Origin of the sequence: Tannerella forsythia 92A2 (assembly GCF_000238215.1) — a bacterium.
Lineage (GTDB): Bacteria > Bacteroidota > Bacteroidia > Bacteroidales > Tannerellaceae > Tannerella > Tannerella forsythia.
Map to the genome: position 1 here is coordinate 1,326,441 of NC_016610.1, position 230,686 is coordinate 1,557,126.

Sequence of the window (230,686 nt, forward strand, 5' to 3'; positions counted from 1 at the left end):
ATTCTCTATGCCTCGGAGAAGGACTTCTCGACCGCCAACCGCGTGCGTTTCTTCAACAACATCAAGAACAACGACTACGATTGCGTCATCATGTCGCACGACCAGTTCGGCAAGATTCCGCAGTCGCCGGAGTTGCAGCAGCGCATCCTGCAAGCGGAGCTTGACACGGTGGAGGAAAATCTCGAAGTCCTGCGGCAACAGGGCAAGAACGTGTCGAGGGCGATGCTGAAAGGGCTGGAAAAGCGCAAGCACAACCTTGAAGCGAAGTTGGAGAAGGTGGAACATGCCATCCAATCGCGCACGGATGATGTGGTGGACTTCAAGCAGATGGGCATCGACCATATCTTCATTGACGAGAGCCATCAATTCAAGAACCTGACTTTCAACACGCGGCACGACCGTGTGGCGGGATTGGGAAACTCGGAAGGAAGCCAGAAAGCCCTGAACATGCTCTTTGCCATACGTACCATACAGGAACGCACGGGCAAGGACTTGGGGGCTACGTTCCTGTCCGGTACGACCATCAGCAACTCGCTGACGGAGCTGTACCTGCTCTTCAAGTACCTTCGCCCTAAGGAACTGGAACGGCAGGATATTCGTTGCTTTGACGCTTGGGCGGCTATCTTTGCCAAGAAGACGACCGACTTCGAGTTCAACGTGACGAACAACGTGGTGCAGAAGGAGCGTTTCCGCTACTTCATCAAAGTGCCGGAGCTTGCCGCCTTCTACAACGAGATAACCGACTACCGCACGGCGGAGGACGTGGGCGTGGACCGTCCGCACAAGAACGAGATACTGCACCACATACCGCCGACGCCGGAGCAGGAGGACTTCATCCAAAAGCTGATGCAGTTCGCCAAGACGGGTGACGCCACGCTGCTGGGCAGACCACCCCTGTCGGAAACGGAGGAGAAGGCGAAGATGCTTATCGCCACCGACTACGCCCGCAAGATGGCTCTCGATATGCGCATGATAGACCCGCATTACGAAGACCACCCCGACAACAAGGCTTCGCACTGCGCCAAGACGATTGCGGAGTATTACCACAGGTATGACGCGCAGAAAGGCACGCAGTTCGTGTTCTCGGATCTGGGAACGTACCAGCCGGGCGACGGGTGGAACGTGTACAGCGAGATAAAGCGGAAACTGACGGAGGACTACGGCATCCCGGCAGGCGAGGTGCGCTTCATTCAGGAGTGCAAGACCGACAAGGCACGCAAGGGGGTGATAGACGCCATGAACGCCGGAACGGTGCGCGTGCTGTTCGGCTCCACCTCCATGCTCGGAACGGGTGTGAACGCGCAGAAACGGTGTGTCGCAATCCATCATTTGGATACGCCGTGGCGTCCGTCCGACCTACAACAGCGTGACGGACGGGGAGTCAGGGCAGGCAACGAGATTGCCAAGCATTTTGCCGGGAACAACGTGGATGTCATCATCTACGCTGTGGAAAAGTCGCTGGACAGCTACAAGTTCAACCTGCTGCACTGCAAGCAGACATTCATCTCGCAGCTCAAAAGCGGGGCGATGGGCGCGCGTACCATCGACGAGGGGGCTATGGACGAGAAATCGGGCATGAACTTCTCGGAGTACATGGCGTTGCTCTCCGGCAATACCGACCTTTTGGACAAGGCGAAACTGGAAAAGCGTATCGCCTCGCTCGAAGGGGAACGCAAGTCGTTCAACAAGGGCAAGCGCGATTCGGAGTTCAAGCTGGAAGCCAAGACGGGGGAACTGCGCAACAATACGGCGGTAATCGAAGCCATGACGGAAGATTGGAACCGCTTTCTTTCCGTTGTCAAGACCGATAAGGAGGGCAATCGCCAGAATGCTGTCAAGGTGGACGGTGTGGATTCTACCGATGAAAAGGTTATCGGAAAGCGTTTGCAGGAAATCGCCAAGAACGCCACGACGGGCGGTTTGTACAAGCCTGTCGGGGAACTTTACGGTTTTCCGATAAAGGTGGTCAGCGAGAGAATACTCAAAGAGGGGCTGGAGTTTACCGACAACCGTTTCGTGGTGGAGGGAAACTACAAGTACACTTACAATAACGGGCATCTGGCGATGGCTGATCCGGTAGCCGCCGCACGTAATTTCCTGAACGCATTGGAGAGGATTCCGTCCATCATCGACCAGTATAAGGGAAAGAACGAGGTGCTGGAAAAGGAAGTCCCACAGTTGCAGGAGATAGCAAGTAAGGTATGGAAAAAGGAGGACGAACTGAAACAGTTGAAGTCCGAACTTGCCGCGCTTGACCGCAAAATACAGTTAGAGCTTGCGCCGCCTACACCCGATGTCGCCGAAAAGGAGAACGACGGACAGGAGGTCAAGCCTGTTTCGGAAGGTGTACGGAGCATATCGCCACAACAAACCGATGATGCACCACCGATACGCAGCCCGATGGATAAACGAAGTCCGTCTGGCAATTTCATTGCCAATCATATCATTATCGGGCGTCCGGGTTTTCAGTTTAAGGATGAAAACCGATCGAAAGGGATAAAAATTTAAAATTATGAATTTTATATAAAATATTAATAGGGGCTATCCAAAAGGTCTAAAAGTAAATCTTATCCCCTCTGCAAGTATCTGTAGAAGAGTGATTGTAAGGATTTCTTTCTTTTTGGGCAGCCTCTATTAAATTTATTTATTCTTTCTTGATTTATGTTTATAAACATTATACCAAAAAATATTCCAACTAACCTTGTTTATGTTTTGTCAGCCACCATTTGCACAACCATATTTGACTCCCAAAGAGAGTGAATTCGATAAGATAACTTGCTGCATACCCACAATAAGGGGCTAAATAGAATACGAATGGGAAATAGATAACAGTACCGACAACAGATTGCGTTATGTAGTTGGTTAAACTCATTTTACCATAAAGCTGTAATGTGGAAACCGCTTTTTTGACACGTTCCTTATGACACAATAATATGAACGAGAATATTTCTACAGAATCATCAGTAAAACAGAAAAAAATACTAATTTTGTTTTTGATGATCATTTCAAAAGGAATTAGAAAAATATCTAATTCTAACTTATAGAGGAAAAAGCAACAATTAAATATTAAAGAATAAAAGATACGAAAAATATGACGCCAAAAGAGATACTACAAGAATGGATTGACTGCTTCAACGCCGCCGATGCAGTCGCTTTGGCAAACTTATACGCTCAGGATGCCATAAACCATCAAGTCGCAAACACCCCGGTTATAGGAAAAACAGCTATCCATAAAATGTTTGTAAATGAATTTGCAACCTCAAAAATGGTTTGTATTGTTGAGCATATATTCGAGGATGGAGAATGGGCTATCATGGAATGGAAAGATCCGCTCGGGTTGCGAGGATGCGGATTCTTCCATGTGCAAAACGATAAAATCGTTTTCCAAAGAGGTTATTGGGATAAGCTCAGCTTTCTCAAACAGCACGGTTTAACCGTAGAGAATAGTGATAAAAATCCAAACACATAACACCGTCCGATATGGGAATCATCATTCATTCTTTAGAGTCCGTTTCTTTCAAAGATTTGTATGCGGCATTCTCATCCGCATTCAAAGATTATGATTTCTCTTTGAATGCGGATGAATTGCGACGCATGCTCGACCGACGAGGATACAATCCACAACTATCTTTCGGAGCATTTTTCGAAGGACGGCTGATTTCTTTTGTGTTTAACGGAACAGGCATGTACAACAACATCTTGACGGCTTATGACACAGGGACGGGAACCGTACCTTCATTCCGGGGATTACACCTAACCCAAAAAATATTCACTTTCAGCCTCGAATTGATATATCAACAAGGAGTTCGGCAATATGTACTGGAAGTTTTGCAACACAATCACAAAGCAATAAAAATATATCGCAAATTAGGCTTTGAAACACAGAGAAATTTCAACTACTACTCTGCCAAACTGAGCGATATTGTTCCTGTATTGCAAGTAAACCATACTGCATGTCGCATACTCCCATCGGATTTAAAAAACTGCCTTAACCAAACGGCCTGGTTCGATTTTCATCCTTCATGGCAAAATGACAGGGCTTCACTGGAACGCGGAATCGACAATTTGGACATATTGGGAGCTTATGAAAGAGAAGAACTTGTCGGATTTGTTATCTTTGAACCGGCATCAGGCGATATTTCATCCCTCGCAGTTGCAAAAGATTACCGGCGTAAAGGAATAGGCAAGTCCTTGCTTAAAAGTGCTGTCAGTCATTTTCAAAGCGATGTACTCAAATTTACTAATGTTGATTGCGATTGTGAATCAGTCACTGGTTTCTTGTCATCATTAGGACTTACCCCAAAAGGACAACAGTTTGAAATGGTCAGAAAAATTTAACCTACATTTATATGAATAGCCCTCATCATCAAATAACAAATTAATAATACCAAATAAAAATACGTATAGATTAAAAAAGTTCTTTGTGCTTTTGTCAGGGAACTTTTTTTTCGTAAATTTGCGTTCAATTATGCGGCAGTAATAATATACATATTAATACGAGTTAAGAATCCTGTAGTTTTCCACATGCTACGAGGAGGTATTAAAAGGTGCGTTTCGGCAATGCATCTATTGTAGTATATTATTGCTTAATCAAATGAACATTATAAATTTAGGAATTCTTGCTCACATTGATGCAGGAAAAACTTCCGTAACCGAAAATCTGCTATTTGCCTGCGGAGCAACGGAAAAGCGCGGCAGTGTTGATAAAGGTGACACCATAACAGACTCTATGGATATAGAAAAACGTAGAGGAATTACTATTCGGGCTTCTACGACATCTATTGTTTGGAATGGTGTGAAATGCAATATCATTGACACTCCGGGACACATGGATTTTATTGCAGAGGTGGAGCGGACATTCAAAATGCTTGATGGAGCAGTCCTCATATTATCGGCAAAGGAAGGCATACAAGCACAAACAAAGTTGCTGTTCAAGACTTTGCAAAAACTGCAAATCCCGACAATTATATTTATCAATAAGATTGATCGTGCCGGCGTAAATCTTGAGCGTTTATATCTGGACATAAAAACAAATCTGTCGCAAGACGTCTTGTTTATGCAAACGGTTGTCGATGGAGTAGTTTACCCGATTTGCACCTCAACAGATATAAGGGCAGAACACAAAGAATTTGTATGCAACCATGACGACGATATATTAGAACTATATTTGGCGGATAAAGAAATCTTACCGGCAGATTATTGGAATGCGATAATCGCTCTTGTGGCAAAAGCCAAAGCCTATCCGGTCTTGCATGGATCAGCAATGTGCAATATTGGCATCAATGAGTTGTTAGACGCCATCATTTCTTTTATATTTCCTCCGGCATCAGTCCCAAATAGACTTTCAGCTTATCTTTATAAAATAGAACATGACCCCAAAGGGCATAAAAGAAGTTTTCTAAAAATTATTGACGGAAGTCTGAGACTTCGAACCGTTATAAAAGTCAATGATTCGGAAAAATTCATCAAGATTAAAAATCTAAAAACCATTTATCAGGGCAAAGAGATAAATGTTGATGAAGTGGTTGCTAATGATATCGCAATTATAGAAGATATAGAAGAATTAAGAATCGGAGATTATTTAGGTGTTAAACCTTGTCTGATTCAAGGATTATCTCATCAGCATCCCGCCCTCAAATCTTCTGTCCGACCAGACAAGCCCGAAGAGAGAAGCAAGTTGATATCCGCTCTAAATGTATTGTTTATTGAAGACCCGTCTCTGTCCTTTTCCATAAATTCATATAGTGATGAATTGGAAATCTCGTTATATGGTTTAACCCAAAAAGAAATCATACAAACATTGCTGGAAGAACGATTCTCCGTAAAGACCCATTTTGATGAAATCAAGACTATCTACAAAGAACGACCTAAAAAGAAGGTGAATAAGATTATCCATATCGAAGTCCCTCCCAACCCTTACTGGGCCTCAATAGGACTGACTCTGGAACCTTTACCGATAGGGTCAGGGGTGCAAATCGAAAGTGAAATCTCCTTTGGTTATCTGAACCATTCTTTTCAAAATGCCGTTTTTGAAGGAATCCGTATGTCTTGCCAATCGGGATTGCATGGATGGGAAGTGACGGATTTGAAAGTAACCTTTACTTATGCCCTTTATTATAGTCCGATAAGTACCCCTGCCGATTTTAGACAATTGTCTCCTTATGTCTTCAGGTTGGCTTTGCAACAATCAGGAGTGGATATTCTCGAACCGATGCTCTATTTTGAGTTACAGATACCACAAGTAGCAAGTTCCAAAGCTATTACAGATCTGCAAAAAATGATGTCTGAGATTAAAGGTATCAGTTGTAATAAAGAGTGGTGTCTTATTGAAGGGAAAGTTCCATTAAATACAAGTAAAGACTATGCTTCAGAAGTAAGTTCATACACTAAAGGCTTAGGCACTTTTATGGTTAAGCCGTGTGGGTATCAAATAACAAAAGGCGGTTATTCTGATAATACCCGTATGGAAGAAAAGGATAAACTTTTATTCATGTTTGAAAAATCAGTATCATCAAAATAATGGAACGATCCAGGAATTTCTATAAGACAATACGGTTGGGGTATATACTTATCTCCGTTCTTATCGGATGTATAGCATATAATAGCTTCTATGAATGGCAGGAGATAGAAGCATTAGAACTTGACAATAAAAAAATAGACGAGTTCCGAAAAGAGATAAACAATATCAATATTCAAATGATAAAATTTTCTCTATTTGGTGAAACAATACTGGAATGGAACGATAAAGATATCGAACATTACCATGCACAGCGTATGGCAATGGATAGTATGCTCTGCCGTTTCAAAGCTACCTATCCGGCAGAGCGTATAGACAGCGTACGCCATCTTCTCGAAGATAAGGAACGGCAGATGTGCCAAATCGTTCAAATACTTGAACAACAACAAGCCATCAACGATAAGATAACCAGTCAAGTACCTGTAATCGTGCAGAAGAGTGTGCAGGAACAGCCCAAGAAGTCCAAGCGCAAAGGTTTCTTGGGCATCTTCGGCAAAAAGGAAGAAGCGAAACCAACTGTGACTACCACGATGCACCGTTCCTTTAACCGGAATATGAGAACCGAACAACAGGCGCAAAGCCGCCGCTTATCGGTTCATGCCGATAGCCTTGCCGCACGAAATGCGGAACTTAACAGGCAACTGCAAGGACTGGTTGTTCAAATAGACGGGAAAGTACAAACTGACCTACAAAAGCGGGAAGCCGAGATAACAGCCATGCGGGAACGGTCGTTCATTCAGATTGGGGGCTTGACAGGGTTCGTTATACTGCTACTGGTCATATCATATATCATCATACACCGAAATGCCAACCGCATCAAGCGATATAAACAGGAAACCGCAGATTTAATCGAGCGACTGCAACAAATGGCAAAGCGAAACGAGGCACTGATAACCTCCCGCAAGAAAGCCGTACATACCATTACCCATGAATTACGCACACCGCTGACTGCAATAACGGGCTATGCCGGACTGATACAAAAAAACTTCAATGCGGATAAAACCGGGATGTATATCCGAAATATTCAGCAATCCTCCGACCGTATGCGTGAAATGCTTAATACTCTTCTGAGTTTCTTCCGGCTGGACGACGGCAAGGAACAACCTAATTTCTCCACGTGTAGGATTTCATCAATAGCGCATACGCTCGAATCAGAGTTTATGCCAATTGCCATAAACAAGGGACTTGCTCTTACTGTGACGAATCACACGGATGCTGTTGTACTGACCGATAAGGAACGCATTCTACAAATTGGAAATAACCTGCTGTCAAACGCCATCAAGTTCACTGAGAACGGTGCCGTTTCTCTGACAATGGGGTATGATAACGGTATGCTGAAACTTATCGTCAAAGATACGGGTTCGGGTATGACCGAAGAGGAACAGCAACGTGTGTTCGGTGCGTTTGAACGTTTGTCAAACGCTGCCGCAAAGGACGGCTTCGGATTAGGTCTTTCCATTGTTCAGCGCATTGTGACAATGCTCGGCGGCACAATCCAGCTGAAGAGCGAGAAAGGCAAGGGCAGCCGTTTCACGGTGGAGATACCCATGCAGTCAGCCGAGGAATTGCCGGAACGGATAAATAAAACACAGATTCATCATAACCGAACACTCCATGATATTGTTGCCATCGACAATGACAAGGTACTTCTCCTAATGCTGAAAGAAATGTATGCACAAGAAGGGATACATTGCGATACCTGTACCAATGCGGCGGAACTGATGGAAATGATACGCCGGAAAGAATACAGTCTGCTTCTGACCGATTTGAATATGCCGGATATAAACGGCTTCGAGCTGTTGGAACTGCTACGCACCTCCAATGTGGGCAATTCAAGGATCATTCCGATTATTGTAACAACCGCTTCGGGCAGTTGCAACAGAGAGGAACTTTTAGAACGTGGATTTTCTGATTGCCTTCTCAAGCCGTTTTCCATATCGGAGCTGATGGAAGTTTCCGACAAGTGCGCCATGAAAGGTAAACAAAATGAAAAGCCTGATTTCTCCTCCCTACTGTCTTACGGCAATGAATCCGTCATGTTGGATAAACTGATAGCGGAAACCGAAAAGGAAATGCAGTCGGTCAGGGATGGGGAACAACGGAAAGACTTTCAAGAACTGGACGCCCTGACACACCACCTACGTAGTTCGTGGGAGATACTGCGTGCCGACCAACCATTAAGGGAACTTTATAAACAGCTTCATGGGAGTGCCGTTCCCGATTATGAAGCATTGAACAACGCCGTGACTGCCGTATTGGATAAGGGTTCGGAGATAATCCGGCTGGCAAAAGAAGAAAGGAGAAAATACGAAAATGGATAAAACAAAAATCATCGTGGTGGAGGACAACATCGTATATTGCGAGTTTGTCTGCAACCTGCTGGCACGGGAGAAATTCCGTACCGTGCAGGCTTTCCACCTCTCGACAGCGAAGAAACTTCTGCAACAAGCCGCTGACAATGATATAGTAGTTTCTGATTTGCGTTTGCCTGACGGTGACGGCATCGACCTATTGCGCTGGATGCGCAAAGAAGGCATGACGCAGCCGTTCATCATCATGACCGACTATGCCGAAGTACATACGGCGGTTGAAAGCATGAAACTCGGTTCGCTGGACTACATACCCAAGCAACTCGTGGAGGACAAACTCGTGCCTTTGCTCCGCACCATACTGAAAGAGCGGAATATCGGGCGAAGCCGCATGCCCGTATTTGCCCGTGACGGTTCAGCCTTTCAGAAAATCATGCACCGGATAAGGCTGGTAGCTCCTACCGACATGAGCGTACTGATATTCGGGGAGAACGGTACTGGCAAAGAGCATATTGCCCATCTACTGCACGATAAAAGCAAGCGTTCAGGCAAGCCTTTCGTGGCGGTGGACTGCGGCTCACTCACCAAAGAACTTGCGCCATCGGCGTTCTTCGGACACGTTAAAGGAGCGTTCACTGGTGCTGAAAACACAAAGAAAGGCTATTTCCACGAGGCGGAAGGCGGCACATTGTTTTTGGATGAAGTGGGTAATCTCGCACCGGAAACCCAACAGATGTTACTCCGTGCCATACAGGAACGGCGGTTCCGTCCCGTTGGCGACAAGTCCGACCGCAGTTTCAACGTCCGCATCATCGCCGCCACCAACGAGGATCTGGAAAAGGCGGTCAATGAAAAGCGTTTCCGACAGGATTTGTTATACCGCCTACATGACTTCGAGATAACCGTTCTGCCCTTACGTGACTGTCAGGAGGACATCATGCCGCTGGCGGAGTTCTTCCGTGAGATTGCCAATAAGGAATTGGAATGCAATGTTAGTGGCTTCAGTTCCGAAGCGCGGAAAGTGTTACTGATCCATTCATGGCCGGGTAACGTGCGCGAACTTCGGCAGAAAATCATGGGTGCGGTGTTGCAGGCTCAGACGGGACTTGTCACGAAAGAGCATCTGGAACTTGGAATAACCGAAACAACCTCTGTTGTCGGCTTCTCCCTACGCAACGAAGAGGAAGATAAAGAGCGGATTATACGTGCTTTGAAGCAGGCTGGCGGGAACCGGAAGGTTGCTGCCGAATTGCTTGGAATAGGCAGGACAACACTCTATAATAAACTGGAAGAATATGGATTGAAGTATAAATTTGAGCAACCATAGCCCGCAATTCGCTGAAAATGGCTATCTTTGCATGACATATTAGAAGGTAACGGCGACTGGCAGAGCCTTTTGCCGCCTATATATAACATAAGACCGCAAGGCGTTTCGAGCGAAAATCTGGTAAATTGACACTACGGAGACGATTGCGTGATGCTTATGCTATGCCTACGCATAGCGTGCATTCACGTACTCTCCGTAAAAGGCTTTACCAGAGCCGTCGCTTGAAAGTAGTGTGATTTGCACGCTACTTTTTTGCCCTTGCCCAACGAAAGGAAACGATAATGGGTAAAGTACAGATTCTTGCCGTCCTCACGATAGACGGTTGTCAAAGCTCCGAGTTATATTGCAAAGCGTATAAGGAACTGCGCCTTGAAGATTGCGGCATCAATGAGATAAGGGAAAACGCCCTTTATCATATCACACCGGATTATTCCATCTCCATGCTTGACGAATGGCGGAAATCCACAACAGACATCTGCTATCTGGCGGAAGTCACTCCTGAAAAAGCGGACTACATCAACGGGCTGCTGCGTATGCGTGTGGTGGATGAAATCATACTTTACACGATTCCTTTCATTGCCGGAACGGGAAAGCGTTTCTTCCAATCCGCCTTGCCGCAGGAACAATGGACGCTGACCTCACAGAAGGTGTACCGCAACGGAGTGGTCCGCCATATCTATAAAGCGTGCGTTTGATGTCCATAAAATGGACGAATGTTCAGTAAATGAACACTTTAAGCTGAATACAATTCCTTTCAGATAAATAAATCGCGAAATTATCACTCTGAAATCCAGCACCTTGCAGAGAGCGTGCCGGATTTTTTATTTTATGGACACGCTTTTTGCCAATCATATTCATGTGCGCATACCGAAAAAACAGAGTGTAAAATTTCAAAATTGACAGGACATGAATTATTTCTTATTGACGGAAACAGAGTTCTTCCGCCGTATAAACGAAGCCGGGGACTGCAATATGGAAACGGCATACACGGCTTTCGCCACGCAAGTGATCGAACTATGCAACGGCAATGTGGACACCACCCGCACCATCATCGCGCTGGCTTACATTGAAATCGAGTTGCAGCACCATCCCGTGCGCAATCTTCCCGAAGAAAAGAGGGAGGTTGCAGCCTACATCAGCAAGGCACTCTCTTTCGTTAGGAAGATGCAGAAGTTCCTTGCCGCTCCCCAAGTGTCACCACTAATCCCCATCCGTACATCCTCCGACAACACAACCGAAAATCCCGCCTCACCCCTGCAATGGACGGGCAACGCCATCGACCTCGTGGAACTTATCTACGGCATCAACGAGATGGGCTGCATCAATAACGGCAACATGCCGCTCAAACAGCTCGCCCCGCTCCTCTACAAGATTTTCGGTGTCGAATCAAAGGACTGCTACCGCTTCTATATCGACATCAAACGACGGAAGAACGAAAGCCGCACCTACTTCCTTGACAGGATGCAGGAGAAACTGAACGAGAAGATGCTCCGCGACGAGGAAATGGAACGTTTGAGAAAATAATCCTGTACCAATGATGAATCAGGGGGTGACGTTATGCCACTCTCTGATTTTTTGTAGGTTTTGTACCTGCCGTGCAGATACATTTCGTTATCTATTCGCCCGAAAACCAGCGAAAAGCACTATCTTTGTACCCACCTTACAGAATTGTATATGAGCATAGACAACCTCGACATAGTAAAACGGCTGATAGCCGAAAAAGAATGCGGACGGGTGGAGTTCAAGGAAACCACCGGACAGTTGGAGCGTGGCATGGAAACGCTTTGCGCTTTCCTTAACGGAGAAGGCGGCACGGTATTGTTCGGTGTTACCGACAAGGAAAAAATCATCGGACAAGACGTGAGCGACAAGACCAAGAGGGATATAGCGGACGCGATCAACCGGTTGGAGCCTGTGGCAATGGTACAAATATCTTATGCACCGCTGCCGGACAGTGAGAAGAAAGTAATTGTTTTTCGTGTTGAAGATTCAAGGCTCAACCGTCCGTTCTGCTATAAAGGAAGACCATATATGCGGGTGGAAAGTGCGACCACAACGATGCCACAATCAAAGTATAATGAACTTCTTTTGCAGCATGAAAAAGTCTGGCATAGCTGGGAAACCTACCCGAATACCGATTTGAAGATTACGGATTTGGATGAAGAGGAAATCCACAAGACGGTACGTTTAGGAATAGAGTACGGACGTTTACCCGAATCGACAGGTGACGAAGTTCCTATCATACTTGAAAAACTGAATCTTCTTGAAGGCGGTGTACTTAAAAATGCAGCCGCCGTATTGTTCGCCAAAAAGAAACTGGTACATTATCCGCAGAACTTGCTGCGACTTGCCCGATTCAGAGGTACAGACAAAACCGTATTTATAGACAACAAACGGGTACACGGGAACTTGTTCCATCTGCTTGACGAGGCAATGGCTTTTGTGTTCAGACATCTTTCATTATCCGGAACAACGGACGCATTGGAGCGTGAGGAACATTTGGAAATACCGCATAAGGCTATACGAGAAGCTGTAATCAACTCCCTATGTCACAGGAGTTACCGTGATATTGGAGGTTCGGTAGCCATAGCCATCTATGATGACCGTGTTGAAATAGAGAATCCCGGTTCGTTTCCGTCCGAATGGGATATGAATAAAATCAAATCCGAACATGGTTCAAAGCCCCATAATCCTTTAATTGCAGACACGCTTTATGTGCGAAAAGTATTGGAGAGCTGGGGACGCGGCATAAATCTCATAATAGAAGAATGTCAAAAGGTTAATTTGCCGGAGCCTGAATATCAAATAACAACCAATGAAGTGAAACTTGTCTTCAGATATAAGGTGGCAGGACAAGAAACAGGACAAGAAACAGGACAAGTAGCAGGACAAGTAGCAGGACAAGTAATGTCGCTTGTATCAGCTTTGGGAAATGATATTTTGCCGTTGAAAGAAATCATGGAGCGTTTATCTTTGAGGGGACGTGATAATTTCCTTACCAGTTACCTAAATCCTGCATTGAGAGAGGGACTTGTCGAACAAACCCATCCGGAAAATCCCAAGCACCGCAACCAAAAATACAGGCTTACTGAAGCTGGAAAAATCATTTTGTCAAAAGGCAACAGGAAGGATGGCTAAGAAGAAACATAAGAAAGATTCAGATGCAGACTTGCCTGTAATCATGGATTACGGCATCGGTTGCATATCCATTTATGACCCGGTTGATATGATGCCATACAATGACCCGCCTGTCACCGAGCAAACCCGTTTCAAGAAACTCCGCAAGGAAATGAAAGCGGAGTTCAAATGGTTGGCGTCTTCTATAACAATAGAGTATTGGAAAGAAAACCGGCAGATACCTTTCGGTGAGGAAATGTCGAAACTCAGAATCCGACTGTTGAGAATCTTCGCCGAAGAATACAGCATACTACTAAAAGATGATACAGAACTGAAAAACTATCTGCTCATGCTTGTCATTACCACCATCAACAAGCATCTCCAATCTGAAAATAAAAATCCGTAACCGGTCGTCGGCTACGGATTTTCCATATATAAACGGATATACTATTTCTGCTGCAACAGATGTTTCAGATTTTCGTCACCCGCGATGCGTTCCAGCTCGTCGGCGACAATCTGTTTCACCTCCTCCTTGATACGCCTGTAATTCGCCTGCACTGTTTCCTTCATGCAGTCTTTGCCATCCTCGTCCGTGAAGTCAGTAATTACGGGTATCGGCTTGTAGGCTTTCTCCTCGCGCTTGACCTTCTCGGCATCCACGACAATCTCACAGTGGAAAATCTTCTGTTCTATACGTTCGTTGAAGTTGTCGGACACCGAACCGACAAACATTCCCTGCGTCAAGCCGGAAATCTTGCTCGGCGGGATAAGCGCGTCCATCTGCGTGTTGATGGAGGTGGAAACATCCTGCCTGTTGATGGAAATGGACTGCCGTTTCTGCAACACCTTTCCGAACCGTTCCGAGAGCGTCTTGGCGGTTTCGCCCACCACCTGACCGGAGAAAATATTGCCGACGGTGTTCATCACCACTTTCGCCTCCTTGTCCCCGTAGTCACGCACCAACTGGCTGAAATCCTGAAATCCCAGACATACGGCAACCTTGTTGCTTCGTGCGGTGGCGATAAGGTTGTCCAGCCCCTTGAAATATATCGTCGGAAGCTCGTCGATGATAACTGACGACTTCAACATCCCTTTCTTGTTGATGAGCTTCACGATACGGGAATTATACAGACCGAGAGCCGCCCCGTAAATGTTCTGACGGTCCGGATTGTTGCCCACGCAGAGTATTTTCGGCTCTTTGGGATTGTTGATGTCCAGCGTGAACTCACTGTCCGACATCACCCAATAGAGCTGCGGGGAAATCATGCGTGACAGCGGGATTTTCGCCGATGCAATCTGCCCCATCAACTGCTCGGCAGCCCCTCCGAGCCACGCGTCCATGAACGGTGAGAGATAGTTCTCCAATTCCGGGTAAGATGTCAGTATCGGGAAGATATCCTCGTAACGGCGGTTCAGGAACTCGATGGCATGGGGGAACGTGCAATACTTGCCATTTTGGAAAATTTTAAGATACCAGATGATAGCCGCGAAGAGGATGATGGGCGATTCCACAAAGAAGTCGCCCTGCTTCTGCACCCAACTCTTGTTTAAGTTGAGCATGATGGTGTACGCGCTTTCGTAAGCGTCCGTAATATCCTCCATGAAGTCCGGGTGAATGGGATTGCAACGGTGCGAGCGTCGCGGGTCATCGAAGTTTATCACGTAGAACTTCGGCTTCACCTTGTATCCCTCCGGGTGGTTGAGCAGATGATTATAGGCTATCGTGGACAAGTCGCTGAATTTGAAGTCGTAAACATACATCGAGAAGCCCTTCTCAATCTGCTGCTTGATAAAATTGTTTACCACCGCGTATGACTTTCCGCTGCCCGGCGTACCCAATACGATGGAAGCCCTGAAGGGATTCACTACGTTAATCCAGCCGTTGTTCCAACGTTTCCTGTAATAAAAGCGGGTGGGCAGATTGACCGAATACTCGCTTTCGATGAGCCGTGTTTCCTGCATGAAGCTCTCGTTCTCGTTGTTGAACACGTCATCCATGAGGTTGTGTTTCAACAGGCGGCTCATCCACAGACCGCCCATCAGCAGGCATACATAGCCCGTGCCTACGGTCAGCACGTAAAGCCCCGTCACCGCTTCAACCGGTAGCGGCAACGCCAGTATCCACCAGTTGAGGAAGAACAGTACGAACCCTGCGGCAAGAGCCGTCCAGATCCGTCCCCAAGTAATTTTCTCTCCCTTGACGCCCTTCGTTCCCAGACAGGACAGGGCAAGGAGGAGGACGGCAAACAGTTTCGTGTAGAGGATGGAACGGAACAGCCCCGCCGTGCGGTTGAAATTCATCAGGATTCTGTCCACCACGCCGATGTCCACGCTCCAGAGCCGTATGGCTTCATAGCAGAACCAGTACACGTTCATGACCACTAAAATAATACTCACGGCACGCAGAAAATCCATGATTTTCGCCAATGCCCTCAAATCGTCTTCTTGTTGTGACATAGATTGAAAAATTTTGATGTTGATACCTCGATTACATTCCCAAACCCTTGCGCCTTTTCTTTTTCTTCTTGCGCTGCATCGCCCGGATAAAGGCTTCCTCCTCGGCATCCACAGCCGGACCTTCGGGAGTGAGCAGACCGATACCTCCCGCCGTGTTCTCGTGGTCGGATGCTGTCTGTTCGCGCATATCCTCTACTGTTTCCACCGGAACGGAAAGCGGAATCGGTGGCTGTCCGGCATAAGGCAGCGTGAAGTGTTCCTGCAAAGCGTTGGCGGAAAGTTCCTTGCCCATGCGCGAGCCGTTCAGCACGCAGCCCGTGCGATGGTCGATAAACGTGGCTCCGTAGATGCGCCCTTCCTCCGTGTAGCGCAGCACGGTGTCGATACCCTTCTCCCTGAGCCGCGAAACGAACTTCTCCTTGTCATACGTGCCTTCAAGCACGGAAAGGACGGTGCGTTTTGTCATGTCGGCGAGTTTCCGGTCCTTAATCTCCTGCTTGGAACGGGCAAACTTCTTCTGCACGGCTTCATAGCCTGCGGACTTCCCGAAAAGCGAGGACTTGAACGGGTTGCCCGTCTTGTTCCCGGCATCATCGGTGACGGAATAGACCAGCCCGTGATACTCACGCCCGCACACGTTTCCCCGCGCTTCCTCCACCGTCATATTATATAAGGAAAGGAGGGCGCGATATTCGCCCATCGTCTGGAAACGGTACTGTCCACTCAGAGCCTTGACGGTATTCCCGACCTGCCTTTTCACGTCGCCCGCCGAAGCGTCCACCTTTCGCAGAGGGTTCTCTATCCGTTGATTCTTACGTTCCGCCGGGTGCAGCCCGTACTTTTGTTCCAGTTCCCGCCGGATGCGGTCGCTGCGGCGGAAAAGGAAATCCTGATTGAGCCGCCTGCCTTTCTCGTCCACATTGATTGTCACGATGTGCAGGTGGTGGCGGTCTATGTCCTCGTGCTTTACAATAAGATACGGCTGGTCCCCGTAGCCGAGTTTTTCCAGATACTCGCGTGCGATGTCCTGCAATTCCGTATCGGTCAGCACATCGTCGGGATGCGGGTTGAGCGAGATATGGAGTACCGGTTTCTCCACCCTCGTATGCTCCGGCATACAGGCGAGAAAACCCTCCATCGCCTTGCGTATGTCCACCGTCCCCGTGCCGTCATTGTAGATGCGGTTGGTGGTGAGCAGACGCCCTTTCGCCTCGTTGATCTTTTCCCCGTTGTAGGCAAGTGCGCCGTACAGCGACTTTCCTACACTGATTTTTGCGACCATTTCGCCTCCATTTCCCTTGAAAGTTCCACAATCTGACGGCTCAGTTTCACGAGTTCGACGGTCTGTTGCTCCAGCTTGTAGAGCAACGCCATTGCCTTTTTCTCGGAAAAATGCAGCCTGAGTTCCTTCACGACTTGGTTGTAGTTCGTGCCTACCGCGCGGAACTGCGCATGGAAATCGGACAGTCTGGTGTAGTAATCCACCAGCGTCCTGTCCACTTTCAGCACCCTGAACGGCTGCCCGAAGAAGTGCGCCTTGATGAAAACCGACTTGGCGTAAACGCCCGACTTCTCGAACATGGCGAGGAAACGGTTGTGTTCCTCCTCGTTGAAACGGACGGTGTAGCGGAATACCGCCGGATCAAGTTTGGGATTTCTCCCGGTCTTGTTTCTTTTCTCTTTCATATAAACTTTGGATTTAGCGGATGGACGGCATAAGCCGCCGCTTGGGGTCACAGACACCGCAGGTTTGAAAAGCTTCCCGACTTCGGAGAGGAAGCCCGCCCCCTGCAAGGGCAAGTGCTTTTCGTGGCTGCTCAAAACGTTTTGAGCGGCTGAAAAGACATCTTGCTATGTTCAGGCGAACATAAAAATCCGTCGGGGCCGGATTGGGGGAATGCCTTTCAAACTCCGGGCTGCGCCACCTGCGGCGAACCCTGCCGTTCGGGTGCAAAGTTACGCCCTTAAAGCGGTATCGGACAGAGGCTTGACCCGGACAATCAGTGCCAACCGGCGCAACATGCCGCCACTTGTCGGGGAAGTGATACAGGTTCAAAAATATCCTTGTTTATTTGCAGCATGATTCAAGAAACGAACGATTTGAAGATATGAAAAATGAGGCTTTCAAATACCCGGCAAACCGCTTCGGCGGCTATTTGCCTGACCGGATACCCGAACCTTCGGATACCCGGTTTTACAATGACGCGGTGATTCACGGATTCAATGACTTCATGACGCAATGTCGTCATTCATCAGTTATCCGAATCCCTGCCCCACCGTTGAAGCGGATACGTGACGAACCGGACAGTCAGAGATTCGCGGACGCGGATATACATGTCACCGATTCCGTATCGGAGCAGGAAAACAATTCATCAACCATTAAAACCAACAGAACCATGAGTAATGAAACATTCGTTGCATTCGCAACACAGAAAGGGGGTATCGGCAAATCCACCGTCACGGCACTTGCCGCCAACTACCTCCACAACGTGAAAGGACACAATGTCGCAGTCATAGACTGCGACACCCCGCAGCACAGCATACACGGGTTGCGTGAACGTGAAACGGGACTTATCGGCGGGAGCCTCTATTTCAAGGCACTCGCGTGTGACCACTTCCGCAAGATAAGGAAGAACGCCTACCCGGTCATCGCAAGCGACGCCCTTAACGCCCTCGATGATGCCGAAAGGATGCTTGCCGAAGAAGAGGTGAAACCCGACATCGTGTTTTTCGACATGCCGGGAACCCTGAAAAGCAACGGCGTGGTCAAGACCCTCTCGCAGATGGACTACATCTTCGCGCCCATGAGTGCCGACCGTTTTGTCGTGGAAAGCACCCTGCAATTCGCTGTGATGTTCCGTGACAACCTCATGACGACGGGACAGGCGAAAACAAAAGGGCTGTACCTGTTCTGGACGATGGTGGACGGCAGGGAGAAGAACGGGCTTTACGACCTGTATGAGGATGTGATCGCCGAGATGGGGCTGCCGGTGCTGTCCACCCGCCTGCCCGACAGCAAGAAGTTCCGGCGCGACCTCTCGGAAGAGCGCAAGAGCGTGTTCCGCTCGACCATCTTCCCGATGGATGCGTCCCTGCTGAAAGGGAGCGGCATCCGTGAGTTCTCGGAAGAGATAAGCCGTATCATCAGACCTCAATAATCATGGGCAGCAGGAAAGTGAACACCGAAGGCATTGACGAGGAACTGTTGATAGCCTCCATCGGCAGACGCAGGCAGGACGGGACCCTGTACCACGCGCAGGAGCCGCCCGCGCCTGCTCCCGAAGAAAAAAGCGTCCCTGAAACGGAACCGCCGCCCGCGCAATACACGGCAAAGGAAAAACCGCAGAGGGACACTGTCCGCCGCAAACGGCAGGAGGACGACTATTCCGGGCTGTTCCTCCGCCGCAACGAGATAAAGACGCGCCAGTGCGTCTATATCAGCCGCGATGTCCACAGCAAGATTCTCAAAATCGTGAACGACATCGCCGGGCGTGAAATCTCGGTAGGCGGCTACGTGGACACCGTGCTGCGCCAACATCTGGAACAGCACAAGGAGAAAATAAACGAACTGTACAAGAAACAACGTGAAGACTTGATTTGAATATGGAAAAGAACCAGAAAAACAGAAGTCCGCAGCATGACGGCGGCGGTATGCTTGCCCAAGTGCAGGCGAGTGTGGAAATCCTATCCCCCGTGCCGTTAGGCGGCAAATGCGGTGAAAAGGACTATGAACGGCTGTTCATCCGTGAAGCCGAAGTGAAGGCACGCGAGGGAAAGATGGCGTATGTGCGTCCGGAGTACCACGACCGCATCATGCGCATCACCCGTGTGATCGGGCATGACAAATTGTCGCTGTCCGCCTACATCGACCATGTGCTTACGCACCACTTCAACCAGTGCGAGGAGGCGATAAAGAGCCTTTACGCCCAGAATTACGACGCAGTATTTTAACCCTCAAAAAGAGAACGTGCATGAGTGAAACAATAAGCATGACTGATATTCTGCTGACCGTATCGGTCGGCTGCAACCTGTGGTTCCTGTTCCTGCTCCTTTATGACAGGATCATGGAAACCAGACTTGTCCGCTTCCTAAGAAGCATAGCCGGAGTGTGGCGGTCGTTGGGCGGCACGGCGGCAAAGCCCGAAACGGTAAGGGACACACCGCCCGCAGACACCCCGGACATCATCGGCAAGAGCCGTTTCAGGATGGCATCGCCCCGGACAACCGCTGCCATACCGACGCAAGAAGCCGCCACTTCGGAAAAAGGCATTGAGCTGACGGAGGAAGAGACTACTTTTGACGACGGAAACACGGAAACCGTGTCCCGTCCCGCACAAGTCCCGGAGGATAAACTCGACGAAACCTTCACGAGCCTCACGCCTTCGGAACTGGAGTTCGGGGAGGACGAGCCGGAGGAAGAAACGCCCGACGCGCCGAGGGCATCGGGAAGCAGTTTCGACGAGATAGACGATGCGGTCAGAACCGCCAAGAACCCGGAAGCGACAACGACGGAACGGGAGCGGGCGGCAAAGGTCTTCACCGACATGGAAGGGACGGAGCTGTACGAGAAGCTGATGACCGGCTCGTCTGAAATGAGCATCCGCATCAAGGGACTTATCGAAATCCGGCTGAAGAAGAATAAACCGAAAAAGGATTTTGTCGTCCCGGACAGTATTGAGAACTTCGACATCCGCAACTATGTATAACGACTAAAAAAGAATGAGAATGAAAACGTAAGACGGCATCACCCACGCGCACGGCGGTACAAGGTACAGCCAATTCGCAACGGACACACCCAAGTCCGTAGAAACAAACGGGCAACCCACTAAACCAAAGTAAAGTAATCGAGTATCAACCGCCCGACAAAGGACCATCCACCCTTTGGACGGCACAAAACAAGAACAGTTTATGAACAAGAACAACAGACAGAAACTTATCCTCTCTGCGGCACTTCTGGTTGCCGCAACCGCCTCCGCCTTCGCGCAGGGAAACGGCATCGCGGGCATCAACGAAGCCACCTCTATGGTGAGTTCGTACTTCGACCCCGGCACGAAACTCATCTACGCCATCGGCGCGGTAGTCGGGCTTATCGGGGGCGTGAAAGTGTATGGGAAATTCTCGTCCGGCGATCCCGACACATCCAAGACTGCCGCCTCGTGGTTCGGGGCGTGCATCTTCCTGATTGTCGCCGCCACCATCCTGCGCTCATTCTTCCTTTAATAAACAATGTATGGCTGAATACCCGATAAACAAGGGTATCGGCCGTCCGGTAGAGTTCAAGGGTTTGAAGGCTCAGTACCTCTTCATCTTCTGCGGAGGTCTGCTGGCTCTCTTCGTCCTGTTCGTCATCCTCTACATGGTCGGCATCGACCAGTGGGTATGTATCGGCTTCGGCGTGGCATCGTCTTCCATCCTCGTATGGCAGACCTTCGCGCTGAACGCCCGGTACGGCGAACACGGACTGATGAAATTAGGGGCAACAAGGAGCCATCCCCGATACCTTATCAACCGGCGGCGGATCACCCGATTATTCAAACGGAAACGAAAGGAAGAAACGACATGAGGAATACATCCAAAATGACAACACTGGAAAACAAGTTCCCGCTATTGGCGGTGGAGCAAGGTTGCATCATCTCCAAAGACGCCGACATCACGGTGGCTTTCGAGGTGGAACTGCCGGAGCTTTATACCGTGACGGGTGCGGAGTACGAGGCTATACACGGCTGCTGGTGCAAGGCGATCAAGGTGCTGCCGGACTTCTCCGTCGTCCACAAGCAGGACTGGTTCATCAAGGAGAAGTACACGCCGGAACTTCACAAGGACGACATGAGTTTTTTGAGCCGCTCTTTCGAGCGGCACTTCAACGAGCGACCGTACCTGAAGCACACGTGCTACCTCTACCTGACCAAGACGACGAAGGAGCGTAACCGGATGCAGAGCAATTTCAGCACGCTGTGCCGGGGGCATATCATCCCGAAGGAACTGGACAAGGAAACAGCCGCGAAGTTCATGGAGGCTGCGGAACAGTTCGAGCGCATCATCAACGACAGCGGCTTTGTCAGGCTGCGCCGCCTCTCCACCGACGAGATCGTGGGGACAGACGGCAAAGCCGGACTGATAGAGCGTTACTTCTCGCTCATGCCCGAAGGCGACGCCACGTTACAGGACATAGACCTCTCGGCACGGGAGATGCGCATCGGCGACAATCGCCTGTGCCTGCACACCCTGTCCGACGCGGAAGACCTTCCCGGCACGGTGGCTACCGACACACGGTATGAGAAACTCTCCACCGACCGCTCGGACTGCCGCCTCTCCTTCGCCTCCCCGGTGGGGCTGCTGCTCTCCTGCAACCACATTTACAACCAGTACGTGATTATCGACAACAGCGAGGAGAACCTTCAAAAATTCGAGAAGTCCGCAAGGAATATGCAGTCGTTATCCCGATACAGCCGGAGCAACAGCATCAACCGCGAGTGGATAGACCGCTACCTGAACGAGGCGCACTCCTACGGGCTGACCTCGGTGCGGGCGCACTTCAACGTCATGGCGTGGAGCGACGACGCGGAAGAGCTGAAGCACATAAAGAACGACGTGGGCAGCCAGCTGGCAAGCATGGAGTGCGTGCCGCGCCACAACACCATCGACTGCCCGACACTTTATTGGGCGGCTATGCCCGGCAACGCGGCGGACTTTCCGGCGGAAGAGAGTTTCCACACCTTCATCGAACAGGCGGTGTGCCTCTTCACGGAGGAAACCAACTACCGCAGCTCGCTCTCGCCCTTCGGCATCAAGATGGTGGACAGGCTCACGGGAAAACCGCTGCACCTCGACATCAGTGACCTGCCGATGAAGCGGGGCATCACCACGAACCGTAACAAGTTCGTATTAGGTCCTTCGGGCAGTGGCAAGTCGTTCTTCATGAACCACCTCGTGCGGCAATACTACGAGCAGGGCGCGCATGTGGTATTGGTGGACACGGGAAACTCCTATCAAGGGCTATGCGAGATGATACGGCGCAAGACGGGCGGCACGGACGGCGTGTATTTTACCTACACGGAGGAGAAGCCCATCAGCTTCAACCCGTTCTATACCGACGACTACGTGTTCGACGTGGAGAAAAAGGACAGCATAAAGACGCTGCTGCTGACGCTCTGGAAGTCGGAGGACGACAAGGTGACGAAAACCGAAAGCGGGGAATTGGGCAGTGCCGTGAGTGCCTACATCGAGCGCATCAGGGCTGACCGGAGCATCGTCCCCTCGTTCAACACCTTCTACGAGTACATGCGCGACGACTACCGCAGGGAACTGGCGGAACGCGACATCAAGGTGGAGAAGGAGGACTTCAACATCGACAACATGCTCACCACCATGCGGCAGTATTACCGGGGCGGACGCTACGACTTCCTGCTCAACTCGGCGGAGAACATCGACCTGCTGGGCAAACGGTTCATCGTCTTCGAGATCGATTCCATCAAGGACAACCGCGAACTGTTCCCGGTAGTGACCATCATCATCATGGAAGCCTTCATCAACAAGATGCGGCGTCTGAAAGGTGTGAGAAAGCAGCTTATCGTGGAAGAGGCTTGGAAGGCTCTCTCGTCGGCGAACATGGCTGATTACCTGCGCTATATGTACAAGACGGTGCGCAAATACTTCGGTGAGGCAATCGTGGTGACGCAGGAGGTGGACGACATCATTTCCTCGCCCGTCGTCAAGGAGAGCATCATCAACAACTCGGACTGTAAAATCCTGCTTGACCAGCGCAAGTACATGAACAAGTTCGACCAGATTCAGGCGTTGCTCGGACTGACGGAGAAGGAGAAGTCGCAGATACTCTCCATCAACATGGCGAACAACCCCTCACGGCTCTACAAGGAGGTGTGGATAGGCTTGGGCGGCACGCAGTCGGCGGTCTATGCCACCGAGGTGAGCGCGGAAGAGTATCTGGCGTACACCACCGAGGAAACGGAAAAGGTGGAGGTGTACCGTCTGGCGGAGCAATTGGGCGGCGACATCGAAGCCGCCATCCGACAGCTTGCCGAAAGACGGAGAAACAAGCAGTAAGTAATCAATAATCGGTAAAACAGATTTATCAACGAAAAAAGAAAAGCGTATGAGCATATCAAGAATGAAGATGCTGCAAGTCAGCAAGTGTCTGATCGGATTGGCGGTCATGGTGCTGCAATCCTGCGACGTGGCGGAGAACCGCCGCGACCTGCTGTGCGGGAATTGGGAAAGCGTGGAGGGCAAGCCCGACGTGCTTATCTACAAGGAGGGCGAAGCCTACAAGGTGACGGTATTCAAACGGAGCGGCATCCGCCGCAGGCTGAAACCGGAAACCTACCTCTTGCAGGAGGAGAACGGCAACCTGTTCATGAACACCGGCTTCCGCATCGACGTGGCGTATAACGAAGCCACCGACGTGCTGACCTTCTCACCGAACGGGGACTACGTGCGTGTGAAGCCGCAGCCGGAAACTCCGGCAGGAAAATAAGAACCGCTAAAATCCAAAGAAACATGAGAACAAGAATAACATTCGTCATCTGCCTGTGCCTGCTTCTCGCGGGCAGGGCTTCCGCCCAATGGGTCGTGAGCGATCCGGGCAATCTGGCGCAGGGCATCATCAATGCCTCGAAGAACATCATCCACACCTCGAAGACCGCCACGAACATGGTGAATAACTTTCAGGAAACGGTGAAAATCTACGAGCAGGGCAAGAAGTATTACGACGCCCTCAAATCCGTGAACAATCTGGTCAAGGACGCCCGCAAGGTGCAGCAGACCATACTGATGGTAGGCGACATCACGGACATCTACGTGACCAGCTTCCAGAAGATGCTGCGCGACGACAACTTCACGGTGGAGGAACTCGGAGCCATCGCCTTCGGGTACACGAAGCTGCTGGAGGAATCCAATGACGTGCTTACGGAGTTGAAGAACGTGGTGAACATCACCACGCTCTCCATGACGGACAAGGAGCGCATGGACGTGGTGGAACGCTGCCACTCCAAGATGAAGCGTTACCGCAACCTCGTGAGCTACTACACCAACAAGAATATCAGCGTGAGCTACCTGCGTGCGAAGAAGAAAAACGACCTTGACCGCATCATGGGGCTGTACGGGAGCATGAACGAAAGATACTGGTAGCCTATGGAGTTCGACAACCTTCACCAGATTCTCCGCTCGCTCTACGAGCAGATGATGCCGCTGTGCGCCGACATGGCGGGCGTGGCGAAAGGCATCGCCGGGCTGGGCGCGCTCTTCTATGTCGCCTACCGGGTATGGCAGTCGTTGGCGAGAGCCGAACCGATAGACGTCTTCCCGATGCTCCGTCCCTTTGCCGTCGGTCTGTGCATCATGTTCTTCCCTACGGTGGTGCTTGGCACGATAAACAGCGTCCTCTCGCCCGTCGTGCAGGGTACGGCGAAACTGCTCGAAACGCAGACTTTGGACATGAACAAGTACCGGGAGCAGAAGGACAGGCTGGAATACGAGGCGATGGTGCGCAACCCCGAAACCGCCTACCTCGTGTCCAACGAGGAGTTTGACAAGCAACTGGAGGAATTGGGCTGGTCGCCCTCCGACATGGTGACGATGGCGGGGATGTATATCGACCGGGGGATGTACAAGATGAAGAAGGGCATCCGCGACTTCTTCCGCGAGATACTGGAACTGATGTTCCAAGCCGCCGCCCTCGTGATAGACACCATCCGCACCTTCTTCCTCGTGGTGCTGGCGATACTCGGTCCGATAGCCTTCGCCATATCGGTGTGGGACGGCTTCCAAAGCACGCTCACGCAGTGGATATGCCGCTACATTCAGGTCTATCTGTGGCTGCCCGTGTCGGACATATTCAGCACCATACTCGCCAAGATTCAGGTGTTGATGCTCCAGAGCGACATCGAGCGCATGCAGACCGACCCCAACTTCTCGCTGGATTCCAGCGACGGGGTGTATATCGTGTTCATGATAATCGGCATCATCGGCTACTTCACCATTCCGACGGTGGCGGGCTGGATCATCCAAGCCGGGGGCATGGGCGGCTACGGGCGCAACGTGAACCAGATGGCGGGACGCGCCGGAGGCATGGCGGGAAGCGTGGCGGGTGCTACCGCAGGCAACATGGTCGGACGTGCCGGGAAACTGCTGAAATAATCAATGTGGAATTATAAACGGAAAAAGTAAAATGGAATTCAAGTCACTCAAAAACATCGAATCATCGTTCAGGCAGATACGCCTGTTCGGTATCGTCTTCCTCTCGCTGTGCGCAGTGATAACGGTATGGAGCGTGTGGAGTTCCTACCGCTTCGCGGAGCGGCAGCGGGAAAAGATCTATGTGCTGGACAACGGCAAGTCGCTGATGCTGGCACTCTCGCAGGACCTCTCGCAGAACCGTCCGGCGGAAGCGAGGGAGCATGTGCGCCGCTTCCACGAGCTGTTCTTCACGCTCTCGCCCGAAAAGAGCGCGATAGAACACAACGTGAAGCGTGCGTTGCTGCTGGCAGACAAGAGCGTGTACAACTACTATTCGGACTTCGCCGAGAAGGGGTACTACAACCGCATCATCGCCGGTAACATCAACCAAGTGCTGAAGGTGGACAGCGTGGTGTGCGACTTCAACGGCTATCCCTACCGCACCGTGACCTACGCCACGCAGAAAATCATCCGGCAGAGCAACGTCACAGAGCGCAGCCTCGTGACCACGTGCCGCCTCTTGAACTCGTCCCGTTCGGACGACAACCCCAACGGGTTCACCATCGAGGGATTCACCATCATCGAGAACAAAGATTTACAAACCATCAAAAGGTAAACGGACATGAAGAAAATCAAGAAATCACTGTGGAGTGCGTACTGGAAACTCCACGACAAAAAGAAAATGCTGGTGGAACGGCTCAAAGGGTATCTGGACGGCTTGCCGCCGAAGACACGCAGGCGCATCGTGCTGGCGATGCTCATCGCATTCGCCGCACTTGCCCTCTACACCTTCGGTAAAGCCGTCTATGACATCGGCAGGAATGACGGCAGCCGGATGGAGATAGACCATGCCGGACAGGTGGAACTGTCCGTGAAGCCGGATAACAATCACAATGTAATACCTTATTTATATGGAACAGACGAAGAATGAACCCAAGAACGAAAACAAGGCGGCTCCCGGCAACGACAAGCCGAAAAAGGAGCGCAAGCCGCTGACCGAAGCCCAACGGCTGAAACGCCAGAAAATGATAGTGCTTCCCGCTATGGTGCTGGTATTCATCGGGGCTATGTGGCTGATATTCGCCCCGTCCTCCGGCAAGGAGCAGGAGCCGGGAACAAGCGGCTACAACATCGAGATGCCCGATGCGGACAAGGAGAACCGCCGGATTATCGGTGACAAGGCGAAAGCCTACGAGCAGGGGGCAATGGAGGAACGGCAGGAGAACCGCAGCCGCGCCATGCAGCAGTTGGGCGACCTGTTCGACCGCGAAACGGTGGAAGCGGATGGGGACAGCGACTTCGACCTTGCCAATCCCGGCGGAACGGAAGAGGCGGTGAAGCCAGCACCGAAGACCATCCAGTCCTCGGCAGCCGCCTACCGTGACCTCAATGCCACGCTCGGCAACTTCTACGAGCAGCCGAAGAACGACAATGCGGAGATGGACGAGCTGCTGGAACGCATCGCCACCCTCGAATCCGAACTGGAAAGCGGAAAAGAGAGAAGCTCCACGATGGACGAGCAGGTGGCACTCATGGAAAAATCCTACGAACTGGCGGCGAAGTACATGGGCGGTCAGAACGGCACGCAGGCGGCAGCGGGACAGACCGCAGAGCCGTCCCCCGTGCAGAAAACCGGAAAGAACACGGCAAAACCCGTCAGGCAAGTGACGCATCAGGTGGTGTCCTCGCTCGGACAGCCCATGAGCAATGCCGAATTTGTCGCTTCCTTCTCGCAGGAACGCAACCGCAGTTTCAACACGGCGGTGGGCGTTACAACCGTACCGGACAGGAACACCATACCGGCATGCGTCTATGGGGCGCAGAGCGTGACGGACGGGCAGGCGGTCAGGTTGCGGCTGTTGGAGCCGATGGCGGTAGCAGACCGGATCATCCCCCGTAATGCGGTGGTGGTCGGCGCAGCCAAGATTCAGGGTGAACGGCTCGGCATCGAAATCACCTCGCTGGAACACGACGGTACGGTTATCCCGGTGGAGTTGGAGGTCTATGACACGGACGGGCAGCCCGGCATATTCATCCCCAACTCGATGGAGATGAACGCCGTCAGGGAGGTTGCCGCCAACATGGGCGGTTCGCTCGGCAGTAGCATCAACATCTCCACCAATGCCGGGGCGCAGCTCGCCTCCGACTTGGGCAAGGGGCTGATACAAGGCACGAGCCAGTACATTGCCAAGAAGATGCGCACCGTCAAAGTGCATCTGAAAGCCGGGTACAGGGTCATGCTCTATCAGGAGAAGAACTGATGTATAATCATAAGAAATCCAATCAATAACAACAACCCACTAAATTCAAAGTAAAATGAGAAAAGTAATCATGATGTTTGCCCTCGCTATGGGCATCGCAACTGCCAACGCGCAGGAAAACGTAACCGTTGAAACGACCAACGGAAGTGAAGAACTGACCTTGACAAAAGAGGTCTATCCGCAGAAGGAGGCGGACGGCGACCTGTATCACGGTCTGACGAGAAAGCTGGGCTTTGACCGCATGGTTCCCCCGCACGGCTTGGAAGTGACCTACGACAAGACCGTGCATGTCATCTTCCCGGCGGAGGTGCGCTATGTCGATTTAGGCTCGCCCGACCTGATTGCGGGCAAAGCCGACGGAGCGGAGAACGTCATCCGTGTGAAGGCTACCGTGAGGAATTTCCCGAACGAAACCAACATGTCCGTCATCACGGAGGACGGGAGTTTCTACACCTTCAACGTGAAATACGCCGCCGAACCGCTGCTGCTCAACGTGGAGATGTGCGACTTCATCCATGACGGCGAGGCGGTGAACCGTCCGAACAACGCGCAGGAAATCTACCTGAAAGAATTAGGCAGCGAAAGTCCGATGCTGGTGCGCCTTATCATGAAGTCCATCCACAAGCAGAACAAACGTGAGGTGAAGCATATCGGCTGCAAGCGTTTCGGCATCCAGTACCTTCTGAAAGGCATCTACACGCACAACGGGCTTCTGTATTTCCACACGGAAATCAAGAACCAGAGCAACGTGCCTTTCGATGTGGACTACATCACATGGAAAATCGTGGACAAGAAGGTGGCGAAGCGTACCGCCGTGCAGGAGCGTATCATCCTGCCGCTCCGCGCGCAGAACTACGCCACGCTCGTGCCGGGCAAAAAAAGCGAACGCACGGTCTTCACGATGGCGAAGTTCACCATACCCGACGGCAAGTGCCTCGTGGTGGAGCTGAACGAGAAGAACGGCGGCCGTCACCAGTCCTTCGTGATCGAGAACGAGGACTTGGTGCGCGCCAATACCATCAACGAACTTCAAGTGCGCTGACCATGAGAAAGTACATCGCAATAATCATCGCGTCGCTTGCCCTGTTCACGGGGCAGGCGCACGCCCAGCGATGCCTGCCGAAGATGCAGGGCATCGAGGTCAGGGCGAATCTGGCGGACGGCTTCAAACCCGGCGGCAACGACGGCGGGTACAGTTTCGGGGCGGCTCTCTCCACCTACACGAAGAAGGGGAACAAATGGGTGTTCGGAGGTGAGTATCTCCTGAAAAACAACCCGTACAAGGACACCGCCATACCTGTGGCGCAGTTCACGGCGGAAGGCGGCTACTATTTCAAGATACTTTCCGATGCCCGTAAAATCGTGTTCGTCTATGCGGGGGCTTCGGCTCTCGCCGGGTATGAATCGGTGAATTGGGGCGAAAAAGTGCTGCATGACGGTTCGACACTGCACGACCGGGACGCCTTCATCTACGGCGGTGCGCTGACGCTCGATGTAGAGTTTTACGTGGCTGACCGTATCGCCCTGCTCGCCAACCTCCGGGAGCGTTGCCTGTGGGGTGGCGACACGAAGAAGTTCCATACCCAATTCGGGGTGGGCATCAAGTTCGTCATCAACTGACACGCGGCATGGAACGGACGGATATAGACACCATGAGGCAAATATCCCTCGCGGACTTTCTCGCGCGGTTGGGGCATGAGCCTGTCCGAAGGAGCGGAAACGAACTTTGGTATCGTGCGCCGTACCGCAGTGAGCGCACGCCCTCTTTCCGTGTGAACGTGGCGAAACGGCTCTGGTACGACTTCGGTTTGGGCAAGGGCGGTGACATCTTCACGCTTGCCGGGGAGTTTGCCCGAAGCGGTGACTTCATGGCGCAGGCAAGATTCATAGCGGAAACCGCCCGTATGCCGTTTGTCGCATCGGAAAAGCCGTTGTACCTGCCGGAACCGTCCGAACCTGCCTTTGAGGGGGTGGAAGCCGTCCCACTGCTCCGCTCACCATTAACAGAGTATCTGGCGGAACGGGGCATCCCTTATGCCGTTGCATCCCGTCACTGCTGCCGCTTGAACTACGGCGTGCGTGGAAAACGGTATTTCGCAATCGGTTTCCAGAACGTGGTTGGCGGCTATGAAATCCGGAGCCGTTATTTCAAGGGTTGCGTGCCGCCGAAGGATGTGTCGCTGGTCAAAATGGAAAGTTCTCCGACTGGCGTGTGCAGTTTATTTGAAGGATTTATGGACTTCCTTTCCGCTGCCACGCTTGGATTGGAAACAGGCGACAGCCTTGTGCTGAACTCCGTCGCCAACGTGGGTAAGGCGGTAAAACACTTAGACGGGTACGGGCGCATCGACTGCTTCCTCGACCGTGACGAAGCCGGGCGGAGGACGCTGGAAGCCCTCAAAGGACACTACGGCGGACGTGTCTGTAACTGTTCCGCACTCTATGACGGTTGCAAGGACTTGAACGAGTATCTGCAACTGACAGCAAAAAAGAAATGAACAATAACTTAAAAATCAAAGGACAATGAACATACTGAACAACAAGAACAAGAGAATATCCATCTTCAAGGCGTTGGCACTCTGCCTGTTCGCCGCCGTGTCGCTCACGCTCGCATCGTGTGACGATGACATGGACATCCAGCAATCCTATCCGTTCACGGTGGAAACGATGCCCGTACCGAACAAGGTCACAAAGGGGCAGACGGTGGAAATCCGCTGTGAACTGAAAAGGACGGGCGATTACGCCAACACGCTCTACACCATCCGGTATTTCCAGTTCGAAGGGGAAGGCACGCTGAAAATGGCGGGCGGCATTACTTTTCTGCCCAATGACCGCTACCTGCTCGAAAACGAGAAGTTCCGGCTGTACTATACGGCTGAGGGCGACGAGGCGCACAACTTCATCGTGGTGGTGGAGGACAATTTCAAAAATTCCTACGAATTGGAATTTGACTTCAACAACCGGAACGTGAAGGACGACATTCAGACCGTCATCCCCATAGGCAATTACAAACCTCTGCCAAGATGATGCGTGTATTCATGGCTATCCTCTGTTCGCTGCTGGCGGTCTGCTCCGTGTCCGCACGGGACAGCCGTCGGAAGGGGACGGACAGGCAGGCGGCAATCTACCGCCTGCCGCCTTTTGAGCGGGCGGTTCGCTGTACGAAGTATTTTGAAGGCTGGCACTCGGAGAAACACCACCCATACGTGGGCTGGGGTCATCAGGTGCAGCCGGGGGAAAGGTATTCGGCACGCACCATGACGAAGCGGCAGGCGGACGCACTCCTGCGGAAAGACTTGCGTAAGTTCTGCGCCATGTTCCGTAAGTTCGGGCGTGACAGTCTGCTCCTTGCCACGCTCGCCTACAATGTCGGTCCATACCGGCTTTTGGGGAGCGGGAAGATACCCAAAAGCACGCTGATCCGAAAATTGGAGGCGGGCGACAGGAACATTTACCGGGAATATATCGCTTTCTGCAACTACAAGGGGAAACGGCACGCCATGCTGCTCAAACGGAGAAAGGCGGAGTTTGCGCTGCTGTACATTCCGTAACATGGCAAATGCCTGACAAATGAAACTCCGATGAAGCCGCAACTTCATCGGAGTTTCCGCTTTTCATACATTCGGGATTTTTCCTTTGCCGATTACTTCACCGTCCCTGCAATGCTCTATGATGCCGGGCGAAAATCCCATCTCCCCGATTGCGATATGCCGGATATACTCCACATATTCCTGACCTTGAAAAATCCTGCCCGTGAGGTTTTTGAAAATCATCCTTATGCTTGTTCCGTCATCGCTGTGCAGGATGATTTTTCCGTTCTGTCTGATTTCTTCCATGATTGAAACTTGTTTTTGTGAATACTATCGTAGATTGGGACAGCGGTTTCTTTGCTACTTTCTTTGTCCGCCGTCATGCTCACCGAAAGAAAGTAGGGCGGCTTTGTCCGCCGCCACTCAAAAATGGGTGTAGAGTCCTGTTACCATCGTGAACATTTCTTCCAGCATATCGCAATATATGCCATCGTGTGTTTCGATGTCCTTCGTCTTGCACTCGAATGTCTTTTTGCTGAACGTCCTGCGGTAGAAACGCATATTGTAGAGGTCTAAGCCGGCATCGTAGATGATGTCAAGGCGGTTGGCACTCGTCTTGTTCCTCGCAAGGCTCATGCGCAGTCCGTTACCCATATCTATAAAGTCCTTGCTTCCCGTCATGGCGGCAAAGCGTCTGCCGCCTATCTGCTGTAAAATAGTCTTCGCTATCATGCTTTTCTTGGTTGTAGGTTGGCGGTGCGGACACCGCCAACTTGTTTAACATTCTGTTATCTCGGCAATGGGTGTGTTTCGTTTCAACCATTCCATCAGGCACTCCATATTGTACTCGCTTGTGATGACTGCCGTATGGCTGTTGATGGCGGTAAACCTGCTGCTCTCGTAGTCGTCTATCCACCCTTTTAGGGTATCAACTCCCCACGCTTCGGCATCGTCAAAGATGCCGTCCAATACTTTGATAGGCTCACTGAACTTCACTATCAGCGTTTGATAGGCTGCGTTCATCGTCTGTCCTCCTTTCCTTCCTTTGCCGTGAGCCACTCATCCCGTGCTTCTCGGCACTCGTCCAATGTGGGTTTGACACAAGAGAACAACTCTCCGTCTGTGGGGTGGCGGTAGTCGTACTGCACAAGTGTCCGCTTGCGTCTGCCGATACCTAATGGGAAACGCTCGTATTTCTCCGTACCTGCTTCCGTGCAGGTGCTTACTCCGTTGATGGTCATCCGTGTTGCCATAATCGTTGATTTTAGGGTGGTTAAAAATGTACTGACAAAACTCTGTTCTTCATCACCATTTCGGGGTCGCTCGTGTAGCGTTGGTGCAGGTAGAAATGGTGGGAACCGAAGCCGTAAAGGAAAAACCTGTCAAGTCCGTGCTTCTCGGCAAAGTTCTTTACACTCCGTCTTAACTGCTCCTCACTCGTTGCAAGAGTGAGGAGGTTCACAAATTCAAGGAACATCGTGGGGATTTTATCGTCCCACAGACAAACCATGCTTTCAATTTTTACTTCCATACTATTGGGTATTATAGGTTGATACTATGCCGCTTCCATCCGCTGGCGGATAAGGTTCACGTTGCTGTTCACAAGGTTTACAATGCGGTCGTGGTACTCGGTATTGGAATTGTGCAAGCCACGACTTTGCACCACTTCCAATGTCTTCAAGGAAACCTCCACCGTTTCTATGCGCTTGCCGTCAATGGTAGCGGATAGGATAAGAGAGTTCTTTTCAAGGAAATAGGAGTTGGAAAACACGCAATGGTGCAGTTCCGTCCCTTCCGCTGCAAACTCCGCAACGCTCTCCAACACACGCACCTGCAAAGTGCCGTCCGTGAAGGCGATGCCGAAGAATATGCCTTTGAGTTTGCGGTATGCCTTCTCGTGTTTCTTCGCTTGGCGGATGCGTTCCTCCAACTTCTTGCGTTCTATCTCCTTGTTGCGCTTGTGCATAAGTCTGTCGTGTTCGGCTTTGAGGTCGGAGGGACAGACGTACTTCGGGCTGTTCGTGTCCTTGCCGAAATGCCGCAGGAGGTCTATGGTGTCACGCCACATGGAGCCGTCAGCAATGGTGTAGCCGTTGCGGATACATATCTTTACGGATGCCCAATACCTCTCTATGTCAAAGGAACTGCGGATATAGTGGCGCAACATGGGGTATTGCCCTGCCTTCAACAGCGTTTCGGCTCGGCTGTCGGAAAGGATAGCCGTGAAAAGGTCGTAAGGCAGTATGTTGTGGTATTCGCCATTGAAGCCGTTGCGTTTCAGTTCGGGTATGAAACGCTGTCGGGGATAGGTGCAGACGGGGTTTATATCGTATGCACGGAGTTTGTTGTTCTTGCGTACCTCCATGTCGCTGTATTCCGCCCATAGGTCGTAGTAAAGTATGGACATTCCACGCAGTCGGGCAATGGTGACGGTTGTGCCTTTGGGCGAAATCCACCTTTGCACCACTTCATAAATGGAATACCCGGCTGCCTGCCCTGCCTTGTATTGGGACTTGACGAAGAAGAAGCGTATCACTTGGTACTGCTTGCAGGTGGTGATGATGCAGAAATACTCGTTCTCGCTGAACACGCTCTTTCGGGTGCGCAACGCTTCCAACTCCATGCCGCAATGCGGGCAGGTGCATCCGCAAACGGTGTCCGCAAGGTTGTGTTCACTCCTCCACGAATGTCCGCACTCGGTGCAGATGTTCGTGCCGTCCGCCCTCTTGATGGCGTAATGTTTGAAGCAATGGCGGAAAGCGTAAGCCCTCTGTGTGGCGGTCAATTTCGGCAGTCGCTCGCTCAATCGTGCGACTTCCTGCTGTATGGGTGTTCTCGGTTTCATAATCAGAAATTGAATAGGTTGGGTTGTTGTACTTCTTGTGCGGTCGCTTTGGTGGCGGTTCTCGGCTTGCTGCGGTTCTGCAACTTGCGGAGTTCCTCCTCTTGGTATCTGCGGACTGCGTTCTGCCGTGCTTCCGCCTTTTCCTCTGCCGTGAGTTCCACAACGTGGTTCACCGCCACTTGGCACTGAATGGGCTTGCCTACCTCTATCTCGTTCTCGTCATAGTAGTGGACGGCTTGCCCGAATATCTCCCCGTCCGTGAAGCCGTTGCAACCGCTCCGCTGCACGTAGTTGAGAATGTAGGTGACACAATCGTCTATGTTCTTGGCAGGGTTGCGGTAGTTCCTCGCAAAGAGCGTATCTTCCGCTGCACGCTGCTCCAGATACATCTGTATCGTTCTCTTGAAATGTTCTGTTCCTTTCATATCGCTGTCTTTTTTAGATTGTCTGTTTCAGTATTTCTCTCCAATAGGTCGGCTCTACCTCGCTCAGAAGGAAGTCTGTAAAGTCCCTCCGTGCGTCCTTGTTCAGTTCTCGGTAGAGTTCACGGAACACGGATATGTTGCCGTTGATGTACGTTTCCACCATGTACACGAAGATGTTGTCCACCTCGTAGTATCTGCACTGCTGCGCTGCCGTTTTGCTGCTTCTCTTTGCCATGTCAGTAGGGGTTAAAGGGTGAATAACCAAAGGATGAAGCCGAAGAAGGCAATAGTGGAAAGGATAGCCACGATTACACCTATCGCCACTCGGAACACTCCGTTTACAATCTCTCTAATAATGCCCCAAAAGATGCCGAACATCCCGAAGGCGGTGCGTACCATCAAGCCGCATATCGCAAGCCCTATGTACTGCGCCATTTGTCTGAAATTTGCCGTTGCCGTCATATCTTCGCTGTTTTTGATTTTTTTGTTTTTTAATGCGGATTCAAGAGCTGAGGGAGTTGAGTTTCAAACTATCTTATCTGCCTCTCGTTTATCCGACATTTTTTTTATGCGTCTTTCTGTCGCATCGGTCGTTTTCGTTTCGGGTGCTTGAAAAGGTAGGGATTAGGGAATGCAAGGTTTTTCGGGAAAAATACTACCCGCAGGGCTGGAGATTTTTTCCGAAAACAGGAGGCTTGACCTTGCATTCCCGTCCAATCCCGGAATTACCTTTGCGCCCAGAACGGAAATGACTATCTGATGCGGCTCACTGAAAGACGCGAAAATGGAGGTAAACGGAAGTGGAGGCAGATTGGACAGGAAAACTTCAAAAGAGAAATCCGTAAAAAAGGGAAAACGCCAAAAGGAAAAGGGACATAGCCGGAGGCGTGAAACCGGGCAAACCACCGGCAAGGAAGTATGATTTTATATGTCTGGCCGAGCGTGTACGGTCGGACGGATAAAATCATTCTTCCCGGTTTGCCTGCCGTGTGTGACGGCTTGTTCCATTTATGGATCGGGCGGTCAGACACGGCTTTCCGCTTACGGCTCAAAGGAACAGTGGAAAAAGAAAAATCGTCAGAAACCCGTAAAAGCACCTCTTTGGCATAAGCACAAAAGAAATGGGCCTTGCATCATTAGTCTAAACTGTTGTTTAGGCGTGAGGCAAAGCCCTTTTCTCCGCTTATGCGTAGTCGGCATACGTTCGACCAAAATCCTTTTGGGCGATGGTGTGCCGACGGACAAAACCGCTTTTACGGAAAAACTTGTATGAGAAGAAAAAATTAGGGAGATTCATTTCAAAATCTCCCGTTTTATTGTTACTTTTGCATACGAAGAGTTCTTTGAAGGTTACGCAACGCGCAGAAGGATGATGCAGTAGATAACTAACTAAATCGTAACCTATTACTATCATGAGCAATTAACCTACGCTCAGTTCCAATAAATTACACTCTTTTCGTAACTTCTTTGCACAAAGATGTAAAATTTTTTTTTATCGCGCAAATTTTTCAGGCAAAAAAAATTAACCTACACATAACCTTAGATAACATAGCCTTAACATTGCATGAAATTCGGAGGCTGTATCTTTGCCGTATCAAAAACAATAAAAAGTAAACAGACATGAAAGAAAATGTATTTAATGTATGCAGAAGAGGCACTGCAAAAAAGAATGCGATGGCGCAAGTACCGGATGGATATCTGACCGCTCTGACAAACCGTGAACTGGAGATGATTGAGGGCGGAGACTGGGAGTACATTGTTGTAGATGGAGAAATTATCAGGATTTATATCCCGAAAAATTAACGTAAAGATAACGTAGCGTTAACACAAGGCTCGAAAAAGCGGTTTTACCTTTGCTGTCGGAATATAAGAAAACAAAGGATCATTAGATGTGATAATAATAGTTAGTTATTTATTAATGTAATTTTTATGTTCAAATCCCGCATGCGCATGCACCCTCTCTGAGAGGACACGTGTTTTTCGGAAACCGGTATAAAGAAAAACGCGAGTCCTTTTGGAAGGGCTTTTAAAAGAGAAAGAGCGCAAAACGGGAACGGCAAAAGGATGAAATGAAACAGGGAAGAAAAGAGGCATTAAGCCTTCATAGATTTTATTAATCAATTAAATTTTAAAGAAAATGAAAGAAAAACGGAATGAATCCACTTACGCAGTGGAAGTGATGAGTGAGAGTGAAATGACGGAAGTCAATGGCGGACGTTTTGTGAAATGGTGGATGTATTTAATATCTCCGGGAGGTGCATTTATTGCAGGTAGATTCGAAGATGGATTGTTGGGTAAGTAATAAAGAAAAGAATATGGAAACAAAGAAAGAAATTATGGCAGAAATGCCATTGTCGGAAATGGAAAATGTTGATGGTGGTGTTGTTATCACAACTCTTGCTGCAGTCTGTACTGTAGTGTGGTTTGCAGGAGAGATCGCCTATCAAATAGGGAAATCAATGCGATAAATTTTCCGGTCATGAAGAGTTTAGAAGGAAACAGACAATCGAACGCTAAGCAAGCGTTAACAATCATGTTCTACCTTTCAATTGTAATCTACGTGGCAGGACAAGTTGCTTTCCAAATCGGAGCTGCTATGGCTGGAGGCTAAAAGGGAAAAACAATGTTTGAAGAATTGGGGGAGTTTTCCGTATAAAAACTTCCCCCAATTTGCTTTTTTATATCGGTTCTTACGAGCCTTCACCTTATTAATTAAAATGATATAAGTAAGCACAAAGGTTTTGCGGTATGGATAAAAAAATAGAGCCGATTACGGAAATAAAATAAAACAAGTATAATTAAAAAGAAGAGAAAAGAGAAAGATGTTATTTATAGCTAGTGCCTCATGCATTCTTGTATTGGCTATACGATGCAAGAATAAGAAGATAAAATATGCATTGTTGGCATGTTCGCTGGTCTTGTTGATTTTAAGCATGCTTATTACACTCTGATTTTGTTTCGTGAAAGTGCAGCACTTATCCGATGATTTCAGGGTTTACTCGGCAAGACAGGATGTGATGTTTTTGACCGGAGAGTGACCGATTTACTTCTCCGGCCACTTGCCGCCTTTTCGGACAATCGAAACGCATTACATTGTGCCAATACGGACGCGTTATGAAAGGGCATAACTGAATACGTTTTGATGATCTGTGCGAATTATTTTTTTCGAATCGGAATTGGATAATTGAAATCTTCTTTTTAATTTCGCATCAATGAATGTTTAACAATAAAAAATGAAACGTATGAAACGGTGTATTTTTAACAAAGAATCGAATGCGGATAAGGCATTGGTGATTTTATTCTGCCTGTCCATTATCATTTATGTGGCCGGTGAAATAGCATACCAATTCGGACAAGCTTTGGCTGCGGGGTAAGCGCATTGAATGCTATTCTTAAGAGTAATTGAATTCTTTGGCTTCATGTTCTTCAACCGAATTAATTATTAAAACAGAACAGTAATGGAAAGACAATTATTTAACCTCATTGTATTGTCGTTAATTATTGCAGCCGACTGTTTGGCAATTTATGACTTGCTGCGTTATGAAAAAAAGCGTAGTGTACTGTATAAGGTGGTTATGGTATGCCTTATTCTTCTTTTACCATTGTTAGGAGTATCGATATATTATGCAATAAAGAATCGTCACTTAAGACGAAGATGCTCCGTTTAGTTTCTTACAAGACATTGTTTTGAAAATTACTCTTTTACAAACCAAAGAAATAAAACACAAAATATCAATCCAGGACATGAAAAAAACAATTTGGAAAACAGCCTTGATCACCCTTGGGGTATGGGTGTTGTACGATATCATCCGGAACTTACCCGAGAGTGTCGCAGCTTTTAAAGCCGGCATGGATTTTTGCATGAATATGTTATAATCGGCTGGAGAATGAGGGTGGGGCGCGATGCGTTAATTTGTTCTTTAACGTTTACCCTTGCCCCATAATCTTATTTATTCTCATAGAACTTAAGAGGATATGCCAAAATGTAATGTTTTGACGCATCCTCTTTTGGTTGTCCGGTATCGGTTAGCCCCCTGCTTTGTTAACGTAAAAATAACATGATGATAACATAGCTTCAGTTGTTCGCCATATACTTTTGTCGTAAGAATTTAAAGACAGAAGCTATGTTGTTACCGAACGAGTTTATTGAGAATAGTATTGAGACGTATATCTATAAACATACAACAACGTCTCAAAAAATTTACTGGGTCGTATTGGCGGCTGTGACAGTGGCATTAGCTTCTCTGCCGTTTATTTATGTAGATATATCGGTACAGGGGTTGGGAATCATCCGGCCTGTTGCGGAAAAAACGGAGATCAAGTCGCCTGTAACAGAACTGGTCGATTCCGTCTACGTCCGTGAGGGCGAACAAGTGAAGAAAGGCGATATTTTGTTGCGATTCCGTACAAACAGTTCGGATTATAAGATAGCCTATCAATCGAACCGCCTGAGCGATTACGCCGAACAACTAAGCGATTTGACTTATTTGGCAAGAGGAGCGTGTCCTCCTTCTTTTCAATCGCCTGTACGCAGGCAGGAATATCATTATTATATCAAACGGAAGAATGAGTTAGAGACTTCGTTGGATCAGGCGGAAAAAGAATATCTCCGCAACAAATCCCTGTTTGAAAAGAAAGTCATTGCCGAAGAAGAATACGATAAGTATCTCTACCGCTACAAAAGTCAGCAGAACGAGTTGGCCTCGCTCATCGAAAATCAGATGAGTACATGGCAAGCAAATTTGAACGCACTCCGTAACTCACATAGCGAGATGCATACTTCCCTAAAGCAGGAAATAAAAGATAAGGAGATGTATTTCGTCAAGAGCCCGGTCAGCGGAACGTTAGATCAGTTCTCCGGGATATATCGCGGCAGCAGCATACGGGCCGGAGAATCCCTCGCCGTGATAAGTCCGGACTCTACGCTGTATTTCGAGGTGTATGTGACCCCAAGGAATATCGGTTATCTGAGTTTGGGCATGCCGGTGATTGTGCAAGTAGAATCGTTCAATTATAACGAATGGGGTACGGTCGGTGGTACGGTCAAAGATATATCGTCGGATTTTATGACGGATAAACAAGGTCATTCTTCTTATAAGGTGAAATGTGGGATGGACAGAGACTACCTGCAACTGAAGAACGGACGAACCGGTAAGTTAAAGAAAGGAATGACCGTCAGTGCTCATTTTATGATTACCCGTCGCTCCCTGTTCGACCTGCTTTACCAGAAGATGGATGATTGGGTAAATCCTGCCCGGTATAAACAAGTATCTAACGATTAAACATAAAAAAACAAATGAAAAGAGGAATTAAAGTTAAACAGCATGATATAACCGACTGTGGGGCGGCTTGTCTGGCATCCGTTTGTGCTTACCATGGATTACGTTTTCCCGTTTCACGTATCCGGCAGTATGCTTTCACAGACAAAAAAGGAACGAATGTGCTTGGGCTTACTCAAGCTGCGCATAAACTCGGCTTATCGGCCAAGGGGGTCCGTGCGCTTCCGGAGGCTTTGGATATCGTACCCAAACCGGCAATTGCCCATGTTATTGTCAAAGAACAATTACAACATTATGTCGTAGTCTATAAAGTAACGAAGACACACGTTACCTATATGGACCCCGGAGACGGGCGCATGCATCAAAAAACGCGTGAGGAGTTCAATAAAGAATGGACAAAGGTTATGGTTATTATGGAGCCTGAAGAGTCTTTCCGGCGTGGAAACGAGAAGAAGAGCATCATCTCTCAATTCATTGCTTTGCTTGCGCCACATAAAAGCGTCATGCTTCAAGCTCTTTTCGGCGCTCTTGTATATAGTATATTAGGACTTTCTACAGCGATCTACGTCGGTAAGATTACAGATTATGTCTTAGTAGATAAGAATTTGAACCTGTTGCATCTGATGGGAATAATCATGATTGCCGTCCTTTTATTGAGAACGTTTATCGGTGCGATGAAGAGTATTCTGGCCTTAAAGACCGGTCAACGTATCGATGCCGCATTGATTCTCGGATATTATAAACATCTGTTGACCCTCCCTCAGCAATTTTTCGATACGATGCGCGTAGGCGAAATCATATCGCGAGTGAATGATGCCGTAAAGATTCGTTCTTTTATCAACAATGTCTCACTCGATCTGGCTGTGAACGTGATGATCCTGTTCTTCACCTCCTGTCTGATGTTTGTGTATTCATGGAAGCTCGCCGTAGTTACCCTCTTGTCAGCCCCTCTGTTCCTGCTTGTGTTCTGGGGATTCAACCGACTGAACCGTAAATACCAGCGCCGCATTATGGAAAGCGCTGCCGATCTTGAATCACAGTTAGTCGAATCGATTAACTCCATTTCGACCATCAAACGGTTCGGGATAGAAGAGTATGCCAATCTGAAGACCGAGACGCGCTTTGTCCATCTGTTAAAGAACACGTTCCGCAGTATCTATGGCTCTATTATGGCACAGGGTGGCATTCAATTTATTTCTACGGGAGTGACGATTGCCGTGTTGTGGACAGGTAGCGTACTGGTGATCGATCAGGAACTGACGCCGGGTGCCCTGATGCTGTTCTATTCATTGGTGGGATATGTACTGTCTCCGATCTCTTCGCTGATCACGTCGAACCAAACCATACAGGATGCGTTGATTGCGGCAGATCGCTTGTTTCAGATTATGGATTTGGAGAGAGAAAGCGACAATAGTCAGAAAATCAAGCTGACACCGGAGATGATCGGCAATATTTCGTTCGAGAATGTAGCCTTTCGTTACGGTTCCCGAAAGAAGGTCTTCGAGTCGTTAAATTTAAAAATAGAAAAAGGAAAGACAACAGCCGTTATCGGTGAAAGCGGCTCCGGTAAAACAACGCTGATTTCACTGATGCAGCATATCTATCCGATACAAGACGGACAGATACGCATCGGAGAGTTCGATATTGCCCAAATTACGAACGAGAGTTTACGCAGGATCGTTGGTACTGTTCCTCAGCAAATCGAATTATTTGCCGGAAGTATTGCCGAAAATATCGCGCTCGGAGATTTGTATCCGGATATGGAACGAATCATCGACTTGGCGGAGCAACTAGGTTTAAAGGAGTTTATTGAAAAATTACCGCAGAATTATATGACGTATATCGGCGAGCATGGGGCATCGCTTTCCGGGGGAGAGCGGCAACGTCTGGCCATTGCACGTGCGTTATACAAAGAACCGGAAATCTTAATATTTGATGAAGCGACTTCTTCGCTCGATTCGGTTTCGGAGAAATTTGTAAAACAGACCTTGAAAAGTCTGGCGACACGAGGAAAGACGATTATTGTGATTGCTCATCGACTGAGCACCGTCAGAGATGCCGATGCGATCGTTGTGCTGGATGATGGGAAGGTGGTTCAGCATGGGGTGCATGAGCAGTTGATACATGAGGACGGTATTTACCGAAAGTTGTGGAACGAGCAATACGGCATGGTATGAAAAGCATGGTTTTTCTTGTATTGTGCCTGTTGTCAGGAAATTTACTGTATGGGCAAGCTCCGTACACATTAGGAGAATGCATACAACAAGCTCTGCATGCCAATGTGGATATCAAACGCCAACAGGTAAAGTTGGACAAGCAGGCCATTCGGGTCGAGACGGAAAAGTACAGCCGGTTGCCGGACCTGAATTTGAACGGAACACAGCAATTTGATTTCGGGCGTTCGCTGAACCGTGATAATACGTATACGGATGTCAACTCACAAACAAGTTCATTTTCTTTGACCACAGAAGTGGGGCTGTTCTCCGGATTTAAAACGATGCATTCGATCGCACGGCAAAAGTTAGAATTAAAAATAAATCGAGAATTATTAGAGAAAGTACGGAATGATATTTCGTTGCAAGTTACCATCTGCTATTATCAGATTCTGCTCGATAAGGAGATTGCAGCGATAGCCGACGAACAGATCATATTGACGCGTGAACAGGAAGAAATGACACGGGTGCTGGCTACACATGGCAAAGTAGCGGAATCACAAGTGTTGACTGTCAAGGCACAGTTGGCAAATGACGAATTAGCATCGGTCAAAGCAGCGAATACACTTCGCCTCTCCATGATCAATTTGCTTCAGTTACTTGAGCTACGCGATACCGCCGGTTTCGACATCGTGCCTGTTGCGCTCGATACCCTCATGCCTTTGGCCGTATCTCCGGATGAGATTTTTGCCGTATCGGAACAGATTATGCCTGAGATCAAAAGCGCCCGTACAGCTGTTGAGAGCAGCCAAAGCGCTATTCGCATAGCCAAAGCCGGTTATTATCCGTCCTTAGCATTGGCCGCAAAAATAAGTAGCGGATATTATCACAATAATGACAATAATCCGCCATTAGACATACAGTTTAAAAACAATATGCAGCAAACGGTATACCTCACGCTCCGTATTCCGCTATTTAACCGGATGACGACCAGGAATGCCGTACGCACAGCACAAAAAGAACGGGAGGATAGCCGTCTTGCCGCAGACAATGCGTTAAAAACGTTGTATAAGGAAATACAAAAGACGTGGTACGATGCTCTCTCCGCACACGAGCGCTACGAGTCGACCCGCCACTCCGTCGCGGCCAACAGTGAGGCATTACGCTATGCAAAAGAAAAATATCAAGCGGGAAAGAGTACCGTATACGAATATAACGAAGCAAAAATGAAACTGGCGAATAGTCGCTCCGAACAGGCACAGGCCAGATATGAATTTGCCTTGCGGAAAAAGATATTGGATTTTTATGCCGACCAATCCATCAGGTAGAAACGATCAAAAAAGGATGATTATGCAATTATTTGAAACCATTGACAGAGCCAAACGCATGCACGGTCTGATACAGCACGAGGCAACGGGAGACCCACAGCAATTTGCCGAGCGCCTGCATCTTTGTCGCCGACAGTTTTTCAATGTGTTGGACGAACTGAGGGATTTAGGTGCAGAGATACGATATGACAGAGTACGGTGTACGTATTTTTACGCCAATGACTTCGATTTTCAGATCGTAATCAAATGCTGCTCCCTTGACGAAAAAGAGCAGAGGCGGATTTCCGGAGGATTTTTTATCAAAAAAATACCGAGTGCAATTTTATTGCACCGAAGCGATGTACTTTTGTGTTGTGATTAAACGAATGGTGCACAATTCGGGAGATTGCAGAAAGACTTTATTTTGTAAATTTAAAATTTTAAAACAATGAAAAATTCAGAATTGACTACTTATGGAGTAGCAGAGCTTAATGCTCAAGAGATGGAAGAAGTGAATGGGGGATTTTGGGGCGCTTTAGCGGCTGCTGTCGCGGCTTATTTAATCATTAGCTCAATAGAGTATCCTGAGGATTTCGTAGATGGTTTTTTAGGTAACAAATAAACTGAATGATCATGAAAGAACTAAGTTTAGAAGAATTGGTTGAGATAAATGGAGGTGAAACAGGTTCTCGGAACGGTGCTCGCATAGCAGGGCGACTTGTTGGGATAGCATTGATGGGACCCTTGGGCGGAATTTATTATTGCGGTAAAGATATGGGATGGTGGTAATAAACAAGACTTATCGTATGATTTTTAAATATTCGTCTCGAAAGAAGCAGATTGGTATATTGAGTATTTTGTTCTTGATGGTGGTTATATATGCCATATACAGGCATTATCTACGTCCTTATGCGATTCAATATTCAGACAGTCGATTCTTGAAAGATTTGCTTTATACATTTCCTAATTTCTGGGGCTCATTCATGCTTTATCTGATGTCTAAATACTTTCTGAACCATACTTTTTGGAAATCGATATGGTATGTGTTTGCATTGGCCGTTATATATGAATCGCTCCATATTGTGAATTTTGGGACAAGTTTCGATATTTATGACATCTTGGCTTCGGTGATTGCTCTTATATTCATTGTGATATATGAAAAAGTCATCAAACCAAATGTTTGTAGAAGAAAGGTACTTTTCTCTAAGCAATCTTGTGTAAATGATAATGCAGGAGACGACATATGGAAAGAGTAAGATAGCCTTATACCATACAAACCAAATCGAGTAGGAGGAAAACGTCTTCCTACTCGATTTACTATAAAACATATCAAACCAAATTGTTTGCTGTTTTGGAATGAAGAGACTTTCTCTATATTAACAAATCCAGTAATGAAACAACGCATTGATTTAAGATGATCTTTCTCAGCGGTATTCCATTATGAATCGCGTTTTATTCTACCATCCTTTCCAAACGATTACGGGCTGTTCTTTGGGCGCTTTTTCTCGTGCCGACGCTGCTGTGCGGTCAACCTCGTTCGGTCATTACGGGGAGCGTCGCAGATGAGCATAACCGGCCGCTTCCGAACGTGAGCCTTTTCTTCAAACAGGCGAAAAGAGGAACCGTTACGAATTCCGACGGGCAATTCCGGCTCCGGCTGCCAGAAACAGGCGATACGCTGACATATCGTGTACGAAACACAGGCCGCCATACCCATAGCGCAAGACAGGCTTACTTTGTTCATTCGATTAGTTCTCGCCGATGTACCACTGAACGAAGTCATCGTTACGAATCTTTCGGCTCGCGAGCTGTTACAAATTTATAGCTGTAATTTTTAGACATAAACAACATGATGAAAAAGAATTATATTATTGCAGGAGCCATTATTGGCATTATCGGGATACTGATGGCATGGATATACAGACCGTACGTCGAAGCACATCAAATTGAGGATTTATACATAGGAGATACGCTTGAATGCCTTTTCTTTATCCCTACGGGAGCGTGTCTTCTTTATGGTATCAGTAACAAATACTCTTTTGGAAAGGTCGTATTAATTATTGCTTTCTCAACGGTACTCTATAATGTGATAGGGGGAGATTTCGGATTTTTTGTAATCCGTCTTGTTGCCATACTGGTTAGCACAGTTGCCACTTATTTCATCCAAAAATGTATCAGCCGATGTGCCGTCCCAACGAAAGTCAATAGATAGATCGTTCTATCGTATGATTTTTAAATAGTTGTCTCGAAAGAAACAGATTGCGATAGTCCATGTTCTGTTCTTGATTGAACGAACATGAAAAATTTTGATTGGGCTACCTACGGAGTAGCAGAGCTTAATGCTCAAGAGATGGAAGAAGTGAATGGGGGAGATGGAAAATTTCATTATTGGGAGTTTGGCTTGGCATGTGTTTTGCTTGGTCCTATAGGTGGGGCATTTTATCTATTAGGTGTTGCACAAAATTGAACTAAAATAATTTGATATTTTGTAATTATGTTTGAAGAATTAACTATTACAGAGCAGGAGAATATCTCTGGAGGAGAGCTTGTTATCGCTATAATTGCTTTTTTCTGCTACCAATTAAGTAAAGATTAACTTTGGAAGAATAATGAAAAAAGTTAGTGTGATTTCTAATGTGTTAAGCATTGCTGCTATTATATTCCTCTTCATTTTAGACTATCCGTTTATGAGTGTCGGATATATTATGAAGAATGTATTAATTTTAGCGCTTATCTTGCTATCGATATTGATTTATGTACGAAAAAAACAGACGGAAAATAAATAGCTTTTCAAGTGTTTGTTTTTTTTAGTTATTGTTGCTTTGCAAATGTGATGTTTTGATTGTCAATCAGAGGTTGACACAAGATGTTTAATTGAATATCGGGAATCTTTATCTTGTACAGAGCATAGGATTCCCGATTTTGTCATTCATATTGCTTCTGTTTTGCAGATCGATCATTTTAAGACAGAGAACTATACGGATTTTATGCGTTTGCATACTGTGCGTGGTGAACACCGGTATGTTAAGCGCGATAGATGGAATTTTTTTTGCATCTGATCGAAAACGCTTCTATCTTTGTGCGTTTATTTTTTATATTTTTTATAATCGTGTTGATTGCGGCTCTTGTGCGTCAGGCAGTAGAGATGTTGTCCACCACAATATAAGCATATTGCCTGCATTTCGATTGTCAACCGATAAATAAATGATCAAAACATAGAAAAGGACGATGGTCAGATGAAAAGAATTATATGTATTATGCTTGTTATTATGACAGGTATGTATTTAGGTGCAGGGCCGTCGAGGATGTCGGCTGCCACAGCTGCTCCTCGTGCAGGTTTATTTGATTTCTTCAGAAAAAAGAAGAAGAAAACGGCTGCAACGGAGACGAAAAGTGACTATGAGAAACTGGTGGCAGACGCTTGTCGGAGCGAGGGTATGTTTATCGTTTATCAGAAGAAGAACGATTATTACTTTGAGATACCCGTTAGGCTGCTCGGCCGTGATATGCTTGTTGTGAACAAGCTGCAGCGCGTCCCCTCAGAGTTGAACGATGCCGGCGTAAACCGCGGCGTGAACTATGAGAATCAGATGGTGCGCATGGAGTGGGACAAGCGTGCGGGCAAGTTACTCTTTCGGCAGCAACGCCCACTACCCGATTCACCGCAGGAAGATGCGATACACCGTTCGGTAGCGGACAATTTCATCTCGCCGCTTATCGCCGCCTTTAACATAGAAGCGGTAAAGAACGATTCGACGGCAGTCGTCATCAAGGTCAATGATATATACAACGGAACCGAGACGAGCATCAACAACGTCTTTACCAACATAAATCTGGGTACATCGGCCGTTAAGGATTTGTCACGCATACAAAAGATCAAGTCGTTCCCCGATAATATTGTCGCGATGTCCGAACTTACCACACGTGTTGTCGAAGGTACGACGACCGTACACGTCACCGTCGAAGTCAGCTCATCGCTGTTGCTGCTGCCGGAACGGAAGATGACCGGTCGCTTCGGGAGTCCTAAGGTAGGGTATTTTATCACATCGCTTCAGCGTTTCGGCGACGCGCAGCAGCGTACGGAGAAAAGTCATTACATCACCCGCTGGCGAATGGAGCCCAAGCCGGCCGACCGTGAAGCCTATTTGCGCGGTGAACTCGTAGAGCCGGAACGACCCATCGTCTTTTACATTGACCGTTCTACTCCGCACCGTTGGCGTCCTTATATCAAGCAGGGGATAGAAGAGTGGCAGGAAGCGTTCGAACAGGCAGGATTTAAAAATGCGATTGTGGCGAGAGACCTTACCGACAGCATGATCGTGGATATGGACGATGTTAGCTACTCGGTACTTACATACGCTGCATCGGAGAAAAAAAATGCGATGGGTCCATCGTTACTCGACCCCCGTTCGGGCGAGATCTTGGAGGCAGACATTATGTGGTGGCATAACGTCATTTCTATGGTAAGCGAGTGGATCACTACGCAGACCGGTGCCGTAAACGTTGAGGCCCACCGCTCACCTCTGCCGGATTCGCTGATGGGCGATGCCATCCGTTTCGTTGCCTGCCACGAAGTGGGTCACTCGTTGGGATTACGGCATAACATGATGGGCTCATGGGCTTTCCCTACAGACTCGCTGCGTTCGCCGGGATTCACCGGCCGCATGCACTCTACCAGTTCATCGATTATGGATTATGCGCGTTTTAACTATGTGGCACAGCCGGAAGACGGCGTCAGTCTCCTCTCTCCGCATATCGGTCCGTACGATAAGTTTGCCATCGAATACGGTTATCGCTGGTATGGCAAAGAGACCCCCGAAGAAGAGCGCGAACTTTTAGCCGATTTCCTGAGTCGGCATACGGGGCGTCTGTATAAGTATGGTGAAGCGCAGGACATACGGGACGCTGTAGACCCACGCGCACAAAATGAGGACTTAGGCGACGATCCCGTGCGTTCTTCGCTGCTGGGTATCGCTAACCTTAAACGGATCGTTCCTCATATAATCGAATGGACGACGACCGGTGAAAAGGAACAAACCTATGCTGACGCGTCTCGCCTCTACTATGCGGTCATCAACCAGTGGAACAGCTATCTGTATCATGTTCTTGCCAATATCGGCGGCATCTATATGGAAAATACGACGGTGGGTGACGGGACGAAGACTTTTACGTTTGTGGAAAAGGAGAAGCAGTCTGCCTCCGTACGTTTCCTGCTGGATGAAGTACTTACTTATCCACGATGGCTCTTCGATGCGGAAGTGGGCAAATATACGTACCTGTTGCGCTCTACACCGCTCGGCATACAGGAGAATGCTCCCACACAAGTACTTAAAAACGCACAGGCTTATATCTTGTGGGACCTGCTGGGCAACAACCGCCTGATGCGCATGATAGAAAATGAGGTTGTAAACGGCAAACAGGCCTATACGACGGTAGAACTTATGGACGCCCTCCATCGACATATTTTTGCCTCCACCGAACGTGGCGTATCACCCGACGTGATGGAGCGTTCGCTGCAGAAAAATTTCCTTGATGCCTTACTAACGGCTGCCGCCGAACCGGAGGCGGTGAAAATAAATAAGCATCTCTCGGAAGATCATTTTTTACTTGCCGGCCGACCGTCGTTATGTCAGCATTCCGATGAAGAACAGCGTTGCCTGCGTCAAATAAACCGGGTGGGAGCACCACGCACGCTTAACTTCTACGGTGCGCAACTTACGCGTATTTCAGACGCCATCTCGATAAAGCGCGGAGAACTCTTGCGCATAAAAACATTGTTGCAAAAACGCCTCGGTATGGCCGATACGGCCGTGCGCTATCATTATGAAGATATGATACTCCGCATCAACACGGCGTTGGGGATTTGACAGACCGGTAATAAACAGAACGTAATTTATATTTTTATGAACAAAGGATTTTTATATGTATTTTTGTGCTTCATCTTGTCGACTGCTGCCGACGCAGCCAATCGTGTTGTTACGGGGGTCGTACTGGCGGGAGACGATAACCAGCCGCTTGTCGGCGTGTCGATACAAGTCCCTTCGGACGAGCTGAAAAAAGCGGGTATCTCGTCGAACACGCTTGGTACGATCACAGATGTGAACGGAAATTTTTCAATATCCGTGCCTGATGAGGTGCGTCGTCTCGTCTTTACTTACATCGGTTATCAGGAGGAGTCTTTGCTCTTGCAGGACGGGCGTAACGACTACCGTATCGTGTTACAGTCCGGTACGCATATGCTTGCCGATGTAGTAGTCACCGGCTACCAGACGGTGGAACGTCGCCGGCTCACGGCGGCTGTTTCCAAAATAGATGTATCCGAGGCTGTTATCGGCGCAGCTAAAAGTATCGACCAGGCGCTTGCCGGACAGATAGCGGGTGTTTCGGTAACGAATACGACCGGCAGCCCGGGCGCTCCGGCGCGTATCCGGATACGCGGTACGGCTTCGCTCAACGGCACGCAAGACCCATTGTGGGTGATGGACGGTATGCCGCTGGAAGGAACGGATATCCCCAGAATAAGCAGCAGTAATGACAATGATATTATCAATATGGGGCAAACCGCTATTGCCGGTATAAGCCCGAACGATATCGAAAGCATCACGATACTCAAGGATGCTGCAGCTACAGCGATCTACGGCGCACGTGCTGCCAACGGCGTGATTGTGATTACGACCAAACGCGGACGCAGCGGAAAACCCGTGATCAACTTCAATACCCGGCTTACGTATATGCCGAACCTTAACACTTCGCGCCTCAATCTTCTCCGTTCCGAAGAAAAAGTCGATCTGGAGCTGGAACTGATGAAAGAGCCCGATGATGAAGTATTTTTTTCTCCCGTGCCGGTATATGCCACCAAGGGAGGGGTCGCTGCCATCCTCACCCGCTATAACCTTCTCGAGGCATATCGGAAAAACGGTTGGAACGGTCTGACACCGGAGGCGCAGCAGGCAATCAATAATCTCAAAACGGTGCATACCGACTGGAACGATATATTGTATCGCGACGCTTTTACGCAAGAGTATAACCTGAGCCTTTCCGGAGGAGCAGAAAAGATTACTTATTATAACTCGCTCGGCTATACGAAAGAGAACGGTAATGTACCTGCCGTAAGCATGGACCGCTTCAACCTCACAAGTAAAACCGATTACCGGTTGAGCAAGGTCTTGAAATTGGGCTTCTCGCTTTTCGTGAACCGCAGGAAAAATAATACGTTCGTAACAGATACGTACGGGTTCTCCAACCCCAATTACTATTCGCGCATCGCCAATCCTTATTTTGCACCTTTCAGCGCTGACAGCCGCTATTTGTATGACTACGATATCGCAACCGGAAACACGCGCGACCTGAAGCAGGGATTCAATATCTTTGAAGAACGGGCCAACAGCAGTGACGAGGCCACGACGACGGCCATCAACTCGATCTTTGATGCCGAACTGCGCTTCGGCGATCATTGGAAGCTCTCATCACAGGTGGGGGTGCAGTGGGAACAATATGAACAACAACGCTATGTGGGGCAAGAAACATTTAGCATGCGCAACGCACGTATCAACAGTCATTACTGGGATAACGCCAGCAAGACGAACAAATACTTGCTCCCCGAAGGAGGTATGCACAAAACAACAGACCGTACCATGTCTCAAATAATGTGGAAGACGCTGGGAGAATATAAAAACACCTTTGCTGACAGTCATGATGTGCAGGCCATGATCGGTTCCGAAATACGTAAAAACCGATACGACAATCACTCGGTCAACGGTTACGGTTACAATCCCAGAACGCTGACGACAAAGCCGCTTATTTTTCGCGACGAAGCACAGGCGCGCGCATATCCGCTTTATACCAAAAACTATCAGGAAAACGCGTTCGCCTCTTTCTTTGCCAACGGGTCGTATTCGCTTATGAAACGTTACATCCTCGGTGCAAGTGTACGTATGGACGGTTCTGACTTGTTCGGCGTGGATAAGAAATACCGTTACCTGCCTATCTACTCCGTGAGCGGATTGTGGCGGATTTCCAACGAAGCGTTCTTACAGTCTTATGACCGGATAGATAACTTGGCGCTTCGTCTCTCTTACGGCTTGCAGGGGAATATCGATAAGAACACTTCTCCATTTCTGATAGGACGGTATGAAAATATCTCCATCTTGCCGGGGGTGACAGAAGAGAACATCACCATCTCCGACGCGCCCAACAGTAAGCTGAGATGGGAGAAAACCGCTTCCTATAACCTGGGGGTCGACTTCTCCGCCATCGAACAGCGCATCAATCTGAGCATCGATTATTATTACCGCAAAGGGACCGATCTTATCGGCACACGTATGCTCCCGCTCGAGAATGGTTTCACCAGTATGAGCATCAACTGGGCCAGCATGGAGAACAGGGGGATAGAAGTCAATTTGCAGACACGGAACATTATGACGAAAGATTTCTCATGGTATACGTCGTTCAACTTTGCCTATAACAGGAACAAAGTGTTAAGACAGATGGTACCCGACAATCAGACGACACCCGGCTTGGAAGGATATCCGGTCGGTGCGATCTTCGCTCTCGAAGTGAAAAGTATCGATCCGCAGACGGGACGTATCTACATTGCCAATCCCGAAGGAAAGGCCGTAACGCTGGAAGAACTCTACGGCGCTTCAGATCCGACGGGCACCGGCTTCTATGAGTTTAAAACCACCCCGGTACAGGAACGTACCTTTTATAAATATATCGGTTCGTCTGATGCTCCTTATACGGGAGGCCTCATGAACACGTTCACTTATCATAACTGGGAGTTGAGCGTCAATTTCGCGTATCATCTGGGCGCATACGTACGCACTTCGCCCTCATACAAAATCGTAGGACAGGACCCGGGGCATAATGTGAACCGTGATATTCTGGAGCGATGGTCCCCGGCCAACCCGACCGGCACATTGCCGGCTCTGCTCACACGTAAGACTTTCCCCGCCGATTATAGTCTGATCGATAATCGCGGAGATATTTACCGTAATTTGAGTATCTGGGTGAAGAAGCAGAATTACATACGCCTGCAGAACATACGTCTGGCATACCGTATGCCGGCCGTATTCCTGCACCCGCTACACATCAGCGGGGCTACGTTGGCCCTTGAAGGGCGTAACCTGCTCGTTTTCGGTTCAAGCTATAAGAACTATATGGATCCCGAATCTATGGGCAATCTTTATGCTACCCCGATCCCCAAATCGATTACATTCAACTTTAATCTCGACTTTTAACGCCATGTCATATATGAAAAATTCGATAAAAAAATTTACGGCAATGCTTCTGGCGGCAGGTGTACTGATGTTTTCCGCATGTGACCGTTTCCTCGATATACGTCCCGTAGGAAAAGTTATCCCCGAAACACCGGCGGAATACCGCGCACTGATGACGACGGCTTATCAGTTTCAGTTTATCGACCGCAGTCTTACGGATATGCGTACGGACGGACTTGTTGTACGCAGCGATGAGCTGGATCAAAACAACTACGGTGACATCGAGAAATGGATAGACGTCAACTACGGAGCGGCTACGCAACCGTTCGGCTGGGCCAAGTACTATGAATCTGTTTACTATGCCAATGCGATCATTGACGGACAGAGCCGTATGAAAGAGGGTAACGGAGAGGAGATGCTTCAGCTTGCAGGCGAAGCATACCTCATGCGCGGTTATTTGCATTTTCTTTTGGCAAACCTCTACGGGCAGCCGTATACTGTAAGCGGTGCGCCGCAGACTAAGGCTGTACCGGTCAAGCTCGACCTCGACTTGGAATCCGTCTTGGGGCGCAGTACACTGGCGCACGTGTATGAATCTGTCTTGGCCGATATCGAAAAGGCCCGCACGCTTATCACAAAACAAACATGGGATTCGGCTCACATGTATCGTTTCTCTACGCTGTCGGTCGACGCTCTCGATTCGCGCATCCACCTTTACATGGGCGAATGGCAAAAAGCATACGATGCGGCAGAGCGTGTACTGCAGAAGAAACAGGAGCTTGAAGACCTGAACCGGAGCGACGCCATGTTACCTAACTATTATCGGTCTGTCGAGATGATCACTCCCTGCGAGATGATCTACTCCTCCTCTACGATCCGTGCCGTACGTGCTACGAGTGCTCTTATCAACAAGTATGACACGTTAGGAGACTTGCGTGTGCACAAATATTTCGGTGCGATCGATGCCAACGGACAGTATCCCATACTTAAGACCGACGGTTCAACCAAATACCGTTGTTCGTTTCGCACGGGAGAACTTTATCTCAATGCGGCTGAAGCGGCAGCACATCTCGGTAACTTGTCGCAGGCACGTCTTCGCTTGCTCGCCCTCATGAAGAAACGATATACTCCGGATGCTTACCGGACAAAGCAAACGGCTGTGAGCGCCATGACGCAGGACGAACTGATTACTGAAATACTCGACGAACGCGAGCGTGAATTGGCCATCGAAGGGCACCGATGGTTCGACCTGCGCCGTACTACCCGTCCCCGCATCCAAAAAATACTTGGTGGAAAGCAATATATTCTTGAACAAGACGATGCCCGTTATACGCTGACGATCCCCAAAGAGGCCATCAGTGCCAATCCGGGATTGAACAATTAATGAAACAAGCGGGCTGTGAGAGCATACGATATTCGTGTGATGATAAAACATTTCTGAAAGTAGGAAGAAAACCGTTTCGTTTTCTTCCTACTCGATTGAAATTTATTGCTGTCCATTAAAATTTTTTGAACAATAAAAATTAGGACTGAATTCCTCGCTTGGAATCCAGCCCTTTTAGTGATCTTTGTTTCTGCCAAAATAAACCATAGTAGCGATGAACAAAGATACACATTTTACCGGACAGTAATATAAAATAATATGATTATCCGTATTTATACCTAAACTCATTTTTATAGGTTACGCAAGCTACGAGCAATCTTCCAAAGAGGGCTTCTCCCCAGTATCTTCGATTAAACTTATAACAGAATTCATCGAGATAATTTTGTAAGAATTCGGGCTTGATGTCATGGAACGTATTTATCAACTGTCTCTTGGCATTGCTGATGGCGATATGAACCCAAGGCAAGGCTTCCCCCACCTTCTCTTTGGGAATCACCTGAGAGTTGTGTCTAGGTACAAAGTCTTTCAATTCCACATAAGAGGTAGAATGATCCGTGTCGATTTGATTAGCTCCGGAAGCTAACTGCTGAACCGCTGCATTAATGGTCTCTTTTTTCAAGTCATCGATTACTTTCATTTTCAAATAGCCGACTCTTCGTGGTTTTTGACCGGTTTTCGGAAATTCAACCATTTCACTTTCTGCCATTACTAAAACTTTGCTTTTCTTTTGACTGCCACGTCCACGCTTCAAGGGTTTATCTTTTTCCTCTTGACTCATCTCTGTGGAAAAATAACCTTCATCCAATTCTATACAACCTGCAAGGACATATTCATCATCTCTTTTACCCATGGCCTCGCGAAGTTTGTGAACCATATGCCAAATAGGATGATAACGATTATGTCCCAATTGACGTTGGATTTCTTTGGCCGAAAATGTCTTTTTCGTTGACGTGAGCAGATGCATGGCTATAAACCAATAACGAAAAGGAAGTTTCGATTTATGCATTACCGTTCCACTTTTTAGCGTGGTGCGCGTTTGGCAGTGTTTGCATTCATATTGCTCCTTGTCTTTTTTCCAATAATGATCCGTGCCTCCGCATTTGGAACAAACAACTCCTACTTGGTCGCGATATGCCTTAAACTTTTGCTTGCAGCTTTCTTCGTCTGGAAAGTGAGATAAAAAATCGATCAGTGTCATTGCCTTATTTTTTTTGCAAAGATAATTATTTCTGGGCAAATATACGGATATTCATTTAAATTAATTAGAGATACCGTTAATGAAAGCGTAGATAAAACAAAAAAGAACGATATGTTCCCTGTTTGCAGTGGGTCATCGGAGCTCGTAATCGAGTCCGGTCACTTGAAATTCGGTACGCCGGTTCAGCTGATCAGCTACTTCCTGCTGCTCCGGCGAAAGGGCATTGACAAAGGCTTCATTTAGAATGGTTCCTTCAGGGAGAAAGGGATGTTTTTCCGTAAGTTTTGCGGTGATTATTTTGGGTACGGTTTCGCCGTATCCTTTAGCGGTAAGTCTATCGGGATCAATACCTGATTCAATCAGGTAGTCGACGACGGACTGGGCGCGGCGCTGTGCCAGATTTTCGTTGTATGCCTCCGTACCTTTGCGGTCGGTATGGGCTCCCAGCTCGATCGTGACATTTGGATTTTCGTTAAGAATTTTGACAAGTTGGTCGAGCGCTTCTTTCGATTCGGGACGGAGGGTGGCTTTGTCGAAGTCGTAAAAGATATTTTCAACCACCACGGGCTTGTCGACGGGCGAGAGGAAGAAATCGACGTAATATGTTTCATCTTTCTCTTCGTCACTCGTTTTGAGTTCAAAGTACTGGTTCAGGAAGTTGGGCGCTTCGGCCATCATCACGTAGCTGACATCGCGCGCCAGTTCCACTTTGTACGATCCGTCGGGCTTAACGGGTACCTTCATGTTCAGGCCGTCTTTCCCCACGATACGTACGACGGCGTTCTCAATCGCGTATTCTTCGACATCGGACACGTAACCCTCGATTTGTATCGTAATCGTTGGATATTCGAACGAGTAGATATGATCCCATCCACGGGCATCGCCTCGGTTCGAGGAGAAGAATCCGCGTTCTTTGTCACCCTCGAAAGTGATGCCGAAATCGTCGGCTGCCGAGTTGATGGGGGCGCCCATGTGAGTGACGATCCATTGTCCGGTGCTGTCGAGCGTGGCTTTGAACAAGTCCAGTCCGCCCATGCCGGGATGGCCGTCGGAAGCGAAATAGATCGTCACCGAATCGCGCACGTAGGGAAACAGCTCGTTCCCCTCGGTATTGATGGAGGGGCCGAGGTTTTCCATTCCGCCGAAGCCGTTTTCTCCGGTGATTCGCGTGCGAAACAGGTCTTTTCCTCCGTATCCACCCACTGCGTCGGCGACGAAATAGAGGTATTTGCCGTCGGGCGAGACAGCCGGATGCGCCAGCAACGTGATCGAATCTTTGACGATGTTGGCACGCTGTCCCTTGCCCCAGGCGGCTCCGCTGCGCGAAGAGACGTAAATCTCGGAGGTACGCGGGTCAACGGCATCTTCGGAACAGTAGGTGTAGTACATTGTCAATCCGTCTTTCGAGAACGAGGGCGTACCCTGATCGTACGCCGTCGTAACAGGGTCTGTTACCTCAACGGGTTTCTGCCATGTACCGTTTTCATCCTTGCCTGAAACGAAAAGGGCGTTGTTCTTCAGTCCGGTGATACCGTTGACGGAGTCTTTGTGTACAATTCCGCGCGACGAGCAGAAATAAAGCTGGTCGTACTTTTCGCCGTAGAGCATGGGGCTGAATTCGCTGCGGCGTGAGTTAAAGATATCCATCCGTGCCACCTGATAGAGTGTCGGTCGTTCGCGCCATCCGGTTGCCATTTCGCATCCTGCGATGCCGTTGGCGGCGCGTGTGTCGGACGAATCGAGTGCCAGATACGTACGGTAGTATTTGATGGCATCGCCGTATCGTCCGTCTTTTTGATATGCTTGTCCGAGGTAAAGGAAGAGCATGCTGTCCGGATAATCGTAACGCAGTGCATTTTGGTAGGCGCTGATGGCGCGTGCCGTGTTGCTGGTGCGTTGGTTGCAGTATCCCATGCGAAAGGCGATGTAGGCACGCAAGTCTTTCTGTTCGGGCTTCGATTTCGTGTAGAGCTTGCGATACATTTCGGCCGCACTGTGGTATTCGCCGAGGCGCTGTTTCTCTTCGGCATCTTTGAGCTTGACCGTCTTGCACGAGATAAGTATCCCGAGAAGCAGGCATCCCAGCCCGAGCGGCACGTTATATCTTTTTAAAAAGCGAATCATCTTAATGGGTAACGGATCAGCATACATCTTATTGTGTTATAACAGCAGCGAACTGTCGCCATAACTGAGGAAACGGAAGTCGTGGTCGAGCGCATAGTCGTAGATCGCTTTCCAGTCTCCTTTAACAAAGGCTGAGACGAGCAGCAGCAACGTGCTTTGCGGCTGATGGAAATTCGTAATCATACCACGTACGATCTTAAACTCATAGCCAGGCGCAAGAATGATCCGGGTGGCCGCGACGAGCCGGTCGACTCCTTGGTGATCGAGATGATCCAGAAGATGTTGTAGCGCTTCGCGGGCGGAGATGCCAGGCACCTCTTCTGTGTAGGGAGTCCATTGTTCAACGGTCGGAAGGTTGGCGTGGTCGGTCAGCCCTGTCATTGAGAGTCGGGCGCCGAGGTAATAGAGGCTTTCGAGTGTGCGTACCGACGTAGTACCGACAGCAATTACAGGCCCTGACGCGGTTATGAGGCGTTCGATTGTCCGGCGACTGACGGCGAAATGCTCCGTGTGCATTTCGTGCGATCCGATCGTTGGGCTCTTGACAGGCTTGAACGTGCCGGCTCCTACATGCAGCGTGACCTCTTCGCGCCCGATGCCGCGGGCATCTAATTCGGCCAGCACCTCGGGCGTGAAATGCAATCCGGCCGTAGGGGCGGCCACCGAACCTTTGATACGCGAATAGACGGTCTGATACGTTTGCAGGTCGGTCGGCTCCGTCTCGCGCCGCAGGTAGGGAGGGATAGGCAGTATCCCGGCTGCTTCGAGCACTTCGGCAAACGTATAGCGCGAATCATCCCACCGGAAAGTCACGAGGTGACTCGTGCCGTGTGTCTCTTCCCGCTCGGCTGTCAGTCGAACGGATTCCTCGCCGAGGTATACCGTACGAGTCAGCGTGCCGTCTTTCCATTTTTTCAGGTTCCCGATGAGGCAATGCCAGCTACACTGCTCCGTTTGTTGAAAAATCTGTGCATAGTCGGCCGGCTCAGCCGGTTCGAGGCAAAAGAGTTCGATCTGTGCGCCTGTCGTTTTATGGAAGAGTAGCCTTGCCCGTATGACACGCGTATTGTTGAAAACGAGCAGAGCGTCGGACGGCAGCTCATCGGGTAATCGGTTGAACACCGTTTCGCCGATCTGTCCGCCGCGGTAGACGAGTAGCTTCGACCGGTCTCGCTGCGGTAACGGGTATCGGGCTATCCGATCGTCCGGGAGCGGATAGGCATAATCGTCGATATGTATGTGTTGAGGTGCCATCATTTCGGGAGGCAAAAGTACGAAATTCATGGCAAAAGATAGAAATGACATCTTATCCTTCCCACTTCTTTTTCTCTTTCTTTTCCGAAAAAGAGGCAGACGGGGAGGAATATCTTTTAGGAGAAATGCCGAACTTCTCCTTGAAACATTTGAGAAAATAGTTGGCGTCCTGAAAACCTACGCGATAGGCCAATTCGTTGATGCGGATATCCTCGACTGATAAGATCGCAGCGGCTTTTTTGAGCTTGTAGTCGCGCATATATACCGACGGAGAAACCCCCAGTAGCTTCTTCATCTTCCGATACAAGTGTACACGACTGAGCCCAACGTCTTCGCTCAGGTTCTCAATCGAGTACATTTCGTTCGACAGGTTCTTCTCAATCTGCTCATCGATGCGCCTCATCAGCTCCTGATCGTATGGATTCAGGCGGTTTTTCTCTTTCTCGGGTAGCGCGTCTCTTTTGTAAAGCTCGTGCAAATGCTCCTGCCGGCGCAGGATGTTGTGGATACGCAGATGAAGTTCTTTATACGGGAACGGTTTGGTCAGATAACCGTCGGCGCCTTGTTCCAGGCTTTCCATTTTAATCTCCTGCTGCTGCACGGCTGTGAGCAGAATCACCGCGATATGGCTCGTGAGGATATTCGATTTAATTTCGGTGCAGAGCTCCTTCCCCGTTCTGCCCGGCAGCATGATGTCCGACACCACCACATCGATGTCCGTCTCTTTCAGAATTTCGAGCGCCTCTTCGGCCGAAACCCCATTGAACACGTTGAACGACCGGTTTAGTTTGCGCGAAAGGGTATTCAGCAACGTGATGTTGTCTTCCACCAGCAGTACGTTGTATCTTTTCCTGTTCGAGGTGTCGGTCGAAACAACCTCCTCTTCCTCTTTTTCCAGCTCCGACAGCACCTCTACCGACAGCACAAAACTTTCCGACGTCGAACAGGGCAAGTCCTCGCTCAGTCTGATGCCCCGCAGCCTAACCGTAAACGTACTGCCCTCGCCCGGTGCGCTGAGAACGTCGATCTCTCCCTTCATCAGATCTTCGACGATTCTCTTCACCAGCGAAAGCCCGATGCCGCTTCCGGCACTGTGCGCTTTCTTCCCTTTGAAGAAACGGTCGAAAATATGAGGCAACTCTTCGGGCAAAATGCCGCTGCCCGTATCCGATACTTCGATCAAGAGGCCGCAATGCTCTTGATCTTCGGGCGATATCTGCACCCGAAGCGAAACACATCCCCCTCTCGGAGTGTATTTGAAGGCGTTGGACAACAGGTTCAGCAGCACCTTCTCGATTTTATCTTTGTCTATCCACAGCGGCTTGTCGGTCGTTACGGACAAATCCGTCTTCCAGACAACCCCGTTCTTCACAGCCACCGACTGAAACGCGGCGTTTACATTTTCCAGAAAGTTCTTCAGCATAAGCGGCGTTTCATCCAGATGCTCTTTCTCCAGCTCGATCCGGTTAATGTCCAGCAACTGATTGACCAATTGCAGAAGGCGTCGGCCGTAATACTGTATAGTCGAGACTTTTCCGCGATCGTCAGGGGGAAGCGACGATGTCTCCAACAGTTCTTCCACAGGATTCAAAATCAGCATCAGCGGCGTACGTATTTCATGACTGATGTCGGTAAAATACTTCACTTTCATGTTGTGTATTTGCTCAATCTGCTGCCGTTCGAGCTCTTTCAGACGAATACGGTGTTTCAGCTCCGCTCTCCTCAGCATATTGGCCACAATCGCCCAGACGGCCGCAAGACACAGAATGATATACAACACGATTGCTTCGCCCGAAAGCCACCAGGGGGGAGAAACGATAATCGGAACCGTCAGAGGATCGCTCCAAACGCCGTCGTTATTGCCCGCGTGAACCGTGAGGGTATATTTCCCGGCGGGGATTTTTCCGTACTCGGCTCGTCCATCCGGCCTGGTATATCGCCAGCCTTCGTCGAAACCGTCGAGCTTGAATTTGTAACTGTTGTTTTCCGGCATCAGGTAGTTCAATCCGGCAAATTCGAACGTGACGGTCGTCTGATCGTATTTCAGGCGCATCTCTCCCGGATCGAACATATCGATACCGCTGAAACCGGACAGCTCCGCTATCGGCGTGTTATTGATTTTAACGGCCGAGAGATAGACCGAAGGCTTGTAAAGATTCTTATAAACGTTCTTCGGATGAAACGAAATCCACGCGTCCTTACCTCCGATAACGAAGGGAGAAGCCGGCTGACTTGTTCGCAAACAGGCTCCTTCGTTTATTTCGGACAGAGGAAATCCGTTTCGGAGATGATAGTTGATGCAGCCGCCGTCGGCCGTTAATTGGGAGATGCCGTTGATGCAGTTGGCCCATACACGGTTGTCGAAAGAGATGGTACCGAAAACGGTGTTGTTCTGCAAACCCTCTTTTTCGGTAAAATGCCGGATGACTCTCAGCTTCCTGTCTAAGAGAAGAAGCCCGTTGCCTTTCGTACTCACGTAGAACGTATCGTTCAATAGCAGCGTGTGATTCACTTGCCGGATATCGGGAAGCACTTTTTCGACCTTGCCTCCGGGTCTGTTCTCAAAGGCAATCAGTCCCGAGCCGATTGTGGCAAGCAGGTAGTTTACGGAGTCGATGGGCAGTAAGTGCATGCACTTGCTTCGTCCGATGACGGGATGCAGCTTCTCCCGAATAGGAAAAGATTCCGTCCGCCCGCTAACCGGGTTGTATCGGTTCAATCCGCTTCCCCGGTCCGAAAGCAGCCACAAGCCATGTCCGGAGGCTTTCCCGATGCCGTTGATGACTCCCAACGTTTCCAGTCCGGCAGATACTACCCGGCCGTTCTTCATCTGGTAGAGCCCGTTTCTCAATGTGCCGATCCACAACACATCGCTCTCCTCGTCGTAATACAACGATTTGATAACAATCGGATTTCCCCGTGCGTCTTTCAATTCCGTACGTTTTGGCGAAGCTCCTGCGTCGCCGTACTCCAGCAGGCAACCGTTTTCGGTGCCTACGAGCAGCGATCCGTTTTTATCAGCAAAAGCGCTTACGATCTGAGTGCCGTCCGCAGGAATAGGATGCGTTTGGAAGCGCGACAGGTAGTTGTCGTAGAGGTAGAGGCCATCGTGATACGTACCGATCCATAAAGAGCCGTTCTTATCGAACATCAGGGAGCGGATGGAGGCGTTTTCCACCTTATCGAAACCGTTCAGGAGATTGATTCCGGTAACCGTACCCGTGTTCGGGTCGAGCAGCCCGACCCCTTGAAAACTCCCGATCCATACGTTTCCGTCGGGTGCCAGAGCCAACGAACGGACATTGTCGAAAGGCGAATACCCGGACCCTTTTTCCGAAGAAGACCAACGACGCAGCGGCTCCCCCGAAAGCGTACACTCATAGATACCGCTTCTGTACGCGGCCAGATAGACTCTTCCGTTCGGATGAAAAAGAATGTCTTCTATCCGTTCGTTTTCGTTCAACAGCACAGGCGCTCCGGAGGCGCAGGAATAGCGCATCGTCCGATTGCCCGAAACATCGTAGCGGAAAAAGGCACGGGTAGCCGTCGCAATCCAATACTCGTTTTTTCGGGGCGATGCCACGATTTTCGATACGGAGGTGTCGAACACGCGAGCGTCTTCCGTCAAATTCCGGGGCTTCGAAAAGAGATCGCTTGACTTGTCGTAGAGATAAATCCCGCTCCAGCCGCTTGCCCAGACGCGACCGTCGATCACCGACAACGACCGTATCTCATGGTCGGGCGAGCCGCCCATCCTGTAATTCCTGAAAACGCCTTTTTTCCGGTCAAAAAGGCTTACGCCGTTGTCGTGCGCGATCCAAAGATTTCCGCCTTCTCCGTTTTCGATGTCGTTGATATGGTTGCCGGCGATGCTGCAAGTATCGCCCAAAACATGCCGATAGATTTTCACGCGATTCCCGTCGTATTCGTTCAGCCCGTCGCGCGTACCGACCCAGATAAATCCCAAGCTATCCTGATGTATCGTTAAAACGGAACGTTGACTCAGTCCTTTCTCCGGCCCGAGCAACTGTACGGGTATGTTTCTCTGAGCTGTCAGGAGGCCTGCCGAAAACAGCAGCCAAACACAGCAAAGCAACGTAGAAGGAATACTGTGAAAGGAGTATCGCATAAACAACGTTTTTATTCAATCGTTTTATCTTTTATTCTAAATAATCGTTTCAAAGATACAACGGTTTATTGGTCTTGGCAAGAGTTTTCTCATGGTAATTATCCTTTTTCAATCCGGATACGAGTGATTGATTTTTTCAATAAATAACCTACCTTTGTTCTCCGAATGATTGGGAAGAGGCTTTACAAAACGAGGGTTCGTGCAGTCTCTTCGCTTAGAAACTAAATAAAACAGAATTGGATGAAAGAAACAAGGATACTCTTGTTGGGATTGCTTTTGTGCCATGCCGGCTGTACGCAGCAAAAGCCTTCCACCGTCTCGTTCGATCGTTTCGGGATCTTGCCCGACACACAGGACAACGCGTCTGATGCAGCCTCCAAATTGATTGCTTACCTGCAGTCGCGTACCGATACGGCTCATTTGACCGTTGCATTCCCTGCCGGAACGTATCATTTCTACGAGGACGGCGCTTTCGTACGCGAGTATTATATCTCGAATCACGATCAGGACAATCCCAAGCGGGTGGGGTTCGCGTTTGAACATCTGCAGAATATTACGTTCGACGGACAAGGTTCCGAATTTATTTTTCACGGTCGGATGATCCCGTTTGCATTGTTGAACGGAAAGAACATTACGTTGAAGAACTTCTCCGTCGATTTTGCCGTTCCTGCTTTGCGGCAATTGCAGGTCCTCGACGTAAACAGAGCGCGGAACGAAACAAAGGCGGCCATTTATCCGTCGGGATATTACCGCATCGAAGATGGCCGATTGGTACTTTCGGGCGAGGGTTTTGAGATCGTTCCGACGTTTGCAATGCCTTTTGCATCCGACAAGCGGCTTGCATACAAGCGACAGGACGTAGGTTTCCGACCGGAATCCGTAACGGAAATCTCGCCCGATACCTTCCTCATCAAAGGATGGGATCAAACGGCTTATACCACTCACGGAGAGCGGTTTGTACTGCGTTCTGGCCACAGGCCTACCCCGGGTATCTTCGTGAGCGAATGTATAAATACGACGCTCGAAAACATTCGCATCCGCTACGCCGAAGGAATGGGATTATTGGCACAGATGAGCAAAAATATCATCCTGGATAGATTTAGCGTTTGTCTTCGGAGCGATGACGACCCGCGCTTTTTCACCACGCAGGCCGATGCGACTCATTTTTCGGGATGCAAAGGCGTGATCGTCTCTAAAAACGGCTTGTATGAGAACATGGCCGACGATGCCATCAATGTGCATGGCACCTATCTGCGAGTTACACGTCGTATGGACGATCATACGCTTCATGCGCGTTATATGCACCCTCAAGCCTGGGGTTTCAAATGGGGCGAACCGGGAGACAGCGTGCAGTTCGTCGAGTCGGAACGGATGGAGACGGTGGGGAACCATATCCACACAATCCGGTCGATCAAGCCGATTGACCAACCGACGGAGACCGGGGCGAAAGTGTTCGAAATCACTTTTGCCGATACCTTGCCGGCGGAAATCTCGGAAGCAGGGAAATATGGCATGGAGAACCTGACATGGACGCCCGAAGTGGTTTTCGCGGATAACATCGTGCGAAACAACCGTGCACGAGGTGCTTTGTTCAGCACGCCGCGTCGCGTCGTCTGCGAAAACAACCTGTTCGACCATCCTCACGGCACGGCGATTCTGCTCTGCGGCGATTGCAACGGATGGTACGAGACGGGCGCATGCAAGGAGGTAACGATTCGGAACAATACGTTTGTCAATGCGCTGGCCGGCAGCTATCAATTTACGAACGCCGTCATCTCGATCTATCCGGAAATACCCGATCTGGACGGGCAGGAGCATCTGTTTCATTCGGGTATTGTGGTCGAAGACAATCTGTTCGAGATATTCGACCACCCGCTGTTGTACGCCAAATCGACCGACGGCATTATTTTCCGCAACAATAAGGTGACATACAACACGAAGTACGAGCCGTTTCATTGGAATACACATCTCTTCTTCTTCGAGAAAGTGCGGAACGTGACGCTCGAAAGCAACCATTTCGGCAAAGACTTCGATCCTATGCGGGATATTCTGATCAACCGTTCCCCAAAGGATGCGGTAAACATTCGATAAAGGCATCACTTCGTAGTTCGTAAGAAGGATGAAAAAATAGCGGTGGCTTGATAAGCAGAAAAGAAATCTGCCTGTCAAGCCGCCATCCTATTCCGTATAGAGGGTGTTATAAGCTCCACTCGAAGCCGTCCTTCGTGTCTTTCACGACGAATCCGAGTGCCGCCATCTCGTTGCGTATGCGATCGCTCGTAGTCCAGTCTTTGTTTTGTTTGGCCTGCTGACGGATGGAGAGGAGCAGGTCGATCGCTTTGCGGTAAGCCTCGTTCGTTTCGTTCGAGGCAGCCGTATCGCGAAGTCCCAGGATGTCTTCGATAAAGAGGCGGAAGACGGAGCTCAGCTCCTCCAGTTCATCGGCTGTTATGGTGCCTTTGCCGTCGTGTACGGTGTTGATGGCTTTGCACGCATCGAACAGATGGGAAATCACGACAGGGGTGTTCATATCGTCGCACATGGCCTCTTCGCACTTCTCGCGCAGCCCTTTCGTGTCGACGGTCGAGACGTTCGAGGGGCTCAGTTTCTGCAGGCGGCTGCAGGCCTCGAACAGGCGTTCCAATCCTTTCTCGGAAGCTTGAAGCGCTTCATTGCTGAAATCGACCGTGCTGCGGTAATGTGCCTGAAGGATGAAGAAACGTATCGTGACAGGTGTGTATGCCTTGGCAAGTAACGGATGATTGCCTGTAAAAAATTCCGTCAGGGTGATGGCATTGCCAAGCGATTTGCCCATCTTCTGCCCTTCATAGGTGATCATATTATTGTGTACCCAGTAATGTACCATGTCGTGTCTCTGCGAAGCGATAGCCTGCGCGATCTCACACTCGTGATGGGGGAAGATCAGGTCCATGCCGCCGCCGTGGATGTCAAAATGCTCGCCAAGGTATTTCTTTCCCATCGCCGTACATTCGCAGTGCCAGCCTGGAAAACCGTCGCCCCACGGCGAAGGCCAGCGCATGATATGTTCGGGTTGCGCCTTCTTCCACAGCGCGAAATCGACCGGGTTGCGTTTCTCCTGCTGCCCGTCCAATTCGCGCGTGGTGTTGAGCATATCGTCGATGTTGCGGTTCGAGAGGATGCCGTACCGATGGTCTTTGTTATATTTCGCGACATCGAAGTAGACCGACCCTTCGCTTTCGTATGCATATCCGTTCTCCAGAATCTTCTCTACCAGTGCGATCTGTTCGATGATATGTCCCGAGGCATAAGGCTCGATGCTCGGTGAAAGTACGTTCAGCAGTTCCATCGCTTTATGGTAACGCAACGTGTAGTAATGCACCACCTCCATGGGTTCGAGCTGTTCGAGCCGTGCCTTCTTGGCAATTTTATCGTCACCGCTGTCCGCGTCATGTTCGAGATGACCGACATCGGTGATGTTGCGTACGTAACGCACGTTATATCCGAGGTGTTTCAAATAACGAAACAGAATGTCGAAGGTGATGGCCGACCGCGCGTGGCCAAGGTGCGGATCACCGTATACCGTGGGGCCGCAGACATACATGCCCACGTGCGGAGAGTGAAGCGGTTCGAATACTTCTTTCTTCCGTGAAAGAGTGTTGTATAAAACAAGTTTTCGTCGATTGTCCATATCTCTTTGATGTTTAAGAGGTACAAAGGTAAATATTATTTCCGGTTTTCCGAATATCGTTTTTTTTTCATACTTTTGCATTCATCTTACGGTACAGGTTTAGAAGATAATGGTTTTATATGAAATACGCATTAGTTACGGGAGGCTCGCGAGGCATTGGCCGGGCTATCTGCACGGCGTTGGCCGCAAAAGGGTATCCGGTCATTATCAACTATGCATCGAATGAAGCCGCAGCCAACGAGACAAAAGCACTTATCGAGGCGAACGGTGGGACGGCAGAACTGCTGCCTTTCGACGTATCGGACGAAGTATCCGTCGACAAGGCGCTTGAAGGCTGGGCGGACAATCATCCCGACGATTATGTCGGTATTCTGGTCAACAATGCCGGTATCCGCCAGGATGCCATGATGATTTTCATGCAGAATGCGCAGTGGCGGAACGTGCTGGATACCTCGGTGAACGGATTTTTCTTTGTCACGCGGCGTGTATTGAAAGATATGCTGATCAAGCGCGACGGGCGCATCGTGAATATCGTATCTCTTTCAGGCCTGAAAGGGATGCCGGGACAGACGAACTATTCGGCAGCCAAGGCTGCCGTTATCGGTGCGACGAAAGCGCTGGCTCAGGAGGTGGCACCGCGAAAAGTAACAGTCAATGCCATTGCTCCGGGGTTTATCATGACGGACATGACCAAAGACTTGGACGAAGCGGAGCTGAAGAAGAATATTCCGCTGGGACGGTTCGGAAAGCCCGAGGAAGTCGCTTCGCTCGTCAGCTTTCTCACCTCCGACGAGGCCGCTTACATCACCGGCGAAGTGATTTCAATCAACGGAGGAGTGTTCTGACCCTTATTCAGCTGCCTGTGCGATACATTTGCAAATAACACCCAACAAACAACAAAAGATAGAACGAGAATTAAGAGAGATATATGGAAAGAAGAGAAATAGAATCGAAAGTCAATCAGTTTTTGATCGAAGAGATGGAGATCGAAGCCGATCTGATTCGCGACGATGCTCTGCTGAAAGACGATTTGGGATTAGACAGCCTTGATTTTGTCGATATCGTTGTCATCGTAGAAAAAACGTTCGGTTTCAAAATTAAACCTGAAGAGATGGCGAACGTACTTACGGTAAAAGAATTTTACGATTACATCGAGTCGAAGGTAAGAGGCTGAGATGCGCGGAAAAGAAAGAGAATGGGAAGGAGTGACCGGAGGCACCACTTTGGGGCAAAAAGCGATGAAGATTACCTTCTCTGTCGTGAATGTCCGTGTCGGATATGTCATTCTCGCGTTTGTCGTTCCGTTCTATATGCTTTTTCGTCGCAAGGGATATTTGTCGATTTATCGTTATTTCCGATGGCAGCATGGCTATTCGCCCTTGAAATCATTTTTTTACACCTACCGTAATCATTTTGTTTTCGGACAGGCGATGCTCGATCGCTTCGCCGTCTATGCGGGACAGAAGAATTTCAAGATTGACAGTCCCGACAATGATTTGTTCATCTCGATGCTGGAGAACCCACATGGTTGTATTGTGGCCGGTGCCCACGTGGGGAATCCCGAATTATGCGGCTACCTTCTGCGACAGCAGAAGAAACGGATCAACTGTTTGATATACGGAGGCGAAGCTCAAGAGGTACAAAAGAACCGGACAAAGATACTGGAACGTAATAACATTCGCACGATACCCGTTTCGGAAGATATGTCTCATATCTTTCTGATCAACGAAGCGCTGAAAGACGGCGAGATGGTCAGCATGCCGTGCGACCGCACTTTCGGCAGCAGCAAAAGCGTCGAATGTGACTTCCTGAACGGCAAGGCCGACTTCCCGATCGGGGCATTCGTTCTTGCGCGGCAGTTCGATGTGCCCGTGCTGGCCATGTTTGCCTTGAAAACGAAGACGTCGCAATACCGCATCCGCATCGTGCGTATCTCTGTGCCGGCAGAACGTTCGAAACGCGAACAGATCGAGTCGATGACCCGCACTTTCGCTCACGAGCTGGAGTGTATCGTAAAAAAATATCCCGAACAGTGGTTTAACTTTTATAATTTCTGGAAAGATGAACATGTTTCCTGCGCTTGAAAAGAAATATACGAAAGAACGGACAGGTATTCTTGAGGCGCAACGACGGGCACACGAAATTGCGTTTGCCCCTGTGACGTTTCAGGTATCGCGGCTGATGGTAAAATTCGGCATCTTCCGGTTGCTGGATGAGACCAAGAACGGACTGACCCTCGACGAAGTCGCTGCTGCGACTAACTTGTCGCATTATGCCGTTCAGGTATTGCTGGAGGCTTCTCTTACGGCACAAACGGTCTTATATGTCGATGGGCGGTTTGTGCTCTCCAAGATCGGCTGGTTGCTGCTCACCGATCCGCTTATGTCGGTCAATATGGATTTTAACCACGATGTGAATTACCTCGGCCTGTATCATATGGAAGAAGCCTTGCTCAACGGCAAGCCCGAAGGTCTGAAAGTGTTCGGGTCGTGGAAGACGATTTATGAAGGATTGTCTTCACTTCCTGACGAGGTGCAGAAGAGTTGGTTTCGGTTCGACCACTATTATTCCGACCATTCGTTCGATGAGGCGCTGAAGATCGTCTTTTCACACTCCCCCGCACGTTTGCTCGATGTGGGCGGGAATACGGGCCGATGGGCGCTCCGTTGTGTAGATTATAATGACGATGTCCACGTGACGATTATGGACCTGCCGCAGCAGATCGGCATGATGAAGCAACAAATTGGCGATAAAGACGGTGCGGCACGCATCGACGGTTATGAGATCGATTTGTTGAATCCCGACGCGCCTTTTCCGCAAGGCTTCGACGCCATCTGGATGAGTCAGTTTCTGGATTGCTTCTCGGAGGCGGAAATTACGAGTATCGTTCAGCGCGCGGCTGCCTCGATGGATGAACATGCCCGGTTATTTATCATGGAAACGCTGTGGGATCGGCAGGCTAACGATGTGGCCGCATATTGCCTGACCCAGATCAGTCTCTATTTCACGGTGATGGCTAACGGAAACAGCAAGATGTATCATTCCGACGATCTGATCCGCTGCATCGAAGCCGGAGGATTGACGGTCGAGACGATTCACGACGGACTGAAAAGCGGGCACTCTATACTGATTTGCCGGAAAGCATGATATATTTTATACGCTCATCAGATGATTAAAGATTTCGGCATCCTTCAATTGTTGCCGCAACGACTGCCTTTCGTGATGGTCGATGAATTGACGCATTATGATAAGACGAGCACTCGAAGCTCTTTCATGGTACGGGAAGAGAATCTGTTTTGCTTCGGTGGCCGTATGGAAGAAGCCGGATTGATTGAGAATATGGCTCAGACATGCGCTGCACGCATGGGCTATCGTGCCCGGACGGAGTTGCAAAGTGACGGTATGGTCAGGGTGGGCTTTATCGGTGCCATTAGAGGAATAACGATCGTTCGTGTACCCCTCGTTGGAGAGGTGCTGACAACAACGGTTGAAGTGAAGGAAGAAATTTTCTCTACTTCGCTTGTCGAAATCAAGGTGGAAGTGGGTGACGAAGTGATTGCTTCGGGTTCGATGAAAATATTCCTGACGGATCAGACGGCGTCGTAGGGTATAAGTGTACCATAAATAAAGAAATATGATGGAGAAGGTATTAAAAGCATCGAAAGAATTTGATGTACGGTTCAGTGAGGTAGACTCGATGAACATCGTTTGGCACGGCTCTTACGCGCTTTATTTCGAGGATGCCCGCGAAGAGTTCGGACGGGTTTTCGGGCTGAGTTATCACGAGTATATTGCCAACGAATACTTTGCGCCGCTCGTTGATCTGAACTTTCAATATAAGAAACCGTTGCTCTACGGACAACGTGCACGCATCGACATCACCTACCGTAACACCCCTGCGGCCAAGGTGATTTTCGACTACGAAATTCGGCTGATTGACGACGACAGTCTGATCGCTACCGGCTCCTCGACACAAGTCTTCCTCGACCGCGAATACCAATTGATGTGGACGAACCCGCCGTTTTATGAAGTATGGAAAAAGAAATACGGTCAGTTATGACGGTATGTACGGGAGATAACGTGGTTTCTGCGCTGGGCTTCACCGCCGAGGAGAACTACCGGAATGTGAAGCAGGGCCGGACCGGATTGCGTCTTTACCGCCAGCGATTCGGATTGCCCGAACCGTTTATGGCCTCGGAGATCGATGACACAGCCTTGAACGCGGCTTTCGTGGAGACTGAGACCGAATATATGCCTTCTGCCACGAAGGCAAATTACACAAAGCTGGAAATGGCTGCCATCGTTTCAGTAGCCGGGGCTCTGAAAACGGCCGCTATCGATGCGGCTGACAAGCGGGTGCTCTTTATCTTCTCGACGACGAAAGGCAATGTTTATCTTCTCGACGAGCATGAACGCTTCGGTTATGAAGCTGAACAGGTCTTTCTTTGGTGGTCGGCCGAGCGGATTGCCGGCTTTTTCGGAAATACGAATCCGCCGCTGGTTGTCTCGAATGCGTGTATCTCCGGAGCTGCGGCGCTGATAGCCGCACAGCGTGAATTACGTGCGGGACGATGCGACCATGTCATCGTCGTTGCCGCCGATATGCTATCGCGCTTTGTGATTTCGGGCTTTCAATCGTTCAAGGCCTTGTCACAAGAGGTATGCAAGCCTTTCGACCGTGATCGTTGTGGGTTGAACCTCGGAGAGGCTGCGGCAACCCTCATCCTGACCGAATGTCGTGCGGAGGAGGTAGATGCGGGCGATGTTCTTCTAACGGCTGGAGCTGTCCGCAATGACGCCAATCATATTTCAGGTCCTTCACGTACGGGTGAAGGAAGTTACCTTGCCATGCGTCATATCCTTAAAGAGGTTTCATCCGGCGAAGTGGCCTTTGTCAACGCCCACGGTACGGCTACGCCTTATAACGACGAGATGGAGTCTATTGCTTTGACACGCGCCGGACTGGTCGATGTCCCAGTCAATAGCCTGAAAGGATATTTCGGGCATACGCTCGGCGCGGCAGGCGTGTTAGAGAGCGTCATCTCCATCCGAGCTCTTCGCGAGGGGATCGTCTTAAAGACATATGGCTTCGAGACGTTCGGGGTTACACGTCCGCTTCGTGTCACGTCCGAAACGCAGACGACAACGCGCCGCCGGTGCGTCAAGATGCTTTCGGGCTTCGGAGGATGCAATGCCGCACTGCTATTCACAAAATATGTACCCAATTAATACGATGAAAGAATGAATTATATAAATGCATATTGTACGATAAACCCCGAAGGAGTGAGGCTGAACGGCACGATGTGTTTTGTTCCCGATCCGGAACATTTCCCGATGCGTGATTTCTTTGCAGCCGCGTATCGCTGTCTCCAAATCGACTACCGCAAGTTTTATAAGATGGATGCGCTCTCGAAGCTCGGCTTTCTTGCCTCGGAATGGCTGCTGAAAGGGTTCGATCGTGAACAGCCGAAGGAAGACATGGGCATCGTACTCTTCAACCGCGGCGCGTCGCTCGAAGCCGATGCGGCGTATCAGGAAACGATTCGCGACGAAGAGAATTTTTTCCCTTCTCCGGCCGAATTTGTCTATACGCTGCCCAATATCGTGACGGGTGAAATCGCTATCCGAAACAAGATCTTCGGCGAAACGATGTTTTATGTGCTCCCTGCCTTTCGACCGGAAACGATTTGTGACATCGTTAACGACGCACTGACAGCTACCGGCATGCGGTACGTGCTGGCAGGATGGACGGAAGTGGACAGCCATACATTCGACGGACGTATATTTCTCTGTTCGACAGACAACGAACCTATTACTGACAAACGGTCATCTTTGCCGCTTACAGCAGGAGATTTGACCGAATTATTTAGATAATAACTCAATTAAAAAACAATGGATGAACTGATTTTAGAACTTAAAAACGAATTGATCAAGGTACTGAACCTCGAAGGAGTGAAGCCTGAAGATATTGGAGACGACAGTGAACTTTTCGGCGGCGGGTTGGGACTCGACTCGATCGACGCGCTTGAACTGATTGTATTGCTCGAGAAGAACTACGGCATTAAATTCAAAGATCCCGCGCAAGGCAAAGAGATTTTCAAATCCGTGCGTACGATGGCCGAATACGTACGGGCACATCGTACAAAGTAGCCACAAGGAGTGACACGGATGAACCTAAACTAAAGAGGATGTACCTAAACATCGCGTTTTGATACACCCTCTTAAAAAATGACTTTTTTTGTCCCGATAAGCTTATGAGAAGCGTGTGCCCGGAAAAGTATGACTATCGTTATTCGATTAAAATCTTGCCGGAGTATCCATTATCGAATTTGACAAAGTATACGCCCGGTTGGGGTGCATCGAACGTGGTCAGTCCCGCTTGTACTTTCTCACGTCGGTAGAGATGGCCCATGGTGGTGAAGACATAAACCGTGGTAGGACGATCGGTCTCCACGTAGATTTTCCCTTCATACGCCCAGGCTCTTGATACCTTTCTGATGATTTCCTGATTGCCTACCGGACTGACCCCTGATACGGTTACTTTCAGATTTCGGGTAACGGTAAGAATCGTTACCTCCATGACACTGTCCGAAAGTATTGTTCGTTTAATGCCGCCTTGTTCGTTCCAGATGGGACTGTCGGTCGTAACCGTCGCATATTTCAGGCTGTATCCGTTTTTCGCCTTGATCGTAAACGTAAAGTCTTGCTGGCTTTTTACGAAAATCAGCTGTCCCGGTCGGGGGTTGGTCTCGGCCGATGGCGGTACGATCAATTCGATAAGGCGATTGATCCCGTCGATCTTTTCGTCGCAGAAGCTGAGGTAACACTGGTTACTTACAATACTGTCACCGCAGGGATTCTTGACCGATACGCGGAAGAACGCCGATGAGTCTTTGGCCAGTGCATAGTAACTGTTCTTTGTTGCTCCCGGTATAGGCAGACCGTTTCTGTACCATTGATAAGTCATGAATTTTCCAGTCGTTTCTACGCTCAGCAGGTATCGCCAATTGTCGCATTCGCGTGCGTGGAGAGGCAAGTCTTTGATGAACGCGGGGATTTCACGGAAATATACCTCCATCGTATCGGAACTGACAGTTTCGGGCACCGTATCGGTAATTTCTACGTGATATTTGCCGGGTTTACGCACAATCAGGCTGGTGTCCGTGGCACCTGCGATCGCACTGCCTTCATGGAACCACTGATATTTGATGTCCATTCCGCCACCTTTGACGAAGAGCGTATCATGGTCTTTACAGATATACTTCATCGGGTCGAGGTTGCGAATAAACCATGGGTGGATCCATATCTTTACGGGATAAGGCAGTCGTCCGCCAAAATTATGACCGTCGATTACGGGAGTGAAGTAGTACATCAGTTCTCCGAGCTTCGTCGAGTCGGTAGGAGCATGCGGCCATTTCTTCCCGGTATGCTGCAATATTCCTCCTGCCTTTTCGAGATACCAGCTACCTCCGAATCCGGCGCTGAGTATTTCGATTGTGTCAAGTTCGCCTACATACAGGCGCGCCGGGATTTCTTTGGCTGTAAAGAGCCCAATGCTGTCTTTTCCGGTACCGACGGGTACGACGATGGGCGGACAGCTTCCGAATATGGCGTAGATATTGACCGAAGCGATAATCGAATCGACCGGGTTATCTTTGCGTGAGTGACCGTTAGGGGTATACTTAACAGGTACATGGCAAGTGATTTCAGCACCGACTCCCTTGTTAGCAGCCGCATTGTACTCATTGATGGGCATGGGCAGTCTGACGTAGCGCACGCCCTGAGCATCAACACTGTCCTTGTATGTGATCGTATCACGTTTGGCTAGTCCGCTCATGGAACCGGAGCCCCGATAGAAGATTGAGTCTCCCTCGACGTTCAGTTCTTTGGGCATCCGGAGCATCAAATGATCGGTTGGCACCATAGTGTTGACGGTCCCTGTAATCTTTTTGATCGTTAGTTTGAGGGTGTCCTGTGTCTGAATCTCGTTGAAGGCATGCGTGCCGGATACCGGAGCAATCTTGATGTCTTCGAACAGATAATTGTATGTTACGTTCGGATACAGTTTCCGTGAAACGATATGAGTGCCGCTCCCGGCTGCAACCGTTCCGCAGGGTGACATGCCGGCAATCTGTCCTTTATATTGTATCCCCGTAAAATCGGTATTACATTTGGCATTAAATTCCATGACGATGCTGGCTGTCCGGTCGGCATCTGTCGCCTCTGTATCGAGGTTCCCCGGCAGGATGATATCACTTCCTTTGGCGTCGGCGAGTTTAATCGAAGCGATCGTCCGTTCCGCATCTTCTCCGGCCCCGAATGCGGCAACGAGAGCAGCTTCCAGCGCAGCAGGAATGGGGGTTAGTGTACCTGTGGGATATTCAAGGCGTGCGCTTCCGGCTTTATAGACTTGTCCGGAAGGAACGGTAAAGTCTTTCATCTCTGGGTTTTTAAGTGCGCCTGTGGAAGTCGCGGTCGTAAAATTCACTTTGATTGTATACGGCTCTACCGATTCGTGTTTGAACGTATCTCGAACAGCTGTGATACTTCCTGCTACTGTAGCATCGGCCGATGGTTTGATAATGAACGAATCGATGGCCGAAAAATTATCGCCCTCCGGATCGAGCGGAGCATCTGTGTTCGGAGTCCATGCACTGTTGAAACCTGCACCGGTATATACCTTCACTTTATCGCCCGTACAGTCGTTGAAATTATAGGTGTAACTCATCTCGAAGGTCTTTGAAGCCGTGCCGGGAACATTAGCTACTTTTACCCAACGATTTCCCAGTCCGGTACCGTTATAAATCGTTCCGGCGTCGGCATCTTTTAGTTTAACGTCGCTGATATTTCCTTCGAAATAAAACCACATATCCTGTATCGGATTGCTTGTCTGGTTTGTTACGGTGAGTGCCGGACTACTGACGGTAGGGCCATAGGCCGGTACCTCGGGGACGGAAACTTCGAGCGAATTGCCCGGCCCGGTATATTTAAACGTGACATCACGTACATGCGTGTGGGTTTGTCCGGTTTTCGGATTCTTCCACGTTGAGATACGTTTCATGATACTTGCATCGCGCTTAGCTGAGGGTAATGCCTTAATTTTACCGCGCGTCGTAAGCCGCCAGAAATCGTCGGGCCGTTGCCATTTGCCCGCTTGCAATGCTCCGGAACCATCGTACGTCAGGTCATACAAATTTTTTACGTCATAAATCATATGCCCTCCCGTCGAACTTGCAGGGGCTAAGGTTGTATTTTCAATCGGCCCTGATCCATTATAATACTGTATTGTCAGAGGATCGATAATGCGATATCCTTTGGGTAGTTTGAATTCGAGTTTCTCCAGGTATTCATGGAAGCGTACTTCCTTGGGGAAGTAGGGAGACGGGAATTTTCCACTGTGGAAAATATCGGTATACCCAAGCGAGAAAGGTCCTTTGGGATTGTTGTCGGGGAACGATTCTTCTATGGCATCGTTATTCCACCAGTTCAGCCGGTCGAGGTTGTATGTACCGATGGGTAACGATGCTTTTTCTTTCCCTTTACGGGCAGGATCCGTTGCACTGTTCAGCGGGTTGCTCACAGGAGTGGCGCTTACATATAATTCGGAATCCATACTGTTAGGATTGTTGGTGCCGGATCGTATCTTAAAGGGGACTTTGATTTCGACGATTGTGTGGGTTGTTAAGCCGGCTGGATAATGATAACGGAAGTAGCCCGTATTGATTGTTGATCTTGCAAAAGTTACCTGACCGGCTGCCGGTGTTCCGTTGAGCGTGACCGTTGCGTTTTGGGGATCGGGTACGACGTTCGAATCGAACCGGAATCCTACGGCCTTGACCGGCATATCGATGTATTTATACCCACCTGGTGCCTGAATCGTACCTTTCCAGTAGAAGTATCCTTCGTCTTCGGCCACGAAGAGGTCATGCCGTATTTCATTGTCGGGAGCTACGGAGCCATCGTCCGGCACTCTGTCGTTATTTGTATCTTTCAATCCTTTGGATGTTCTGCGAGAATAAAATTCATCGAACGATATGCCCACAATATCGCAGGTGTGTATGGCTTCTTGAAAAACCTGGCTTATTTTCTCGAGCGTTTGGGCGCCCCATTTCTGGTTTGCCCAATAATGTACTTGGTCCGTTTGATTTACATTCAATCCGCACGGGGCGGCTTTATATTCCACATGCAGGTAAGCCGTCCCTTGATTCCCCCGGTTCTGAATTGATACGGATGCGTGCGTGGCCCCCGGAGCGACGGTGGCTTGTCCATACAGCACTCCGGTGCCATCGCTGTTACTCGTTATCTTCATACTTAAAATCGTAAGCCAGGCAGGGGTCTTAACATGAAATTCTGTTATTGCTTCATTCGTAGAACCGGGGGCGATGAAAACAGTCTGTTTTTTGGTCTGTCCTCCTTTTAAACTCAGGCTCGGCGGCAACTCACGATAATGCGGAGCATTCAGATAAACAATTCGGAAAGCTTGGGCCAGGGCAATGCCATCATCACCACAAGGACTTTTAACTTGAATGATATTGCTTGTTATTCCGTTGATGGTATTTGTTCCATAGTTATGATAAACATTACGGGTGGTATTGTCATAAATATCTCCGTTGATCGTAGGCACCCAGAACGTAATCGTTTTGCCTGCCGGAACTTCTTCGGGAATGAGGATATGTATTGCATACGGTTTTCCAAGAGCACTTGGTTTGAGATAGCCAAATGTCTCACCGTTGGTTTTGTTCGATGCTTCGGTAATTTCACTGGCTGTGATCTTACGTTTGGGACCTCCTTCTACTTGCATATAAATATCGGAGATGTCAAGATAATTATATGATCCGTAGTTGCGGAAATGCAACCGGATGTTACGTGCGCTTCCCCCCGTATTCCGAAACGTCGTTTTCACGATGGTTGGCGTTGTCCCGTCCATGTTGACTTGGGGGCTGGTGATAGGAGCATCGGCATGATTGACGTAGGTTGTGCTAATGTGTTCCATATTGGGCAGGGGAGGAGACGGGAATGCCAGCGTGACGGAAGAGCCTGTTGCCGTGGTACAATCCGAATCGTGCGGGTATTGCACGCTTGCCTCAACAAGGTGCGAGCCGCAGCCGGTAGAGGCCCCTTGAAAGGTAATGACTTTGTCATTCGTATCATCGATCTTGCTTCCTAACGCAGAGGGTGTGAATGCATACGTATAGGTCTTCTTGCCGCCGACCGTCGCTTCGACCGGAGTAAAGGGGACACCTTTGAGCTTGAAGTCGGAAAGTGTGGTTACGAGGTCTGTCGTAAACGTAACTTTCGCCGAAGAAGCCTTATTCGCTGTATTTGTCTTGAGATAATACGTAACGGTATTGACACTTGCCTGGGTCGGGAAATTAATCGTTCCATCGGTCGATACGATAGCAATACTTGGTTTTACCCTATTTGTTGTTATCGTCTTTTGTCCGTCCATTACATTCGTTGCTCCGGCTTTAACCTGAATGTCGAAATTCGCTGCTCCGGGTGTTCCGCACGAAACGGCTTTTACGTTGACGTGAATTTCTACTTCCGTGTTGCGCAGTAATTTGTTTCCATTTGAGGTGATAGCGATGGACGCAGTTCTGCCTGTAGCCAAAGCCCCTCCGAAAGTGTTGGATATGTTCAGAGGCGTTGAGGTCAGTACCCTCGTTCCACTGATGGCCCCGAAGTCTACCTGTGGGGGGAGCGTAATTTCGATGGTTGCGTTGTTAATATCTGCATTCAGAGGAGTAAAGCGTATTAATAACGCACGTTCATCTTCAAGCATCACTAAAGGTACTTCGTCCAGTTTTGGGTAACCTGATGTCCAATTTACCTTTTGGGCTTGTGTCGCAATTGCTGTGGAAAGCAAAAGCATGCAGAGCAGTAAGGATGTCCGGCTTTTTCGCCATAAGCAAAAAAAAGGAGCATTCAAATTGTGAGTACTTTTTCTTTTCATTCTGTTTTGATATTTTAATTGATGTTTGTATCTTGTTTTATTTATCTCGTTTTAATCATTTTTTGACTGAATTGAATTTGTCAAAAGACAGGTTGCTTTTTGGGGCTTATAATGGGGCTTATAATATTATACAAAAGTATGCTATTTTTTCAGCCAAGCCAATATATTTGCAATATTTAATATATTTTATTTTTAATCAAAAGAGTTCCTCGAGGAAATTTATTTCAGCATTTATTGGATTTATTTCTCATATGTGCATTGTGTAATGTGGTATATCTTTGAAAATATGGTGGGTGGTGGCTTTTTGCAAAGGGCGCTTTCCGGTAAAGCCGTTACTTAAAACTTTATTTTTCTGAATGGATATTGGAAATTATCCCGTACCTTTGTCCCCGCGATGATATAAATAAAATTGGAAAGGATTTAAACGTGTGATGATGAAAAAACGATTACTTCTGTCGGGGTGTGGATTGGCAGGCTTGATGCTGTTTTCCGGCTGTGGAACGTCGACGGATGCACCGGGGCGGAAAACGTTCAAACAGGCCGAAGTTCCGGCAGTCTATACTGAACCGAGACTACGTGCCGAGTATTTGGCGATGCATTATTGGGATCATTTCGATTTTGCCGATACGGCATTTGTGGGTAGTGCGGCAAAGATCACCGAACAGGCGATCGTCGATTTCCTTTCCGTTTTCCCATATGCTTCGTATCAGATTTCCTGTGACGGAATCAAACGTTTGCTCGATCAGGCACAGAAAAATCGTGCGATGTACGCTTTTTTTACGTCGAAGATGGAACAATTTCTTTTCTATCCTAACTCATCCATGCGAAACGAAGAATATTTCATCCCCGTACTTGAGCACATGGTTGCATCAGACAGTTTGGATACGTATCGCAAAGCGCGTCCTCGGGCGATGCTGGCACAAGTGCAGAAAAACCGTCCCGGCATGCAGGCTGCCGATATTCGTTATACGACCGGGAAGGGCTCTCAGGGATCGCTTTACGACTTGAAGACCGATTTTGTGCTTGTCTTTTTTTATGGCCTTGATTGGGAAAATGCGCGTGAGGTAAGTCGGATGATTGACGCTTCGCAGCCGGTGAAGCAGATGATTGCGCAGAAAAAACTTACGGTTCTTTCCATATACCTCGATATGGCTGAAGAGCAGTGGAAGGAGCATCTGCCTCAGATGCCTGAAACGTGGATACACGGGTATGATAAGAACCTTGATATCCTGCAACGACAAACGTATGTGTTGCGTGTTCTTCCGGCACTTTATTTGCTTGATAAAGAGCATAAGGTTGTCATGAAGGAGGTTGCCTTTCCGTATATCGAATTGTATCTGAACAGTATTCTCAATCCTCCGGCACAACAGGAAATGCAAACCCCTCAATCATAAACAGAATGAAAAAAAGTCCAATATATACCGGTGGCGGTGATAAAGGAACGACCTCGCTCGTAGGAGGCGTACGCGTCCCAAAGACCCATCCCCGTCTTGAAGCTTACGGCACGATCGACGAACTGAATTCCCAAATAGGACTGTTGATTGCCGAAACGGACGATCAGGAAACGGCTGACTTGCTCCGCTTTGTCCAACACAAACTCTTTACCGTGGGTTCCTATTTGGCAACCGATATGACACAGACGGACCTGCGTATCGAAAGCAATGTGACTCCCGAGAGTATCCGTCGTCTTGAAGAAGCGATTGATCGTTACGATACGCAGCTACCGCGTATGCGCGGATTTGTTTTGCCCGGAGGAAACCGCACATCGGCTTTGGCGCATGTGTGTCGTACCGTGTGTCGCCGTGCCGAACGACGCATTTACCGTCTCACCGAATCGACAACCGTCGAAGAACCTGTGCTGATTTTTATGAATCGACTCTCCGACCTTCTGTTTGTCATCGGCCGAAATGAGTGTGTCCGTAAAAATAATGACGAAATTCTTTGGGATAGCGCTTGCAGCTAACAAATAAACATTTATTTTTGCCGAAAATTTCAGCCCATTTTTGGGATGGCTTTAAAGGTAAATAACTGTAAAATAAGGTTTTTATGTATTGGACATTAGAATTGGCATCCAAATTGGAAGATGCACCTTGGCCTGCAACCAAAGACGAACTGATTGATTACGCTCAACGTTCCGGTGCTCCGCTTGAAGTGATTGAAAATTTGCAAGAGATGGAAGATGAAGGCGAAATATATGAGAGTATAGAAGATCTCTGGCCGGATTATCCCAGTAAGGAAGACTTCTTTTTTAATGAAGAAGAATACTGAAAAATGAAAGAGTTGCGGGCAGTGCTTGCAGCTCTTTTTTATTTCATACACAATTTTACAAGTTTTTCAGAGTTATACATATCTATAGATGTAACTCTTTCGAATGACGATCAAACGATTCTGGACGTTTTTCCTCCTTTTAAGCATGGGGGTAGCTTCTGCTTGGGCGCAGGTTGACGCATCGCTGAACCATTATTTTATGGCGATGGGGGCATATAACCCTGCCTCGGTCGGAATGAAGAACGAGCTCGGAATAACGGCGCTCTACCGGCTGCAATGGCTTGGACTCGACAGAGGAATGCCGCAGTCGGCTTTTGTTGCCGCCGATATGCCATTCACGTTCGGAAAAACACGGCATGGGGTAGGAGTGATGTTTTTTAGCGACGACAAAAGTACGTTATATAAAGATGTGTACACTTCGCTTCAATATGCATATAAACATAAGTTGGGTAAAGGAGTATTGAGTATCGGACTTCAAGGTGGAATGATCAGCAAGTCGTATTTAGGTTCTAAGGCAGAACCTCTTCCCGAAGGAATTGATGGAAGCACAGACCATTCGCCCGAAGATGACGCCTTGCCCAAATCCGACATCGATGCGAAGGGATTGGATATAGCCTTAGGGTTACTCTACTCGACAGACAAATATTATGTCGGTATTGCTTCCACGCATCTGCTTGCTCAAGAGATGGAGCTGGATGAAAATTTTACGCTGAAAGTTAATCGGGGATACAATTTAACAGCCGGGTACAATATTAAACTGAAAAATCCGTTGATTGAGTTACAGCCTTCTGTATTTATGCAAACGGACTTGCAGATGTACATGGGCGATGTGACCGTAAGAGCGGTTTACAAGACAATGTTTAACGGAGGATTGGGTGTGCGGATCGGAGATAGTTATCAAGGTGTCCGGATGAATGGCATCCTTTATTTGGGGGCGAATATCGGTAAATTCCGTGTAAGCTATGCCTATGAATATCCGTTTTCTGCTTTGTCGAAGGTGAGTACGGGTAGCCATGAGGCCATGGCAACATATCGGCTGACTCTGAACAAACCTAAAGGTGGAAGGAACAGACATAAGAGTATCAGAATATTGTAAGATAAGAACAGACAATAGACAATCAGGAAGATGATGAAGAAATTAGCATTCATATCGATCGCCATGATGTTACTGACGACCTCGTGCGGGAAATTGCTTTCCGGCGACGGCGGCGAATTGGTTGGCGTCAAGATGGCTTCGTTCAACGAGCCGAATCCTTATGGGATGGTCTTGATTAAAAGAGGTTCCTTCGAGATGGGACCATCGGATAAGGATAGTCTCTGGGGCTTCGATGCCGAAACGAAAGGAGTATCGTTCGAAGCATTCTGGATGGATGAGACGGAAATTACGAATGCGAAATACCGACAGTTCGTTTATTGGGTGCGTGACTCGATCATTCGGACCCGTCTGGCGGACCCGGCATACGGAGGCAACGAGCTGTTTATGATTACGGAAGACAAATACGGTGAACCGGTCACTCCGCATCTCGACTGGACGCGTCCGATTCCATGGAAACGCGCCAATGAAGATGAACAGCGGGCTATCGAAAGTGTCTTTTATACTCATCCTGTGACGGGTGAACGCGGGCTCGACGGGCGACAGATGAATTATAAATACGAATGGTTCGACTATACCGCTGCCGCTTTGCGCCGTAACCGTCTCGATCCGGCCGAGCGCGAACGTAATACCGATATCCAGCCGGATCCCAATGCCGTCGTGATGATTTCGAAAGATACGGCCTACCTTGATACGGATGGGCGTCCTGTTAATCAGACGATCACACGTCCGTTAAGCAGTCTGTTTGATTTCCTGCATACCTATATTATCAATATCTATCCGGATGAAACGAGCTGGGTGAACGATTTCAAAAACGCCTACAACGAGCCGTACCTGAAAATGTATTTCACGCATCCGGGTTACGATGATTATCCGGTGGTCGGTGTTTCGTGGGAACAGGCCAATGCTTTTTGCGTATGGCGAACCGAATATTACAAGAAATCGGTCAGCTTGCCTCCCGGACAAGTCATCGAATCGTTTCGCCTGCCTACCGAGGGCGAATGGGAATATGCTGCTCGCGCCGGCAAAAACGAAAACAAATATCCGTGGTCGACGAATGAACTCCAGAACGGAAAAGGCTGCTTCATGGCCAACTTCAAACCGGGAGATGGGAACTATACGGAAGACGGTCACTTGATCACATCACGTGTGGCCACCTTCGCCCCGAATGAGTTCGGACTGTATGACATGGCCGGTAACGTGGCCGAATGGACTTCGTCGGTCTATACCGAATCGGGACAGAACCAGACGAGCGACCTTAATCCCGACCTCCATTATAACGCGGCCAAAGAAGACCCGTATGCAATGAAAAAGAAAGTGGTGCGGGGCGGCTCGTGGAAGGATGTCGCCCAGTTTATCCGTTCCGACCGGCGTACCTTCGAATATCAGAACGAAACACGCTCCTACATCGGCTTCCGCTGTGTGCGTACGCAAATCGGATTCTCCAACGCGAAAGGGAAAAACAAAAAGAAATAAACTCCAACGACAACAATACATCAGAAAAAATTATGGGAAAATATAGAAGGTATAAGAACCGGATCGAAATGTTTCTTTCGTCCGAGAACGGAAAACGGACGCTGAATTTCGTGTATAGCTGGGGAGCTTCGATTGTGATCATCGGAGCCTTGTTTAAGATTCTGCACTTGCAATACGGCAACGAGATACTCACGGTGGCAATGATTACGGAAGCGATTGTGTTCTTTGTGTCCGGCTTCGATCGTCCCACCAATGAATATCATTGGGAAGAAGTCTTTCCGGTCTTGAAATCGAAGAATCCGCTGGATCGTCCCGATTTCAGCACCGGAGGTGCCGGGAACGGGGAAGGACAAGTGATTATCGGAGGCAGCGGAGGACATTGGGGAGGCGGAACCATTGTGCTGGGTGATTTGTCGGGAGCTCAATCCGGTGGCGGTACGCTGACGGGCAATGCCCGTGCCGCTGCTCAGAATGCCGAACTCGGTATGGCGGCGATGGGGCTGAATGTATCGGAAGAAGACACGAAGAACCTGGCCGACAGCATCCGGAAGCTGGGCGATGCGGCCGAGCAGATTTCCCGTATGGCCGACCTGACGGATGCGACGAAGACCTATATTGAACAGATATCGAGTGTTACAGCCAATCTGGAACGTTTCAATGTCGTGACCAACTCGTTGAGCGAAGTCTCCGACTCGCTCGTACATTCGTGCGAGATGATTGCCGGATCGAAGAATGAACATTCGGAGAAACAGACCGTCGGATATGTTCAGCAGATGGAGCAGTTGAATCAGAGTCTTTCGGGCTTGAATGAGTTCTATTCCGTGCATTTAAGTGGCCTGCGCTCGCAGATGGATACGATCCAGCAGATCAATGCAGGATTGAGCCGTATCCGCGATATGTACGACAATTCCGTGATGGACAGCACGGCTTTCCGCAATGAGAACGAACGGATGGCGCAGCTGTTGGCACAGCTGAATCAGGTTTACGGACGTCTGCTGCAAGCCATGACGGTCAATATGCCGGGGGGAGGAACGATGTATCCGCCTCAGCAGCCTCCGTATCAGGGCGGGTATCCGCCGCAAGGCTATGCGCAGCAACCTCCTTATCCCAACCCGCGATAAGCAATGAAAGGTGGATATGAACAACGATGAACTATTGATAAGAATGATTAAATGGCAGGAATAGCAAATAATCCCAATTCACCGCGTCAGAAAATGATCAACCTGATGTATTTGGTGTTCATCGCCATGATGGCATTAAATTACTCATCGGAGGTACTGAACGGATTTGATTTGGTGGAAAGAGGACTGCGTGAATCCGCTACGATTGCCTCTGTACGGAACAAAAAAGCGTTGGAGACCATGGAGGCTGCCAATGCAGTGAATCCTGCGAAAGTGGGAGAATGGTACCGTAAGGCGATCGATGTCAAACAACAATCGGACGAACTGGTCGACTACTTACAGAACCTTAAGATCAGGATCGTACAGGAAGCCGACGGAAAAGAGGGCGATGTCAATGAGATTGAAAATAAAGAAAATATGGATGCCTCGTCGGAAGTCATGACCGCACCGATTGTCGGAGAAGGGAAAAAGTTGAGAGAGCGCTTGGAAACGTATCGTTCAAAGGTGGTCACTTTAGTCGACGATCCCGATTTGCGCAATATGTTACAACGCGTTCTGAGCACGAAGGTGCCGTCTAAGACGGGAGTAGAGCTTCGCTCGTGGGAGTCGATTATGTTTGAAAATATCCCTGTGGCGGCTGCCGTTACGATCTTGACGAAATATCAAAATGATATCCGTTATGTAGAAGGCGAAGTATTGGCAGACATCACAAAAAGTGTCGATGTGGGCGATTACCGTGTGAACAAGATCGTGGCGCAGGTCGTCCCCAAGAGTCAGATCGTGATGAGCGGAACTCCTTATCAGGCAAATATCGTACTGTCAGCCATCGATTCAACCCAGCGTCCTCAACTCTTTATCGGCCCTAAAGGCAGTGAAAAAGAGGTGAGCGATTACGAAGGCATCTATACGGTCGGTACGGGTTCTACCGGAACATTCCCTGTTCAGGGCTATCTGAAAGTGCCGGGCAAAGATCCGTACTACTTTAACAGTGAATATTCCGTATCGGCTAAAAGTGCGACGGTGGCCTCGGCGCTGATGCGTGTGCTGTATGCCGGACGTGTGCGCGAGAACGAGATCGATATTGCCGTGCCCGGCGTGGCCAGCGGCGATGTGACAGCCACCATGACGAACGGGCAGATCCGTACGGAAAACGGAAAAAGATATGCCGTTCCGAACATGAATGCCAAGGAAGTCGTGATTTCCGTAACGGCTCGTATCGGAGGCGTGCAGACCAAGATCGGCGATTATCCGTTCAAGGTGCGTCAACTGCCCAAGGCGCAACCGTACATCTTGTATACGGATGCCAACGGGGTGACGAAGAAGTTTACCGGAGGCCGTATATCGAAACGTGCCCTCGTGGAAGCAACGGGTATCATGTCGGCTATTGACGACGGAATCCTCGACATCGAATGCCGGGTGAAGAATTTTACGTTGACGTATTCCGATTCGATGGGGAACTCGCTGATAGAGGTGTCGCAAAACAACTCGTTTACCGATCGGCAAAAGAGCTATATCCGCAACCTGCAACGCGGAAAACAGTTTTATATCAAATCGGTTTCCGTTACTCCCGAAGGAGTGGAGCAAGACCCGGTCGTTTTCGATGTAATCATTCAATAAATTGTAGAGCATAACAAGTAAAGATAAGAGATGAAACGGATTGTTTTTTTTACGGTTGTAATAAGTATGCTGACGGCCTTTTCGGGCGTCATGCTGCAAGCGCAGGATACGGGCAATACGCGCCGTACACCTCAGATGAGCCGGGGGGGCGATCGTAACCGGCAAAACCGGGACGAGAGTGGTTTGCCCGAACTTACTGTACGTGCACAGCATCTTAACGAGCAACTGACGCAGAACATCGGCAACGCACGGTGGATGCGTGTGATATACCGCGAGCTGAACATGCTCGAAGAGAAAAATGCACCCCTCTATTATCCGGTGAATCCGAGGAACGGTTCGATGAATCTCTTCTCTTCCATATTTCAGTTAGTGAGCGAGGGAAAACTCAAAGCGTATGAATATATAGACGGTTACGAAGCGTTTGATGAGGATCATCTCGTCGATTTTAAATCGGTGCTCGACCGTTTCACCATCATGTATGAAACAGTACCGGAGCGTGACGGGAGGCAGCGTTTCGTGATCAACGAAAGCGACGTTCCTTCGGGCGAAGTCAAGGCCTTCTACGTAAAAGAAGCATGGTATTTCGATCAGAACAATTCCCTGTATGATGTGAAAACATTAGCCATCAGTCCGATTATCTTCTACGAAGGCGATATGGGTACGGAGCGTTCGCCTATGTTCTGGGTCGTTTACGAAGATGTCCGCCCTTACGTATCGAATACATATATCATGACGTCGAACACGAACAATGCAAAAACGTTTACGATCGACGATTATTTTCGTCGCCGTATGTTCGACGGCAAGATTATCAAGACCGAGAACCTGCTTAATATTCCGTTGCAGGCCTATTGTCCTACTCCCGACTCGCTGGAGCGCGAGCAAAAGAAAATTGAAGGCGAGCTGGTTGCTTTCAACAAAGCGTTATGGTTTCAACCCGATACGACCGCACAGGCAAAGGCGGCAACTTCCGGTAAGAAAAAAGCAGGAAAAGCCGGACGCCGGTCGTCCGTAAAGGAGAAAGCGACCAACGAGAAGGAAAAAGAGACGAAAAAGACAAAAGCACCAAAGCAAAAGGAGGCCAAAGCGCCTAAGACGAAAGCAGAAAAGCCGGCTGCAACACGTAGCGTAAGGCGAAGAAGATAAAGGGACGGCTTGTTTATACATCGCCGTTATCGGTTTGTCAGTATGAGCCGCTGAGCACCAGCAGTGCTTCGGGCCCCATGTTGAACAGCAGGTCTACCATGCTCAGGTCGGGCAGGAAACCGTGTCTTTCACGGAACACCTGATAGTAGGGCTGGGGATGAAAAGAGGGATCATCGTGCGGATGGCGCGGATGGAAGGCATTCCGAAAATCGTTTGGGATGTCGGGCTCATACGTTCCGGTATGTATTATTTGTGGCCGCAGGTCAATCAGGTCGCAAATGAGGTGTTGCAAAGCCTCGTTATAATCTATCAGAAAAGTATATTTTTTCTCGTAAAACGGCGCGAAATCATCGGCATAATATTCGAAGAAAGGACTCATGTTGTAGGCCGAGACTAATGCGTTCCAGTGCAGATGACGCCAGTTTCCATGGTCGGAGATACGGATATCGCGTGTTAGAATTTTCGGTGCCGGAGATTTTTCGACGGGTACGGTCAGCTCCTGTATGCCGTTGGCCGTAGCGATCCGGCAGCGGTTGCGGAAGCTCTGTTTCCGGTAGTTCTCGCAGGTTTCGAGCTGTACGGTATCGAAGGCATGCAGTTTGCAATAGTAGCTGACAGGCGCCAGATAGGCGGTGGAAAGGCAGACGATACTCATCGCTTACTCGATACGTTTAAACAGCTTCTTCCGGTCGTTGCCGTACCAGCGAAACCATACGTTACCCTCGATCCGGGTTTCCGGAATCAGCCCGAAGTGTCGCGAATCGACCGCCTCATCCTCATTATCCGAAAGCATCCAGTAGTAGTTTTTCCGGAAAAACAGGTAACGTGTATGCCTGCCGTCTACATAGAGTTTTCCGTCGCGGATCGACGCCCGGTTGCCGTATTCTGTGAGGATAGCTTCACGACAGATGAGCAGGGAGGTCGAATCGATTCGGTAAAGGCTGTCTTTGGCCGGGATCACAAACCTGTGGCGACGACGTTCGCCGGGAAGCCATTCGATCTGCAGCAACCGGGGGAGTTTATCGCGGAGCAATACTTCTTCGCGACTTGTCAGGCGAAAAGTCAGGCTTAACGAATCTTCTCCGGCGCTACGGTAGGGGATGTTCAGGCCGCGCATCAGTTCCATCAGCGGTTCCTTGATGTCTCTGCGGATGCGAAACATATTTTCGGTTGTCGGGAGCTTCGGATACAGACGTCCGGCGATGCGGCAGCCTTCTTCGTCGATGATGACGGTATCGCCCGGCATCCCCACACAACGGCTTAGGAAGAGCGGCGCTTGACAGCCCTGCGTCCGGTGGCCTTTGAACAGGACAATCCGGCCCCGTCCGGGATTCGAGGCGCTGCGGATTTTGTTCACGAACACCCGATCGCCCTCCTGTAGCACGTCGCTCATCGAACGGGTCGAGATGCTATACGAACCGATGCAGAAGAGATGCAGCCCCAACGCGATCAGGGCGGCGATCACCAAGCCTGTCAAGTATCGTATCAGCCGACGTGTCATTGTCTCACCATACAGCGTTTTGATCAGTCGGAGCGTACCGTGCGGAACATCCGACTCCAGCGAATGCCGCCATTGAAGAGGCTCCGGTCTTTGTCGAGCGAGAGCCAGATGAGGATCGGCCTCCCGACGATATGATCTTCGGGCACGAAACCCCACGAACGACTGTCGGCACTGTTGTGTCGATTGTCGCCCATCATCCAGTAGTAGTCGTACTTGAAGGTATAGGTCGTAGCCGGCTGTCCGTTAATGAATACCTGCCCGCCCCGTACTTCCAGTTTATTCTCCTCATAACTGCCGATGCACCGGCTGTAGAGCGCTAAATTACGTTCGTTCAGTTCGATGGTTGCGCCCTTCTTTGGGATCCAGATGGGACCGTAATTGTCGCGTGTCCATCCCGTGCGGTAACCGACCGGATACGTTGAGCCTCCTAATTGCTCGGGTTCTACTTTAATCTGCTTCACCGACCGGATTTTCTTCATCATCTCCAGCGCTTCCTGTGTCAACGGCAGGCGATAGATCGGGTTGTATCGTCCGTCGACGGATGTGAAGCCGACGAACGGCAGATATTCGTAGTAGAATTTTTCCTCGTCCGATGTAGGGACGGAAACGAACTTGCGGTCGCTCTTATTGATGTCCATTTTGCGAAACTGCTCTTCGGTGAGCATCGCTCCGTCGGTCTCGACAAAGTAGCAGAGCTGCATCCGTGCCGGGTCTTTCTGTTTTTCTCCGTTAATGTACAGTGCATTGTTACGGATCGCGAGTGAGTCACCCGGCATCCCGACGCAACGCTTTACGTAATTTTCCCGTTTATCTACGGGGCGATAAAGAATGTCGCCGTAATAGTCTTTATTCGTGTGCACCGCTTCCCGTCCAACCTCGTTCACTAACCAGTAATAGTCGGGGTTCTGACACTTGAGCGCCACCGTATCGCCGGTAGGGAAATTAAATACGACAATATCGTTGCGTTTCACCTGTCCGAAGCCTTTTACACGCTTATAACCCCATCGCGGCCAGTCAAGGTACGACTTGCAGTTCAGTATCGGGAAAGTGTTCTGCACGAGGGGGAACGATATCGGAGTGTTCGGCACCCGCGGTCCATAGCTTAGCTTGCTGACGAACAGGTAATCGCCTACTAATAACGTTTTCTCGAGCGAGGGAGTCGGGATCTGGTAATTCTGAAAGACGAACAGATTGATCAGGTAGACAGCTACGAGTGCGAACACAATATCGTCGATCCATTCAAGCGTTTGGCGTATTCTCTTATTCTTCGAGCGTTTCCATGCGCCCCATGGGATGAATTTCGTGAGGAAGATATCGACTAGTATGATCAGACCGAAGAGCATCCATAAGTTTTCCATCCAGATACAAAACAGGGTATAGAGCGTTGCCCAGATACCGAAACTGATCCATTGGCGTGTTGCAATTTTTTTCATTGTGTATATTATTTTTTCATTGTTCAACAGGAGAAATATGAAGCAGATCATTCATTCCGAGGAAGCCTGTTTTCCCTACGGTGAACTCTGCCGCAAGCACGGCGCCCAACGCCAGACCGGCACGACTTTTTGCGCTGTGGCAAATGCGGATGAAGTCCGTTTCCGAGTCGTACTCCACCTCGTGGATGCCCGGCACTTCGCCTTCGCGGACGGACAGCACGGCCAATTCTTCGGGATGTTCGGCCTTGCCCGATACGCGGCGCGTCTTTCGGTCGATGGCCTTGAGGATATCGTCGGCCAGCGTAATAGCCGTTCCGCTCGGAGCATCTAACTTATGGATGTGATGCGTCTCGGTGATCTGCACATCGTAATCGGTGAAGCGGTTCATCAGTTTTGCCAGATAAGCATTTACGGCAAAAAACAAGTTCATGCCGATGCTGAAGTTCGACGCATAGAAGAACGTTCGTCCTTCGTTGCGACAGATCGCTTTGACTTCGTCGAGCCGGTCGAGCCATCCGGTTGTCCCGCTGACAACGGGCACACCGGCCGCAAAGCACTGCATGTAATTATCGAATGCAGTGTCCGGTCTTGTAAATTCAATGGCCACGTCGGCGCTCCGAAAAGCTTCCGAGCGGAAAGCGTCACGATGGTCGACATCGATAATCGAAACGATCTCATGTCCCCGTTTCAAGGCCGCCTCTTCGACGGCTTTCCCCATTTTCCCGTAGCCTATCAATGCTATTTTCATCTGCTTAGTTCTTCTGACTGATGATCGTTACCGTAAACTTTTTTCTCATAAAGGTGCAAATATAAGGATTTTGTATTATATTTGGGCAAAGTTTCCCAAAACTATTGCAAAATGAAGGAACGAGTCTTACAATACCTCTGGAAATACCGGCTTTACGACGATGCCGATCTGCGTACCACAACCGGTGATCCGGTAACAGTCATTGATCCGGGCTTGACGAACACGGACGCGGGAGCGGATTTCTTCAACGCCAAGTTACGCATCGCCGGAACGGTCTGGGCCGGCGACATCGAGATTCACAGTAAGGCATCGGACTGGATACGGCACGGGCACGACCGGAATCCTGCATACGATTCGGTGATCCTGCACGTGGTCGGAGAAGACGACGCGTCCGTGTGTCGCAGTAACGGAGAAGTGCTGCCACAGTTAGTGTTGCATGTACCCGGAAAGGTACGGCAGAGCATCGACTGGTTGCTGTCGCGCGAGGGAGCGGTAGCGTGTGCCACACGGATTCATGAAGTCAGCCCGCCCTTCCTGTCAGAATGGATGAACGCGTTGCTGGGCGAGCGCCTGGAGCGGAAGACGGAAGACATCTTCAAGCGGCTGAAGCAAACGAAATATGACTGGAACGAAGTCTTTTATCTTACGCTGACCCGCAATTTCGGCTTCGGAACAAATAGCGATGCATTCGAGTGGTTGGCTGTGAGTTTGCCGTTTAAATATATCCGGAAACATCGGAACAACAGCATGCAGGTTGAAGCGCTGCTCTTTGGTCAGGCCGGACTGCTCACCGCCGAGAAAGATGACGCATATTACGAAGCGCTTCGACTTGAATATGCGTTTCTGCAAAAGAAATACGGATTGAAACCGGTGGACGGTTTTCTGTTCAAAAGGCTGCGCACGCGTCCGGTCAATTTCCCGCATCTGCGATTGGCGCAGCTGGCTTCCGTTTGGACACATAACGATACGCTTTTTTCCGAAATACTCGAAAACCCGTCGGTAGAGAAATTGCAACAGTGTTTCAATGTTCCTCCGTCGACCTATTGGGATACGCATTATCATTTTGATTTCCCCTCGCCGGCGCGTAAAAAACCGATCGGTCTGCGTGCGGCCTGTATGGTGATGATTAATACCGTGGTTCCCATTTTCTTTGCCTACGGTAAGCAGAAGCAACAACCGGAGTATGGCGAGCAGGCGCTGCGTCTGCTCGAACAGATACCTCCTGAACGCAATAGCATCGTTAAAGCCTTTACCGATGCCGGAGTGCCGGTCAAGAATGCCTGCGATTCTCAGGCGCTGATTCAGCTGCGGCGTGAATATTGCGACAAGCGGAAATGTCTCTACTGTCGCATCGGTTTCCGGCTGATCAAGAGCGCTGCAAAATAAATTTCATTCCTGCCTGCATTTACGTTATCTTTGCGGCTGCAAAAAAAGAAAGAACAGAGAAGACGGTAATGCTCGAAAACAGAGGAAAGAAGATGTTGTATCGGATCGGACGCATGATGCAAGGGGCAGGGGCCTGCTGTGCATTGCTTTCGTGTGCTAACATGGCCTCGCCCAACGGAGGACCGTATGACGAACAACCTCCGAAGTTCGTGAGCAGTACGCCCGCACCCTATCAGACGGGCTACAAGGGCAAGCGGATCGAAATTCTGTTCGACGAACTGATTCAGATCGAGAAACCTTCCGAAAATGTGATCATCACCCCTCCGCAAAAAGAGCTGCCAAGCATACAGGTGATGGGCAAAAAAATTCGCGTTGAGCTGAAAGATACGCTGAAGCCCAATATGACGTACACGATCGACTTTACCAACTCCGTGTCAGACAATAACGAAAAAAACGTGTTCGAAAATTTCAGCTTCGCTTTTTCGACAGGTGAAACGATCGACTCGTTAGAGATTTCAGGCACGCTGCTTAATGCCGCCAACCTCGAACCGATGCCCGGTATCATGGTCGGGCTGCATGCCAATCCGGCTGACTCCGCTTTTACGACCCTGCCTTTCCTGAGAACCTCAAAAACAAACGATCGCGGACGGTTTACCATCCGCAACATCGCCGAAGGGACGTATCGCCTCTATGCCCTGAACGACGCCAACCGCGATTACCTGTTCGATCAGCCCGGCGAAGATATTGCATTCCTCGACTCGCTCGTGACACCGACTTTCGAACCGGCCCTTCGTCAGGATACGGTCTGGAAAGATTCCGTTACCGTCGATACGATTCGTACAGTTGAGTACACACGCTTTCTGCCGGACAATGTTGTCCTGTTCCTTTTCAAAGAGAAGTTCCGCCGCCAATATATGCTTCGCCCCGAGCGTCCGCAGGCCAACCGCTTTGTGCTCAAATTCAATGCTCCGGCCGACTCGTTGCCGCGCGTCACGCTGCTTGACCGGCCGACTCGCGATCCGTGGTTCCTGATGCAGCCGGCCGAAGGAAACACAGTCCTGCACTACTGGATCACGGACTCGATGGTCTGGAAACGCGACACGCTGCATCTGCAGGTCGACTACCTGAAAAGCGACTCGACGAACATGCTGCGTCCGCAGACGGATACCATCCATCTCACGCTTCGTAAGCAGCGCGTGCCGAAGAAACCGAAAAAAGGGGAGGCCGAGCCCAAAGTCTTCCTGACGTTTCAAACCAAGGCCTCCGGTACGATTGAGATATACGATACCGTTTCGTTCGTATTCAACGAACCGGTTCTCGACCTGAAGCGCGAAGCCCTCCTTCTCGAACAGCAAAACGATACGCTCTGGACGCCTGTTGACTTCATGCTGCTGCAAGACAGTGTCGATCTGCTGAAATATCACGTCCGGCATCCGTGGAAATACGGGGCGAATTATCGTATCACCATCGATTCGGCACGGTTACAAAGCCTCTACGGGCATCATAACAATACCTGCGAGACCTCGTTTCAGATCCGGAAAAAGGAGGAGTACGGGCATCTATATCTCAATATCGAAGGAGTCGCCGAGCCGGCTTTCGTGGAGCTGCTCAATGCGAACGACGAGCCCGTGCGGAAAGGTCGGGTCAAAGACGGAGGCGTGCTGTTCTCGAACCTGCTGCCCGAGAAATATTATGCGCGATTGATTGTCGATACGAACGAAAACGGAGTATGGGATACCGGCAACTATGCCGGAAAACGGCAGCCCGAAACGGTGTATTATTCACCGAAAATCTATATGATGCGGGCAAACTGGGAGATTGAGGAAACGTGGAATGTAACCGATACGCCCATTACTCGACAGAAACTGCCGGAAATTACGAAAAACAAGCCGAAAGATGTTACGCGAAAAAAACGTGATTACAAAGAAGAAGGCCGGTCGTCCGGACGCTCGTCGGGCGGTGCCATCGGACTGCCGTTCTAAGTATGTCCGCATCGTGCTTGTGGTGAGCTGCGCGCTCCTGTTTGCCTTGCATACAAGAGCGCAATGCCTTCCCTCGACTCTGCCAATCAATCATGGTGAGACGGTGAACTACGACATTTATTTTAAATGGGGATTGCTCATGTCACGCGCCGGCGAAGCTTCACTCTCGTTCGGCAAGGCCACCTATCAGGGGCAGAGCGCGTCGCGCTATCGGTTGCTTTTCCGTACGGTCAAGCTCTTCGAATCCGTCTACCGGATGCGTGATACGATGGATTGCTATTATGCCCCAGACTATTCCCTGCTGTTCAGTTCGAAGCATACGCACGAAAATCATTACCATCTGATGGACGAACTGACTTTCTCGTATCCGGACCGGCGTACCTCAATACGCTCGCACCGCTACACACCGACTGAAACGAAAATCGATACCACCCTTATCGTTCGGTCGGGTTGCACGTTCGACATGCTGGGCGCCACCTTCTTCCTGCGAACGCTCGACCGGAAGAAGCTCAAAACCGGAGATGCATTCCCGATGACGGTGGCCATCGGCAAAGACTTGGTGAAAATCAGCTGCCGCTATCAGGGGCAGGCTGTCGTTGAACGCGGAAACATCAAATACCGGACACTTCATTTCTCGGTCGACATTTACGATAAAGCTTTCACACAAACCAAGGCTGCTGCCGAACTGTGGATCGGCGATGATGATAACTTTATTCCTGTCAAAATACGTTCGAAGCTGAAAATCGGTTATGCCGAAGTACATTACAGAAATGCGTCCGGGCTGAAAGCACCCCTCCATTGTCGCATAGAAACAAAGCGGTAAAAAAAGATATCTTCAAAAAAATGTTTGTATAGTATGTAAAAAAAAATCCGTACCTTTGTTGTTGAACCAAAAGGAATGATGTATGTCGCACTTCATTAACCCGTTTACGGACTACGGATTCAAAAAAATATTCGGTCAGGAGGTAAGCAAAGAACTGTTAATAGATTTTCTCAACAGTCTTCTTCTTGGAGAACGAGTGATTAAAGACCTGACCTTTCTCAACAACGAACGCTTGCCCGGAGACGAGGATATGCGTGCGATTATTTATGATGTGTACTGTACGACCGACAGCGGAGAACAGATTATTGTGGAGATGCAGAACCGCACGCAAAGCAATTTCAAGGAGCGTGCGCTCTACTACGTGGCTCGTGCATTGTCGGAGCAGGGGCAAAGGGGAAGAGGCTGGCAGTATTCGGTAAAGGCCGTCTACGGTATCTTTTTTATGAATTTTACATTTGAAGGGGAAGAGGCTAAATTCCGTACGGATGTGATCCTGTCAGACAGGGATACCGGCAAGATGTTTTGCGATAAAATGCGGCAGATATTTATCACGATGCCTTTGTTCGATAAGGATGAGCGCTCGTGTACGACAGATTTTGAACGTTGGATTTTTGTATTAAAGCATATGGAAACACTGAACCGAATGCCATTCAAGGCACGAAAGATGCTCTTCGAACGTCTCGAGGAGTTGTGTGACGTAGAGAATCTTCCGGCAAAAGAGCGTCACATGTATGAGCGCAGTCTGGATATATACCGGACCAATCTTGCCATAGAAAGTTATGCCAAAGAGCAGCAGGAAAAAGCATGGGAAACAGGGCTTGCTCAGGGGCTTGCTCAGGGGCTTGCTCAAGGGCACGCTCAAGGGCACGCTCAAGGACATGCGGAAGGACTTGCCCAAGGGCACACTCAGGGGCACGCGGAAGGGATTCTTGAAACGGCTCGAAAAATGAAAGTGTCCGGCGTCTCCATGGAGATTATAAAAGCCTGTACCGGGCTGTCGTACGAAGAGATAGAACAGTTATAGGTTATTACAAAGAGCCCCCTTGGGGAGAGGAGTTGTGTGTTTTTTATAAAAAACACCAAAAAAGATTTGCATTGTAAAAAGAATCCTTTTATCTTTGCCACGTTGTTTAGTATGATTCGCTTAACTGGTGATAAGCAAAATGGAAACGAAGTACGGCAGATATAAAATCCAATTGACGTATATTACATATGTACGCGAAGAAGCAGACAGGCTCTCCGCGTACCGTAGGTCTCCGTACCTATGCACATCCGAAGGAGAAAAAAAACGTGAAACAATATAACCTTGTAAAATGGTAAAAAAGATTTATTCATTAAAAACAAATACGTATGAAAAGAAAAATAACAATTTTAGGACTTACTTGCATGGCAATAATGCTCGCAGGAAGGGGTACCATGTGGGGACAATGGCTCTACCCCCAAAGAGTAAATAATGCCTTCGGGGCTGGTGAATCATCGTATATCACACCGGGCAATCATGCGGAGCAAAAGGCAAAAAACCCATGGGATATAAAAGCATTAATAGGTACTGAATTTTCATGGGTTACTGATCATATGGGGACTACACCGTCTCCGTATCCCGGATTCTCCACCGGCATGTATGAGCATGCACTTCGTGTCCCGCCTGCCGATATTGTATTAGGTGACACGGCGATAAATACGGTTATCAAAGCTTATACCGGTAATGGGTATGCATTAGGATGGATTTCGGTACTGAACAGAGTAACAAAGTATAATAATGGTCAGCCAGATGGATGCCCTGCAATTCCTGGCGGTAATTGTGATCAATTTGGCGACACAGATCCTGTATATGAAAATAATACGATTTCAGGATCATACACTGAACCGACAACGTTTTGTGGTGATGCAACCGGATCGATTTATGAATTTTCATTCAATAAATTCAATATAGATAACTTTGGTGCTCCCGTTTGGGTGCCTGGTACCTCTGCCGGAAGTGATGGTCAGTGGGGTTGGAAGGCACCTTGTGGTTGGGCGCTTTTTCAGGCCAAACCTGGTGCTACACCGTTTGCATTCGAAATAAATACGCATATTCGTCTTCGGCAATGGGGGAGTGAGCCGGGGCTTCCTTGGGATGATACAAAAATAACGGCATATGCAGAGCCATCGTCTGTTCCTTACGGATTATATACATCGACTGTGAACGGATATTATGAGAAAGAATGGAGTGCGGGTCATTATCATGCAACTGAGGCTACTAAGGTTAAATTTCCTATGGACGATGGGATTCCACTGGTTCAATTCAGCGGTTTGGACATGACAGACGGTGCGGCTTTGCATAACCAGCCTACATACCGATTGAAATCGGATGCAGCTCATCCCACAGGTACGGTTGACCCTGACGCTACGACGCCTGCTCAATGGGGAGAGGTATCGACAACGCAAAATACCGTGTATCTATCCAATTACCGTCGTCCTACGACGATTATCATTCAAGGTGGCATGAGTGGGACTACTCATACATTTGATCGGCTGCTTTATAAAGATATCAAATGGAAATACGATATTGATACAGTTAAGGCTACACCTCAATTTAAACAAAAACTATCTCAATGTTGTTCCGGATCATGTAGCGCATATGAATTTAGGGTCGATTGGAAAGCCGAGACTGTCTACGGAGCTACCTTAGTCGATGGTGCGATTGCTTTGCAGCCGAACGCATGGGTATGTGTGGAAAACGATGTGACGGATGCCACAGCAACACCGGCTACGGAACATACCACAGCTAGTGCTCCGGACAATAAGACGGATGCCATCTTGGTGGTTCCGAATATAACGGGTCGTTTTACACTTCGTGTGAAAGGAGATATCAACAACATCAATATGGCTCAAGATTCTACCGGTAGAGCGAATCCGTTTTATACGCAAGCTACATTCCCAAAACATGCGGATAATATTTACCTGTATCAAGATGCCAATCATCCTCATCCGTTTGCTTCCGCATTCGGCGGATTAGGCGAGTTTGCCCATACGGGTATCACAAAATATTCCATACCTGCACCGACAAATAAGGCAGAAGCTTCGGTCTTCGGCGTATACGGAAATTATAACTGGATAGCAAATAATGCTAAAATCCACACGGATACGGCAAGCACTTCCGGTTTCAAAGGAAACGTACCGGGTGTGATTGAAGTAGGTCCGAATACAGTGGGTAAGAAATATTACAATGTATATTCGGGCGGTATCTTGAAGAACTTCGAGAGCTGTACGGATATTCAAAATTTCATAATGAGTTTCGGGCTTAATCATGGCGATGCTCCCCACTTTGCGCTTACGGAAAAACAGCCTCTGAATATCTTGAATTATGGAAATAATGCAAGTAATTTGTGCGACGCCGACATCCATTTCTATGGAGGTTCTACCGATTCGTTGAAAAATGCCTTTGCGCATGCGACGGGTGATGGAGCTATGCGTATCCAGGCTCTTAGCGACGTGGAATTAAGAGCTGATGCTGCGATTGATGCAGGTTTAAGGGGGAATAATCTGTATATGCTATCTGATGGTGGAAATGTGGTAACACAAACATTCAGCTATAAGGCGGAACATCAAACAGACACAGCACGCGGATTGCTTACGCTTTGGGCGGAAGATCGTCAACCCGGGCTTTTTGGAGGCTGTGCCAATGACTGGGCAACGAACCGCAACTCGAGCCGTGGAAATGTTTATATTAACGATAGTATAAAGGTTGAGCGTCCTGCGACTTCGGCTCAGGGAGGTTTCCATACGGAAACGAATATGATTGCGGCCAATAATATCCGGACAGCTTCGTTCAAGTTCGAATCGGAAAACCTGGATCATGATACGACGAATATCATTTCGCGCAAAGGCGATGTCTGGTTAGGCTATTCGATCGGCGCACCGGTGTATGATGCAACGGGGACTAAGATAGCGAATACGTATAAGTTCAGCGATAATACGTTTACTTACAAAGTGAATAAACCGACAAACGCAGGTGTGCTGAATATCAAGGCCGGATGGGATGAAACGGACAACGGCAAACGCTGGGAAGGCGGAAATATCTATTTCACATCGATCAAAACTGAAATGACCGGTTCGGGCGCCTATCCGACGAATATTACAATTCCGTTCTCGAACGAATATTATTGTGGAAGCAACGATCCGGTAACCGGTAATCTCCATGAACGTAGAGGCGAAGAAATGCAACGTTACGAGCATGCGGGCATCATCGGCGGGGTAGGCCGTTGCGGCAGGGAGCAGGCTTGGAGTGAATACGAAGGAAAGTTCACCAATTCGATCGCGGTAAATATGGCCGATCAGGTTACGGCGCCGGCGTTAAACTACCAAGGCAATAACGGCGACCTGACGGTCGATGCGGGCCAACGCGGTAATATCATCATGAATACCGGAACGGAAATGAATTTCCAGAACGACAATGGAAGCGCATTCTTCCGCACACGCTTCGGCGATATCGACCTTCGCGGAAAAACGAACATACGGGGGCTGAAGGGCAACCTGCTGCTTCTTGCACAAACGGAAGACCTTGGCGACCTCTCGAAGGTAGGCTTCTGTGGCTGTACCGAAGAACGTAATAACGTCTATGTACAGGATATGGCTTATACGCCGAACGACAGCGGGAGCATCTTTATCGCAGCAGACAATAACATCAAACTGAACTACGGCGGTCTGCAGAACAAAGGTACACGCCACGATCCGTTCCTGAGCACGGACTTCAATCCGCTCAATCCGGACGAAAAGATCGGAACGCCTTATCCTTGCAACAATGGAGGCTACCATTGCGATATGGTAGACGATGAAAATAAGGCACGTGTACTTATGCTGAACTTCTCCGATACCACGGGAGGGATGGGTCCCTCTTTCAGGAAAGGCGGTTTCGCCGCCGTAGCCTCCGACTATATCGATGTATATAAGAAGATGGTATATATAGGCGGTCAGGGTGCAGGGATCGGCTCCGTACCCGGTACGGGAACGCTGCACGGCGAGAGCGTAGCCGGCTACGGGTTGTATATGAAGACTCAGGGCAATAAGAACAACTGGAATACGAATATCTTCAAGGATATCCCCAAATGTCCGAAAGGTTGTGCGGCTGATTGTGATGCAGGGGATTACCTGCATATGGTATCGCGTATGACGTTCCATAGCGATGCACGTATCTATGCGCATGATCAGAAAGTCTATCTGGGCTCTCCGGTGATCGAGGTGTTTGGCGACTTGGAACTCAATATGAAAGAGAAGGAAGGTTCTCGCACGGAGATCGTTGTCCAGGCCGACAGTCTGATCCTGCACGACAGCCTGATTGTGAGTGGAGACAAGCTGAAATACCGTTCGTGGAGCGGCATCAATGGCGACAAACCTATCCTGAAGCTCGGTTACAGCCGTCGTACCCCTCCGATGGTTGAATACAAATATAAAGATACCGAATGTGCACCGTGCCATAGCTACATTCCGGGCAGTAAAGACCCGCTGCATATGCTTGATACGATCACAGTCAAGTTCAAATATGGCGATGCGTTTGTAGAACGGTTCAATACGATGGTCTTCGATCATACGGTGTTGACTTTCGTGACCGACTCGTTCGATCATGTACAGGGCCCTCCGATTCTGCATGCCCGCTATTTTGTCGACACCCTCAGAGTACGTAATCAAGTAGCCCTTTATGCAGATAAGAAGCACGAGCTCGATGCACACTTCGAGCTGATTTCGGAAGAGCAGATGTCGTCGAAGAAGTATGCCGGGGTGTATACCCGTCATTACCATATGGAGCCGATCGGCGCCTGCGGACGCAATTATAGCGAGCTCTGGCTTTCGGACGATCTGGCGCTCGACGTGATCACGACCTCTACCTTCGGAGGATTCGGATACCAGCATTCCGATGTGCATGTAGAGAACATGGCTCATCTGAATCCGGGCTTTACCTCATTGCGTCTGCGCGGACAGTGCTACGAGCAGAAGTGCGGTACGCTCAAGATGAAAGACCTTCGTCTCGACGGCGGCGCACAGCTTCATTTCTCGGTAGGTACGACGAAAGGTTGGAATGGTGAATACAGCGATGCCATCAATGTAGAGAGACTGACAACCTACGGCACGATAGACGTGAACATCGAAATCCGTCCGTGCGAAAGAATGCAGAACCGTTGCTATCCGATCATCTATTATCAATCGGTTACGCCGGGTAGCTTGAACAACTTGAAGTTGGTACCGAGTAACATCAAGATCGACGGTGAGATAGTACCTCTTACTCTCGATGTATCGCAAGAAGGTGTGGTTTACCTGTGCGTCGGCAATGCTGTTCTTCCGAAGATAAATTATTCCGTAACCATACCTTCGGTAACGGGTGTAACGACAACTCCTCCGGCCGGCATCGCGTACACGCCTGCACGCTCGAACTTCGAGTTTAAGGCGAAGTATTCGTTCGAAAAACCGTTCGTGGTACGTACAGACCGTAAGATTGACGGGAAGACGGAAGAAATACTGGAAGGCAAGAAGAATGCCAACGGTGAATACGAATATGTGATTCCTCAGGTGACACAGCATATCGTGTTGAAGTTCGGTCCGGACCATGTAGCGAATATGTCGATCGAAGGTACGGCCGTATGGTCGCACGGCGAGACGATCTATATCCGCGTAGAGCGTAAAGATATCGCGAGCATCTACTCGGTAGCCGGCCAGTTAGTTCGGAGAATCGAACTGTCCGAAGGCGATACGTCCGTCCCGATGCAACGCGGTGTATATGTGGTGACACTCAAAGACGGCACGGTGCATAAGGTGATCGTGAAATAACGTTTTTTAGAGATCGCAAGTTTTATCGTTGGAAATCCCCTTGTGCGGCATGTCCGTACGGGGGATTTCCCTTTTATTTGCCTCCACACGGCATATCGGCATCGGGTGGGAAATCTCCGTTGCGGAATGTGGGTGGATGGGAAAAGTGATAAAATTAACTATCTTTGTCGTCCGGTCAGGAGAATCAATCCGTTTTTACATCTCCGGATTTCTGTTGAACGGGCAAACAGTATCAATAATTTAAATAGATCATTTTATGAAAAGAACAATGTTAGCGCTGCTGTCGCTTTGTTTTGTATGGACAGCTATGGCGCAGAGCGGGATTTATGACATCACCGTCAAGGATGCCGAAGGGAAAGAGGTCTTGCTGAAAGAGTACGAGGGTAAGACGCTGCTGATTGTAAATACGGCGACAGGGTGTGGTTTTACGCCTCAATACGAAGCCTTGGAAAAGCTTTATGAGCAATACAGGGAACAAGGCTTTGTTGTCCTCGACTTTCCCTGCAACCAGTTTGGCGAGCAGGCACCGGGTACGATAGAAGAGATTAAGGACTTCTGCACCCTGAAGTACGGAACGAAGTTTCCATTGTTTGAGAAAATCGAGGTGAACGGCGAGAACGAATCGCCGCTCTATACGTATCTGAAGAGCCAAAAAGGCTTCGAAGGTTTTACCGGTGAACGAGCCGATGCCATGAATGCCATGCTCAAGAAGAAAGACAAAGACTACGCAAGCAAGCCCGATATCAAATGGAACTTCACGAAGTTTCTGGTCGATAAGCAAGGGAACGTGGTGGCTCGCTTCGAGCCCACCGCCGGCATGGACGAGGTGGAGAAAGCTATCCGGGCTTTGTTGTAAACAGCTTGAACGTTTTTCCTAACACGCTCCGCATGGGGCTGAACTAATGCACCCCTGCGGGGCTGTTTTTAAATCGTCAATTGTCGGTTGTTAATGGCTATATAGCATTCATTTGTCAGCATTCTGCATTCATAATTCATAATCGTTCGTTAGCATTCAGCCTTTCCGAGGTTTGGTTATAAGGTGAGCCTGTGTCTCTCGTTTTTGTTTGACTTCATCACGATTACGATCTTGCTTACCCACATTTTGCATATATGCGAAAAGGAACTATCTTTGTGAAAAATAAAAAATAAAAAGTTATGTTAGCAGACATCCACCAAATCATCACAGAGGCCGAAACGAAGATGTCGTCGGCTATTCGCTATTTAGACGATGAGCTGGCACGCATTCGCGCCGGCAAAGCAAGCCCGCGTATTTTAGACAATGTCAAAGTGTCTTATTACGGTAGTATGACACCGCTCGCCAATGTTTCATCTATCACGACACCCGATGCCAAAACGATGATCATCACTCCATGGGAAAAACCGATGTTGAAGGAGATTGAGAAGGCGATCCTCTCGTCCGAAGTAGGCATTACCCCCGAGAATAACGGTGAAGTGATCCGCCTTGGCATCCCGCCGCTCACCGAAGAACGTCGCCGTTCATTGGCCAAGGGCGCCAAACAACATGCCGAAACGGCAAAGATCAGCATCCGTAACACGCGCCGGGAGGTGATCGAGCTGCTCAAGAAAGCCATTAAGGAGGGAGTGCCCGAAGATGCGGGAAAAGATGCCGAGGCTACCGTGCAGAAGATTCACGATAAGTACGTCAAGCAAGTGGACGAGCTGTATGCGGCGAAAGAAAAAGAAATCATGACCGTTTGATGCACGGTCTTGTCGTAAAAAACACCGGCAGCCGGTATACGGTTCATACCGACGACGGACGGTCTGTCGATTGTAAGATCAAGGGCTCATTCCGGTTGAAAGGCATCCGGAGTACAAATCCGGTCACCATCGGCGACCGGGTCGAAATCGAAGAGAACCGCGAAGGCAGCGCGTGCATCACAGCGATCGATGCCCGCCGCAACTATATGATCCGGAGGGCATCGAACCTCTCAAAGGAGTCACATATCCTTGCGGCGAATATCGACTTGGCACTGCTCGTCGTCACGATTCATTATCCGCAGACGACAACGACTTTTATCGATCGTTTCCTTGCCACCGCCGAGGCTTACGGGATTCCGGCCTTGCTCGTCTTCAATAAAACAGACCGGTATGATGCTGATGAGCTTGAATATGTAGAAGAGCTGATGACACTCTATCGCACCATCGGGTACGATTGCATGAAACTTTGCGCTGCCTCGGGCGAAGGAATCGACGCGTTGTCGGACAAGATCAGCAACAGGATTACGCTGCTGTCCGGGCACTCGGGCGTTGGCAAATCGACGATTATCAACAAACTGCTGCCGCATGCCAAGCTCCGAACGAAAGATATCTCCGAATATCACCAAACAGGCGTTCATACTACGACATTCTCCGAAATGATTCCGCTTCCGAACGGAGGCTATCTGATCGATACGCCCGGCATCAAAGGCTTCGGCACGATTGAGATGCAAGGAGGCGAAGTGGCGCACTATTTTCCGGAGATATTCAAACACTCGGCCGACTGCCGGTTTAGCAACTGCACACACACCCATGAACCGGGATGTGCGGTACGCGAGGCCGTCGAAGCGCATTCTATCAGTCGGTCGCGCTACAAAAGTTACCTCAACATCCTTGAAGACATGGACGGCGCGAAATACCGCGAGGCCTACTGAAGCGATGTTACTCAGACAGCCGGCAGACCCATGCCTGTAATCTTGCGATACAGGTCGAGGGCGTAGACGTCCGTCATGCCCGAAATATAATCGAGCGCACATTGAATCTTCCCGTACGTCGTAGACGCCTTGATGTCATACTGACCCGGCACACGGCGGAGGAGCAGTTGGCTGTATGCATGCTCGGGATGGAGCACGGCGTCAATCACCGTCTCAAGCAGGTAGCCGAAGATACGATACCCTGCCAGTTCAACGTCGACCACCTCATTCGCGACGTAAATTTTCCGGTAAGCCACCTCCGAACACGCCTTATATGCCTGACGCGCCTGTTCGTTGATACAGTCGATCAGCGGCGCATCGAAGCTTCCGTCAAGTAACCTTTCCTCGTTCTCGATAAAGACTCGGGTGCATTCATCGACTAACAGTCCGATGATGCACGAGCGGAGATAGGCGATCTGCTCATTTGTGTCGTCTACCATAGCCATCGTCTGCCGAATGTCGTTCAGACGCCTTCCTTCGAAAAAACCAAGCAGCAGCCCGATGGCCTCTTCGCTTGTCAGCAAACGCAGCTTATGGGCGTCTTCGATATCCATAATCTGATAGCAAATATCGTCAGCAGCCTCGACTAAATAGACTAACGGGTAACGGACATACGCATCGGAAGCACCGGCTTGTCCGGGAATGCCCAACTCCCGTGCGATGCGGCAATACGTTTCTTCTTCGGTCTGGAAGAAGCCGAATTTTTTCTTCGCGGACGCATGGGTCGAGGCATAAGGATACTTAACGATGGAAGCAAGTGTGCTGTATGTTAGGGCAAACCCACCTTTTCGACGCCCGATAAACTGGTGCGTGAGCAAGCGTATGGCGTTGGCATTGCCTTCAAAGTGTACAAAGTCTTCCCATCGGCCGCCTTCGGCACGTACGCGAGCTTCGAGCTGTCGGCCCGCACCTTCGGAGAAGAATGCCGAGATAGCCCGCTCTCCTGAGTGCCCGAACGGAGGATTGCCCATGTCGTGCGCCAGACAGGCGGCCGAGACGATCGATCCGATCTCTTGCAGGTTGGTCGCCTCACCTCCGTATTTCTGTATCAGACGCGTAGCGATATTCGTGCCGAGCGATCGCCCAACACACGATACCTCTAAACTATGCGTCAGTCGATTGTGTACAAAGATGCTGCCGGGTAGAGGAAAGACCTGCGTCTTGTTCTGTAACCGTCGAAAAGGAGAAGAGAAGATCAGCCGATCATAATCGCGCTGAAAGTTTGTCCGTTCATGCTTCCGTTCATGGTAAGCCTCGATGCCGAGACGCTTACCGGATATTAATTCGTTCCACTGCATACCTGTTCCGGTTGAATCGTTTTGAAAGATGTTTTACTTTTTTGTTCCGGGCATGCAAAAATAACATAATTCGAACTAATTCCGGACAGATATTGTTCGAAAAACAATTTCTTCGCACGCAGGAAGACTTAAACCTAAATTCCACAATAAAGACGATATGCCATAACGGGCGAGCAAGAGGGCGAACACACAGGTTCACCCCTACGCAACGACCGAATACCGACTACTGACCGGAATAATTTTCAACATACTTTCAGATTGCTATGGGAAAAGGTGAATAAATTTCAGTCTGATACTTTTTTTAATCTCCTGAAAATAAAATGACATTTTGTCGCAAAAATCCAGTTTTATACGCTTTGAATCAATTGTTAAAGATAAGACAAAATGACATAAGATTAAAAAATGAATCTATCTTTGCGCGGTTTTTTAAAACAGGAACATATAATCGATCAAAAAACGTATGAATAAACATCTATTATTTATGTTTGTGCTGTTTTTCTTAGGCACAAACGTGCTGTTGGCACAAAAGAAAGTGAGCGGCATCGTGAAAGAAGCCGACACGAACGAGCCGCTGATTGGAGCGACGGTCGTGGTGAAGGGAACAACGAACGGTGTCATTACGGACTTAGACGGTCATTACGCCATCGAAGTCAATGCGAACGAAGTATTGCAGTTTGCTTATGTGGGTCTTGAGACTCATGAAGAGACAGTAGGAGAACGTACGGTAATCAATGTATCGCTGGCCTCTTCGTCTGTCAAAATTAACGAAGTGGTGGTTACGGCCATGGGACTCGAACGCAAAGCTAAGAGCTTGACTTATGCGACACAGCAAGTAGGCGGCGGCGAATTGACTCGTGCCAAGGAGACGAACCTGATCAACAGCTTGCAGGGTAAAACGGCAGGCCTAGTCATCACCCCGAACTCTACCGGTGCGGGCGGGTCGTCGAAACTGTTGATCCGCGGAAACAAATCGGCGCAGGGTAACAACCAGCCGCTGATCGTCATCGACGGCATTCCGATGGCCAACTCGACAACGACGCAGATGGAAGGCGAGTTTGGCGGACGTGACGGAGGGGATGCCTTGTCGAACCTCAACCCCGACGATATTGCCGGCATCAGTGTCTTGAAAGGTGCTTCGGCCGCAGCGCTGTACGGAAGTATGGCTGCCAACGGCGTGGTGATGATTACCACCAAGAAAGGATCGGCAGGAAGCGTGCGTGTGGATGTATCAAGCAACACTACGTTCGAAACGCCCTTAGACGCTCCGAAACTGCAAAGCACGTATGGTGCCGCCGTATCAGGCTCGGGCGCACTGGCATAGGACAGCTGGGGCGAAAAAATCAGCGGCGAAGCCAAAGGAGCGAACCGCCTCGATGAGTTCTTCCGCACAGGAATGACCACGATCAACTCACTCTCAATCAGCGGAGGATCGGAAAGGACCCAAAGCTATGTTTCGTATGCCAACACGTCAGCAAACGGTATCATGCCGACCAATACGTTTACCCGTCATAACATGATGGCTAAAGAAACCTTCAAGCTGTTTGATAATAAAGTAACGGTTAACGCCTCCCTGAATTATATCACGCAGAAAGGCCGGAACCGTCATGAACCGGGACAATATCGCAACCCGCTGACCGGGCTTTATACGTTCCCTGCGAATGGTGACTTCCGTCAATACAAAAACGAATTTGAAAAGTATGACGATCTGAAAGGTTATCCCGTTCAACAATGGTATCGCGACGTAAATCAGGATTTCAGCGCTAACCCGTATTGGGTGCTGCATCGCAATCCGCACACCGAAAAACGCGATCGCGTGATGGCTTCGGCAAGCATCCGCTATAACATCACCGACTATCTGAACCTTCAGGGACGTTTGAACTATGACCGCATTGCCGATCTTTATGAACGGAAGATTTATGCGTCTACCTCAACCACGCTGCATAACGTGAACGGCGAATATCGTCAGGAACGTGATGACAGCCGTCAGTTCTACGGCGACTTGATGGCGAACTTCAACAAGACCTTCGATGTGTGGAGCGTGACCGCTTCGGTCGGAACGAGCTTTACAGACCTCAAGGAAACGGGGATCATTGCATCCGGCAGCGGCGACGTCTACATCCCGAATTTCTTCCATCTTGCCAATGGCTCGAAGAATGGCTCGGAAAACAAACGCTCGAAAACGCAGAAACGTCTCAATAGTGTGTTCGGTACGGCGCAAATCGGATACAAGGAGATGCTCTATCTCGACGTGACGGGACGTAACGACTGGTCGTCAACTCTTTCGTACACGCCCAACGTATCGTATTTCTATCCGTCGTTCGGATTGACGGCGTTGATCAACGAGATAACCACCCTGCCCGAAGCATTCAACCTGTTGAAGGCGCGTGCGTCATACTCCATAGTAGGTAACGATATGCCGGCTTACATCACAAACCCGACGCATAAGTTCCGGAACGGTTCGGTCGATTTCAACACAAGCGTTCCTTTTACCGAAATGAAACCCGAAAAACTGAAATCGATGGAGTTCGGATTTGATCTCTCGATGTTCGATAACCACTTCGAGATGGATTTCACCTATTACAAGACAAACAATACAAATCAGTACTTCAGCATGGAAGCCTCGGCTGCAACCGGATACAGCAATTACTATTTTAATGCCGGCGACATCCAGAATTCCGGCTTTGAAACGACGATGAGCTGGAGACAACCCATTACTGCTGATTTCTTATGGAAAACTTCGCTCAACCTCTCATACAACAACAATGTCATTAAAAAACTGGACGACCGTCAAGACGTAGCGAAAGAAAACCGTTTGACTCACGTAGGGCTCGGAAGCTTGAGAGGATATGACATGCGTCTTGTAGAAGGCGGATCGTATGGAGACCTGTATTCGAAAACGGTTGTACGCGACAAGAATGGGGTTATTCAGGTAGATAAAGAGGGGAATACTTTGGTTTCGGAAGATAAAGAATATGTTGGGAATGTGAACCCCAAGTGGAATTTGGGGTGGAGCAACTCTTTCAACTATAAAGATATGCAGTTCTATTTCCTTATCGACGGACGCATCGGCGGGAACTTTGTGGACCTGACGCAAGCTACGCTCGACGCCTACGGGGTATCCCAAAACTCGGCCGATGCACGCGACAATGGCGGAGTAGACCTCGGTAACGGAACGAAAGTCGACGCCGGAACATTCTATCGATCCATCGGACAAAAAGAGAAAGGGGGAGACTATTATGTGTACTCGGCTACGAACTTCCGCCTGCGCGAATTGTCGATCGGTTACGCTTTCCGCAATCTGCTCGGTGCCGGCAAAGACCTTGGCGTAAGCTTGATCGGGCGTAACTTGTTCTTCTTTTACAAAGATGCACCGTCCGACCCCGAAGTGTCAATGTCTACATCGAACGGTTATTCCGGATCGAACTATTTCGCACTGCCGGCTACACGCAGTTTGGGTATTAATTTGAAAGCAACATTCTAACATAAAGCAATCATATATGAAAACAATCAATAAATTCAATCTGAAGAACGGTGTGCTGGCCGCCGCCGTCATGGTATTTGGCGCAACGGCATGTACCAGCAATTTTGAAGAACTCAATACGGATCCGACCGGACTGACCTCTTTACAGGCTCAGCAAGTCGGCTCCTTCATGCAGGAAGCGCAGCGTTCCATCTATTACAATCAAACAAACGGAAACTGGGAATATCAACTGATCCAAAACCTTAATGCCGACTTGTACTCCGGTTATCTGGCTATCCCGACCCCGTTCGCTTCGAACAATAACAACAGCCAGTACGTCATGATGGACGGATGGAATAATCAGGGATTCAAAGATTACTTCCTGCATGTGATGAAACCGTGTGCGGCCTTGTTAGAAACACAAACAGCCGACGATTACGTGGCTATCACCAAGATATTAAGAGTGGCCGGTATGTCGAAAGCGGTCGATACGTATGGCCCGATACCCTATTCAAAAGCCATCAAAGGAGGAATCTTTATCGAATACGACTCGGAGGAGGCGATCTACAAATCGTTCTTCGAAGACCTGGCCGATGCGATTCAACGACTGACTGCATTTGTTCGGAAGAACGGCGATGTGACCGGCCGTCTGAACTTCGACCTGATGTGCGGCAAGAGCCACACCACCTGGTTGCAGTTTGCCAATACGCTTCGTCTGCGCTTGGCTATGCGCGTGGTAAAAGTAGCGCCCGACCTGGCAAAGAAAGAAGCCGAAGCAGCCGTAGCTAATCCTTATGGCGTGTTGGAGAAAGTCAATATCGAGGTAAAAGACGAGAACACACGGAACCCGCTGATGGTGATCTGCCGCGATTATAACGACTGCAGCATCGGCGCTTCGTTCGAGTCGATCCTGAAGGGCTACAAGGACCCTCGTTTGGTTAAAATGGCTTTGCCCGTAGGATGGATGGATAAGGGAGATATCAAAGATCAAAGCGGAAAGGAAACGAACTCGATCGGTAAAATCTATGGTGTTCGGAACGGATTCGAGGTCCCGGCAGCCGGTGAATATAAGATGTACTCGATCCCGATGGTTAACACGGACGGCAAAGACCCCATGTCCACCGACTATCCGCTGCCGATTATGAAACGTGCCGAGTCGTATTTCCTTCGCGCTGAAGGCGCACTGCGCGGATGGGCTATGAAAGGAACAGCCGAGGACTTCTATAAGGAAGGAGTCCGTGTTTCGTTCGACGACTATAAGGTATCGGCCGATTATAATGCCTATATTGAAGGCACCACAATGGCTGCCGACTACATAGATCCGCATAACCCGGCGTTGAATATGAAAGGAATGAACGATGTACCCGTGAAATTTATGACCGACGGAACGAACGAGCAGAAGCTGCAACAGATTATCACGCAGAAGTGGATCGCCGGATTCCCTGAAGGATTGAACGCATGGAGTGAATATCGTCGCACAGGCTATCCGAAGCTCTTCCCGATCATAGCGAACAAAAGTGCGTTCCCCGAACTGACAACACTCGGTATCCGTCGTCTGCCGTTCTGCCAAAACGAGAAAAGCTTTAACAGGCCGGGCTACGACTCGGGCGTGAAAATCCTTGAAGCGCGTGGCGGCAAAGATAATATTGCTACGCGTCTCTGGTGGGATACCCCTGCAGGAAACTTCTAAAAGATTTTTGGAAGTGTCGGAAATAAGAGAGCTGTCTCAAAAGGAGGCGGCTCTCTTTTCGTTTTTTCAGCCTTGCAGGGGGTAGTTGTTGAGCTGTTGAATTGTTTGCTGACCACTGGAAAGCTGACTAACATCGCGATGCCGGAAACAACCTGCAAACCGATGAAAAAAAGAAGAGACAGTAAAAAACAAAATATATACACTTAATACGATATGCCATGAAAGAAATGTTAGTCAGCATTCAGCATTCAGCCCCTTGCATTTCCCCTTTTGAAGGGATAACATCCCCCTTTGCTTCACTCTTCCCCCCCTTTGAAGGGGGGGCTGGAGGGGGATGTTCATCGGCGTTCGGTCTATTGTCATTCAGAGCGAAGCGAAGAATCTCCTTTCTTTTCCGGGGCGAGATTCCTCACTGCGTTCGGAATGACAAAGGCGGCATCTAAATCAATATTCACGTCAGGCTTACAGCCCTCCCAACGGGGATATTGCTTTTTCCCCAACGCTCCGCATTGGGCTGAATTAACACGCCCTTTCAGGGCTTTTACGGCGATCAGCTAAACATTCAACAACTCAACCCCTCAACCCTTTTCTTCTATTGCGGAATCAGGGGTTTATGTAAGCTGTGGAGGATGTTAACGTATAGGTTTACCTTCGAGAATGGCCTGCGTATCCGACGCAATCATATATTCTTCGTCGGTCGGGACGACAAGGACCTTCACCCGGCTCTCCGGCTTGCTGAGAACGATTTCACGGCCTCGCTCATTCTCGTTCTTCTTCATATCGAATTCGATGCCGAGAAACTCCATATTTTCGCAAACCTCGGCACGTGTAGACCATTGATTCTCGCCTACGCCACCGGTGAATACAAGGATGTCGAGCCCGCCCATCGCCGCCGCATACGCGCCGACGTATTTCTTGATACGGTAATTGTACATCTTGAGGGTCAGGATGGCACGCGGATCACCGTTATACATCGCGCTTTCGATATCGCGCATATCGGACGACATTTCCGAGAATCCGGCTACCCCGCTCTTCTTATTTATCAGTGTTGACAGCCCGTCGGCATCAAGCCCTTCCTTATTCATGATAAACGAAAGCGCTCCGGCATCGACGTCACCGCAACGTGTACCCATCATCAGCCCTTCGGTCGGCGTCATTCCCATCGATGTATCGATTGACTTACCGTTCTTAACGGCTGTGATGGATCCGCCATTGCCGATATGTGCCGTAATGATGCGCTGGGTTTCGTAAGGTACGCCGAGGATCTCGCAGGCACGACGCGAAACGTATCGATGGCTCGTTCCGTGAAAGCCGTAGCGACGCACACCGTATTCCGTGTACATGCGGTACGGCAGGGCGTACATATAGGCATAATCGGGCATCGTCTGGTGGAAAGCGGTGTCGAATACTGCCACTTGCGGGGTGCCCGGGAGGATTTTCTCCATCGCTTCGATACCGAGCAGATTCGCCGGATTATGGAGCGGAGCAAGAGCGGAACATTCTACCACTTTAGCAAGCAGCTCTTTGGTGATCAATACACTCGAAGCAAACTCTTCTGCTCCGTGTACGACGCGGTGACCCACGGCGTCAATCTCTTTGAAGCTCTGAATGCACCCATAAGTAGCATCCGTTAATGTATTCAGGATAAATTCGATCCCTACCTCATGGTCGGGAATGTCTTTTTCGAGTACGACTTTCTCTCCGTTCTTGTCCGTAAACTTCAGGAACGAACCTTCGAGACCTACTTTTTCGAGTCCTCCCTGTGCCATCACCTCGCCGGAGGTCATGTCGAAGAGCTTATACTTGATCGAACTGCTGCCGCAATTCAGCACTAATGTTTTCATACGCCTTTCTCCTTCTTTTGTGCGATGGCCTGATTGCACGAAATCGCCGCCATGTAATACAAATCATCAACCGAGCAGCCGCGCGACAAGTCGTTGACCGGCGCTGCCATACCCTGTAAAATCGGTCCGACGGCTTGTGCACCGCCCAAACGCTGTACGAGCTTGTACCCAATATTGCCTGCTTCGAGCGACGGGAACACAAGCACATTGGCTTTTCCAGCTACCGCGCTACCCGGCGCTTTATGTGCACCCACTGCCGGAACGAGCGCCGCATCGGCCTGCAACTCTCCGTCGATCTTCAGCGTCGGCTCCATCTCCTTGGCCAACCTTGTTGCCTCAACCACTTTATCAACCATCTCGTGCGAGGCACTGCCTTTCGTCGAGAAGCTTAACATCGCAACGGCCGGTTCTACGCCGGCCATGGCACGCGCCGTCTGTGCCGAAGAAATTGCAATCTGCGCCAGTTCCTGCGCCGTCGGATTCGGGATTACCGCACAATCGGCGAAGATCAGCAAACCATCCTTCCCGTATGACGAATCATTGACGAACATCAGATAGGCTCCCGACACGCAGTTGATGCCGGGGACTGTACGGATGATCTGGAGAGCCGGACGCAGCACATCGCCCGTCGTATTCCGGGCTCCCGCAATTTCACCGTCCGCATCGCCGGCTTTGATCATCAAACAGCCGAGGTATAGCGGATTTTCGACGAATTGAGCCGCCTTTTCGGGCGTCATTCCTTTAGACCGACGCAATTCGAGCAGTAACGCTGCATATGCTTCTTTCTTCACATGATTCTTCGGGTCGACGACAGTCGCCTTATCGATATGCTTCAACCCGAAATCACTGGCTAACCGGTGAATCTCTGTCGGCGAGCCGATCAGGATAATATCTGCTACTCCGTCGGCAATCAGTCGGTCGGCGGCTTTCAATGTACGTTCTTCCGTTCCTTCCGGAAGCACTATGCGTTGCCTGTTCGCTCGGGCACGCTCTACGATACTTTGAATTAAATCCATGGAATAAATACTTTTATATTATTATTACGTAAGTTCTTCTTATTAACATCTTAAACCTCTTTGTCTCCCGACAAGATTTGTTGCAAATCTTCGGCCGAGAGGTTAATACCGATCTTTCCGTTATGCGCTACCGATATGATTCCCCGCTCTTCGGAAACAATAATCACAATGGCATCCGTTTCTTTCGACATCCCGACGCCGGAACGATGGCGAAGCCCCATCTCTTTCGATAGCTTCAAGCTCTGTACGACGGGAAGGATACAACCGGCCGCCTTGATTTTCCCGTCTCCGATAATCATGGCACCATCGTGCAGCGGGCTGTTCTTGAAAAAGATGTTTTCGATCAGACGGGTATTGACATCGGCCGTAAAGATTTCGCCGGTGTGAATATACGCAGATAAATCCATCTCACGCTGGATCACGATCAGCGCTCCCGTTTTTTTGCGTGCCAAATTCATGCAGGCCAATACAACCGGAGCAATATATTTTTGCTGCTCTTCCGTTTGCGTGTCTTTTCGCGAGAATATTTTCGCGAGGAATTTCCACCCGCGGTTCGAACCGAGTGCGACCAGAAAGCGACGGATATCATCCTGAAAAAGAATAACTAATACTAAGAAGCCTACACTGATAAACTTATCAAGAATAGCTCCCATCAGTCGCATCTCCAACACCTGAGAGACCAAGATCCAGACGATTACGACGGATACAATCCCGCTAAAGACCGTGAGTGTCCCCGAGCTTTTCATCAACTTGTAAATCTGGTATGTAAAAAACGCTACCAGTAAAACATCCAATGCATCTTTAATTCCGAAAGAGACCCACATAACGCTTGATTAAGATTGCATGAGCCGTTTTACGATTTCTATGGTTTCGGTAGCGGCCTTCACATCGTGCACACGCAGGATGTCGGCGCCGTTCAGGAGGGCATACGTATTCAACACGGTCGTGCCATTCAAGCTGTCCTCGGGAGTTGCATTCAATAATTTATATATCATGCTTTTTCGAGATATCCCGACTAACAGGGGCGTTTCAAAATGGATCGAGAATTCGGATAGCGATCGCATCAGTTCATAGTTTTGTTCAAGGGTTTTGGCAAATCCGAAGCCGGGATCGAGAATCACATCATTCACCCCCAATTGTCGGAGCGCCCTGACTTTTTGAGCAAAATAGAGCATGATGTCTTCCATCAGATCGTCATAGTCTGTATGCTGTTGCATAGTCTGAGGCGTTCCGCGCATATGCATCAAGATATATGGCACCTGAAGTAACGCAATTGTTTCAAACATCCGTGCATCAAGCATACCGCCCGAGATATCATTGATCATGGCTGTCCCGTATTCTTCGACGGCACGTCGCGCAATCACCGAGCGAAACGTATCGACCGAAACGGGAACCTCGGGAAAATCTCTCTGCATCCGCTTCAGAGCAGGCTTAATCCGTTGCCATTCCTCCTCCTCCGTAACCTCTGCCGCATCGGGGCGTGACGAATATCCTCCAATATCGACGATTGCTCCACCTTCAGCCAATATCGTCTCGATGCGCTGTGCTACGGCTGCCTCGTCTGCCTGACGGCTCCCTGCATAAAACGAATCGGGCGTGACGTTCAGAATCCCCATGACAACCGGCGACTTCAACGATAACAGCCGTCCGTTCAAATTGATTGATTTCTCCTTCATCCAGGCTTCCTTTTTCAAAAGTTTCCCCACAAAAGTACGGAAATAATATTACTTTTGCGTGATAATTGAACAGGAAGATGAATTTAGATGATTTATACGCTCTTTTCCGAAAACACCCTTGCATTACGACCGATAGCCGGAATTGTCCTCCGGGCTCCCTCTTCTTTGCGTTGAAGGGTGATACCTTCGACGGGAACCGTTTTGCAGCACAGGCTTTGGAGTCGGGATGCACTTATGCCATTGTCGATAATCCGGCCGAGCAGAAGAGCGACCGAATGATTTTAACGGATAGCGTACTCGGCACCCTGCAACGCCTTGCAACGCTTCATCGCCGAAAGCTCGGGACCCCTATTATCGGTATTACGGGAACAAACGGCAAAACAACGACAAAAGAATTGCTCGCCACGATACTTTCGGAAAAATACAAGACGCTTCATACGCTCGGGAATTACAACAATCCTATCGGTGTGCCGCTGACCTTGCTTCGCCTTACGGACGAACATGATGTGGCCGTGATTGAGATGGGCGCCAATCATCCGGGCGAAATACGTGCGTTGACACAGCTTGTGCAGCCGGATTACGGCTTGATTACGAACGTCGGGCAGGCACACCTCGAAGGTTTCGGCTCGTTCGAAAATGTCGTGCGAACAAAAGGCGAACTGTACGACTTCATGCGTGCGGGACGCAAAAAGATATTTATTCATCAGGAGAACGAATGGTTGCAGGGAATAGCGCACGGACTGGAGAAAATCGCTTACGGTCGCGAAATGCACGATGACACATTCGTAGCGGGACGAGTGATCGCGAGTCATCCGTTCCTCTCGTTTCAATGGTGGCAAAAGGACGGATATCTACATACCGTCAATACGCAGCTGGTGGGTGATTATAACTTGTGGAACGCATTAGCGGCTATCGCTGCCGGACGTACGTTCGATGTGCCTGCGGAGAAAATCAATCGGGCGATTGCCGGATATATGCCGACAAACAACCGATCGCAGTGGAAGAAGACAGCGCACAATACCCTGATTATCGATGCGTATAACGCCAATCCGAGCAGCATGCGTGTGGCGCTTGAAAACTTTGTCGCATGGGATGTTGCCCCCAAAGCCGTTATCCTCGGCGATATGCGTGAACTGGGCAAAGAAAGTCAGGCATTGCATGCCGATGTGATCGAACAGCTGAAAACCTGTCACTTCGACAAAGTGTTTCTTTGTGGCGAACAGTTTATGACCGCCGGTGGGAAGACGTATGACGGTTTTCCATCGGTCGAAGCGTTGGAGGCTTACCTTACAACTAATCCATTACACGGTTATCATATTCTGATTAAAGGCTCTCACGGGATGCATCTCGAAAAAATCGTCGAGAGATTGTAGGCGAACGCATTCATGCATAATCTGGTTTAGGTTATGAAAAAGTTGAATGCAAACTTTTTTATATGGTCGGATGCTCGAAATCACCTATCTTTGCGGCGCCTATTTTAATAAGAGCAACTCTATAATGGACTTCTATAATGACGAAGTACGAACATTTCATCGTATCATAATCCGGTTGATTAAATGCAGTATTACTTTGATCCTATGCTGCTTCTGTGCGTCCGAAACGTTCGCTCAACAGACGTTTCGTCCTGTAGCGCTTGAGGCCGTTCCTGCCTCACCCCGATCTCTGGCTGACGATACCCTGTCCTTCATGATATGGAAAGGACGAAAAACATTCTTCGACCGTCAGGCGGTCAGGATTGGATTGGCTCCGACGATATTTTTCACAGCCTCGGCACTCACGTGGGGAGAGCGGGAAAGCATTCGGAGAAAACGGAATCGTTACATCCCGGGCTTTAAGAATGTCTTCGATGATTATATGCAATACGCTCCGGCAGCGGCTGTTTACGGCATGAAACTTGCAAAAGTACGAGGGCGCAATAGCATGTCGCGCACCCTCCTTTCTCATGGGGCAAGTCTGGTTATTATGGGAGCACTTGTCAATTCCGTCAAGTATACGGCCCAAGTGGAACGGCCTGACGGATCGACACGAAATTCATTCCCTTCGGGACATACCGCTATGGCTTTTACAAATGCCACCTTCATGCACAAAGAATACGGGATCGTCAATCCGCTGTACAGCATTGCGGGATATTCGGGGGCGACTTTTACGGCTCTGGGACGCAGCCTGAATAACAGACATTGGATGCCCGATATACTGGCCGGTGCGGGAATTGGGATATTGTCGACTCAACTCGGCTATTTTTTTATCGATAAACTATACGGGAACGAAGGTGATTATATCGGGCTGCTGTCTCATGTCAAAGGAAACGGTCACCCTTCGTACCTCTCGGTCAAGTTAGGCAACGCCACAGCAATGCGCAACCTGATGGGATTGCTGGAGAACGGTGCGCGAACAAAGCCGGGATTCGAAAGCGGATTTGAAGGAGCCTGGTTCATCGGCAAGCATTGGGGGATAGGAGGCGAATTTGCTTTTATGAGCTTTCCGGTCAGTCCATCGGATTTGCTGGACGAAGATTCTCCCGATCTGGGCAAGGTAAAGCTAAAAACCGAATCCATTGGCACGCTAAACCTTGGCATAGGTCCTCATTATGCACTCGAACTGGGGCGTCGATGGCTGTTTATGACTAAGGCTGAGACCGGATTGGCTTTCGGAGCAAAAGGAAAAATCCTTTATGAACTGGAAAAAGAGTATCCCGGAATAGAGAGAGAAGCAGAGATACTTTCCTATAAACCTCATACGGCCTGGAGAGGATGTGCCGGCTCATCAATCACCTATAAATTTCATGATGAGTTGGGGCTTTCGTTTTATGCTAATTATAATTACTCGAGGCCGACAATCCGTTTCAACCTCAGTGAAAGTTTGAGGGAAACGGAAGATGAGGTGCTCCGGGTTGAAGCCGAGCAGACGTTTGATTATTTAGGTATCGGCCTGCGACTCACTGCCTTTTTCTGAAAACAAGAAACAGCGTCATTTTTTTGTGTGGAGGAATCATTATTCCTGTTTTTTCGTATCTTTGTCGCAGAATAACGCGGCTGTGGTGTAATTGGTAGCCACGTCAGACTTAGGATCTGATGCTTCACGGCGTGGGGGTTCGAGTCCCTTCAGCCGCACCGAGGGGGGGCAAAACGCAGTGTTTGGACGTACCCTCTTCAGGGGTGTAAGTAAGAAGGAGGCAGGTTATTTTTTTCGTTCCGCCTGTACCATCTTATACATTCTGTCCGAGGCGCGAATACGCTCGGCGGTCTTGATCGAGAAGCGTTCGCCTTTGCCGGTCGACGGAACGGGTTTCAGGTCTACGCGTATCTCTTCAACCGTCTGAAACAACGCACCCGTCGTAGGGCCGGTGATCAGAACCTCATCGCCCACACGCAGCTCTCCGCTCTCCATCTCGAACTCGGCCACGCCAAGCCCCGTAAAATACTTGATACCTCGTGCGACGTACTCTTTGCGTTTCGTAGCGCTCGATCCGTAATGACTGCTCCATTCACCGAGCCGCTGCCCAAGGTAATACCCGTCCCAAAAGCCACGGTTGAAGACCGACTTCAGCCGTTCGTCCCATGCGGCAATCTTCTCGTCGGTGAACGACTCTTCACAATATGCCTGCACGGCTTCCTTGTAGCACGATGTGACGATATGCACGTATTCCGGTCCGCGCGCTCGCCCTTCGAGCTTGAACACCCGCACGCCCGCATCCATCATCTTATTCATAAAATGAATCGTTTTTAAATCTTTGGGCGACATGATGTATTGATTTTCGACATCGAGTTCGATATTTGTTTCCCGATCTTTCACCGTGTACCCGCGTCGGCAGATTTGCATGCAGGCGCCACGATTGGCCGAAGCGTTCATCTCGTGAAGGCTCAGGTAGCATTTGCCCGAAACGGCCATGCAGAGCGCACCGTGGCAAAACATCTCGATGCGGATCGGCTCACCTTTCGGACCGTAAATTCCCTGTGTGCCGATGGCGTCGTAGATGGTGCGTACCTGCTCGAGGTTCAACTCGCGTGCAAGCACGACGACATCGGCAAAACGAGCATAAAATTTCAGTGCCTCCGTATTCGAGATGTTCAGTTGGGTCGAGAGGTGTACTTCCTGCCCGATGCTGTTGGCATAGGCCATCGCCGCTACATCGGCCGCTATGATCGCGGAAACACCGGCTTTCTTCGCAGCGTTGATGATGGTGCGCATGAGCGGCAGGTCTTCGTCGTAAATTACCGTATTCACTGTCAGATAGCTTTTTACACCACGTTCTTCGCAGATCGAAGCGATCTTGTGCAAGTCATCCGTCGTGAAATTATTTGACGAGCGGGCACGCATGTTCAGCCCCTCGATACCGAAATATACCGAGTCGGCTCCGCCCTGAATGGCTGCCATCAGTGATTCGTACGAGCCGGCAGGAGCCATGATCTCAAAATCGGATATGTTACATTTCATAAGCATACAAGTTAGTTTATAGGGATATCGAGATGATCGGCCGGAATGTCCGGGGGTATATTATAAGAGACGAACCGCTGTGTGGGGTAAGCCCACCGGATGTCGTCGTGTGCTTCGAGGGCCGTCAGGATATCTTCCCAGATGGCCGATTCGATGCTTCGTATCTTTCGCGGTTCACAGAGATAGCGCCCCGTCAGACGGATACCGTTTTCGACAAGCGTGAGGTACACAATCGGCGTGAGGTATTGATAGTGCACATAATACATTTTGCTTGCCTCACAAAGCCCTTCTTCGGCCGATTGAACCACATCTGCTCCGTATTGGTTGAGAATTTGCAGAAGAATCTCTTTCGTTTTCGTCCAGTTGCTATCGAACGTGATACGTACCTGTACCTCGTTCCAGATGTATTTGAAGCCCTGATCGTAGTTGGCTTGCGGCATCGTGAATACCCGTCGGTTGGGAATATGGATGATGCGTCCCGTGCTTTGTTCGGCATCAATACGGTTACCCACTTCGAGAATCGTGAATTGAAAGAGCCGTATGTCGATGATATCTCCCTTATCTTCGCCGATCTGTACACGGTCACCTACCGTAAAAGGTTTTCGCACCATGATAAAGAGCCATCCGGCCATATTCTCCAACAGGTCTTTGAGTGCAATGGCGATCCCTGCGGAGAGTAATCCTAAAAATGTTCCTACGTGATGAAAAACATTAGCCCAGACCATACCGGTCAGGAGAATCACGGTCGTTGGAGCTGCGAACGACATGATCCGTTTCCACAGATAACGGCTCTTGTGATTGTTCGTGCTCTTCCATACGAATCTCAGGATGGTGATCCGTATGAGCCATACCAATAAGATAATGACTACAGAAACAATGATCTTCTTCTGTGTATCGGAGTCCATACCCTGCGCAAAAGAGAAATCCGGAAAGAGTGCCTGCATACGTAAACCCAACCAATTTAAAATTCAAATGTAAATTAATACATGCAACACGAAGTAAAGAAGATAAAAGGTTTTTCCCTTCTATCTTTAGATCAAAAACTTTACTTTAGTGCTGACCGATGAAAAAGAAAAATCATTTAACTCCAAAGGACAAAGGTACACAATTTTTACATTGTTCAAGCAAAGCTGTACGTAAGGTTTTATTGTTCGATTTGCTTTACCAATCTCTCTTTTTTATGGGAAAGAGGATTAAATGAATAGACAAACACACTTGTCAAGCTATATCCATCCTCAAGAGAAACGTTTGATAAGCATAATGAAACGGATAGTAAAAGAGTGTTCAATGTTAATTGTATCCATGTAGGAAAGCGGCAAAAGAGTTGAAGTGTTAAAAAAGCACAATGCTTATCCTGCCGTGCAATATTGCTTCTTTCGTGTATCGTCGGTTAAATAGGTGGAATATAGTATAATATAATTAAAATGTGTAAAAAATCAAACTTCGAATCTCTCAAAAACAAATCTTTCGCATCTTTGCAAAACGCTGTTGCATTTCATCCTTGAATCTGCGCATGTGCAAAAATAATTTTGCCGGTAGAAAACTACAGAAAAAAACAACTATCTTTGCACAGGTTTTTGGAAGCAAAAAACCTATGGAGAGATGGTAGAGTGGTCGATTACAGCGGTCTTGAAAACCGCCGTACCGAAAGGTACCGGGGGTTCGAATCCCTCTCTCTCCGCAAACAAGGGTGTAAATCAGCAAGTTGCGTGATTTACACCCTTTTCTACACCCAAAAATCTTCCTCGCAGACTAAATACACTCAAGCTAAGGACAATCTTGAGTGTATCACTAGAATCTAAAAAACTTACATCCGTATGGGCTTCATGACCTATATAGTCGTTCCTTATAAAATCGATTTATGTTGAAAAATATATTTTGTTTTGTGGGTAAAAGCCATCGAAAAATGAAATATAAAAAGTTTTCCATTAGCCTTTCCATCATTTTCTTCAAATTCCAAGCAGTAGCGGCCATGTAAGCATTGATTTGTATCCCTTTTTCGTTCCATAGGTAATTCTGTTCCACGCGGAAGTCTTTTTTAAGATGTCCGAAGATGGGTTCTATTGCTGCTCGAGCTCTGCACTTGTTCCGTTTTTGTCGTTTCTGATAAGCGGTGTCTTTTGCTTTGGGCTTATCGGGAGTGATTATTGTTACGCCTTTTATCTGCTTTCGCCCTCTACCTCCACGGTCATAAACCAACTCTTCGGGTAATTTCAAATTGTTGGTTTCCATCTGTTCGAGTAGCGGGTCTATTGTGTCGCCATCATAAAGATTTTCTAAAAATGCTTTTACTGCCGTGATTACTTTTTGCCCTCTTTTTCCTGTGGTGATTATCCCAACTTTATTACCAAATTCATATTGCTTATGTGCCTTGCCCTTGGCAATGCAGCGGGTAAAAAGTTTGTGCAGACTGTAGATTTTCTTCTTGTCGTTTTTCTTTTGATTCACGACACGCTTATAGAGTGAAAGTTCCTGTTCGTATCTCTTTTTTTGCTCTTCATCCATTTTGCGGTCAAGTTCACGAAGCTGAATATTGGCAATCGTTTTCAAACGGCGTTTTGCTTTGTTGGCCGTTTTCATCCCTCTGGGATGTTTGCCGTTGTACGTGTCTTGCAACAACTGTTTACTTTCACGAGTGTACCACCGACGTTGCCTGATGCCTTCCTTCCGAGCAATTGAATTGCATTTCTCAATAACCTTTTTACACAACTTGGCATCGGTAGGAAAAGTGGTATTGTTCTCTTGAACAGTCGTATCTGAAAGAACAAACTTCACCTGACCCGGTAACTTTTTACCGTGAAGTTGTACGCTGTATGCAAATATTTTTCCTATACCCTCTTTTGGCCTACACGGTTGCGAAAGTGGACAAAGTCACTCGGATCAAAAGGAAATTTATGCTCAAAAAATTCACATCCGCAGAAATACTGAAAATAAACATCTCGAACCCAATACACGGGAAGGCTTTCATCGCTAAGATTGTAAAGGTGTTTGAGCATCAGGCAACCCACCATCATACGAAGAGGAACACTCGGAGCTCCTTTGTCTGAATAAAATGGAGCAAATTCTTCTTCAAAATATGACCAATCAATCTTGTCTGCCAACAGTACAAGCTCGTGTTGCCTATTGATAAAATCTTTCAGCATGGGGCGAAACATATCGCGCTGTCCTTTTACGGGTAATTTTTCTAACATAATTTGCAGTGTTTTATGCCGTAAAGATACTAAATCCTGCAATAATATACAAACTTTTTTGAGAATCTCTTGCTGAATATCAGATAAATACAATTGTCTTAAGGAACGACTAAATAAACAAGCTGAAAAGACTCCTCCATCAGAGCAAGTCACTCAACCCCCACAAGACAACCGAGGAGTAATAAACCGGGTGGTTATATCGAAACCCAAATGGAGATAGGATAAATGGATTGGGGATTTGGCAACAAATCGCTTTTATTGCCAAAATCCCCAATCCATATTTCTGTTCAGAGAGTCTAACTTCTGAACTTTCAATAGTAAGATAACCTTTACTCTTTTGTTAGGTCAATCCCTCTCAGAGATTTCAATATTTTCAAGAATGAAGCCTTTATGGTTTCTGAAGACGGGATTTTTCTATAAGCTATTGCCGATAAATTCTCTTCATATTTGGGAGCCAGAGAATCCCACAACTTATCAAAATCCATCACTAATGGAGATTGGTTCAAATCTTTTAGGTCTTTCCATCCGACAGGCTCGTCAAAGGCTTCTTGATCATGTTTGACCAAGGTTTCCACATCATTCACAAACTCTTCACTACAAACATACTCCTCCAATTCTTTGATAGCTAACAATGCGTTCAAATCATAGAAATGGCGGATTTTAGACGATAAGGATGCCAACGGATCCTCGCTTATAGAGAATCGAATGAGAGAAACAGTTTTCTCGCACAAGGTTTGTCTGAGGGACAACACATTCAACTCAAAAGGTTCAAGGTGGTATTGAGTCACCACATCCTCCATATTTCGCTTTTTCAGGTATGTGGTTACAAATGGCTCTATCATTCTTTTTTCATAAGGGAAAGGATTGGCAAATGCGCTGATTTCCACAATAATTCTCGAAGGAATAGGATTTACAGACACATCTAAACCCACCTGAGCATCATAGGAGAAGGCTTGCTTCCTATATTTTGAGCCTTTGGATATATCTGAAAAGGATTTATCCTCCGTCAAGCTGGCTGTTACCTCTTTCATCAAGTTGGATAAAAGCATCTTAACTTGATTGCCACTCATATTCTCACTGATGACAGCAAAGTCCACATCCTCAGAAAAACGATCAATCAATAGATAAGCCTTGGATAAGGAAGTTCCGCCCTTAAATACGATTTGCTGACTATAAGAGCTCTTGGATAATGCACGAAGTATTTCTGAGATATAATAGTCTTTCTCTATTAACTGTGCAGGGATTTTCAAATCCTCGGAAGAGGTCTGTACAAGATCCATGAATGACTCAGGATCTAAATGTAGGTACTCTTTTATTGTATGTTCCATTGATTAGAAACTAAATTTGGTGATAGTCCGATTCTAAATCGTGTAAGCGGACTTAATGTTTGATATAATGTGGTCGCAAGTAATTCGTCGGTTAGCATAGATCCCAACAAAGCTCGCGTGAGTGGAGAGTATTTCAATGCAAGTTCTACCAGTTGCTTTTTCTCCACCTTCGCATATTCATTGACTTTCTTCTTTAGGAGAATATACGACTTGTCGATAGTCGTATCCGGTATCTTCTTAATCCATTTCAAGCAGTCCAGTAGACGTAACATTTCGATATTATCCCGACTAATTGGATTTCTCTGTAATACAAAACGGATAGCATATATCCCTCGCTTTCCGTTTCGTTTAGGAAAGTTGGTTCCTACTTCAAGAGTTGCAGACTGCTGGGTTGTCAATCCAAGCAAGTTGAATGCATAGAACCCTGTCAGATAGCCTATGGGGGTATCGTTGTCGTATAGTAAGTCACGGAATCGTTCTTCCATAGATGGACCGACAACACCAAATCGAGTTTGCTTAGGTTTGTAATAGGTCCCCGGGCTGAGTCGTTCTATATCTCCTTCTTGAACCAGTCTTCCTAAAGCAACTACAGCCGCATTTTGCTCGGCACGAGAAAGTCCTAAGTCTTCCAGTCGGAAAACTTTCCCCATCTCAAAACTTGCAATCTTGTTTTTAATACTCTTACTTGTCATGCTGCTTGTTCTTTTTGCAAAGGTAGTCATTTTGTTGTGTAAATGCAAGTATTTACACAACAAAATAGCCTAAGCAGAAAGAAGAGCAATTACCATTCATCACGTTTTCGCAGCATCTCATCGCTCTCTTCACGCAGGAGAAAATAAAGGACAATGATGTGATGAGTCGAGTCGTCATATCCAAACCCAAACTAAGATAAAGAAACGGGAGTATCCAATATTTTGGTATACTCCCGTTTCTTTTATTCGTCTCCCCAAATAGGCTCCTCATTCCATCTATTAAGAAATCCAAGCTTATAAATGGGTATTTGAGGATTCTCTTTTATCAAAGTAATAATTTTCTTCTTGTAACTGTCTCCAGCATCAATAGCTTTACACAGATAAAGCATTGCAGTAATCACAAGATACGGCTTCTTCTGTGCAGCTTCCGGAAGAGTATTTTGCAACCAAATCCTTTTGGGGTTTCTGACGTCCATTGGACGTTTCACCATAGTGCGACTCCATACTCGAGAATGATGGGCAACGATATTCCTCAAATAAGAAATAGCCTCCAACCAACTTGATAGCTCATTATGCAGATTGAGTCCGAACTCATTAGCAATTTTAGCTTTTTCTGGAATTTGATGGTTGAGATTCTTATATATTTTTGAAAGCGTCCCGAAGGTAGCTACCTCAAAAATAACCCATGCATCAGGTTGCTGGGTGAGAGATACACATTTCCGATCTTCCCAAACTCCATATTTGCGTTTGTACTCTTTTATGAACACTTCACCGCTACGCATAAATTCATTCATCAAGTCCGCTAAATGCTGCTGATGAAGTTCTTTACTGACAAAGAAAGAGTCATTCATATAATACAGACCACCATAGGACTGTGATAGATGGTAAATCATCTTTGTTCGTAAGGCAATCTCTATTGTTTCAATGGCATCAAATAGAATAAGCCGTAATTCTTTATCAAAAGAATACCGCGCAATAACATCCTCAAAGCAGGATCCTCTTTGAAAGACATGGTTGTTTTTGTCTTTCTGCATATCCCACCAATAGCCTTTTAGTCGATAGTAACTGATATTCCTCAGATGAAGACAAGCAAAGTCCTCATCTTTTATAATCATACCTCTTTGCTTTAGCAATTCTATTTGTTCTTGAATAGAACGCGATTCTTTATTAGCCATATGGTATATAAAAAAATGACTCGCTGGCAGATCTTACGGTATGCCAAGCGAGTACTGTTATCTTTGAAGTGCAGCAACCTGCAACTATCTTTCCGCTTGCAAAGGTAAGCATTTATTTTATTCCGGCAAAGTAAATGGCAAGAATTTTATGCGATTCACTACCATTCATCTCGTTTTCGCAGCATCTCATCGATCTCTTCACGCAGAAACAGCAAGCGTCCGTTGGCTTTTAGATAGGGTATCTTCCCTGCCCAAACCCAGTTGTAAATGGTCTTCTGCTCCACCTTTAGGATTTTAGAAACATCTATGATGTCCAAGTATTCAGGCTTCAATGGAGGTCGAACAGAGGTGTTTATGACTTGTTCCTGTAAAACAAGCATTTGATCAAGTTTCTCCTCCACACACATCAGGCGCTCAAACAGACGTTTCTGCCAGACATCATCGGGATTAAAGTCTAAGTATGGCATAGTTCCCCTTTTTGGTAGTTACCATTGGTATCTTGTGCCAAGATACGTTGTTCTTTCATATAGGCGATGTACTTCTTTGCCGTGCGATCCTTGATTTCCATTTCTCGCATCAAAACCTCACAAAGTTCTTGATAGGAAAGTGTGATTTTGTTTCGGAACGCTTCCTTGACAACGGCTATCAGTTCATCGGTCTTTCGTTTCTCCTTGTCTTCTTTCGACTTTTCGCCACGATAGACGTGCATATCTACCTCCTTATCCCAGCTGAAAAGCATCATCGGCACATCGAGAGGACTGCCGTCACGTACTTTTATAGCCTTGACAACAGAGTATTCGGGATTGTCGTCAGTTTCTATGGATAGAATACCCCGCTGCCTTGCGTTGCAGTTCGGAGCCAATATGTCCACGGAGTTTAATCCCATTCGGGACAAAATGCAATACACAGATAATGCAGGTGTATAGATTTCAACCAAGCGATAAAGTTCGTCCACAATAGCAATAAAATGAATAATAGGAGGATTGTGCAAAGGTCTCAAGTAATTTGTAAAAATGACGCGAAAGGGGCTTTTGAAGGCTCTTTGCTTCGCTTACCTCTTTATCTGTCACGGATGAGAATTTTATACGGTTGTTTACCGATTACCACTACGTATACTCCGGGAGTCAACGGTCGGACGTGCTCTCTGGCTCGTAAGAGCAAAGTTTGTATTCTCAGTGTGTCTATGCTGCAAATGTAGACCGTTTCGGCACGCGGCAGGAGGATTCGGACGGCTCCCGGGACAGCGTGAACTCTCTGAGAGCTCGTCGTAGAACCAGTCGTAACCAAAGGCTACACCCCTCGTCATCTCGGCTCCATCGAGGCAGTGCTCCGGGTTCCAATTGGAGAATCGGCAGACGGTCAGCATGTCTCGCTCCACCTTCCGAGCGTAGCGTTTGTCGCCCGTCATGCGATAGGCGTAGGAGAGGTAGAAGGCGTGTTTCCACATCTCGCGCGATACTTTCAGCATGCTGACACCTTGCATCTTGCGCTCCAAATCGGGCCCCTTGAGTAATACGTCGCACTCCCGGAGAATCAGGTTGTGCATTTTCTGCCATTCCGGATGGTTATCGATCATCTGCTTAATTTCGTTTTCCTCACCTTTGAAAAGCAATAGACGCGGATGGGGGGTGGTTCAGCAGCGGAATTTTGGGGGAAGCGGCCGGTAAGGCTTGACTGCAAACGGCGGTGAAGAATCCTATCCACAAGATCCACAGCAAAACGCGAGTTGTGTTCTTTTTCATTGGTTTGTCGGTCGGGCTGTTGGCACTTTTTTTTAAAATTAAACATATTTAAACGTTTATTCTTCGCCGAGGAACGGGTATTCGTAGGTTACCGATGGCACGAAAGTCTCTTTGACACAGCGCGGATTTGTCCAGCGGATCAGGTTCAACGGACCTCCGGCCTTGTCGTTCGTTCCCGAAGCGCGTGATCCGCCGAACGGTTGCTGAGCGATGACCGCTCCGGTAGGCTTGTCGTTGATGTAGAAGTTGCCTGCGGCGTAACGCAGTTTACGAAACGCTTTGTCGATGGCATAACGATCGCGTGAGAAGATCGAGCCGGTAAGCCCGTAAGGTGATGTACGGTCGCACAGTTCGAGCGTTTCTTCATATGCATGATCCTCATACACGTAGATCGTAATGACAGGTCCGAAGATTTCTTCCGTCATCGTTTTGAACGCCGGATTCGTCGTCAGGATAACGGTCGGTTTTACAAAATAGCCGACCGACTTATCGCCTTTTCCTCCGAAAAGAATTTCGGCGTCCGGCGCTTGTCGGGCATGTTCGATATATCCCATGATGTTGTCGAACGATGTTTCATCGATCACGGCATTGACGAAGTTTGTGAAGTCCCGTACATCGCCCGTCTTGATCTCTTTCAGCATGTCGCCCACACGTTCTTTGACTTCTTTCCACAGCGAGACGGGGATGTATGCACGCGATCCGGCCGAACATTTCTGTCCCTGATATTCGAAAGCTCCGCGTACGATCGCTGCAGCTACCTCGTCGGCCGGTGCTGACGGGTGTGCGAAGATGAAGTTTTTACCGCCCGTTTCGCCGACGATCCGCGGATACGACTTGTATGCACCGAGATGTTCGCCGATCTGACGCCAGATGGTATTGAATGTTGCCGTAGACCCTGTGAAGTGGAAGCCTGCAAAGTCGGGATGCGAGACGATGACCTTACCGATGACACTCCCCTGACCGGGGATAAAGTTGACTACGCCATCGGGCAGTCCGGCTTCACGAAAAACTTTCATCAGGAGATAGTTCGAATGAATGGCCGTGGTCGACGGTTTCCAGACGGCTACATTGCCCATCATGGCCGGAGCCATGTTCAGGTTTGAAGCGATGGAGGTAAAGTTAAATGGGGTCAGCGAGAAAACAAAGCCTTCGAGTGCACGGTATTCCATGCGGTTCAGGATGCCTGCATCCGAGTAGGGTTGTCCGGCATAAACCTGTCCGGCATAGAATGTGCTGTAACGCAGAAAATCGATCAGCTCGCACGGGGCATCGATCTCAGCTTGAAAAGGATTCTTGCTTTGTCCCAGCATCACGGAAGCATTCAACAGATAGCGGTATTTTGTTGCAAAGAGTTCGGCTACTCGCAGCATGACTGAGGCACGTTCTACCCAGGGAAGCTCCGACCATTCACGATGCGCTTTCATCGCAGCATCGACAGCCATCTGCACTTCTTTCTCGCCGGCCTTGTGGTATGTGGCCAGCACGTGGTGATGATCATGCGGCATGACGACCTTGCCGGTATTTCCCGTGCGTATCTCTTTTCCTCCAATAATCAGAGGGATGTCCCATTCTTCGGCACTTAGTTGCGTTAAAGCTGCTTTCAGTGCTGTTTTTTCACTTGTGCCGGGGGCATACGCTTTTACCGGCTCATTGCCCGGGTTCGGAAACTTGAAAATTGCATTATCCATAACGTGTGTTTTTTATGTGTTTTCATTCTGCCTTAGATTCGTTCGAGGACTTTTTCGATCAGTTGAATCAGGCTCGTTTTATAGTCCGTGTTCATGTTTTTATCTACCCGTCCGGCGATGATGCAGCAGACCGTCAAGGCACGATGTCCCATCAAGGCCGACAGTCCGGCTAATGCTGAGCTTTCCATCTCGAAGTTGGTGATGCGTTGCCCTTCGAAGTCGAACGCTTCGATTTTCCAGTTCAGCTCCGGGTCGGTTAGAGGGAGGCGTAGCGAGCGTCCCTGTGCGCCGTAGAAACCGTTTGCCGCAATGGTGATGCCGCGTTGAATGTCGTCAAGCGTAATCTGTTCGAGCAGCGAAGGATCGGCCGGCACGACGTAAGGACGCAACCCGTCGATCGTCCAGTCGAGTTGCCGAAGCAATTCCTTCTCGAACGTCGTATCACGTATCTGCTCGGTTTGATCGTAGAAATAGATGACTCCGTCGAAGCCGATTGCGCGACCGGCAGCAACATACGTGCCGACGGGTACTGACGGTTGCAGCCCGCCGCTCGTTCCGATACGCACCATGGTCAGTTGACGGAAGTCGGGCTTGACCGTGCGTGTCGCCAGATCGATATTGGCTAATGCGTCGAGCTCGTTCAGGACGATGTCGATATTGTCTCCCCCGATACCGTGCGAAACAACGGTGATGCGTTTACCGTGATACCGACCGGTGATGGTGTGGAATTCACGACTCCGGACATCGCATTCCTTCTCGTCGAGATATTCTCCGATCATTGTCACGCGTGCCGGATCGCCTACTAAGATGATGCGGTCGGCCAGCTGTTCGGGTCTCAAATGCAGATGGAAAATACTTCCATCGTCGTTGATGATAAGTTCCGATGGCGGAATCATGGTTGTCTTCATACGAATTTCTCCTTATTTTTTTAATGTGTTGTTTTCGGCATTACGCGCCTTTTTTTCCCATTCTTTCACTTGTTTGCGTAGCTCGTCAAGCCTCTCTTCGTTCTTCAGGATCACCGGTTTTAACTGGGCTCGAGTGTTTTCGTCTCCCTTGGTGTAAGCGGTATAGTCGTCAGTCAGCCGGTCTTCGAGCATTCCGATTTGTTTCTTCAGCCCCTCCGCTTTTTCGTAGAAGGCTTTGGCATCCGCGTTGCGAATCTCATCCCATGTAAAATAGACGGTACGGTCGTTTACGATAAACTCGATCTCTTTTTCCGCTTTTTTTTCGCGAGAGGTGCTTTCTGTTTTGGCCGATGTGATGAGGGCCGTATAGTTGCGGCCGTCGGCCCATGTCTCCTTAATCGATTTCAATGCAGCCAAGCGACGAAGTTTTTCTGCGTTAATTCCTTCCGGTATCCGTTTTCGTGCAGCATCGGGGACGAACAGGTAGAGGCAAACCTTTCCTTCGGGCTGGTTTCGATCGGAAGCAAACCAACCGACCCCTTTGGCCTCGTCGATGACCATCATATAATCATTGGCAAGCGAATTAAACGGCATACTTAGTTGCTCGGGTGAGAGGAAACGGCTCCCATCGATGCTGTAACGCGTGATAAACAAGTCATATCCTCCAATCGATCCGTTTCCTTTCGATGCAAAATAGAGCGTACGCCCATCGCCTAACACAAACGGGTAGTTGTTATCGGCCGAATCGTTAGGGAAGATCGGTTTTTCGTCGGCCCAGTCGTCCATCAGTTTGGACTGGGTGAATAAGGCGAATGTTCCGTTCTTTTTGCGGCCGTAGTAAGCCCGGTCTCCTTTCGGAATGACGTACACAGGTGATGCGTTTTCGCCCGAAGCAGGAAACACGTTGTCGTAAGGTCGTATCTCGCCGTTGTCTTCGTGCAGGAAATAGGTTGAAAGCAGCTCTTCCTTATCAACGACCATGCTGTCGATTACCTGTACGAGCTCTGTATTATCCCTCATGCGAAGCATCCGTTCGGTCATCTCCAAGAGAGCTTCGTAGGGCTCGGTATCGACGTTCTTTTTCGCTATCAAGGCAATATAATCCTCCCACATCGGCACTGCCTCATCGAAGCGATACGTGTCGGTGTAGAGAAGCGCAAGATACCGGTACGACTCTGTGGCTTTCCGTTTATTTGCAACGAGCAGGTGCTTCTCGGCCGTATCGAGGTCGCCCGTCTCATAACAACATACGCCATACCATAGATTGTAAGACGAATTATTGGGCGATTGGGTGACTAATCGTTCGAAAGCCGGTTTGGCATCCTCGTAATGCCCTTCGTTATACAGTTTCTTGGCTTGATCGAGGCTCTGTGCATTCGCTCCGAACGTGATGCCGGCGAACAGGATCAGTCGGGCTATTTTTCCCGTTAATGATTTCATACGAAAATAAGTTGCAAAATTGTTCGATTCTCCAAAGATAGCCATAAATTTTTATCTACGGTTATTTTATGGCCAATTTTCATCTTTCACAGTCCGTTTTCTGCGAGGAAAGCAAAGATTCCCTTTGTATCATCGGGGTGAAACCATCGGATGGATTCATCGCGCTTGAACCACGTCATCTGTTTGCGAGCGTATACGCGGGTGTTACGTTTGATTTTGGCGACGGCCTCATCGAGTGAACAGCGACCGTCGATGTAAGCAAACAGTTCTTTATATCCGACGGTGTTCAGTGAGTTTAAGGCTCTATGCGGGTAGACTCGTCGCACCTCGTCCAGAAGGCCGTTGGCCATCATCCGATCGACTCGCCGGTTGATCCGTTCGAACAGTTCTTCACGTGGGCGTATCAGTCCGATTTTCAGAATACGGAAAGGACGCTTTTTGACGGTCTTTGTGCGGAACGAGGAATACGGTTTACCCGTCATACGGCAGATCTCGACGGCATGAAGCACGCGTCGGTGATTTTTCCGGTCTACCTCGTCGTAATGTAGCGGGTCAGCCTGTTTCAGTTCGTCGAGCAGAGGCGTGAGTCCGTGCCGTTCGTACTCGTTTCCGACCGCTGCGCGGATATCCGGTGTGACGGTCGGGATGTTGTCGATCCCCCTGCATACGGCGTCGATGTACATCATTGATCCGCCGGCCATCAGCACGGCTCGATGTTGTTTGAAGAGTGTTTGCAGAAGTGCCAGCGCATCTTCTTCAAAGCGGCTGGCGCTGTAATAGTCAGTCAGCTCGAGTAAGCCTACCAGATAATGTGTCACGGCAGCACGTTCGTCTGCCGTCGGTGCGGCCGTCCCGATAACGAGCTCTTTATAGAGCTGTCGCGAGTCGGCCGATAAGACGGGAGATTCGATGCGTCGTGCAATGCGAAGACTGAGTGCCGTCTTACCGACACCGGTAGGGCCGAGTAAGACGACGAGCGTATTCATTGTTGTTCAATAGCGTTCGTCGTAGGGAGCTTCCATCGACTCTTCATCAACTCCTTCGGTATCGCCGGCGTTATCCAATTCATCGTCATTAAACTCCGCATCGCCATAGAAGTCTTCACCCAGATCGAGGTTTTTCTCAATGCCAGCCTCTAATTCACCGGGTGAGAGGAACTGCACGGGTGGTTTTCCGACAGCCAGCGAGCAGACGGCTTCTTTGAGATTCTGTCCGGTGATGATCTCACTGAGTTCCATAAAGAAAGCACGCTCCGTCATGTAGTCGAACACGTACAGCAACTTCTGATGTTCGTCTTCAAGCAGTTCTTCGAGCGGCGTATCCTCCATCAGGTAGGTGTCTACTTCGGCCGGAGCCCCCATGTCAATCAGGGTGATTTCATTTTTCTTGCTCCAGTCGTCATCGCAGATAAAGAACGAGCACATCTCGTCTTTTCTGTATTTGACGGCGTCTGCGATTGCATGGTGCAAGTCGAGGAATGTCGCTTCCGAGCCGATCTTTATCTCGCGCCTAAAGTCGTTGGTTTCGTCTGACAGTAACAAAAAACGGTATACCATAATATTTGATTAATAATCTTTTATTCGTCAATAGAGCCTCGCACTATCCCGCGTTTGGACGACTTGATAAAGTTCAGAATCAGGTCGCGTTCTTTGCTTGCTTCGTATTCTGTTTCGATGGCCAGCAGGGCATCGGTATTGTTCAGTCCGCGTGTATATAATGTTCGGTAGATGTCTTGAATCAGGAAAACCTGCTGGTTGGTAAAGCCGCGCCGGCGAAGTCCGACAATGTTGATGCCACAGTAAGCGATCGGGTCGCGTCCGATAAGCGTATAGGGCGGAATATCTTTGCCTACGCGCGATCCTCCCTGTATCATCACATGTTGTGAGATACGGGTGAACTGGTGCACGAGTACACTGCCGCTGAGTATGGCGAAGTCGTCAATCTCCACTTCGCCGGCGATTTGTGACGCATTTCCGATGATAATGTTATTTTTCAGAATACAATCGTGTGCGATATGCGAGTAGGCCATTAATAAACAGTTGTTTCCAACAATAGTCTTACCTCTCGAGGCCGTACCTCTGTTGACGGTCACACATTCACGCACGGTCGTATGATCACCGATTTCGGCAGTCGTCTTTTCTCCGGCGAACTTCAGGTCTTGCGGTATTCCGGAGATCACGGCGCCCGGGAAAATATGACATCCTTTTCCGATGCGTGAACCTTCCAGAACGACGGCGTGCGGGTAGATACGGCAGTTGTCGCCGATCACCACATCTTTTTCGATGAATGCAAACGGTTCGACGGTTACATTCTTCCCTATTTGGGCTTCGGGATGTACAACGGCTAAGGGAGAGTGCATGACTTATTTGTTTTTAATGATTTGAGCCATAAACTCAGCTTCGCACACCACTTTTTCGCCTACGAAGACGTAACCTTTCATCGTTGAAACGCCTCGGCGTATCGGCGCCAGCAGTTGGAGGCGAAAGATGAGCGTATCTCCCGGCACGACTTTCTGGCGGAATTTCACACCGTCAATTTTCATAAAGTAGGTAGAATAACGATCCGGCTCGTCGACGGAGTTCAGTACGAGCAGTCCGCCGGTTTGCGCCATGGCTTCGACTAACAGGACTCCGGGCATGACTGGTTCCTGCGGGAAGTGTCCTTGAAAGAACGGTTCATTGACGCTTACGTTCTTGATACCTACAATATGATCACCTCCTATTTCAATAATCTTATCGACCAGCAGGAACGGGTAACGATGAGGGAGCAGTTCGCGGATCCGGTTGATGTCCATCAGCGGTTCTCGGTCGGGATCGTAGATCGGAGCTTGCACATTGTTGAGTTTGATGTCTTTGCGAATCAGTTGGGCCAGCTGGTTATTGATCTTATGTCCGGGACGAGTTGCGATGATATGTCCTTTGATCGGCTTTCCGATGAGAGCCATATCGCCGATCACGTCGATCAGTTTGTGTCGTGCCGGTTCATTCTTGCTGGTCAGCGGTTTGTTATTGATGTATCCGAGTTCCTGCACATCTTTACGGGGCAGTCCCAAAGCGTCGGCCATACGGTCTAACTCTTCCTGAGGCATTCTCTGATCGTAAATTACGATGGCGTTATCGAGGTCGCCGCCTTTGATCAGGCCGTTTTGGAAGAGCGTGTTGATTTCGCGCACAAAGACAAATGTACGCGAAGCAGCCAGTTCGTCGGCGAAGCGGTTGAGATCTGTCAGTGAGGCATACTGGTTGGAGAGTACGGGCGAATCGAAGTTGATCAGCACATTGACGCTAAACTTGTCATCGGGAAGGATGACGAGAGAAGCGCCTGTCGCTTCATCTCTCACTTCGATTTTGCGACGCACGATGTAATAGTCGCGTGGAGCATTCTGTTCGGTCAGTCCGACACTCTTGATGCCTTCGGAGAAAGGGAGTGCGCTGCCGTCGAGGATAGGAAATTCAGGCGCGTCGACTTCGATCAGGCAGTTATCGACTTCCCACGCGTAGAGGGCAGCCATCGCATGTTCGATGGTGCTGATCTGTACATTGTTTTTACCAATGACCGTGCCCCGTTGTGTATGGATCACGTTCTCGGCTAATGCATCAAGGACAGGTTGTCCTTCGAGGTCGGTACGTTTGATCTTGTATCCGTGATTTTCGGGGGCAGGCTTGAACGTGATATGGATGTCCAGTCCTGTGTGAAGCCCTTTGCCCTGCAAGGAAAATTCGGACGCGAGTGTCTTTTGCTTATGCATCGTATTGTCTGTTTATTGTTTTTTCTGTTTCAGTTCGTCTATTTCTTTCTTCAGCCGGTTCAATTCAAGGTATATCTCCGGTAATTTACGGTAGATAATACCCGAACGGAAGAAGTTTTTGATCGGTATGGCAGGTGAGCCCATGACGCGGGAGCGGGCTTCGATATGACTGATGATCCCGGACTGCGCTCCGATTTGCGTGTCGTCGCCGATATTGATATGTCCGCCGAGGCCTACTTGTCCGCCGATCATACATCGGGCACCTACCTTCGTAGAACCGGAGATGCCTACTTGAGCCGCCATGACGGTGTTTTCGCCAACTTGGACGTTGTGCGCGATCTGGACGAGGTTGTCGAGCTTAACACCTTTACGGATAACGGTCGAATTCATCACCGCGCGATCGATGGTCGTATTGGCTCCCACTTCTACATCGTCTTCAAGCACGACATTACCGAGCTGCGGAATCTTTTTATACTCGCCGTTTTCAGGGGCAAACCCGAATCCGTCGGAACCGATGACGGCCCCGGCGTGGAGAATACAGTTTTTGCCGATGACGCAGCCGTTGTAAATCGTGACGTGAGGATATACAATCGTATGATCGCCGAGCGTCACGTGGTCACCGATATAAGCGTGCGGGAAGATACGGCATCCCTCACCGATGGTGGTATTTTCGCCGATGTAGGCAAACTCTCCCACATAGCCATCTTTCCCGACACTGGCCGAGGCAGCGATAAAAGCCGAGGCGGCAGTACCCTTCTTCGGCTCGTTCCGCTGTTCTACCACGTTGAGCAAGGAAGCCAGCGCGGCATACGCATTGGGCACTCTGATGAGCGTCGCCGCTACGGGTGCCGAGGGGCTGAAATCATTGTTAACCAGAACGAGGCTGGCTTGGGTACCGTAGATATAATGTTCGTATTTGGGATTGGCCAGAAAGGTGAGTGTACCCGGCTGTCCTTCTTCGATCTTTGAGAAATTATGTACCTTCACGGCCGAATCTCCCTCTATCGTCCCGTTTAGAAAATCAGCTATTTGTTGAGCCGTAAACTCCATTCGCTTTATTTGTTCTTTATGTAAATTAAAGTCCACAAAGATACTAAAAAATTGAAACTGCCTATATTTTACGCTGAATAATTGCTTTTTCGCGGCGGATATTTTCCGCCGTTACGGGCGTGGGGCATACGGTATGTGTGCATGCTTTGCGGATGCATACGATGTATGGAGCATTACGGGTCTAAGAAAAGCTCGACGGCATGGTCGTAATCGAGGTATTCTTCCGCGCCTTCGTCATCATTATATCCGGGACGGTAGAGGTAACACTTTCTTTCTTTGATATCGTAAGAGAAAAAGCCGAGGGTCTCGATTCTGGGGGCATCGTCGCTGTCGAGAAAGAGACGTGCGCTGTACGTTGAACTTTCACCATCGTCCGGTGTACTGTCGAACATGATGCGTACATACATTCCAGGATAATCTTTTTTCGCATCGCGATACATTTGGGTCGAGAAGAGAAGGCACGAAACGATATCTTCTTCACTCTCGGGCTTGGCCATGAACGAAAATTCTTTCACTACACGGGCCTTGAGGCGTTTGTTCGTGACGTCGTCACTCTCACAGTAGATGTTCCATTCGTCCGATTCGTCTTTGCGGAAGTAAAGCAGGCCTTGTACGACGCTCTCTTTACCGTCCTGAAACGTTATTTTGGAGAACGACGAACGGTAAATCGCGTCGGTCAGGCGTTCCACCTTGATGTCGCCGTCGATGCGTTGTGCGAATCCGGGATGATTCTTCAGATACCCTTTTTTCAGCCTGACGGCTCTCGAGGGTGAGACCATCGTCCCGTAAAGATGGAGATGATACGCGTAGAGCGGCTCCAGTTCGGCCAGTCGGGCGGCTGTATGCGCGTCGTTCCATGCGTGTGTCAGGGTGCGGAGCTGTTCTTCCGTATCATGCTGCCCCCGCATCGAAAGAGCAGGCAGCATGAACGCGATGAGCAAAAGGAATATTCGATGTTTCACAGATGTTGCGTATGTTGGATGAATCAATTCGGTTATGTGAACTTTTCGCGTGTTGCCTTACAGGTATTCGTCCAGATAGCTGGCCATTTGCTCCTGCACGACTTGTGCTTCACAACGGGCGGCTTCGGCAAACGCTTCCGTCCGGTCAGCGTACAAAATAGCGCGCGAGGAGTTCACGATCAGTCCGCATGTCTTGTTCATTCCGTAACGGCATACTTCTTCGAGCGAACCGCCCTGCGCGCCTACGCCGGGAACGAGCAGGAAGTGATTCGGGGCGATGCGGCGAATGTTTTCGAACATCCGTCCCTGTGTGGCTCCGACAACGTACATCATTTGTTCGTCGTTGCCCCATTGCTGCGACTTGTGCAAGACGCGTTCGAAGAGCTTTTCCCCGCAAGCGTCGTCCGTCAATTGAAAATCGTGTGATCCTTTGTTCGACGTGAGGGCAAGCAGAATGACCCATTTGCCTGCGTAACCGAGAAAAGGCGTAACACTGTCTTCGCCCATATACGGGGCGATGGTCAGCGCGTCCACCTCCGTTTCTTCAAAGAATGTACGGGCATACATGGCCGATGTATTTCCGATATCTCCCCGCTTGGCGTCGGCAATGATGAATTGATCGGGGTAATGCTCGCGCACGTAGCGCACCGTTTTTTCAAACGCCATCCAGCCTTTCACTCCGTAGCATTCGTAAAAAGCCAGATTGGGTTTATAAGCGATGCAGTACGAAGCCGTGGCATCGATAATGGCTTTGTTGAAGGCAAAGATCGGATCGTCTTCTTTCAACAGATGCGGAGGGATTTTTTGTAGATCCGTATCCAGTCCGACACAAAGAAAAGACGCCTTGTGCCGAATATTCTCAAATAATGTTTGTTTGGTCATAGTCATTTTGTCAGTTTATTCAATTTATATTCGGTTTGATGGGGATGGAGAAGCGGCTCTACAACTCGCTGTCTTTTATCCGTTCGGCATTTTCGGCAACGATGAGGCGGTCGATGCAGTCCTGTATATCCCCGTTCATAAAAGCGGCGAGGTTGTAAATCGTATAATTGATGCGATGGTCGGTGATGCGCCCTTGCGGGAAATTGTAGGTGCGGATTTTGGCAGACCGGTCACCTGTGGAGACCATCGTCTTGCGACGCGAGGCAATATCGTCGATATACTTCTGATGCTCCTTGTCGTAAATGAAAGAACGCAGACGGGCGAGAGCACGTTCCTTATTCTTCGGCTGGTCGCGCGTCTCGGTACATTCGATGTGGATTTCTTCCACGATACCGGTCAGCGGGTTCTTCCAGTTGTAATTCAGACGCACACCGGACTCCACCTTGTTGACGTTCTGTCCGCCCGCGCCACTGCTGCGGAACGTGTCCCAGCGGATTTCTCCCTCGTTAATCTCGACATCGAACTCATCGGCCTCGGGAAGCACGGCTACCGTAGCGGCCGATGTATGCACTCGTCCCTGCGTCTCGGTCTGAGGTACGCGCTGTACGCGATGCACGCCCGATTCGTACTTGAGGACGCCGTATACCCCGTCGCCGGTGACGGTGAAGATGATTTCCTTAAAGCCGCCCGACGTCCCTTCGTTGCAGCTCGATACGGCAATTGTCCAGCCTTTCGTCTCGCAGTATTTCGAGTACATCCGGAACAGATCGCCGGCAAACAACGCTGCTTCATCGCCTCCTGTGCCGCCGCGAATCTCCACAATCGCATTTTTCGCGTCTTCCGGATCGGCGGGAACGAGCATCAATTTGATTTTCTCTTCACACCGGGGGATTTTCTCTTCACATTCGGTTACTTCTTCACGTGCCATCTCCTTCAGGTCGGGATCACTCTCGCTCATCAGGATGCGTTTGCTTTCGTCAAGGTTGCCCAACAGGTTTTCGTACTCCTTTTTAGCCGCGATAAGGTCTTCGAGACTTTTGTACTCTTTCGTCAAACGAACGAAACGCTTTTGGTCGGCGATGACTTCCGGGTCGGTAATCAGCGTAGAAACCTCGTCGAAGCGTCCGGTAAGGCCTTCGAGTTTCTGAAGCAGGGAATGATGATCTGTCATCTAAATAAAAGGTATAATGATGATGAAAAATGAAACATGACGGAGGCTCTTACTTTAATATGTAAACTCGCCGAACTCGCTTCGGATGATTAACTCTTTCTTTTCTCCCGGCTCGACGCATCCTATCACCTGCGCGTCGACGCCGAACGATTTGGATACGGCAATCACCTCGTCTGCTCTTTCGGGTGCGAGGTAAATCTCCAGTCGATGGCCCATGTTGAACACTTTATACATCTCCGCCCAGTCTGTTCCGCTTTGTTCCTGTATGATGCGGAACAATGGCGGAACGGGGAAAAGGTTGTTTTTTACGACGCGTACCTGATCCACGAAGTGCAGGATTTTTGTCTGCGCACCGCCCGAGCAATGTACCATGCCGTGTATCTCACCACGCATCGTATCGAGCAGCTTTTTTACTACCGGCGCGTACGTGCGGGTGGGAGAGAGCACCAACTTCCCGGCATCGAGGGGTACGCCGTCTATGGTATCGGTCAGCGTCATGCCGCCCGAGTAGACCAGTTCGCGAGGTACCGCCTCGTCGTAACTTTCGGGGTATTTTTCGGCCAGATAGCGGGCAAAGACATCGTGCCGCGCGCTCGTCAGACCGTTGCTCCCCATCCCTCCGTTATACTCCTTCTCGTAAGTGGCTTGTCCGAACGATGCCAGCCCGACGATCACATCGCCGGGGCGTATACGTGCATTATCAATCACATCGCTGCGACGCATGCGGCAGGTAACCGTACTGTCGACGATGATCGTGCGTACCAAATCGCCGACGTCGGCCGTTTCACCACCGGTGGCATAGACGCCTACGCCCATATCGCGCAGCTCGTCCAGCAGCTCGTCCGTGCCGTTGATAATGGCTGAGACCACTTCGCCGGGGATAAGCATTTTATTTCTGCCGATCGTGCTTGATACAAGGATATTGTCGATCGCGCCTACGCAGAGCAGGTCGTCGATATTCATAATCAGCGCGTCTTGCGCAATACCTTTCCACACGGACAGGTCGCCCGTCTCTTTCCAATAGAGATAAGCCAGCGATGACTTGGTTCCGGCGCCGTCGGCATGCATAATGTTGCAATACTCCGGGTCTCCGCCGAGAATATCGGGGATAATCTTGCAAAAGGCTTTCGGGAAGATGCCCTTATCAATGTGCCGGATGGCGTTGTGTACATCTTCTTTCGATGCGCTTACGCCGCGTTGCATGTATCGTTGATCATTCATCGTTTATGTTGTTTTTTAGAGGTCGATGTCTGTTTTTTTGCACTTGAGGCCGTTTTTTTTGTGGCCGCCCCTGGCTTGGCGTACGTTTCTTTTTTTGTCGTGTCCCGAACTTTCGAACCGGTTGCCTCGGCTGCAGGACGGGTTGCCGACTGCCTCAGAATCACCGGCGGATCGGTTTCTTTCGCCGTATCGAAGTAATACAGCCCGTATTTTTCAATTAGCCCGATCAATTTGACGGCGTAGTGCGGATCGGTCGCGTAACCACATTTTTTCAAACCGTGTGCCCAGGCCTTATAGTCCGTTGTCCTTAACCGGAAGAGAGGTTTGTAATGGTCTCGTCCGGTGAGAAAAAGAGAATGGTCTTCGAACGATTCTTCTACTCTCACATACTTTCGAAACGGTTCCTGCTTCAGATCGTCGTCTTTGTGGATGCAAGGCCCTTCCCAGTTCTTACATTTAATTCCGAAATGGTTGTTGCCTGCCAGTGCCAAATAGCTCTGCCCCGCGCCCGATTCCAACACTCCCTGCGCCAAAATAATGCTAGCCGGGATGTTGTGCTTGCGTTGCTGTCGGATAGCCGTCTTGTAATAGGTCCGGATATACTCTTCGCAGACCGACGGGCTGAGTTTCTCCGGCGATGGTGGAAGCAGCGTACCGGTCATACAGCGTACCGGCCCTGTGACAAGAATTCCTATTAACCACGTGTAATAATATGAGCGAAAGCGATGCAGCATTGGTCCGTTATCTGAGTTTAAGCGTTTCTCCTTCTGCCGGAACATAATCCGGGTCTTTGCGATTGAGTTTGTAAAGGCTCTTCACGCGTATACCATAATATTGCGAAATGCTGTGCATGGATTCGCCCATCTGTACTTGATGGAACAGATTCGGCATTTCGGCCTTCTTCTTCTTCTTTTCCAAATAGATGATGTCGCCTTGACGGAGTGGAAAATCTTCGCGTACTTCGTTGTATCGTGCCAGCTCCTTCGTCTTGAATCCGAGATCATCGGCGATTTGTGCAAACGAGTCGTCATAGCGTGCAATGGTATAAATCAGTCCGTAGGTCTTGTAAACATTTCGCGGGAGCAATCTTTCGCCATCGTTGGCAGAAGATATTTTGGGTTGTACCGATTCTTTCTTGAGTCTCTTTTTCGATGCTTCTTTCTTGGACGAGGAGGCTTTCTTTCCGCTTTTCCCACCCATGTCGTAAAGATACAACTCGTAATCTTCGATCAGTTTGATGAGTTTGTTGGCATAGGCCCGATCGGTTGCATATCCGCATTGTTGAAGTCCTTTAGCCCATCCCCGGTAGTCTTTTTTATTCAGTAGAAACAGTTTGGTATAGCGTGAACGTTCGGCTAAAAAGCGGGAATGATCTTCGTATGAGTCCGTAACCGAACCGTATGTGCGGAAGCATTCGTTTCTCAAATCGTCGTCATGATACGTCTTTTTACCTTTCCAGTTGTTATGACATTTGATGCCGAAGTGATTATTCGCCTCTCTGGCCAGCTTTGCCCGACCGGCATCCGACTCAAGAATTGCCTGAGCCAGCTTGATGCTGGCCGGAATATGATATTTTTTCTCTTGTTCGACAGCCAAATGATTGTACCGATCGATATACTGTTCATACGATGCGATCTTACGTTGCCCTGAGGCCTGCCAAATAACCGTAAGGCCGGTCAACACAACGAGCGTCTGTCGGGTATATTTGTTCATAGTCAATATACTTTCTTCGGAATTAAGAATGCAAATTTAGATAAAATCCTCGAGATTTTACACCGGGCAGATAAAAACACAAGGCCGACGCTCTGTTTTCTGTCCCCTCCTCTGCGTGTTCTTAGCCACAATTTTACTATCTTGGAGGAAAAAAAATTTAAAAAAATAATTATGAACAGAACTCGAACAGTTGCCGGCCTTGATGTGCACAAAGATAGCATCTATCTCTGTATTATGGGGTATGACCAGGCCATTATTTGGGAAAATACTTATGGAGTGCTTACTCCCGACTTGCGTCAGATGCATCATGACATGAGAGCCCATGGTGTCACCGAAGCAGCTATGGAGAGCACGGCCGTCTATTGGGTTCCGGTATGGACGGAACTCTGCGAATCGATGGAACTCAGATTGGTGAATCCCTATTTCATCAAGCAGCTTCCCGGCAGGAAAAGTGACGTGAAGGATGCCCGATGGATCGCGGAGTGTCTTCTGAAAAATCTGATCAAGGGAAGCTTCGTTCCCGAGCCCATCGTTCAGGATATGCGCAAATTGAACCGCCGTATCATGGACCTGTGCGAAGATACGACCTACAACAGCAACAAACTCGACGCAGCTTTGCAAAGATGCGGTTTTAGGCTCAGCAATTACGTGGCTACCACCAAAAGCAAAAGCTATCGGTCTGTACTCAAAGCGATAATCGACGGACAGACCGATCCTGATGAACTCCTCAGTCTTGTGCATGGACGCATACTCAACAAACATGGACGTGAGAGGGTGAAAGCCGCGCTGACAGGCTCGTTCTCAGAAACCGACCTGATTGTTCTCAGACAATTGAAGGAAACACTCGACCTGATCGAAGAACAGACGGCGTACTGTCAGCAAGAACTCGTCCGGCTCTGCAAAGAACATTACCCCAAACCATACGAACGCCTGCAAACCATCCCCGGTGTCAAGGAACGCGCAGCCACGGCAATCATTGCGGAAACAGGTGTTGATATGAAGATGTTCGCTACGGCGGCAAGCCTTGTGGGATGGTGCGGTCTGAAACCGCGTAACGATGTAAGCAACGGGCGTTTCAAAAGCAGAAAAGTGACACACGGAAACAGATACCTCAGACAAATATTGATCGAAATTGCATGGGCTGCATCACGAACCCGAAACTGTTTCTTCTCTCATTTCAGCTACCTCCAAACTACCGTCAAGAAAAAGAACAAAATGAAGATCCAGGTGGCCATCGCCCGGAAAATACTCGTTGCCGTATGGCACATGCTCTCCAAAGAAGAGGATTTCATTGACATTTATCTCAAAAGGCAGGAAGAGTTGAAAAGAACAGAAGGACAAATCAAACTGCTTGAATCGTATATGGCCGATTAGCCATTTGATATACCTTTCGGTGCCACGTAATTACCTTTGTGGTGCACAGAGTAGCCCGTTTCGCAAATTTACAGATACACCGGAAGGAGTCGGACACCGGCATAAGCTACCCAAGCTTGTAGAGGAAAGTAACATACTTATATTCGCAATCTCCGAGACACACCGACCGTCACGGAGCCAACAGTCGTGTGTTATAGTCACCCAAACAACCGAATTTGGGAGGGATTGAGCAGCAATCTAAGCAAACTCACAAAATACGTTTTAGAGGAAAGGTAAAGAAATAAATCGAAATATGTTTTGTCGGGAAGGGGCCGGCTTTCGTTGTACGACCCGGAGAACGCTGCTTCGTTCGGAGCATATACGAGTCTGTTCTGTGTTTTTACCACAATGCAAAAATAACAGTTTTCATGCTAAAATGCCTGAAGGCAGTCTGGCGGAGTTGCATAATTATTGAAAACAACGTAGTTTTGCAACCTAAAAAATATTGTATAGAGAAAACACATGAAAAAGAAATTCGTTTATTTGTTAGAACTTTGGGTGATGGTTGTGGCTGTACAGGCACAGATTCTGACCCCTGTTAAATGGAAAATCCAACTGGAAGACTCTGAATTTGCAGAAAAGACTGTGACATTCACGGCAACGGCCGATCGGGGCTGGCATATCTACGATATGAACTTACCCAAAGGTGGGCCGATTTCGACTTCGATCACCTATGAGACACTCAGAGGCGCCGAGTTACTTGGGAAGCCTGTGCCATCGATGGCTCCCAGCGTTGTGCATGACGAGCAGGCATATCCCGGTCTCGAACTGCGGTGGTATTCGGGAACCGTGACATTTACGCAGAAGATCAAAGTGACCGATCCGAAAGCATTCAAGATGGTCGGGGAAGTGGAATACATGGCTTGCAACGATGAGTCTTGCTTGCCTCCCGAGACGGAGTCGTTTACGTTTGATTACAGACACGTAAAAAAAACGGCACAAGCAGCCGAAGCGACTCCTTCCGATACGGTGGTCTCCGAAGAGCTTGCCGATGGGACACAAGTAGACGGCGAGGGAGCCATGCAGGCACTCGAACTCACTCCGGCGATGCGCAATGCCACAAGGACAGCCACCCCGGATGGCGTACTTACCCTTAGACAAGAATTGTGGACACCGGTGATCAATGACCTCAAATCGTTCGGAGATGCGACGGTCTCGGCCACCGATACGTCATGGCTTTATATTCTTCTGGCCGGATTTGTCGGTGGATTGATTGCTTTGCTGACACCTTGCGTTTGGCCTATGATACCGATGACGGTAAGCTTTTTCCTCAAACGTAATAAAAGTCGCCGGAAAGCGATCCACGATGCGCTGATTTATGGCGTTTCCATCATTGTCATCTATCTCACGATGGGACTCCTTATTACCGGGGTCTTCGGAGCCAGTGCTCTGAATGATCTTTCGACGAATGCTGTCTTCAATATCATTTTCTTCCTGTTACTCGTATTGTTTGCCGTGTCATTCTTCGGGGCGTTTGAGTTGGTACTCCCGGCTTCATGGACGAACAAAATGGACAGTAAGGCCGATTCGACCTCCGGCATTTTGAGCATATTTTTCATGGCCTTCACGCTGGCGCTCGTTTCGTTCTCCTGCACAGGCCCGATTATTGGGACGTTGCTTGTCGAAGCGGCTTCGCAGGGTATGAGCATCGCTCCAGCTATCGGGATGTTTGGCTTTGCATTGGCGCTCGCCATTCCTTTTGCCCTGTTCGCAGTGTTTCCGAACCTGCTTCAGAACATGCCAAAGTCCGGTGGATGGTTAAACTCGGTGAAGGTCGTTCTGGGCTTCCTCGAACTGGCCCTCGCCCTTAAATTTCTCTCCGTGGCCGATCTTGCCTACGGATGGCGAATCTTGGACCGCGAAGTATTTCTCGTGTTGTGGATTGTGATTTTCGTGTTGCTGGGGATCTATCTGCTCGGAAAGCTCAAACTTAAACACGACAGCGATCTGCCTTATCTTTCCGTACCGCGACTTTTTATGGCGATTGTCTCGCTCGCGTTTGCCGTTTATATGGTTCCCGGGCTATGGGGAGCACCGCTGAAAGCCATCAGCGCTTTTGCTCCGCCACTCTATACCCAGGATTTTAATTTGTACGAAGATGAGGTACATGCCGTTTATGACGACTATGAAGCAGGGATGGCTTATGCCGCATTGGCAAATAAACCGGTATTGATCGATTTCTCCGGTTACGGATGCGTGAACTGCCGGAAGATGGAAGCTGCGGTATGGACAGATCCGGCCGTCAAGAAACTCATTGACGAGAAATTTGTGTTGATTACCCTGATTGTCGACGACAAGACAAAGCTCCCGGCTCCGATCGTCATTGAAGAAAGCGGTAAGGAACGTAAGTTGAAAACAATCGGTGACAAGTGGAGTTATTTGCAGCGTCATAAATTCGGGGCGAATGCACAGCCGTTCTATGTAATTCTCGATAACGAAGGGAAGCCTCTCTCCCCCTCGTATGCCTTTGACGAAGAGGTAGCCAAGTATGTAGGGTTCCTCGAAAACGGCTTGCGTCACTACCAGCAGAAAGGGAAGTGAGGATGAGCACAAGAGAAGAACGTTTGGAGGCTTTCGGGCGTCTGCTTGATGTCATGGACGAATTACGTGAGAAGTGTCCATGGGATCGAGAGCAGACGAACGAAAGCCTCCGTGCCAATACGATTGAAGAGACTTATGAGCTGAGCGAAGCGATCCAGAAAAATCTTCCGGCCGAGATCGAGAAAGAACTCGGTGATCTGCTTTTGCACATTGTCTTCTATGCCAAAATAGGCGAAGAGAAGAATGAATTCGATATTAAAGATGTATGTAATACGTTATGCGACAAGTTGATATTTCGTCATCCCCACGTTTTCGGCGATGCCATGGCTGAGAACAGTGGGGCTGTGGAGCAGTCGTGGGAACAGTTGAAACTGAAAGAGAAAAACGGAAACAAAACGGTGCTCGACGGAGTGCCCTCCTCGCTTCCTTCGCTGATTAAGGCGTACCGCATGCAGGACAAGGCGCGCAATGTGGGTTTCGACTGGGAGAAGCGTGAACAGGTATGGGATAAGATCCAGGAGGAGCTCAACGAATTCCGTGCCGAGGTGGATCGCATGGAGGCGGACAAGATGGAAGCCGAGTTCGGTGATTTTCTCTTCGGGATGATTAATGCCGCACGGCTCTACAAAATCAATCCCGACAATGCACTCGAACGGACGAATCAAAAATTTATCCGCCGTTTCAACTATCTCGAAGAACATACGATTCGACAGGGGCGATCGCTCAAAGAGATGACCTTGGCCGAAATGGATGTCCTTTGGGACGAAGCCAAACAGCTCGGACTCTGATTTATTGCGGTAAAAGTATTTTGAACCACAAAAATGAGGGCTGAATCCTTGTATGGAATTCAGCCCTTCTCGTTACCTTTGTTTTTATCGTAAATTATTATAGCGATGAACAAAGGAAAAATCCCCAGGGAATTTCTTTTTGTTGCATTCAGTGGGACGGTGTAACATAAATGCTCTTTTTGGTAACATCGCAACGTGTGGCTGTTGAATGGATCATCTAATTTCGCATCCGAAAAACAGATTGGATATGATACGTCGTGCATTGCTTCTTTTTGCTCTCATTTATTGTTTGCCGGATGTGGCGTCGCTTGCAGGTCAATCGGCCGACGGTGGTCGCTGCCAAATCGCTTTCAACTCCGGATGGCTCTTTTCGAAGAATGAAGCCAACGCCGTCTTGCCGGATAGAACGACGGCCGGATGGCAAGCCGTACAGCTTCCTCATACCTGGAACGATAAGGATGTACTGGCCGACGGCCGGAGAGGATACTACCGCGGCGTCGGCTGGTACAAGAAAAGATTTCGTCTTGTTCCCGAAAAGGGAAAAAGGTATTTCCTTCGGTTCGAAGGGGTGAATCAAACGGCCGAAGTGTTTGTAAACGGGAAACCGGCCGGAGAACATACGGGCGGTTACACCGCTTTCAACGTCGATTTAACGCCTTTTCTTGAGGCATCGGGAGAGCAGTACATCGCCGTAAAAGCCGACAACAGCCATCGGGACGACGTGCCGCCCCTGTCCGCCGATTTCACTTTCTTCGGCGGCATATACCGGCCGGTACATTTGATCGCCACGGGCGAACAGCATTTCAGCATGTCGGACTACGGAGGCCCCGGAATCTATATCACCACTCCCCGGGTAACGCCTCACGGCGCCGACGTAACCATCACGTACCACCTGCAAAATTGCAGCGACGCTCCTCAAGCTCTGACACTCGAGACCGTCATCCGGAAAGATGTCGCCTCCGCTTTGGCAACAAAAAACACCGCGGTAACCATCTCCGCCTTCGGCGATACGGTTGTAACGGTAACCTGCTCGGACGTGCGGAATTTTGATCTGTGGAGCCCCGATCATCCGGCAATGTATTATGTGGAGAGCCTGCTGAAACAATCGGGCAAACGAGTCGACAACCTGTCTCAGCCCCTCGGATTCAGATGGTTCCGTTTCGATCCGGAAAAAGGCTTTTTCATCAATGGAAAAAACATCAAGCTGATGGGTGCGAATCGCCATCAGGACAGGATACCCTACGGCAATGCGTTGAGCAATGATATGCATCGGCAGGATCTGCGCCTGCTCAAAGAGATGGGAGGCAACTTTCTGCGCAACGCGCATTATCCTCAGGCTACGGAGGTGCTGGATCAGGCCGACCGGCTGGGCTTTGCCGTATGGGAGGAGATTCCTCTCGTAAACGAAGTGACCGTCGGCCCGCGACATACCGAGAACACGACCGTGATGCTCAAAGAGATGATCAAGCAGCATTACAACCATCCTTCGGTGGTGATCTGGGCCTATATGAACGAGATCTACTGGGCGCACCGGTATAAGCCGCAAGAGGAGATTGCCGGGAGGAACCGGGCGACGCTCGAATTGGCTCGGCGTCTTGAACACATTGTACGGGAACTTGATCCGTATCGATATACGGCTATGGCGATGCACAATGATCCCGCTTACGAGGAGACCGGGTTGGGAGATATCCCGATGATTGCCGGCTGGAACCTGTATCACGGTTGGTATTACGGTATATACGAAGATTTCGGGACATTTATGGACGAGCAGCGACGCAAATACCCGAAGCGCATTCATTTGATCAGTGAATACGGGGCAGGGTCCGATGTACGGTTGTATTCCGAAAAACCGGAGAAGTTCGATTTCACTGTCGAAGAGCAGACCCGTTTCACCCGTTCCATCACCACGCAAATCCTCGACCGGCCTTATATTGCCGGAGGCGCGCTGTGGAATCTGGCCGATTTCAGTTCCGAAAGAAGGGTAGATGCCACTTCCCATATCAACAACAAAGGACTGGTAACAGCCGACAGAAAACCCAAAGACGCTTATTATCTGATGCAGGCGTTGCTGTCGGAAAAGCCGGTTGCGCGATTGGGATATCCTTTCCGCAACCGGTGGGTACACGCCGCAACCTCGCCTTCCGATACGCTGGTGCCTGTGCGGATGCACGCATTCTCGAATCAAAAGAGCGTATCGCTGTATGTAGACAATCGTCTCTTCGGAGAAGCGGAGGTAAAAGACGGGATGGCGGAGTGGGAGATGAAACTTATCCCAGGAAGGCATCTGTTGTCTCTCGCACCGAACAGTCCCGATACGCCGGAGAAGCAGATCGACGTCCGGCTGATTCCGTTCCGTCCGGATGGGAAGGAGGAGGCGGAGCTGGCAATGAATGTCGGAGCCAATTACGCTTTTATCGACACCCGCACAGATCTCTACTGGCTGCCCGAACGGACATACGAAAAGGGCAGCTGGGGCGTCGTGGGCGGAGAACCGCTTTACGTGGGAGGTAAAGTGGGAACCAAGGAGGACATCCTCGCCGTGGACGAAGAAGACCCTCTCTACCAGACGATGCGTGTAAACCCGGAGGGATTCGGAGCCGATCTGCCCGATGGAACGTACGAGATCGAGCTGTTGATGGTCGATTACGTAAAAAAATCGCGGCGCTTTGCCGACGAGGACAAAGGGATTACCTACGAACCGGGGCAGAGAGTCTTCGGCGTATCGGTCAACGGAACGTCGATTCTTCCCGAAATCGATCTGGGCGGCAGCTACGGTCTGAATGTACCGTGCAGGCTTACCTTCAGATACACGGTCACAGATAACGCCGGGTTATCGATCAAATTTCATCCTGTCAGCGGAGAACCGGTATTAAGTGCCGTTCGCATTCGGAAGGTCGAATTTTAATAGTAAATGAATCCTGTGTACTAGCAATGGTGTAACATAATCCCAGATTCCGCGATAGAAAAAATCTTATCTTTGCATTTTATAATTTCTAATGCGTAGCGATAGACACAAAGCCGGTATGAAGTTTGAGTTATCCTTTACCAATAAAGAGATTACGCCTTGGGGCGGAATGGTATTTTTGAAGCAAATGTTAGACAAAATCGGGTTTAAAGAACAGGTGTTTTCTTGCCATTCTTTACCTACCCAAAACTCTAATCGTGCTTATGATGTGGACGTAATTTTAGAGTCTTTTATAACCAGTATTTGGTGTGGTGCCAACCGCTTTTTGCATACCGAGGTTACTCGGGCAGATAAGGCATTGGGACACATCTTCGGTTGGAAACATACCCCTGCACAAGACGTTTACAAGCGATATTTTTCCAAATTCAATGCCAAAACCAATTTGGAAGTTGCTCGTCATTTCTTTAGTTGGTTTTTCAAGAGTTTGAATATTAACTTTTTTACACTCGATATTGACTCTTCGGTAATTACTCGTTATGGGGAACAGGATGGCGCTACAAAAGGCTATAATCCTAAGAAAAAGGGCAGAAAAAGTCATCATCCCCTCATTGCATTTGTCAACGATATAAAAATGGTTGCCAATTTTTGGCTTCGTAGCGGAAACACGAATGCTTCCCATAATTTCATTGGTTTTTTGGAAGAGACTTTAGCCATGTTTGGCAACAAAAAAGTCGGCTTGGTACGACTTGACAGCGGTTTTTGCCAGGGAAATATATTTGACTGTTTGGAGGAAAAATCTTTACCTTACATTGTTGCAGCCCGATTTACACACCCCATTCAACACCTGATAGACAAACAGGATTTTTGGGTAAAAGTAGATGACGGTATAGAGATTTGCGACAAAACCTATCAGGCACAATCTTGGCAAAAACCAAGAAGAATCGTTATTGTAAGGCAAAAAATAGAGAAAAGACCTCAAGCGGGCGGAAAACAGTTGAGCCTTTTCCCCGAAGATGAAATCCATCGTAACTACCGATACTCTGCCTATTTTACGAATCAAACCTGCTCAATGGTCGATGTTTGGAGAACCTACCGTATGCGGGGAGATGCTGAGAACAGAATAAAAGAGTTGAAGCAGGATTTTGGGGCTGAAAGTTTTAATCTAAAAGACTTTTATGCAACCGAAGCTGCCTTGATTTTTTCGATGACAGCCTACAATTTAATGTCTCTGTTCCGTCTATTTGTTCTTCAAGAAAAAACGCAAAAAACACTATCTACACTGCGTTACAGAACCTTTGCTATAGGGGCATATTTTGAAAGGACCGGCGATACGCTCAAACTAAAAATAGCACTTACTAAAAAACGACGAAAATGGTTCATCGGACTATGGGATTACCCCATAAATCTGAACCAAAAAATTCCTATTGCGTAATCTGGGATAATTCCTCTTTTTGGTAACATCATAATGATGGATATGAATCAATGATGATTAATTTCGCAAAATAAATCATGAAAAGGTACACATTATTATTGGAGATTCGGCTTTAGATGAATATACGGCATGGTTAAATAACAAATAATCAGACACTTTATTTTCTAAAAAGACAATCATTGAAAAACAGAACGAATGGAAAGACGCTTATTTCTTACAGTTACGACCCTTTGCTTTCTGATCGCAGGAATGTCGATACAAGCTCAAACCTATGAGATACGGGGGATCGTTGTCGATGCCGATACGCAGGAGCCTCTTCCCGGAGCAGCGGTGTACGATCAGGCCAATTACAACGGTACGGCCACCGATCTGGAAGGGCATTTCCGTTTGACCGGTCTGAAAAGCGGAAAAACCGTGCTTACCTTTTCCTATCTGGGGTACAAGACCGAAGAAAAAACCGTGAACATGCCTGCCGACCATCATCAGGCGATGACGATCCGTTTGTCGCCGGCAGACAAGGTGTTGGCCGAAGTGGTGGTCGTGGGCAGCTTCGAGGGACAGCAGCGGGCGCTCAACCAGCAACGGGCTGCCGATAACATCAAGAACGTCGTTTCGGCCGACCTCATCGGAAAGTTTCCCGATAAGAACGTGGCGGAGGCATTGCAGCGACTGCCCGGGATCAACATCGCCCGCGACAAAGGCGAGGGTTCCACCGTCTCCATACGCGGTACGCCGCAGCATTTCACCAACATCAGCATCAACGGCGAGCAGCTTGCGTCGGTACAGCAGAGCGGAACGAGAACCGAATCGCTCGATCTGATTCCCGCAGACCAGCTCGGCTCCATCGAGATCACCAAAGCATTGACGGCCGATATGGACGGCGATGCCGTGGGCGGAAACATCAACCTGAGAACTCCGACCGCCCGATCGGACAAATTCCGCATCAAGGGAGACCTCGGGATGGGATTCAACGACCTCTCCGGGAAGCTGAACTACATCGGCAAACTGCAATTCAGCCGGCGCTTCTTCCGCGACGCGAACACCTCGCAGGGGCGTTTCGGCGTGCTGATCAGTGGGAGCTATTACGGCAACAACAACTCCGAAGACCGCATGGATGCTTCCTGGTCGGGCATCAGGAAGCCGGTCGAGATGGTGAACGAACGTCTCATCATGCCGGAAGATTTTCAGTTCCGAAAGACGGAGAACAAACGTACACGCGTAGGCACGACCGTTACCCTCGACTACAAGGTGAAACATCACGAAATCGTCTTTAACTACATGTACAATTACCGGAAAGACGACGACGTGCGCAATCGCCTGCGATTCGATTTCAACAGAAACGGGTCGGAATGGATTACGCACGACAGCCTGAGACGCGGAAGAATACGCCGCGATATCAACCTTTGGAAAGAGATCAAATCGAACCACAACTTCAACCTCGAAGGTACCCACCGGTTTGGGCGCTGGACGTTCGATTGGGGTACATTCTATACCGCCTCGAAGCGAGACCATACCAGTACCCGGGGCGATTTCGCGTGCAACGATGTAACCATCGTAGCCGATAACCCGCGGGGCGTGTTGGCCGAAGTGCCTCAGTTCAGACCGATCGTCCCGTTAAATATCAAAAATCCGCTGTTGTTCGATAATTTCAGGAGGTACGAAGAAGATATGGGAACGACCGACGCCTCGAATCTCGTGGGGAAATTCAATCTTCAGAAAAACTACATGCTGAAAGATTATGCGGGTGTCTTTAAATTCGGAGGAAAGGTGAGGAGTGTAACGAACGATAAGTACCGAAACAACCGGGTGCTCTCTTTCTTCGATCCGAATCAGGAAGTAAATCTGGCCGAGGCTTTTGCGCACGTTTCCGGAACTACCGAACCCAAGGAGTTTCTGAACGGAAGGTATGCGTTCGGCCCCAGAGTGGATAAAGAAAAGTTTACCCGTTATATGGCTTCGCACCGGAGATTGCTTACCGAGTCGGACGACTCGTGGGATGCCGAGCGGCTGTCGAAGAACGATACCTACAACGCGAAGGAGAACGTATACGCTGCCTATCTGATCAACCGCATCCAAATAAAAAAGATCCTGTTGATTACCGGAGTGCGGTATGAATACAATGACGTAAACTACAGCGCGTTCGACGTGAAGCGGTCGGGTACGAAGATCGTAGCTACTCCCATCAGCGGCGGAACAAACTACGGCTTTCTGTTACCGAGCGTACACGTCAAGTACAGCCTCGATGAGCTCACCAATTTCCGGTTTGCCTATACCCATTCTTACGCCAAACCCAACTTCGTGGATATCGTACCGTTTATCAATTACGATGCCGATGCGGCGCGGCTGTTTATCGGCAACACCAACCTGAAACCTTCGCTGTCGAACAACATCGACCTGATGTTCGAGAAGTACAACCGCAGCGGAGGAGTCGTTTCCGCCGGGCTGTTCTACAAGAACATGAACCGTTTTCAGTTCACGAGAATCATTCCTTCGCTCATCGAAGACTATCCCGGCTTCCCTCAAACGGCAGGGTTCGAGTTCCGCCAGGAGCAGAACGGCGAAAGAGCGACGGTCTACGGTTTCGAGTTTAATTTTATGCGTAAGCTCAATTTCCTCCCCGGAGCCATGAAGGGTTTGAGCGCCTACCTCAATTATACCTTCACCGGAAGCGATGCCAGCACGCAGGACCGGAGCAACATGCGGCTGCCCGGACAGGCCATGCATACCGGAAACGCCTCGCTTTCGTGGGACTACAAAGGGTTCAGCAGCAAGGCCAGCCTCAACTACAACGGCTCGTACATCCATTCGGTGGCCAGTAACGAGAACGACGATATTATTCAGGACGACCGGTTTCAACTGGATCTGAATCTCTCGCAGCAGATCACGAAGAGGATCAGCCTCTATGCCGAGTTTGTGAACATCACGAACTCGCCTGCCCGTCAGTATCAGGGAAACAGCAATCAGATATCACGCCTTGCTTACTTCGGCTGGTGGAATCGATTTGGCATTACTTACAGACTTTAATTCGCATGGCTACAAAAGAAAAACATAAAAAAACAGAGAACATGAAATTCAAATGGGTATTCTTTTTTTTGATGATTGGGCTGATACTTGCAGGATGCGAGAGGGAGCAGGAGATCGAGCTCCCCGAAGCAACGGTAGTCATTGAAAATTACAACGGAAACGCCATTGTTCAGGAGCCTGCGGGCGAGGTGGAACTGAGCATCGTCTCCCAGTCGTTGGCCGGAATAAAGAAGCTCGAAGTGCTCGCCAACGAGTCGGTTATAGAAACGCTGGAGACCGAAGAACGGTTCACGCACCGATACGCCTACACCTACCGTGTGGCGAAGAACGCCCGAACGGGCGATGAAGTCAGGCTCATTTTCAGGATGGAAGACCGGAGAGGACGGACCGTTTCTTCTCCCGCGGTAATCATACGAGTGGACGAGCCGTTCAGGATCGTCGATTTTGTCCGGGGTGGCCACACGTTTCGGAAGATTTACGGAAGAATCAACAAAGACCTTACGCTCACGAAAAAGGAGAAATGGCTGGTTGACAGCATTGTAAGTGTAGACCAGGGGGCGACGCTCACAATCGATCCGGGCACGACGGTCTATTTCCGCACGTTCTCGAACAGCGATAAACTCAGCCTGCTTTCCGTGATGCGGGGAGGTAAAATCGTGGCCGAAGGCACACGCACCGAACCGATTGTTTTCACAAGCGATAAAACGCTGTCGGGAAATCCCGTCCGCGGAGACTGGGGAGGCGTATCGATTCACGGGAATGCTCCTACGAATGCAGGGAAGACGGTGCTGCGCGACGGATTCAGGTACGGAGGTACCCACGTTTCCGATAACTCGGGACGCTTGCGCTTCGTTCGGATCGAATACGCCGGGAAGAAACAATATCACGCCTTGCAACTGTTCGGAGTGGGGAGCGGCACGAAGCTCGAATACGTGCAGGTGTTCGAATGTCACAACAACGCGTTCCGGATGCGGGGCGGAAGAGTCTCTTTAAAATACATCTCCGGCATCCAACACGGCGGTTATGGCATCTGGGCCGACGAAGGATGGCAGGGCAACGGTCAGTTCTGGCTGTTCCAAACCGGCATCAAGGCCACGCTTATCCCCGTCAATTACTGGAATCAGGCGCGCAGTATCGAATTCCGGAACGACGACTCGTTCTACGAAAAAGAGCCGCGCACCACGTTTAAGCTCAGCAATCTTACGCTTATCGGCAACGGATACGCCGAAGGTGGCGATCACGGCACGCGGCGCGGCATAAGAATCAGAACGGGAGCGCAGGGGCTTCTGCATAATGCCATCGTTACGCAATTTCCGAGCGATGCCGTACGTGTGGAAGATCTCTCCATCGAGTCGCTGGGAAGCAGCATGCTTATCGACAATATGCGCTCTTACGACAACTTGGCCAACTGGGAGCAGGAGGCAAAAGACTATTTTTTTAAAAGCAATCGCTACAATCTGAAAGAGATGCCCGTCGGAGGCATCTCCATCGACGATTTTACGGGAATCGAACCTAGTCCCTACAATCCTGCGGCCATGAGCAGCTGGTTTACGAGCGCCTCCTATATCGGCGCGGTAGATCCGAAGAACGACTGGACGGCCGGCGGTTCGTGGTTTAAAAATAAGGACGGTTCCTTCAGATAACCGATATGAATTTATTAACGATAAAACAGTATGTACAATGAAACCAAAAAGACATGAATGGATAATGGCTGCACTGTTTCTGGCAGCGATTATCGGCGGCACATCCTGCAAAGACGACAAGCCTCAGCTCGCTACCCCCAAGATTGCGATAACAGGCGCCGATTCCATCGATCTGGCACCGGGAGAAACGGTAAAGATCTCTCTCGCTCTGGAAGGAGACGGAGGAGCCAAATCGGTAGTTGTTACGAAGAACGGAGGATTCCTCAAGGAGTTTCCGGTACATCCTACGGCAACCCAGTTTGTATATACCACGGAGGCGTTGCCTAATAGCCTGAAAGAAGGAGAAATGCTCCGATACGGCTTTATCCTCAGCAACACCAACGACGTTGACAGCAAAGAGATTCCGTTTGTAATCAAAACGGCTCTTTACCCGAAGATTAAGGTTGGTGAAACCGAACTGTACAGCTTGAATGTCGGAACCGACGGCATCGTACCTTCGGGCAGCGAAATTACCCTGATCAAAAAACGAAACTACTTTGTTCCTTATGCGCTTACCTTCGAAGCCGGCTCGAAGCTGAAAATCGAAGAAGGCGTACATGTGTACATGAATGCGAATGCGGCGTCACCCGTCAAGATCGAGATTCAGGGCGAGGCGGATATCGTCGGTACGGCTTCGGCTCCCGTCGTATTTACCAGCTCCAAAACGCTGACACCCGCAGAGCCAGTCAAGAGCGGAGACTGGTCGGAGTTCCGCCTGAGAGGTCCGGAGTCCGCCTCCTCGAACGGAAAAGTGAGCTATGTGCGGATAGAGTATGCCGGCGAACGTTCTTTTCGGCTTGCAAACGTAAGCGAAGCGACCCAAATCGATCATGTGCAGGTGTACCGGTCGTCCGGCGAAGGCGTCATGATTACCGACGGAAAAGCCCGGTTGAAATACATCGTAGCTACCGACTGCGAAGGCGGTTCTTACCGGTTGGGAGACAAATACGCCGGAAAGATGCAGTTCCTCCTCTCCGTCAACTCACAATACTTCAAGGAAAACGACGATTTCACCATCCGTGAAAAGGCTTCCCCCGTCGTATCGAACGTTACCCTGTTGGGCCCCGGCGCCGAAACAAAAAAGAATACACACGGCATGCGGATGAGAGGCAGTTCCACCCCGAAAGTATACAATTCGGTTATTGCCGAATTCCCGAGAAGAGGCATCAGAGTTGCCGAAGAAGTAAAAATAACCGACCTCAACGGTTCGGCAGTATTTGCCTATTCCTATGTGTTCAACGTACCCAAAGACCCGTTCCGCGATCTGGCCAAAGCGTTTGCCGGCACTTTCAATGCCGATGGGACCATTGCCTCCAATCCGTTCCATAATAATGCGACCAAGCTGGAAGAAGGGAACTATACGCTCAAACCCATCGGAGGGATCGGTGTCAAAGACTTTGTCCCCGATACCGAACCGAAGAGCACATTCAATCCCGCTTCGTTAGACGCGTTCTTTTCGGCGGCCGAATTTGCGGGAGCGGTGAAGAATGCTGCGGAGGACTGGACAAAAGGTTGGGTGAAAAATCCCGATGGAACCATCAGATAAAAGAACAATCTCCGACAGATGCCTGTTTCTTCACAAAGGAGCAGGTATCTGCCCGATGAAAGACAAGAAAAATGAAAACAGGTCATCTCTTTTTCATCCTCCTACTTCTGACAGGAAGCTGCCGGTTGACGGCACAAGAGGTATCGCCCGAATTGCAGGCTAAATGGGATAAGGAAAGTTCCGAACCTCAAACGCCCCTGTTACGCTATGTTCCGTCGTCACTGCCCGACCGGATCACGCTCGTTCCTTTATCGGCCGGGGCGAAGGAGATCGCCGTTACGTGGAGAACCGATACCACCGTAAAAAGCGGAACGATAGAAATCATCCCCGGCAACTCGATCACCTTCCCCAAAGATCGGCGCGAACGGATAGAGAGCACTTTCAGCGTCGTTCGATACAAAGACTATCCGATGCACTACCACAAGGCGGTTCTCCGCAACCTGTTCCCCGGCAACATCTATAAATACAGAGTGGGAAACTCTCCGCAGTGGAGTGCCTGGCATACTTACAAACATGAACATTTCACCGATACGATAAGCCTGCTTTATTTCGGCGATACGCAAAACGGCATCTACAATCATGCGGCAAAAATTTACAAACAGGCGATTCGAAAATTCGACCGGGCAAAGCTCGCAGTATACATCGGCGACCTCATCAATCATGCCAACAACGATTACGAATGGACCGAATGGCATACGGCGACCGACGATGTGAACACCTCCATGCCGGTGATCGCCACACCGGGCAACCACGAATATCTGAAAGACTTAAACGGTCGGAAAGTACAGCTCTCCGCCTATTGGACTTCCACTTTCCCATTCTCCTACACGTGGGATGCAGGCCCGTTCTACCTCGATTTCGGCTTTGTCCGCTTTATCGTGTTAAATTCGAACGAGAAGCTCGACGAACAGGGGCGATGGCTCGATTCGGTGTTGAACGAGACCACACAGGACTGGACGGTACTCGTGTGGCATCATCCCGTATTTTCGGGGGCCCGGAACCGCATCAACAAGGGATTGCAAGAGAACTGGCTGCCGGTGATTGAGAAGTACCGCGACAAGATCGGACTGGTCTTGCAAGGGCACGACCATACCTATGCGCGAGGTGGGTTGCCCGAACGCAACAAAAGCCGGACCCATCCGTCGCATCCCGTATTTACCGTTACGGTAACCGGAAATAAATTCTACGATTTGGAAACGCAGCCGTGGATGGACGTGGCCGTTCCCAACGTCAGTTCGTATCAATACATCGAAATCACAAAAGATAAGATCGTTTACAAAGCGTACAGCGAGACCGATCATCTGTTGGACGAATTTGAAATCCGTAAATGAGTATGTGCGCCGGAAAGAACCTTCTCGCCTTCGTCGTCTGTTGTATCGTTCTACCTCTAACCCTCACGGCACAAGCCGATTGTTCCTTTAAGTGGCTCGATGAAAAAACCCTTTGTGTAACCGACGGCGTAAGTGAACAGGTCTATCTCTGGGATAAAGGAATGCTGCGGCTTTTACGGGCAAGGTCGTTGTCACGGACAGCGAGTGACCTGTTTCCCGCAGCCCCCTCCGACAGGAGCAGCGACAGCGACAGCCCCGTCGCCACATCGTGGCAAATCAGCCGGTCGGAGGCCACCGAAAGGCGTTCGGCATATACGCGGATAGACCTGCACGCCGCTTTCAAAGAGTATGAACTGACGCGCAGCCTGTGTATCTACGATGATTGCCCGGGGATTGAATGGCGGCTTTCCATGAAAGGGAAGAACAGCTTGTTCCCTGTTACTTCTTCGGCTGATTCCGATCCGGTCGAACATTCCGAACGATTGCAAGGCGACCGGCCGCACTACTTTTTCATGCCTTTCTCCGTGCCGCATTTTGGTGTCCGAGTCGTCTCTTTCCGCGAAGCGACCGACCACCATACCAACATCGTCCGGTCAAGCAGCGAGCTTCCCTACCGCAAACCTCAATATTACAGAGGGTCGATTTTGCTGGCCAACCGCAATGGGCGAAGCGACGAGGTGCATCTGGCCGTAAAGATGGCGCCGTTGCAGGAAGCGCAGTCCGCTTACGCAGGCTTCGATTTCAGCACCGATTTCACCGGCTTCAAGGTGCATTCGCCTGGGTTCGACTTTTCCGACGGGTGCGATACCTGCCGACAAGAGGCGTATCCCCTATTCTCGGTGATGTATGCCGCTAGCGAAGAGGAAGCGCTCGATAGGTATAAAAAATACGAGCTGGCGGTTCACAAATACCTCCCTCATCGCGACAATACGTTGACCATGAACACCTGGGGCGATCGCAACAAGGACAGCCGCATCAACGAATCGTTTATCCTCAATGAATTGGGAGCGGCTGCCGCTCTGGGCATTACCCACTATCAGATTGACGACGGATGGCAACAAGGCCTGTCGAAAAACTCGGCCGAAAAAACCAACCTTCTATGGGACGACTGGCAGGCGTCGGATTGGGAGGTAAATAGCACGCGCTTTCCGCATGGACTGAAGAAAGTGAAAGAGAAAGCCGATTCGTTGGGCATATCGCTGGGGCTTTGGTTCAACCCTTCCAAGAACGACCGGTATGCCGCATGGGAGCGTGACCGGAATATCCTGCTCGATTTGCATCGCAAGCACGGAATATCCTGGATAAAAATCGACGGAGTGGAAATCGGAGACCGCCTCTCGGAGAGCCGCGTGCATCGAATGCTGAGCGAAGCTCAGAAGGAGAGCGCCAATCGTTTGCAGTTCAATATGGATGTAACGGCGGGAAAGCGGGGAGGCTTCTTCTACTTTCATCGTTTCGGAAACATCTTTCTCGAAAACCGGTATACCGACTGGGGGAACTATTACCCTCACTTGACCCTCCGAAACATCTGGTCTCTGGCCAAATATGTTCCCGTGCAACGGATTCAGGTGGAATGGCTCAATAAATGGCGCAACGCGAACCGGTATCCGCCGGACGATCCTCTGAAGCCCATGGAGGTACCTTTCGACTATCTCTTTGCCATCACCATGATGGGACAACCGCTCGCCTGGATGGAAGCGACAGGCCTGCCGGCCGAAGCTTTTGAGGTCTCCCGACTGATTCGCCTCTGGCAGTCGGAAAGAGGCCGGATGCAGAAGGGTATTATCCGTTCGGTAGGAGAGGAGCCTGACGGATATAGTTTTCCCGGCTTTGTGAGCACCTCCGGCCATCGGATCTACGTGCTTTTATTCCGAGAGCACACGCTGCTGCCGGAAGGAAGATACGATGTATCGCCCGCCGCGATCGGAGGAAAGCGTTTTGTGAAGCTGGCCGGTGAAGGCGAAGTAATTCACGTCAATACCCATACGGTAAAGGTGAACTATCCCAAGCCGTTCGGCTTCATTTGGGGCTATTTCGAGTGATGCGCTCGCCGGCCTTAAACTCGATCGAGTCCAAGGTCGTTTTTGTGGTCCGTGTTTCCGGACCCTTTAGGCCCATTGATGATTTGAATATTTTTCACACCTCGTTTTTTACCCAAATATGCTATCTTTGTCGTTCTTCAACGCACAAAAGTAGTGCTTTTTTTTCGAGATTCTCAACATGAACCGTCATCAGAAAAACGACCCGGTAGAGAAATACAAGACGTATTTACGCCTTGAAAGAGGGCTGTCGGAGAATACGGTAGAAGCGTATTTAGACGACCTGAAGAAATTGTTTCGGTTCGCAGACGAAGAGCAACGGCCGATTTTACAGATCGAGTATGCTGACTTGCAGCAGTTCGTCGCACAGCTATATGACCTTGGCATCTCCACACGTTCACAAGCGCGCATCATCTCCGGCATCAAGTCGTTCTACCGCTTCCTCGTGCTCGAAGATTACTTGAGCCGCGACCCGACCGAGTTGCTCGAAGCGCCCAAAATCGGGATGAAGCTGCCGGAAACACTCACCCTCGGCGAAATCAACCGACTGATTGATTCCGTCGATCTGTCGACTCCTACCGGACAACGCAATCGTGCCATGTTAGAGGTGCTCTACAGCTGCGGGCTGCGTGTCTCGGAGCTGATCGGCCTGAATTATTCGGATGTTTATTTCGATGAGCAATTTATCCGAGTAGAAGGAAAAGGTAGCAAGCAGCGCCTCGTCCCCATCTCGGAGACAGCTTTGAACGAGATCCGAAAATACCTCTACGATCGCAATGAGATGATTGTCAAGAAGGGTTATGAAGATACCCTGTTTCTGAATCGACACGGTGCCAGGCTGACCCGCATGATGGTCTTCCATATCATCCGGACACAGGCCGAAGCGGCCGGCATTCATAAGACAATCAGCCCCCACACCTTCCGCCATTCGTTTGCCACCCATCTGCTTGAAGGAGGGGCAAATCTACGTGCCATTCAATTGATGCTGGGCCATGAAAAAATCACGACGACGGAACTGTACACGCACATCGACCGCGAATCGCTACGTCGTGAGATCGTCAAGCATCATCCGCGAAATAAAACGTGAGAAGCGGATGCCTTGTTATTCGGGCGCCGTCTCCGACAATTTATTATCTTCGTGGTTCGAAAACGGCAAGGCAAAGATGCCAAACAACCCTGTCAGTGCGACCCATGCTGTCTGAACGGTGAAGACCACTAACGCAAACGCGGCCGCATCCGTCTCATTAACCCCGAAAGCCACAAATGTCGAGATCACCATAAAATGCCACACCCCGATTCCTCCCTGCACCGGCACAGCTACGCCGAGGCTGCTCATGGCAAACGCGATCAATCCGATACGGACTCCCAGATCACGCGTGAAATCGAACGCAAAAAAGGTGATGTAGAAATACAGGAAATATCCTATCCAGATGGCAAAGGTCTGAACCGTAAACTGTATTTTATGCTCCATTCTCCAAAGACTCCGGATGCCTTCCCATACGTTTTTAAGCATTTCCGTCGCTTTACGAACGATCGTCAGATGCTTCATCTTTACAAAAACGAACCAAATACCGCCTCCAAACACCGCCAATCCGACATACGTCCACGGCAGGTTGATCAGCCAATAAAGCGTAGCAATCATTGTCGGTGGATTTTCGGCAAAGAAATGACGAAAAAAGCCGATATTGAAGACACATAGGCAAAGCGTCAACAATCCCACCATAAACGTATCCATCATACGATCGACAAAGAGAGTGCCGAGCAGCTTCGTAAAAGGTACGTTTTCGTACTTCGAGGTGACTCCGCAGCGCCAGATCTCACCCACACGCGGCAAAACCATATTGACGGCATAGTTGCCCAGTACGGCAAAAACGACATTACGGCGTCGCACACGCTTGCCCAGCGAATCAATGAGCATCCCCCATCGAAAACCACGTACTACATTGGCACTCAATCCAAAGATGAGCGAAAACAAAATAATATCGTAACGTACGCCTTGCCTGATCACGTTCATCATCTTCCCGAAATCCTGCTCCCTGTAAAGAAACCATAACAACAGAATACCCAATAAAAGAGGCAATATGATTTTGACTGTTTTGTTGATAATCGGCCTGAAGTCCATAAAAAATCGTTCTTTTGGAGGGCAAAGATAGTGCAATCCCCGGAGTTTGTCAAAACATGTTATCCGAACCTCCCGCCCTTATCAAGTAGAATTTTTTACCTCTCCGAAGAAAAAACGAGCTTTTTTTTGCTATCTTTGCGGCGACTTCATAAAAAAACAAAAAAAATTGGGAACAGATGACGATTATCCGGCCGAAAAAATCTTTGGGGCAACACTTCCTCAAAGACCTCGGGATTGCGCAGCGTATCGCAGAAACGCTGGCGGCATATCGCGGCTTACCCGTTCTGGAGGTAGGACCGGGCACGGGTGTACTCACTCAGTTCCTGCTTGGTGCGGGTCATGATCTGACGGTCGTCGAGATCGATCATGCCTCGATCGATTACCTTCGCACACATTTTTCGGCACTCAACGGACGCATTATCCGCGGGGATTTCCTCGCCATGCACCTCGAGCGTCTTTACGACTCTCCTTTCTGCGTCATCGGCAATTATCCGTACTATATTTCGAGCCAGATATTTTTCAAGGTCTTGGAACATCGCGACCGCGTGGCGTGCTGTTCGGGAATGATTCAGAAAGAGGTGGCCGAAAGGTTAGCGGCTTCGCCCGGACGTAAGACGTACGGTATATTGAGTGCGCTGATCGGGCCGTGGTACGATGTGGAATATCTCTTCACGGTGAGCGAGCAGGTCTTCGATCCGCCGCCCAAGGTTAAGAGTGCTGTCATACGAATGACACGGAACAACCGTACGGATTTGGGATGTGATGAAGCGCTCTATAAAAAGGTCGTGAAAACGTCATTCAATCAGCGTCGCAAAACGCTGCGCAATTCCATGAAGCCTCTGCTGGGTAAAGATTATCCGTGCTATGCCGATGCCATCTTTGACAGGCGGCCGGAACAGCTTGGCATTGACGATTTCGTCCGGCTCACGAAAATGACGGACACGTACCTGCAAAGTAAGAAAGGCATTGTAGAACAAATTTTAAACCATTAACATCATGGCGGAAATTCGTATTTTTTATCGCGAGGAGAACCGGTTGAAAATGTCGAAAGACATCGAAATTCTGAAAGAGGTTCCAATGGATCATTTACTGTGGATCGACCTGAACGATATGCCTGAAGAGACGGAGAGCCGCCTTGAACAGTTTCTCAAAATCTACATTCAGGAAGAGGAAGAGATGGAAGAGATCGAGATCAGTTCCCGATATATGGAAACGGAAAACTCGCTTGTAGCCAATTCGCGTTTCCTGTTGAAAGACTATGATGAGGAGATCGTTTCGTTCATCGTCAAGGACAATATCCTTGTCTCGGTACGCAGTCAGGATTTGGCATCGTTTAACGAAACGACGCGTAAAATATTCGCTAACTCACGTAACTACCCGACCGGCTATCATGTCATGACGACACTGCTCGAAACGCGTGTTGATTATGACGCGGACCTGATCGAGGATTTGACCCGTGAGATTGCCGAGCTCAGCGGCCAACTGAAATCGGAAGAAGATGTAGATAACGAGATTCTGATCTCCATCAAAGACCTGCAGGAAAGAACGATGATTATCCGTGAGAACATCGTGGATAAACAGCGCATTTGCTCGAATATGATCAAGAGCGTGCTCTTTCCGCCCGATGCGAAGGCAAAGATGAGCATCCTGATCAAGGACATCAACTCGCTCTTCGAGCATATCCGGTTCAGTTTCGAGCGTCTTGAATATATGCAGGACACTTTTCTCGGATTGGTGAACATTCAACAAAATAAGATCATCAAGATATTTACGATCGTGTCCGTCATCTTTATGCCTCCCACACTGATTGCGAGTATCTACGGGATGAACTTCAAGACGATGCCCGAACTCGACTGGCGCTACGGCTACGGGTTTTCACTGAGCCTGATGGTGCTCTGCGTCGTGGGTATTCTCTGGTTTTTCAAGCGAAAGAAATGGTTGTAAGAGACAACTGACAGACCACGATGGAATATATTACGAAAGCATGGATACGGCCGCTACGTTCCCCATGTTTCACGGTCTAAATTTCTATACCCAATTGCTTCGGCAATATGGTGAGATCCTATACGATCCGCTCCTTCGAGGTCGGCGACGGTACGTGATACTTTTAGGATGCGGTCGTACGCGCGTGCCGAGAGGTTGAGCCGTTGCATGGCATTTTTCAGGAGAGCCAGGCTTTCGGTGTCGGGCACAGCGTACCGATGCAAATCTTTCGTGCTCATCTGCGCATTGCAATAAATACCCTGATGGCCAGCAAAACGTTTTTTCTGTATTTCACGCGCCCTGATGACACGGCTACGCACCGCTTCACTCGACTCCGAAGGGTGTTGCTCCGATATCTTTTCAAACGGCACAGGTACAATCTCTACCTGTATATCGATGCGGTCGAGCAACGGGCCCGAAATTCGGTTCATGTATTTCTGCACAGCCCCCGGCGAGCAGACACACGGCCGTGACGGGTGGTTATAGTATCCGCACGGACAGGGGTTCATCGAGGCCACGAGCATAAAGCCGGCCGGATAATCGACGGCAAAACGGGCGCGCGAGATGCTGATATGCCGGTCTTCAAGCGGCTGACGAAGTACTTCAAGAACACAGCGGTTAAACTCCGGCAACTCGTCGAGAAAAAGTACGCCGTTGTGCGCCAAGCTAATCTCACCGGGCTGCGGAAAAGTGCCACCGCCCACCATAGCTACGTCGGAAATTGTGTGATGTGGTGCCCGAAACGGACGCCGTGCCAGCAATCCTGTGTTCGCACCCATTTTCCCGGCTACGGAATGAATTTTCGTCGTCTCCAGCGCTTCTTGCAGCGTGAGAGGTGGAAGAATAGAGGGTAGACGCTTGGCAAGCATCGACTTGCCACTACCCGGCGGACCGATCATGATCAGGTTATGCCCTCCTGCAGCGGCCACCTCAAGTGCACGCTTGACATTCTCCTGCCCGCGTACATCCGAAAAATCCGTTCCGTCATCGTGCTGCCGGCGAAAAAAATCATCGTACATATCGACCGTCGTTCGCTCCAACTCACGCTGACCGCTGAAAAATTCGATGACTTCACGGATATTGTCCGCGCCATATACTTCCAACCCATCGGTTACAGCGGCTTCACACGCATTTTGTTTTGGAAGGATCAGTCCTTTAAAGCCTTCTTCATGCGCCTTGAGAGCAATGGGCAATGCCCCTTTGATCGGTTGCAGGCTGCCGTCGAGCGAAAGTTCGCCCATCAGCATGAATCGGCTCAGGCACTCGTCACTCAAGGTGCCTGCAGCCGCAAGAATCCCGATCGCTAATGGAAGGTCGTAGGCCGAACCTTCCTTCCGGATGTCGGCCGGTGCCATATTGATGACAATACGGCTGCGCGGAAACGCATAACCGTTTACCTGCAAGGCAGAGACGATGCGCTCATGGCTCTCACGCACGGCCACATCGGGAAGACCGACGAGAAAGAACTGAATCCCTTTCGTACAATTCACTTCGATGGTGATCAGCGTGGCCGATATCCCATGTACGGCGGCGGCATACGTTTTTACTAACATAGGCGTATTCGTTTCGTTAACTGCAATATACAAATCATACATGCAAAGCTAAATGATTTTGTTCGAATTTACAAATAAAACGAAAGACGAAGTGTCCGGAAATATCTTCTATGGCATATGGATGTTAAACCGTATCTTTGCCGAAAGTTGGAAACATAGACTGGTATGGAAGATGAAAAAGAAGAAATGTCGAATGCAGTCGTCATCGTGTCTCTCGGGCCGGGAGACCCTGAACTGATCACGCTGAAAGGGTTGAACCGTCTGCGGAGGGCAGACCGCATCTTTTGTCCGGCTACGCTCGCATCTGATGGAACCATCGTTTCCCGCACACAGAAAATTCTGAACGAAGCAGGTATTCCGGAGACGAACATCCGCCTGTTCCCCGTAGCCATGGACACTGATCGCTATGCAGCCATGTACGATTATGCCGATGTCGTGCGAAATATTGAGAAGGAATACGAAGCCGGACACCATGTGGTGATAACGGCCGAGGGCGATGCCGGTTTCTATTCGTCATCGTCCTGCATAAGCGACATGTTAACCGTCCGGGGGATTCCGATAGAAAGGATCGCCGGCGTACCTGCTTTCATCGCATGTGCGGCGTCGGAAAACATACGCATCTCCGAGCGTGACGAAGAGGCAAGCATAATCACTCGCCTCTCGTCGGCGGAGGAATTGATCGGGTACATCAAGGCGGGACGCACCGTCGTCCTGATGAAAGTCTCACGGTTCGAAGCCCTTGTCAAAGAAGCGCTGCAGGATGCGCCTGACAATGTGTCGTTCCATTACTTCGAGAACACCGGAATTCCGGAAAAAGCGTACTACACACACCGGATAAACGATATCCTTTCTCGCCGTTTCCCCTATTTTTCACTCCTGATCATCCGAACCGAACGGACGCAGAAAGCATAAAGTGAAATTTGGGACAATCATTCATGATCTGCGGTTATCCGAATATCATGCCTTCAGAAAAATCCGGCGGTCATACATCCATTTCACGATCCAAAGCACAACGAACGACTGAAAGCATGTACCCACCAACGGGTAATAGGCTCCCATCCATTGCTCCAAACCGAAAAAGAGAGAATGAGAAACGGAACGAAAATCGACGACTTCAAAGAGACAATATGCCGCAATCGAATTCATCCCATAATATTTGAACCAATCCGTTCCGAAACGGTATCCTTTCATATCCACCACATAATAGAACAATCCCATCAAAAGGAAACAAACTCCGCCATAAAAAAGTGTCATAGAACTGCTCCAGATTCTTTTTATCAGGGGAAAAACAGGATCCATCAACAGGGCGGCGACTACAAGCGAGACACCCGTAATCAGCAGTCGCATCAGACGCTGACGGGCTGTCTTGCGTAATCGCAGGATATGCCCGGCAAAGCTGCCCGTCATAACCGTAACGACAAAGTTGAGGCTGCTCAATATCCAAGTGTAATGATACGCCGGATCGAATTTCCAACTACCGTCGGCTTCCGTAATTATGCCGTCGCGGAAACGTCCGAGCACACAACGGTCTATCTCTTCCGCTATATTCGTGCCGGGTTCCCAGTTCATCCCGCCGACCGTAGCGAATACCAGCAGGTAGGCGATGAAAAACAGTACAGTCGCACCGAGTTGCACACGAAAAGAAAACCGGACATAACAAAATGCCGTCACGACATATCCCACGGCGATGGCTTGGAGTGTGTTGGCGAAAATATGGAAACGATTGGGATCGAGCGCCAACAGGTTGCCCTGTACAATCCACCCCAAAAAGAACAGGATGACAAACCGTTTGAGCAATTTCAAATAAAACGAGTGGCCCGGCTTAGCCCCCCGCTTATATTTCGACAACGCAAACGGAACCGTAATGCCGGACATAAACATAAACAGAGGCATAATTAAATCCCAGAAGGCCACTCCGCGCCATTCGACATGGGTAAACTGGCGAGCAAGCGGCGCCCATGCGGGATTATCTGCAATCTCCAACCACGTCATCAAGATCGGTTGCAGCATCAGCAGGCAGAACAAGTCGAAGCCCCGCAACAAATCAAGCGAGACCAAACGTTTTTCGGAAGAAGAATCCATCATTTCAATTCTTTCGCATAAATTGAGTTGCCGAATTACCCGGATGTAATCCCGTCACGGCCTCTACCCTGATAATCACTCCCAGATCGTTATATCCCGTAGCCTCTTCCCAGCAGTGGCGGTTCGCAAGTCGTACGGAAAATTCGGGACGGTCGTGCAACGCCGGCTCCGGGTCGGGCAGGAAGAGGAACAGCCTATAATTACCCACAGTAATATCTTTCGGTAAGGTTACTTTCGCGTCCAATTGCAACTCCTGTTCCGGCTGCCAGCGTCGCGGATCGTCGGGCAGCGAGGCGGTATAGACCGTCTTCCCGTCTGCGGAGCGAAGAATCAGTTCGACCTTCCGGGGATTGAACATCGGAGCATAGCCCACGTTCCGCAGCTTGACGGACAGCGTTACGTCGGTGCCGGGGGCGTGTTTGTCGGAAAAGCGTCCCTCTTGCAAGACGAGACGATACCCCATATTACGGACTATATCGTCCATACAGCCCTGTTCAATCCAGCGGTCAAGCACCCCCTTATAGTAACTTCGGTTCAGGTACGACCATCGCAGGTTGCGCATCTCGGCTTGAGCTTTGGCGCAATCGGCCGGATCGACATCTCTGGGCTTACACGTTTCGCCCCCTATGGGGACGTACAGACCCTCGTCATGCAGATATTGCTTTTCGTTCGCGATGTCGGTGTACGTGCCTACATCGTTCTTACTGGCCAGAAAGCAGTCGTTATGCATCCCGATACGCGCTCTGGCACTCTTTCCGAACGCATCGCCGGACGGCAACGCATCCTGTGTGCCTACATATTTGCGTTTATAATCGGGCTTACGAACTTGTACGAACCGATCGACGGGCAAGACATCGAGCAGTTTATCCAATAGTTCTTTCCTCGCCTTATCGGTATTCAGACCGTTTGTCGAGCTGTGCCATTCACCCCACGCTCCGATAAAGCCGGCCTGCAATACGGCGATCACGTCTTTGTTACGCTCGAGGACGGGCCGAAGCTGTTCCAAATGCCGAAGGATGATTTCTAACGGAGCATCCGGCTCCGTGCCGCTGTTGGAATAGGCGAAGCGCACGATGGCTTTCCCTCCCGATTTGCGAAGGGTTTCCATGTCGTTGTCTATCTGCGAAAGCTGCTCGCCACTCAACGGGGCGTTTCGGAACTCCTTCAGATAGTAAAAGCGATAAATCAGCGTGATGTTTTCGTTCCGGCACTCGCGTACCTTACGTTCCGTCAGGGCGTCCTCGCTTATCGAATACCTGTAGAAGCCCCGCTCCGGATTGGGGAACAGATCGTCGGAAGCGACGTATTTCACCGTCTGCATCGGTACGTCGGGTACCGGTGAAGGACTGTCGCTGCTACAGGCTGCCGCCCAAAGCAACGCCGATAAAGACAATATTGCTCTCATAGATAGATTATTTATCATATCCGGGATTTTGTTTAACGAATCCTTTACCATCGGTAATCACCGTCAAAGGTAATGGATATAATTCTTTATTAGGAGTTGCGTACGGTGTTTGTGTTACTTGTACTGCATGTTGTATAAACTTGTTGTGACGGATGAGATCTGCACGGTATTGCCCGTTTTCGCACCAGAACTCATGGCTTCTTTCCGTCAGCAGCTGTCGGATAAACTTTTCCTGCGTATTATAATCTGTCGTCTTCAGACTGCTCAGTTTCGCCCTGTTGCGAATCGTATTGACGTACCCCATTGCTTCTTCGTAATCATTCGTCGTAGCGCCGGGTTTCATCACCAATGCTTCGGCCAAAGACAGATAAACATCGGCATAACGGTAAATGATGATATCTATATCCGATAACCCGCCTGCACCGAGCACTCCCGTATCGTAGCCATACTTCAATGCAATCGGCCCGGTAGCCAGAAACGAAGCATCCGTATTGCGATCGATCAAAGCCCCGCTGGAACTCGTATAATGATCCAGCAGATACGTTTTACGCGTATCCTCTTTCTCAAAAGTATCATAGAACCACCACGTACTGGTGCACGTACCCCATCCGGCATCCATTCCGTTCTGTTTAAAATCGGTAGGCAACACCATCATGTGCCACTGATTTTCGTTCGGGCCGCTACTGGAACTCGGTATTGCCCAGATCAGTTCCTTGTTGGCGCTTCCCTGCCCTCCGAGTTCGAACATCGACGGGTAATCGCTTGCCAGTTTGTATCCGTAATCGGGCTGCATCAATTCGCGCGCCAAAGTCTCTACTTTCTTATAATAGTTCTTGTCAATAACCGTTTCATGCAGATAAAGCCTGATCAACAACATCTTGGCCAACCCTTTGCTGAACTTACCGTATTCGGTCGCATTCGGAAAAGGGAGCTGCTCGGCAGCAAAAAGCAGATCGTCTTCGATGAATTTCACCATCTCCTGTCTTGACAGACGAGGCAGCGGTTTCTCCACCAGCGGATTCAGCAATACATCAATCGGAGCTACCACCAGCGGACCGTACATATCGTATAGGATATACGAAAGCATGGCGCGGGCGCATCTTACCTCAGCTTCGTAACGTTTCTTCAATTCATCGGACAATGCGCTCTTCCCGATCTGATCCAATACGATCGTACAGCGACTGATTTTGTTGGCAAATCCGTCGGGGGAGTTTGACGCCCCGTCTTCCGAATCTTCTTTGATATAATAAAAACGGGTGACTTCCTGCGTTTCGGGGAAAAAGTTAAGCTCCGAACATATCTGCGCCTCTCCCCACGTGCCGGTAAGGATCTCGGTAGTCGCATCGTTTATGAACATTACGCCTCGTTCGGATGTGGAGTGTATCCCGTTAGACCAGTTTCCTCTAAGCGGATTATAGCACGACAATACGAGTGCTCTCAGGTCTTCTTCGGTTTTCGGGAAATTCGACGGGGTTACTTCGGAGTAATCGACAGGATTCAGTTCGACACAACTGTTCAGAGATGCGCCGGCGACTGTAACGGCAATCAGAAAGGTACTTATATATTGTTTCATATTCTTGGATTTTAAAATGAAAGATCGACTCCGAAACTGAAAGTTTTTGCGTTTGGATAGGAAGCGGTGTAATAATCGGTTTCGGGATCGAGTCCTTTGTATGGAGTAATTAAAAACAGGTTGTTGGCTGCGGCATGCACTCGCAAGTGGGAGATGACCTTGGCTCCTGACAGAATACGTTTCGGGAACGTATAACCGAACGTTATGTTCTGCATGCGGATAAACCAGGCTTTCTGATAGAAAAAGTCTCCTGCCGTATAATTGTTGTTCCACCCGTAGAAAGAGCTGGGATGTGTGGTCGAGGGATTATCCCATGTCCACCGGTTTTTTACCATACGCAGAGCATTGTAACCGTATCGTGCGATCCCGTCGGCTGAAATACCGTATTCGAGGGCTGTAGGATCTTGCATGAGACGATCGAACATGCCGTTCAGATGGAAACTCAGGTCGCAGTTTCCGTATCTGAGAGTATTTGTCATACCTGCCAACCATCCGGGATCTGCCGAACCGATCAGTTCGGTATCGGCATCGTCGATGATATCATCGCCATGTCCCAGAAGTTTGAAACGCCCGTTTTCGTCGACGACGGGATTTCCCTGCTTGTCGCGTACATAGCCGTTATTATCCTTTATCACCACCTGTCCGGGCACCAGCAGCGGTTGAGCTTTCGGCGTCTTCTCGCCTTTTTGCATGATATGACTGGCACGCCGGGCATAGATCGGCCGAACCGGTGCATCATATTTTTCATATATGGCAGGTTTCCAGTCGTCCGTCCGTTCTTTCCAACGGTCTTTATATTTTGTGAAAGTAAAATCCGTTGTCCATGAAAAATTTTTCAATACCATATTTCTCGTATTCAGCGTAACTTCTATTCCGGTGCTTTGGGTTTTTCCGATATTGGCCATTACGCGGGTTAATTCTTGATACGTATTCAACGGCTTATAGCTGAGCAGATCGGAAATGACCTTATCATAATACTCGGCAGAACCTGTAATACGGTTATTAAACAACCCGAAATCGATCCCAAGATTCCATTCCGTTGTCGTTTCCCATTTCAAATTAGGATTACCGAACCGTTGCTGGAAAACGCCTATTTCTTTCGATTTATCTTCTTTATTCCAGGCTTCGGATGTATAATAGCCTGGGAAAGCGTTCGTACTGATATCCGAGTTTCCGGTCTGTCCCCAGCTGACCCGTAGCTTGAGCATGCTCAACCAGTCCGACATCTTCCGCATAAACGCCTCCTCGCTGACGGTCCATCCCAATGCGACAGACGGAAAATAGCCCCATTTATGATTTTGGGCAAAAACGCTTGCGCCGTCGGCACGCAATGTGGCCGTCACCAAATAACGGTCTTTGAGTACATAGTTGGCGCGAAAAAAATATGACAGCATCTTGTTGTCGGTATATCTCGACCCGACAATCTTCGTTCCCGTACCGCCTCCCAGATTGTGATACATAAAAGCATCCGTCAAGAATTTATTGTTGCCGAGATTCGAACTTTCGTAATTGAATCGTTCGTACGATGTTCCGGCCAGAAGATTCATCTTGTGAATATTCGCAAATGTTTTTTGATAGGTGGCTGTCGCCTCGAGCAGGTACTGATTGTTTTTTACATTGTAAATGGTTGCCACGCCTTGCAGATTATAACCGTTGAGGGTCGTTTTGGGTTGATAGGTCTTTCGGCTCTGCGCCGCATAATCGAGCCCTGCATTGACACGGAGTGTTAGCCCGTTTAACGGAACAGCTTCGATAAAGATATTTCCCAGCAGGCGATCGATATTCCCCCGGTCGATATTGTTCAGTAACGAATACGGATTAGGCTGTGTGCCGAGCAAAGGATTTACAGGGTATTTGCCCGTCTCGGGATCATACGCCTTGATATGCGGCCCCATCTGGATAGCAGAACGAATGATCCCCGAATTTTCATATTGTTCCTTGCCAAGCTGCGTATTGTCATTCGCAATACGGGTTAGAGTAAGGTTCAATCCTGTTTTGAAAATGTCGAGAAATCGCTGATCTATATTCGTTTTCATCGTATAGCGCGTTAACCCCGAATTACGTATGATCCCTTTATGATCGAAATAATTGAAAGACAACATATATTGCGTCTCTTTGCTTCCACCCTGTAAATTGATATTATGCTCCCGTATTTGTCCGTTCCGGGTCACCAATCCTAACCAGTCCGTACCTTGTCCGGCATTCTTAATCTGTTCTTCGGTGTAGGGACGACTGTATTTCAGACCGTTTACAGGAGAAGCCAATGCTTCTTCCATGGTCCGGGTTCCCCATGGACTGACCTTGTTGTTCCATAGCCAAAGCTCCCATGTGGATTTGTTTTTTTCAACCATCCATTCCTGCAACGACAACAAATCATAGCGGTCCGAATATCGCTGATAAGAATAATTGTACGAATAATTCACCCGGGCTTTGCCTTCCTTCCCCCGTTTCGTCGTAATGATAACGACTCCGTTAGCAGCACGTGCGCCGTAGATAGAGGTAGCGCTCGCATCTTTCAGCACTTCGACGGATTCCACATCATTCGGGTTCAGAAAATTTAAAATACCTTGTGTACCGGGATTCATCTTGCGGTCCGACGTCTCGATCTGATCTAACTTGGCAATGGGAAAACCGTCGACAATATACAACGGATCATTGCTCGCATTCACAGAACCCGCACCCCGCACCAGGATATCCAATCCGCCACCCGGCTGTGCACTGTTTTGGCGTACATATAAGCCGGCAGCTTTCCCCACCAACACATGTCCGATCGAAGATGCACCCGCCAAACCGATATCTTTTGTCTTCACAGTAGAAACGGCTCCGGTCAAATCACGCTTCTTCATCGTTCCATATCCGATAACAATCACATCATCAAGCATCTTGGCATCCTCGGTTAAAATGATCTTACGGTATCCATCGCCGGATAATGCCACTTCATGCGTCGCATACCCGATATATGAAACGACAAGCGTCCCCTCTTCCGGAACTTCCAGCGTATATGCACCGTCTATGTCGGTTATCCCTCCGATCGTCGTATTTTTTACACGTATATTCGCACCTATGACAGGAAAACCCTCAGAATCCATTACTTGGCCGCTAATAATTTGAGTAGATTGCGATTTCTTTCCGGATGGGTCCGTCTTCTTCCGTACCAACAATATGCGCTTGTCTGAAACGGAATAAGCGATATCCGCATTTTTAAAAACTTCTCTCAATACAGTATCGATATCTGCCTGCTGCAGATTTACCGAAACCGGTTGCTCCACATCAATTTGTCGTTCTTCATAAAAAAACTTATAATCGGTTTGCTGCTCGATAACTTCAATAAACCGTTTGAGAGGCTTATTGACCAAATTGACACGAATCTCCTGCGCATATACAGGCACAGTAAGCAAGCCGTTGATAAATAACAATAACAGACAGGTTTTTCGTAGAAGCCCTGTCCGAATACTTTTTCGATCACGTTGCGTATGTTCCATACAAGTCCTGTTAACAATATTATTTAACATATCTATTTCCGTTGAAATTTAATGCATATGTCAATAATGATACACAACCCAATAAAAATACTCATTCATACACTTCTGTATTAACTATATTTAACGCTTGTCTTGCCATGAATACCTTGAGACAAATGCACTGACAACGCCTAAAGTAAACGATTCTTTTCCTTCGCTTTTTCGATCAAAATCCCGAAAAAAAGAAAAACGAGTATATTTGCGGATTCAAGACACAATAGCCATTCATGGAAGAACAGATGCTATTTCATAAGATAAGACAAGGGGACATCGCTTCTTTCGAACAATTATACAAGAAGTACCATCCCTCCATATACGCTTTTTGTAAACGGTTGATATATGATGACGAAAAAGCCAAAGATTTGGTACAAGAATGCTTTATCATCTTTTGGGAACATCGTAACCGTATTCTGAACCCCGAAGCAGCTTATACATATATGTTTCGGACAATAAGACATTTATGTCTCAGGCAAATACACAGAGATACCGTCCAGAAGAACTTTTCAAACATAGAAATGGCATTCTTGCAGGAACTGGAGATTTCTTATTACGATGCATCGCAGCAGAATATTCTGGACGATATGAATTTCAAAGAATTAAATACGAAATACGAAGAAACGATCGACAAGTTACCAAAACAATGCCAGACAATATTTAAAATGAGCCGAAACAGCGGCATGCGGAACGAAGATATCGCACGCCAATTGAACTTATCCGTACGTACGGTCGAAAACCAGCTTTACAGAGGGATTAAAATCATTCGCAAATCACTCGAAGCATACCGTTATCTCCTCACTTTCCTGTTTATAATCATCAACCTTTAATTACATTACTGCAATGATAAACGAAAGCTACATTAAGAAATACCTGACAAACGAACTCACAGCGGAAGAATGCCGAGAGCTGGCTGCATGGGTAAAAGCAGACAAACAAAACAGTGATTTCCTGTTTTCTCTAAAAGACACCTACCATCGTATAAACTATCCACGGGATAAGGAAAATGCCGATACGGAACAGGAGTGGCAAAAGTTGAAAGAAAAAATTGCTCAGGCAGCCCAAAACGCCCCGATTACGTGCCGAAGGAAGATCATCCCGACGGCCAAACGCCATCTTTGCATGTATGCGGCAGCTTTAGCCGTTGTATGCATAGTTATCGGTTGGCATATCCGTTCGTTTTCTACAACCGAACACTCGCTGCATGGCGCAATAAAGTTAAAAACAGGCATTGGGCAACAAGCACAGGCAACGTTGCCGGACGGTTCCACAGTCTTGTTGAACGCCTGTTCCGAACTTATTTGTCGGATGAACGAATGGGAAACTGTCCGTAACGTACAACTGAACGGCGAAGCAATCTTTCATGTGACGCATGATCGGCACAGACCTTTCCATGTGCATACCCGGCAATATCGGATACAAGTCTACGGAACGAAGTTCAATGTGATTGCATACGGTGAAGATACGGAAAGCGTGGTGACCCTTGAGGAAGGCAAAGTAAAAGTATATTCGACGAACGAAAGAGATACGGTAACATTACGTCCGCAAGAGAGCTTCGTATATAATAATCTGTCACATACATACGGCATCGAACAACGGTCGTTAAATCATCTTTACGCACTCGAACGCAGGGAAATCCTCCTCGACGGACATACGCTGGAGATGAAAAAAGAAGAACTTTCACGACATTTCGGCTATACGTTCACGATTGCCGAGGAATTGAAGAATGTCACCTACCGTGCGACTCTGCGTGACGAAAGTTTGCACGAATTTCTTTCCGTACTGTCTGACATCACGCCGCAACTTACCTACCGGATCGATCCTTCGTGTCGGACCGTCATACTGCAAAGAAACAACGGAACCGGCTCGGATCAGACGGGAAAGCCGGTATCTCGTTTTGCCCGGAACGGTTCAGGCATCTAATTTCTTCCCGTTGTAAGACCGGGCGAAATAGACGGGGCGGTTCTTGGTCTCATTGAAAATACGCCCGAGATATTCGCCGATGATACCGATGGAAAGCAACTGTACTCCTCCTAAGAAAAGTACGGTGACCATGATCGTCGGGAAGCCGGCCACCGGATCGTCGTAGATCAAGTTCTCGATAAGAATATAGATACCGTAAATAAATGCCAGCAACGATACTGCCGCCCCGAAGACGGAAGCTATCCGCAGAGGGGCAACCGTAAAAGAGGTGATCCCCTCGACGGCAAGATTCAGCAGTTTGAAGAAGCTCCATTTGCTCTCGCCCGCCACACGATCCTGCTGGTCGAACAGAAGCTCTTTCTTCTTGAACCCGATCCAGCTGAACATTCCTTTCGTGTAACGTTGCGACTCCCTCAGCTTCTTTAAGGCTTCGATGCAAATCCTGTCCAACAAACGAAAATCGCCCGTATCCTGTTGGATCGGAACGTGAGCTGCCTTTTGCAGAATGGAATAAAAAGCCCGGGAAAATTTTTTTCGCAGAAAAGACTCCTTGCCTCTCGTCCGGCGTTTGGCATATACGTCATCGTATCCTTCTTCCCAATAGCGGAGCATCTCGGGGATAAGTTCAGGCGGGTGTTGCAGGTCGGCATCCATGATCACCATGCAATCGCCCGTGACATAATCGAACCCGGCCAACATGGCTGCTTCCTTGCCGTAATTGCGCGACATATCCACGTAATTGATACGCAGATCCCTCTCATGAAGCCGTATCAGAACAGCCAATGTATGATCACGGCTACCGTCGTTGACAAACAGTACTTCCCACTGATATTTCCGGTGCGTATCCATCAACGTCCGAAGCCTTTCGTAAAGCTTCGGCAAAGAGTCCTGCTCATTATAGGCCGGTATTAATATCGAAACTTTCCGGGTCATAATTTTTTCGATTTCAAAACGGTTCGAACTAATATAAAATTGACCGGAACCGTAATACCGTATACGGGTACGGGCGCCAGATTCTTCGGCATACCGATATGAATAAACAAGTTTAGCAGTCCGACTTGCAGCAAGTAATTGATGAAATGACTCATTGCAAAGCCGAAACCTTTTTTTGCCGATGGACGGGTTTTGAATGTGAAGTAATTCGAAAGAACAAAATTTGCTAAGAAGCTGACAATATATCCGATAGTGAATGCAAGCGTCGTATTCATCGCCCTGTTGAGCAATAAATAGATGCCGTAGTGAATGCCTGTGGCTACTCCTCCGACAATACAGAACTTGATAAATTCTTTCTGTTGGGTTGAAATCTTCATGTCTTATCGAAAAAACGTACGACGCGCAAAGATATGAATTAATTTATACGTGGCACGCACTCACAAGTACATCCGATCACGAATCTGCAGGGAGGGTATGAATCGCCTCTCCCATCAATGCGATACCCTTTAAAATTCTTGTTCTATATTCTTCAATCGTAGGCTTCCAGCATGTTTGAAGAAAGCCTTTCAACAAATTACGACTGATAAATTTTTCGGCAAACGCGACTGTATTCTTTATACTTAGCTGGTTGTCAGCATGATAGCTTCCCGTGGGTATTTGAGTGTATCCGTGCTTCTCCAAATCCAAGTACGCTTTGACATAAGGAAATTCCAGATTAAACTCTTCGCCGTAATACCAATTGCTTTGCACAACGGTCGTGGGCATCTTCCTGAAAAAAGTCTCCGGTTGCCTCCACAACATATAATCCGACCAAATCCACGCCTGCGAACCGTTTTTTTCCACCTCATCCACAAGAAAATAGAAATCATGCCACCATGCATCATTCTGACGCATCACTACGAATTGATAATGCGACTGATGTTCGGCTGTTTCTTCATCCATCCCTAGATGGAACAGCGGCGGAGTATCGAAAAGAGCGGAGACTTCCCGAATCAGATCGGCGCAGACCCGGTAGTAGGTATCGGTTGATACCATGCGGGAATATTCTTTCATCCAGGTATCGTGTCCTGCCGAGAAGTTCAGTTTAGGGATGGGCTGTATACCCATCGTGCGGATTTTCGACAATTCGCTTTTTAAACGATGGGGAGTCCAGGCACCTTTTACGGCAATCTCGGGATGTGATTCGTAGGCTACGGCATCTCCCAAATCGATAACGACCGTGTTCACTTTTGCCTTTGCCATCGCCGATATGGCGTCATTCCACAGTGCTTCGTCCATGCGTAAATAAGGCCGGTAACCTCTGAACGGTCTGTGAGGCGAAATATATTCTTCCCACATATTGAAACTGAGATGCAACAGGCAGCCCCAGATAAGTTCCGTACCGGACGACAATTCCTCTCCCGCCGATTTGCCAAACGCCCAACCGGGCATGCTGCAGCCGACCCCGGCTATCACGCTTTGTTTAATAAAATCTCTTCTGTTCATTTCGTCATTTTGATGGTCTTGTTTTCGTTCAGGTCGAGAAAGCAAACTTGTTTTTGATTCCGTCTGTCTTTCCATGTGATTTTATATTTCCCTTTGAATCCTCGGAACGTTACATTCCCGTCCTTATCCGGTGCAATCTGCAATTTCGTCTTCCATTCGTGGTTAATAAGACTGTCCAACACGTTATAAACGGGCTTTAACGTCATATCTTTACGAAATATTCCGGAAAACGAGGGTTCTCCTTTGGCTGCGCCTCCGTCCACCACATTCCACCAAGTGATTCCCATCACATCGGGATAGCTAAACCATAACCGATAAAGATTCCGGGCTATTATAGCCTGAATTTGGGAGCCTCTCACGGTACTGTCCGGCGCACAAATCGTGACTTCACTGATATGGATGGGACGCTCGGTCTCTTTTAAGCAATTCAGAACAGCATAATTTTGTGCAGGTGTCAGGAACTTATCGTCTCCCGCCGCAATCTGCCGAGACTCTTCCGATTCGAAAATATGCATCTGCACTCCCACATTGTCGATACGTATATTTCTATCCGACAAATCTCTCACAATTTCAACGTATCTTCTGGTCGGCCCCCAATGTAGATCACATTCATTGGTGTTCAGCTGAGTCGCTGCAGGGAAGTACTGCATAGCCCACTTATAGGCCTTATAGGTGTAATCATCGGGCATCATTCCTCGATTAGCCTGATCGATACACTCATTTACCACATCCCATCGTTGAACGCGGTCTCCATAACGTTGGGCAATGTCTTTTATGTGATTCTGAAAGATTTCTTCCATCTCTCTTCTGTTCTCGGGCATCCACTCCGGGTGTCCGTGCAGGCGCAACCCGTAGATAATAGCATGTCCGTTCATGTTGATATTTTTCGACTTACAGAATGCAACGACGGGATCGGGAGCCGGACGTCTGTATATGTAGGAAGAACCTTCCGTATAACGCGGCTTTCCTCTTTCCGGCTCTAACGTTTTCCAATAAAAAGGAATCGTAGCCGCATTAAATAAGGAACCGAACACGTCTTCGTACTTCTTGTTTCGTTCATCGCTTCCCAAATCGCCAAACAGAAAAAGATTCCCACCAAACAGGAATGAATGTGCGATTTGCTCGATCTGTACGTCACTGTTCTTTTTGATCGATGAAAAACGTATCTCTACATCGATCTTCCTGTTCAAATCAATCTCTTTATCGATTTTTGTCTGGACTTCCGCGTTCCACTGTTCCCAATATCTTGGGGACATCACCGTATCCGTTCCTCGATCCCGACCAAAACCTGCCGATACGTTGAGTAACGTTACGATTATCACCGCAAACATCGTTTTGATTATTCTCATCATTTTTTTATATCGCCCTTATCCTTTCTCCGCTAAAGAAGAAGGATAAGGGGCGGTTTATACAACAGCATATTTCCGATGCACCTTCCCGTTTCCCTCTAATATCCGGAATTTTGCTGCACCTTTCCTTTTCCGTCGACAATAACTATTTTGGGCAGAGGAAACAACTCTTTTTCCTTCCCGGCATAGGCCGTATTGGTAAGTTCTTTTGCTCTCTTCATCAATTTATTGTGTCGGATCAGATCGGCACGGTACTGGCCGTTCTCGCACCAGAATTCATGACTGCGTTCCGTCAGGATTTGGTCGATGAACGATTCCAGGGTCGCAAAATCGGAAAGCTGCTTAGCCGGGAGTTTTGCTCGGGTTCTGATAGTATTCATCAGATCTACCGCTTCCTGCGTCGCATGGCCTTCTTTCATGGCGATTGCTTCGGCAAGCGACAGGTATACATCGGCATAGCGATAGATGATAATATCGATCGTACTCTTACCGGCTCCCGCAACTCCCGGATCATACCCGAACTTCATCGGGATAGGCCCCAACAAAGGCTTCTCGGATGTTCTGGTGATTAAGGTCCCTTTGTTGTTTGTATATTCTTTCAGAAGGTACGTTTTGCGAACATCTTTTTCTTCGAACCGGTCATAGAACCACCAGGTACTTAACGCTACGCCGTAGCCGCCTTTCATCCCTTCCTGGTTGAAATCGGTAGGCAAGACGAACATGTGCCAGTCATTCCCTTCGCCAGCAGGACTGTCGGCCGTGACCGGTATCGCCCAGATAATTTCCTTATTGGTGAGCCCCTGTCCTCCCGATTCGAACATTTTCACATAATCGCTCTGCAACTGATAGCCGTACTCCGGTTTCATCAGCTCCCGGCATAAGGTTTCCACTTTTGCATAATACGCGTTATCCGCTGCCGCTTCGTGCAGATATAGACGAATGAGCAACATCCGTGCGAGTCCGCGGCTGAATTTGCCGTATTCGGTTTTATCCGGCATGGGAAGTTTTTCCGCCGCATAGAACAGATCGTCCTCGATAAATTTCACCATCTCTTCTCTCGACAGGCGCGGAAGCGGTTCTTCCCGGAGCGGTTTTTTCAACACCTCAAGCGGCGCCACCACGAGCGGACCGTACATATCGTACAGAATATACGAGAGAAAAGCCCTTGCACAACGCACTTCAGCCATGTATTTCTCTTTCAGTTCTTCTCTCAAGGAGCTGTTCTCGATCTGATCCATCACCAACGTACAGCGACTGATTTTATTGGCAAAGCCGCCGTCGTCGTACGTGCCGTTGCCGTAGTAGAACCATGTGACGTCTGTCGTCTCGGGATGATAGTCCATCTCGATGAATCGCTTCGTAAACCACAGCTGGTCATTTCCGAGAACCTCCGTTGTGGCGTCATTGATCACCATTACCCCGCGTTCGTTTCTGGCATGGATGCCGTTGAACCAGTTCGGGCGCAACGGATAGTAACATGACAGGACAAGAGATTTTATATCTTCTTCGTTCTTCGGAAAATCCGTAAATGGTATATCCGAATAATCGGCCGGTTGCAGATCGGCACATCCGTTAAGCAAAAGAAAGAACGGGAGTACTGCCAGTATAAAAATCGTATTTCTCATAGAATATATTGCTTTCATAATTCACTTTGTTATTTTTTATCAGAATTGTACATCAATCCCGACACTGAATGTACGGGCATTGGGATAAGCAGCCGGAAAAGAATCCGTTTCGGGGTCCAATCCGGAATAAGGGGTAAATACGCACAAGTTGTTGATATCCGTATGGATTCTCAAGTTCGAGATACACTTTATTTTCGCAAGTGTGCGCGGAGACAGCGTGTATCCCAACGTGACGTTCTGTACCCGGATAAACCAGGCATCTTCGTAGAAGAAGTCCCCGTACGTATAGTTATGTCCGTTCGTGACATAAGACGAAGGATGCGTAGTCGACGGATTATTGAATGTCCATCGCTCTTTTACTGTTCTCAAGGCATTATATCCGCCATAATAGATCGAGTTGGCTCCTATCCCGAACTCGGTATAGCTTGGATTCATCATTTTCCGGTCGAACATCCCGTTTAGCTGGCAACTCAAATCGAAATCTTTATACCGGAATGTATGGGTCATACCTGCGAGCCATCCCGGGTCGGAGGTGCCGAGTAACCGCGTATCGGCGTCATCAATCATTCCGTCGGGTTCTCCCGTCCGTATGAAGTATCCTCTCTCATCGACCATCAACTTATTGTCTTTATCCCTTTTATATCCGTTTATATCTTTAATGACGATCTGTCCTGGCAGAAGTTTGGGCTGAGCTGCAGGAGTCGTTTCGCCCGCCTGCATGATATGGTCGGCCACTCTCGAAAAAATCGGGCGTATAGGGTCGTCTTCTCTTTCATAGACATTTGGCTTCCAGTCGGGAGTACGTTCTTTCCATCGGTCTTTGAATCGGGTGAAAGTGAAGTCGGTGCTCCACGAAAAGTCTTTGGTCTCAATATTCCGGGTACTGATGTTGAACTCGAAGCCGGTACTTTGCGTTTTCCCTACATTCGCCATGATCTTATCCAAGCTGTGATAGAGGTTCAGGTATTTGTAGTTGAGCAGGTCGGAGATCACTTTGTCGTAATATTCGAAAGAGCCTCTTATCCGGCCGTTGAAAAGTCCGAAGTCGAGGCCGACATTGAATTCGGTCGTCGTCTCCCACTTCAAATCGGGGTTTCCCAATCGTTTCAGGAACACTCCGGTTTCCTGTGTGTGTTTGCCGGTTATATATGCCATTTTAGCTCCATAGCTCGGAAACGCATAGATTCCTATATCGGCATTACCGGTTTGTCCCCAGCTGGCACGCAGCTTAAGGTTTTCCAACCATGTCAAACTCTTCATAAAATCTTCCCTGCTGATGGTCCATCCTGCTGCAAACGAAGGGAAGTATCCCCACTTATTGTTTTCGGGGAATACGCTTGCTCCGTCGGCACGCAGAGTCGCGTTAAACAGATAACGGTTCTTCAGCACGTAATTCGCCCGGAAGAAATAAGATTGCATCTTGGTGTTGGAATAGCTGGATCCGACGGTCTTCGTACCGGCTCCCGCTCCCATATTGTTATAAATAAAAGCATCGGTGATAAAGTCGTTATTCCCGAGATTACGCCCTTTCCTTGCAAACTCTTCGTAAGATGTTCCCGCAAGCAGATTCAGGTTGTGTATGTCGTTGAACACTTTCGTATAGTTCGCCGTAGCTTCGATCAGATATTGATTGTTATCCTGCGAGTAGCCGGCGGCCACACCGCGCAGTTTGCTTCCGTTCAGGGTCGTCTTAGGCTGGTAAGTATCTCTCGACATAGCCACTCGATCCAAGCCTGTGTTCAACCTGATCATCAGGCCTTCGACAGGGGTTATTTCCACGAACAGATTTCCGAGCAGTCTGTCGGTATTGGTTTTATCGATATTGTTCAGCAGGGAATAGGGATTCGCCTGATTCCCGACCTGCGGATTGAGAGGATAAGTTCCCGTTTCCTCGTCATAGGCCTTGATATGCGGTCCCATCATAATGGCCGAACGTATGATTCCGGAGTTCTCGGATTTCCCGTTCCCCAGTTGGGTATTATCGTTGTTGAGCCGGCTCATGGTCAGGTTCAATCCCATTTTGATATACGAATTGATCTTCTGATCGATGTTCGACTTGACGGTATACCTTTTCAATCCTGTATTTTTGATAATTCCGATATGGTCGTAATAGTTGAGAGAAACGTTGTAGACGGTATTTTCGGTTCCTCCGCTCACATTGATATTATGTTCCTGTATCCGCCCGTCGCGGGTGATCAGTCCCAACCAGTCGGTTCCCCTGCCTGCAGCGGCGATCTGCTCGTTCGTATAGGTCGGGGCGTATAACTTCCCGTCGACCGGATTTTTCTGGGCTTCGCTGAGGCTGTTGGGCCCCCAGGGAGTGACTTTGTTCTTCCATAGCCATTCTTCATAACCGGCTTCGTTATAGAGTGTCATCCATTCGTTCAGGGGCAGCAGATCGTATTTATCCGTGTATTTCTGTACGGAGAAATTCGTGGAATAAGACACGGTTGTCCGTCCTGCTTTTCCTCTTTTCGTGGTAATCAGTATCACTCCGTTAGCCGCCCTTGCTCCATAGATAGACGTCGCACTGGCATCTTTCAGCACTTCGATCGATTCGATATCGTTTGGGTTCAGGAAGTTCAACACTCCTTGCGTGCCGGGATTCATCTTCGGGTCTTTCCCCGTCATATCCTCCACCTCGGAAATAGGGAACCCGTCCACAATATAGAGCGGCCGATTGCTTGCGTTTATCGAACCGGCCCCTCTGATCAGGATGTCGATGCCGCCTCCCGGTTGTGCACTGTTCTGCTTGGTATACAGACCAGAGATTTTTCCTGAGATCGCATGCATGACCGAGGCATTTCCCGTCAGTGTTAGATCGTCTGCCTTCACATTGGAGATGGCTCCGGTCAGGTCGCTTTTTTTCATTGTGCCGTATCCTACCACGACAACCTCCTCCAGTACCTTGTCATCCGTCTTCATCGTCACGTCGATCGTTGCCCGTCCGGCCACCGCCACCGTTTGGGTCTGCATCCCCATATAGCTGAATATCAGTGTGCCTTCGGATGGCACATTTTCCAGCACATACTTCCCGTCGATATCGGTAATCGTACCGATCGTGCGGTTGTTCTCTACCACAACGGATGCTCCGATAACGGTCAAGCCCGTATCGTCCACCACCGTACCGCGTACGGTAATGGTCTGAGCAAACGTCCCCAACGATACTGCCCACAGCAGGGCAAACAATATTCCTTGCCATTTACAGATTAAATGTTTGCGTTTCATTCTTACCTTGTTTTTAATAAATACTACGTTGTTGTTCAAAAATAAGTTGTTATTCAATTCAAATAATATGACAAGTGGATTGGGTATCGGGTGTATAAAAAGGTTTCTCACAGCCTGTTAATGATTGGGGCGAAGGCTTGGTTAAGCCCTCGTAGGATATGCAAAATCCTCTATTTCCATGTATTATCGGCATCGTCTCTTATTCCGTACGATTCACTATTCTTCTCAAGCTGTTTTTTTAGAGCCCGCAAAACTATTTGTTTCTTTTTACAATAAGCAATAGCCGCATATGTTATATAACATATTTTCGATCCAATCGGGCGGTGGACAAATTTTGCAAGTTCCCCATTCTCTTCTTTTCTTACATATAAATATAAAGAGGGTGTGCCAAAATGCAATGTTTTGGCACACCCTCAAAGAACTATAAGATTTTATTGGGAGAGGCATTGAACACCTGAGCTTTTTAAAAAAGCGGTTTCAATGCACACATCAAATCAATCTTATCATACTGAACCTACCCTAATATTGATCTTCGGCAAACCCGGTATAACTATGTCCGCTAATCACATAGGTCTCATCTTTACTTGCATCATATGATACATTCTCGAATACCCATTCATACTCTGCAACATTGGGATCTTTCCATTCTGTTTTTGCCTTTTGTACTCCTTTAAATGTTGCTTTTCCGCTAAAGAGTTTTACCTTTAGATAGAGGCTGTCTGCTGTATTCCCTCCTTTTGTCTTTACGACCTTAGGAATAATCTTGCCTTCGATTACCGTAGCCCTCAGGTACGGACGGTCTAAAGAGATCGTTTCTCCTTCCTTCGTGGGAGCAGGGACTTTATTTTCACTCTTGTCAAAAGGAGGAGCGACAATTGTATGCAGATTATCCGTCAATTGATTAAAATCCTGATTAGACGAAGCAAAGGATGCCGGCGTGCCAGACAACATAAATTTGCTTTTCAGAGGGAGGAGCTTTCCCACATCATCAATCCATAATTCATTTTCAATATTCTTTGAAGTATTGTAAATGCGTACTTCCTTGCCATCATAATGATGAATAACCTCTTGCTTCTCGTTGATTATTTTAATCACATAACGTCCCGAATAATCGATCGTTGCACTATCCCATATCTCTATATCCTGTTGACAAGAAATGAAGAACGACGTGCTCACACACAACACAACCGATAATATATAAAACTTTCTCATAATTTTTTATTGTTTTTTTAGTATAACAGTAAATATCATTCCGGCATATTCTGCTTTCCATGACACATTTCCCTTTTCCGGTTCACAGACCGCATCATTCAATGCAGACAAGGAATCTCCCCAGCCAGGGAGACTATTTGAAAGCAATGTTAATGAATTGTCATTTTTCAGTTGTATGTAACCACTACATGCATACGAATTACCATATCCGGCCCTTTGAGCATAATACCCTCCAAGAAAATCGGATATCTGAAAGAAGCCCGGAGCAATCTTTTTAATCGTTACCGTGAATCCCGGATACGGAATAACTTTTCCATTGCTTAACCGTTGTGTTCCTTCAATACCAGTGTATTTCCCGGATATATCCGTTTTTACACTTGGATCAGCAACGATTATTTCTCTGGAACGGGTCGTTTTCACCCCATCAGCGTTCGTATAGATATAATCCAAATGATATATACCTACTGTTTTCACATCTACACTTCCTATAACTTGAACACTTTTAGACACATCTTCATTCCTATATGTCACTAAATACCCCGGTTCTTCATAAGAAGTTCCCAAAGATACCAACATCCTCGCATCGCCTTTAAGTTCAAAATGCAAAATGCTCGATGTGTTTTCGGTTTCTTTTTCACATGCCATCAAAAGAAACAACGAACAGAAGAACATGCTTATATAATTTATTTTTTTCATATCGAAATTTTTTAATATGGTTCATTAGTTCTGATCATCTAATTCTTTCACAACGATTTCCGGCTTCACATTCCACCAGACCTTTTCTCCAAGATTTGCCTTTTGGGCCGGACTGTTAGGATTACGATTAATCACGGCATCCGGATAAATTGGAGATGCTGGGAGTGAAGCATTCAACTTTGCCCGCCCATTGACAGCAATCGTTATATTACCGATGAGTAATGGATCGTTAAAGGCTTGTTTCCTGTTTAAGACAATATCCAACATGTATAAAGCCGGATATTTAATGCGATTACGTTCCAAAAACGATTCAATATGTTGATAATTAGCGTTGGCAACCCATTTCTGCATACCAATCTGCTTAATCGCACTTTCTTTGTCTGTCGCTTTCCATGCAGCATATTTATTCAAGATAGTCATATCCGTGACCCCATGTTGTTCCAAAGATGCTTTGACTCCATTTTCATAATACTGCTTTGCGTTACCGTAATCTCCTGCACGAGCATATACTTCTGCAATGTAGAAATGAACTTCCCAACTTGACATAATCATCAAGTCCATATCTTCTTTGAACAGAGCTTTACTGTATGTGACATCTTTGTCTTTCTTGCTCCCGTCAGAAGCTTCTTTGGAATCGAAATCGCCGAAAAATGCTCCTCGGTATGTTCCGGCATTCTTATCTGCCATTGTGAATAAAGTAGCAATTCGAGGGTCATTATTCACTTGCAGGTAATCGATGAAGTTTTTGCATGCAATCACATTCGTTGTCAAATAACCCGCTCCTCCTTCTTGAAACTCTCTCATTGGGTGGCGTTTACCTTCCTGTCCATCGGACCATACTTTACCCGATATTTTAGCACTTGCGGTTAAGAAATCATTCGCTTTCACAAAAGCCAATACTTTTGCATTATCATACCCTGACGTCTCGGAAAGTCTCAACATTAATTTCAATTTGACGGAATTGGCGAATTTTTTCCATTTAGCCATATCCCCGGCATAGATAAAATCATATTCCGTATCAACATTGGCTTTACTTAAATCCACCTTTAACAATTCATCTACCCTTTTGAGCAAATCAACGTAGATATCTTCACTTTTGTCAAACTTTGGCGTACTATTGCCTTCATCCCCTTTTAAAGCTTCCGAATAAGGAATATTTCCCCAAACATCGGTCATCACCTGCCACGTAAAAATTGATAGTACTTCGGCAATAAAATAACTCCCGTGGTCATTTGCGTTGGAGGCAATCTTTTTAATCTTATTCAAGTCTTCCTGTACACCAGCCGTTAAACTTTGATATGCGGTACCAAAAGAAGTTTCATTGTATTCACATAGAAATTTAAATTGGGAAGCCGAATATGCCTGGGTCCAATATTCCGACCAGAATGCACCGGCAAATCCCATATCCCATCCCATCAGATTGTTTCCCAATCCGACTTCTGCTGCGGGTAATAATACTTTTGCATCTGGAATTTCTTCCAATACATTGGGGTCATGATTCACATCAAGCCAGTCTTGGCATCCGGATGTGAAAAGCAGCATAAACACAGCCGATATTAATACAATTATTTTATTCATAATGTTCTTTTTTAAATATTACACTTAGAAAGCCAAAGTTAAACCAAATGTATACAATTGGTTACTCGGATTAGCATTAAATTCTCCAAATTTTGCACTTACGTCGTTCCCAAAAGTAGTTGTTTCCGGATCTATATATGGATTTTCACGAGGAGTCCACAACAAGATGTTACTTACGTTAAACGATATTCGAGCGGAGGCCAGATGCAATTTAGAACAGAACCCCACAGGAATTCGATAGGCAATACCGGCATCTCTTAACTTGAGATATGAACGGCTGATTACAGCACTTTGCTGTCCCATTAATCCTCCACGATCAGAGTAGAAAGTATGCAATGCTGTAGGATCTACAGGAATCGTATTCTCACGATAGGTACCGTCACCATTATCAATCACCGAATTAGGAACCATAAACGGCTTCCGGTCATTCAATACGGTTTCAGGAGCGCTACCTGTCCAATGCATATATTTTTTCGTATTGGAATAGATATATCCTCCGTTACGATAGTCAAATGTAGCAAATAAAGATAGGCCTTTCCATGTAAAGGTATTGGTAAGTCCCATACGATATTTTTCATTGATATCCTTTCCAAAATATTCAGTCGTTGCAGTAGGTTGCGGATTTCCTTTACCGTCCACAATCGTGTATTCTTTACCATCAATCGTGGCTTTCTTTACTCCCGTTAATTTGAATTGACCTAAAGGCTCCCCTTTTACTGCGTAAATACCTGCTCCTCCGAAGCCTCCCAAGAAAACTTCATCTACATCCAAATTCTCTACTTTATTTTTATTCGTGGAGTAATTCCATGAGATATCCCATGAAAAGTCTTTTATCTTAACAGGTGTTACGTTTACGGTCAATTCGAATCCCCGGTTGCGTACATCCCCCAAATTACTGATTTGTGAGGTGTATCCACTGGATGGATCTTTGGGTATAACATCGATCAATCCTTCCGTATATCTGTCGTAATACGAAAAATCAAACCCCAAGCGATTTTCAAAAAAACGGGCTTCCAGTCCGATCTCAAATTCTTTCGTTAACTCCGGTTTCAACTCCGGATTCCCTAACTGATTGGATACGGAGTAAGAATTCACTCCATTTAGGGGAAAAGAAAGATCATCTACTTTCGGATAGCCCGGATTCTGAATCGTTGCTGCTACATAGCGATCATACACATAATAGATATCTGCATCATTACCAGTCATACCATAAGCCACACGAAATTTGGCAAAATTAACAAAACGTGTCTTGATATCTCTCGACTGCAAGAAATCGGTAATTAAGAAGCTGAACGTAGCTCCCGGATAAAAATAAGAATTATTATTCTGAGGAAGAGTTGAAGACCAGTCATTTCTTGCAGTCAACGTCAGATAGGCAAAATCTTTATATCCCAGATCGGCATTCAGATATAAACCAACCAACCTGCGTTGTTCTTTTCTTTGATTGGAAACAGATGGAGAACGGCTATTCCTCAAATTATAAAACCCAGGGACATCGATAGAGTTGATTGCTCCCGAAAGCCAATTGTATTTACGCTCATTGACATTCAACCCTGCAATCGCATTCAAAGACAGTCCCGATTCCCATTTTGTTTTATACGTGGCCATTGCATCATGATTTATCTGAACACGCTCCCGCCTCCATTCTTCATATCTACCTGCATTAGCCGTACTGGAGCCGTCGTTGGGCGCGCCCGGTGTAAATTTCACAGGAGCCGTATGAGACTCCGATGTAGAAACTTCCAAATCTCCGCCGAAACGATACGTAAAATTCAATCCTTTGATAACTTCATAGTCTAACTGAAATTTACCGAACACTTTATGTTTATTTTGTGTAGCACCATCTTCATTTAGCACATAATACGGATTCAAACCATAGGGCGTAAAATAGTTGTCCAGATTATTGAATTTACTTTTGTAATCTTTGAAATCAACAATCGAAATGTCGCTTGCGATTTCATATAAAGAACGATGCAGTGAAGTACCTTGTCCAGAAGGCACAGCTTTCGTCTTTTCCGTGCTGAAATTTACCGATGAACTCACGGTCAGATTTTTGGCTTGATGAGAGCCTCTGGCTGCAATGGTGTAACGTTTGTATGAATCATGATCCGTCGGAACGACACCATCCGAACTGTTTTGTGAAAGTGATAAGAAATAGTTTGTTTTAGCCGTGCCCCCGGATAGAGAGAGCGAATTCTTATAATTCTGTCCCAGATCATAAAAGTCTCTTACCCTATTTTTAAGGAACACATATGGTTTTACTTGTTGTTCGTTCTCAATGATTCGTCCCCAGACCCTTTCTTTTCCGTCGTATGGAGCCCCCCAGTTTCCGTTTTCGTCAAGGGCTCTGTTTCCGCTCCATCCCTGGCCAAACTGAGATTGTTCTTCCGGTAGGCGTCCTACACGAGAGATCGTATAACCGCCGTCATAAACGATTTGCACTTTACCCTCGGTATTCTTTCCCGATTTGGTTGTAATCATGATCACTCCATTAGCCGCTCGCGAACCATACAAGGCTGTTGCTGCCGCACCTTTAAGTACGGTCATATCTGCAATATCATCCGGGTTTAAGGCGTTAATACCCGATCCAAAGTCTACCTGGGAGTTCAAATTGTTTCCCGAACGATTCTGTGCATTCGTAATCGGTATTCCATCTACAATATAGAGAGGTTGATTATTCCCAAAAGAAGAAGCTCCGCGGATAATCACATTTTGGGTGGCTCCAGGACCAGGCGCCGTAGAGATGTCAACTCCTGCCACTTTCCCTTGCAGGGCATTCATGGGATTCACGGCTTTAGCATTCGCAATTTCATCCCCTTTGATAGAAGTGGCCGCATACCCCAATGCTTTCTTTTCACGAGTAACCCCCATGGCTGTAACCACTACTTCCTCCAATGCTCTCGTATCACCTTTCAAAACAACTTGAAGGTTGGGAGCAATCGCCACTTCCTGGGTAACCATTCCGATATACGAGATCATCAATGTTTTTGCCGAACTCGGCACCTCGGGCAAAGCAAACTTCCCGTCCATATCCGTCACAGTACCGACCGTCGTGCCTTTTACCACTACCGAAGCTCCGATAACCGGTTCTCCGTTCTCGTCCGTCACCGTGCCTCGCACCTGTGCCTGCGCCATTACTGCACCTGCTCCGATAAAGAACAGGGCTAAAAACAGTTTTAGTTTTCTTTTCATACTCTTCTAATTTTAAAAAAACAACATACATTCATTCCTCTCAATTCATACATCCGATTCCACTGCATCCGGACAAATCATTTTTTTATTTTCATGGCCTCTATTCGTACTTTCAAATAAATTTTCATACACCATTGGATGCTTTCTCTTAATAAGCATCGACTGCAAAAATAGCGAAAATTTGTTATTCGCAAATATTTTCTGATAAAAAAAACTTTTTATTCCAAATAAGGCTTTCCGATTGCGTCAATTATAAAAAATTTGCACTACATACGGCTTTGCATTATCTTTGTACTTTCATCATAAAATAAAATCGTATCAATATGGCATTACAATGCGGCATTGTGGGACTACCGAATGTGGGGAAGTCGACGTTATTTAACTGTTTATCGAATGCGAAAGCGCAGGCGGCTAATTTTCCGTTCTGTACCATCGAGCCCAATGTGGGGGTGATCACCGTCCCCGATGAGCGACTCAACAAACTGGCCGAGTTGGTACATCCGGCACGGATTGTCCCGACGACGGTCGAGATTGTCGACATTGCCGGCCTCGTGAAAGGCGCCAGCAAAGGAGAAGGATTAGGCAATAAGTTTCTGGCGAATATCCGCGAGACAGACGCCATCCTCCATGTATTACGCTGCTTCGACGATCCCAATGTCGTGCATGTAGACGGGAGTGTGGACCCGGTACGCGACAAGGAAATTATCGACACCGAGCTTCAGATCCGCGATCTGGAAACGGTCGACAGCCGTATCTCGAAAGTACAGAAACAAGCCCAAACGGGGGGAGATAAGCAGGCCAAGCTCACCTGCGAGGTGCTGGTCAGATACAAGGAAGCGCTTGAGCAGGGCCGGAATGCCCGCACGGTTTCGTTCGATACGAAAGATGAACAAAAAGTGTCTCGCGAGCTGTTCCTGCTCACCGACAAGCCCGTACTCTACGTCTGCAATGTTGATGAAGCAAGTGCCGTGAATGGCAATGCCTATGTAGAACGGATACGTGAGGCGGTAAAAGAAGAAGGAGCAGGCATTCTTGTCGTAGCAGCCAAGGTCGAGAGTGAGATTGCGGAACTCGATACGTACGAAGAGCGACAGATGTTTCTGGCTGAGGCCGGCCTTGAAGAGTCCGGCGTAAATCGTCTGATCAGAGCAGCATACAAGTTACTTGATCTGGAAACGTTTCTGACCGCCGGACCCGAAGAGGTACGTGCATGGACGTATCGCAAAGGAAGTAAGGCGCCCCAATGTGCGGGGGTAATCCATACCGATTTTGAAAAAGGCTTTATACGCGCCGAGGTCATCAAGTACGACGATTATATCCATTATGGCTCGGAAGCAGCCGTGAAAGAAGCCGGCAAGATGCACGTGGAAGGAAAGGAATACATCGTGCAGGACGGAGACATTATGCACTACCGTTTCAACGTGTAGCTTCCCCGCAAGAGAAACATTGTAAAAACGATTGAAGGAGGGGGAGCACATTGGACTGGCGTGATTTCTTTTATTTCTCACGAGGTGAACGGCGAGGGTTAATCGTCCTGCTCTGTCTGATTGCTCTGGCGGGTATCCTCATGCTGCTGAAAAGCCCTTCATCGGATCAGGAACAGCCGACACATGGAGATACGACCTCCGTTCGTCAGATGTCGCCGGCAAATACGTCGGAGGGTCCGGCTGACTATCCAACCGTACAGCCGCCAAGGCAGCCGGCCGGCAGACCGCGCCCTGCCGCTTCGCGAACACATGAGACCACCGGCGAGCGTATCAAACGATTGACCGATCCGCGTCCGCGATACCCTCGAACTCAAAAACTCCCTCAAGGCTCTACCCTCGAACTGAATACTGCCGATACGACCGATCTTCGGAAAATACCGGGCATCGGCTCCACCTTTTCCAAACGCATCGTCAAATACCGTAACTTATTGGGTGGGTATGCCGATGTATCTCAATTGGCGGAAGTATACGGGATCGATGAAGAGAAGTACACGGCATTGGCACCATGGTTTACGGTCGATCCGACACGGATCCGAAGGCTGAACGTGAATCGTCTGCCGGAAGATTCGCTGCGTCGTCATCCTTATATCGATTATCGTCAGGCAAAGTTGATGGTACGTTTGCGCAGACAGCAAGGCGGCCTTACCGGATGGCACGATCTGATGCTTTTAGAAGAGTTTACCGACGCAGACCGGCATCGCCTTGAACCATATCTGTCGTTCGAAAAATAAATCCGAGACCTTCATTTGAAGCATCGGCGCTTGTCTTATATTGATATGTACCGCTTACAACCGACAAGGAGCGGGAGGGATATCCTGATGTTCACCGTATTTTCCCGATCTTTTTTCCTCCCTTCAAAATTATTCAAAACAGTTTCTGATTCCGAATATTTTTAAGTGTGTTTTTATTATTTTGAAAATCAATAATATGCAAAAAATAGTAAAAAAAATAATCAGAAAAACCTTTGTGAAAGTTTGCAAAATAAGATTTTACACTTATCTTTGTAACAGATTTTGTATATGCATAATCATCATGTTGAGTGGAAGTTCGATATGAGGGAAAGAAATGAATGATACATGTCATAGGATGAAGAACAAATAAAGAGTCTTTTATTTTAGTAATAGTACATGAACAGAAAATACGCTTAATTCAATTATTTACTCACTAAAAAACTTAAACGCCATGAGTTACAAAAAATTAAAAATCGAGAATCCTCTTGTGGGGTCCGAAAAGGAATTGTTAAGAGTTAATCTTGGAGGAAAATCCGGTATCTACGGCGCTTGCAGTATTGAAGACTTCCTTCCGGGCATTAGCGATTTAAGTTTAACACATGAAGATGCTGAAGGCTTCTTGGGCTATCCCACTTCTTTCACTCCCGCGAACTTTTGGAGAAAAGATGGTGGTGTAAGTGTTTGGATGTATGAAGAGGCTTTCGATAATTGGCAAGATTTGTACGGAATGGATGCGGTGAAGGTCTTTTATCATTCGGGGCACGGAAACATGTTAGAGGACGGAACCTATATGGCTCCAATGGGAGCTGTATGGGATGACCGATCTTTGGCGCTATCATCTAAGATGGCTTTTGCCAATGAGAAGTTGAGATATCTGTTTTGGTCAACTTGTCTCAGTTTAAGAGTCCACGATGGACATTCTCCTGATCGTACCTGGCGACTTGCCAATAAAGGAGGGTTGAGGATGATCTTTGGTTATGAAACGGTATCTTATGACAGTGGCCGCTATGGCAGTGAATTTTGGAAACAATGGAAAAAAGGAAAGAGTTTTTCTGATGCTTTTATTGAAGCCAGTTGGTCGCTATTCCGGAATCAAACGCCCGTCGTTTGTGCATGTGGCAATACTAAAGAGGAGGTTCAAAAAAGGCTGTTTTCGGAAAGAATGTTTTATTCCGGGGCGGTGAGCAGCAACTGGTATTGGTGGAAGTGGAGAGAGGCCCAAAACCATAAAGGCCTTAAGACAGCAAGAGCGAAGGCCCCTCAAAATATGGATGTGTTGCTCTTGAAACCGTACATAATTGACGATGATTTGATGTCAGCAATTGCAAATAAAGTCGGCATCAACAAAAGAACGGCAAAATCGATTGCTATCGGACAAGATGGTTTACGTTGTATCGGAACAAAAGACATTTTGGTAAGTGTGGATTCTTCAGGGACGCTGCAATTACAAATGGCTCAGGCTAATTATCTGAATGACAACCGGATCAGCGAAATCCAAGCAACCAAGATTGCCAGAGAATTGATTGAAGATTTGGGAATTGCCAAGGATGTCAAATTGACACCGGCAACTACGTATAACTCGTTCCTGTGTGGTGCCAATACGAAAACTGGCGAGCAGGGCAAGCCAACGGTGGTAGAGACTATTATTCAGTTCCGCCAAGTCAATGACAAAATGGAAAGTGTGAATGCAGATTCCGGTTTCGTTGCAGTCGCTGTTGACAACGACGGAAAGATCACACGTCTAACCAGCTCCGTCAAACCAATTGTAGATACCCAAAAGAGTATTGATATGCAGAGCCTTGCTAAAAAGAGGGAGGTCAAAATGAAGGAGCTTTCTGTCGAAGAACGATTCGAAAGAAAGATCAATCGCTTGATAAACGGAACGACAAACAACAGCAAGTTGATGAAGATAACAGATGCCCCAAAGGTAATGGTCGAAACACTCTCCGATAAAATCGGGTATGACTTCTCTTCCAACTATGCCCAACCGGTCCAGCAGCGTGATATCGAAATCAAAGTGGGCGATTTTGTAAAGCGCTACCAATTGAGAGTAGATTTGTAATGCACATTCCGGATCGTTTATTTGAAAGGCTATAGGATGATTTTGCAGTTGCAAAAATTCTTCTAACCGTAAAAGGGGGATGAATTCCTGTCTCATCCTCCTTTTTCTTCTTTCCATACCCAAATGCATCGATCATCATGAAAAAAGAAATCATATTAAAGGTCAGCGATACATACGTGTTCGAGTTGGAGAGCCACGCAGGAGGTGGGTACTCCTGGACGCCGGTTTCGAATAACGAAGAAATTACCGAAGTACGACTCAAGTCACGTAAGCCGGATCAAGACATAACGCTAAACCCTGTCGGCAAAGGTTTTCCCGTTGAAGTGGAAATCAAAGCCCTTGCAAAAGGGAGGTCCGTTGTTCTTCTCGAGGAAAAAAGAGCCTGGGAAAGAGAAACCCAACCATTGAATAGCTGTAGAATCAAGATCACCGTAAAATAACAAAGACATGACTGAAAACAAAATGCAAAAAAAAGGAACGGCGTTCGAGATGCCCAAGTGGGGATGGATTCCCGATATCCCGGATGCAAGGGACTATGTGTACGAGGCTCCGCTTAAACTGAGAAGCGCAAGGGCCTTGCCGTCGAACGTCGATCTCCGAAAAAATTGCCCGCCGGTGTTTAACCAGGGGGCCTTGGGGAGTTGCACGGCCAACGCCCTGTTGGCGGCTGTCGAGTTCGGGAAAAAAATCAAAGGGCAAAAAACCTGCAGGCTCTCAAGACTCTTCCTGTACTACAACGAGCGCATGATGATGAATACGGTTTATTCCGACAGTGGCGCCTACCTGCGAGACGGTGTCAAGTCGTTGAACAAACAAGGCGTATGTCCCGAAAAAGAGTGGCGATACAGCGCAAATACAAAACCGGGTGCAAAGTTTACAAAGAAGCCTCCCAAGAAATGCTACGATTCGGCACTCGACCATCAGATCTTATCTTATTGGCGCATCTCTCCCGTCATGCACGACATACGCGCCTGCCTTGCCGACGGCTTTCCGTTTGTGTTCGGCTTCTCCGTATATGCCAGCTTCATGACGGAAGAAGTGCGCAATACCGGTATCATGCCCATGCCGCAACCGGACGAGCAGCAGCTTGGCGGCCATGCGGTGATGGCAGTAGGTTACGATGAAGAAAAGGAGATGCTCCTCGTGCGCAACTCATGGGGAAAGGAATGGGGTGACAAAGGTCATTTCTGGATGCCCTACGACTACATCCGCAAAACGAAAAATTGCGCCGACTTCTGGACCATCAGAGATGTTGAATAACAGAGAAGAACGTATGTTTTTCAACAACAAAAAATATGGTATCATGGAAGCTTAAATAAGAGTCACTCGTATAGAAACATGCCATTTCCCTTTGTCAAACAACCCGATGCGATGGACTGCGGGCCGGCGTGCCTGACCATGATTGCACAAAATGAATATTGTATTATGTTTTTTTAGTACAAATAATTTGGACAAATCCGATACATGCTGTTGTTTTGTAACCGAGATATATGATCTCTTCGACTGGTGTAAAAACCGAACGAAAGGAAATCATGGAAGAACATAGGTACCCCCCCCCTCACTGCAGACTCTTTACCCCCTAAAAGGTAAAAGTTGATAGTGATCACTTGCATTTGCATACAGAAACTTGTTCGACACAAGCAGATGTGCGTTATTTGAATACAAGAACACGAAAACAGGGCAGCTTAAGGAACTGCCGGATTAGAAGGAACCAAATGCCTAAGGCATATATACTTTGACAACTCTGAGAACAGTTTGCTCTCGCAAGAGAGACAAACACAGAAGAAACACGATTTTCACGATGTATAATCCCAACAAGCCGGAAAAGGCGCTGCAGAAATTGTAAAAAAGATATTTCACCTAGTTTCTTATGTCTGCCGAAAGCGAAGTACAGTAACGAGTAGGGCAGTGTAGCAACCTCCAACCGGCATCGTCATGCCGGGAAACTGCATCAAACAATGGACGCGGATTTCGAAAAGCGAAGAGAGTAGAAAAATAAGAAAAATGATTCTCTCATGAATAAGATCAAAGATATTCAATTACTGGAGATATCATATGGAATGCAGGAATAAATGAAATGATGTTTGCACAAAGTAATTTTGATAACGAAATGTGCTTATCATGCAAATTATTGCCGATATGCACAGGCCCTTGTTATCAAAACTACCGAGATTATAAGGAAGGAAAAAGTAAGACTTTCTGCTTTCAAAAGGACAATGAAATCGATGTCGAGATGTTTATCATACAGTATTATCTAACTACGATAAAGTATGCGGAAAAGAATAAGGTATGATATGCTCGTCAGTGCATTATTGCTTTCTGTTTCATTTTGTATCCATTCACAGCATTCGTTGAGTGGTTATGTAATAAAAGAAAAAGCAAAAACGCCGTTGGAGTTTGCCACCGTTGTGCTTTACACGGCTGATTCTGCACTACTCAAAGGTGGTATAACGAACGGCAAAGGCATATTTCAATTTGATGCCGTCCGCGACGGGCACTATACGCTTGAGGTGCGTTTGATCGGCTATCAGACCGTCCGCCAACCGGTCAACGTGTGTGGTGCCGACACGGACGCGGGCACGATCGTCCTGGCGGAGACGGGCATCGGCCTTGGTGAAGTGACGGTGACGGCGGCTACGCCACCCGTGTTGCAGAAAGCCGATCGCATGATTGTTCGCCCGGAAGCTTACATGCTGACCGCCGGAAAGAGTGCGGCAGACGTACTCCGCGAATTGCCGGGCGTCGTCGCCGAGTCGGGCGTCGGGCTGTCTGTAGTGGGCAAGCCCGCTATCGTCTACATCAATGGCAAACCTGCCGATTTGACAGGAACGAGTGTGGACAGAATCCTCAAAATGTTGCAGGCGGAACGCATCGAGCGCGTGGAGCTGATCACTAACCCGCCGGCGCGCTACGAGGCCGCCCACTCGGGTGCCATCATAGATATCCGCTTGCGACGTGACGAGTCTGCGGGTTACAACGGAACGGCCGCCCTGAACTCTTACCTCAAGACCACCGGTCTCGTCTTCACGCCCTCTCTTAGCGCCAACTATCGCATAGGTAAATGGAATGTCTACGGCAACTATGGACTGGACAATGGACGATACGAGCAGCAATTCCACGACGTGAATCGGTATCGTACCCTCGCCGTTCCCCTCGAATACACCGAACACGGTATCTATCGCCCCAGCGGAATGTCACACGACGGCTCGATAGGCATCGATTGGTTCCCCTCAAACCGCCACACGATCGGCTTCCTGGCGAAAGCTCAACGCTACGATGGCGGCAACACCAATCGCTCCACAACAGATATTCGACGCCTCGGCAGTACGCAGGTCGATTCAAGTATCATCTCCCCACTTACGATGGATATTACATCCAACTTTTTTTCGTTGGATATGAATCATGTCTGGACATGGAGTAAGGATGCGAGCCTGACCACAGACGCCGTCTATTCTTACGCCGACCACCGGCAGGAGCAGCAGATGAAGCTCAATTACATAGATGCTGCCGGCAGAGAACTCCGCCCGCATAATGGCAGGAGCCATGGCGTCAAACAAAAGACGGACGTATGGATGCTTAAGACAGACTACGAGAGGCGCCTCCCTGCCGACATACGTTTAGAGACAGGTGCTCAGCTAAGCCATATCAAGCGCGACAACGATTTGACGGGTTTCACGCTCGACGCCTCCGACACGTGGATCGAAAACACCGCCCAGTCGAACCATTTCATTTATAAAGAGCAAATCGCGGCACTTTACATCAACCTCAGCCGCGAGTGGGGCGAACGATTCAGCCTCTCGGTCGGGCTGCGTGGCGAGCACACGTTTCAGGACGGTTATCAGGCCGTGGGAGACACGGGCTTCACGCGCCGCCGCTGGAACCTCTTTCCCTCTGCATCGGTGCAATACACCTTCGGCCGCGGGCAATCGCTCTCTCTTTCCTACGCTCGGAAAGTGGATCGGCCTTCTTTCAGTAGCCTGAACCCCTTTCGCTTCTACACGTCACCGAATGCCTACCAAGAAGGAAACCCGAGCCTGGATCCGAGTTACAGCCACAACCTGCAACTGAATTATCGTTTTCGCAACTATAACCTTTCACTCTCCTATACCCACACGGACGGTATGATCGTCCAGGAGCCGTCGCAGAATGATGCCACGCGTGAACAATCATATGTCTACAGAAACTTCGGGCGCTCGGACTTCTATTCCCTTTCGCTGAACTTGCCCTTTCGCATCTATTCGCGTTGGTCAATGAACGTCAACGCCAATGGCTTCTGCCGGTCCTACCGGTCACGTTTTATGGGCGACGACTTCCACAAGACCTTCTTTTATGCCAACGCGCGCCTCAGCAACCGCTTCGATTGGGGGCGCGGATGGAGAATGCAGTGGAACGGCTTCGTCGTCACGCCTATGTGGTATCTCGCGCGGCGCTTCAAAACGCGAGGCTCTACGGATCTGGCTATCGAGAAGTCGCTTTGGAACAATCGTAGCACCTTAACAATCACACTGAACGACCCCTTCCGTTGGAATAAGTCGCGATCCACCCTCCGTTACGGGAACATCGACACAGAGAGCTTGGTCATTCCTGACTATCGATCCATCCGCCTCGACTTCACCTATCGTTTTGGGTCGGATAAGGTGAAGCGCTCTCGCCAACGCCGAACTGGCGCAGAAAGTATTAATAGTCGACTATAGTCATCAAATATTGCATGAAATTTCCCTTTGTCAAACAACCCGATGCGATGGATTGCGGGCCGGCGTGCCTGACCATGATTACACAAGAAAATTATTTATTACGTTTTTTTTAACATAAATAATTTGGATGAATCCGATACATGCTGTTATTTTGCAACCGAGATATATGATCTCTTCGATTGGTGTAAAAACCGAACGAAAGGAAATCATGGAAGAACATAGGTACCTCCCCCTCACTGCGGACTCTTTACCCCCTAAAAGGTAAAAGTTGATAGTGATCACTTGCATTTGCATACAGAGACTTGTTCGACACAAGCAGATGTGCGTTATTTGAACACAAGAACACGAAAACAGGGCAGCTTAAGGAACTGCCGGATTAGAAGGAACCAAATGCCTAAGGCATATATACTTTGACAACTCTGAGAACAGTTTGCTCTCGCAAGAGAGACAAACACAGAGGAAACACGATTTTTCACGATGTATGATCACCAACAAGCCGGAAAAGGCACTGCAGAAATTGTAAAAAAGATATTTCACCTAGTTTCTTATGTCTGCCGAAAGCGAAGTACAGTAACGAGTAGGGCAGTGTAGCAATCTCCAACCGATATCTTCATATCGGAAAACTGCATCAAACAATGGACGCGGATTTCGAAAAGCGAAGAGAGTAGAAAAGAAAATTAAAATGTAAATGACATGGAAGAGATAAAATTTATCATTGAAAGTCAAGATGTTTTAAAAGAAGAAATGGCCTCAATCTTTGGAGGATCTGCGGATGCTCCTCCTGTAATTCATTGTAATAGTAATGGAATCGTTAATATTCCTCCTACTAAAGAGAATTAGTAGAGCATGTTATAATTAGATTAGTGACGGGCTTGTGGCCTTTTTTACTTCAAGCCCGTTCTCTATTTTAACGGTTTTTGTCAATATGATCTGGTCAAAATACAATTATCTATATAAATCCAAGCAATATGGAAAGTGCTTTTTATATAATTCAAGAACGAACTCATTCATATCCCTCTCTCCGTCTCTATTTAAACAATTAAGTGTAATTAAAAAATCACATCAACAAGAAGTAGCTATAGATGCATTAGAAGATGATATAAAGAGAAAACTTATTAAAGCTAAAGTTTTTAGCAGCAAATTTGAAGATGAGAGTTTTATTACACAAAAAAAACTCATAAAATATAATCAGAGTTTTCAAGAAAAAGAATTAGGCATCGTTTTATTACCGACTTTTGCGTGTAACTTTCAATGTCCTTATTGTTATGAATCAAATCTCCCCTCTGTATTTATGGACGAAGAGACAGAGGATCAGATCATTCAATTTATAAAAAAGAACAAGGGATCAGATAGGCTACATTTGTGTTGGCATGGCGGTGAACCTTTACTTGCATTTAAAAATATAGAACGTATCTTAGAGAAAATAGAATCAGAAGATACTATAAAGATTAAAAACCATTCTATGGTAAGCAATGGTTATCTTCTAGACAAGACAAAATGCTTACTGCTAAAGAGGTACAACCTTAATACAATCCAGATATCTATTGATGGATTAAGAGAACAACATAATAAAAGTAGAATACATAAGAATGGCACACCTACTTTTGATATCATTTTGAACAATGTAGAAAATATTTTCAGAATAATACCTAAATGTCATGTTATCATTAGAATGAACACTCATATTGAAAATGAGGAAGATTTTCCATTACTATATGAGATGTTGACCAAAAGGTGGGGAAATCAGAATTATTCAGTTCAAATGAAATACGTTAATAAACACAATAGCGGATGTAAAGTTGAATGTATCAAAAATAAAAACCAAGCCTTTCATCTTCAAAAACTTCACAGAAAATACAACCTCAATAATACTGATTTATTCCCTTCCCCTCAAATAGGAGGATGTGTTGCAACTCAAATTAATTCATTCGTTATAGGAACCAAAGGAGAAATTTATAAATGTTGGGTTGATGTAGGAAAAAAAGATCGAGTAGTTGGAAATATTTTTTCAAATGAATATAATATGACACTAATCTCAGAGTATATATTAGGTACCGACATGTTTAACGATAAAAAATGTTTAAAATGCATCTTACTGCCCATTTGTGATGGCGGTTGCAATCTACAAAGATTAGAACATAAAATATCAGGTAAGAACTTTGATAATTGTCCTGTTGATACAAAAAAATTAGACATCCTACTAGACATGCTATATGAAATAAAGCATTCTAAGTAACCCTATTTTAAAAAAGATTATTGCATTTATATATTGATTATGGTAATATACTTCCTATCATTCTTTTTGTGCTTTATTCAACAAACACAAGAGCAGCAGATCACGGGTCGGGTGGTCGATACACAGAACAAACCTCTCGAGTTCGCGAATGTCGCACTGTATGCGTTGCCTGATACGACCTTGATAATGGGAACGATTACTGATACGGAAGGGCGGTTTACACTTGCAACAAGGCATTCTGAATCAAAAGCATGGCTACAAGTTTCGTTCGTGGGATATCAGGACTTCGGACGGGAAATCGCATCGGAAGATTACGGTACGGAGTTGCAGCCGATCGTTCTTCACGAAACATTCCTCGGAATCAAAGAGATAACGATTACAGCCGAACACCCTACTATCAGTAGCCGGAATGGAATTTTGACGACCACCGTTGCGAATACACTTCTGGCAAAGGAGCATTCGGTCTATGATGTCCTAAGTAAAGTGCCCGGCCTTATCAATAACAAAGGAACGATAGAAGTCTTTGGTAGCGGACGGCCTGTCTATTACATCAACAATCGAAAGGTGAAAAACAAGGATGAGATCGGATTGCTTAATGTGCAAAACATACAGAAAATCGAATTGATTACAAATCCCGGTGCAACATATGATGCCGATGTAAACGCTGTCATTAAAATATATACACTCCGAAAAGAGTCGGGTTGGTCAGTTTTGGCAGGAGCGTATGCGGCACAAAGCGAAAAGTTCAGCCATTGGGAAAATATCAGAATCGGATACAAAAATGAGAAACTGAACGCATCAGCCTATTATAGTTTCTATGATTACCGGAATAAGGCATATCAATACCTGATCAAAGAGATTCACGCAGATACCGTCCGAAAATACACGACAGACAGGACGCAGCTCCCAGTTTCTAAGATACATAATTACAGCATCAATACAGATTATGAAATAAGACCTAACCAAATTGCCGGCTTCCAGATCACTGGTTCAAGAACAGACAATCGGTTTAATACGCACGAACAAAACAGTGTCGAAATGAACCGTATCTTAAGCGGCACTTTCCAAAGCCCGAATGACACAAAAGATATAACAGACAATGTACAGTTCAACATGTTCCACAATGCTCAATGGAATGACCGGCTGTCGTCATCACTGAACATGGACTATGTATGTTATCGTGATAACCGGGAACAATCTATTCGAGAAATAATGCCTCAGAAGACCTATATCACCGATTCCAGAATTCGTTCCGATTACGATATCTATGCAGCAGAATTTATTCTGAACGGCAACCTGAATGAGCACCACTCTCTTTCGGGCGGAGTGGAATACAGTGCGATCGACGGTAGCGGAACACTCGACATCCTGTCAGGTGCCCTGAATGATTCCCGTTACACAAGTCATGAACGTAAGTATGCAGGGTTTATGGAATATACGTTCAAGAACGACGCCCTTTCGGTTCATGCAGGCCTACGCTATGAAAATGTACAAAGAAAACACACGGATTTAAATGAAGCCGCGAACAATCTGAGCGATTCCGACAGTAAATTTTATCCTTCTGCGACCCTGTCTTATACGAAGAACGGAATAAGTAATTCTCTGTCTTTCTCGGCTAAAACAGCTCGACCGGCACTCTCGTATCTGAATGGCCGGACCTATTACCAGAACCGTTTTCTGTATCAGAAAGGAAATCCGAACCTAAAGCCTCAAACGTCTTATATATTAGAGTGGATATTCGGTTATCGATGGATAACCTTTCGGACAAGTTATACACAAACAAATGATTTTATTTCCGATACCTTTGTTGATAGCCCTTCCATTGATCCATCCGTCATAGTCAGCACATGGCAAAATTTCAAAAAAGCCGAATACCTGAAAGCCAACTTAACCATGCGACATTCATTCGGCTTCTGGCATCCGTCGTTATCAGCAGGTATGATCCAACCATATCTCAGCAGTGTGTACCTTGGAGAAACAATCCATTATAACCATCTCAACTTTTATATCCAATGTGGGAACTATTTCAAACTACCTGCAGGTTATACGGCATCTGTCAATTATTATTACAATAGCGGAGGCAGTCAGCGAATCTTCCGGTTCGATCCGTTTCAGTCATTAGACGTAAGTGTGCAAAAATCATTCCTGCACGACAGACTTGATGTAAAGCTGTCTGCAAACGATCTTTTACGGAAATTAAACTACTACGAACATGCAAAGATCAATAAATACACATTCTACCAAAACGAGAACTATTCTCAGTGGAATTTTTCTCTTAGTCTGATCTATCGTTTCAATCAGCAGAGCCTCAAATATCGTGGAAAGTCGGCAGCAAAAGAAGAAAAAGACAGGTTATAACCAGATGCTTTTCCCCTTTGTCAAACAACCCGATGCGATGGATTGCGGGCCGGCGTGCCTGACCATGATTGCTGCACATTACGGGCGACATTATACGCTGGATCATCTGCGCGAGCAATGTTTTATCGGGCGTGAAGGAGTGTCGCTCTTAGGTATCAGCAAAGCAGCCGAACAGATCGGTTTTCGCACCGTGGGAGGACGGCTGACGTTCGACAAATTGGCAGAGAAAGCATTGCTTCCATGCGTCGTGCATTGGAATCAGGAGCATTTTGTCGTAGTATATGCCATCCGGAAAAAGAAGAAAGAATACACCGTTTCGGTCGCTGATCCGAGCAAGGGGCTCGTTACCTATCCGCGTGAAGCGTTCTGCCGGCACTGGATCAGTACCTGCACCGGAGGCGAAGAGAAAGGCATCGCTTTGCTGTTGGAACCGACACAGTTATTTTACGAACAGGAGGGCGACAGGCTTCCCTCGGAAAACCGTATCCGCTTCCTCTGGAAATACCTGATCAAATATAAGCGTTTCTTCGGACAGCTTATGTTGGGGTTGTTTATCGGCAGCCTGCTGCAACTTATTTTTCCGTTCCTCACGCAGGCCATTGTCGATACGGGGATTCAAGGCAAGGATATCGGCTTTATCTGGTTGGTGCTGATCGCACAGATGGTACTGCTTTTCAGTCGTACAGCCATCGACTTTATCCGTCGGAAAATTCTGCTGCACATCAGTACGCGCATCAACGTTTCACTGATCTCCGATTTCTTTATCAAGTTGATGAAGCTGCCGATGAAGTTTTTCGATACCAAGCTTACAGGCGACTTGCTGCAACGCATCGAAGATCATCGGCGCATCGAAAACTTCCTGACCAATCAAACAATCTCGATTGTTTTCTCTGTCTTTACCTTTATAATCTTTTCGATCGTACTGTTTGTCTACCATCTTCCGATTTTTACCGTTTTCATCACCGGAAGCATCTTCTATGGGTTATGGATACGGATATTTCTGAAGAAAAGACGTCTGCTCGATTATAAGATGTTCGAACAGCAGGGGATGAACCGTAATGTCGTTTACCAATTGATTACCGGTATGCAGGAGATCAAGTTGCAAGGCTGTGAGCAGCGTAAGCGATGGGAATGGGAAGACGTACAGGCCGACCTGTTCGATGTGAACATGCAATCGCTCAACCTGCGGCAGAATCAGGAGGCAGGCGGTATCTTCATCAATGAGTTGAAGAACATTCTTGTAACGGTATTAGCGGCTACGGCTGTCATCAATGGCAGCCTGACCTTGGGTATGATGCTCTCGATCCAATATATCATCGGACAGCTCAACAGTCCGGTAGAGCAACTGATGAGTTTTATCTACCAATGGCAGGATGTCAGCATCAGTCTTGATCGCATGAATGAGATCCATACGCAGCAGAACGACGAAGGCACGGGCCGTTCCATAGCTGCTTTACCGCGTGATGTGGAGACGGATATACACATTCGTAATGTCTGCTTCCGATACGATGGCGCCCGGCCGGATTATGTACTGGAAGGCATCGACCTGCACATCCCGCAGGGGAAGGTCACGGCTATCGTGGGGGCCAGCGGAAGTGGCAAAACGACCCTGATCAAATTGCTGCTCGGATACTACATGCCGAACGAAGGCGAACTGCTCGTCGGCGGTGAGAATCTGTCGCAATTCAATCCCGCATGGTGGCGCACGCAATGCGGTGCGGTGATGCAGGAAGGATACCTGTTTTCGGATACGATTGCCCGCAATATCGCGGTCTCGGACGATGAGATCGATACCGACCGTCTGCGTCATGCCGCCCAAACGGCCCATATTGCCGAGTATATCGAAGGCTTGCCGTTAGGATATAATACGAAAATCGGGCAGGATGGGCAAGGGGTCAGTCAGGGACAGCGACAACGTATCCTGATCGCGCGAGTGGTGTACAAGAACCCGCCGTTTGTCTTTCTGGATGAGGCTACGAATGCGTTGGATGCGAATAACGAACGAGTGATCGTAGAGAATCTGTCGGAATTTTACAAAGGCAAGACGGTTGTTGTGGTAGCACATCGCCTGAGCACCGTCAAGCATGCCGATCGGATTGTCGTGCTCGAAGGTGGACGAATAGCGGAAACCGGTACGCATGCCGAACTGACCACCCGGAAAGGACGGTATTATGAATTAGTACGTAACCAGTTAGAGTTGGGAAAGTAAACATGGAAGAACGGCAACCTATCGAATTGCGGAGCGAGAAAGTCCGTAACATTATCGGACAGATTCCCCCTGTATTACTCCGCTATGGCACAGTGATCATCGGCGTGACACTGGCTGCATTGTGCATGCTGTCGATGTATATCCCGTATCGTGAAACGATTCCGGTACATATCGTCATCGAGCAATCGAGTGATACGGTCTATGGCTTTGCTCTTGTACCTAAAGACCGGATTCCATTGATGCAAACAGGAAACCGGGTAATGATTCATGACCCGCTGTCCGGTTCGCCGGAAGCAACCGTCTCGCATATCTCGACTGTCCCTGCACGTAGCGATGGTCGCCGGCGCGAAGTGCGGATCGCTTTCCCTCCGACGGTCACCATGCAGTCGGGCGATGTATTGGAAGGACGCATTATCCTTTCGGACATGTCTGTATTTAACCGATTCTTACAATCACTAAGAGGAAGATGATGTCGATATGAATTGCGGGCGGATAACGTGAGGCCCAAATAGACTTTCCCCGATTGAAAAAAGGGAGAGATGCCTCAATACTGTTTCAATTCGAGCAGCTGACCGTCCCAGACGGCATAGGAATAGAATTGCATCCAGTCGCCGAGAATCATCAGGCGAGCATGGTCGGTAATGGGTTTGTCGACCATCAGGTGCAGGTGACCGAAGAGGAAGAAACGCGTGTCCGGGTGCGTCGGAAGATATTCTTTCGCGAAGGTTTCGAGCGATTGGATATTGCGCGCCTGTGCGGCAGCGAGTCGTTCGGCGGCCAGCCCGCTCTTACGGCTGCTGAGCGACCAGCGACGGGCAAAGCCGAAAGTCCACCGCGGATGGATGGCGGCGTACAGGATCTGACACAGCCGATTGCGGAAGATACGCTGAATAACGCGATATGTAAAAGGTTGATAACCGACCTCATCGCCGTGTGCGAGAAAGAAACGTTTGCCCAACAGCTCGGTATCGATCGGCTTGCGGTGTATGACGGCTCCGACTTCCTGCGGCAGGTAGTCGAACATCCAGATGTCGTGATTGCCGATAAAGAGATGTATTTCGACACCGAGATCGCTCATTTCGGCGATCTTACCGAGAAAACGCACGTGTCCGCGCGGCACGACGTATTTGTATTCGTACCAATAATCGAAAACATCGCCCAGAAAATACACGGCTGCTGCATCGTGTTTAATCTCGTCGAGCCATCGGACGAGACGTTTCTCGGCGGCCATCGGGTCGCTCGAATAGCGGTTGCCGAGATGGATGTCGGATGCGAAATAAATCTTCTTCACGGTTTTCCGGTGCAAGATTACAACAGGCCGAGTTCGAGCTTGGCCTCTTCGCTCATCATGTCCTTATTCCACTCCGGCTCGAAGACGATGTTGATCTGTGCGTTCCGTACACCGTCGATCGAGCTGACTTTCTGGCGTACATCTTCGATGATAAAGTCGGCCGCCGGGCAGTTGGGAGCGGTGAACGTCATGTCGATCTCCACGTTCCGACCGTCATCCACCTCTACTTTGTATATCAGTCCGAGATCGTAGATGTTGACCGGAATTTCCGGATCATAGACCGTTCGCAACATCTTCACGATTTCTTCTTCCGTCTTCAGAAATTCATTTTCCATCTGTTCCTGTATTTAAATTTTAACGGTACTTCTCCTTCGCGCTCTTTCCCGAAGGAGAAGGGTTTCTACGCCGGAAGGTTGCCGGAAAGTTTGCCTTCGTCGGCATAGCTATAATAAGATTTGTCGCTGATGATGATATGGTCGAGTAAACGGATATCCATCAGTTGCGCCGCTTTCTGCAAACGAGCCGTAAGCCGGTCGTCCTGCGGACTGGGCTGTATGTTCCCCGACGGATGATTGTGGCACAGGACAATACCGGAGCACAGCGTACTGATCGCCCCTTTCATCACGATGCGCAGGTCGGCAGCGGTTTCGCTCGTTCCACCCCGGCTGATGACTGTCTGCTCAATCACTTTCCCGCTGCGGCTGATAAATGCTGCCCGCAATTCTTCGTGAGGCAGATCGCACAGCACGGGATAAAACAGCCGGAAAGCATCCTGACTGGAACGGATCGCGAGACGTTCGGGCGGCTCGGATAATCCCCTTCTTCGCCCGAGCTCCATGGCTGCAAGCAAGGTAATCCCCTTTGCTTCGCCAATACCCTTATAGGTCATCAGCTCACGGAGCGTCAGTTTACCGAGTGCGTTCAGGTTATTCCGGACACCGTTGAGGATGCGCTGAGCAAGCTGTATGGCCGTTTCCTGACTGTTCCCCGAACCGATCAGTATGGCGATCAACTCCGCATCGCTCAGTGAAGAAGCTCCCTTGAGGAGCATCTTCTCGCGCGGGCGGTCTTCCGCTGCCAACTCCTTGATGCGAAGTCGCTCGTCCATCGCCGACTACATGTACTATATCGAAACGATTGCAGGAGTGTCGATTATTTCACCCGACCGGTATACGAACCTTCCTGCGTATTGATTTCGATGATATCGCCTTCGTTGATAAACAGCGGCACGCGTACCTCCGCTCCGGTTTCTACCTTCGCAGGCTTCAGCGTATTCGTTGCGGTATCTCCTCTCAGGCCCGGCTCGGTATATGTCACGGCCAATTGCACCTTGATCGGCATATCGGCAAAAAGAATGGTTTCGGTCGAAGCATCGGAAACAACATCGACGATCTGTCCCTCTTTCATGAAATCGACCCCATTAATCAGGTCATGCGCAATGGGTATCTGTTCAAAGGTCTCCTGATTCATAAAAATATATTCGCCTCCTTCCTGATAAAGGTATTGATACTGGCGCCGTTCCACACGTACGTCTTCCAGCTTCTCGCCGATGTTGAAACGCCGTTCGATGACGTTGCCTTTCACGACGTCTTTCAGCGTTGTACGCATGATCGTATTGCCTTTTCCGGGCTTTACGTGCAAGAAGTCGATACAAAAATAGAGTTTTCCGTCGAGGCGGATACACGTTCCTTTTTTAATGTCTTGTGAGTTAATCATCTTTATGTTTCTTTGTTAATATAAATCGTTCAGAATAAACCGGCTGCAAAAATACGCTTTTCCGACCAAAGATGCAAACGTTTCAGCGGTCAGCGTAATTTAATTGTCAATGGTTATTCGGTGGTCAGTCCTTCGGATGTTGATTCGTTGAGTTGTTTATGAATGTAGGGGCGAACCTTGTGTTCGCCCGCCGGAACAACATTTGCGTCATTTGCGTTCGGTCTTTTGTCATTCAGAGCGAAGCGAAGAATCTCTTTTCCGTCACTTTTGGCTTGACCCAAAAGTAACCAAAAGGTCAAGGCTTCGTGCGCTTCACACGCCGTTGCAACGCTCGCAGATATGAAAATCAGGCAACTCGCTTCGCTCGGACAGCCTGATTTTCTTTCGCCCTGCTCGCTGCTCCGTCGGCTCACCGCCCGAGGCCCATGGACGAACGCCGAAATGAATGGTCAATGGTTAATTGTTAATGGTTATTTTCTAAATACATGATTCGGCGTGTACCACGCATAACAATTAACAATTAAATTATGTCAGGCTTTCAGCCCTCCGCTGAGGGGGTCGCCTGTTTTCCCAACGCTTCGCTTCGCTACACATTGGGCTGAATTAATGCGCCCTTTCAGGGCTTTTACAGCAGTCAGTGTTCAGCGGTCAGCAAACAAATCAACCCCTCAACAACTAAACATCTAAACCCCTCAACAATTCAACATCTCAACTACTTTTCCCACTGCGAAAAAGGGTGGCGGGAGAGCATGGCGTTATAATAACGCGGGTCGCCGCTGACTTCTTCGCCCACCCAGCAGGGTTTCTCGAATGGTTCGTCTTCCGAAGGCAGCTCAATCTCGGCCATGACGAGGCCGGCATTGTCGCCATAGAAAACATCGACCTCCCACGTATGGCCGGCAAAGGGGATCCAGTGCCGCACCTTCTCGATTACACCCGAGCAGCAAAGCGTCAGCAGTTCTTCGGCATCGGCGAGCGGTATCGTCTGTTCAAATTCGTAGCGGCTCCATCCGCGTTCGTTCGTAGCGCTCTTAATTGTCAGGAAAGCCTCGTCGCCACAGATGCGTACCCGCACCGTGCGCACCTCGTCCGAGCACAGATACCCCTGCACGATCCGGCTGCGACGAGACACCATCGGCTCGAAATCGCCCCGCACCAAAAACTTGCGTTCAACTTCCAATCCCATCGTCTCAACGTATTTTGACCATCGTAGCCCCGAATCCGTATTCACGAAACGAAGCATCCTGATAGTCGCACGATTTGTAACGCGTTTTCAGTTCTTTCTCGATAGCGGCACGCAACACGCCTTCGCCCTTACCGTGTATAAACACGATCTTCCGCCCCTTCTGCCCAGCATACTCCTGCATGACGGCATGAAACTTATCGAGCTGATAGTTGAGCATATCCGAAGCACTCATGCCCGTCGTGTCGTCGAGGAGCTGGGAGATATGCAGGTCGATCTCGAGTATCGGAGCTTCGGGCACTTTCGGTTTGGATACCGGTTGAGGTTTGCGACGGTCGTCGCGTTTCTTCTGCATCATCGCCTCTTGCAGGTCTGTGGCGGAAATCAGCAGCGGACGCTCCGGCACGTCGTTCCGTACGACAGAGACAAGCAGCGCATCCTCGTCGAAGAAATCATTCGGAGTGAAGCAGTGCATTTTGTAGAACTTGACCGTATCGAGCCGAAGCTCTACCGACATCGCATTTTTCAGCGCATACGGTTTCTTCTTCTTGAAGGCAATCAGTTGCACACAGACTCGTTCCAGGTCGTTCAAATCCTCCTTACCGAACTCCTCCATAAAAATGCGTGTATTAGGCTCGATGATTCCCGACGAACGACTTGTCCAACTCCGGTTCGAGGCATTCATATAATTATAAAACAAGTAGTAGTTGCTGTCGTTCACCAAATACGCTTCGTATCCGCTTGATGTGAGGTTCTTCGGGTTTACCGGCAAGTAAGCGATTGACAGGTTGAGGCGTTCGCCTTCGGGTGTCTCTTCGACCCGATATTCTTCCGACTCCTTACGTACGGATAGTTCTACCGGTTGTACTGCCGACGAGCGTTCTTCGCCTGCGGAGCGAGAATTACGGGCTGTGCCTCCGCCTTCATCCACCACCACACATTCGCTCACCGGAACGGGAAACTCAAACCCGCTCTCATCTTCCACCAGCGCCGTATGCTTATTGTGGAACCCTCTGACGATGCCCCCGCCCACGCTGCTCAAGAAACGTACCTTATCTCCTTTTTTTATCATTGTTTTTGTATCTATTCGAGTTGTCAAAGATAGAGAGAAAACACGAAGTAAAGAAAAAAAGAGAAGTGGTTTTTTAACATTCTTCCGTACGTATGGATTATGGAACCTAAAGTTGACGTCTTGAAGAAAGGGTGACAAAACCGGATGATACCCGACATTTTGTCACTAAATACTTACATGTGCTGACATGTCATCTGCAGAAATGTCAGATTCGGGGGTGCCGAAAATCTTTGGCATGATATTCGTAACGAATCAAATGCGAAGGCAAAAACAAATTATATTATAGATAGATTGAACAAACGAATTAAAACTTAGAAACATGAATGTTAAACCATTAGCAGACAGAGTGCTGGTTAAGCCGGCAGAAGCTGAAGAAAAGACGGCGAGCGGAATCATTATTCCTGACTCGGCCAAGGAGAAACCGTTGAAAGGCGAAATTATCGCAGTCGGTAAGGGTACGAAAGACGAAGAAATGGTATTGGCCCAGGGAGACCATGTACTGTATGGCAAATATGCCGGTACGGAAATCGAACTTAACGGAGAGAAATACCTGATTATGCGTCAGTCCGACGTTTTGGCTATCATTTGATTCACTCAACGAAACATAAACGATTTAAAAAAATAACAACAAGATATCATGGCAAAAGAAATTAAATTCGACATGAATGCCCGCGACCTTTTGAAGAAAGGTGTGGATGAATTGGCAAATGCCGTTAAGGTAACATTAGGTCCGAAAGGTCGCAATGTGATCCTCGAAAAGAAATTCGGTGCTCCGCAAATCACCAAAGACGGTGTAACGGTGGCGAAAGAAATAGAGCTCGCTTGTCCGTACGAGAACATGGGGGCGCAGCTTGTGAAGGAAGTCGCTTCGAAGACGAACGACAAAGCCGGCGACGGTACGACAACTGCTACCGTTTTGGCGCAAGCCATCATTGGCGTAGGATTGAAGAACGTAACGGCCGGGGCTAATCCGATGGACTTGAAACGCGGTATCGACAAGGCCGTATCGAAAGTGGTAGAAAGCATCGCATCGCAGTCCGAAGCGGTAGGTACGAATATGGACCGTATCGAGCATGTGGCTAAAATCTCGGCAAACGGCGATGAGGGTATCGGTAAGCTGATTGCCGAAGCGATGCAGAAGGTGAAGAAAGAAGGCGTCATCACGGTAGAAGAAGCCAAGGGAACGGAAACGACCGTGGAGGTTGTGGAAGGTATGCAGTTCGATCGCGGTTATATCTCCGCTTATTTCGTGACCGATACGGAAAAGATGGAAACACAGTTCGAAAATCCGTACATTCTGATCTACGATAAAAAGATTTCAGTGCTGAAAGACCTGCTTCCCATCCTGGAGCAAGTGGTTCAGTCGGGTCGTGCTTTGCTGATCATTGCCGAAGACATCGACAGCGAAGCGTTGGCTACGCTTGTGGTGAACCGTCTGCGCGGTGGTTTGAAAGTGTGCGCCGTGAAGGCTCCGGGCTTCGGCGACCGTCGTAAGGCTATGCTCGAAGATATTGCCATCTTAACAGGTGGAACGGTGATTACCGAAGAAAAAGGCATGAAACTGGAAGATGCCAAGATGGATATGCTCGGGTCGGCCGACAAGGTCACGGTGAACAAAGACAATACGACGATCGTGAAAGGGAACGGCGACAAGGCTGCTATTGAGTCTCGTATCGGCCAGATCAAGGCACAGATCGAAACAACGACATCGGACTACGACAAGGAGAAGTTGCAGGAACGTTTGGCGAAGTTGGCCGGCGGAGTCGCCGTGCTCTACGTCGGCGCTCCTTCGGAAGTGGAAATGAAAGAGAAGAAAGACCGTGTAGACGACGCCTTACATGCTACCCGCGCCGCGATCGAAGAAGGTACGGTGCCCGGCGGTGGAGTCGCTTATCTTCGCGCGATCCCGGCACTCGAAGGCCTCAAGGGAGAGAACGAAGACGAAACGACGGGTATCGAGATTGTGAAACGCGCCATCGAAGAGCCGTTGCGTCAGATTGTGAACAACGCCGGTAAGGAAGGTGCGGTAGTGGTGCAGAAAGTGAAAGAAGGCACAGGTGCTTTCGGATACAACGCTCGTACCGATGTGTACGAAGACCTCTCTGAGGCCGGAGTCGTTGACCCTGCCAAAGTGACACGTATCGCCCTTGAGAATGCCGCATCGATTGCCGGCATGTTCCTGACCACCGAATGCGTCGTAGCCGATAAGAAGGAAGAGACACCGGCCCCCCCCCCGATGAACCCGGGCATGGGTGGCATGGGCGGAATGATGTAATTCCCGTTCAATTCACAGATCAATAAAACAGAGCATTCGAAAAGACTGCCCCCCGCGGAGCCATTGGTTTCGGAAGGGGCAGTTTTCTATTATAACGCAAAAGCCAGCGTAAATACGCTGATGCTGATATGGGGTATTCGCATCAGGCAGTCTATACACGAAAGCAGTGTAGCGCCCGTAGTGAGAACATCGTCGACAAGCAACACGTGCTTGTTTGCCAACCGTTCCGGCCGGGAAAGACAAAAGGCTTCGGCCACATTCATACGCCGTTCGTAAGCCGACTTGTGCGTTTGTGTCTCGGTATCGACTGCACGAACAAGTGTTTGGGTATCGACGGGACAATGATATACTGTCGCCAGGCCGCGTGCAATCCATTCCGCCTGATTGTAACCTCTCCTCCGTTGTCTCCGCCGATGAAGAGGAACGGGAACACACACATCGATGTTGCGGAAAAAGCCGTCGGCCTGTAACTCCCGAGCGGCCATCCGTCCTAACCTCTCGGCTAATCGTTTATTGCCTCGGTATTTGAATGAGTGAATCAATGACTGTACCCGACCTCCTTCTTCGTAGAAAAGAAAAGCCGTCAGATGTTGCAACGAGGAGATACCGGCAAAGAGTGGAAGAAGAGGATGGTCATCACGCCGATGGTAGTATGTTCGTGGGAGATCGCACAAGCAGTGCAGGCAGAGCTGTCGCTCTTCCGCCAAGAGCATTTTTTTACAAAGCAGACAGAGGCGCGGATAAAACAAGTCCAGCAAGTCATTCCAGATCGTCGTCATCAAAACGGCCCCCTTGACATAACTTCTTGACACATTGAACAACCAATGACTGTTCATATCCCTTGTTCACCGCAAAACGGCAGAGTTTTACAAACAAATCCGTGTCCGACACGCTCCGCACCGTACGTTTCTTGCGTATGAGCAATTCCGTCAAGATACGTCGATAATCGTCTTCATCGATCCGGCTCAATGCCTCATCTATCAAACTCTGTGCAATGCCTTTCCGCCTCAATGCACCGCTCATTTTGATCCGTCCCCACTCGTTAAAGCGGGATTTATCGCTGACGAAGCAGCGGCAGAAACGGGCTTCGTCGATAAATTTCTCTTCGATCAGGCGGGCAATAATACGCTCTTCGCTTTCGGGCGAAAGACCGGCACTCGCGATCTTCTTACGCACATCGTAGATGCAACGCTCAGCTATGGAGCAATACGCCGCCGCGCGGTGCAACATTTCGGCTTCATCCCTTGTTTCTGTCTCCTTCAGTTTTTCGAACATTGTATGAACCGTTCTTTGCCGGATATGTCACGGACAATCTCGATATCTCGGTAGCCCGTTTCCTGCAACAACGATACGAGCTGCTTTCCGTAAGCCGTATTGATCTCAAAGTACAATCGTCCGCCTTCCGACAGCCATCTTCGCCCATGCGCTGCGATATGCCGATAGAAACGCAACGGATCGTCATCAGGGACAAATAACGCCTCCCAAGGCTCATGAAAGAGGACACGGGCTTCCGTCTGGAATCTCTCCTCCATCGTTACATAGGGCGGATTGCTGACGATCACGTCGAAGGCTGGCTGGGATATTTCGTCCAAAGGCGATTCGGACAGGATATCGGCTTGCAGAAACCGGATATCGGCTTGATGGGCTTCGGCATTGCGTCGGGCAACAACCAATGCATCATCACTAATATCGATGGCCGTAACCGTAGCCTTATGCAGCATCTTTGCCAGAGAGACGGCGATACATCCGCTTCCGGTACCGATATCAAGTACCTTCAGTCCCGTTTCGGTATGATGACGGACGATAAGTTCCACCAGCTCGCTCGTCTCGGGACGGGGAATCAGTACCGAGGGGTTCACCTCGAACCGAAGTCCGTGAAACTCACAGTCTCCGAAAATATACTGTATCGGCTCCGCACAGCACAGACGCTCCACCACCTCCCGGATAGCTTCTTTCTCCGTCTCACTAATTTGCTTATCTTTGCACATAATTTGCTGGGCTGGCGTCAGACCGCAAATACGTTCGAGAATCAAGCGGGCAAGGTACTGAGCCTCTTCCACCGAATAAAACATTCTTCTGAGGCTTATCTTGATGTAGTCTATTGTTTCTTGCATGACGCGATCATCGAAATAAAATAAATAATGACAAAGGTACGGAATTTTTGACACAGATCAAATGGATACGGACGAAAAATATATAGAGCGCTGTTTGATGCTGGCAGCCGCCGGAGCAGGCATGGTAGCGCCGAATCCGATGGTCGGCGCGGTGGTGGTGCACCGCGAACGCATCATCGGCGAAGGGTATCATCGGCAGTTTGGCGGAGCCCATGCTGAAGTACATGCGATCGCTTCGGTGCGCGATGAGGCGTTGTTGAGAGATTCTACGCTCTACGTCAATCTGGAGCCTTGTTCACATCACGGCAAGACGCAGCCTTGCACCGAACTGATTATCCGCAAACGGATACCCCGTGTCGTCATTGCCTGCACCGATCCGTTTCCTGCCGTTTCGGGACAAGGAGTCCGGAGGCTGAAAGAAGCAGGGATTGACGTAAAAACAGGGGTACTGGAAAAGGAAGCTCTTCATCTGAACCGCTTTTTTATGACTGCTCAGACCCATCGTCGCCCTTATGTCATTTTAAAATGGGCGCAAAGTGCCGACGGATTTCTCGACCGTCTCCGGACGGATGCCTCAGTGCCGGCTGCGTGGTTGTCATGCGCGACTACGGTACGCATGGTACACAAACTCCGCTCCGAGGTCGATGCCATTATGGTCGGTACCCGTACGGCTTATCTTGACAATCCTTCGCTGACCGTACGTCATTGGGCGGGAAAACATCCTGTCCGTGTCTTGCCAGACCGCACCTTGCGTGTTCCGACCTCGGCTACCCTGTTCGACGGGGTTGTACGCACCCTCGTTTACAATGCGCAGAAAAGCGGCGTAGAAGGGCAAACCGAGTATCTGCCGCTCGACGTTACAGCACCGCTCATCCCACAAATATTGCTGTCGCTCCATGAGAAGCAGATTCAGTCGTTGCTCGTCGAGGGCGGTGCCTTGCTGCATCGTCGTTTTATGGAGCTGGGACTGTGGGACGAGGCGCGAATCGAAACGACGCCCGTTGTACTCGGAAGAGGTGTAAAGGCCGCCGATATCCGATCGGCAAACGGTGCCGTGTGGGAAGGGGAACGACCGATACGTTCCGGCAAAGATGCAGGACATACCCTTGCCATATTCACGCATAAGCATTTCTAAACAAATCTCTGAAGGGGACACTAAAATTCTATAAAACCGATCCGATGTAGGCGGCAAAGAAAAAAAATTTCTACTTTTGTGCTCTAATTTTACAGCATAATAATTGTGTCAATGAAAAAGAACAGGTTACAATCAGGAACAGCCGCATGTATGGCGGCTCTTTTGTTGTCTTCTTGCTTGAATAATAAAGAACTCGAAGTACCCAATTGGGTGCAGGATAACTGCCAGATCGCTTCTTTTTCGTTGAAGAACGACTCCATTCGCGGCTTGGCACAGGTGGTCTTTACCATTGACCAGATCAAAGGCGAAATATACAACCGGGATTCCATGCCTTACGGGACCGTCATCAACCGCAAAATCATTTGCAATGTGAAGTATGACGGACCGCCTCCTTCGGCTGTCGAAGTATATCAGGAAACGACGAAAGAAAGAAAGAACTGGAACGGTTCCGATTCGCTCGACCTTTCGAAACCCATCCGTTTCGATGTCTATTCCTACAACGGCAAATCCGTAAAAACGTATACGGCCAAATTGAATGTCCATCAGCAAAAACCGGACTCGATGACATGGTTGCGAACGGAAAAACTGCTGGACACGGAAAGAGAAGAGCAGCGCGTATTGGAGTGGAGAGGCAAATACCGGATGTTTGTACGCAAGGCCGGAAATGATCTACTCTATCAGTCGGATGACGCCAAAACATGGATCGCCTCCTCACTCAACGGTCTTTCCGGAAAGACGCTTGTCCTAAGTCAAATAACTGTTTACGGAGAAGCCCTTTACGCACCTGCTGCAGACGGGTTGCTGTACCGCTCGGATAATGGCACGGACTGGTCGATAGTCGGCGGAGCCCCTGAAATAAAGGTTTTGCTGGGCGTCGTCGATTCGGTGACACAGTCATCACGTCCTTCGGCGCTGGCCGCCATCGTAAAGAATAGTGACTCATGGCACTTTGCGTCGATGAATGCCAAAGGGAAGTGGACGACCGGAGAAACGGTGCCGGAAGCGTTCCCGTTCGAAGGATTCGGGACAGTGGGTTACGAGGCGGTTTTCTACCGTCACTTGCTCGTTATCGCCGGAAAAAAACGAAACGGCGAATTAAGTAATCTCTCGTGGGAAACAACCGACGGACTGAGATGGGTAAGCTTGAATCACTCCACCACAGCAGGTATAGAGCCGTGTGAAGGCGCTGCCGTTTCCTTCTACGACAATCAAATTTATCTGATCGGCGGTTTCAATGCTTCGAAGACAGCCTCCCGAAAAATCTATCGCTCGGCAAACAGAGGACTGTCATGGACACTGGTCAATAAGCTGATTGTACTGCCTGAAACCTTCCAACCGCGAGGCTATGCTTCGTTATTGGTAGACAAAGATAACTACATGCTGCTTTTCGGCGGAAAAGAAAAGCATGATCGCGCTGTACTCGATGAGTTGTGGCGTGGACGTATAAACCGTTTAGGGTTCAAGGAATGAGGTACGGGAAATAATTTTGTACGGTTTCTCACGTTAGAAAGAAAGGTAATGACTGTAATAACAAAAGAAATGTCAATCACTTTTTTTCGACGCTGGCTGACCGTTCTTCTGCTTACCGTTCCGATAGGGGCACTGTATGCACAGGAATACCGATACGAAATCGGAGGGATGGGCGGTGGTGCGTTTTATATGGGCGACGCCAATAAGAATGCGGTGCTGAAAGGACTCAATCCGTCGATCGGAATGATGTTTCGGTATAATGCGAACTTTCGGATCGCCTTCAAAGGGAATCTGACTTGGGCGCAGTTATCGGGCAGCACGAACGGACTTGAGAATGTATTCCCCAACGGATTGCAGACGTCGTTTACACGAAACGTCTTCGATCTGGGAGGACAGTTCGAGTTCAATTTTTTTCCCTACAGCGATAAGTTTCCGTACTTAAATACGAGACGGATCGCCCCTTATCTGCTGTTCGGAGTCGGTGGCACGGTTGCTCCGGGGGACGGCGGGACATTTGCCGGCCTGAATATCCCGATCGGTGCAGGAGTGAAATATAAACTAAAGAACCGGGTCAACCTCGGCATGGAAATTTCTGTCCGCAAGTTGTTTGGTGACGGATTAGATAACAAGGAGCTAAATGCTCCTTACAAGATAAAGAGCAGTGTGATGAAGAATCAGGATTGGTATACGCTCATGACACTGTTCTTAACGTGGGATTTCGGTCCACGCAACCGGAAATGCAACAGCGCCAAAGGCATTGATGTATTGATGGGATTATCGAAACATTAGACGGAAAGAAAAAAGATGTCAGTGATAGAACAGATCGACAGAGACCGCTTGCCACAGCACGTGGCAATTATTATGGACGGGAACGGCCGGTGGGCGAAAGAGCGCGGGAAAGACCGAAGCGAAGGCCACCGCGAAGGGGTCGTCTCCGTGCGTAAGGTGGTGGAAGCAGCGACAACCCTCGGGCTACGGTACCTGACGGTCTACACGTTCTCTATGGAAAACTGGGACCGTCCCGAAGCAGAGGTGCATGCACTGATGGGACTGATGGTCGCAGCCATTCACCGGGAGACGCCGGACTTGATGAAAAATAACGTGCGCCTGATGGCTATCGGCGACCTAGATCGTCTGCCCCACGAGGTACGGACAACACTCGACGAGTGTCTGCGCCAAACGTCGGTCAACACGGGTACCACCTTAGTGCTGGCCTTAAGCTATTCGTCGCGCTGGGAGATTCTGCACGCTGTAAAAGCACTGACCGAAGAAGCCGCCTGTGGACAACTCCGCGCCGAAGAGGTAACGGAAGAGCTTTTTGCAAGCCGTCTGACTACACGCGACATCCCCGATCCGGATTTGTTGATTCGCACCGGAGGAGAACAGCGCATCAGCAATTTTCTACTGTGGCAGTTATCGTATGCCGAACTTTATTTTACCGAGATATACTGGCCTGATTTCAGAGAAGAAGAATTCTATCAGGCCATCCGGTCTTACCAGCAGCGCGAGCGGCGCTTCGGCAAGACAAGCGATCAATTAAATCAATCATAACGAACCATGTGTATGTATAAAAAAATACGCTTGCTAATGACAGCCCTGTTGGGCGTGACGGTGTGGGGAGGTACGGCGCAAATAAACGGCACCGTACTGTCGGACCTGATCCCGTCGGAGGTAAAAGACACCGTATCGAAAGGCGAAGTGCCTGACGTCTCTTATTCACTCACCCCGAAACGTTATACGATTGCCGGTATTCAGGTGACGGGCGCAAGAAACTACGACGACTTCGTGCTGATCGGCTTCTCCGGTCTGTCTGTCGGGGATGAGGTATCGATTCCGGGCGATGAGATAACGGGAGCGGTCAAGCGTTTTTGGAAACACGGACTGTTCTCGGATGTCAAAATCCTGGCCTCCCGTATCGAGGACGGCAAAGTATGGTTGGAGATTCGCCTGAAACAACGCCCGCGTATTTCCGAAATTCATTATAACGGCGTGAAAAAAAGCGAACGGGAAGATTTGGAAGTAAAACTCGGCTTGCGTAAAGGACATCAGATTACGCCGAATGTCTTAGACCGTGCGGAGACGCTTATCAAAAAATACTTTGATGCCAAAGGCTTTAAAAACATTGAGGTCGACATGGTGCAGCGCAACGATGTATCAAAAGAAGGCGAAGTCATACTCGAAGTAAATATCGACAAGAACCAAAAGACGAAAATAGAGGAGATTCATCTTATCGGCAACGAAGCGCTGTCGGATTTCACGCTGAAGAAGGCAATGAAAAAGACAAACGAGAAATTCGATCTTTCCAAACGCTTTCGGCTCAGCTGGATGGAACTTTTCAGCACGAAGAAATTCACGAGCGAAGAGTATGAGAACGATAAGAAGAACCTCATCGACAAGTATAACGAATTCGGTTACCGCGATGCGACGATCGTATCAGACAGCATCGTAACCATCAGCGATAAACACATAAGCATCTACCTGACTATCGACGAAGGGCACAAGTACTACTTGAAAGATATCCAGTTTGTAGGAAATACGAAATACCCGACCGAACAATTAGCGACCCTGCTGAACATGAAAGCCGGCGATGTCTACAACCAGAAAAAGTTGCAGGAGCGCCTGCAGTCCGACGATGATGCCGTTTCAAACGTGTATTATAATAACGGGTATCTCTTTTTCTATGCCGACCCGGTGGAAGTAGAAGTCGATAACGATTCCATCTCGCTCGAGATTCGTATTCAGGAAGGGCCGCAGGCAACGATCAACAAGATCATCATCAACGGAAACGACCGCTTGTACGAAAACAACATTCGCAGGGAATTACGTACGAAGCCGGGACAACTCTTCAGTCGTGAAGACTTGATTCGTTCTGCACGCGAGATTGCACAGACAGGACACTTCGATCCGGAAAATATGAATCCCGAGCCGATTCCCAACCCGGACAACGGAACGGTAGATATCCGATATAACCTGACCTCAAAAGCCAATGATCAGGTCGAGCTTTCGGCCGGATGGGGTCCGACCGGACTTTTGGGAAAGGTGAGTTTGAAATTCAATAACTTCTCGGTGAAGAATCTTTTTCACCCGGGTACATATCGCGGGATCATCCCACAGGGCGAAGGGCAGACGTTCACCATCAGCGGGCAGACAAGCGGGAAATACTTCCAGTCGTACAGCATCTCTTTCCTTGATCCGTGGTTCGGAGGCAAACGCCCCAATACGTTCTCGGCAAGCGCCTATTATTCGAAGATTACGGACTTCAACAATCGCTTCCTCAATGATCGCTTGTCGAGGTTTAATCCTTATATGGGTGGCTATTACGGAGGCCGTTCGGGATATTATGGCGATGGAGGATCCGGTTTCTACGAATCGGCTTACGACCCCGATAAATACATGCAAATGATTGGAATCAATTTGGGCTTCGGAAAGCGTTTGAGTTGGCCGGACGATTATTTCTACACCATGCTGACATTGAATTACCAGTTGTACAGCCTGAAAAATTGGGATCGCTACTTCCTGATCAAGGATGGCGTTTGTCACAAAATCAGTGTTGACCTGAGTCTGCAACGCAGCTCGGTCGATAACCCGTTGTACACGCGTTACGGTTCACAGTTCGTTGCTTCCGTTTCGCTGACTCCGCCTTATTCGCTCTTCGACGGAAAAGATTATGCCAAGATCACCGACCCTGCAGAGAAGCATAAACTCATCGAATACCACAAATGGAAATTTCAAGGTAAGGTTTTCTTCCCACTCGCCCCGCTGCCGCAAAACAACGGTCCGAAGCGTACGCCCGTCTTGATGTCGCGTGTGGAATACGGCTTTTTGGGGTATTTCAACAAGAACAAAATCTCGCCGTTTGAAACGTTTCAGGTCGGTGGCGACGGGATGACCGGCTACTCCAGCTATTATGCAACGGAGATGATCGCTCTGCGCGGATACGATAACATGTCGTTGGCCGGTCAGAACGAGCAAGTCCCCGAGGGCTATGCGTATTCACGTCTGTCGATGGAATTGCGTTATCCATTTATTTTGGAACCGTCGTCCACAATTTACGGACTGGCTTTTGTGGAAGCCGGAAATGCATGGAAAACGGTGAAAGATTTTCATCCGTTCGATCTAAAACGTTCGGCCGGTGTCGGCGTACGTATCTTCCTCCCGATGATTGGGATGATGGGCATCGATTGGGCTTACGGATTCGACAAACCTTACGGGTATCATAAAACCGGCGGAAGTCATTTCCATTTTATCTTAGGACAAGAGTTTTAACGTAATTTAGAATGTACAAATCAAACCATCCGCAAGTTTTAGAGTCAACAGGAACAGATCATTTTTTTAAGGATAAGGATTATGAAAAGAAAAAGTATTTTGCTCATAAGCATGGCGCTGTTATGCTCGGTAGCATCAATGGCACAGAAATTCGCACTCGTCGATATGGAATATATTCTGAAAAATATTCCGGCGTATGAAATGACGAACGAACAGTTGTCACAGCTTTCAAAGAAATGGCAGAACGAAATCGAAGCCATTCAGCAGGAAGCTCAAAACATGTACAAGACCTACCAGAGCGATCTTGTTTTTCTCTCAGCCGAGATGAAGACGAAGCGCGAGGAAGAGATTGTGAAAAAAGAACAGCAGGCGCAGGAGCTGAAACGGAAATATTTCGGAGCCGACGGCGAACTGTATAAGAAACGCGAGAGCCTGATGAAACCGATTCAGGACGAGATCTACAATGCCGTCAAAGAGATCGCTTCGAACAAAGGTTATCAAATGGTCGTCGACCGCGCTTCGGCCGGCAGCGTGATCTTCGCTTCGCCTCAAATAGACATCAGTAACGAAGTGTTGACGAAGTTGGGATATTCGAAATAAATTCGTACCTTTGGACGCTTGTTGGATAAAACGAACTATTTAATTTTATAAAGATCATAGAGAAATGAAGAAGTTAATCGTGCTGATTTTTATGCTCCTTCCGTTAGGAGTCTTTGCACAGGACAAAATCGCGATTGTGAACACGGCCGATATTTTCAATATCATGCCGGAAGTTTCTGCAGTCGAAAAACAATTGGCAACGCTCAACGAACAGTATGAAAAGGAATTTAAGACGATGCAGGACGAATACACGAAGAAGTATTCGGAATATATGTCGCAGCAGGATTCGTTGACGGAAAACATTAAGTTGCGTCGTCAGCAGGAGATTCAGGATCTGGAGACCCGTATTCAGAACTTCGTACCGGTGGCTCAGCAGGAGATGCAGAAGAAACAGCAGGAACTGTATGCTCCGATCCAGCAAAAGATGCAGGATGCCATCAAAGCGGTGGGCGATGAAAAAGGATACACCTACATACTGAACCCGCAAGTATTGCTTTACAAGGGGAATGATGCGGTTGATGCGACCGATTTTGTGAAAGCTAAACTCGGTATTAAATAACGTTTTAAGGTTCGTATAATCATAATGGAAAAGGAGGATGCCTTCGCCACGGGTGCGAACGGCATTCTTTTTTTATAGGAAGGATGAAGGCAATCGGTCTATTTGATTCGGGTTACGGCGGACTGACCATCTTCGAGAAAATCCGGCAGGAGCTTCCCGACTACGACTATATCTATTTGGGCGATAATGCACGGACTCCATACGGTACGCGCTCGTTCGAGGTGGTTTATCAGTTTACGCGCGAAGCCGTAAGGCACTTGTTTGACGAAGGTTGTCCGCTCGTCATTCTGGCATGCAACACGGCATCGGCCAAGGCGCTGCGAACGATTCAGCAGCGTGACTTGCCCTGTTGGGACGACCCTGCACGGCGTGTGCTCGGCGTCATCCGCCCGACGGTGGAGGTCGTAGACAGCCTCAGCCGGACAAAACATATCGGGGTGCTGGGGACAACCGGCACGATTGCTTCACGGTCGTACATGTTAGAGCTGAACAAGCTGTTCCCGTCCGTTACGGTCGTCGGCGAAGCATGCCCTATGTGGGTGCCGTTAGTCGAAAACAACGAGTTCGATTCGCCCGGCGCGGATTACTTCGTCAAGCAGCATATCGACCGTCTGCTGGCAAAGGATGAGCGGATCGACACGATCATTCTCGGTTGCACGCACTACCCGTTGCTGATCGATAAGATACGCCGATACCTGCCGGCCGGCATCACCCTCTTCTCCCAAGGCGAACAGGTGGCTGCAAGCCTGAAGGATTACCTGAGACGCCATCCCGAAATGGATGCACGACTGAGCAGAGGGACACATTGCCGGTTTCAGACCACCGAGTCGGCCGAACGGTTTATGGGTGCAGCCTCTCTCTTCCTGAAGCAAACCATTGATACGGTAGAACAGATTGCCCTGCCGGGATAATCCGAGTTTATGATCATGAGGTATATACGTCTTCTGCCCCTGTGCATCGTATGGATAATATCAGTCCTGTTGCCTCCGGCAAGCCTGCATGCCCAATCGTTGGATGCCCAACTGAAAGCGGCAGGATACGTCGATGTATGCGAGGAGGCTCCGTCCATCCGTATACAGCTCAAATATGCGACATCCGATAATTTTATGGGTCGCAGCGTCTATCAGGGAATGACCAAAGCATGGCTGCATCCCGATGCAGCACAGAAGCTCCACCGTGCACAACGCATCCTGCAACGCGAAAAACCGGGTTATACGCTACTCGTATATGATGCCGCCCGTCCGATGTCGGTACAACGCATCATGTGGAATTTAGTGCGCGGCACGAACAAGACGTATTACGTGTCTAATCCAGCTAAGGGAGGCGGCTTGCACAACTACGGCATGGCCGTCGACCTGACCATCGTCGATGCTTCAGGGAAGCTGCTGCCCATGGGTACGCCTTACGATTTCTTCGGGACGGAAGCCCATACCGACAAGGAGGAAGCGCTTGTGCAGACAGGTAAAATGATACAAAAAGAGTTGACCAATCGCCGATTGTTACGCCGGGTGATGAAAGAGGCAGGCTTCCGCACCGTCAAAAGCGAGTGGTGGCATTTCAACGCCTGCTCGCGTGAGACGGCACGCGCCCGCTACCGGCTGATCGAATAAAACGAAATCACACTACGTGCTTGCCAAACGGAGTCAATGCCAGTCCGGCCAGCTTAAAATGCTGCTTCCCGAAAGGAATGCCGATCAGAGTAAGACAAAGCAACATACCGAAAAACAGATGGGTCAGGCAAATCCCTAACCCGCCGAAACAAATCCAGAGGATATTCATGATGACCGAAAGACAACCGCTCGATCCACCCTGATCGACTACCCGTCGCCCAAACGGCCACAACATCAGCGCGGAAAGCTTAAGTGTCTGCAAACCAAAAGGAATGCCGATAATCGTGATGATCATCAGGAAGCTCGCAAGCAAATATTCGATGGCTGCGAGAAGGCCTCCGCAAATCAGCCAGATCAGATTGCCCAATATCTTCATTTTTTCGTGTACGTTAATGTTATTGCCGGACAAAGATACGAAAATGATTCAATCGTGCCTTTTCAGGATACGGTGCGGCAGTTCGCCATGCCCTACCAACTCGATCGGACAACGGTACACTTCATCCATCCACTCTTCCGAGACATCGGCTCCGGGATGATAATGCAGCGATTCGTTCACGCAAGCTACGTTTTTTACCAGCGAGAGCACCGTGCCTACATCGTGCGAGACGAGGACGACGGCCGTATCTTGATTGATCTCGCGCAACAAGTCGTACAGCTTCGACTCGAATTTCTGATCGACGTATGTATTCGGTTCGTCGAGAATAAGCATCTGCGGCCACGAAACGATGGCGCGTCCCAGCATCACGCGTTGCAACTCACCACCGGACAGCTCGCCGATGGCTCGTCTGCTCAAAGCATCTAACCCCATCCATACGATCACCTCGGCAACACGCTGTTGCTGTTGCTTCGAGAGGTGACGAGCACCTCTCGTCTGCGCCATCAATCCCGAAGCAATCACTTCGCGTACCGAGATCGGAAAGCGCTTATCGATTTTATTGATCTGCGGGAGGTAACCGATATTCAACGACGCAACGGGCTGCCCGTCGCGATAGAACGCAACGGTTCCTGCTACCGGTTTCAGCAGTCGCAGGATGACTTTGAGCAGCGTCGTTTTCCCTCCTCCGTTCGGACCGATGATTCCCAAGAAATCGTTTTCCCATACCGTCAGCCCGACATCGCGCAAGACAACTTTCGTATCGTAAGCAGCCGTAATATGTTCGAGGGTAAGTAGCTTGTTCATAGGTATAGGTATCCGTTAAGGGGTTGCGAGCGATTCCGCGATACGAAGCATCTCCGTCTTCCAATCGGCCGACAGCGGATGGATCGTTACGATACGTGCTCCGATTTCGGCAGCCAGTGATTCGGCATGTTTACGGTCAAACTCCTGCTGCACGAAGACAACCCGTACACCGGCTTCACGCGCCTCGTCGACAAGCACCCTCATCGAAGCGGCCGACGGCTCTTTGCCGTCGGCCTCGATCGAGAGCTGCGTCAACCCGTACTCGTCGGCAAAATAAGTCAGCGCCGGATGGTAGATAACGAATGTGCGGTGCGACAACGTGTCGAGCATGGCGTGCAGGACACGTCCGGTCGAATCGATCTCGGCCGTCAGCGCACGGAAATTCGTTTCGTAGTCCGAAGCATGCGCCGGATCGATCGCACATAAAGCGTCCAACGTATTACGGGCAATGATCTGTGCCGTGCGCGTGGCATTCCAGATATGCGGATCCGTCGCTCCGTGATCGTGATGATGATGATGCGTGCATTGTCCTTCTATCCACGTAACACCCTCGGACAAATCGAAAACGCGCAGATGCGGATTGTTCTCCCGAATCGTCGACATCCATGCCCTCTCGAAACCGATACGCCCGATGCGCAGATACGCTTGGCTCTCGGCCACAGCCATCATCTCGCGCGGCGTCGGTTCATACGTCTCCGGACTTTGACCGGCCGGCACAACCGTATGCACATTCCAGTGCTTGCCGGCAATGCGTTCGACGAAATAACGCTGCGGCTCCATCGTCACCGTCAGGCGCTGTCCGTGCAACGCCTTGTGCCCTCCCCCGCAAGCCGTAAGCAGGAAAAACGGCGCAACAAGTGCAGTCATCACGCCTTTCTTCAGCCATTTGCGACCGAGATAACGCACCGGATACCACGACGACAAGCCACCTATCGCAAAAACCGTAACGAAGATGGCCAGAATATCCCACGGAGCGATCCGCACCGGGTAATTATCACTGACAAAAGCCCCCGCGCTACCTAACTTGATGACACCGTAATATTGTTGAATCAGACAGAGAGCTACGCCGATCACGATACCGACCAACGCCCCCAGCACCGGGATCATACAGCCCTCGGTCAAAAAAATACGGCGTATCAGACTGTCGTCCGCCCCCATGCTGCGCAACATCCGCACATCGCCTTCTTTCTCGATCATCAGCATCGACAACGAGCTGACGAC

Annotated in this window: 198 protein-coding genes, 2 tRNA genes and 3 pseudogenes (2 of these 203 only partly in view); 121 read left to right on the forward strand and 82 right to left on the reverse strand. The window is 48.6% G+C overall.

Annotated elements, in window-relative coordinates; translation table 11 throughout:
- Nucleotides 1-2,508, forward strand: partial view of an N-6 DNA methylase gene (locus tag BFO_RS05350; protein ID WP_014224632.1) — the 3' end only. It extends 3,357 nt beyond the left edge of the window; the window shows 2,508 of its 5,865 coding nt (coding positions 3,358-5,865); the start codon falls outside the window, past its left edge; it ends in the stop codon at nt 2,506-2,508.
- A gap of 187 nt (nt 2,509-2,695) precedes the next feature.
- Here the strand turns inward: BFO_RS05350 and BFO_RS05355 are convergent.
- Nucleotides 2,696-2,974, reverse strand: a pseudogene (locus tag BFO_RS05355) (DUF418 domain-containing protein); the annotation flags it as partial.
- Nucleotides 2,975-3,091: 117 nt separating this feature from the next.
- Here BFO_RS05355 and BFO_RS05360 point away from each other — a divergent pair.
- From BFO_RS05360 to BFO_RS05400, 9 genes are all read left to right on the forward strand, one after another.
- Nucleotides 3,092-3,469 carry a nuclear transport factor 2 family protein gene (locus tag BFO_RS05360; protein ID WP_007366528.1) on the forward strand — a complete coding sequence of 126 codons (378 nt, stop codon included), beginning with the start codon at nt 3,092-3,094 and terminating at the stop codon, nt 3,467-3,469.
- A gap of 11 nt (nt 3,470-3,480) precedes the next feature.
- Nucleotides 3,481-4,338, forward strand: a complete 858-nt coding sequence (locus BFO_RS05365; RefSeq protein ID WP_007366527.1) for a GNAT family N-acetyltransferase — start codon at nt 3,481-3,483, stop codon at nt 4,336-4,338.
- A 256-nt stretch (nt 4,339-4,594) separates the two neighbouring features.
- On the forward strand, nt 4,595-6,520 hold the full coding sequence (tet, locus tag BFO_RS05370; RefSeq protein ID WP_007366526.1) for a tetracycline resistance ribosomal protection protein: 1,926 nt from the start codon (nt 4,595-4,597) through the stop codon (nt 6,518-6,520).
- The gene (locus tag BFO_RS05375) at nt 6,520-8,838 is read left to right on the forward strand and encodes a hybrid sensor histidine kinase/response regulator (protein WP_007366525.1); all 2,319 of its coding nucleotides are present in this window, start codon (nt 6,520-6,522) and stop codon (nt 8,836-8,838) included. The genes tet and BFO_RS05375 overlap by 1 nt, the downstream gene beginning before the upstream one ends.
- Nucleotides 8,831-10,153 carry a sigma-54-dependent transcriptional regulator gene (locus BFO_RS05380; protein WP_007366524.1) on the forward strand — a complete coding sequence of 441 codons (1,323 nt, stop codon included), beginning with the start codon at nt 8,831-8,833 and terminating at the stop codon, nt 10,151-10,153. The genes BFO_RS05375 and BFO_RS05380 overlap by 8 nt, the downstream gene beginning before the upstream one ends.
- Before the next feature lie 281 nt (nt 10,154-10,434).
- Nucleotides 10,435-10,848 (forward strand): dihydrofolate reductase family protein, encoded by a 414-nt coding sequence (locus BFO_RS05385; RefSeq protein WP_007366523.1) that lies wholly within the window; start codon nt 10,435-10,437, stop codon nt 10,846-10,848.
- A 211-nt stretch (nt 10,849-11,059) separates the two neighbouring features.
- Complete coding sequence (locus BFO_RS05390) at nt 11,060-11,677, forward strand: RteC domain-containing protein (protein ID WP_007366522.1); 618 nt, start codon at nt 11,060-11,062, stop codon at nt 11,675-11,677.
- Between the two features lie 150 nt (nt 11,678-11,827).
- Nucleotides 11,828-13,291 (forward strand): Fic family protein, encoded by a 1,464-nt coding sequence (locus tag BFO_RS05395; RefSeq protein ID WP_007366521.1) that lies wholly within the window; start codon nt 11,828-11,830, stop codon nt 13,289-13,291.
- Entirely contained in the window at nt 13,284-13,676 is a 393-nt protein-coding gene (locus tag BFO_RS05400; RefSeq protein ID WP_007366520.1) for a hypothetical protein, read from the forward strand. The genes BFO_RS05395 and BFO_RS05400 overlap by 8 nt, the downstream gene beginning before the upstream one ends.
- 41 nt (nt 13,677-13,717) lie before the next feature.
- On the opposite strand, the gene mobC is transcribed toward BFO_RS05400, so the two are convergent.
- From mobC to mobA, 3 genes are read right to left on the reverse strand one after another with little or no spacing between them, the layout of a single operon-like run.
- A complete protein-coding gene (gene mobC / locus BFO_RS05405; RefSeq protein WP_007366519.1) occupies nt 13,718-15,727 on the reverse strand; it encodes a conjugal transfer protein MobC in 2,010 nt (669 codons plus the stop codon).
- 31 nt (nt 15,728-15,758) lie between these two features.
- Nucleotides 15,759-17,009 carry a conjugal transfer protein MobB gene (gene mobB, locus BFO_RS05410; RefSeq protein ID WP_007366518.1) on the reverse strand — a complete coding sequence of 417 codons (1,251 nt, stop codon included), beginning with the start codon at nt 17,007-17,009 and terminating at the stop codon, nt 15,759-15,761.
- Nucleotides 16,988-17,413 carry a conjugal transfer protein MobA gene (gene mobA / locus BFO_RS05415; RefSeq protein WP_005944180.1) on the reverse strand — a complete coding sequence of 142 codons (426 nt, stop codon included), beginning with the start codon at nt 17,411-17,413 and terminating at the stop codon, nt 16,988-16,990. Before mobA ends, mobB begins: the two co-directional genes overlap by 22 nt.
- A 422-nt stretch (nt 17,414-17,835) precedes the next feature.
- Here mobA and BFO_RS05420 point away from each other — a divergent pair, with 422 nt between their 5' ends.
- The 18 genes from BFO_RS05420 to BFO_RS05505 all read left to right on the forward strand — a co-directional run bounded on the left by BFO_RS05420 (nt 17,836) and on the right by BFO_RS05505 (nt 31,733).
- Entirely contained in the window at nt 17,836-18,885 is a 1,050-nt protein-coding gene (locus BFO_RS05420; protein ID WP_007366517.1) for a ParA family protein, read from the forward strand.
- Between the two features lie 2 nt (nt 18,886-18,887).
- Nucleotides 18,888-19,328 (forward strand): DUF3408 domain-containing protein, encoded by a 441-nt coding sequence (locus BFO_RS05425; protein WP_007366516.1) that lies wholly within the window; start codon nt 18,888-18,890, stop codon nt 19,326-19,328.
- 2 nt (nt 19,329-19,330) lie between these two features.
- On the forward strand, nt 19,331-19,678 hold the full coding sequence (locus BFO_RS05430) for a DUF3408 domain-containing protein (RefSeq protein ID WP_028899187.1): 348 nt from the start codon (nt 19,331-19,333) through the stop codon (nt 19,676-19,678).
- A 20-nt stretch (nt 19,679-19,698) separates the two neighbouring features.
- Entirely contained in the window at nt 19,699-20,433 is a 735-nt protein-coding gene (locus tag BFO_RS05435) for a hypothetical protein (protein WP_007366514.1), read from the forward strand.
- Nucleotides 20,434-20,635: 202 nt separating this feature from the next.
- Entirely contained in the window at nt 20,636-20,947 is a 312-nt protein-coding gene (locus BFO_RS05440) for a DUF4134 domain-containing protein (protein WP_009016663.1), read from the forward strand.
- A gap of 10 nt (nt 20,948-20,957) precedes the next feature.
- Nucleotides 20,958-21,290: a DUF4133 domain-containing protein gene (locus tag BFO_RS05445; protein ID WP_007366512.1), complete on the forward strand. Its 333-nt coding sequence runs from the start codon at nt 20,958-20,960 to the stop codon at nt 21,288-21,290.
- Nucleotides 21,287-23,791 carry a TraG family conjugative transposon ATPase gene (locus BFO_RS05450; RefSeq protein ID WP_005850488.1) on the forward strand — a complete coding sequence of 835 codons (2,505 nt, stop codon included), beginning with the start codon at nt 21,287-21,289 and terminating at the stop codon, nt 23,789-23,791. The genes BFO_RS05445 and BFO_RS05450 overlap by 4 nt, the downstream gene beginning before the upstream one ends.
- A gap of 49 nt (nt 23,792-23,840) precedes the next feature.
- Nucleotides 23,841-24,221: a DUF3876 domain-containing protein gene (locus tag BFO_RS05455; protein ID WP_007366509.1), complete on the forward strand. Its 381-nt coding sequence runs from the start codon at nt 23,841-23,843 to the stop codon at nt 24,219-24,221.
- A gap of 23 nt (nt 24,222-24,244) precedes the next feature.
- Nucleotides 24,245-24,874 carry a DUF4141 domain-containing protein gene (locus tag BFO_RS05460; RefSeq protein ID WP_007366508.1) on the forward strand — a complete coding sequence of 210 codons (630 nt, stop codon included), beginning with the start codon at nt 24,245-24,247 and terminating at the stop codon, nt 24,872-24,874.
- Nucleotides 24,875-24,877: 3 nt separating this feature from the next.
- Nucleotides 24,878-25,882, forward strand: coding sequence for a conjugative transposon protein TraJ (gene traJ / locus BFO_RS05465; protein ID WP_007366507.1), 1,005 nt, complete (start codon nt 24,878-24,880; stop codon nt 25,880-25,882).
- Nucleotides 25,883-25,913: 31 nt separating this feature from the next.
- A complete protein-coding gene (traK, locus tag BFO_RS05470) occupies nt 25,914-26,537 on the forward strand; it encodes a conjugative transposon protein TraK (protein ID WP_007366506.1) in 624 nt (207 codons plus the stop codon).
- A 6-nt stretch (nt 26,538-26,543) separates the two neighbouring features.
- Nucleotides 26,544-26,852, forward strand: a complete 309-nt coding sequence (locus BFO_RS05475) for a TraL conjugative transposon family protein (protein WP_007366505.1) — start codon at nt 26,544-26,546, stop codon at nt 26,850-26,852.
- Nucleotides 26,833-28,182 carry a conjugative transposon protein TraM gene (gene traM / locus BFO_RS05480; protein WP_007366504.1) on the forward strand — a complete coding sequence of 450 codons (1,350 nt, stop codon included), beginning with the start codon at nt 26,833-26,835 and terminating at the stop codon, nt 28,180-28,182. The genes BFO_RS05475 and traM overlap by 20 nt, the downstream gene beginning before the upstream one ends.
- 55 nt (nt 28,183-28,237) lie before the next feature.
- On the forward strand, nt 28,238-29,224 hold the full coding sequence (gene traN, locus BFO_RS05485) for a conjugative transposon protein TraN (RefSeq protein ID WP_007366503.1): 987 nt from the start codon (nt 28,238-28,240) through the stop codon (nt 29,222-29,224).
- A gap of 2 nt (nt 29,225-29,226) precedes the next feature.
- Nucleotides 29,227-29,802 carry a conjugal transfer protein TraO gene (locus BFO_RS05490; RefSeq protein ID WP_007366502.1) on the forward strand — a complete coding sequence of 192 codons (576 nt, stop codon included), beginning with the start codon at nt 29,227-29,229 and terminating at the stop codon, nt 29,800-29,802.
- An 8-nt stretch (nt 29,803-29,810) separates the two neighbouring features.
- Nucleotides 29,811-30,680, forward strand: coding sequence for a toprim domain-containing protein (locus BFO_RS05495; protein WP_007366501.1), 870 nt, complete (start codon nt 29,811-29,813; stop codon nt 30,678-30,680).
- Between the two features lie 25 nt (nt 30,681-30,705).
- Nucleotides 30,706-31,209, forward strand: a complete 504-nt coding sequence (locus tag BFO_RS05500; protein ID WP_007366500.1) for a DUF3872 domain-containing protein — start codon at nt 30,706-30,708, stop codon at nt 31,207-31,209.
- A complete protein-coding gene (locus BFO_RS05505) occupies nt 31,206-31,733 on the forward strand; it encodes a glycoside hydrolase family protein (protein ID WP_007366499.1) in 528 nt (175 codons plus the stop codon). The genes BFO_RS05500 and BFO_RS05505 overlap by 4 nt, the downstream gene beginning before the upstream one ends.
- Nucleotides 31,734-31,796: 63 nt before the next feature.
- On the opposite strand, the gene BFO_RS05510 is transcribed toward BFO_RS05505, so the two are convergent.
- From BFO_RS05510 to BFO_RS14900, 9 genes are all read right to left on the reverse strand, one after another.
- Complete coding sequence (locus BFO_RS05510) at nt 31,797-32,018, reverse strand: DUF7688 family protein (RefSeq protein WP_007366498.1); 222 nt, start codon at nt 32,016-32,018, stop codon at nt 31,797-31,799.
- A gap of 117 nt (nt 32,019-32,135) precedes the next feature.
- Nucleotides 32,136-32,444, reverse strand: a complete 309-nt coding sequence (locus BFO_RS05515) for a hypothetical protein (RefSeq protein ID WP_007366497.1) — start codon at nt 32,442-32,444, stop codon at nt 32,136-32,138.
- 45 nt (nt 32,445-32,489) lie between these two features.
- Complete coding sequence (locus tag BFO_RS05520; RefSeq protein ID WP_007366496.1) at nt 32,490-32,735, reverse strand: DUF6956 domain-containing protein; 246 nt, start codon at nt 32,733-32,735, stop codon at nt 32,490-32,492.
- A complete protein-coding gene (locus BFO_RS05525; protein ID WP_014224641.1) occupies nt 32,732-32,965 on the reverse strand; it encodes a DUF3873 domain-containing protein in 234 nt (77 codons plus the stop codon). The genes BFO_RS05520 and BFO_RS05525 overlap by 4 nt, the downstream gene beginning before the upstream one ends.
- Nucleotides 32,966-32,985: 20 nt before the next feature.
- Nucleotides 32,986-33,243, reverse strand: coding sequence for a hypothetical protein (locus BFO_RS05530; protein ID WP_007366494.1), 258 nt, complete (start codon nt 33,241-33,243; stop codon nt 32,986-32,988).
- A 24-nt stretch (nt 33,244-33,267) separates the two neighbouring features.
- The gene (locus BFO_RS05535; RefSeq protein WP_014224642.1) at nt 33,268-34,557 is read right to left on the reverse strand and encodes a PcfJ domain-containing protein; all 1,290 of its coding nucleotides are present in this window, start codon (nt 34,555-34,557) and stop codon (nt 33,268-33,270) included.
- Between the two features lie 2 nt (nt 34,558-34,559).
- On the reverse strand, nt 34,560-34,982 hold the full coding sequence (locus BFO_RS05540) for a PcfK-like family protein (RefSeq protein WP_007366492.1): 423 nt from the start codon (nt 34,980-34,982) through the stop codon (nt 34,560-34,562).
- 13 nt (nt 34,983-34,995) lie between these two features.
- Nucleotides 34,996-35,217 (reverse strand): hypothetical protein, encoded by a 222-nt coding sequence (locus BFO_RS05545; RefSeq protein ID WP_007366491.1) that lies wholly within the window; start codon nt 35,215-35,217, stop codon nt 34,996-34,998.
- 11 nt (nt 35,218-35,228) lie between these two features.
- Nucleotides 35,229-35,444 carry a hypothetical protein gene (locus BFO_RS14900; RefSeq protein ID WP_007366490.1) on the reverse strand — a complete coding sequence of 72 codons (216 nt, stop codon included), beginning with the start codon at nt 35,442-35,444 and terminating at the stop codon, nt 35,229-35,231.
- A gap of 456 nt (nt 35,445-35,900) precedes the next feature.
- Between BFO_RS14900 and BFO_RS14040 the strand changes: the two genes are divergently transcribed.
- The 19 genes from BFO_RS14040 (at nt 35,901) to BFO_RS05615 (ending at nt 54,323) form a co-directional block, all read left to right on the forward strand.
- Nucleotides 35,901-36,092, forward strand: coding sequence for a hypothetical protein (locus BFO_RS14040; protein ID WP_014224645.1), 192 nt, complete (start codon nt 35,901-35,903; stop codon nt 36,090-36,092).
- 510 nt (nt 36,093-36,602) lie between these two features.
- Nucleotides 36,603-36,785 (forward strand): hypothetical protein, encoded by a 183-nt coding sequence (locus BFO_RS05555; protein ID WP_014224647.1) that lies wholly within the window; start codon nt 36,603-36,605, stop codon nt 36,783-36,785.
- 334 nt (nt 36,786-37,119) lie between these two features.
- Nucleotides 37,120-37,284 (forward strand): hypothetical protein, encoded by a 165-nt coding sequence (locus tag BFO_RS15555; protein ID WP_014224649.1) that lies wholly within the window; start codon nt 37,120-37,122, stop codon nt 37,282-37,284.
- Nucleotides 37,285-37,297: 13 nt separating this feature from the next.
- The gene (locus BFO_RS05560; RefSeq protein ID WP_157755296.1) at nt 37,298-37,450 is read left to right on the forward strand and encodes a hypothetical protein; all 153 of its coding nucleotides are present in this window, start codon (nt 37,298-37,300) and stop codon (nt 37,448-37,450) included.
- Between the two features lie 774 nt (nt 37,451-38,224).
- Nucleotides 38,225-38,356 (forward strand): hypothetical protein, encoded by a 132-nt coding sequence (locus BFO_RS16395; protein ID WP_256122186.1) that lies wholly within the window; start codon nt 38,225-38,227, stop codon nt 38,354-38,356.
- Between the two features lie 84 nt (nt 38,357-38,440).
- On the forward strand, nt 38,441-38,650 hold the full coding sequence (locus BFO_RS16620; RefSeq protein WP_014224653.1) for a PLDc N-terminal domain-containing protein: 210 nt from the start codon (nt 38,441-38,443) through the stop codon (nt 38,648-38,650).
- 76 nt (nt 38,651-38,726) lie between these two features.
- Nucleotides 38,727-38,858 carry a hypothetical protein gene (locus tag BFO_RS16400; protein WP_014224654.1) on the forward strand — a complete coding sequence of 44 codons (132 nt, stop codon included), beginning with the start codon at nt 38,727-38,729 and terminating at the stop codon, nt 38,856-38,858.
- A 248-nt stretch (nt 38,859-39,106) separates the two neighbouring features.
- A complete protein-coding gene (locus BFO_RS05570) occupies nt 39,107-40,264 on the forward strand; it encodes an HlyD family secretion protein (protein WP_014224655.1) in 1,158 nt (385 codons plus the stop codon).
- Between the two features lie 14 nt (nt 40,265-40,278).
- Nucleotides 40,279-42,438 carry a peptidase domain-containing ABC transporter gene (locus tag BFO_RS05575; RefSeq protein ID WP_014224656.1) on the forward strand — a complete coding sequence of 720 codons (2,160 nt, stop codon included), beginning with the start codon at nt 40,279-40,281 and terminating at the stop codon, nt 42,436-42,438.
- Nucleotides 42,435-43,742, forward strand: a complete 1,308-nt coding sequence (locus BFO_RS05580; RefSeq protein ID WP_014224657.1) for a TolC family protein — start codon at nt 42,435-42,437, stop codon at nt 43,740-43,742. The genes BFO_RS05575 and BFO_RS05580 overlap by 4 nt, the downstream gene beginning before the upstream one ends.
- A gap of 22 nt (nt 43,743-43,764) precedes the next feature.
- Nucleotides 43,765-44,103, forward strand: coding sequence for a helix-turn-helix domain-containing protein (locus BFO_RS14400; RefSeq protein WP_140230679.1), 339 nt, complete (start codon nt 43,765-43,767; stop codon nt 44,101-44,103).
- A gap of 66 nt (nt 44,104-44,169) precedes the next feature.
- Nucleotides 44,170-44,343, forward strand: a complete 174-nt coding sequence (locus BFO_RS15560) for a class IIb bacteriocin, lactobin A/cerein 7B family (protein WP_140230680.1) — start codon at nt 44,170-44,172, stop codon at nt 44,341-44,343.
- 11 nt (nt 44,344-44,354) lie between these two features.
- Nucleotides 44,355-44,510, forward strand: a complete 156-nt coding sequence (locus tag BFO_RS15565) for a hypothetical protein (RefSeq protein ID WP_155642412.1) — start codon at nt 44,355-44,357, stop codon at nt 44,508-44,510.
- Between the two features lie 799 nt (nt 44,511-45,309).
- Entirely contained in the window at nt 45,310-45,546 is a 237-nt protein-coding gene (locus BFO_RS16625) for a peptidase associated/transthyretin-like domain-containing protein (protein WP_385993635.1), read from the forward strand.
- 24 nt (nt 45,547-45,570) lie between these two features.
- Nucleotides 45,571-45,933: a hypothetical protein gene (locus tag BFO_RS05600; protein ID WP_041590708.1), complete on the forward strand. Its 363-nt coding sequence runs from the start codon at nt 45,571-45,573 to the stop codon at nt 45,931-45,933.
- A gap of 84 nt (nt 45,934-46,017) precedes the next feature.
- Nucleotides 46,018-46,188 (forward strand): hypothetical protein, encoded by a 171-nt coding sequence (locus BFO_RS15570; RefSeq protein WP_014224662.1) that lies wholly within the window; start codon nt 46,018-46,020, stop codon nt 46,186-46,188.
- Nucleotides 46,189-47,026: 838 nt separating this feature from the next.
- Nucleotides 47,027-49,588 (forward strand): zinc-dependent metalloprotease, encoded by a 2,562-nt coding sequence (locus BFO_RS05605; RefSeq protein ID WP_244262959.1) that lies wholly within the window; start codon nt 47,027-47,029, stop codon nt 49,586-49,588.
- Nucleotides 49,589-49,624: 36 nt separating this feature from the next.
- Entirely contained in the window at nt 49,625-52,960 is a 3,336-nt protein-coding gene (locus BFO_RS05610; protein WP_014224667.1) for a SusC/RagA family TonB-linked outer membrane protein, read from the forward strand.
- Nucleotides 52,961-52,973: 13 nt separating this feature from the next.
- Entirely contained in the window at nt 52,974-54,323 is a 1,350-nt protein-coding gene (locus tag BFO_RS05615) for a RagB/SusD family nutrient uptake outer membrane protein (protein WP_014224668.1), read from the forward strand.
- Between the two features lie 262 nt (nt 54,324-54,585).
- On the opposite strand, the gene BFO_RS05625 is transcribed toward BFO_RS05615, so the two are convergent.
- The 4 genes from BFO_RS05625 to BFO_RS05640 all read right to left on the reverse strand — a co-directional run bounded on the left by BFO_RS05625 (nt 54,586) and on the right by BFO_RS05640 (nt 63,028).
- On the reverse strand, nt 54,586-55,521 hold the full coding sequence (locus BFO_RS05625; RefSeq protein ID WP_041590710.1) for an IS1595-like element ISTfo1 family transposase: 936 nt from the start codon (nt 55,519-55,521) through the stop codon (nt 54,586-54,588).
- A 132-nt stretch (nt 55,522-55,653) separates the two neighbouring features.
- Nucleotides 55,654-57,645, reverse strand: coding sequence for a PorE family type IX secretion system protein (gene porE / locus BFO_RS05630; RefSeq protein WP_046472643.1), 1,992 nt, complete (start codon nt 57,643-57,645; stop codon nt 55,654-55,656).
- Between the two features lie 36 nt (nt 57,646-57,681).
- Nucleotides 57,682-58,950, reverse strand: a complete 1,269-nt coding sequence (locus BFO_RS05635) for an S-adenosylmethionine:tRNA ribosyltransferase-isomerase (protein ID WP_014224672.1) — start codon at nt 58,948-58,950, stop codon at nt 57,682-57,684.
- A 1-nt stretch (nt 58,951) separates the two neighbouring features.
- The gene (locus tag BFO_RS05640; protein ID WP_014224673.1) at nt 58,952-63,028 is read right to left on the reverse strand and encodes a hybrid sensor histidine kinase/response regulator transcription factor; all 4,077 of its coding nucleotides are present in this window, start codon (nt 63,026-63,028) and stop codon (nt 58,952-58,954) included.
- Nucleotides 63,029-63,268: 240 nt separating this feature from the next.
- Here BFO_RS05640 and BFO_RS05645 point away from each other — a divergent pair, with 240 nt between their 5' ends.
- Nucleotides 63,269-65,119 (forward strand): alpha-1,3-galactosidase-related protein, encoded by a 1,851-nt coding sequence (locus BFO_RS05645; protein WP_014224675.1) that lies wholly within the window; start codon nt 63,269-63,271, stop codon nt 65,117-65,119.
- 106 nt (nt 65,120-65,225) lie between these two features.
- Here BFO_RS05645 and cysS read toward each other — a convergent pair whose 3' ends face one another.
- Entirely contained in the window at nt 65,226-66,698 is a 1,473-nt protein-coding gene (gene cysS / locus BFO_RS05650; protein ID WP_041591150.1) for a cysteine--tRNA ligase, read from the reverse strand.
- 119 nt (nt 66,699-66,817) lie between these two features.
- Between cysS and fabG the strand changes: the two genes are divergently transcribed.
- The 9 genes from fabG to BFO_RS05695 all read left to right on the forward strand — a co-directional run bounded on the left by fabG (nt 66,818) and on the right by BFO_RS05695 (nt 72,848).
- Nucleotides 66,818-67,543 carry a 3-oxoacyl-ACP reductase FabG gene (gene fabG, locus BFO_RS05655; RefSeq protein ID WP_014224677.1) on the forward strand — a complete coding sequence of 242 codons (726 nt, stop codon included), beginning with the start codon at nt 66,818-66,820 and terminating at the stop codon, nt 67,541-67,543.
- A gap of 83 nt (nt 67,544-67,626) precedes the next feature.
- Nucleotides 67,627-67,872: an acyl carrier protein gene (locus BFO_RS05660; protein ID WP_014224678.1), complete on the forward strand. Its 246-nt coding sequence runs from the start codon at nt 67,627-67,629 to the stop codon at nt 67,870-67,872.
- 1 nt (nt 67,873) lies between these two features.
- Nucleotides 67,874-68,782: an LpxL/LpxP family acyltransferase gene (locus BFO_RS05665; protein WP_014224679.1), complete on the forward strand. Its 909-nt coding sequence runs from the start codon at nt 67,874-67,876 to the stop codon at nt 68,780-68,782.
- Nucleotides 68,760-69,845, forward strand: a complete 1,086-nt coding sequence (locus BFO_RS05670) for a class I SAM-dependent methyltransferase (RefSeq protein WP_041590711.1) — start codon at nt 68,760-68,762, stop codon at nt 69,843-69,845. The genes BFO_RS05665 and BFO_RS05670 overlap by 23 nt, the downstream gene beginning before the upstream one ends.
- Nucleotides 69,846-69,866: 21 nt before the next feature.
- A complete protein-coding gene (locus BFO_RS05675; RefSeq protein WP_014224681.1) occupies nt 69,867-70,304 on the forward strand; it encodes a FabA-like domain-containing protein in 438 nt (145 codons plus the stop codon).
- A gap of 28 nt (nt 70,305-70,332) precedes the next feature.
- The gene (locus BFO_RS05680) at nt 70,333-70,758 is read left to right on the forward strand and encodes an acyl-CoA thioesterase (RefSeq protein ID WP_014224682.1); all 426 of its coding nucleotides are present in this window, start codon (nt 70,333-70,335) and stop codon (nt 70,756-70,758) included.
- Entirely contained in the window at nt 70,731-71,927 is a 1,197-nt protein-coding gene (locus BFO_RS05685; protein ID WP_244262949.1) for a beta-ketoacyl-[acyl-carrier-protein] synthase family protein, read from the forward strand. The genes BFO_RS05680 and BFO_RS05685 overlap by 28 nt, the downstream gene beginning before the upstream one ends.
- A 12-nt stretch (nt 71,928-71,939) precedes the next feature.
- Nucleotides 71,940-72,572 (forward strand): hypothetical protein, encoded by a 633-nt coding sequence (locus BFO_RS05690; RefSeq protein ID WP_014224684.1) that lies wholly within the window; start codon nt 71,940-71,942, stop codon nt 72,570-72,572.
- Nucleotides 72,573-72,590: 18 nt separating this feature from the next.
- Nucleotides 72,591-72,848 (forward strand): phosphopantetheine-binding protein, encoded by a 258-nt coding sequence (locus BFO_RS05695; protein WP_014224685.1) that lies wholly within the window; start codon nt 72,591-72,593, stop codon nt 72,846-72,848.
- A gap of 139 nt (nt 72,849-72,987) precedes the next feature.
- Here BFO_RS05695 and BFO_RS05700 read toward each other — a convergent pair whose 3' ends face one another.
- On the reverse strand, nt 72,988-78,651 hold the full coding sequence (locus BFO_RS05700; RefSeq protein ID WP_157755297.1) for a hypothetical protein: 5,664 nt from the start codon (nt 78,649-78,651) through the stop codon (nt 72,988-72,990).
- Between the two features lie 431 nt (nt 78,652-79,082).
- Between BFO_RS05700 and BFO_RS05710 the strand changes: the two genes are divergently transcribed.
- The 8 genes from BFO_RS05710 to porN all read left to right on the forward strand — a co-directional run bounded on the left by BFO_RS05710 (nt 79,083) and on the right by porN (nt 87,369).
- A complete protein-coding gene (locus BFO_RS05710; protein ID WP_014224687.1) occupies nt 79,083-80,045 on the forward strand; it encodes a DUF5106 domain-containing protein in 963 nt (320 codons plus the stop codon).
- 5 nt (nt 80,046-80,050) lie between these two features.
- On the forward strand, nt 80,051-80,614 hold the full coding sequence (locus BFO_RS05715) for a cob(I)yrinic acid a,c-diamide adenosyltransferase (protein ID WP_014224688.1): 564 nt from the start codon (nt 80,051-80,053) through the stop codon (nt 80,612-80,614).
- 83 nt (nt 80,615-80,697) lie between these two features.
- On the forward strand, nt 80,698-80,919 hold the full coding sequence (locus tag BFO_RS05720) for a DUF2795 domain-containing protein (protein ID WP_014224689.1): 222 nt from the start codon (nt 80,698-80,700) through the stop codon (nt 80,917-80,919).
- A gap of 103 nt (nt 80,920-81,022) precedes the next feature.
- Nucleotides 81,023-82,015, forward strand: a complete 993-nt coding sequence (locus BFO_RS05725; RefSeq protein ID WP_014224690.1) for a PorP/SprF family type IX secretion system membrane protein — start codon at nt 81,023-81,025, stop codon at nt 82,013-82,015.
- A 30-nt stretch (nt 82,016-82,045) separates the two neighbouring features.
- Nucleotides 82,046-83,488, forward strand: a complete 1,443-nt coding sequence (gene porK, locus BFO_RS05730; protein WP_014224691.1) for a T9SS ring complex lipoprotein PorK/GldK — start codon at nt 82,046-82,048, stop codon at nt 83,486-83,488.
- A gap of 32 nt (nt 83,489-83,520) precedes the next feature.
- The gene (gene porL, locus BFO_RS05735) at nt 83,521-84,609 is read left to right on the forward strand and encodes a type IX secretion system motor protein PorL/GldL (RefSeq protein ID WP_014224692.1); all 1,089 of its coding nucleotides are present in this window, start codon (nt 83,521-83,523) and stop codon (nt 84,607-84,609) included.
- A 51-nt stretch (nt 84,610-84,660) separates the two neighbouring features.
- Nucleotides 84,661-86,226: a type IX secretion system motor protein PorM/GldM gene (gene porM, locus BFO_RS05740; RefSeq protein ID WP_014224693.1), complete on the forward strand. Its 1,566-nt coding sequence runs from the start codon at nt 84,661-84,663 to the stop codon at nt 86,224-86,226.
- A gap of 30 nt (nt 86,227-86,256) precedes the next feature.
- Nucleotides 86,257-87,369 (forward strand): type IX secretion system ring subunit PorN/GldN, encoded by a 1,113-nt coding sequence (gene porN, locus BFO_RS05745; protein ID WP_014224694.1) that lies wholly within the window; start codon nt 86,257-86,259, stop codon nt 87,367-87,369.
- Between the two features lie 37 nt (nt 87,370-87,406).
- Here porN and BFO_RS05750 read toward each other — a convergent pair whose 3' ends face one another.
- Genes BFO_RS05750 through dapB form a run of 4 tightly spaced genes read right to left on the reverse strand, consistent with a single transcriptional unit; the run spans nt 87,407 to nt 91,051 of the window.
- Nucleotides 87,407-88,024, reverse strand: coding sequence for a WbqC family protein (locus BFO_RS05750; protein ID WP_014224695.1), 618 nt, complete (start codon nt 88,022-88,024; stop codon nt 87,407-87,409).
- 3 nt (nt 88,025-88,027) lie between these two features.
- Nucleotides 88,028-88,870 carry a signal peptidase I gene (lepB, locus tag BFO_RS05755; protein ID WP_014224696.1) on the reverse strand — a complete coding sequence of 281 codons (843 nt, stop codon included), beginning with the start codon at nt 88,868-88,870 and terminating at the stop codon, nt 88,028-88,030.
- 23 nt (nt 88,871-88,893) lie between these two features.
- Nucleotides 88,894-90,303, reverse strand: a complete 1,410-nt coding sequence (lepB, locus tag BFO_RS05760) for a signal peptidase I (RefSeq protein WP_014224697.1) — start codon at nt 90,301-90,303, stop codon at nt 88,894-88,896.
- A gap of 16 nt (nt 90,304-90,319) precedes the next feature.
- Nucleotides 90,320-91,051, reverse strand: a complete 732-nt coding sequence (gene dapB, locus BFO_RS05765; protein ID WP_014224698.1) for a 4-hydroxy-tetrahydrodipicolinate reductase — start codon at nt 91,049-91,051, stop codon at nt 90,320-90,322.
- A 111-nt stretch (nt 91,052-91,162) separates the two neighbouring features.
- Here dapB and BFO_RS05770 point away from each other — a divergent pair, with 111 nt between their 5' ends.
- The 8 genes from BFO_RS05770 to rsgA all read left to right on the forward strand — a co-directional run bounded on the left by BFO_RS05770 (nt 91,163) and on the right by rsgA (nt 104,694).
- On the forward strand, nt 91,163-92,437 hold the full coding sequence (locus BFO_RS05770; RefSeq protein ID WP_014224699.1) for a DUF2851 family protein: 1,275 nt from the start codon (nt 91,163-91,165) through the stop codon (nt 92,435-92,437).
- Between the two features lie 68 nt (nt 92,438-92,505).
- Nucleotides 92,506-94,419 (forward strand): Ig-like domain-containing domain, encoded by a 1,914-nt coding sequence (locus tag BFO_RS05775; RefSeq protein WP_014224700.1) that lies wholly within the window; start codon nt 92,506-92,508, stop codon nt 94,417-94,419.
- 103 nt (nt 94,420-94,522) lie between these two features.
- Nucleotides 94,523-95,242, forward strand: coding sequence for a DUF3108 domain-containing protein (locus BFO_RS05780; RefSeq protein ID WP_014224701.1), 720 nt, complete (start codon nt 94,523-94,525; stop codon nt 95,240-95,242).
- Nucleotides 95,243-95,324: 82 nt separating this feature from the next.
- A complete protein-coding gene (locus tag BFO_RS05785; RefSeq protein ID WP_014224702.1) occupies nt 95,325-96,266 on the forward strand; it encodes an Rpn family recombination-promoting nuclease/putative transposase in 942 nt (313 codons plus the stop codon).
- 326 nt (nt 96,267-96,592) lie between these two features.
- Nucleotides 96,593-102,043: a T9SS type A sorting domain-containing protein gene (locus BFO_RS05790; protein ID WP_014224704.1), complete on the forward strand. Its 5,451-nt coding sequence runs from the start codon at nt 96,593-96,595 to the stop codon at nt 102,041-102,043.
- Nucleotides 102,044-102,299: 256 nt separating this feature from the next.
- The gene (locus tag BFO_RS05795; RefSeq protein ID WP_014224706.1) at nt 102,300-102,899 is read left to right on the forward strand and encodes a glutathione peroxidase; all 600 of its coding nucleotides are present in this window, start codon (nt 102,300-102,302) and stop codon (nt 102,897-102,899) included.
- A 299-nt stretch (nt 102,900-103,198) separates the two neighbouring features.
- The gene (frr, locus tag BFO_RS05800) at nt 103,199-103,762 is read left to right on the forward strand and encodes a ribosome recycling factor (protein WP_014224707.1); all 564 of its coding nucleotides are present in this window, start codon (nt 103,199-103,201) and stop codon (nt 103,760-103,762) included.
- Complete coding sequence (rsgA, locus tag BFO_RS05805) at nt 103,762-104,694, forward strand: ribosome small subunit-dependent GTPase A (RefSeq protein ID WP_014224708.1); 933 nt, start codon at nt 103,762-103,764, stop codon at nt 104,692-104,694. Before frr ends, rsgA begins: the two co-directional genes overlap by 1 nt.
- Nucleotides 104,695-104,705: 11 nt before the next feature.
- Here rsgA and dgt read toward each other — a convergent pair whose 3' ends face one another.
- Nucleotides 104,706-106,031, reverse strand: a complete 1,326-nt coding sequence (dgt, locus tag BFO_RS05810) for a dGTP triphosphohydrolase (protein ID WP_014224709.1) — start codon at nt 106,029-106,031, stop codon at nt 104,706-104,708.
- Nucleotides 106,032-106,491: 460 nt separating this feature from the next.
- Between dgt and BFO_RS14405 the strand changes: the two genes are divergently transcribed.
- The 3 genes from BFO_RS14405 (at nt 106,492) to BFO_RS05820 (ending at nt 111,181) form a co-directional block, all read left to right on the forward strand.
- Nucleotides 106,492-107,352 carry a TonB-dependent receptor plug domain-containing protein gene (locus tag BFO_RS14405; protein WP_052299244.1) on the forward strand — a complete coding sequence of 287 codons (861 nt, stop codon included), beginning with the start codon at nt 106,492-106,494 and terminating at the stop codon, nt 107,350-107,352.
- A 72-nt stretch (nt 107,353-107,424) separates the two neighbouring features.
- Nucleotides 107,425-109,512, forward strand: a complete 2,088-nt coding sequence (locus tag BFO_RS14045; protein ID WP_052299245.1) for a SusC/RagA family TonB-linked outer membrane protein — start codon at nt 107,425-107,427, stop codon at nt 109,510-109,512.
- A 16-nt stretch (nt 109,513-109,528) separates the two neighbouring features.
- Entirely contained in the window at nt 109,529-111,181 is a 1,653-nt protein-coding gene (locus BFO_RS05820; protein ID WP_014224710.1) for a SusD/RagB family nutrient-binding outer membrane lipoprotein, read from the forward strand.
- Between the two features lie 632 nt (nt 111,182-111,813).
- On the opposite strand, the gene BFO_RS05825 is transcribed toward BFO_RS05820, so the two are convergent.
- Genes BFO_RS05825 through folP form a run of 4 tightly spaced genes read right to left on the reverse strand, consistent with a single transcriptional unit; the run spans nt 111,814 to nt 115,717 of the window.
- A complete protein-coding gene (locus BFO_RS05825) occupies nt 111,814-113,025 on the reverse strand; it encodes an acetate/propionate family kinase (RefSeq protein WP_014224711.1) in 1,212 nt (403 codons plus the stop codon).
- Nucleotides 113,022-114,041, reverse strand: a complete 1,020-nt coding sequence (pta, locus tag BFO_RS05830; protein ID WP_014224712.1) for a phosphate acetyltransferase — start codon at nt 114,039-114,041, stop codon at nt 113,022-113,024. Before pta ends, BFO_RS05825 begins: the two co-directional genes overlap by 4 nt.
- A 50-nt stretch (nt 114,042-114,091) precedes the next feature.
- Nucleotides 114,092-114,865: a diadenylate cyclase CdaA gene (gene cdaA / locus BFO_RS05835; RefSeq protein WP_014224713.1), complete on the reverse strand. Its 774-nt coding sequence runs from the start codon at nt 114,863-114,865 to the stop codon at nt 114,092-114,094.
- A 9-nt stretch (nt 114,866-114,874) separates the two neighbouring features.
- Nucleotides 114,875-115,717, reverse strand: coding sequence for a dihydropteroate synthase (folP, locus tag BFO_RS05840; RefSeq protein WP_014224714.1), 843 nt, complete (start codon nt 115,715-115,717; stop codon nt 114,875-114,877).
- 77 nt (nt 115,718-115,794) lie between these two features.
- Here folP and BFO_RS05845 point away from each other — a divergent pair, with 77 nt between their 5' ends.
- The 3 genes from BFO_RS05845 (at nt 115,795) to BFO_RS05855 (ending at nt 118,827) form a co-directional block, all read left to right on the forward strand.
- Nucleotides 115,795-117,090 (forward strand): UDP-N-acetylmuramoyl-tripeptide--D-alanyl-D-alanine ligase, encoded by a 1,296-nt coding sequence (locus BFO_RS05845; protein ID WP_014224715.1) that lies wholly within the window; start codon nt 115,795-115,797, stop codon nt 117,088-117,090.
- A 46-nt stretch (nt 117,091-117,136) separates the two neighbouring features.
- A complete protein-coding gene (locus BFO_RS05850) occupies nt 117,137-118,669 on the forward strand; it encodes a phosphatase PAP2 family protein (RefSeq protein WP_014224716.1) in 1,533 nt (510 codons plus the stop codon).
- Between the two features lie 76 nt (nt 118,670-118,745).
- Nucleotides 118,746-118,827 (forward strand) — tRNA-Leu (locus tag BFO_RS05855).
- A 67-nt stretch (nt 118,828-118,894) separates the two neighbouring features.
- On the opposite strand, the gene BFO_RS05860 is transcribed toward BFO_RS05855, so the two are convergent.
- Together BFO_RS05860 and BFO_RS05865 are read right to left on the reverse strand one after the other, a co-directional pair.
- Nucleotides 118,895-120,157 carry a peptidase U32 family protein gene (locus tag BFO_RS05860; protein WP_014224717.1) on the reverse strand — a complete coding sequence of 421 codons (1,263 nt, stop codon included), beginning with the start codon at nt 120,155-120,157 and terminating at the stop codon, nt 118,895-118,897.
- A gap of 5 nt (nt 120,158-120,162) precedes the next feature.
- Entirely contained in the window at nt 120,163-121,095 is a 933-nt protein-coding gene (locus tag BFO_RS05865) for a mechanosensitive ion channel family protein (RefSeq protein ID WP_014224718.1), read from the reverse strand.
- Between the two features lie 652 nt (nt 121,096-121,747).
- Here BFO_RS05865 and BFO_RS05870 point away from each other — a divergent pair.
- A tRNA-Ser gene (locus BFO_RS05870) sits at nt 121,748-121,832 on the forward strand.
- Between the two features lie 143 nt (nt 121,833-121,975).
- Here the strand turns inward: BFO_RS05870 and BFO_RS14050 are convergent.
- From BFO_RS14050 to BFO_RS05975, 22 genes and pseudogenes are all read right to left on the reverse strand, one after another.
- A complete protein-coding gene (locus BFO_RS14050) occupies nt 121,976-122,926 on the reverse strand; it encodes a transposase (RefSeq protein ID WP_236684414.1) in 951 nt (316 codons plus the stop codon).
- 53 nt (nt 122,927-122,979) lie between these two features.
- Nucleotides 122,980-123,342: a transposase gene (locus BFO_RS16085; RefSeq protein ID WP_231964057.1), complete on the reverse strand. Its 363-nt coding sequence runs from the start codon at nt 123,340-123,342 to the stop codon at nt 122,980-122,982.
- 329 nt (nt 123,343-123,671) lie between these two features.
- Entirely contained in the window at nt 123,672-124,670 is a 999-nt protein-coding gene (locus BFO_RS05880) for a nucleotidyl transferase AbiEii/AbiGii toxin family protein (protein WP_014224719.1), read from the reverse strand.
- Nucleotides 124,655-125,362, reverse strand: coding sequence for a DUF6088 family protein (locus BFO_RS05885; RefSeq protein WP_041590717.1), 708 nt, complete (start codon nt 125,360-125,362; stop codon nt 124,655-124,657). The genes BFO_RS05880 and BFO_RS05885 overlap by 16 nt, the downstream gene beginning before the upstream one ends.
- A 242-nt stretch (nt 125,363-125,604) precedes the next feature.
- Entirely contained in the window at nt 125,605-126,537 is a 933-nt protein-coding gene (locus tag BFO_RS05890; RefSeq protein ID WP_004584877.1) for an Abi family protein, read from the reverse strand.
- 158 nt (nt 126,538-126,695) lie between these two features.
- Nucleotides 126,696-127,004 (reverse strand): helix-turn-helix domain-containing protein, encoded by a 309-nt coding sequence (locus BFO_RS05895; RefSeq protein ID WP_014224721.1) that lies wholly within the window; start codon nt 127,002-127,004, stop codon nt 126,696-126,698.
- Nucleotides 126,992-127,501, reverse strand: a pseudogene (locus BFO_RS05900) (AAA family ATPase); the annotation flags it as partial. The gene BFO_RS05895 and the pseudogene BFO_RS05900, both read right to left, overlap by 13 nt.
- A 129-nt stretch (nt 127,502-127,630) precedes the next feature.
- Nucleotides 127,631-128,113 (reverse strand): hypothetical protein, encoded by a 483-nt coding sequence (locus tag BFO_RS05905; RefSeq protein WP_041590719.1) that lies wholly within the window; start codon nt 128,111-128,113, stop codon nt 127,631-127,633.
- 222 nt (nt 128,114-128,335) lie between these two features.
- Complete coding sequence (pruA, locus tag BFO_RS05910) at nt 128,336-129,967, reverse strand: L-glutamate gamma-semialdehyde dehydrogenase (protein ID WP_014224723.1); 1,632 nt, start codon at nt 129,965-129,967, stop codon at nt 128,336-128,338.
- A 32-nt stretch (nt 129,968-129,999) separates the two neighbouring features.
- Entirely contained in the window at nt 130,000-130,875 is an 876-nt protein-coding gene (locus BFO_RS05915) for a nucleoside phosphorylase (RefSeq protein ID WP_014224724.1), read from the reverse strand.
- A 12-nt stretch (nt 130,876-130,887) separates the two neighbouring features.
- Nucleotides 130,888-132,315, reverse strand: a complete 1,428-nt coding sequence (locus BFO_RS05920) for a tetratricopeptide repeat protein (protein ID WP_041590720.1) — start codon at nt 132,313-132,315, stop codon at nt 130,888-130,890.
- Nucleotides 132,316-132,401: 86 nt separating this feature from the next.
- Complete coding sequence (miaA, locus tag BFO_RS05925; RefSeq protein WP_014224726.1) at nt 132,402-133,301, reverse strand: tRNA (adenosine(37)-N6)-dimethylallyltransferase MiaA; 900 nt, start codon at nt 133,299-133,301, stop codon at nt 132,402-132,404.
- 6 nt (nt 133,302-133,307) lie between these two features.
- On the reverse strand, nt 133,308-133,871 hold the full coding sequence (locus tag BFO_RS05930) for an IS1096 element passenger TnpR family protein (protein ID WP_014224727.1): 564 nt from the start codon (nt 133,869-133,871) through the stop codon (nt 133,308-133,310).
- A gap of 20 nt (nt 133,872-133,891) precedes the next feature.
- Entirely contained in the window at nt 133,892-134,674 is a 783-nt protein-coding gene (gene lpxA / locus BFO_RS05935) for an acyl-ACP--UDP-N-acetylglucosamine O-acyltransferase (protein ID WP_014224728.1), read from the reverse strand.
- Between the two features lie 3 nt (nt 134,675-134,677).
- Complete coding sequence (locus BFO_RS05940; RefSeq protein WP_014224729.1) at nt 134,678-136,063, reverse strand: bifunctional UDP-3-O-[3-hydroxymyristoyl] N-acetylglucosamine deacetylase/3-hydroxyacyl-ACP dehydratase; 1,386 nt, start codon at nt 136,061-136,063, stop codon at nt 134,678-134,680.
- A 12-nt stretch (nt 136,064-136,075) separates the two neighbouring features.
- Nucleotides 136,076-137,113: a UDP-3-O-(3-hydroxymyristoyl)glucosamine N-acyltransferase gene (gene lpxD, locus BFO_RS05945; RefSeq protein WP_014224730.1), complete on the reverse strand. Its 1,038-nt coding sequence runs from the start codon at nt 137,111-137,113 to the stop codon at nt 136,076-136,078.
- Nucleotides 137,114-137,286: 173 nt separating this feature from the next.
- A complete protein-coding gene (locus tag BFO_RS05950) occupies nt 137,287-138,075 on the reverse strand; it encodes a hypothetical protein (RefSeq protein WP_141728972.1) in 789 nt (262 codons plus the stop codon).
- A gap of 57 nt (nt 138,076-138,132) precedes the next feature.
- A complete protein-coding gene (gene pyrF / locus BFO_RS05955) occupies nt 138,133-138,957 on the reverse strand; it encodes an orotidine-5'-phosphate decarboxylase (protein ID WP_041590721.1) in 825 nt (274 codons plus the stop codon).
- Between the two features lie 58 nt (nt 138,958-139,015).
- The gene (gene prfA / locus BFO_RS05960; protein WP_014224733.1) at nt 139,016-140,128 is read right to left on the reverse strand and encodes a peptide chain release factor 1; all 1,113 of its coding nucleotides are present in this window, start codon (nt 140,126-140,128) and stop codon (nt 139,016-139,018) included.
- Nucleotides 140,129-140,182: 54 nt separating this feature from the next.
- A complete protein-coding gene (locus tag BFO_RS05965; RefSeq protein ID WP_014224734.1) occupies nt 140,183-141,349 on the reverse strand; it encodes an AIR synthase related protein in 1,167 nt (388 codons plus the stop codon).
- Nucleotides 141,346-142,083 carry a glycoside hydrolase family 73 protein gene (locus BFO_RS05970; protein ID WP_014224735.1) on the reverse strand — a complete coding sequence of 246 codons (738 nt, stop codon included), beginning with the start codon at nt 142,081-142,083 and terminating at the stop codon, nt 141,346-141,348. Before BFO_RS05970 ends, BFO_RS05965 begins: the two co-directional genes overlap by 4 nt.
- A gap of 7 nt (nt 142,084-142,090) precedes the next feature.
- Nucleotides 142,091-143,062 carry a glucosaminidase domain-containing protein gene (locus tag BFO_RS05975; RefSeq protein ID WP_014224736.1) on the reverse strand — a complete coding sequence of 324 codons (972 nt, stop codon included), beginning with the start codon at nt 143,060-143,062 and terminating at the stop codon, nt 142,091-142,093.
- Between the two features lie 171 nt (nt 143,063-143,233).
- Between BFO_RS05975 and BFO_RS05980 the strand changes: the two genes are divergently transcribed.
- From BFO_RS05980 to xerD, 11 genes are all read left to right on the forward strand, one after another.
- Nucleotides 143,234-144,436, forward strand: coding sequence for an IS110 family RNA-guided transposase (locus tag BFO_RS05980; protein WP_041591157.1), 1,203 nt, complete (start codon nt 143,234-143,236; stop codon nt 144,434-144,436).
- 501 nt (nt 144,437-144,937) lie between these two features.
- Nucleotides 144,938-147,016: a protein-disulfide reductase DsbD family protein gene (locus BFO_RS05985; protein ID WP_014224739.1), complete on the forward strand. Its 2,079-nt coding sequence runs from the start codon at nt 144,938-144,940 to the stop codon at nt 147,014-147,016.
- A gap of 2 nt (nt 147,017-147,018) precedes the next feature.
- Nucleotides 147,019-147,804, forward strand: a complete 786-nt coding sequence (mazG, locus tag BFO_RS05990; protein WP_014224740.1) for a nucleoside triphosphate pyrophosphohydrolase — start codon at nt 147,019-147,021, stop codon at nt 147,802-147,804.
- Between the two features lie 247 nt (nt 147,805-148,051).
- Entirely contained in the window at nt 148,052-150,709 is a 2,658-nt protein-coding gene (locus BFO_RS05995) for a glycoside hydrolase family 2 (RefSeq protein WP_014224741.1), read from the forward strand.
- A 91-nt stretch (nt 150,710-150,800) separates the two neighbouring features.
- Complete coding sequence (locus tag BFO_RS06000) at nt 150,801-152,141, forward strand: IS1380 family transposase (protein ID WP_014223539.1); 1,341 nt, start codon at nt 150,801-150,803, stop codon at nt 152,139-152,141.
- Between the two features lie 195 nt (nt 152,142-152,336).
- Complete coding sequence (locus BFO_RS06005; RefSeq protein WP_014224742.1) at nt 152,337-155,165, forward strand: TonB-dependent receptor; 2,829 nt, start codon at nt 152,337-152,339, stop codon at nt 155,163-155,165.
- Between the two features lie 41 nt (nt 155,166-155,206).
- Complete coding sequence (locus BFO_RS06010; RefSeq protein ID WP_041591159.1) at nt 155,207-156,808, forward strand: hypothetical protein; 1,602 nt, start codon at nt 155,207-155,209, stop codon at nt 156,806-156,808.
- Between the two features lie 37 nt (nt 156,809-156,845).
- Nucleotides 156,846-158,393: a hypothetical protein gene (locus tag BFO_RS06015; protein ID WP_014224744.1), complete on the forward strand. Its 1,548-nt coding sequence runs from the start codon at nt 156,846-156,848 to the stop codon at nt 158,391-158,393.
- A 71-nt stretch (nt 158,394-158,464) separates the two neighbouring features.
- Nucleotides 158,465-159,724: a purple acid phosphatase family protein gene (locus tag BFO_RS06020; protein ID WP_014224745.1), complete on the forward strand. Its 1,260-nt coding sequence runs from the start codon at nt 158,465-158,467 to the stop codon at nt 159,722-159,724.
- 2 nt (nt 159,725-159,726) lie between these two features.
- Nucleotides 159,727-161,766 (forward strand): alpha-galactosidase, encoded by a 2,040-nt coding sequence (locus BFO_RS06025; RefSeq protein ID WP_143569625.1) that lies wholly within the window; start codon nt 159,727-159,729, stop codon nt 161,764-161,766.
- A gap of 178 nt (nt 161,767-161,944) precedes the next feature.
- Nucleotides 161,945-162,850, forward strand: coding sequence for a site-specific tyrosine recombinase XerD (xerD, locus tag BFO_RS06030; RefSeq protein ID WP_014224748.1), 906 nt, complete (start codon nt 161,945-161,947; stop codon nt 162,848-162,850).
- A gap of 15 nt (nt 162,851-162,865) precedes the next feature.
- Here the strand turns inward: xerD and BFO_RS06035 are convergent, their stop codons facing one another.
- A complete protein-coding gene (locus tag BFO_RS06035) occupies nt 162,866-163,885 on the reverse strand; it encodes a lysylphosphatidylglycerol synthase transmembrane domain-containing protein (protein ID WP_014224749.1) in 1,020 nt (339 codons plus the stop codon).
- A 176-nt stretch (nt 163,886-164,061) separates the two neighbouring features.
- Here BFO_RS06035 and rsmA point away from each other — a divergent pair, with 176 nt between their 5' ends.
- Together rsmA and corA are read left to right on the forward strand one after the other, a co-directional pair.
- A complete protein-coding gene (gene rsmA / locus BFO_RS06040) occupies nt 164,062-164,877 on the forward strand; it encodes a 16S rRNA (adenine(1518)-N(6)/adenine(1519)-N(6))-dimethyltransferase RsmA (protein WP_014224750.1) in 816 nt (271 codons plus the stop codon).
- Between the two features lie 4 nt (nt 164,878-164,881).
- The gene (gene corA, locus BFO_RS06045; protein WP_014224751.1) at nt 164,882-165,829 is read left to right on the forward strand and encodes a magnesium/cobalt transporter CorA; all 948 of its coding nucleotides are present in this window, start codon (nt 164,882-164,884) and stop codon (nt 165,827-165,829) included.
- A 53-nt stretch (nt 165,830-165,882) separates the two neighbouring features.
- On the opposite strand, the gene BFO_RS06050 is transcribed toward corA, so the two are convergent.
- Nucleotides 165,883-167,421 (reverse strand): YifB family Mg chelatase-like AAA ATPase, encoded by a 1,539-nt coding sequence (locus tag BFO_RS06050; RefSeq protein WP_041591161.1) that lies wholly within the window; start codon nt 167,419-167,421, stop codon nt 165,883-165,885.
- Between the two features lie 165 nt (nt 167,422-167,586).
- Between BFO_RS06050 and BFO_RS06055 the strand changes: the two genes are divergently transcribed.
- Nucleotides 167,587-168,333, forward strand: a complete 747-nt coding sequence (locus BFO_RS06055) for a precorrin-2 C(20)-methyltransferase (RefSeq protein WP_052299247.1) — start codon at nt 167,587-167,589, stop codon at nt 168,331-168,333.
- Nucleotides 168,334-168,378: 45 nt separating this feature from the next.
- Here BFO_RS06055 and BFO_RS06060 read toward each other — a convergent pair whose 3' ends face one another.
- From BFO_RS06060 to BFO_RS06075, 4 genes are read right to left on the reverse strand one after another with little or no spacing between them, the layout of a single operon-like run.
- Nucleotides 168,379-169,506, reverse strand: coding sequence for an acyltransferase family protein (locus BFO_RS06060; RefSeq protein WP_014224755.1), 1,128 nt, complete (start codon nt 169,504-169,506; stop codon nt 168,379-168,381).
- Nucleotide 169,507: 1 nt separating this feature from the next.
- Complete coding sequence (locus BFO_RS06065) at nt 169,508-170,908, reverse strand: DUF4832 domain-containing protein (protein WP_041590722.1); 1,401 nt, start codon at nt 170,906-170,908, stop codon at nt 169,508-169,510.
- Between the two features lie 7 nt (nt 170,909-170,915).
- The gene (locus BFO_RS06070; RefSeq protein WP_014224757.1) at nt 170,916-172,481 is read right to left on the reverse strand and encodes a RagB/SusD family nutrient uptake outer membrane protein; all 1,566 of its coding nucleotides are present in this window, start codon (nt 172,479-172,481) and stop codon (nt 170,916-170,918) included.
- Nucleotides 172,482-172,492: 11 nt separating this feature from the next.
- Nucleotides 172,493-175,963 carry a TonB-dependent receptor gene (locus tag BFO_RS06075; protein ID WP_014224758.1) on the reverse strand — a complete coding sequence of 1,157 codons (3,471 nt, stop codon included), beginning with the start codon at nt 175,961-175,963 and terminating at the stop codon, nt 172,493-172,495.
- Between the two features lie 278 nt (nt 175,964-176,241).
- On the opposite strand from BFO_RS06075, the gene BFO_RS06080 reads away from it, so the two are divergent.
- On the forward strand, nt 176,242-176,826 hold the full coding sequence (locus BFO_RS06080; protein WP_231964132.1) for an RNA polymerase sigma-70 factor: 585 nt from the start codon (nt 176,242-176,244) through the stop codon (nt 176,824-176,826).
- A gap of 13 nt (nt 176,827-176,839) precedes the next feature.
- On the forward strand, nt 176,840-177,919 hold the full coding sequence (locus BFO_RS06085; protein WP_014224760.1) for a FecR family protein: 1,080 nt from the start codon (nt 176,840-176,842) through the stop codon (nt 177,917-177,919).
- Here the strand turns inward: BFO_RS06085 and BFO_RS06090 are convergent.
- From BFO_RS06090 to BFO_RS06135, 10 genes are all read right to left on the reverse strand, one after another.
- Nucleotides 177,908-178,852: a glycosyltransferase family 2 protein gene (locus tag BFO_RS06090; RefSeq protein ID WP_014224761.1), complete on the reverse strand. Its 945-nt coding sequence runs from the start codon at nt 178,850-178,852 to the stop codon at nt 177,908-177,910. The two genes, BFO_RS06085 and BFO_RS06090, sit on opposite strands and share 12 nt — an antisense overlap.
- Nucleotides 178,849-179,229: a GtrA family protein gene (locus tag BFO_RS06095; RefSeq protein ID WP_014224762.1), complete on the reverse strand. Its 381-nt coding sequence runs from the start codon at nt 179,227-179,229 to the stop codon at nt 178,849-178,851. The genes BFO_RS06090 and BFO_RS06095 overlap by 4 nt, the downstream gene beginning before the upstream one ends.
- A gap of 76 nt (nt 179,230-179,305) precedes the next feature.
- On the reverse strand, nt 179,306-180,337 hold the full coding sequence (locus BFO_RS06100) for a Tat pathway signal protein (RefSeq protein WP_014224763.1): 1,032 nt from the start codon (nt 180,335-180,337) through the stop codon (nt 179,306-179,308).
- The gene (locus tag BFO_RS06105; protein WP_231964054.1) at nt 180,334-181,689 is read right to left on the reverse strand and encodes an endo-1,4-beta-xylanase; all 1,356 of its coding nucleotides are present in this window, start codon (nt 181,687-181,689) and stop codon (nt 180,334-180,336) included. The genes BFO_RS06100 and BFO_RS06105 overlap by 4 nt, the downstream gene beginning before the upstream one ends.
- A 95-nt stretch (nt 181,690-181,784) precedes the next feature.
- Complete coding sequence (locus tag BFO_RS06110) at nt 181,785-183,311, reverse strand: RagB/SusD family nutrient uptake outer membrane protein (RefSeq protein WP_041590723.1); 1,527 nt, start codon at nt 183,309-183,311, stop codon at nt 181,785-181,787.
- A gap of 39 nt (nt 183,312-183,350) precedes the next feature.
- Nucleotides 183,351-186,539, reverse strand: coding sequence for a SusC/RagA family TonB-linked outer membrane protein (locus BFO_RS06115; protein ID WP_014224766.1), 3,189 nt, complete (start codon nt 186,537-186,539; stop codon nt 183,351-183,353).
- Nucleotides 186,540-187,058: 519 nt separating this feature from the next.
- Nucleotides 187,059-187,751: a lipid-binding protein gene (locus BFO_RS06120; protein ID WP_014224768.1), complete on the reverse strand. Its 693-nt coding sequence runs from the start codon at nt 187,749-187,751 to the stop codon at nt 187,059-187,061.
- Between the two features lie 6 nt (nt 187,752-187,757).
- A complete protein-coding gene (locus tag BFO_RS06125; RefSeq protein ID WP_014224769.1) occupies nt 187,758-188,447 on the reverse strand; it encodes a BT_2262 family domain-containing protein in 690 nt (229 codons plus the stop codon).
- Nucleotides 188,448-188,471: 24 nt separating this feature from the next.
- Nucleotides 188,472-190,025, reverse strand: a complete 1,554-nt coding sequence (locus tag BFO_RS06130) for a SusD/RagB family nutrient-binding outer membrane lipoprotein (RefSeq protein ID WP_014224770.1) — start codon at nt 190,023-190,025, stop codon at nt 188,472-188,474.
- Between the two features lie 24 nt (nt 190,026-190,049).
- Entirely contained in the window at nt 190,050-193,217 is a 3,168-nt protein-coding gene (locus BFO_RS06135) for a SusC/RagA family TonB-linked outer membrane protein (protein WP_014224771.1), read from the reverse strand.
- 323 nt (nt 193,218-193,540) lie between these two features.
- On the opposite strand from BFO_RS06135, the gene ychF reads away from it, so the two are divergent.
- The 14 genes from ychF to BFO_RS06200 all read left to right on the forward strand — a co-directional run bounded on the left by ychF (nt 193,541) and on the right by BFO_RS06200 (nt 209,464).
- A complete protein-coding gene (ychF, locus tag BFO_RS06140; protein WP_014224773.1) occupies nt 193,541-194,644 on the forward strand; it encodes a redox-regulated ATPase YchF in 1,104 nt (367 codons plus the stop codon).
- Nucleotides 194,645-194,694: 50 nt separating this feature from the next.
- Complete coding sequence (locus tag BFO_RS06145; protein ID WP_014224774.1) at nt 194,695-195,435, forward strand: helix-hairpin-helix domain-containing protein; 741 nt, start codon at nt 194,695-194,697, stop codon at nt 195,433-195,435.
- A 451-nt stretch (nt 195,436-195,886) separates the two neighbouring features.
- Entirely contained in the window at nt 195,887-197,497 is a 1,611-nt protein-coding gene (locus BFO_RS06155) for a DUF6345 domain-containing protein (protein WP_014224776.1), read from the forward strand.
- Between the two features lie 137 nt (nt 197,498-197,634).
- Nucleotides 197,635-197,937 carry a protease inhibitor I42 family protein gene (locus tag BFO_RS06160; protein ID WP_041590724.1) on the forward strand — a complete coding sequence of 101 codons (303 nt, stop codon included), beginning with the start codon at nt 197,635-197,637 and terminating at the stop codon, nt 197,935-197,937.
- A 22-nt stretch (nt 197,938-197,959) separates the two neighbouring features.
- A complete protein-coding gene (locus BFO_RS06165) occupies nt 197,960-198,757 on the forward strand; it encodes a C1 family peptidase (RefSeq protein ID WP_041591166.1) in 798 nt (265 codons plus the stop codon).
- A 111-nt stretch (nt 198,758-198,868) separates the two neighbouring features.
- On the forward strand, nt 198,869-198,934 hold the full coding sequence (locus tag BFO_RS16630) for a hypothetical protein (protein WP_394330002.1): 66 nt from the start codon (nt 198,869-198,871) through the stop codon (nt 198,932-198,934).
- A gap of 673 nt (nt 198,935-199,607) precedes the next feature.
- A complete protein-coding gene (locus BFO_RS16635) occupies nt 199,608-199,790 on the forward strand; it encodes a hypothetical protein (RefSeq protein ID WP_041590725.1) in 183 nt (60 codons plus the stop codon).
- The gene (locus tag BFO_RS06175) at nt 199,768-202,191 is read left to right on the forward strand and encodes a TonB-dependent receptor domain-containing protein (RefSeq protein WP_080561784.1); all 2,424 of its coding nucleotides are present in this window, start codon (nt 199,768-199,770) and stop codon (nt 202,189-202,191) included. Before BFO_RS16635 ends, BFO_RS06175 begins: the two co-directional genes overlap by 23 nt.
- Before the next feature lie 47 nt (nt 202,192-202,238).
- Nucleotides 202,239-202,304 carry a hypothetical protein gene (locus BFO_RS16640; protein ID WP_394330003.1) on the forward strand — a complete coding sequence of 22 codons (66 nt, stop codon included), beginning with the start codon at nt 202,239-202,241 and terminating at the stop codon, nt 202,302-202,304.
- Nucleotides 202,305-202,884: 580 nt separating this feature from the next.
- The gene (locus tag BFO_RS15585) at nt 202,885-203,031 is read left to right on the forward strand and encodes a hypothetical protein (protein WP_014224782.1); all 147 of its coding nucleotides are present in this window, start codon (nt 202,885-202,887) and stop codon (nt 203,029-203,031) included.
- 85 nt (nt 203,032-203,116) lie between these two features.
- A complete protein-coding gene (locus BFO_RS06185) occupies nt 203,117-204,427 on the forward strand; it encodes a radical SAM/SPASM domain-containing protein (RefSeq protein ID WP_014224783.1) in 1,311 nt (436 codons plus the stop codon).
- Between the two features lie 39 nt (nt 204,428-204,466).
- Nucleotides 204,467-206,785: an outer membrane beta-barrel family protein gene (locus tag BFO_RS06190; protein WP_014224784.1), complete on the forward strand. Its 2,319-nt coding sequence runs from the start codon at nt 204,467-204,469 to the stop codon at nt 206,783-206,785.
- Between the two features lie 4 nt (nt 206,786-206,789).
- Nucleotides 206,790-208,994, forward strand: a complete 2,205-nt coding sequence (locus tag BFO_RS06195) for a peptidase domain-containing ABC transporter (protein WP_014224785.1) — start codon at nt 206,790-206,792, stop codon at nt 208,992-208,994.
- A 2-nt stretch (nt 208,995-208,996) separates the two neighbouring features.
- On the forward strand, nt 208,997-209,464 hold the full coding sequence (locus BFO_RS06200; RefSeq protein ID WP_014224786.1) for a hypothetical protein: 468 nt from the start codon (nt 208,997-208,999) through the stop codon (nt 209,462-209,464).
- Between the two features lie 74 nt (nt 209,465-209,538).
- On the opposite strand, the gene BFO_RS06205 is transcribed toward BFO_RS06200, so the two are convergent.
- From BFO_RS06205 to BFO_RS06235, 7 genes are all read right to left on the reverse strand, one after another.
- Nucleotides 209,539-210,225, reverse strand: a complete 687-nt coding sequence (locus BFO_RS06205; RefSeq protein ID WP_244262961.1) for a UDP-2,3-diacylglucosamine diphosphatase — start codon at nt 210,223-210,225, stop codon at nt 209,539-209,541.
- A 77-nt stretch (nt 210,226-210,302) separates the two neighbouring features.
- Nucleotides 210,303-210,620: a metal-sulfur cluster assembly factor gene (locus tag BFO_RS06210; RefSeq protein WP_014224788.1), complete on the reverse strand. Its 318-nt coding sequence runs from the start codon at nt 210,618-210,620 to the stop codon at nt 210,303-210,305.
- A 65-nt stretch (nt 210,621-210,685) separates the two neighbouring features.
- Nucleotides 210,686-211,393: a RadC family protein gene (gene radC, locus BFO_RS06215; RefSeq protein WP_014224789.1), complete on the reverse strand. Its 708-nt coding sequence runs from the start codon at nt 211,391-211,393 to the stop codon at nt 210,686-210,688.
- Between the two features lie 44 nt (nt 211,394-211,437).
- Complete coding sequence (efp, locus tag BFO_RS06220; protein ID WP_014224790.1) at nt 211,438-212,001, reverse strand: elongation factor P; 564 nt, start codon at nt 211,999-212,001, stop codon at nt 211,438-211,440.
- Between the two features lie 312 nt (nt 212,002-212,313).
- Nucleotides 212,314-212,454 (reverse strand): hypothetical protein, encoded by a 141-nt coding sequence (locus BFO_RS15590; protein WP_157755299.1) that lies wholly within the window; start codon nt 212,452-212,454, stop codon nt 212,314-212,316.
- A gap of 259 nt (nt 212,455-212,713) precedes the next feature.
- The gene (locus tag BFO_RS06230) at nt 212,714-213,187 is read right to left on the reverse strand and encodes a CYTH domain-containing protein (protein ID WP_014224793.1); all 474 of its coding nucleotides are present in this window, start codon (nt 213,185-213,187) and stop codon (nt 212,714-212,716) included.
- Between the two features lie 4 nt (nt 213,188-213,191).
- Nucleotides 213,192-214,256, reverse strand: a complete 1,065-nt coding sequence (locus BFO_RS06235; RefSeq protein ID WP_014224794.1) for a DUF2027 domain-containing protein — start codon at nt 214,254-214,256, stop codon at nt 213,192-213,194.
- 319 nt (nt 214,257-214,575) lie between these two features.
- Here BFO_RS06235 and BFO_RS06240 point away from each other — a divergent pair, with 319 nt between their 5' ends.
- A complete protein-coding gene (locus BFO_RS06240) occupies nt 214,576-214,845 on the forward strand; it encodes a co-chaperone GroES (RefSeq protein ID WP_014224795.1) in 270 nt (89 codons plus the stop codon).
- Nucleotides 214,846-214,893: 48 nt separating this feature from the next.
- Entirely contained in the window at nt 214,894-216,531 is a 1,638-nt protein-coding gene (gene groL / locus BFO_RS06245) for a chaperonin GroEL (protein WP_014224796.1), read from the forward strand.
- A gap of 89 nt (nt 216,532-216,620) precedes the next feature.
- On the opposite strand, the gene BFO_RS06250 is transcribed toward groL, so the two are convergent.
- The 3 genes from BFO_RS06250 to prmC are packed head-to-tail and all read right to left on the reverse strand — an operon-like array spanning nt 216,621 to nt 218,645.
- Nucleotides 216,621-217,310, reverse strand: coding sequence for a ComF family protein (locus BFO_RS06250; RefSeq protein ID WP_014224797.1), 690 nt, complete (start codon nt 217,308-217,310; stop codon nt 216,621-216,623).
- On the reverse strand, nt 217,291-217,806 hold the full coding sequence (locus BFO_RS06255) for a regulatory protein RecX (RefSeq protein ID WP_014224798.1): 516 nt from the start codon (nt 217,804-217,806) through the stop codon (nt 217,291-217,293). The genes BFO_RS06250 and BFO_RS06255 overlap by 20 nt, the downstream gene beginning before the upstream one ends.
- Nucleotides 217,791-218,645: a peptide chain release factor N(5)-glutamine methyltransferase gene (gene prmC, locus BFO_RS06260; protein ID WP_041590729.1), complete on the reverse strand. Its 855-nt coding sequence runs from the start codon at nt 218,643-218,645 to the stop codon at nt 217,791-217,793. Before prmC ends, BFO_RS06255 begins: the two co-directional genes overlap by 16 nt.
- Nucleotides 218,646-218,706: 61 nt before the next feature.
- Between prmC and ribD the strand changes: the two genes are divergently transcribed.
- The 9 genes from ribD (at nt 218,707) to BFO_RS06305 (ending at nt 228,285) form a co-directional block, all read left to right on the forward strand.
- On the forward strand, nt 218,707-219,780 hold the full coding sequence (gene ribD, locus BFO_RS06265) for a bifunctional diaminohydroxyphosphoribosylaminopyrimidine deaminase/5-amino-6-(5-phosphoribosylamino)uracil reductase RibD (RefSeq protein WP_014224800.1): 1,074 nt from the start codon (nt 218,707-218,709) through the stop codon (nt 219,778-219,780).
- Nucleotides 219,781-219,891: 111 nt separating this feature from the next.
- On the forward strand, nt 219,892-221,250 hold the full coding sequence (locus BFO_RS06270) for a DUF6242 domain-containing protein (RefSeq protein WP_046472582.1): 1,359 nt from the start codon (nt 219,892-219,894) through the stop codon (nt 221,248-221,250).
- Nucleotides 221,251-221,319: 69 nt separating this feature from the next.
- Nucleotides 221,320-222,039 (forward strand): type IX secretion system protein PorG, encoded by a 720-nt coding sequence (porG, locus tag BFO_RS06275; protein WP_014224802.1) that lies wholly within the window; start codon nt 221,320-221,322, stop codon nt 222,037-222,039.
- 15 nt (nt 222,040-222,054) lie between these two features.
- Entirely contained in the window at nt 222,055-222,801 is a 747-nt protein-coding gene (locus BFO_RS06280) for an isoprenyl transferase (RefSeq protein WP_041590731.1), read from the forward strand.
- 12 nt (nt 222,802-222,813) lie between these two features.
- Nucleotides 222,814-225,516 (forward strand): BamA/OMP85 family outer membrane protein, encoded by a 2,703-nt coding sequence (locus BFO_RS06285; protein ID WP_014224804.1) that lies wholly within the window; start codon nt 222,814-222,816, stop codon nt 225,514-225,516.
- Nucleotides 225,517-225,597: 81 nt separating this feature from the next.
- Nucleotides 225,598-226,116 carry an OmpH family outer membrane protein gene (locus BFO_RS06290; protein WP_014224805.1) on the forward strand — a complete coding sequence of 173 codons (519 nt, stop codon included), beginning with the start codon at nt 225,598-225,600 and terminating at the stop codon, nt 226,114-226,116.
- A gap of 64 nt (nt 226,117-226,180) precedes the next feature.
- A complete protein-coding gene (locus BFO_RS06295; protein ID WP_014224806.1) occupies nt 226,181-226,675 on the forward strand; it encodes an OmpH family outer membrane protein in 495 nt (164 codons plus the stop codon).
- A gap of 83 nt (nt 226,676-226,758) precedes the next feature.
- Nucleotides 226,759-227,586: a glutamate racemase gene (gene murI, locus BFO_RS06300; RefSeq protein WP_014224807.1), complete on the forward strand. Its 828-nt coding sequence runs from the start codon at nt 226,759-226,761 to the stop codon at nt 227,584-227,586.
- A 15-nt stretch (nt 227,587-227,601) separates the two neighbouring features.
- Nucleotides 227,602-228,285, forward strand: a complete 684-nt coding sequence (locus BFO_RS06305; RefSeq protein WP_157755300.1) for a M15 family metallopeptidase — start codon at nt 227,602-227,604, stop codon at nt 228,283-228,285.
- Between the two features lie 7 nt (nt 228,286-228,292).
- Here BFO_RS06305 and BFO_RS06310 read toward each other — a convergent pair whose 3' ends face one another.
- From BFO_RS06310 to BFO_RS16095, 4 genes and pseudogenes are all read right to left on the reverse strand, one after another.
- The gene (locus tag BFO_RS06310) at nt 228,293-228,661 is read right to left on the reverse strand and encodes a YccF domain-containing protein (RefSeq protein ID WP_014224809.1); all 369 of its coding nucleotides are present in this window, start codon (nt 228,659-228,661) and stop codon (nt 228,293-228,295) included.
- Between the two features lie 48 nt (nt 228,662-228,709).
- Nucleotides 228,710-229,465, reverse strand: a complete 756-nt coding sequence (locus BFO_RS06315; RefSeq protein ID WP_014224810.1) for a metal ABC transporter ATP-binding protein — start codon at nt 229,463-229,465, stop codon at nt 228,710-228,712.
- Between the two features lie 15 nt (nt 229,466-229,480).
- On the reverse strand, nt 229,481-230,332 hold the full coding sequence (locus tag BFO_RS16090; RefSeq protein ID WP_167536512.1) for a metal ABC transporter solute-binding protein, Zn/Mn family: 852 nt from the start codon (nt 230,330-230,332) through the stop codon (nt 229,481-229,483).
- Between the two features lie 9 nt (nt 230,333-230,341).
- A pseudogene (locus BFO_RS16095) lies at nt 230,342-230,686 on the reverse strand (FtsX-like permease family protein); its annotated part runs 873 nt beyond the window's last position; the annotation flags it as partial.

What these genes read in the sequence shown, in the direction of transcription:
- dgt (WP_014224709.1), bottom strand. Translation starts at nt 106,031, where the DNA reads ATGCAGTGGAACGAATTAATATCCGGTAAGCGTCTCGGCATCGAGGCT.
- BFO_RS05795 (WP_014224706.1), top strand. Translation starts at nt 102,300, where the DNA reads ATGAAAAGAACAATGTTAGCGCTGCTGTCGCTTTGTTTTGTATGGACA.
- BFO_RS05975 (WP_014224736.1), bottom strand. Translation starts at nt 143,062, where the DNA reads ATGAACAAATATACCCGACAGACGCTCGTTGTGTTGACCGGCCTTACG.
- BFO_RS06285 (WP_014224804.1), top strand. Translation starts at nt 222,814, where the DNA reads ATGTATAAAAAAATACGCTTGCTAATGACAGCCCTGTTGGGCGTGACG.
- lpxD (WP_014224730.1), bottom strand. Translation starts at nt 137,113, where the DNA reads ATGGAGTTTACGGCTCAACAAATAGCTGATTTTCTAAACGGGACGATA.
- BFO_RS05455 (WP_007366509.1), top strand. Translation starts at nt 23,841, where the DNA reads ATGAGCATATCAAGAATGAAGATGCTGCAAGTCAGCAAGTGTCTGATC.
- fabG (WP_014224677.1), top strand. Translation starts at nt 66,818, where the DNA reads ATGAAATACGCATTAGTTACGGGAGGCTCGCGAGGCATTGGCCGGGCT.
- BFO_RS06070 (WP_014224757.1), bottom strand. Translation starts at nt 172,481, where the DNA reads ATGAAACAATATATAAGTACCTTTCTGATTGCCGTTACAGTCGCCGGC.
- BFO_RS05645 (WP_014224675.1), top strand. Translation starts at nt 63,269, where the DNA reads ATGAAAGAAACAAGGATACTCTTGTTGGGATTGCTTTTGTGCCATGCC.
- mobC (WP_007366519.1), bottom strand. Translation starts at nt 15,727, where the DNA reads ATGTCACAACAAGAAGACGATTTGAGGGCATTGGCGAAAATCATGGAT.
- cdaA (WP_014224713.1), bottom strand. Translation starts at nt 114,865, where the DNA reads ATGTGGGTCTCTTTCGGAATTAAAGATGCATTGGATGTTTTACTGGTA.
- BFO_RS06080 (WP_231964132.1), top strand. Translation starts at nt 176,242, where the DNA reads ATGCTATTTCATAAGATAAGACAAGGGGACATCGCTTCTTTCGAACAA.
- BFO_RS05625 (WP_041590710.1), bottom strand. Translation starts at nt 55,521, where the DNA reads ATGACACTGATCGATTTTTTATCTCACTTTCCAGACGAAGAAAGCTGC.
- BFO_RS06010 (WP_041591159.1), top strand. Translation starts at nt 155,207, where the DNA reads ATGAAATTCAAATGGGTATTCTTTTTTTTGATGATTGGGCTGATACTT.
- BFO_RS05435 (WP_007366514.1), top strand. Translation starts at nt 19,699, where the DNA reads ATGAGTGAAACAATAAGCATGACTGATATTCTGCTGACCGTATCGGTC.
- BFO_RS16090 (WP_167536512.1), bottom strand. Translation starts at nt 230,332, where the DNA reads ATGACTGCACTTGTTGCGCCGTTTTTCCTGCTTACGGCTTGCGGGGGA.
- BFO_RS05635 (WP_014224672.1), bottom strand. Translation starts at nt 58,950, where the DNA reads ATGTCATTTCTATCTTTTGCCATGAATTTCGTACTTTTGCCTCCCGAA.
- BFO_RS05360 (WP_007366528.1), top strand. Translation starts at nt 3,092, where the DNA reads ATGACGCCAAAAGAGATACTACAAGAATGGATTGACTGCTTCAACGCC.
- BFO_RS05995 (WP_014224741.1), top strand. Translation starts at nt 148,052, where the DNA reads ATGATACGTCGTGCATTGCTTCTTTTTGCTCTCATTTATTGTTTGCCG.
- BFO_RS06230 (WP_014224793.1), bottom strand. Translation starts at nt 213,187, where the DNA reads ATGGGATTGGAAGTTGAACGCAAGTTTTTGGTGCGGGGCGATTTCGAG.
- pruA (WP_014224723.1), bottom strand. Translation starts at nt 129,967, where the DNA reads ATGGATAATGCAATTTTCAAGTTTCCGAACCCGGGCAATGAGCCGGTA.
- porG (WP_014224802.1), top strand. Translation starts at nt 221,320, where the DNA reads ATGTCAATCACTTTTTTTCGACGCTGGCTGACCGTTCTTCTGCTTACC.
- BFO_RS05460 (WP_007366508.1), top strand. Translation starts at nt 24,245, where the DNA reads ATGAGAACAAGAATAACATTCGTCATCTGCCTGTGCCTGCTTCTCGCG.
- BFO_RS06020 (WP_014224745.1), top strand. Translation starts at nt 158,465, where the DNA reads ATGAAAACAGGTCATCTCTTTTTCATCCTCCTACTTCTGACAGGAAGC.
- BFO_RS05725 (WP_014224690.1), top strand. Translation starts at nt 81,023, where the DNA reads ATGACGATCAAACGATTCTGGACGTTTTTCCTCCTTTTAAGCATGGGG.
- radC (WP_014224789.1), bottom strand. Translation starts at nt 211,393, where the DNA reads ATGGACGAGCGACTTCGCATCAAGGAGTTGGCAGCGGAAGACCGCCCG.
- cysS (WP_041591150.1), bottom strand. Translation starts at nt 66,698, where the DNA reads ATGGACAATCGACGAAAACTTGTTTTATACAACACTCTTTCACGGAAG.
- BFO_RS05790 (WP_014224704.1), top strand. Translation starts at nt 96,593, where the DNA reads ATGAAAAGAAAAATAACAATTTTAGGACTTACTTGCATGGCAATAATG.
- BFO_RS05555 (WP_014224647.1), top strand. Translation starts at nt 36,603, where the DNA reads ATGAAAGAAAATGTATTTAATGTATGCAGAAGAGGCACTGCAAAAAAG.
- BFO_RS06155 (WP_014224776.1), top strand. Translation starts at nt 195,887, where the DNA reads ATGAGTTACAAAAAATTAAAAATCGAGAATCCTCTTGTGGGGTCCGAA.
- lepB (WP_014224697.1), bottom strand. Translation starts at nt 90,303, where the DNA reads ATGAAAAAAATTGCAACACGCCAATGGATCAGTTTCGGTATCTGGGCA.
- BFO_RS05710 (WP_014224687.1), top strand. Translation starts at nt 79,083, where the DNA reads ATGATGAAAAAACGATTACTTCTGTCGGGGTGTGGATTGGCAGGCTTG.
- BFO_RS06290 (WP_014224805.1), top strand. Translation starts at nt 225,598, where the DNA reads ATGAAAAGAAAAAGTATTTTGCTCATAAGCATGGCGCTGTTATGCTCG.
- BFO_RS06035 (WP_014224749.1), bottom strand. Translation starts at nt 163,885, where the DNA reads ATGGACTTCAGGCCGATTATCAACAAAACAGTCAAAATCATATTGCCT.
- BFO_RS05665 (WP_014224679.1), top strand. Translation starts at nt 67,874, where the DNA reads ATGCGCGGAAAAGAAAGAGAATGGGAAGGAGTGACCGGAGGCACCACT.
- BFO_RS15570 (WP_014224662.1), top strand. Translation starts at nt 46,018, where the DNA reads ATGAAAAATTTTGATTGGGCTACCTACGGAGTAGCAGAGCTTAATGCT.
- BFO_RS06075 (WP_014224758.1), bottom strand. Translation starts at nt 175,963, where the DNA reads ATGGAACATACGCAACGTGATCGAAAAAGTATTCGGACAGGGCTTCTA.
- BFO_RS06120 (WP_014224768.1), bottom strand. Translation starts at nt 187,751, where the DNA reads ATGAGAAAGTTTTATATATTATCGGTTGTGTTGTGTGTGAGCACGTCG.
- BFO_RS05615 (WP_014224668.1), top strand. Translation starts at nt 52,974, where the DNA reads ATGAAAAATTCGATAAAAAAATTTACGGCAATGCTTCTGGCGGCAGGT.
- tet (WP_007366526.1), top strand. Translation starts at nt 4,595, where the DNA reads ATGAACATTATAAATTTAGGAATTCTTGCTCACATTGATGCAGGAAAA.
- BFO_RS05680 (WP_014224682.1), top strand. Translation starts at nt 70,333, where the DNA reads ATGATGGAGAAGGTATTAAAAGCATCGAAAGAATTTGATGTACGGTTC.
- BFO_RS06050 (WP_041591161.1), bottom strand. Translation starts at nt 167,421, where the DNA reads ATGTTAGTAAAAACGTATGCCGCCGCCGTACATGGGATATCGGCCACG.
- BFO_RS05505 (WP_007366499.1), top strand. Translation starts at nt 31,206, where the DNA reads ATGATGCGTGTATTCATGGCTATCCTCTGTTCGCTGCTGGCGGTCTGC.
- efp (WP_014224790.1), bottom strand. Translation starts at nt 212,001, where the DNA reads ATGATTAACTCACAAGACATTAAAAAAGGAACGTGTATCCGCCTCGAC.
- BFO_RS05430 (WP_028899187.1), top strand. Translation starts at nt 19,331, where the DNA reads ATGGAAAAGAACCAGAAAAACAGAAGTCCGCAGCATGACGGCGGCGGT.
- rsgA (WP_014224708.1), top strand. Translation starts at nt 103,762, where the DNA reads ATGCACGGTCTTGTCGTAAAAAACACCGGCAGCCGGTATACGGTTCAT.
- BFO_RS06095 (WP_014224762.1), bottom strand. Translation starts at nt 179,229, where the DNA reads ATGAAGATTTCAACCCAACAGAAAGAATTTATCAAGTTCTGTATTGTC.
- BFO_RS05860 (WP_014224717.1), bottom strand. Translation starts at nt 120,157, where the DNA reads ATGCTTATGAAATGTAACATATCCGATTTTGAGATCATGGCTCCTGCC.
- BFO_RS05865 (WP_014224718.1), bottom strand. Translation starts at nt 121,095, where the DNA reads ATGCAGGCACTCTTTCCGGATTTCTCTTTTGCGCAGGGTATGGACTCC.
- BFO_RS05750 (WP_014224695.1), bottom strand. Translation starts at nt 88,024, where the DNA reads ATGAGTATCGTCTGCCTTTCCACCGCCTATCTGGCGCCTGTCAGCTAC.
- BFO_RS15555 (WP_014224649.1), top strand. Translation starts at nt 37,120, where the DNA reads ATGAAAGAAAAACGGAATGAATCCACTTACGCAGTGGAAGTGATGAGT.
- BFO_RS16620 (WP_014224653.1), top strand. Translation starts at nt 38,441, where the DNA reads ATGGAAAGACAATTATTTAACCTCATTGTATTGTCGTTAATTATTGCA.
- BFO_RS05985 (WP_014224739.1), top strand. Translation starts at nt 144,938, where the DNA reads ATGAAAAAGAAATTCGTTTATTTGTTAGAACTTTGGGTGATGGTTGTG.
- BFO_RS06200 (WP_014224786.1), top strand. Translation starts at nt 208,997, where the DNA reads ATGGAAGAACGGCAACCTATCGAATTGCGGAGCGAGAAAGTCCGTAAC.
- BFO_RS05770 (WP_014224699.1), top strand. Translation starts at nt 91,163, where the DNA reads ATGAAGGAACGAGTCTTACAATACCTCTGGAAATACCGGCTTTACGAC.
- BFO_RS05640 (WP_014224673.1), bottom strand. Translation starts at nt 63,028, where the DNA reads ATGCGATACTCCTTTCACAGTATTCCTTCTACGTTGCTTTGCTGTGTT.
- BFO_RS06305 (WP_157755300.1), top strand. Translation starts at nt 227,602, where the DNA reads ATGAGGTATATACGTCTTCTGCCCCTGTGCATCGTATGGATAATATCA.
- BFO_RS05500 (WP_007366500.1), top strand. Translation starts at nt 30,706, where the DNA reads ATGAACATACTGAACAACAAGAACAAGAGAATATCCATCTTCAAGGCG.
- mazG (WP_014224740.1), top strand. Translation starts at nt 147,019, where the DNA reads ATGAGCACAAGAGAAGAACGTTTGGAGGCTTTCGGGCGTCTGCTTGAT.
- BFO_RS06280 (WP_041590731.1), top strand. Translation starts at nt 222,055, where the DNA reads ATGTCAGTGATAGAACAGATCGACAGAGACCGCTTGCCACAGCACGTG.
- BFO_RS06235 (WP_014224794.1), bottom strand. Translation starts at nt 214,256, where the DNA reads ATGATAAAAAAAGGAGATAAGGTACGTTTCTTGAGCAGCGTGGGCGGG.
- BFO_RS05425 (WP_007366516.1), top strand. Translation starts at nt 18,888, where the DNA reads ATGGGCAGCAGGAAAGTGAACACCGAAGGCATTGACGAGGAACTGTTG.
- BFO_RS05575 (WP_014224656.1), top strand. Translation starts at nt 40,279, where the DNA reads ATGAAAAGAGGAATTAAAGTTAAACAGCATGATATAACCGACTGTGGG.
- BFO_RS16635 (WP_041590725.1), top strand. Translation starts at nt 199,608, where the DNA reads ATGTGCTTATCATGCAAATTATTGCCGATATGCACAGGCCCTTGTTAT.
- BFO_RS05885 (WP_041590717.1), bottom strand. Translation starts at nt 125,362, where the DNA reads ATGACAAGTAAGAGTATTAAAAACAAGATTGCAAGTTTTGAGATGGGG.
- BFO_RS14400 (WP_140230679.1), top strand. Translation starts at nt 43,765, where the DNA reads ATGCAATTATTTGAAACCATTGACAGAGCCAAACGCATGCACGGTCTG.
- BFO_RS05700 (WP_157755297.1), bottom strand. Translation starts at nt 78,651, where the DNA reads ATGAAAAGAAAAAGTACTCACAATTTGAATGCTCCTTTTTTTTGCTTA.
- BFO_RS05490 (WP_007366502.1), top strand. Translation starts at nt 29,227, where the DNA reads ATGAGAAAGTACATCGCAATAATCATCGCGTCGCTTGCCCTGTTCACG.
- BFO_RS05545 (WP_007366491.1), bottom strand. Translation starts at nt 35,217, where the DNA reads ATGGCAAAGAGAAGCAGCAAAACGGCAGCGCAGCAGTGCAGATACTAC.
- BFO_RS05570 (WP_014224655.1), top strand. Translation starts at nt 39,107, where the DNA reads ATGTTGTTACCGAACGAGTTTATTGAGAATAGTATTGAGACGTATATC.
- traK (WP_007366506.1), top strand. Translation starts at nt 25,914, where the DNA reads ATGGAATTCAAGTCACTCAAAAACATCGAATCATCGTTCAGGCAGATA.
- BFO_RS06135 (WP_014224771.1), bottom strand. Translation starts at nt 193,217, where the DNA reads ATGAAAAGAAAACTAAAACTGTTTTTAGCCCTGTTCTTTATCGGAGCA.
- prmC (WP_041590729.1), bottom strand. Translation starts at nt 218,645, where the DNA reads ATGCAAGAAACAATAGACTACATCAAGATAAGCCTCAGAAGAATGTTT.
- BFO_RS06195 (WP_014224785.1), top strand. Translation starts at nt 206,790, where the DNA reads ATGCTTTTCCCCTTTGTCAAACAACCCGATGCGATGGATTGCGGGCCG.
- BFO_RS05515 (WP_007366497.1), bottom strand. Translation starts at nt 32,444, where the DNA reads ATGATAGCGAAGACTATTTTACAGCAGATAGGCGGCAGACGCTTTGCC.
- BFO_RS05420 (WP_007366517.1), top strand. Translation starts at nt 17,836, where the DNA reads ATGAAAAATGAGGCTTTCAAATACCCGGCAAACCGCTTCGGCGGCTAT.
- BFO_RS06105 (WP_231964054.1), bottom strand. Translation starts at nt 181,689, where the DNA reads ATGATGAGAATAATCAAAACGATGTTTGCGGTGATAATCGTAACGTTA.
- BFO_RS05970 (WP_014224735.1), bottom strand. Translation starts at nt 142,083, where the DNA reads ATGCTGCATCGCTTTCGCTCATATTATTACACGTGGTTAATAGGAATT.
- BFO_RS06000 (WP_014223539.1), top strand. Translation starts at nt 150,801, where the DNA reads ATGCGTAGCGATAGACACAAAGCCGGTATGAAGTTTGAGTTATCCTTT.
- BFO_RS05540 (WP_007366492.1), bottom strand. Translation starts at nt 34,982, where the DNA reads ATGAAAGGAACAGAACATTTCAAGAGAACGATACAGATGTATCTGGAG.
- BFO_RS05525 (WP_014224641.1), bottom strand. Translation starts at nt 32,965, where the DNA reads ATGGCAACACGGATGACCATCAACGGAGTAAGCACCTGCACGGAAGCA.
- BFO_RS06270 (WP_046472582.1), top strand. Translation starts at nt 219,892, where the DNA reads ATGAAAAAGAACAGGTTACAATCAGGAACAGCCGCATGTATGGCGGCT.
- traJ (WP_007366507.1), top strand. Translation starts at nt 24,878, where the DNA reads ATGGAGTTCGACAACCTTCACCAGATTCTCCGCTCGCTCTACGAGCAG.
- BFO_RS05715 (WP_014224688.1), top strand. Translation starts at nt 80,051, where the DNA reads ATGAAAAAAAGTCCAATATATACCGGTGGCGGTGATAAAGGAACGACC.
- BFO_RS05535 (WP_014224642.1), bottom strand. Translation starts at nt 34,557, where the DNA reads ATGAAACCGAGAACACCCATACAGCAGGAAGTCGCACGATTGAGCGAG.
- BFO_RS05820 (WP_014224710.1), top strand. Translation starts at nt 109,529, where the DNA reads ATGAAAACAATCAATAAATTCAATCTGAAGAACGGTGTGCTGGCCGCC.
- BFO_RS06065 (WP_041590722.1), bottom strand. Translation starts at nt 170,908, where the DNA reads ATGAGAGCAATATTGTCTTTATCGGCGTTGCTTTGGGCGGCAGCCTGT.
- BFO_RS05600 (WP_041590708.1), top strand. Translation starts at nt 45,571, where the DNA reads ATGATGAAAAAGAATTATATTATTGCAGGAGCCATTATTGGCATTATC.
- BFO_RS05720 (WP_014224689.1), top strand. Translation starts at nt 80,698, where the DNA reads ATGTATTGGACATTAGAATTGGCATCCAAATTGGAAGATGCACCTTGG.
- prfA (WP_014224733.1), bottom strand. Translation starts at nt 140,128, where the DNA reads ATGACAGATCATCATTCCCTGCTTCAGAAACTCGAAGGCCTTACCGGA.
- BFO_RS05695 (WP_014224685.1), top strand. Translation starts at nt 72,591, where the DNA reads ATGGATGAACTGATTTTAGAACTTAAAAACGAATTGATCAAGGTACTG.
- porN (WP_014224694.1), top strand. Translation starts at nt 86,257, where the DNA reads ATGAAACGGATTGTTTTTTTTACGGTTGTAATAAGTATGCTGACGGCC.
- BFO_RS05610 (WP_014224667.1), top strand. Translation starts at nt 49,625, where the DNA reads ATGAACAAAGGATTTTTATATGTATTTTTGTGCTTCATCTTGTCGACT.
- BFO_RS05965 (WP_014224734.1), bottom strand. Translation starts at nt 141,349, where the DNA reads ATGAATGATCAACGATACATGCAACGCGGCGTAAGCGCATCGAAAGAA.
- BFO_RS05670 (WP_041590711.1), top strand. Translation starts at nt 68,760, where the DNA reads ATGAACATGTTTCCTGCGCTTGAAAAGAAATATACGAAAGAACGGACA.
- BFO_RS05400 (WP_007366520.1), top strand. Translation starts at nt 13,284, where the DNA reads ATGGCTAAGAAGAAACATAAGAAAGATTCAGATGCAGACTTGCCTGTA.
- frr (WP_014224707.1), top strand. Translation starts at nt 103,199, where the DNA reads ATGTTAGCAGACATCCACCAAATCATCACAGAGGCCGAAACGAAGATG.
- BFO_RS05385 (WP_007366523.1), top strand. Translation starts at nt 10,435, where the DNA reads ATGGGTAAAGTACAGATTCTTGCCGTCCTCACGATAGACGGTTGTCAA.
- BFO_RS05450 (WP_005850488.1), top strand. Translation starts at nt 21,287, where the DNA reads ATGAGGAATACATCCAAAATGACAACACTGGAAAACAAGTTCCCGCTA.
- folP (WP_014224714.1), bottom strand. Translation starts at nt 115,717, where the DNA reads ATGAAGGAGAAATCAATCAATTTGAACGGACGGCTGTTATCGTTGAAG.
- BFO_RS05495 (WP_007366501.1), top strand. Translation starts at nt 29,811, where the DNA reads ATGGAACGGACGGATATAGACACCATGAGGCAAATATCCCTCGCGGAC.
- BFO_RS06085 (WP_014224760.1), top strand. Translation starts at nt 176,840, where the DNA reads ATGATAAACGAAAGCTACATTAAGAAATACCTGACAAACGAACTCACA.
- BFO_RS05605 (WP_244262959.1), top strand. Translation starts at nt 47,027, where the DNA reads ATGTCGGCTGCCACAGCTGCTCCTCGTGCAGGTTTATTTGATTTCTTC.
- BFO_RS05660 (WP_014224678.1), top strand. Translation starts at nt 67,627, where the DNA reads ATGGAAAGAAGAGAAATAGAATCGAAAGTCAATCAGTTTTTGATCGAA.
- BFO_RS06255 (WP_014224798.1), bottom strand. Translation starts at nt 217,806, where the DNA reads ATGTTCGAAAAACTGAAGGAGACAGAAACAAGGGATGAAGCCGAAATG.
- BFO_RS05675 (WP_014224681.1), top strand. Translation starts at nt 69,867, where the DNA reads ATGATTAAAGATTTCGGCATCCTTCAATTGTTGCCGCAACGACTGCCT.
- BFO_RS05690 (WP_014224684.1), top strand. Translation starts at nt 71,940, where the DNA reads ATGAATTATATAAATGCATATTGTACGATAAACCCCGAAGGAGTGAGG.
- BFO_RS05380 (WP_007366524.1), top strand. Translation starts at nt 8,831, where the DNA reads ATGGATAAAACAAAAATCATCGTGGTGGAGGACAACATCGTATATTGC.
- xerD (WP_014224748.1), top strand. Translation starts at nt 161,945, where the DNA reads ATGAACCGTCATCAGAAAAACGACCCGGTAGAGAAATACAAGACGTAT.
- BFO_RS15565 (WP_155642412.1), top strand. Translation starts at nt 44,355, where the DNA reads ATGAAAGAACTAAGTTTAGAAGAATTGGTTGAGATAAATGGAGGTGAA.
- BFO_RS05940 (WP_014224729.1), bottom strand. Translation starts at nt 136,063, where the DNA reads ATGCATAAGCAAAAGACACTCGCGTCCGAATTTTCCTTGCAGGGCAAA.
- traM (WP_007366504.1), top strand. Translation starts at nt 26,833, where the DNA reads ATGGAACAGACGAAGAATGAACCCAAGAACGAAAACAAGGCGGCTCCC.
- mobB (WP_007366518.1), bottom strand. Translation starts at nt 17,009, where the DNA reads ATGGTCGCAAAAATCAGTGTAGGAAAGTCGCTGTACGGCGCACTTGCC.
- BFO_RS16395 (WP_256122186.1), top strand. Translation starts at nt 38,225, where the DNA reads ATGAAACGGTGTATTTTTAACAAAGAATCGAATGCGGATAAGGCATTG.
- BFO_RS05580 (WP_014224657.1), top strand. Translation starts at nt 42,435, where the DNA reads ATGAAAAGCATGGTTTTTCTTGTATTGTGCCTGTTGTCAGGAAATTTA.
- BFO_RS06060 (WP_014224755.1), bottom strand. Translation starts at nt 169,506, where the DNA reads ATGATGGATTCTTCTTCCGAAAAACGTTTGGTCTCGCTTGATTTGTTG.
- BFO_RS06295 (WP_014224806.1), top strand. Translation starts at nt 226,181, where the DNA reads ATGAAGAAGTTAATCGTGCTGATTTTTATGCTCCTTCCGTTAGGAGTC.
- BFO_RS06115 (WP_014224766.1), bottom strand. Translation starts at nt 186,539, where the DNA reads ATGAAACGCAAACATTTAATCTGTAAATGGCAAGGAATATTGTTTGCC.
- BFO_RS05475 (WP_007366505.1), top strand. Translation starts at nt 26,544, where the DNA reads ATGAAGAAAATCAAGAAATCACTGTGGAGTGCGTACTGGAAACTCCAC.
- BFO_RS05880 (WP_014224719.1), bottom strand. Translation starts at nt 124,670, where the DNA reads ATGGAACATACAATAAAAGAGTACCTACATTTAGATCCTGAGTCATTC.
- BFO_RS05905 (WP_041590719.1), bottom strand. Translation starts at nt 128,113, where the DNA reads ATGATCGATAACCATCCGGAATGGCAGAAAATGCACAACCTGATTCTC.
- BFO_RS05845 (WP_014224715.1), top strand. Translation starts at nt 115,795, where the DNA reads ATGAATTTAGATGATTTATACGCTCTTTTCCGAAAACACCCTTGCATT.
- BFO_RS05915 (WP_014224724.1), bottom strand. Translation starts at nt 130,875, where the DNA reads ATGAAGACAACCATGATTCCGCCATCGGAACTTATCATCAACGACGAT.
- traN (WP_007366503.1), top strand. Translation starts at nt 28,238, where the DNA reads ATGAGAAAAGTAATCATGATGTTTGCCCTCGCTATGGGCATCGCAACT.
- BFO_RS06160 (WP_041590724.1), top strand. Translation starts at nt 197,635, where the DNA reads ATGAAAAAAGAAATCATATTAAAGGTCAGCGATACATACGTGTTCGAG.
- porK (WP_014224691.1), top strand. Translation starts at nt 82,046, where the DNA reads ATGATGAAGAAATTAGCATTCATATCGATCGCCATGATGTTACTGACG.
- BFO_RS06015 (WP_014224744.1), top strand. Translation starts at nt 156,846, where the DNA reads ATGAAACCAAAAAGACATGAATGGATAATGGCTGCACTGTTTCTGGCA.
- BFO_RS05980 (WP_041591157.1), top strand. Translation starts at nt 143,234, where the DNA reads ATGAACAGAACTCGAACAGTTGCCGGCCTTGATGTGCACAAAGATAGC.
- porE (WP_046472643.1), bottom strand. Translation starts at nt 57,645, where the DNA reads ATGATTCGCTTTTTAAAAAGATATAACGTGCCGCTCGGGCTGGGATGC.
- BFO_RS16085 (WP_231964057.1), bottom strand. Translation starts at nt 123,342, where the DNA reads ATGTTAGAAAAATTACCCGTAAAAGGACAGCGCGATATGTTTCGCCCC.
- rsmA (WP_014224750.1), top strand. Translation starts at nt 164,062, where the DNA reads ATGACGATTATCCGGCCGAAAAAATCTTTGGGGCAACACTTCCTCAAA.
- ribD (WP_014224800.1), top strand. Translation starts at nt 218,707, where the DNA reads ATGGATACGGACGAAAAATATATAGAGCGCTGTTTGATGCTGGCAGCC.
- BFO_RS05395 (WP_007366521.1), top strand. Translation starts at nt 11,828, where the DNA reads ATGAGCATAGACAACCTCGACATAGTAAAACGGCTGATAGCCGAAAAA.
- BFO_RS06205 (WP_244262961.1), bottom strand. Translation starts at nt 210,225, where the DNA reads ATGGCCGCCGAGAAACGTCTCGTCCGATGGCTCGACGAGATTAAACAC.
- BFO_RS05785 (WP_014224702.1), top strand. Translation starts at nt 95,325, where the DNA reads ATGTCGCACTTCATTAACCCGTTTACGGACTACGGATTCAAAAAAATA.
- BFO_RS06025 (WP_143569625.1), top strand. Translation starts at nt 159,727, where the DNA reads ATGTGCGCCGGAAAGAACCTTCTCGCCTTCGTCGTCTGTTGTATCGTT.
- BFO_RS05445 (WP_007366512.1), top strand. Translation starts at nt 20,958, where the DNA reads ATGGCTGAATACCCGATAAACAAGGGTATCGGCCGTCCGGTAGAGTTC.
- miaA (WP_014224726.1), bottom strand. Translation starts at nt 133,301, where the DNA reads ATGAATACGCTCGTCGTCTTACTCGGCCCTACCGGTGTCGGTAAGACG.
- BFO_RS05895 (WP_014224721.1), bottom strand. Translation starts at nt 127,004, where the DNA reads ATGCCATACTTAGACTTTAATCCCGATGATGTCTGGCAGAAACGTCTG.
- pyrF (WP_041590721.1), bottom strand. Translation starts at nt 138,957, where the DNA reads ATGACCAAACAAACATTATTTGAGAATATTCGGCACAAGGCGTCTTTT.
- BFO_RS16400 (WP_014224654.1), top strand. Translation starts at nt 38,727, where the DNA reads ATGAAAAAAACAATTTGGAAAACAGCCTTGATCACCCTTGGGGTATGG.
- BFO_RS06240 (WP_014224795.1), top strand. Translation starts at nt 214,576, where the DNA reads ATGAATGTTAAACCATTAGCAGACAGAGTGCTGGTTAAGCCGGCAGAA.
- BFO_RS06310 (WP_014224809.1), bottom strand. Translation starts at nt 228,661, where the DNA reads ATGAAGATATTGGGCAATCTGATCTGGCTGATTTGCGGAGGCCTTCTC.
- BFO_RS05510 (WP_007366498.1), bottom strand. Translation starts at nt 32,018, where the DNA reads ATGGAAGAAATCAGACAGAACGGAAAAATCATCCTGCACAGCGATGAC.
- corA (WP_014224751.1), top strand. Translation starts at nt 164,882, where the DNA reads ATGGCGGAAATTCGTATTTTTTATCGCGAGGAGAACCGGTTGAAAATG.
- BFO_RS06130 (WP_014224770.1), bottom strand. Translation starts at nt 190,025, where the DNA reads ATGAATAAAATAATTGTATTAATATCGGCTGTGTTTATGCTGCTTTTC.
- BFO_RS05685 (WP_244262949.1), top strand. Translation starts at nt 70,731, where the DNA reads ATGGAAAAAGAAATACGGTCAGTTATGACGGTATGTACGGGAGATAAC.
- BFO_RS14045 (WP_052299245.1), top strand. Translation starts at nt 107,425, where the DNA reads ATGACCACGATCAACTCACTCTCAATCAGCGGAGGATCGGAAAGGACC.
- BFO_RS05930 (WP_014224727.1), bottom strand. Translation starts at nt 133,871, where the DNA reads ATGGTATACCGTTTTTTGTTACTGTCAGACGAAACCAACGACTTTAGG.
- ychF (WP_014224773.1), top strand. Translation starts at nt 193,541, where the DNA reads ATGGCATTACAATGCGGCATTGTGGGACTACCGAATGTGGGGAAGTCG.
- BFO_RS06125 (WP_014224769.1), bottom strand. Translation starts at nt 188,447, where the DNA reads ATGAAAAAAATAAATTATATAAGCATGTTCTTCTGTTCGTTGTTTCTT.
- BFO_RS14405 (WP_052299244.1), top strand. Translation starts at nt 106,492, where the DNA reads ATGAATAAACATCTATTATTTATGTTTGTGCTGTTTTTCTTAGGCACA.
- BFO_RS06100 (WP_014224763.1), bottom strand. Translation starts at nt 180,337, where the DNA reads ATGAACAGAAGAGATTTTATTAAACAAAGCGTGATAGCCGGGGTCGGC.
- BFO_RS06185 (WP_014224783.1), top strand. Translation starts at nt 203,117, where the DNA reads ATGATCTGGTCAAAATACAATTATCTATATAAATCCAAGCAATATGGA.
- BFO_RS14040 (WP_014224645.1), top strand. Translation starts at nt 35,901, where the DNA reads ATGATTTTATATGTCTGGCCGAGCGTGTACGGTCGGACGGATAAAATC.
- BFO_RS05560 (WP_157755296.1), top strand. Translation starts at nt 37,298, where the DNA reads ATGGAAACAAAGAAAGAAATTATGGCAGAAATGCCATTGTCGGAAATG.
- pta (WP_014224712.1), bottom strand. Translation starts at nt 114,041, where the DNA reads ATGGATTTAATTCAAAGTATCGTAGAGCGTGCCCGAGCGAACAGGCAA.
- mobA (WP_005944180.1), bottom strand. Translation starts at nt 17,413, where the DNA reads ATGAAAGAGAAAAGAAACAAGACCGGGAGAAATCCCAAACTTGATCCG.
- BFO_RS06315 (WP_014224810.1), bottom strand. Translation starts at nt 229,465, where the DNA reads ATGAACAAGCTACTTACCCTCGAACATATTACGGCTGCTTACGATACG.
- BFO_RS05850 (WP_014224716.1), top strand. Translation starts at nt 117,137, where the DNA reads ATGCAAACTTTTTTATATGGTCGGATGCTCGAAATCACCTATCTTTGC.
- groL (WP_014224796.1), top strand. Translation starts at nt 214,894, where the DNA reads ATGGCAAAAGAAATTAAATTCGACATGAATGCCCGCGACCTTTTGAAG.
- BFO_RS06250 (WP_014224797.1), bottom strand. Translation starts at nt 217,310, where the DNA reads ATGACGACGATCTGGAATGACTTGCTGGACTTGTTTTATCCGCGCCTC.
- BFO_RS05530 (WP_007366494.1), bottom strand. Translation starts at nt 33,243, where the DNA reads ATGGAAGTAAAAATTGAAAGCATGGTTTGTCTGTGGGACGATAAAATC.
- BFO_RS05520 (WP_007366496.1), bottom strand. Translation starts at nt 32,735, where the DNA reads ATGAACGCAGCCTATCAAACGCTGATAGTGAAGTTCAGTGAGCCTATC.
- BFO_RS06055 (WP_052299247.1), top strand. Translation starts at nt 167,587, where the DNA reads ATGGAAGATGAAAAAGAAGAAATGTCGAATGCAGTCGTCATCGTGTCT.
- BFO_RS05440 (WP_009016663.1), top strand. Translation starts at nt 20,636, where the DNA reads ATGAACAAGAACAACAGACAGAAACTTATCCTCTCTGCGGCACTTCTG.
- BFO_RS05775 (WP_014224700.1), top strand. Translation starts at nt 92,506, where the DNA reads ATGCTCGAAAACAGAGGAAAGAAGATGTTGTATCGGATCGGACGCATG.
- BFO_RS05390 (WP_007366522.1), top strand. Translation starts at nt 11,060, where the DNA reads ATGAATTATTTCTTATTGACGGAAACAGAGTTCTTCCGCCGTATAAAC.
- BFO_RS06005 (WP_014224742.1), top strand. Translation starts at nt 152,337, where the DNA reads ATGGAAAGACGCTTATTTCTTACAGTTACGACCCTTTGCTTTCTGATC.
- dapB (WP_014224698.1), bottom strand. Translation starts at nt 91,051, where the DNA reads ATGAAAATAGCATTGATAGGCTACGGGAAAATGGGGAAAGCCGTCGAA.
- BFO_RS06210 (WP_014224788.1), bottom strand. Translation starts at nt 210,620, where the DNA reads ATGGAAAATGAATTTCTGAAGACGGAAGAAGAAATCGTGAAGATGTTG.
- lpxA (WP_014224728.1), bottom strand. Translation starts at nt 134,674, where the DNA reads ATGCACTCTCCCTTAGCCGTTGTACATCCCGAAGCCCAAATAGGGAAG.
- BFO_RS05890 (WP_004584877.1), bottom strand. Translation starts at nt 126,537, where the DNA reads ATGGCTAATAAAGAATCGCGTTCTATTCAAGAACAAATAGAATTGCTA.
- BFO_RS05920 (WP_041590720.1), bottom strand. Translation starts at nt 132,315, where the DNA reads ATGAAATCATTAACGGGAAAAATAGCCCGACTGATCCTGTTCGCCGGC.
- BFO_RS06090 (WP_014224761.1), bottom strand. Translation starts at nt 178,852, where the DNA reads ATGACCCGGAAAGTTTCGATATTAATACCGGCCTATAATGAGCAGGAC.
- BFO_RS05375 (WP_007366525.1), top strand. Translation starts at nt 6,520, where the DNA reads ATGGAACGATCCAGGAATTTCTATAAGACAATACGGTTGGGGTATATA.
- porM (WP_014224693.1), top strand. Translation starts at nt 84,661, where the DNA reads ATGGCAGGAATAGCAAATAATCCCAATTCACCGCGTCAGAAAATGATC.
- BFO_RS05825 (WP_014224711.1), bottom strand. Translation starts at nt 113,025, where the DNA reads ATGAAAACATTAGTGCTGAATTGCGGCAGCAGTTCGATCAAGTATAAG.
- BFO_RS15560 (WP_140230680.1), top strand. Translation starts at nt 44,170, where the DNA reads ATGAAAAATTCAGAATTGACTACTTATGGAGTAGCAGAGCTTAATGCT.
- BFO_RS06110 (WP_041590723.1), bottom strand. Translation starts at nt 183,311, where the DNA reads ATGAGAAATACGATTTTTATACTGGCAGTACTCCCGTTCTTTCTTTTG.
- BFO_RS14900 (WP_007366490.1), bottom strand. Translation starts at nt 35,444, where the DNA reads ATGACGGCAACGGCAAATTTCAGACAAATGGCGCAGTACATAGGGCTT.
- BFO_RS06190 (WP_014224784.1), top strand. Translation starts at nt 204,467, where the DNA reads ATGGTAATATACTTCCTATCATTCTTTTTGTGCTTTATTCAACAAACA.
- porL (WP_014224692.1), top strand. Translation starts at nt 83,521, where the DNA reads ATGGGAAAATATAGAAGGTATAAGAACCGGATCGAAATGTTTCTTTCG.
- BFO_RS05365 (WP_007366527.1), top strand. Translation starts at nt 3,481, where the DNA reads ATGGGAATCATCATTCATTCTTTAGAGTCCGTTTCTTTCAAAGATTTG.
- lepB (WP_014224696.1), bottom strand. Translation starts at nt 88,870, where the DNA reads ATGACACGTCGGCTGATACGATACTTGACAGGCTTGGTGATCGCCGCC.
- BFO_RS06165 (WP_041591166.1), top strand. Translation starts at nt 197,960, where the DNA reads ATGCAAAAAAAAGGAACGGCGTTCGAGATGCCCAAGTGGGGATGGATT.
- murI (WP_014224807.1), top strand. Translation starts at nt 226,759, where the DNA reads ATGAAGGCAATCGGTCTATTTGATTCGGGTTACGGCGGACTGACCATC.
- BFO_RS06175 (WP_080561784.1), top strand. Translation starts at nt 199,768, where the DNA reads ATGCGGAAAAGAATAAGGTATGATATGCTCGTCAGTGCATTATTGCTT.
- BFO_RS15585 (WP_014224782.1), top strand. Translation starts at nt 202,885, where the DNA reads ATGGAAGAGATAAAATTTATCATTGAAAGTCAAGATGTTTTAAAAGAA.